At 58.7% G+C, this 196,129-nt stretch carries 194 protein-coding genes, 3 tRNA genes and 1 pseudogene (1 of these 198 only partly in view); 109 read left to right on the forward strand and 89 right to left on the reverse strand.

Annotated elements, in window-relative coordinates; translation table 11 throughout:
- The 7 genes from addA to ahcY form a co-directional block, all read right to left on the reverse strand.
- Positions 1 to 3,340 carry the 5' portion of a double-strand break repair helicase AddA gene (gene addA, locus GRI91_RS03070; RefSeq protein ID WP_160735128.1) on the reverse strand. 143 nt of this gene lie to the left of the window's left edge, so only the first 3,340 of its 3,483 coding nucleotides appear in the window; it begins with the start codon at positions 3,338 to 3,340; its stop codon lies beyond the left edge, outside the window.
- Entirely contained in the window at positions 3,337 to 6,348 is a 3,012-nt protein-coding gene (gene addB, locus GRI91_RS03075; RefSeq protein WP_160735129.1) for a double-strand break repair protein AddB, read from the reverse strand. The genes addA and addB overlap by 4 nt, the downstream gene beginning before the upstream one ends.
- The gene (locus tag GRI91_RS03080) at positions 6,341 to 7,063 is read right to left on the reverse strand and encodes a nucleotidyltransferase family protein (RefSeq protein WP_337190306.1); all 723 of its coding nucleotides are present in this window, start codon (positions 7,061 to 7,063) and stop codon (positions 6,341 to 6,343) included. The genes addB and GRI91_RS03080 overlap by 8 nt, the downstream gene beginning before the upstream one ends.
- A complete protein-coding gene (locus GRI91_RS03085) occupies positions 7,060 to 8,052 on the reverse strand; it encodes an aminoglycoside phosphotransferase family protein (RefSeq protein WP_160735130.1) in 993 nt (330 codons plus the stop codon). The genes GRI91_RS03080 and GRI91_RS03085 overlap by 4 nt, the downstream gene beginning before the upstream one ends.
- Positions 8,049 to 8,492 carry a tRNA (adenosine(37)-N6)-threonylcarbamoyltransferase complex ATPase subunit type 1 TsaE gene (gene tsaE, locus GRI91_RS03090; RefSeq protein ID WP_160735131.1) on the reverse strand — a complete coding sequence of 148 codons (444 nt, stop codon included), beginning with the start codon at positions 8,490 to 8,492 and terminating at the stop codon, positions 8,049 to 8,051. The genes GRI91_RS03085 and tsaE overlap by 4 nt, the downstream gene beginning before the upstream one ends.
- On the reverse strand, positions 8,489 to 10,840 hold the full coding sequence (locus GRI91_RS03095; protein WP_160735132.1) for a PAS domain-containing sensor histidine kinase: 2,352 nt from the start codon (positions 10,838 to 10,840) through the stop codon (positions 8,489 to 8,491). Before GRI91_RS03095 ends, tsaE begins: the two co-directional genes overlap by 4 nt.
- Positions 10,841 to 10,952: 112 nt before the next feature.
- Positions 10,953 to 12,371, reverse strand: coding sequence for an adenosylhomocysteinase (ahcY, locus tag GRI91_RS03100; protein WP_160735133.1), 1,419 nt, complete (start codon positions 12,369 to 12,371; stop codon positions 10,953 to 10,955).
- Between the two features lie 226 nt (positions 12,372 to 12,597).
- On the opposite strand from ahcY, the gene GRI91_RS03105 reads away from it, so the two are divergent.
- The gene (locus GRI91_RS03105; RefSeq protein ID WP_160735134.1) at positions 12,598 to 13,077 is read left to right on the forward strand and encodes a peroxiredoxin; all 480 of its coding nucleotides are present in this window, start codon (positions 12,598 to 12,600) and stop codon (positions 13,075 to 13,077) included.
- Positions 13,078 to 13,176: 99 nt separating this feature from the next.
- On the opposite strand, the gene folE is transcribed toward GRI91_RS03105, so the two are convergent.
- From folE to GRI91_RS03125, 4 genes are all read right to left on the reverse strand, one after another.
- Positions 13,177 to 13,785, reverse strand: a complete 609-nt coding sequence (gene folE, locus GRI91_RS03110; RefSeq protein ID WP_160735135.1) for a GTP cyclohydrolase I FolE — start codon at positions 13,783 to 13,785, stop codon at positions 13,177 to 13,179.
- Entirely contained in the window at positions 13,782 to 15,317 is a 1,536-nt protein-coding gene (locus GRI91_RS03115) for a phospholipase D-like domain-containing protein (protein WP_237437606.1), read from the reverse strand. The genes folE and GRI91_RS03115 overlap by 4 nt, the downstream gene beginning before the upstream one ends.
- A 19-nt stretch (positions 15,318 to 15,336) precedes the next feature.
- Positions 15,337 to 15,828, reverse strand: coding sequence for a hemerythrin domain-containing protein (locus GRI91_RS03120; protein WP_160735137.1), 492 nt, complete (start codon positions 15,826 to 15,828; stop codon positions 15,337 to 15,339).
- Between the two features lie 90 nt (positions 15,829 to 15,918).
- Entirely contained in the window at positions 15,919 to 16,386 is a 468-nt protein-coding gene (locus GRI91_RS03125; protein ID WP_160735361.1) for an Lrp/AsnC ligand binding domain-containing protein, read from the reverse strand.
- Positions 16,387 to 16,504: 118 nt separating this feature from the next.
- Here GRI91_RS03125 and GRI91_RS03130 point away from each other — a divergent pair, with 118 nt between their 5' ends.
- Both GRI91_RS03130 and GRI91_RS03135 read left to right on the forward strand, forming a co-directional pair.
- Positions 16,505 to 17,569, forward strand: coding sequence for a Glu/Leu/Phe/Val dehydrogenase dimerization domain-containing protein (locus GRI91_RS03130; protein ID WP_160735138.1), 1,065 nt, complete (start codon positions 16,505 to 16,507; stop codon positions 17,567 to 17,569).
- Positions 17,566 to 17,886 (forward strand): hypothetical protein, encoded by a 321-nt coding sequence (locus tag GRI91_RS03135; protein WP_160735139.1) that lies wholly within the window; start codon positions 17,566 to 17,568, stop codon positions 17,884 to 17,886. Before GRI91_RS03130 ends, GRI91_RS03135 begins: the two co-directional genes overlap by 4 nt.
- A 72-nt stretch (positions 17,887 to 17,958) precedes the next feature.
- Here the strand turns inward: GRI91_RS03135 and GRI91_RS03140 are convergent.
- Positions 17,959 to 18,035 (reverse strand) — tRNA-Arg (locus GRI91_RS03140).
- Between the two features lie 45 nt (positions 18,036 to 18,080).
- Positions 18,081 to 18,491: an NUDIX domain-containing protein gene (locus GRI91_RS03145; RefSeq protein ID WP_160735140.1), complete on the reverse strand. Its 411-nt coding sequence runs from the start codon at positions 18,489 to 18,491 to the stop codon at positions 18,081 to 18,083.
- Positions 18,492 to 18,584: 93 nt separating this feature from the next.
- Between GRI91_RS03145 and GRI91_RS03150 the strand changes: the two genes are divergently transcribed.
- Complete coding sequence (locus GRI91_RS03150; RefSeq protein WP_237437607.1) at positions 18,585 to 18,746, forward strand: Flp family type IVb pilin; 162 nt, start codon at positions 18,585 to 18,587, stop codon at positions 18,744 to 18,746.
- A 101-nt stretch (positions 18,747 to 18,847) separates the two neighbouring features.
- Positions 18,848 to 19,030 carry a Flp family type IVb pilin gene (locus GRI91_RS03155; RefSeq protein ID WP_160735142.1) on the forward strand — a complete coding sequence of 61 codons (183 nt, stop codon included), beginning with the start codon at positions 18,848 to 18,850 and terminating at the stop codon, positions 19,028 to 19,030.
- 98 nt (positions 19,031 to 19,128) lie between these two features.
- Here GRI91_RS03155 and GRI91_RS03160 read toward each other — a convergent pair whose 3' ends face one another.
- The 5 genes from GRI91_RS03160 to GRI91_RS03180 form a co-directional block, all read right to left on the reverse strand.
- Positions 19,129 to 20,616 carry a M48 family metalloprotease gene (locus GRI91_RS03160; protein ID WP_160735143.1) on the reverse strand — a complete coding sequence of 496 codons (1,488 nt, stop codon included), beginning with the start codon at positions 20,614 to 20,616 and terminating at the stop codon, positions 19,129 to 19,131.
- 87 nt (positions 20,617 to 20,703) lie between these two features.
- On the reverse strand, positions 20,704 to 21,645 hold the full coding sequence (locus GRI91_RS03165; protein WP_160735144.1) for an acetyl-CoA carboxylase carboxyltransferase subunit alpha: 942 nt from the start codon (positions 21,643 to 21,645) through the stop codon (positions 20,704 to 20,706).
- Between the two features lie 9 nt (positions 21,646 to 21,654).
- The gene (locus GRI91_RS03170; RefSeq protein WP_160735362.1) at positions 21,655 to 22,533 is read right to left on the reverse strand and encodes a tyrosine recombinase; all 879 of its coding nucleotides are present in this window, start codon (positions 22,531 to 22,533) and stop codon (positions 21,655 to 21,657) included.
- A gap of 4 nt (positions 22,534 to 22,537) precedes the next feature.
- Positions 22,538 to 24,397 (reverse strand): hypothetical protein, encoded by a 1,860-nt coding sequence (locus GRI91_RS03175; RefSeq protein WP_160735145.1) that lies wholly within the window; start codon positions 24,395 to 24,397, stop codon positions 22,538 to 22,540.
- Positions 24,394 to 24,537 (reverse strand): hypothetical protein, encoded by a 144-nt coding sequence (locus tag GRI91_RS03180; protein ID WP_160735146.1) that lies wholly within the window; start codon positions 24,535 to 24,537, stop codon positions 24,394 to 24,396. The genes GRI91_RS03175 and GRI91_RS03180 overlap by 4 nt, the downstream gene beginning before the upstream one ends.
- Positions 24,538 to 24,622: 85 nt before the next feature.
- On the opposite strand from GRI91_RS03180, the gene GRI91_RS03185 reads away from it, so the two are divergent.
- Both GRI91_RS03185 and aroB read left to right on the forward strand, forming a co-directional pair.
- Complete coding sequence (locus GRI91_RS03185) at positions 24,623 to 25,216, forward strand: shikimate kinase (RefSeq protein ID WP_160735147.1); 594 nt, start codon at positions 24,623 to 24,625, stop codon at positions 25,214 to 25,216.
- Complete coding sequence (aroB, locus tag GRI91_RS03190) at positions 25,207 to 26,316, forward strand: 3-dehydroquinate synthase (RefSeq protein WP_160735148.1); 1,110 nt, start codon at positions 25,207 to 25,209, stop codon at positions 26,314 to 26,316. Before GRI91_RS03185 ends, aroB begins: the two co-directional genes overlap by 10 nt.
- A 95-nt stretch (positions 26,317 to 26,411) precedes the next feature.
- On the opposite strand, the gene GRI91_RS03195 is transcribed toward aroB, so the two are convergent.
- The 3 genes from GRI91_RS03195 to GRI91_RS03205 form a co-directional block, all read right to left on the reverse strand.
- On the reverse strand, positions 26,412 to 26,861 hold the full coding sequence (locus tag GRI91_RS03195) for a DUF488 domain-containing protein (protein WP_160735149.1): 450 nt from the start codon (positions 26,859 to 26,861) through the stop codon (positions 26,412 to 26,414).
- Positions 26,862 to 26,867: 6 nt separating this feature from the next.
- Entirely contained in the window at positions 26,868 to 28,217 is a 1,350-nt protein-coding gene (gorA, locus tag GRI91_RS03200; protein WP_160735150.1) for a glutathione-disulfide reductase, read from the reverse strand.
- Positions 28,218 to 28,432: 215 nt separating this feature from the next.
- Complete coding sequence (locus GRI91_RS03205; RefSeq protein WP_160735151.1) at positions 28,433 to 29,092, reverse strand: HAD family hydrolase; 660 nt, start codon at positions 29,090 to 29,092, stop codon at positions 28,433 to 28,435.
- Positions 29,093 to 29,340: 248 nt separating this feature from the next.
- Here GRI91_RS03205 and ygiD point away from each other — a divergent pair, with 248 nt between their 5' ends.
- Positions 29,341 to 30,186 (forward strand): 4,5-DOPA-extradiol-dioxygenase, encoded by an 846-nt coding sequence (gene ygiD, locus GRI91_RS03210; protein WP_160735152.1) that lies wholly within the window; start codon positions 29,341 to 29,343, stop codon positions 30,184 to 30,186.
- 50 nt (positions 30,187 to 30,236) lie between these two features.
- On the opposite strand, the gene pgi is transcribed toward ygiD, so the two are convergent.
- Positions 30,237 to 31,757, reverse strand: a complete 1,521-nt coding sequence (gene pgi / locus GRI91_RS03215) for a glucose-6-phosphate isomerase (RefSeq protein WP_160735153.1) — start codon at positions 31,755 to 31,757, stop codon at positions 30,237 to 30,239.
- Positions 31,758 to 31,955: 198 nt separating this feature from the next.
- On the opposite strand from pgi, the gene lepB reads away from it, so the two are divergent.
- The 3 genes from lepB to era are packed head-to-tail and all read left to right on the forward strand — an operon-like array spanning position 31,956 to position 34,350.
- Entirely contained in the window at positions 31,956 to 32,777 is an 822-nt protein-coding gene (gene lepB / locus GRI91_RS03220) for a signal peptidase I (RefSeq protein ID WP_160735154.1), read from the forward strand.
- Positions 32,732 to 33,448, forward strand: a complete 717-nt coding sequence (gene rnc, locus GRI91_RS03225) for a ribonuclease III (RefSeq protein WP_160735363.1) — start codon at positions 32,732 to 32,734, stop codon at positions 33,446 to 33,448. Before lepB ends, rnc begins: the two co-directional genes overlap by 46 nt.
- Entirely contained in the window at positions 33,445 to 34,350 is a 906-nt protein-coding gene (era, locus tag GRI91_RS03230; protein ID WP_160735155.1) for a GTPase Era, read from the forward strand. The genes rnc and era overlap by 4 nt, the downstream gene beginning before the upstream one ends.
- A gap of 72 nt (positions 34,351 to 34,422) precedes the next feature.
- On the opposite strand, the gene GRI91_RS03235 is transcribed toward era, so the two are convergent.
- The 5 genes from GRI91_RS03235 to plsY all read right to left on the reverse strand — a co-directional run bounded on the left by GRI91_RS03235 (position 34,423) and on the right by plsY (position 41,021).
- Positions 34,423 to 35,847: an MFS transporter gene (locus GRI91_RS03235; RefSeq protein WP_237437609.1), complete on the reverse strand. Its 1,425-nt coding sequence runs from the start codon at positions 35,845 to 35,847 to the stop codon at positions 34,423 to 34,425.
- 64 nt (positions 35,848 to 35,911) lie between these two features.
- Positions 35,912 to 38,530 carry a type I DNA topoisomerase gene (gene topA, locus GRI91_RS03240; protein WP_160735156.1) on the reverse strand — a complete coding sequence of 873 codons (2,619 nt, stop codon included), beginning with the start codon at positions 38,528 to 38,530 and terminating at the stop codon, positions 35,912 to 35,914.
- A 91-nt stretch (positions 38,531 to 38,621) separates the two neighbouring features.
- Positions 38,622 to 39,326, reverse strand: coding sequence for a hypothetical protein (locus GRI91_RS03245; protein WP_160735157.1), 705 nt, complete (start codon positions 39,324 to 39,326; stop codon positions 38,622 to 38,624).
- Between the two features lie 10 nt (positions 39,327 to 39,336).
- Positions 39,337 to 40,434, reverse strand: coding sequence for a DNA-processing protein DprA (gene dprA / locus GRI91_RS03250; protein ID WP_160735158.1), 1,098 nt, complete (start codon positions 40,432 to 40,434; stop codon positions 39,337 to 39,339).
- Entirely contained in the window at positions 40,431 to 41,021 is a 591-nt protein-coding gene (gene plsY, locus GRI91_RS03255) for a glycerol-3-phosphate 1-O-acyltransferase PlsY (RefSeq protein ID WP_160735365.1), read from the reverse strand. Before plsY ends, dprA begins: the two co-directional genes overlap by 4 nt.
- 104 nt (positions 41,022 to 41,125) lie before the next feature.
- Between plsY and murI the strand changes: the two genes are divergently transcribed.
- From murI to GRI91_RS03280, 5 genes are all read left to right on the forward strand, one after another.
- Positions 41,126 to 41,926 (forward strand): glutamate racemase, encoded by an 801-nt coding sequence (gene murI / locus GRI91_RS03260; RefSeq protein ID WP_160735366.1) that lies wholly within the window; start codon positions 41,126 to 41,128, stop codon positions 41,924 to 41,926.
- Between the two features lie 120 nt (positions 41,927 to 42,046).
- Complete coding sequence (gene hemA, locus GRI91_RS03265) at positions 42,047 to 43,261, forward strand: 5-aminolevulinate synthase (RefSeq protein WP_160735159.1); 1,215 nt, start codon at positions 42,047 to 42,049, stop codon at positions 43,259 to 43,261.
- Positions 43,262 to 43,416: 155 nt separating this feature from the next.
- Positions 43,417 to 44,190, forward strand: a complete 774-nt coding sequence (locus GRI91_RS03270; RefSeq protein ID WP_160735160.1) for a hypothetical protein — start codon at positions 43,417 to 43,419, stop codon at positions 44,188 to 44,190.
- Between the two features lie 106 nt (positions 44,191 to 44,296).
- Positions 44,297 to 44,635, forward strand: coding sequence for a YciI family protein (locus tag GRI91_RS03275; protein ID WP_160735161.1), 339 nt, complete (start codon positions 44,297 to 44,299; stop codon positions 44,633 to 44,635).
- A gap of 28 nt (positions 44,636 to 44,663) precedes the next feature.
- Positions 44,664 to 45,908, forward strand: coding sequence for an RNA polymerase sigma factor (locus GRI91_RS03280; protein ID WP_160735162.1), 1,245 nt, complete (start codon positions 44,664 to 44,666; stop codon positions 45,906 to 45,908).
- Here GRI91_RS03280 and GRI91_RS03285 read toward each other — a convergent pair.
- The 4 genes from GRI91_RS03285 to GRI91_RS03300 all read right to left on the reverse strand — a co-directional run bounded on the left by GRI91_RS03285 (position 45,905) and on the right by GRI91_RS03300 (position 50,258).
- Positions 45,905 to 47,110 (reverse strand): type III PLP-dependent enzyme, encoded by a 1,206-nt coding sequence (locus GRI91_RS03285; protein ID WP_160735163.1) that lies wholly within the window; start codon positions 47,108 to 47,110, stop codon positions 45,905 to 45,907. The two genes, GRI91_RS03280 and GRI91_RS03285, sit on opposite strands and share 4 nt — an antisense overlap.
- A 170-nt stretch (positions 47,111 to 47,280) precedes the next feature.
- Positions 47,281 to 48,459, reverse strand: a complete 1,179-nt coding sequence (locus GRI91_RS03290; RefSeq protein ID WP_160735367.1) for a carboxynorspermidine decarboxylase — start codon at positions 48,457 to 48,459, stop codon at positions 47,281 to 47,283.
- A gap of 79 nt (positions 48,460 to 48,538) precedes the next feature.
- The gene (locus tag GRI91_RS03295; protein ID WP_160735164.1) at positions 48,539 to 48,904 is read right to left on the reverse strand and encodes a hypothetical protein; all 366 of its coding nucleotides are present in this window, start codon (positions 48,902 to 48,904) and stop codon (positions 48,539 to 48,541) included.
- A gap of 142 nt (positions 48,905 to 49,046) precedes the next feature.
- The gene (locus tag GRI91_RS03300) at positions 49,047 to 50,258 is read right to left on the reverse strand and encodes a saccharopine dehydrogenase family protein (RefSeq protein WP_160735165.1); all 1,212 of its coding nucleotides are present in this window, start codon (positions 50,256 to 50,258) and stop codon (positions 49,047 to 49,049) included.
- 120 nt (positions 50,259 to 50,378) lie between these two features.
- On the opposite strand from GRI91_RS03300, the gene GRI91_RS03305 reads away from it, so the two are divergent.
- On the forward strand, positions 50,379 to 51,353 hold the full coding sequence (locus GRI91_RS03305) for a threonine ammonia-lyase (protein WP_160735166.1): 975 nt from the start codon (positions 50,379 to 50,381) through the stop codon (positions 51,351 to 51,353).
- A gap of 54 nt (positions 51,354 to 51,407) precedes the next feature.
- Here GRI91_RS03305 and trxB read toward each other — a convergent pair whose 3' ends face one another.
- The 4 genes from trxB to otsB form a co-directional block, all read right to left on the reverse strand.
- Positions 51,408 to 52,391 (reverse strand): thioredoxin-disulfide reductase, encoded by a 984-nt coding sequence (gene trxB / locus GRI91_RS03310; RefSeq protein WP_160735167.1) that lies wholly within the window; start codon positions 52,389 to 52,391, stop codon positions 51,408 to 51,410.
- Between the two features lie 186 nt (positions 52,392 to 52,577).
- On the reverse strand, positions 52,578 to 53,972 hold the full coding sequence (locus GRI91_RS03315; protein WP_160735168.1) for an alpha,alpha-trehalose-phosphate synthase (UDP-forming): 1,395 nt from the start codon (positions 53,970 to 53,972) through the stop codon (positions 52,578 to 52,580).
- Positions 53,969 to 55,780 (reverse strand): glycoside hydrolase family 15 protein, encoded by a 1,812-nt coding sequence (locus tag GRI91_RS03320; protein WP_160735169.1) that lies wholly within the window; start codon positions 55,778 to 55,780, stop codon positions 53,969 to 53,971. Before GRI91_RS03320 ends, GRI91_RS03315 begins: the two co-directional genes overlap by 4 nt.
- On the reverse strand, positions 55,765 to 56,508 hold the full coding sequence (gene otsB, locus GRI91_RS03325) for a trehalose-phosphatase (RefSeq protein ID WP_160735170.1): 744 nt from the start codon (positions 56,506 to 56,508) through the stop codon (positions 55,765 to 55,767). Before otsB ends, GRI91_RS03320 begins: the two co-directional genes overlap by 16 nt.
- Before the next feature lie 416 nt (positions 56,509 to 56,924).
- On the opposite strand from otsB, the gene GRI91_RS03330 reads away from it, so the two are divergent.
- The 3 genes from GRI91_RS03330 to GRI91_RS03340 all read left to right on the forward strand — a co-directional run bounded on the left by GRI91_RS03330 (position 56,925) and on the right by GRI91_RS03340 (position 59,613).
- Entirely contained in the window at positions 56,925 to 58,319 is a 1,395-nt protein-coding gene (locus tag GRI91_RS03330; RefSeq protein ID WP_202385419.1) for an MATE family efflux transporter, read from the forward strand.
- Positions 58,316 to 58,765 (forward strand): glyoxalase superfamily protein, encoded by a 450-nt coding sequence (locus GRI91_RS03335; RefSeq protein ID WP_160735171.1) that lies wholly within the window; start codon positions 58,316 to 58,318, stop codon positions 58,763 to 58,765. The genes GRI91_RS03330 and GRI91_RS03335 overlap by 4 nt, the downstream gene beginning before the upstream one ends.
- 113 nt (positions 58,766 to 58,878) lie before the next feature.
- Positions 58,879 to 59,613: an EcsC family protein gene (locus GRI91_RS03340; protein ID WP_160735172.1), complete on the forward strand. Its 735-nt coding sequence runs from the start codon at positions 58,879 to 58,881 to the stop codon at positions 59,611 to 59,613.
- A 21-nt stretch (positions 59,614 to 59,634) separates the two neighbouring features.
- Here the strand turns inward: GRI91_RS03340 and asd are convergent, their stop codons facing one another.
- Together asd and GRI91_RS03350 are read right to left on the reverse strand one after the other, a co-directional pair.
- Complete coding sequence (asd, locus tag GRI91_RS03345) at positions 59,635 to 60,489, reverse strand: archaetidylserine decarboxylase (RefSeq protein ID WP_160735173.1); 855 nt, start codon at positions 60,487 to 60,489, stop codon at positions 59,635 to 59,637.
- A gap of 336 nt (positions 60,490 to 60,825) precedes the next feature.
- Positions 60,826 to 61,371, reverse strand: a complete 546-nt coding sequence (locus GRI91_RS03350) for a helix-turn-helix transcriptional regulator (RefSeq protein ID WP_160735174.1) — start codon at positions 61,369 to 61,371, stop codon at positions 60,826 to 60,828.
- Positions 61,372 to 61,495: 124 nt separating this feature from the next.
- On the opposite strand from GRI91_RS03350, the gene GRI91_RS03355 reads away from it, so the two are divergent.
- Complete coding sequence (locus GRI91_RS03355; RefSeq protein ID WP_237437610.1) at positions 61,496 to 62,305, forward strand: COG4705 family protein; 810 nt, start codon at positions 61,496 to 61,498, stop codon at positions 62,303 to 62,305.
- Between the two features lie 218 nt (positions 62,306 to 62,523).
- On the opposite strand, the gene GRI91_RS03360 is transcribed toward GRI91_RS03355, so the two are convergent.
- Positions 62,524 to 63,270 (reverse strand): MauE/DoxX family redox-associated membrane protein, encoded by a 747-nt coding sequence (locus GRI91_RS03360; protein ID WP_202385420.1) that lies wholly within the window; start codon positions 63,268 to 63,270, stop codon positions 62,524 to 62,526.
- Complete coding sequence (locus tag GRI91_RS03365; protein WP_160735175.1) at positions 63,267 to 63,545, reverse strand: metal-sensitive transcriptional regulator; 279 nt, start codon at positions 63,543 to 63,545, stop codon at positions 63,267 to 63,269. Before GRI91_RS03365 ends, GRI91_RS03360 begins: the two co-directional genes overlap by 4 nt.
- Positions 63,546 to 63,864: 319 nt before the next feature.
- On the opposite strand from GRI91_RS03365, the gene GRI91_RS03370 reads away from it, so the two are divergent.
- On the forward strand, positions 63,865 to 65,646 hold the full coding sequence (locus GRI91_RS03370; protein WP_160735176.1) for a sensor domain-containing phosphodiesterase: 1,782 nt from the start codon (positions 63,865 to 63,867) through the stop codon (positions 65,644 to 65,646).
- Positions 65,647 to 66,081: 435 nt separating this feature from the next.
- Here GRI91_RS03370 and GRI91_RS03375 read toward each other — a convergent pair whose 3' ends face one another.
- Genes GRI91_RS03375 through GRI91_RS03390 form a run of 4 tightly spaced genes read right to left on the reverse strand, consistent with a single transcriptional unit; the run spans position 66,082 to position 71,776 of the window.
- The gene (locus GRI91_RS03375) at positions 66,082 to 67,350 is read right to left on the reverse strand and encodes a TolC family outer membrane protein (RefSeq protein ID WP_160735177.1); all 1,269 of its coding nucleotides are present in this window, start codon (positions 67,348 to 67,350) and stop codon (positions 66,082 to 66,084) included.
- Positions 67,343 to 69,769 carry an ABC transporter permease gene (locus GRI91_RS03380; protein ID WP_160735178.1) on the reverse strand — a complete coding sequence of 809 codons (2,427 nt, stop codon included), beginning with the start codon at positions 69,767 to 69,769 and terminating at the stop codon, positions 67,343 to 67,345. Before GRI91_RS03380 ends, GRI91_RS03375 begins: the two co-directional genes overlap by 8 nt.
- 13 nt (positions 69,770 to 69,782) lie before the next feature.
- A complete protein-coding gene (locus GRI91_RS03385; RefSeq protein ID WP_160735179.1) occupies positions 69,783 to 70,463 on the reverse strand; it encodes an ATP-binding cassette domain-containing protein in 681 nt (226 codons plus the stop codon).
- Between the two features lie 17 nt (positions 70,464 to 70,480).
- A complete protein-coding gene (locus tag GRI91_RS03390; RefSeq protein ID WP_237437611.1) occupies positions 70,481 to 71,776 on the reverse strand; it encodes an efflux RND transporter periplasmic adaptor subunit in 1,296 nt (431 codons plus the stop codon).
- Between the two features lie 42 nt (positions 71,777 to 71,818).
- Between GRI91_RS03390 and GRI91_RS03395 the strand changes: the two genes are divergently transcribed.
- Positions 71,819 to 73,141, forward strand: a complete 1,323-nt coding sequence (locus GRI91_RS03395; RefSeq protein WP_160735180.1) for a sigma-54-dependent transcriptional regulator — start codon at positions 71,819 to 71,821, stop codon at positions 73,139 to 73,141.
- Complete coding sequence (locus GRI91_RS03400; RefSeq protein ID WP_160735181.1) at positions 73,138 to 74,286, forward strand: sensor histidine kinase; 1,149 nt, start codon at positions 73,138 to 73,140, stop codon at positions 74,284 to 74,286. Before GRI91_RS03395 ends, GRI91_RS03400 begins: the two co-directional genes overlap by 4 nt.
- 80 nt (positions 74,287 to 74,366) lie before the next feature.
- On the opposite strand, the gene GRI91_RS03405 is transcribed toward GRI91_RS03400, so the two are convergent.
- The 5 genes from GRI91_RS03405 to GRI91_RS03425 all read right to left on the reverse strand — a co-directional run bounded on the left by GRI91_RS03405 (position 74,367) and on the right by GRI91_RS03425 (position 79,509).
- Positions 74,367 to 75,473 (reverse strand): ABC transporter permease, encoded by a 1,107-nt coding sequence (locus GRI91_RS03405; RefSeq protein ID WP_160735182.1) that lies wholly within the window; start codon positions 75,471 to 75,473, stop codon positions 74,367 to 74,369.
- Entirely contained in the window at positions 75,470 to 76,609 is a 1,140-nt protein-coding gene (locus GRI91_RS03410) for an ABC transporter permease (RefSeq protein ID WP_160735183.1), read from the reverse strand. Before GRI91_RS03410 ends, GRI91_RS03405 begins: the two co-directional genes overlap by 4 nt.
- The gene (locus GRI91_RS03415; protein ID WP_160735184.1) at positions 76,606 to 77,610 is read right to left on the reverse strand and encodes an HlyD family secretion protein; all 1,005 of its coding nucleotides are present in this window, start codon (positions 77,608 to 77,610) and stop codon (positions 76,606 to 76,608) included. The genes GRI91_RS03410 and GRI91_RS03415 overlap by 4 nt, the downstream gene beginning before the upstream one ends.
- The gene (locus GRI91_RS03420; RefSeq protein WP_160735185.1) at positions 77,607 to 79,118 is read right to left on the reverse strand and encodes a TolC family protein; all 1,512 of its coding nucleotides are present in this window, start codon (positions 79,116 to 79,118) and stop codon (positions 77,607 to 77,609) included. Before GRI91_RS03420 ends, GRI91_RS03415 begins: the two co-directional genes overlap by 4 nt.
- Before the next feature lie 70 nt (positions 79,119 to 79,188).
- Positions 79,189 to 79,509: a hypothetical protein gene (locus tag GRI91_RS03425; protein ID WP_160735186.1), complete on the reverse strand. Its 321-nt coding sequence runs from the start codon at positions 79,507 to 79,509 to the stop codon at positions 79,189 to 79,191.
- Between the two features lie 322 nt (positions 79,510 to 79,831).
- On the opposite strand from GRI91_RS03425, the gene GRI91_RS03430 reads away from it, so the two are divergent.
- The 3 genes from GRI91_RS03430 (at position 79,832) to GRI91_RS03440 (ending at position 84,947) form a co-directional block, all read left to right on the forward strand.
- Entirely contained in the window at positions 79,832 to 83,386 is a 3,555-nt protein-coding gene (locus GRI91_RS03430) for an autotransporter outer membrane beta-barrel domain-containing protein (RefSeq protein WP_160735187.1), read from the forward strand.
- A 347-nt stretch (positions 83,387 to 83,733) separates the two neighbouring features.
- Positions 83,734 to 84,510: a beta-1,6-N-acetylglucosaminyltransferase gene (locus tag GRI91_RS03435; RefSeq protein WP_237437612.1), complete on the forward strand. Its 777-nt coding sequence runs from the start codon at positions 83,734 to 83,736 to the stop codon at positions 84,508 to 84,510.
- A gap of 206 nt (positions 84,511 to 84,716) precedes the next feature.
- A complete protein-coding gene (locus GRI91_RS03440; RefSeq protein WP_160735188.1) occupies positions 84,717 to 84,947 on the forward strand; it encodes a hypothetical protein in 231 nt (76 codons plus the stop codon).
- A 402-nt stretch (positions 84,948 to 85,349) separates the two neighbouring features.
- Here GRI91_RS03440 and GRI91_RS03445 read toward each other — a convergent pair whose 3' ends face one another.
- Positions 85,350 to 85,715 (reverse strand): DUF6481 family protein, encoded by a 366-nt coding sequence (locus tag GRI91_RS03445; protein WP_160735189.1) that lies wholly within the window; start codon positions 85,713 to 85,715, stop codon positions 85,350 to 85,352.
- Between the two features lie 234 nt (positions 85,716 to 85,949).
- Between GRI91_RS03445 and GRI91_RS03450 the strand changes: the two genes are divergently transcribed.
- From GRI91_RS03450 to GRI91_RS03495, 10 genes are all read left to right on the forward strand, one after another.
- Entirely contained in the window at positions 85,950 to 86,369 is a 420-nt protein-coding gene (locus tag GRI91_RS03450) for a hypothetical protein (RefSeq protein WP_160735190.1), read from the forward strand.
- A gap of 309 nt (positions 86,370 to 86,678) precedes the next feature.
- Positions 86,679 to 87,809 (forward strand): porin, encoded by a 1,131-nt coding sequence (locus GRI91_RS03455; RefSeq protein WP_160735191.1) that lies wholly within the window; start codon positions 86,679 to 86,681, stop codon positions 87,807 to 87,809.
- 119 nt (positions 87,810 to 87,928) lie between these two features.
- Positions 87,929 to 89,671: a sensor histidine kinase gene (locus GRI91_RS03460; protein ID WP_160735192.1), complete on the forward strand. Its 1,743-nt coding sequence runs from the start codon at positions 87,929 to 87,931 to the stop codon at positions 89,669 to 89,671.
- Positions 89,668 to 91,023, forward strand: a complete 1,356-nt coding sequence (locus tag GRI91_RS03465) for a sigma-54-dependent transcriptional regulator (protein WP_160735193.1) — start codon at positions 89,668 to 89,670, stop codon at positions 91,021 to 91,023. The genes GRI91_RS03460 and GRI91_RS03465 overlap by 4 nt, the downstream gene beginning before the upstream one ends.
- A gap of 198 nt (positions 91,024 to 91,221) precedes the next feature.
- Positions 91,222 to 92,277, forward strand: coding sequence for a DctP family TRAP transporter solute-binding subunit (locus tag GRI91_RS03470; protein WP_272917826.1), 1,056 nt, complete (start codon positions 91,222 to 91,224; stop codon positions 92,275 to 92,277).
- 103 nt (positions 92,278 to 92,380) lie between these two features.
- Entirely contained in the window at positions 92,381 to 93,028 is a 648-nt protein-coding gene (locus tag GRI91_RS03475) for a TRAP transporter small permease (RefSeq protein WP_160735194.1), read from the forward strand.
- On the forward strand, positions 93,021 to 94,526 hold the full coding sequence (locus tag GRI91_RS15970; RefSeq protein WP_160735195.1) for a TRAP transporter large permease: 1,506 nt from the start codon (positions 93,021 to 93,023) through the stop codon (positions 94,524 to 94,526). The genes GRI91_RS03475 and GRI91_RS15970 overlap by 8 nt, the downstream gene beginning before the upstream one ends.
- 91 nt (positions 94,527 to 94,617) lie before the next feature.
- Positions 94,618 to 96,297 carry an NAD-dependent malic enzyme gene (locus GRI91_RS03485; protein WP_160735196.1) on the forward strand — a complete coding sequence of 560 codons (1,680 nt, stop codon included), beginning with the start codon at positions 94,618 to 94,620 and terminating at the stop codon, positions 96,295 to 96,297.
- Positions 96,284 to 96,673, forward strand: coding sequence for a tautomerase family protein (locus GRI91_RS03490; RefSeq protein ID WP_160735197.1), 390 nt, complete (start codon positions 96,284 to 96,286; stop codon positions 96,671 to 96,673). The genes GRI91_RS03485 and GRI91_RS03490 overlap by 14 nt, the downstream gene beginning before the upstream one ends.
- A 275-nt stretch (positions 96,674 to 96,948) precedes the next feature.
- Positions 96,949 to 97,629: a TetR family transcriptional regulator gene (locus tag GRI91_RS03495; RefSeq protein WP_160735198.1), complete on the forward strand. Its 681-nt coding sequence runs from the start codon at positions 96,949 to 96,951 to the stop codon at positions 97,627 to 97,629.
- A 16-nt stretch (positions 97,630 to 97,645) separates the two neighbouring features.
- Here the strand turns inward: GRI91_RS03495 and GRI91_RS03500 are convergent, their stop codons facing one another.
- Genes GRI91_RS03500 through GRI91_RS03525 form a run of 6 tightly spaced genes read right to left on the reverse strand, consistent with a single transcriptional unit; the run spans position 97,646 to position 104,552 of the window.
- Positions 97,646 to 99,193 (reverse strand): AMP-binding protein, encoded by a 1,548-nt coding sequence (locus GRI91_RS03500; RefSeq protein ID WP_160735199.1) that lies wholly within the window; start codon positions 99,191 to 99,193, stop codon positions 97,646 to 97,648.
- Positions 99,194 to 99,201: 8 nt separating this feature from the next.
- The gene (locus GRI91_RS03505; protein WP_160735200.1) at positions 99,202 to 100,056 is read right to left on the reverse strand and encodes an HAD-IIA family hydrolase; all 855 of its coding nucleotides are present in this window, start codon (positions 100,054 to 100,056) and stop codon (positions 99,202 to 99,204) included.
- Complete coding sequence (locus GRI91_RS03510) at positions 100,056 to 101,531, reverse strand: biotin carboxyl carrier protein (protein WP_160735201.1); 1,476 nt, start codon at positions 101,529 to 101,531, stop codon at positions 100,056 to 100,058. Before GRI91_RS03510 ends, GRI91_RS03505 begins: the two co-directional genes overlap by 1 nt.
- Positions 101,528 to 102,862 carry an acetyl-CoA carboxylase biotin carboxylase subunit gene (locus GRI91_RS03515; RefSeq protein WP_160735202.1) on the reverse strand — a complete coding sequence of 445 codons (1,335 nt, stop codon included), beginning with the start codon at positions 102,860 to 102,862 and terminating at the stop codon, positions 101,528 to 101,530. Before GRI91_RS03515 ends, GRI91_RS03510 begins: the two co-directional genes overlap by 4 nt.
- 11 nt (positions 102,863 to 102,873) lie before the next feature.
- Positions 102,874 to 103,344, reverse strand: coding sequence for an acetyl-CoA carboxylase biotin carboxyl carrier protein (locus GRI91_RS03520; RefSeq protein WP_160735203.1), 471 nt, complete (start codon positions 103,342 to 103,344; stop codon positions 102,874 to 102,876).
- Entirely contained in the window at positions 103,341 to 104,552 is a 1,212-nt protein-coding gene (locus tag GRI91_RS03525) for a Tm-1-like ATP-binding domain-containing protein (RefSeq protein ID WP_237437614.1), read from the reverse strand. The genes GRI91_RS03520 and GRI91_RS03525 overlap by 4 nt, the downstream gene beginning before the upstream one ends.
- A 124-nt stretch (positions 104,553 to 104,676) precedes the next feature.
- Here GRI91_RS03525 and GRI91_RS16310 point away from each other — a divergent pair, with 124 nt between their 5' ends.
- The 12 genes from GRI91_RS16310 (at position 104,677) to GRI91_RS03580 (ending at position 117,009) form a co-directional block, all read left to right on the forward strand.
- A complete protein-coding gene (locus GRI91_RS16310) occupies positions 104,677 to 105,471 on the forward strand; it encodes a helix-turn-helix domain-containing protein (RefSeq protein ID WP_337190307.1) in 795 nt (264 codons plus the stop codon).
- Between the two features lie 138 nt (positions 105,472 to 105,609).
- The gene (locus GRI91_RS03535; RefSeq protein WP_160735205.1) at positions 105,610 to 108,264 is read left to right on the forward strand and encodes a TonB-dependent receptor; all 2,655 of its coding nucleotides are present in this window, start codon (positions 105,610 to 105,612) and stop codon (positions 108,262 to 108,264) included.
- Positions 108,265 to 108,342: 78 nt separating this feature from the next.
- The gene (locus GRI91_RS03540; RefSeq protein ID WP_160735206.1) at positions 108,343 to 108,669 is read left to right on the forward strand and encodes a c-type cytochrome; all 327 of its coding nucleotides are present in this window, start codon (positions 108,343 to 108,345) and stop codon (positions 108,667 to 108,669) included.
- Positions 108,666 to 110,276, forward strand: coding sequence for an FAD-binding oxidoreductase (locus tag GRI91_RS03545; RefSeq protein WP_160735207.1), 1,611 nt, complete (start codon positions 108,666 to 108,668; stop codon positions 110,274 to 110,276). The genes GRI91_RS03540 and GRI91_RS03545 overlap by 4 nt, the downstream gene beginning before the upstream one ends.
- Positions 110,273 to 111,178, forward strand: coding sequence for an MBL fold metallo-hydrolase (locus tag GRI91_RS03550; RefSeq protein ID WP_160735208.1), 906 nt, complete (start codon positions 110,273 to 110,275; stop codon positions 111,176 to 111,178). Before GRI91_RS03545 ends, GRI91_RS03550 begins: the two co-directional genes overlap by 4 nt.
- Before the next feature lie 2 nt (positions 111,179 to 111,180).
- The gene (locus GRI91_RS03555) at positions 111,181 to 111,930 is read left to right on the forward strand and encodes an SDR family NAD(P)-dependent oxidoreductase (protein WP_237437615.1); all 750 of its coding nucleotides are present in this window, start codon (positions 111,181 to 111,183) and stop codon (positions 111,928 to 111,930) included.
- Between the two features lie 432 nt (positions 111,931 to 112,362).
- The gene (locus tag GRI91_RS03560; RefSeq protein ID WP_160735210.1) at positions 112,363 to 113,274 is read left to right on the forward strand and encodes a beta-1,6-N-acetylglucosaminyltransferase; all 912 of its coding nucleotides are present in this window, start codon (positions 112,363 to 112,365) and stop codon (positions 113,272 to 113,274) included.
- Between the two features lie 49 nt (positions 113,275 to 113,323).
- Positions 113,324 to 113,461 carry a hypothetical protein gene (locus GRI91_RS15850; protein ID WP_202385421.1) on the forward strand — a complete coding sequence of 46 codons (138 nt, stop codon included), beginning with the start codon at positions 113,324 to 113,326 and terminating at the stop codon, positions 113,459 to 113,461.
- Between the two features lie 2 nt (positions 113,462 to 113,463).
- Positions 113,464 to 113,724 carry a hypothetical protein gene (locus GRI91_RS03565; protein ID WP_160735211.1) on the forward strand — a complete coding sequence of 87 codons (261 nt, stop codon included), beginning with the start codon at positions 113,464 to 113,466 and terminating at the stop codon, positions 113,722 to 113,724.
- A gap of 290 nt (positions 113,725 to 114,014) precedes the next feature.
- Complete coding sequence (locus tag GRI91_RS03570; RefSeq protein WP_160735212.1) at positions 114,015 to 114,743, forward strand: helix-turn-helix domain-containing protein; 729 nt, start codon at positions 114,015 to 114,017, stop codon at positions 114,741 to 114,743.
- Between the two features lie 412 nt (positions 114,744 to 115,155).
- Positions 115,156 to 115,476, forward strand: a complete 321-nt coding sequence (locus tag GRI91_RS03575; protein ID WP_160735213.1) for a hypothetical protein — start codon at positions 115,156 to 115,158, stop codon at positions 115,474 to 115,476.
- 915 nt (positions 115,477 to 116,391) lie between these two features.
- Complete coding sequence (locus GRI91_RS03580) at positions 116,392 to 117,009, forward strand: SOS response-associated peptidase (RefSeq protein WP_160735214.1); 618 nt, start codon at positions 116,392 to 116,394, stop codon at positions 117,007 to 117,009.
- A gap of 146 nt (positions 117,010 to 117,155) precedes the next feature.
- Here the strand turns inward: GRI91_RS03580 and GRI91_RS03585 are convergent, their stop codons facing one another.
- The 4 genes from GRI91_RS03585 to GRI91_RS03600 form a co-directional block, all read right to left on the reverse strand.
- Positions 117,156 to 119,390, reverse strand: coding sequence for an ATP-binding protein (locus GRI91_RS03585; protein WP_160735215.1), 2,235 nt, complete (start codon positions 119,388 to 119,390; stop codon positions 117,156 to 117,158).
- A gap of 326 nt (positions 119,391 to 119,716) precedes the next feature.
- Positions 119,717 to 120,532 (reverse strand): DNA adenine methylase, encoded by an 816-nt coding sequence (locus GRI91_RS03590; protein WP_160735216.1) that lies wholly within the window; start codon positions 120,530 to 120,532, stop codon positions 119,717 to 119,719.
- A gap of 142 nt (positions 120,533 to 120,674) precedes the next feature.
- Positions 120,675 to 121,727 carry a phage portal protein gene (locus GRI91_RS03595; protein WP_160735217.1) on the reverse strand — a complete coding sequence of 351 codons (1,053 nt, stop codon included), beginning with the start codon at positions 121,725 to 121,727 and terminating at the stop codon, positions 120,675 to 120,677.
- Positions 121,724 to 123,583, reverse strand: coding sequence for a terminase large subunit domain-containing protein (locus GRI91_RS03600; protein WP_160735218.1), 1,860 nt, complete (start codon positions 123,581 to 123,583; stop codon positions 121,724 to 121,726). The genes GRI91_RS03595 and GRI91_RS03600 overlap by 4 nt, the downstream gene beginning before the upstream one ends.
- A gap of 156 nt (positions 123,584 to 123,739) precedes the next feature.
- On the opposite strand from GRI91_RS03600, the gene GRI91_RS03605 reads away from it, so the two are divergent.
- The 33 genes from GRI91_RS03605 to GRI91_RS03765 all read left to right on the forward strand — a co-directional run bounded on the left by GRI91_RS03605 (position 123,740) and on the right by GRI91_RS03765 (position 149,423).
- Complete coding sequence (locus GRI91_RS03605) at positions 123,740 to 124,573, forward strand: GPO family capsid scaffolding protein (protein WP_160735219.1); 834 nt, start codon at positions 123,740 to 123,742, stop codon at positions 124,571 to 124,573.
- A 49-nt stretch (positions 124,574 to 124,622) separates the two neighbouring features.
- Entirely contained in the window at positions 124,623 to 125,705 is a 1,083-nt protein-coding gene (locus GRI91_RS03610) for a phage major capsid protein, P2 family (protein WP_160735220.1), read from the forward strand.
- A 60-nt stretch (positions 125,706 to 125,765) separates the two neighbouring features.
- Positions 125,766 to 126,545, forward strand: a complete 780-nt coding sequence (gene gpM / locus GRI91_RS03615) for a phage terminase small subunit (protein ID WP_160735221.1) — start codon at positions 125,766 to 125,768, stop codon at positions 126,543 to 126,545.
- A 119-nt stretch (positions 126,546 to 126,664) separates the two neighbouring features.
- Positions 126,665 to 127,141 carry a head completion/stabilization protein gene (locus GRI91_RS03620; RefSeq protein WP_160735222.1) on the forward strand — a complete coding sequence of 159 codons (477 nt, stop codon included), beginning with the start codon at positions 126,665 to 126,667 and terminating at the stop codon, positions 127,139 to 127,141.
- Positions 127,141 to 127,356 carry a tail protein X gene (locus tag GRI91_RS03625; RefSeq protein WP_160735223.1) on the forward strand — a complete coding sequence of 72 codons (216 nt, stop codon included), beginning with the start codon at positions 127,141 to 127,143 and terminating at the stop codon, positions 127,354 to 127,356. The genes GRI91_RS03620 and GRI91_RS03625 overlap by 1 nt, the downstream gene beginning before the upstream one ends.
- Positions 127,347 to 127,712, forward strand: coding sequence for a hypothetical protein (locus GRI91_RS03630; RefSeq protein WP_160735224.1), 366 nt, complete (start codon positions 127,347 to 127,349; stop codon positions 127,710 to 127,712). The genes GRI91_RS03625 and GRI91_RS03630 overlap by 10 nt, the downstream gene beginning before the upstream one ends.
- A 2-nt stretch (positions 127,713 to 127,714) precedes the next feature.
- Complete coding sequence (locus tag GRI91_RS03635; protein WP_160735225.1) at positions 127,715 to 128,188, forward strand: D-Ala-D-Ala carboxypeptidase family metallohydrolase; 474 nt, start codon at positions 127,715 to 127,717, stop codon at positions 128,186 to 128,188.
- Positions 128,185 to 128,481: a hypothetical protein gene (locus tag GRI91_RS03640; RefSeq protein WP_160735226.1), complete on the forward strand. Its 297-nt coding sequence runs from the start codon at positions 128,185 to 128,187 to the stop codon at positions 128,479 to 128,481. Before GRI91_RS03635 ends, GRI91_RS03640 begins: the two co-directional genes overlap by 4 nt.
- Complete coding sequence (locus GRI91_RS03645) at positions 128,468 to 128,872, forward strand: hypothetical protein (RefSeq protein WP_160735227.1); 405 nt, start codon at positions 128,468 to 128,470, stop codon at positions 128,870 to 128,872. The genes GRI91_RS03640 and GRI91_RS03645 overlap by 14 nt, the downstream gene beginning before the upstream one ends.
- The gene (locus tag GRI91_RS03650) at positions 128,844 to 129,032 is read left to right on the forward strand and encodes a hypothetical protein (protein WP_160735228.1); all 189 of its coding nucleotides are present in this window, start codon (positions 128,844 to 128,846) and stop codon (positions 129,030 to 129,032) included. The genes GRI91_RS03645 and GRI91_RS03650 overlap by 29 nt, the downstream gene beginning before the upstream one ends.
- Positions 129,029 to 129,523, forward strand: a complete 495-nt coding sequence (locus GRI91_RS03655; protein WP_160735229.1) for a phage tail protein — start codon at positions 129,029 to 129,031, stop codon at positions 129,521 to 129,523. Before GRI91_RS03650 ends, GRI91_RS03655 begins: the two co-directional genes overlap by 4 nt.
- Positions 129,523 to 129,975 (forward strand): phage virion morphogenesis protein, encoded by a 453-nt coding sequence (locus GRI91_RS03660; RefSeq protein ID WP_160735230.1) that lies wholly within the window; start codon positions 129,523 to 129,525, stop codon positions 129,973 to 129,975. Before GRI91_RS03655 ends, GRI91_RS03660 begins: the two co-directional genes overlap by 1 nt.
- A 489-nt stretch (positions 129,976 to 130,464) precedes the next feature.
- On the forward strand, positions 130,465 to 131,742 hold the full coding sequence (locus tag GRI91_RS03665) for an AAA family ATPase (RefSeq protein ID WP_160735231.1): 1,278 nt from the start codon (positions 130,465 to 130,467) through the stop codon (positions 131,740 to 131,742).
- Between the two features lie 82 nt (positions 131,743 to 131,824).
- Entirely contained in the window at positions 131,825 to 132,454 is a 630-nt protein-coding gene (locus GRI91_RS03670; RefSeq protein WP_160735232.1) for an RloB domain-containing protein, read from the forward strand.
- 79 nt (positions 132,455 to 132,533) lie between these two features.
- Positions 132,534 to 133,418: a baseplate assembly protein gene (locus GRI91_RS03675; RefSeq protein ID WP_160735233.1), complete on the forward strand. Its 885-nt coding sequence runs from the start codon at positions 132,534 to 132,536 to the stop codon at positions 133,416 to 133,418.
- Positions 133,415 to 134,641, forward strand: coding sequence for a phage tail protein I (locus tag GRI91_RS03680; RefSeq protein ID WP_160735234.1), 1,227 nt, complete (start codon positions 133,415 to 133,417; stop codon positions 134,639 to 134,641). Before GRI91_RS03675 ends, GRI91_RS03680 begins: the two co-directional genes overlap by 4 nt.
- Complete coding sequence (locus GRI91_RS03685) at positions 134,641 to 136,896, forward strand: hypothetical protein (protein ID WP_160735235.1); 2,256 nt, start codon at positions 134,641 to 134,643, stop codon at positions 136,894 to 136,896. The genes GRI91_RS03680 and GRI91_RS03685 overlap by 1 nt, the downstream gene beginning before the upstream one ends.
- On the forward strand, positions 136,896 to 137,774 hold the full coding sequence (locus GRI91_RS03690; RefSeq protein WP_160735236.1) for a hypothetical protein: 879 nt from the start codon (positions 136,896 to 136,898) through the stop codon (positions 137,772 to 137,774). The genes GRI91_RS03685 and GRI91_RS03690 overlap by 1 nt, the downstream gene beginning before the upstream one ends.
- Before the next feature lie 2 nt (positions 137,775 to 137,776).
- On the forward strand, positions 137,777 to 138,265 hold the full coding sequence (locus GRI91_RS03695) for a hypothetical protein (RefSeq protein WP_160735237.1): 489 nt from the start codon (positions 137,777 to 137,779) through the stop codon (positions 138,263 to 138,265).
- 10 nt (positions 138,266 to 138,275) lie between these two features.
- Positions 138,276 to 138,605 carry a hypothetical protein gene (locus tag GRI91_RS03700; protein ID WP_160735238.1) on the forward strand — a complete coding sequence of 110 codons (330 nt, stop codon included), beginning with the start codon at positions 138,276 to 138,278 and terminating at the stop codon, positions 138,603 to 138,605.
- Positions 138,605 to 140,287 carry a phage head spike fiber domain-containing protein gene (locus GRI91_RS03705; protein WP_160735239.1) on the forward strand — a complete coding sequence of 561 codons (1,683 nt, stop codon included), beginning with the start codon at positions 138,605 to 138,607 and terminating at the stop codon, positions 140,285 to 140,287. The genes GRI91_RS03700 and GRI91_RS03705 overlap by 1 nt, the downstream gene beginning before the upstream one ends.
- Entirely contained in the window at positions 140,284 to 140,580 is a 297-nt protein-coding gene (locus GRI91_RS03710) for a hypothetical protein (RefSeq protein WP_160735240.1), read from the forward strand. The genes GRI91_RS03705 and GRI91_RS03710 overlap by 4 nt, the downstream gene beginning before the upstream one ends.
- A 225-nt stretch (positions 140,581 to 140,805) precedes the next feature.
- Complete coding sequence (locus GRI91_RS03715; RefSeq protein WP_160735241.1) at positions 140,806 to 141,612, forward strand: hypothetical protein; 807 nt, start codon at positions 140,806 to 140,808, stop codon at positions 141,610 to 141,612.
- 312 nt (positions 141,613 to 141,924) lie between these two features.
- Positions 141,925 to 142,521: a winged helix DNA-binding protein gene (locus GRI91_RS03720; RefSeq protein ID WP_160735242.1), complete on the forward strand. Its 597-nt coding sequence runs from the start codon at positions 141,925 to 141,927 to the stop codon at positions 142,519 to 142,521.
- Between the two features lie 135 nt (positions 142,522 to 142,656).
- Positions 142,657 to 143,196 (forward strand): phage baseplate assembly protein V, encoded by a 540-nt coding sequence (locus GRI91_RS03725; protein WP_160735243.1) that lies wholly within the window; start codon positions 142,657 to 142,659, stop codon positions 143,194 to 143,196.
- The gene (locus GRI91_RS03730; RefSeq protein WP_202385422.1) at positions 143,193 to 143,582 is read left to right on the forward strand and encodes a GPW/gp25 family protein; all 390 of its coding nucleotides are present in this window, start codon (positions 143,193 to 143,195) and stop codon (positions 143,580 to 143,582) included. Before GRI91_RS03725 ends, GRI91_RS03730 begins: the two co-directional genes overlap by 4 nt.
- An 11-nt stretch (positions 143,583 to 143,593) precedes the next feature.
- Entirely contained in the window at positions 143,594 to 144,745 is a 1,152-nt protein-coding gene (locus tag GRI91_RS03735) for a phage tail sheath subtilisin-like domain-containing protein (protein WP_160735244.1), read from the forward strand.
- A 46-nt stretch (positions 144,746 to 144,791) separates the two neighbouring features.
- A complete protein-coding gene (locus GRI91_RS03740) occupies positions 144,792 to 145,301 on the forward strand; it encodes a phage major tail tube protein (RefSeq protein WP_160735245.1) in 510 nt (169 codons plus the stop codon).
- A 71-nt stretch (positions 145,302 to 145,372) separates the two neighbouring features.
- Entirely contained in the window at positions 145,373 to 145,702 is a 330-nt protein-coding gene (locus GRI91_RS03745) for a phage tail assembly protein (RefSeq protein WP_237437617.1), read from the forward strand.
- Positions 145,703 to 145,710: 8 nt separating this feature from the next.
- Entirely contained in the window at positions 145,711 to 145,839 is a 129-nt protein-coding gene (locus GRI91_RS03750) for a GpE family phage tail protein (protein ID WP_160735246.1), read from the forward strand.
- Positions 145,836 to 147,977: a phage tail tape measure protein gene (locus GRI91_RS03755; RefSeq protein WP_160735247.1), complete on the forward strand. Its 2,142-nt coding sequence runs from the start codon at positions 145,836 to 145,838 to the stop codon at positions 147,975 to 147,977. Before GRI91_RS03750 ends, GRI91_RS03755 begins: the two co-directional genes overlap by 4 nt.
- Positions 147,967 to 148,353, forward strand: coding sequence for a phage tail protein (locus GRI91_RS03760; RefSeq protein WP_160735248.1), 387 nt, complete (start codon positions 147,967 to 147,969; stop codon positions 148,351 to 148,353). Before GRI91_RS03755 ends, GRI91_RS03760 begins: the two co-directional genes overlap by 11 nt.
- On the forward strand, positions 148,353 to 149,423 hold the full coding sequence (locus tag GRI91_RS03765) for a phage late control D family protein (protein WP_160735249.1): 1,071 nt from the start codon (positions 148,353 to 148,355) through the stop codon (positions 149,421 to 149,423). The genes GRI91_RS03760 and GRI91_RS03765 overlap by 1 nt, the downstream gene beginning before the upstream one ends.
- A gap of 14 nt (positions 149,424 to 149,437) precedes the next feature.
- Here GRI91_RS03765 and GRI91_RS03770 read toward each other — a convergent pair whose 3' ends face one another.
- From GRI91_RS03770 to GRI91_RS03795, 6 genes are all read right to left on the reverse strand, one after another.
- Positions 149,438 to 149,842, reverse strand: coding sequence for a hypothetical protein (locus GRI91_RS03770; protein WP_160735250.1), 405 nt, complete (start codon positions 149,840 to 149,842; stop codon positions 149,438 to 149,440).
- A 116-nt stretch (positions 149,843 to 149,958) separates the two neighbouring features.
- Positions 149,959 to 150,261: an STAS-like domain-containing protein gene (locus tag GRI91_RS03775; protein WP_160735251.1), complete on the reverse strand. Its 303-nt coding sequence runs from the start codon at positions 150,259 to 150,261 to the stop codon at positions 149,959 to 149,961.
- The gene (locus GRI91_RS03780) at positions 150,242 to 151,063 is read right to left on the reverse strand and encodes a hypothetical protein (RefSeq protein WP_160735252.1); all 822 of its coding nucleotides are present in this window, start codon (positions 151,061 to 151,063) and stop codon (positions 150,242 to 150,244) included. Before GRI91_RS03780 ends, GRI91_RS03775 begins: the two co-directional genes overlap by 20 nt.
- Before the next feature lie 299 nt (positions 151,064 to 151,362).
- Positions 151,363 to 151,797, reverse strand: a complete 435-nt coding sequence (locus tag GRI91_RS03785) for a PH domain-containing protein (RefSeq protein ID WP_202385423.1) — start codon at positions 151,795 to 151,797, stop codon at positions 151,363 to 151,365.
- Complete coding sequence (locus tag GRI91_RS03790; RefSeq protein ID WP_160735253.1) at positions 151,787 to 152,311, reverse strand: DUF2939 domain-containing protein; 525 nt, start codon at positions 152,309 to 152,311, stop codon at positions 151,787 to 151,789. The genes GRI91_RS03785 and GRI91_RS03790 overlap by 11 nt, the downstream gene beginning before the upstream one ends.
- A 142-nt stretch (positions 152,312 to 152,453) precedes the next feature.
- Positions 152,454 to 153,122, reverse strand: a complete 669-nt coding sequence (locus tag GRI91_RS03795; protein WP_160735254.1) for an XRE family transcriptional regulator — start codon at positions 153,120 to 153,122, stop codon at positions 152,454 to 152,456.
- Between the two features lie 96 nt (positions 153,123 to 153,218).
- Here GRI91_RS03795 and GRI91_RS03800 point away from each other — a divergent pair, with 96 nt between their 5' ends.
- The 4 genes from GRI91_RS03800 (at position 153,219) to GRI91_RS03815 (ending at position 154,856) form a co-directional block, all read left to right on the forward strand.
- Positions 153,219 to 153,485 (forward strand): transcriptional regulator, encoded by a 267-nt coding sequence (locus GRI91_RS03800; RefSeq protein WP_237437618.1) that lies wholly within the window; start codon positions 153,219 to 153,221, stop codon positions 153,483 to 153,485.
- Between the two features lie 193 nt (positions 153,486 to 153,678).
- Complete coding sequence (locus GRI91_RS03805) at positions 153,679 to 154,155, forward strand: hypothetical protein (RefSeq protein ID WP_160735256.1); 477 nt, start codon at positions 153,679 to 153,681, stop codon at positions 154,153 to 154,155.
- Positions 154,155 to 154,544, forward strand: a complete 390-nt coding sequence (locus GRI91_RS03810) for an ogr/Delta-like zinc finger family protein (protein ID WP_160735257.1) — start codon at positions 154,155 to 154,157, stop codon at positions 154,542 to 154,544. Before GRI91_RS03805 ends, GRI91_RS03810 begins: the two co-directional genes overlap by 1 nt.
- Positions 154,545 to 154,619: 75 nt before the next feature.
- On the forward strand, positions 154,620 to 154,856 hold the full coding sequence (locus GRI91_RS03815) for a GapR family DNA-binding domain-containing protein (protein ID WP_160735258.1): 237 nt from the start codon (positions 154,620 to 154,622) through the stop codon (positions 154,854 to 154,856).
- On the opposite strand, the gene GRI91_RS03820 is transcribed toward GRI91_RS03815, so the two are convergent.
- Positions 154,829 to 154,999, reverse strand: a complete 171-nt coding sequence (locus GRI91_RS03820) for a hypothetical protein (protein ID WP_160735259.1) — start codon at positions 154,997 to 154,999, stop codon at positions 154,829 to 154,831. The two genes, GRI91_RS03815 and GRI91_RS03820, sit on opposite strands and share 28 nt — an antisense overlap.
- A 26-nt stretch (positions 155,000 to 155,025) precedes the next feature.
- On the opposite strand from GRI91_RS03820, the gene GRI91_RS03825 reads away from it, so the two are divergent.
- The 3 genes and pseudogenes from GRI91_RS03825 to GRI91_RS15975 form a co-directional block, all read left to right on the forward strand.
- Positions 155,026 to 155,205 (forward strand): hypothetical protein, encoded by a 180-nt coding sequence (locus tag GRI91_RS03825; protein WP_160735260.1) that lies wholly within the window; start codon positions 155,026 to 155,028, stop codon positions 155,203 to 155,205.
- Positions 155,202 to 155,486 carry a LexA family protein gene (locus GRI91_RS03830; protein WP_160735261.1) on the forward strand — a complete coding sequence of 95 codons (285 nt, stop codon included), beginning with the start codon at positions 155,202 to 155,204 and terminating at the stop codon, positions 155,484 to 155,486. Before GRI91_RS03825 ends, GRI91_RS03830 begins: the two co-directional genes overlap by 4 nt.
- Positions 155,487 to 155,583: 97 nt before the next feature.
- Positions 155,584 to 156,600, forward strand: a pseudogene (locus tag GRI91_RS15975) (recombinase family protein); the annotation flags it as partial.
- Between the two features lie 183 nt (positions 156,601 to 156,783).
- Here GRI91_RS15975 and GRI91_RS15980 read toward each other — a convergent pair.
- The 7 genes from GRI91_RS15980 to aspS form a co-directional block, all read right to left on the reverse strand.
- On the reverse strand, positions 156,784 to 157,041 hold the full coding sequence (locus tag GRI91_RS15980; protein ID WP_237437619.1) for a hypothetical protein: 258 nt from the start codon (positions 157,039 to 157,041) through the stop codon (positions 156,784 to 156,786).
- Between the two features lie 130 nt (positions 157,042 to 157,171).
- A tRNA-Met gene (locus GRI91_RS03840) sits at positions 157,172 to 157,248 on the reverse strand.
- A gap of 65 nt (positions 157,249 to 157,313) precedes the next feature.
- The gene (locus GRI91_RS03845) at positions 157,314 to 157,820 is read right to left on the reverse strand and encodes a 2'-5' RNA ligase family protein (RefSeq protein ID WP_160735262.1); all 507 of its coding nucleotides are present in this window, start codon (positions 157,818 to 157,820) and stop codon (positions 157,314 to 157,316) included.
- 23 nt (positions 157,821 to 157,843) lie between these two features.
- Entirely contained in the window at positions 157,844 to 158,818 is a 975-nt protein-coding gene (gene mltG / locus GRI91_RS03850) for an endolytic transglycosylase MltG (protein WP_160735378.1), read from the reverse strand.
- Between the two features lie 10 nt (positions 158,819 to 158,828).
- Entirely contained in the window at positions 158,829 to 160,088 is a 1,260-nt protein-coding gene (gene fabF / locus GRI91_RS03855) for a beta-ketoacyl-ACP synthase II (protein ID WP_160735263.1), read from the reverse strand.
- Between the two features lie 100 nt (positions 160,089 to 160,188).
- Positions 160,189 to 160,425, reverse strand: a complete 237-nt coding sequence (locus GRI91_RS03860) for an acyl carrier protein (RefSeq protein WP_160735264.1) — start codon at positions 160,423 to 160,425, stop codon at positions 160,189 to 160,191.
- A 275-nt stretch (positions 160,426 to 160,700) separates the two neighbouring features.
- Positions 160,701 to 162,524: an aspartate--tRNA ligase gene (gene aspS, locus GRI91_RS03865; protein WP_160735265.1), complete on the reverse strand. Its 1,824-nt coding sequence runs from the start codon at positions 162,522 to 162,524 to the stop codon at positions 160,701 to 160,703.
- A gap of 117 nt (positions 162,525 to 162,641) precedes the next feature.
- Between aspS and rnd the strand changes: the two genes are divergently transcribed.
- Together rnd and GRI91_RS03875 are read left to right on the forward strand one after the other, a co-directional pair.
- Positions 162,642 to 163,862 carry a ribonuclease D gene (gene rnd, locus GRI91_RS03870; protein WP_160735266.1) on the forward strand — a complete coding sequence of 407 codons (1,221 nt, stop codon included), beginning with the start codon at positions 162,642 to 162,644 and terminating at the stop codon, positions 163,860 to 163,862.
- A complete protein-coding gene (locus tag GRI91_RS03875; protein WP_160735267.1) occupies positions 163,859 to 164,758 on the forward strand; it encodes a hydrogen peroxide-inducible genes activator in 900 nt (299 codons plus the stop codon). Before rnd ends, GRI91_RS03875 begins: the two co-directional genes overlap by 4 nt.
- Here the strand turns inward: GRI91_RS03875 and GRI91_RS03880 are convergent.
- The gene (locus GRI91_RS03880) at positions 164,721 to 165,926 is read right to left on the reverse strand and encodes a GGDEF domain-containing protein (protein WP_160735268.1); all 1,206 of its coding nucleotides are present in this window, start codon (positions 165,924 to 165,926) and stop codon (positions 164,721 to 164,723) included. The two genes, GRI91_RS03875 and GRI91_RS03880, sit on opposite strands and share 38 nt — an antisense overlap.
- A 128-nt stretch (positions 165,927 to 166,054) precedes the next feature.
- Here GRI91_RS03880 and GRI91_RS03885 point away from each other — a divergent pair, with 128 nt between their 5' ends.
- Positions 166,055 to 166,825, forward strand: coding sequence for an EAL domain-containing protein (locus GRI91_RS03885; protein ID WP_237437620.1), 771 nt, complete (start codon positions 166,055 to 166,057; stop codon positions 166,823 to 166,825).
- A 15-nt stretch (positions 166,826 to 166,840) separates the two neighbouring features.
- Here the strand turns inward: GRI91_RS03885 and pgsA are convergent, their stop codons facing one another.
- Positions 166,841 to 167,392 carry a CDP-diacylglycerol--glycerol-3-phosphate 3-phosphatidyltransferase gene (gene pgsA, locus GRI91_RS03890; protein WP_160735380.1) on the reverse strand — a complete coding sequence of 184 codons (552 nt, stop codon included), beginning with the start codon at positions 167,390 to 167,392 and terminating at the stop codon, positions 166,841 to 166,843.
- A gap of 113 nt (positions 167,393 to 167,505) precedes the next feature.
- On the opposite strand from pgsA, the gene GRI91_RS03895 reads away from it, so the two are divergent.
- On the forward strand, positions 167,506 to 168,831 hold the full coding sequence (locus tag GRI91_RS03895) for an MFS transporter (protein WP_160735269.1): 1,326 nt from the start codon (positions 167,506 to 167,508) through the stop codon (positions 168,829 to 168,831).
- A gap of 332 nt (positions 168,832 to 169,163) precedes the next feature.
- On the opposite strand, the gene GRI91_RS03900 is transcribed toward GRI91_RS03895, so the two are convergent.
- Positions 169,164 to 169,334 carry a CsbD family protein gene (locus GRI91_RS03900; protein WP_160735270.1) on the reverse strand — a complete coding sequence of 57 codons (171 nt, stop codon included), beginning with the start codon at positions 169,332 to 169,334 and terminating at the stop codon, positions 169,164 to 169,166.
- Positions 169,335 to 169,412: 78 nt separating this feature from the next.
- The gene (locus tag GRI91_RS03905; protein WP_160735271.1) at positions 169,413 to 169,826 is read right to left on the reverse strand and encodes an EVE domain-containing protein; all 414 of its coding nucleotides are present in this window, start codon (positions 169,824 to 169,826) and stop codon (positions 169,413 to 169,415) included.
- A gap of 118 nt (positions 169,827 to 169,944) precedes the next feature.
- On the opposite strand from GRI91_RS03905, the gene GRI91_RS03910 reads away from it, so the two are divergent.
- From GRI91_RS03910 to GRI91_RS03935, 6 genes are all read left to right on the forward strand, one after another.
- Complete coding sequence (locus tag GRI91_RS03910) at positions 169,945 to 171,573, forward strand: putative bifunctional diguanylate cyclase/phosphodiesterase (RefSeq protein WP_160735272.1); 1,629 nt, start codon at positions 169,945 to 169,947, stop codon at positions 171,571 to 171,573.
- 73 nt (positions 171,574 to 171,646) lie between these two features.
- Positions 171,647 to 172,456: a diaminopimelate epimerase gene (dapF, locus tag GRI91_RS03915; RefSeq protein WP_160735273.1), complete on the forward strand. Its 810-nt coding sequence runs from the start codon at positions 171,647 to 171,649 to the stop codon at positions 172,454 to 172,456.
- Positions 172,453 to 173,628 (forward strand): tRNA (N(6)-L-threonylcarbamoyladenosine(37)-C(2))-methylthiotransferase MtaB, encoded by a 1,176-nt coding sequence (gene mtaB, locus GRI91_RS03920; RefSeq protein WP_160735274.1) that lies wholly within the window; start codon positions 172,453 to 172,455, stop codon positions 173,626 to 173,628. Before dapF ends, mtaB begins: the two co-directional genes overlap by 4 nt.
- Positions 173,621 to 174,544 (forward strand): signal recognition particle-docking protein FtsY, encoded by a 924-nt coding sequence (gene ftsY / locus GRI91_RS03925; protein WP_160735275.1) that lies wholly within the window; start codon positions 173,621 to 173,623, stop codon positions 174,542 to 174,544. The genes mtaB and ftsY overlap by 8 nt, the downstream gene beginning before the upstream one ends.
- A gap of 1 nt (position 174,545) precedes the next feature.
- The gene (locus tag GRI91_RS03930; RefSeq protein ID WP_160735276.1) at positions 174,546 to 175,205 is read left to right on the forward strand and encodes an inner membrane-spanning protein YciB; all 660 of its coding nucleotides are present in this window, start codon (positions 174,546 to 174,548) and stop codon (positions 175,203 to 175,205) included.
- 8 nt (positions 175,206 to 175,213) lie between these two features.
- The gene (locus GRI91_RS03935; RefSeq protein ID WP_160735277.1) at positions 175,214 to 175,951 is read left to right on the forward strand and encodes a hypothetical protein; all 738 of its coding nucleotides are present in this window, start codon (positions 175,214 to 175,216) and stop codon (positions 175,949 to 175,951) included.
- A gap of 55 nt (positions 175,952 to 176,006) precedes the next feature.
- Here GRI91_RS03935 and GRI91_RS03940 read toward each other — a convergent pair whose 3' ends face one another.
- The 10 genes from GRI91_RS03940 to GRI91_RS03980 form a co-directional block, all read right to left on the reverse strand.
- Positions 176,007 to 177,923, reverse strand: coding sequence for a potassium transporter Kup (locus GRI91_RS03940; protein ID WP_160735278.1), 1,917 nt, complete (start codon positions 177,921 to 177,923; stop codon positions 176,007 to 176,009).
- A gap of 91 nt (positions 177,924 to 178,014) precedes the next feature.
- Positions 178,015 to 178,725 carry a tetratricopeptide repeat protein gene (locus GRI91_RS03945; protein ID WP_160735279.1) on the reverse strand — a complete coding sequence of 237 codons (711 nt, stop codon included), beginning with the start codon at positions 178,723 to 178,725 and terminating at the stop codon, positions 178,015 to 178,017.
- Complete coding sequence (locus tag GRI91_RS03950) at positions 178,722 to 179,138, reverse strand: cytochrome c-type biogenesis protein (RefSeq protein ID WP_160735381.1); 417 nt, start codon at positions 179,136 to 179,138, stop codon at positions 178,722 to 178,724. Before GRI91_RS03950 ends, GRI91_RS03945 begins: the two co-directional genes overlap by 4 nt.
- Positions 179,138 to 179,677: a redoxin family protein gene (locus GRI91_RS03955; protein ID WP_160735280.1), complete on the reverse strand. Its 540-nt coding sequence runs from the start codon at positions 179,675 to 179,677 to the stop codon at positions 179,138 to 179,140. Before GRI91_RS03955 ends, GRI91_RS03950 begins: the two co-directional genes overlap by 1 nt.
- Positions 179,674 to 181,620, reverse strand: coding sequence for a heme lyase CcmF/NrfE family subunit (locus tag GRI91_RS03960; protein WP_160735281.1), 1,947 nt, complete (start codon positions 181,618 to 181,620; stop codon positions 179,674 to 179,676). Before GRI91_RS03960 ends, GRI91_RS03955 begins: the two co-directional genes overlap by 4 nt.
- Positions 181,617 to 182,093 carry a cytochrome c maturation protein CcmE gene (gene ccmE, locus GRI91_RS03965; protein WP_160735282.1) on the reverse strand — a complete coding sequence of 159 codons (477 nt, stop codon included), beginning with the start codon at positions 182,091 to 182,093 and terminating at the stop codon, positions 181,617 to 181,619. Before ccmE ends, GRI91_RS03960 begins: the two co-directional genes overlap by 4 nt.
- Positions 182,090 to 182,230 carry a hypothetical protein gene (locus GRI91_RS15855; RefSeq protein WP_202385424.1) on the reverse strand — a complete coding sequence of 47 codons (141 nt, stop codon included), beginning with the start codon at positions 182,228 to 182,230 and terminating at the stop codon, positions 182,090 to 182,092. Before GRI91_RS15855 ends, ccmE begins: the two co-directional genes overlap by 4 nt.
- A gap of 7 nt (positions 182,231 to 182,237) precedes the next feature.
- Positions 182,238 to 182,963, reverse strand: a complete 726-nt coding sequence (gene ccmC / locus GRI91_RS03970; RefSeq protein ID WP_160735283.1) for a heme ABC transporter permease CcmC — start codon at positions 182,961 to 182,963, stop codon at positions 182,238 to 182,240.
- 105 nt (positions 182,964 to 183,068) lie between these two features.
- Positions 183,069 to 184,133 (reverse strand): Leu/Phe/Val dehydrogenase, encoded by a 1,065-nt coding sequence (locus GRI91_RS03975; protein ID WP_160735284.1) that lies wholly within the window; start codon positions 184,131 to 184,133, stop codon positions 183,069 to 183,071.
- Between the two features lie 53 nt (positions 184,134 to 184,186).
- Positions 184,187 to 184,263: transfer RNA gene (locus GRI91_RS03980), tRNA-His, on the reverse strand.
- Positions 184,264 to 184,465: 202 nt separating this feature from the next.
- Between GRI91_RS03980 and GRI91_RS03985 the strand changes: the two genes are divergently transcribed.
- The 10 genes from GRI91_RS03985 (at position 184,466) to GRI91_RS04030 (ending at position 194,959) form a co-directional block, all read left to right on the forward strand.
- On the forward strand, positions 184,466 to 185,098 hold the full coding sequence (locus tag GRI91_RS03985; RefSeq protein WP_160735285.1) for a prolyl hydroxylase family protein: 633 nt from the start codon (positions 184,466 to 184,468) through the stop codon (positions 185,096 to 185,098).
- A 306-nt stretch (positions 185,099 to 185,404) separates the two neighbouring features.
- Positions 185,405 to 185,824, forward strand: a complete 420-nt coding sequence (locus GRI91_RS03990; RefSeq protein WP_160735286.1) for a GFA family protein — start codon at positions 185,405 to 185,407, stop codon at positions 185,822 to 185,824.
- A gap of 150 nt (positions 185,825 to 185,974) precedes the next feature.
- Positions 185,975 to 188,038, forward strand: a complete 2,064-nt coding sequence (locus tag GRI91_RS03995) for an NAD(+) synthase (protein ID WP_160735287.1) — start codon at positions 185,975 to 185,977, stop codon at positions 188,036 to 188,038.
- 155 nt (positions 188,039 to 188,193) lie between these two features.
- On the forward strand, positions 188,194 to 188,958 hold the full coding sequence (locus tag GRI91_RS04000; RefSeq protein WP_160735288.1) for an SDR family oxidoreductase: 765 nt from the start codon (positions 188,194 to 188,196) through the stop codon (positions 188,956 to 188,958).
- On the forward strand, positions 188,955 to 189,653 hold the full coding sequence (locus GRI91_RS04005) for a cytochrome b/b6 domain-containing protein (RefSeq protein ID WP_160735289.1): 699 nt from the start codon (positions 188,955 to 188,957) through the stop codon (positions 189,651 to 189,653). The genes GRI91_RS04000 and GRI91_RS04005 overlap by 4 nt, the downstream gene beginning before the upstream one ends.
- Positions 189,650 to 190,390 (forward strand): molybdopterin-dependent oxidoreductase, encoded by a 741-nt coding sequence (locus tag GRI91_RS04010; protein ID WP_160735290.1) that lies wholly within the window; start codon positions 189,650 to 189,652, stop codon positions 190,388 to 190,390. The genes GRI91_RS04005 and GRI91_RS04010 overlap by 4 nt, the downstream gene beginning before the upstream one ends.
- 68 nt (positions 190,391 to 190,458) lie before the next feature.
- Positions 190,459 to 191,748 carry an SAM-dependent methyltransferase gene (locus tag GRI91_RS04015; protein WP_237437621.1) on the forward strand — a complete coding sequence of 430 codons (1,290 nt, stop codon included), beginning with the start codon at positions 190,459 to 190,461 and terminating at the stop codon, positions 191,746 to 191,748.
- 240 nt (positions 191,749 to 191,988) lie between these two features.
- The gene (locus GRI91_RS04020; RefSeq protein WP_160735291.1) at positions 191,989 to 193,203 is read left to right on the forward strand and encodes an argininosuccinate synthase; all 1,215 of its coding nucleotides are present in this window, start codon (positions 191,989 to 191,991) and stop codon (positions 193,201 to 193,203) included.
- 137 nt (positions 193,204 to 193,340) lie between these two features.
- Positions 193,341 to 193,949: a septal ring lytic transglycosylase RlpA family protein gene (locus GRI91_RS04025; protein WP_237437622.1), complete on the forward strand. Its 609-nt coding sequence runs from the start codon at positions 193,341 to 193,343 to the stop codon at positions 193,947 to 193,949.
- 605 nt (positions 193,950 to 194,554) lie between these two features.
- Positions 194,555 to 194,959 carry a GreA/GreB family elongation factor gene (locus GRI91_RS04030; protein WP_160735292.1) on the forward strand — a complete coding sequence of 135 codons (405 nt, stop codon included), beginning with the start codon at positions 194,555 to 194,557 and terminating at the stop codon, positions 194,957 to 194,959.
- A gap of 68 nt (positions 194,960 to 195,027) precedes the next feature.
- Here GRI91_RS04030 and rnk read toward each other — a convergent pair whose 3' ends face one another.
- A complete protein-coding gene (gene rnk / locus GRI91_RS04035; RefSeq protein ID WP_160735293.1) occupies positions 195,028 to 195,459 on the reverse strand; it encodes a nucleoside diphosphate kinase regulator in 432 nt (143 codons plus the stop codon).
- 479 nt (positions 195,460 to 195,938) lie between these two features.
- The coding region (locus GRI91_RS15985; RefSeq protein ID WP_237437623.1) for a hypothetical protein at positions 195,939 to 196,129 on the reverse strand (191 nt) is incomplete at its 5' end.

Below are 196,129 nucleotides of genomic sequence, written 5' to 3' on the forward strand. Positions count from 1 at the left end.
CCGCCACATAAGCGGCCATTTGCCGCAAGGCAGCCTCGGGGATCTCCTCCACCCGCTGCGGCGGGCGGCGCGATGTTTTGAAATCGGCCACCAGGATACGCTCCGGCTCCACCAGGAGTCGGTCCACCGTCCCTGCGATCACCTGACCATCCACAGTCGCCGCGAAGGGCACCTCGGCCAGCGATTGGGGAGAGAACAGCTCTGCCCAGCCAGGTTCGGCCAGTATAGTGAGCGCAGAGGCAAGCATATTGCCGCGCTCTGTCTCGTCTATATCCGCGGCATTGCGCGCCAGCCATGTACGGCCCGCCTGTTCCCGCCGGTCGGCAGCGATATCGGGCAGCCGTTCCAGCAGGCGGTGCAGCAGCACCCCGCGCCGGGCTGCGATCTTCACTTGTTCCGGCAAGAGCGGCGGATCGGCGCCGGCTTCCTCACCCAATGCAGAGGGAGCAAGCGGACGCGGCGGGCGCGGTTCCGGCCCAACCGGAGAACGCGCCCATAATGGCACATCAGCGCTCTGTTCTGCGGCCCCATCCGCCTGTTTCGGCACAATTGGCAGGGCCTCATCCCGGTGCCAGCTTTCGCCCCAGATTTCACTTTCGTGAGAATCTTCGGGGAATAATGGGGCAAGCCTTGCATACCAGCTGTCAGGATCAGGCTCATTCTCTCTCAGTCCAAGAGAACCGCCAATAAACAGCGCCTCTTCCGCGCGCGTCATGGCGACATAAAGCAGCCGCCAATGCTCAGCCATATCAGCCTCGGCAGCCTTTTTGGCCTCCTCGACCAACTGCCCCGCCATCGCGGATTTGCGCAAGCGCGGAATGGGCAGACGGCGCCCCTGAAGAATCTCCTCCAGACCTTCAAACTCCTGATCCGGCAGCGTCAGATCGCCCCCGTCCGCGCCGGGTTTGCCTGCTGCATCAGCCAGAATCACGATCGGTGCCTGCAATCCTTTTGAACCATGAACGGTCATCACACGCACCAGGCCTTCCCCGGAATCGGCCTGCCGCTTTAATTCCCCGTCCCCCATATCAAACCACTGGATGAAGCCCTGCAGGCTCGGCACATGAGCTGATGCATAGGCCTGTGCCGCGTTCAGCAATTCATCAATCGCGTCCTGTGCCTCCATACCGAGGCGCGAAAACAGCGCCTTCCGCCCTTGCCACGGCCCCGTCAGAATCCAGTGGAGCATCGCCTGCGGGGATTCATAATCAGCACGCGCGAGCAATTGGCCCAGCGTTTCGAGTGTGGTCCGCACCATCGCATCTTCGGATTGCCGCAAATGCGCCCATAAACGTCGGTTTTTCAGGCGCGGTGCATGCGCCAGAAGGTCATCCTGCGACCAGCCGATCAGGGGGGAGACCAGCAAATTGGCAAGGTTCAGATCATCGAGTGGCTGCGCCGCAAACCGTATCGCGGCCATTAAATCACGCACCGCCAGCGGCGCCCCCAGTCGCAAGCGGTCGACCCCGGCAACCGGCACGCCGCGCGCATGCAGCCGGGCGACGATCAACCCCGCAAGATCGCGGCGCTTGCGCAGCAAAATCATAACATCGCCAGCTTTGGCGCGGCGTTCATGCCCCTTTACCAGGGTGAAGCCTTTATCCAGCCATTCATGAACCTGCCTGGCGATTTTGTCCGCCAGCATCCGGTCCGCGCCGGATAGCCAGCTTTCCTCTCCGCCATCGCCGTCCGGTGCCTGATCATCTGCGCCGCCGATCGCTCGCCACAAAACGACCTGCCCCGGCCGCGCCTGCCCCTCATGCGGTTCAGGTTTGGCAGAAAGGCCAAAGCGCTCGCCGCCAATTGCGGCAATCGCCTCGTCCACAAAATCGAGCACGGTTTGCGCGGTGCGAAAACTGCGATCCAGCCCCAGCTCGCGCAATTCACTCATCGAAATCGCGGGGTCGCGCAAATCCTCCGCATTGTGCGCAGCCTCGGAAATACGCGCGCGAAAACGGCGGCGCGCCGCTTCAAAATTCTCCGGGCTGGTTCCCTGAAAGCGGAAAATCGCCTGTTTGTAGTCACCAACGACAAATACGGTGCGCAACTTGCCATCCCGCGCGCCCATACCGGCGAAAAAATCATCGGTCAGCGCATCGACGATGGCCCATTGCGCTTCATTCGTGTCCTGCGCCTCATCGATCAGAATATGGTCGAAGCGCCGATCAAGTTTGTAACGGATCCACTCGGCAAGACCCGACTTTCGTAGCAAATCCGCTGCGCGCCTGATCTGGTCGTCAAAGTCGATCAATCCTTCGCGGGCCTTTGCCTCATCCCAGCGCAGCGCAAATTGCCGCCCAACCGCCAAGGCCGGTTCCAGCCATTCAATCAGATCTAGCAATCGCTGACGTTCGGCAATGGCATCCAGTCCATCCAGAACCCGCAGCGCCCCCGCTTCATAAGCAGGATCATGCTTGAGCAACGATTTGAGCGATCGCGGCTCATCCTTCTGGGTAAAGAGAGCTTTGCGCAAATCGGAGCTCAGAACAACACGATCTTGCGCCGACGCGGCCAGCCAGCTTTCAATCGCCGCGGCGCTGGCAGCGGCAGTCTTGGTGCCCCATTCATGTTGCGCCGCCAGACATTGCCGCAGGCTGGCGCAATCGAACTTATCGTCACCGCATAATTCAGCCAGCGAGTTTTCATCGGCCTCACGCGGCAGTCCCAGAACCGGCTCAAGCCGGGGCCGCAAGGGCGGCGTCCATGCCCCCGGACCGAACCAAATCTCACGTGCTTTGGCGCAGCGCATCAGCCAATTCTGGGCCCCGTCCGGCCCCATCCGGCGGCTCAACATGGCAAGCTGTTCGATCAGGTCCCAATCGCCCGCCTGTTCCGCATCGGTCAGCATGGCCACTAGAACATCATGCGCCAGCAGGTCCCGCTCGCGGTCCTCCATCGCGCGCGTGCCGGGCAGCAGCCCCGCTTCTTCGGGGAACGCCGCCAGCAACCATTGGGCAAAGGCGTGGATCGTATCGATCCGCAAACCGCCGCCCGGGCAATCAAGCACACTGGCAAACAAGCTGCGCGCCCGCGCGCGTATTTCCGGCGTTACCTCTGCCCCGATTGCCAGCAATTCCGCGGCCAGATCACCATCGGGCAACCGCACCCAGCGGGCCAGAACTTCATTGATCCGCACCGCCATTTCGGCAGCGCCGGCTTTGGTAAAGGTCAGGCACAAAATCTGCGATGGCTGCACGTCGGCCTGCAACAACAGACGCAGCACACGCGCGGATAGAACCTGTGTTTTACCGGTCCCGGCGGATGCGGAAAGCCACACCGAATCCTGCGGATTGACCGCGGATTTCTGTGCCCCTTCCAGCGGATATACTGCGCCGCTCATGCTGTTTTCCCTTCATCATTGCGGGAAAACCATTCTTCCAGACGCATCAACTGATCATAATCGCCATAGACCGGCACATCCGGGTTCAGCCGTGCGGTGAAAGGTTCATCACCCTTGATCCAGCGCGCGATCGCTTCTTTCAGATAGGCTTCGGTTTCGGGAAGGAAGTCCTCCACCGGAATGCCGGTTCGTTTGCGGCCTTCCAGCACGGGAGTGTCGATATAGCCGAAATCGTCGCGTTTGCTGTCCTTGCCGAGCGACCAATATTCGAAACGGGTGGGCGAGCCTTCGGCGCCTTTGAAACCGCCGCGCTCCAGCATCAAGCCGATGAGCCCCAATTGCAGCGCGAAACCCTGCTCAACCATCCGCGAGGAAGGTGGCTTGCCCGTTTTGTAATCGACCACGGCCAAGGTGCCGTCACCGAGCTTGTCGATCCGGTCTGCCCGCCCCTGAATGGTGACACCATCCACCTTGAGCGAGCCCTTTTCCTCCCACAAAATCGGTTCGCGCCCTTCGCGGCGATCTTCGCCGATCTGACCACCAACCCAATCAAGCGCTGCCAGCAAGCGCGGGAGCCACAATCCACGCATCAGCGGATGCGCATTCAGATCGCTCAGCGTTTGGCGCGCGATCGTGGCCAGATCCCCGCCATGACGATGCCAGTTCTCCAAGATCAAATGCGCCGCCGTACCCTGCCATGCAGCAGAAGGTGCCTCATCCAGCCCGTCGAGGCTTTTCAGCTCCAAAATGGCATCGGCGTAAAACTGATAGGGGTCGCTGCGGAGCCGGTCGAGTGCGGTCACCCGAATGGCCACGTCACGCAGCTCTGCACTGGGCCTGGGTTGCGGCCGGGGATAGGGTTTCGCTGCCTCCCGGTAGTCCAGCGCCTTCAGGATTGGGGCAATCTGTTGCTCCGCATGATCCCGAGCCAGCCTGTCACCCAGCAAGGCCTGCACGCGCAGGAGGAAACGCGAGGGAATGGCTGGCCCTTCTGCATCACGTCTTGAACGGCTCAGCACCACTTCCGGCGCGCCGAGGGCTCCGGCAAGGTCATGCGCGGACAGACCTATACGGAAATCACCAGCCGGCACGCCCAACGCCCGAAGGATGGGCGGGGCCAGCAACGGATCGGGCGACGGCGTTCCCGGCCATACGCCTTCGTTCAACCCGGCGCATATCACCAGCTCGGCGCGGCTCATCCGGCTTTCCAGCAAGCCGTAAATCGCAATTCTGGGATGACCACCATAGGGGGGCCGAACCGCCACCTGCTCCAGCGCATCGCGCAGCAACATTGGCAAATCCCGGATCGGAAGGCGTGTGCCGACATTGCGTGCATGCAGCCGCAGATCTTCGATGAAAGAGGCCAGCGCCCGGCCATCTTCGCGCGCCCAGATTGTTTCGCCGGCCAGAGACTCCGCGCTTTGCGTCAGCGCATCGAGCCAGTCGGCAAGCGCGCTGTTTTCTGCGTCCAGATTAAGCAGAGGCGTAAAACAGTCGACCACCCCTTCCCACCACGGCAGGATCGTTGCGTGACGCTGGCTTAACCGGCTGACAATGGCTTTCAGCGGCTCCAACCCTGCTGCCGGGCGCGGCCCGCGCAGGGCGCGCTCCATGAGCCGCGCATGCTCCAGCCATTCGGGCCGTCCTGTTCCGGCTCCCGACAGCGGATGCTGCAGCAAGGCAATCAGCGGGACGGGTGCAAAATCCTCCGCCACACATTGCGCCAGTTGCAGAAACAGCCTGCCCGCCGCCATTTGCGACAGTGGCTGCCCGGCGGAATCATCCGCTTCGATATTCCAGCGCCGCAAATGCGCCACCACCCGCCTTGCCAGAGGGCGGTCCGGTGTGACGAGCGCGACCCGTTTTTCCGGCACTTCCAAAGCCTGCCGCATTAACAATGCGACCGCCTGCGCTTCCTCCTCTGGATGCGCGCTTTCCATCAACCGGACTCCAGCGAGGCGGCGCTTTTCCGGTGGCAATTCCACCCAGCGGCGGCTGGCCTTTGGTGGCAGGAAAAGATTGGAAATCGCATGGCTGCGTTCCGGCGGTCCCTTGGCCATGCCGGCCCGGTGCCACGCGCGCACTTCATCGCGCGCAATCCCCATGCGGTTCAGCAGCAATTTGAGGTGATATTGCGGATGGGTCCACGCATCATCGGAACCGAACACCGGATCGCCCGGCTCGGGTGCGGCACCAGCCCGGCCGAGTTCATTCCAGACGTCATCGTCCAGCGACAGGTCGAGATCGGGCAGCACCACCGCACCCTCCGGCAATTGCGCGATAGTTTTCAGCAACCGTGCCAAGGCAGGGGCAGCACTGGTCACGCCTGCCGCGATGATGGGGACCACTGGCGGATGATCGGTCCATTCGCGTGCCACATAATCGAACAGGCCGTTGCGCCTCGTCGCCCGGTCCACTTCCCCACGTGCGTTCAGTTCCGCCTGCCAGCGTGCCTGAACGCGGGCAAACAGGCGCAGATTGTCCTGCCAGTGGACGGACAATTCCCCCAGCAGTTCAATCACATTGTCAGACAGCAGATTTTCGGGTGCGATATTTTCCACCAACAGGCGGTCCATCGTCGCGGCGAATTCCAGAGCCAGCCTGAACAGCCCGGCACCGCGCGGTGCAAGATCGCCCATTTCCAAGCGGATAAGCTCGGCCAAACGAAGCCATCGGTGCGTTGGATCGGCCGCCGGTGGCAAGCTTTCCCCTGCATCCAGCGTGTCGAACAACGGCCCCAGCGCTTCATCCAGGTCCAGATCGCCAATCGCCACCATGCGCGGCATCAGCAAGGCCGCCTGTGCGGGGTCAGACGCCTGTTCACCGGCATGGCGAATGAAGGCTTCGCGCAGGCTGCGGATCGCGCGCGCGCTGGGCAGCAACAGGGTCAGCCTGGCCAGCCCAACATCATCCGCCGCATAGCGCGAGGCGATACCGGCCACCAGCGCATCGGCAAAACCGCGATGTGCGGCGATGGAGTAAACGTCCGGGTGGTGCGCGTCAGCCACGTTTCAGCGCGGCTTCGGTCGGCGCGATGGCTTGCGGGTTGCCCACTTCGAACCAGTCTCCGGCAAAGACATGCCCGTAAAGGCGGCCTTCCTCTATCGCCCGGCTCCACAACACATTCGTCGAAAAGGCGCCCTCTGGTGCATCGCGCAGCAGGCGCTGCGAAACCAGTTGAATGCCAGTATAGATAAAGGGCGCAATACGCCCGGAGCGGCGCCGCGCGATAAGGCCGCCCGCATCCATGTGGAAGTCGCCCTTGCCGGTGAAATTGCGCGCGCCGGTATGCGGTACCAGCAACAACAACGCATCCATTTTGTCCGGATCCCAGCTCTCCGACAATTCGCGGAATGCGTTATAGGGGCCATCCAGCCAGATATTATCGCTGTTCAGAGCAAAAAACGTCTCTGGCAGCAGACCATCGGCCCAAGCCTTGCACATGCCGCCGCCTGTTTCGAGCAACTGGCTGCGTTCATCCGAAATGGTCACTAAAGGCGAGCGACGTTCCTTCAGGTGAGCCTCCAGCGCGTCAGCCAAATAATGGACATTCACCACTGCGCGTGACACTCCGGCCGAGCTCAACCGGTCCAGCGAATAATCGATCAGCGGCTTACCATTCACCCGGATAAGCGGCTTGGGCTGCGAGGCAGTAAGCGGACGCATCCGCTTACCCAATCCGGCAGCCAGAACCATGGCCGTATCCGACGCCAACTCACTCACATCAAATCTCCACCGCTATTATCGCGGATTTTACGGGGAATACTCAGGTCGAACCACTCAGCCACTGGCTGCAAAGCAGGATGCGCCAGGTCACGCTCCAGCGCGTCCCACACACGCGGGATCATGCCAAGATAGCGCGTTTTTCCATCGCGTTTGCATAGTCTTGCAAAAATACCGACGATCTTGGTGTTTCGCTGCGCACCAAGCAGGGCGTAATCAGCCTCAAACACGCTCTTGTCGTCACCTGAGCGGGCCAGATAATAGTCGATCATCGCCCGTTCCAGTTCCGGCGAAACATCGCGCCGGGCATCCTGCAACAAGGAAACCAGATCATAGGCAGGGTTGCCAACCAGCGCATCCTGAAAATCGATCAACCCCTGCTCTGTGCCGCCATCCTCCTGCGGGTTAAGCAGCATGATGTTTTCAGCGTGATAATCGCGCAGGACTGTGACCGGATGATGTCCATCACTCAGCGATGCCAGCGCCGCTTTCCATGCAGCAACAAATCCGGCCTCGTCCACCTTCTGCCCGATGGAAGCGCAATACCATTCGGGAAACAGCATGACTTCGCGCAGATAGGTGTCGATGTCGTACGGGGCGAAAGGCCCCGCTGGCGATTGGCGCAGTTTCAGCAGCGCGTTGAGAGCTTCGCGGTAAGCGCGTTCTTCGGCATGCGGGTTATCATCCAGCCAATCGCGCATGCGATAATTGCCGAAATCTTCCTGCAGCACGAAGCCCTGCGCAATATCCTCCGCCAATATACCGGGTGAGCGATGCCCCTCGCCCGCCAGCCACTTGGCCGCCTTCAAGAATGGCTGCGGGTCTTCATGCGGCGCCGGTGCGTGCATCAGCATGGCATTTTTGCCGCTCATGCTCACCCGGAAATAGCGGCGAAAACTGGCATCGCCGGGCAAAGGGTCAACTTTCGCCGCTCCCCAACCCGCTTGTTCCAGAAATGCTTTGGTACCGTCTGGCAGATTCATTGTCATGGCAAGCGGGTTAGCCAATCAGCACCCGGTTCGACAACGGCTTTGCGCGCTTCATCCGCAATTTCGATATGGATCGACAAACAGGCATCCTCATGGGCGAAGCCTCCGGCATGATCCGGCCACTCGGCAATCATCGCCGCGCCATGGCGGTAATCGTCCAGCCCGATTTCCTCCGCTTCACCCGGATCCTCCAGACGGTAAAAATCCGCGTGAACCACCGGCAAACGCACGGCCGGAGGGTCATATGTCTCCACGATCGTGAATGTGGGCGACGGTACTTCGCCCTGAAAACCGAGGCCGACAAGAATTGCGCGCGCCAAAGTCGTCTTCCCGGCGCCAAGATCCCCGCTGAGCGCGATGACGTCCCCAGCTATCATCTGCCGCGCAATACGCGCACCAAAAGCGTCCATCGCCGCAAGATCGGGCAGATTTACTATCATGGCAATGTAATCGTCGCCTTGGTGCCGACGCCTTTTTCCGAGGTCAGTTCCAGCCTGCCGCCATGGGCAGCGATCAAATGCCGGGCAAGTGGCAGGCCGAGACTGCGCCGCCGGCTGTCATCCGCATTTTCGGTATTCAGCAGATATCCGTCCAGAGCACGGGCCAGCTCCCCCCCGCTCATGCCCACACCGCTATCGGCAATCGCGATTTCCAGCTTTCCAGACTTGCGTTTCAGTGTCACCAATATCCGCCCGCCTCTGGGCGACGCGGCAATCGCGTTATCGACGATATTGCCAATCGCACGGGCAAGACGTTTTTCATCCGCTTCGATGATTCCGGCGCTGCTGTCACCGCGCAAATCCAGCGTCAGCTCGCGTGCCTCCAGATCCGCTTCGCGGTCTCGGACAATGGCGGTGACAAAGGGAAGCACCTCGACCTCTTCGGCCGTGATAGGCAGCAAACCGGCTTCGCTCTGGCTCATATCCAGCACGGTTTCGATCTGGCTGGACAGGCGATCAACCGACTCGATAATTGCGGCGACATATTCGCTTGCCTGCTCGGGCAATTCGCCAGCCACCCCGTTCTGCAACAATTCGGCAAATCCACCAATCGAGGTGAGCGGTGTACGGAATTCATAGGACATATTCGCAAGGAAGCGCGTCTTGACCGCATCGGCTTCTTCCAAAGCGGTGGTTCTTTCGCGCAGCGCATCTTCCGAATGGCGGGAATCCGTTACGTCCAGCAATGTGAGCAGCCCATTACCGTCTGGCAGAGGCACACCTGCGAATTCGAAAATGCGGCCTGAGTTCAACGTGATTTCGCCGTTTCGCTGCAAACGGTCAAGCGTCGCCACCCTTACCGCATCCTCGAGTTCTCGCACCTGTTCGGGCGGGTCGAGCTGCGCTTCGATCAGTTTGATCATCTCATCCAGTCGCGGATGCTCGTCGAGGTAATCCTCCGGAATATCCCAGGTGCTTCCGAAACGGCGATTCCACAATTGCAGTCGGCCGTCAGGGGCAAACACCGCCAGCGATTCAAACAGACTGTCAAAGGTCGCGGTGCGGGTGCGCAGCAAGGTATCGCGGATCGCGGACAGCGCGAGCTCCTCACTCTGATCTTCTGCGATGAGGACCAGCCCGCCATCGGGCATCGGATGTGCGGTGATAATCAGATGCCTGCCGTCAGATAGGCTCCAGGAATCCTTGACGCTGCTATCGCTGGTAAACCAGCTACGTGCTTCTTTGCGCCAATTCGGGAAATCGCGCACTTCAGGCAGACAACCGGCATCGCGTGCAGTGTCCAGAAACCGGTCGAAATCAAGCGGGTCGCTTTCTGAAGCCTGCGCATTGAGCGAAAAAATCCGGCGGAACGGGCCATTCGCAAAGTCGAACCGTTTATCCGTATCGAATTGCGCCACGCCAATAGACAGTTCATCTATCATGGAGCGCTGCGCCTCACGATATGCGCGCAATTTGCGGGCCTGCTCTTCAATATCTTCGATATCGACGGCGTAGCCAGCCACACCTTCATCGCCCAGTGGCAAATCGCTGACCCGCACCATGCGCCGCTGATTGGCGAATGTTGCCCCCACCGTACGCGCGATGATTCGGTCATCCGCATCTGCCCGCCGTGCAATATCGGCTGCGGTCACGCCATCAACCGGCTCGATCAGTTCCATCTGATGAGCCACGGCGCTGTCAGGGCTTAATGCGCCAACCGCTTCAGCATAGGCACGATTGACCAGGTGCAGTTTCATGTCCCGCCCGCGGAACCACATGGGTATCGGCGCAGCTTCAATCAGTCCTACCAACGCCGCAAAATCGCGGCGGCTACGGTCAACTTCCTGACTAAGCCGCTCCAGCTCCTGATGACTGTCGGTAAAATCGTACCACCACAGAATCGCTGATCCTGCGGTCGACACAGCAGGGTCGGCCAGCTCCCCTTGCACGCCCAGCGAACGGGAGGAGTTGGCAGGCGTAATAACCATCTGAAATGAGGTGGCGGACTTGCGAACAAGCAGGATCGCTTCCTCGATCCGTGCAAGATCCTCTTCCGACAGGCCGGAATTGTCATTCGCTTCGGTTAATTCACTGAGAAATCTTGGATTTCGCGACAGCCCCAGCCATCCCGCGAGCCGCGCGGGCGCTTCGACCCGGCCATCGGCATGAACCATCATGGGAATTGCCGGACTTTGATCGATTATGCCGGATAGCCGCTCCGCGCTGCGTCTCGCCATCCGCGCCTTGCGCGCCTGTGCACGCGCAGAAAGCACCAGCCATGCCGCTCCCACGGTCCAGGCCGCCAGCACGAGGCCCATCAGAGCAAGAGATACAGGAGAAAATTCCATAGCGACGAGCTATGCCGCTAAAGCGAAACTGGCAATGGTGGAATAAGGCCTTTGCCCTGCCTTTTGCAAAAGAAAGCCCCCATCCGTGTGCCGGATGGGGGCCATAATGCGATCAGTAACGGTAATGTTCGGGCTTGAACGGCCCGTTCTGCGGCACGCCGATATAATCGGCCTGCTGCTTGCTCAGCTGCGTCAGCGTCGCACCAAGCTTGTCGAGATGGAGTGCCGCCACCTTTTCATCCAGATGCTTGGGCAATACGTAAACGTCGTTTTCGTAATTATCGCCATTCTTGTACAGTTCGATCTGCGCCAACACCTGATTGGTGAAGGAACAGCTCATCACGAAGCTGGGGTGGCCGGTTGCACAGCCGAGATTGACCAGCCGGCCCTGCGCCAGGACCAGAATCTGGTTACCATCATCGAATGTGACGAGATCCGTGCCGGGCTTGATCTCGTTCCAGTCGTAATTGTCGAGTGCGCCGATCTGAATTTCGGAATCGAAGTGACCGATATTGCAGACGATGCTCATCGGTTTCATCGCCTTCATGTGCTCGGCCGTAATCACATCTTCATTGCCGGTTGCCGTTACGAAGATGTCGGCCCGCTTCACGGCTTCATCCATGGTGACGACTTCATAGCCTTCCATGACGGCCTGTAATGCGCAAATCGGATCGATTTCCGTCACCATCACACGCGCGCCGCCATTGCGCAGCGAATCTGCAGAGCCTTTGCCCACGTCACCAAAGCCGGCAACGCATGCGACCTTACCAGCAAGCATGACGTCGGTCGCACGGCGAATGGCATCGACCAGCGATTCCTTACAGCCATAGAGGTTGTCGAATTTCGACTTCGTCACGGAATCATTCACATTGATCGCCGGGAACGGCAGCTTGCCCTGCTTGGACAGGTGATAGAGGCGATGCACGCCGGTGGTGGTTTCTTCCGAAACACCATAGAGGTTCTTCACCGTCTTGGTCAGATAGCCGGGGCGGCGCTTCAGGAAATCCTTCAGCGAACGCTGCATTTCAATTTCTTCGGCATTCCCCGGTGCGGGCATGTCCTCGCCTGCTTCGATACGTGCGCCCCACAGGGCAAAGGCCGTGGCATCGCCGCCATCATCGAGAATGATATTCGAAGTCAGATCCGCATCGTCATCGGTCGCCCAGTCGAAGATACGCGCGACATAATCCCAATAATCGGCAAGGCTTTCGCCTTTCACCGCGAAAACAGGGATGCCCTGATCCGCGATCGCCGCAGCGGCATGATCCTGGGTCGAGAAGATATTGCAGGTAGCCCAGCGCACTTCCGCGCCGAGCTCAATCAGCGTTTCAATAAGAACCGCGGTCTGAATCGTCATGTGCAGAGAGCCGGTGATGCGCGCGCCCTTGAGCGGCTTATCAGCGCCATATTCATCACGCAAAGCCATCAGGCCCGGCATTTCGGTTTCAGCAATTGCAATCTCATCCCGGCCATATTTGGCAAGGCTTATATCTTTGATGATATAGTCTTTTTCAGCGGCTACGTCTGACACTGGGCAATCTCCTCAGGTGTGACAAAGATAATAACGATTATGATGCCAGCGGGATCGCTGCATCTCTCAAGCTTGCGGAGCCTTATAGAGATCAGACATGCGGCGTAAAGCAAAGTACTCTGCTCCCGCCCGATAAAACTGTTTCGCAAATCATCAGTGCTTGTCTGCCTGTCACCTATCCCTATCTCTATGCTTTCACCCGCTTAGAAAAGGGATATCCAAGACCATGACCATTGCAGTTGGCGACAAAATTCCTGACGTAACACTCGTAAAATCAACCGCCGAAGGCCCCGAAAAAGTTCAGTCTGCTGACTATTTCGCCGGCAAGAAGGTCGCGCTTTTCTCGGTCCCGGGTGCTTATACGCCCACATGCTCAGCCAAGCATCTGCCGGGCTTCGTCGACAAGTCGTCCGAAATCAAAGCCAAAGGCGTCGATGAAATCGCTTGTACGGCGGTCAATGACGCATTCGTGATGGAAGCATGGAACAAGGATGCCGGTTCGCAGGACATTACGATGCTGGCAGACGGTAATGCCGATTTCGTCAAGGCGCTTGGCCTGACCATGGATGGTTCGGGCTTTGGTCTCGGCACACGCGGCCAGCGTTTTTCCATGATTGTCGATGACGGTAAGGTCAGCGAGCTGAACGTCGAAGAAGCCGGCGATTTCAAGGTCAGCAGCGCCGACCACCTGCTTTCGCAGCTTTAAGCCGAAACCGCTGATTTCATCAGCTAGTCAATAAAAATGCCGGTTCTGCAACAGCGCAGAACCGGCATTTTTCATTCAGCAAAGCCATATGGCCGCTGATCAGTATCCCATCAGGCCGAGAACTTCCTTCCGGCTACGGTCATCTCTGCGGAATGTGCCCATGACCCGGCTCGTAATCATGCCAACATTGGGTGTGCGAACACCGCGCGCGGTCATGCAGGCATGACTGGCCTCGATCACCACCGCTACGCCCTTAGGGTTGAGAGTGTCCCAGATACATTGAGCAACCTCTGCGGTGAGGCGTTCCTGAATCTGCAATCTGCGCGCATAGCCGTGCAATACGCGCGCCAGCTTGGATATGCCGACAACATGATTGGTCGGCAGATAGGCGATGGCTGCCTTGCCGATGATCGGCGCCATGTGATGTTCGCAATGCGACTGAAAGGGAATGTCCTTCAGCAGAACGATCTCGTCATATCCGCCGACTTCCTCGAAAACCCGCGACATATGGATCGCCGGATCTTCTTCATAGCCTACGCAATATTCTTTCCATGCCCGGGCAACGCGGCTTGGTGTGTCGAGCAGCCCCTCTCTAGTAGGATCGTCGCCAGCCCAGCGAATAAGGGTACGGATAGCTTCCTGAACATCTTCCGGCACCGCAATTTTGCCGTTCTGATCATCATCGTCATGGCAAACCGGGCTGCTCATAATTTCTTTCGCTTTCTTCTCAGTTTTGCGCGTGCGCGGTGCAATAGAGATCCTTTGCGAAAAAGGCCATGGTTCTCCGCGAGAGGCTCGAACAATTCGGCGGGGGATTCGGGGTCGAGAACCTCATTATCGGCGAGCATCTTTTCAAACCCGGTCAGCTCTTTCGCATGCAACTCTTTCAAATGGCGCCCAGATTGTGGCCGTGAGGCGATGAGGGCGGCCATAGACCCGTAACTGTCCAACTCACCCGAAATATCGTCTTCCGAAAGACCGCAATGTTCTGCCAATAAGGAAAGGCGCAAGCCGCGAATGGCATCCCCACAATGGTGATTGGCGGGTCGGCGGGAATCGATGAACACATCGCATTCGCTATCGAGAGCCATCGAGCGATTGTTGAAATTGGCCGAACCGATGCGCAAAATCTCATCATCGACGACCATGATCTTCGCATGGCAATAGATCGCGGTATCGTCATTAAAGGGCGCATAGAGATGGAACCGCCCCTTGATGTCGATGTCATCCAGCAGTTTAAGCAGGCGCATGCGCGCCAGATCCATGGCCTGCTGCTCCAGCCAGCCATCTGCATTCCGTGCATGAACGACAACGATCTCCGGTGGATCATCTTCCTGCATCCGCTCCGCAATGGCTTCAGCAATTTTGCGTGAGGCAAAATACTGACTTTCGGCATAGATGAAGCGCTCAGCACAGCGAATGTGCTTGAGAAAGAGCGTTTCAATCTCGCGAATTTCCGGCTTGTCGCGATAGGCCGCGCGCGTGCGGGCAATACCGATTTCTACATTCTCGAATTGTGCGACCAGCTTTTCCGGCCAGGCACTGGACTGAGGCGGTGTTACCGGCTCGAGATATTTACCCCCTGCCCTGACCCAACGATCCCGTCCCAGATCGCCCAATGCGCTTGCCGCATCACCTTCCAGCATCATCGTGGCATCATGCCAAGGGCCGTATTGCTGCCCTCGCGGGCGTTTGCGCCGGGGATCATCCACAGCATGTTCGCGCGTGTCCCAGCGGTGCGTGGTCATATCAATCCCGCCGCACACGGCGACATGATTATCCAGCACCACGATCTTCTGATGGTGGCTGCAGGCAACGGGGTGATTGGTATCAAATTTGAAATCGATGCGGCGATGGGGAAACCAGCGCGCCAGATCGATGATCATCGAGCCACGGCTGGCAAATTTCGCCACGCCATAGCTCCATTTCAGAATTCGGATTTCCAGATTGGGGCGATGCCGTGCCAGCCACAATATAAAGCTACCCAGTCGCTGCGGATATTTGCTTTCAATACCCTTTTTCCACCAGCGCCTGCCATGGGCCAGATGAATTCGGGTGTCGAAATCCCAACCAATCAGCAAAATACGGCGATGGGTTTTGAGCATCGCCTTCTGCATCAAAGAGAAATAATCTTCCGCATCGATGATGACACTGGCGCGACTGGCGTGCTCGAAACGCCAAACACCCGGCTCGACAGATGAGTCGTCAAAGCCGGGCGCAGTATCTGTTTTTTCGCTCAAAATACCAACTCGCGAAGTCTTATTCCTTGGCCTCGTCTTTCTTCTCGGGCGTGACCTCGGCATCCTCGCATTCGGCGTCCTTCCTTCGATCGAAAACCATTTCCATATGGTCGATATCTGCATCGTTAAGATATTTCGAGAAATCAGGGAAATGCTCGTCTTCTTCCTCATCAATATGATGAAGATAATCATGCTTGAGCTGCTTGAATTTCGTCAGCCATGCGCTGGATGACATATCGGTGGCTGCGATATCGTTGAGCGCTTCTTCGATTTCGTGATGCTCTGCGACCGAATGGCGTGTTTCACCGGTCGTTTCCGGCTTGCGCATCATGGTGGAGTAAAGCGCCTGCTCTTCAGCGGCAGCATGACTCTTGGCGTCGACCGTGAAAGATTCGAACAATCTTGCCCGGTCTTCACTTTCGCCATGGGTCTGCTCGATTTTTTCGAGCAAATCACGCTGGCGATCATGGTCCTGCTTCAGCCGCTTAAAAATGTCGTGTTCCCGGGCCATATAATATCCTTGCTGTTGGTTTTGTTTATAAAACCAGCGACAACAAGACGGGTTCCGGACGATGCAATTCCGCCATGTCATTCCATCGAGCTATTCGATGGGCAGCGCACTCTCGAGCTTGATTTCAGATAAGGCGACCGTCGAGTTGATCTCCTGAATACCCGGCAGACTGGAAAGCTGATTGAAGAAGAAGCGCTCATAGGCTTCGATATCCTTGGCCACGATGCGGAGCAGGAAATCGACTGATCCCATCAACACGTAGCATTCCAGCACTTCAGGAAAGCCTTGGATCGCGGCACTGAACTCCTCGAGATTCGCTCTTCCATGAGCGTTGAGTTTCACCTGCGCAAATACATGTGCGTTGAGCCCGACCTTCTTGCGGTCGACGATTGCCACGCGCTTGCGAATGGCCCCTTCCCTTTCAAGCCGATCAATTCTCCGCCAGCAGGGAGACGGAGAAAAGCCGATCTTTTCAGCAATCGCGGCAACGGAAAGAGACGCATCCTGCTGCAGAAGATTGAGGATAGCCTTCTCATATTTATCCAGATCAAGAACGATCACACCTCAAAACTAAAAATATTAGGAACATTCAACCTCAACCGGTGGCAAACTCGCCCACATTAGGCAAGAAGCTTCTGAGGCAGATCGCTAAATATCTCTGGCAAGGAGACAATCGATGTTGATGCAATCTGCCGACCAGCCCGGGACCGAAAAATCGTTGGATGTTCTCGAGCCCAGTCTGACTGGAATTGTCGCCTTTCATGCGGCCAATCCTCGGCCTGCGATGGGCGGGTGTTTTTTGCACAAGGATGCAAGCGCGGAAACGGCCCGCAACCTCGCGCGCAGCACATCTGCGACTTACGCATTTGCGGGCCTGCCATTCAGCGGCGCAGCGGCAGTTGTATCCAATGCAGACGATTGGTCAGAACGCAGCGATGTGTTTCGCGCGGTGGGCCGCGCGACGGCTGAACTGCATGGCGCCTTCATCCTGTCAGAAAATTTCGGGACGAAGGATGACGACCTTGCGCAGGCCGCCAGAGAAACAATGCACGTTACCGCGCCTTCCACGCAAGGGCAGCATTCCCCGGCCTATTATACTGCGCTGGGTATAATGCGGGCTATGGAGGTGGCCGCCAGGCACCGACTGGGAAAGTCGCTCTCCCAAACTACGATCGCGGTTCAGGGCGTAGGCGCCGTGGGCTTTGCGCTATGCGCATTGCTGAACCAGTCTGGTGCCCGGCTGATTATCTCAGAGCGCGATTCGGTGAAAGCGGCCAAAGCCGCTGTTCGCTTCAACGCCGAGCTGGTGAATTGCCGCAGGATTCATCAGATGCGCGCGGATATTTTCGCGCCTTGCGGGCAAGGTGATGCGATCACCACCCAAAATATGCACGAGATCCGCGCGAGGATCATCTGCGGCGCTGCGGAGAATCAACTTGCCGCTCCCGAACTGGCAGAGGACCTCGCGGAACGAAACATCCTCTACTGCCCCGATTATGTGGTGAATGCCGGCGGCGCGATCCGCTCTGCCGGGCACTATCTAGGCTGGTCTGAGATGGACATAGAACGACGGGTGCTGAGAATTGCGCCCGCGTTGCAGGCCCTGCTCGATCAGGCCGTCAGCATGAAAGAGACGCCCTCATCTCTCGCAGCGGCGATGATCCATCCTCCCGTCCATGCAGAATACCCACAGCAGCACACTAAATTGCCCGTGCAGTCAGAGAAGAAAGCAGCAGCATGAAATCACAGCTGAAATATGAAACGACTTCGCCAGCCCCCGTGCCCGCGAGCTATTCAACGCATAAAGAAGATGCCGTAGAGGCTGCAAAATCCGTGATCGCTCTGCGCGCGGCTTTGGAAACCGAAACACTTCCCCGTATTCTCGGCCTTCTTGCACAGCGCGGGATCGTGCCCACCCAGCTATCGGCACGGAAGTGCGACAGCTGCCTGCTGGTGGATATCGAGATCGATGAACGCGATCCAGAGGTCCTGAATCCGCTGATGGGGAAACTGCGCGCACTCATGCTGGTGGATCGCGCCATGCTCGTCGCCAACTGAGTGGATGCCGAACAAACAAAAGGCGGAATGTCCAGAAGACATTCCGCCTTTAATGTTTCTCTCGGAAGAGAATGGTGCGCCCTAAAGGATTCGAACCTCTGGCCCCCAGATTCGTAGTCTGGTGCTCTATCCAGCTGAGCTAAGGGCGCTCCGTTGGGAGGCGATCTAGGCGGAGAATCGCCGTTTGGCAATCCCTATTTCTTATATTTTTCCCAAATATGACGATCCATTGGCGGCATGGGCAATGTCTCGATTTCTTTCTCGTCAAACCAGGCCCAATTCTGCCCCTCGCAGCCCTGTGGGCTTCCCTGCCAATGCGCGACATCGAACAAGAGCAGCAGAATCGCCGGGGCTGACACACCATCACCTTCGCGCGCAAAGCCCGCCGGAGACAATCCTTGCGGGTCCAGCATAATCCCCAGTTCCTCGTGAATCTCCCGCGCCAGTGCAGCCTCAGGTAACTCCTGCGCCTCAATCTTGCCGCCGGGGAACTCCCACAAGCCTGCGTGGCGCTTATGCGGCAACATTTGCTGCAATAGAAAGCGCCCTTCCCGGTCGCGCAAACACGCTGCCGCCACGGGCATAAATGCTATGGATTCTTTCACGCGACTCAATTTTCACCTTTTCCTAAGCGGTTTTTGCCAAAACCCACATGCTAGAAAAATAAGGTGCGCCGAAATATGTTTCTGTGGAAGGCTATGAGCCAAATAAAAGATAATGAAGCAGGGGCCACCGCAGTGGAATACGGCCTCATTCTCGCGTTGATCGCGATGGTCATACTCGCGGCATTGGGCGGGATGGCCGATCAGTTGACGAGCCTGTGGACCTTTGTCGAAACCCAAGTTCAAAGCGCCATTTGAAGCCTTTAGCAATTTGTAAACCCTTCAGCGCCTAATAAGGTTGGGCTTGGCCAGTTCGAAGGGGTCAAGCCGGGTAACCAAGATTTGACCAGGAGACCAAAATGAAATTTTTCAAACAGCTCGTCCGCGACGAAGCCGGCGCAACGGCCATTGAATATGGCCTCATCGCAGCCCTGATCGCAGTGGCAGCTATCACCGCACTGAACAGCCTCGGCGGCGAACTTAACACGACATTCGAGAACGTTGGCTCCGACCTCAAGTCGGCAAACGACGCAAACGGATAATACAATCAATACATAGCAAAAGGGCCGGCAGAGTTTCCTCTGTCGGCCCTTTTTGTGCCTGAAGTATACTTACCTGCACAGCGCGCCTGCGGTGCCCATCAACTACCAGATCGGACGATCAGCTTGACCTTCTGCCCCGGCGTCAGCGTATCTGTAGATGACAGGCCATTGAGCACACGGAAACGTTCTTCCTTGGCGTTGTCATACGCCATCCGGCTGGCGAGAATCCGAACGGTTTCCCCGCGCCCCACGGTTACCACATCAACCCGCCGCGGCGTAACGCTGCCCTCTTCTGCGCTGCTGATCCGGCGCATCGATTCGAACATCGGTGAGAAAACACCTGACTGACCGGCGGGCGTGATCGCCGCGAAATGAAATGCCTGATCGTTGGAAAACTGATAAGCGAACACCACCACATCGACATTGGATTTCCCATTGTTGACGCGTGCAGTACCGAACACAGCCGGAAGGCCATTGACTGTCGTGCTTTGCATATTCTGGGGCTTCAGCTGCTGCTGATCTCCGCCCAATGCATTGAAAACCTGGCTGACATAGGTTTGCAGATTGCCATTATACGGGCCGGTCGAAAACTGTGCCTTCCCCGAATCGCCGCTGATCGACACCGCGCTGGTGCCATTCAGCATATTGAAACCCTGCGGCGCCGTGAAAGCAAAGCGATAGACAGGGTGAATGAAGGTACGCCCTTCGATCACGCCCTGCTTTGGATCGTCACCATACATCAAGCCGTCGACATTGCTGAGAAACACGTCGCGGTTCAGGATGCCGGTTGTGGCACCAGCCTTTTGAAGAGCGTTTTGTACGCGGCTCGCCGGGTCGGGATGGGTTGATGCCCATGCGGGCATTTGCGCACTATCCCTGCCCTGCAATGCCGCATCCAGATTGTTCTGTCGGGCAAGGCTGGTCAGAACGGTCGCCATGGCATGCGGATCATAGCCAGCACTTTCAAGATAGGTGATGCCCAGCGCATCCGCTTCCAGTTCCTGACTGCGAGAATAGCTCAAAGTGGCGAGTTGCGGCGCGGTCGAGGAAATTTCCTGCCCCAGCCTTCCAAGCGCCGAATCGCCCAAAATCGCACCGGAGAGGACCTGCCCCAATACGCCCAGCAATTGATTGCGCTGCGCGGTCTGCTGACGGCGTGCGGAATGCCGCGCGGCGACATGGCCGATCTCATGGCCCAGCACACCGGCAAGCTCCGCTTCATTATTCATCAAGCCGACCAGCTGGCGCGTAACGTAAACATAGCCGCCGGGAACAGCGAAAGCATTGTTCACTGAACTGTTAAGCAGTGTCACCTCGAACGTATCGGTACTTGCGCCGAGACCCGATTCGACGCCCATACGGGCGCCGATCCGTTCCACATATTGCGCCTGAGGGCCGGACACGGTCCCGCCAAATTCCTGCACAAACTGCGGGTGATACTGGGCACCCTGCTGTGCTTCGGCCTGCGTGATGGGAGCCCCTGCAGGAACGCCTGCGCCCGGAACAGTCGCGCAGGCAGAGAGAGACAACGATGCCACCCCCGCAATAGCCATGGACTTGAAACGGCAGGTAAATTTGGTCGGCATTCTGGGGTCCTCCACTGAGCGGCTGTTTATCGCCTGTTCATGTTAGAAGCGAACCCGCTGCCCCCTCGAATGTTCCCATTCGCGGACCTAACCAATAGCGAGGAAACGATTTTCTCTCAGTTGCCGGATCTGCGCTGCATCAAGCTGCCCCAGCTGGTCCAGCTCTTCACACAAAACCTCTGCAAGCTTTTCGGCCATTCCCGCCGGATCACGCTGCGCCCCACCAATTGGCTCGGGTACGATACGGTCGATCACGCCTAGGCTTTTCAGATCCTGCGCGGTAACTTTCATCGCTTCAGCCGCCTGCGGCGCCTTTTCGGCCGTACGCCAGAGAATCGACGCGCAGCCTTCAGGTGAGATGACCGAATAGATCGCATGTTCCAGCATCAGAACGCGCTCCGCACTGGCCAGTGCAACCGCGCCGCCTGAACCGCCTTCCCCGACAATCGTCGAAACCATCGGTGTGGGCAGAGCAAGGCATGCCTCGGTCGAACGGGCGATGGCTTCTGCCTGCCCCCGTTCCTCTGCCTCAATACCGGGGAACGCACCGGAGGTGTCCACCAAAGTCAGCACTGGCAGACCGAAGCGACCAGCCATTTCCATCAGGCGAATCGCTTTGCGATAGCCTTCCGGCTTACCCATGCCGAAATTGTGACGCAGGCGGCTATGCGTATCATTGCCCTTTTCATGGCCGATCAGCATGACCTTTCGGCCCCGCAAGGTGGCGAAGCCGCCCAGAATGGCCTGATCCTCGCCATAAAGACGATCCCCGCCCAACGGCATGAAATCATCGAAGATTGCAGCGACATAATCGCGGAAATGCGGGCGCGCCGGATGGCGAGCGACTTGCGTTTTCTGCCACGGAGTCAGTGAGGCATAGGTGCTCGCCAACATATCGGCACTTTTTGCTTCGAGTCGTGCGAGTTCGCTGGAAATATCGACGGAATCGCTTTCCGCTGTCGAGCGCAGTTCCGCAATACGGGTTTCAAGTGCCGCTACCGGCTTTTCAAATTCGAGATAGGAAATCATAATTATTCGCTAGTCCGCCTGTCGCCGCTGAGCAAGAGGATGCCGCTCATTTACGAGCGCGACCAGTCTCTCCGCATCGACATGGGTGTAGATTTGGGTGGTGGCGATATCCGCATGACCGAGCAGGTCTTGCAGCATACGCAGGTCTGCACCGCCCTCCAGCAGATGCGTGGCAAAGGCATGGCGCAAAACATGCGGGCTGACCTTTTGCGGATCGAGATCGGCACGGGCCGCGAGAGCGCGCAAAAGCTGGAATAATCGTATCCGCGACAAATGTTTTCCACGGGAGGGAAACAGGAATTTCCCGTCATCGGCGCGTAGCGGCAACCAGCGTGACAGAACCATTCCGGCCCGGCTGGAGAGAGGCACCATGCGCTGCACCCCGCCCTTCCCCTTGATAGTGAGAAACGGCACGTCGCGCGGAATGGCCGCGAGCGGCAGAGACACCAATTCACTGGCGCGCAATCCCGATCCGTAAAGCAATTCGATCAGCAGCAGCAGCCTTACGGCTTCCGGGCGATTCGTTTCCGCCTCCGCCTCAGCCCGGCTGAAAAGCGCATCCACATCCTGATGACTCAGCACCCGTGGCAGCGGCCGCCGTGTCGCCGGATTGGGCAATCCGGCAGAGGGATCAGTGGTGCACAGGCCTTCATCCACTGCAAAACCGAAAAACTGCCTCAAGGCGGAGGATTTTCTGGAAATTGTCGACGAAGCAAGACCGGCCCATGCAGCGCCCAGCGAAGCCAGAGCATGCTTGTCTGCACCACACAGGTCGCCAATCGCTTCCTCCGCAGATTCCAGATCCCGGCGATAGGCAATCAGCGTGTTCTCGGCCGCGCCGCGTTCCGCTGCAAGCATGGCCAGAAAGGAATCTATGGCGGCGGAAATCGCCTTACCCTCTTGCGACGGCCTCAGCCGCGATCATACGCGCTTCGGCATTCAAGCCCGCACGGTCGAGGCCGCGAACAATGTGGAAGAGATGCCGGGCGGTCATCCTGTCCCAGCCTTCGCCCTGCATGCCGAGCCCCGCCAGCAGTGCCACCAGCGTGCCATTGCGATATTCGGCGGCTTCATCAATCATCTGGCTCCAGCGGGTTTCCCGATCAAGATCGAGCGCCAGACGCTCCGAGAAATTGTCGACCGTCGTGTCATCCAAACGGTTCAAACCGGCTAGTCCCGCGATCAGGAAACGGCTTTTACGTTGTTCGGCGCTATCATCATCATCGATAAAACCGTCCACCGCGCTTTCAGACACAGCAATTTGTTCGGCCGGTTGCGCCAGTGCCAACAGCGCCCAGCCTTCACTGCCTTCAGGCACGATGGCTGACCAGCGCAGCGCATTGCGATCAAGCCCGGCGGTCAGCATGGAGGCAATCAATTGTGGAGCCTGCTGCAGAAATGCCTCGTTCACCGGCAGACGCGCCGCCGCATATGCGGTCAGCACTTGTCCGGCATAGGGGCCGTCAGCATCAGCCCATAAGGACTCCATGGCTGTCAGCCGCGCCTCAGTATCGGCCGCGACATAGGCGTTGCGCAAACGCGTCGCGCGCTCGTTCCATTCGCCTTCCAGCGCAGCATTGCCGTAAATCTGCGAATAGAGATCCACCATTGCTGCCGCAGAAAGAATACCCTCGCGCGCGGCGAGATCGGCAGACGCAGCCCGGTCGGGGAGCGGCATGGCCGGAATGAGGACAGCGGACCGCTGATAATAATCAGGCAAATCCTTGGTCAGCGCATCCGGCATTTCCAGACCCAGCGCATTGGCGAAGGCAAAGCGCCAGGGCGTAATATTCTCAACTTTGTCCCATTCAATATTCACCGCACGCCGGGCATCGCCAGCGGCACCCGCATAACGCTGCGCCAGCAGCACATCGATTCGCGGTGCGACACCGCGCGACAGGGCGCGCTGCAAATCACGGCCTGCATCACGGCTATTGCCGGAATATGCCGAACAAACCGAACGCAATAGCTCCCATTCGGCATCATCACGCAAATCGCTCTTCAGCCGCGCAACCGGGCACATTCCCAGAATATCGCCCGTCGCGAGATAGGAATCAAAGGCCGCATCAGCCAGCGGCTTGGTGTAATTCGCCGAATCTATATCCTGAACCAGCGATCGAGCTGCCAGACTTTCGCCCATCCGGTTAAGCAATGCGGCGCGCAACGCGGCAAATTCAGTGGCCTCCATGCCCTGCGGCGTATCAAGCCGGCTCGACAATACGCGGCGCAGCAAAATATGCCCCCAGCGTGACACGACCGGACCGCCAGTGCCGGCAATGGCCGTTCGAACCAGCGAGGCCGGCTGCGCGGATAAAGAGGAAATCGGCATGCCGCCTTCCTCCGGACCGATGACGCCAATCTGCTCCACAGCGCGGCGGGCCGCCGGCGGGGTATCAAATTTGGGTTTCAGACCGAAAATCTCATCGACCTCATCATCATCCATCGCCTCGATTTCCGCCAGGCTGGGGAAATCATCGGGGAGAAGAGACGAGGATTGACGCGCATTATCCTGCGGCAGCGGTTGCACCACGGCAGTACCACTGCTGCTATTATCTCCGGAATCACTCTGCCGCGGGGCAGCGGCGGGCGCTGGCGCATTGTCAGGCCGCGCCGATTGCACCGGCGCCGGACTGGGCGCAGGCGCGGGTGCTGGATTGTCGAAGCCCGGCGGAAGAAGCGATTCCGGCGCGGCCAGCGCCAGAGTGGAGGTCAGTGCGAACAAAGTGCCGGTGAGAAGAAGGCTGCGATTCATTGTGTCGTTCCAGGAAGCGTGATGGGCTGTTCAATCAGGCGCGGCTGCTCACGGCCGCCATCATACCAGGCGAGCACCAGAAAAAGGCCGATAACAACGGCCAGAGCCATCCATAAACGCTTGCGACGCATTGCTTTCATTCACCGAACCTTATTGCACCGGAGGAACGCTATCACGCCCCCTGAGCTTGCACCGGGGCCTAGCCCATATATAGGCCATGCGGCAATGACCAACGATCAACCGATATCCAGTCCATCCACCTCCTTTATTCCTAGCGGAACCGATGTGGCGGACATTCGCCGGCGCATAAACCGCCCGGTCGTGCTAGTTGGCATGATGGGGGTCGGCAAATCGACCGTCGGCAAGAAACTGGCCGCGTTGCTGCAGCTCCCCTTTTTCGATGCCGATGATGAAATCGAGGCCGCCGCGCAATTGAGCATCAGCGAAATCTTCGACCAATTTGGCGAAAGCTATTTCCGAGATGGTGAACGGCGCGTGATCGCACGGCTGATGGACAAAGGCCCGGCCGTGGTGGCCACTGGCGGCGGTGCCTTCATCCAGAATGAAACGCGCGAACTGGTGCTCGAAAAATCCGTCTCGATCTGGCTTGATTCCGATGAGGAAACGCTGGTCGAACGGGTTACGCGAAAGGATACCCGCCCCTTGCTGCGCGATGGCAATCCGCGTGACATCGTTTCCCGGCTGAAGCAGGAACGTGAGCCCTATTACCGCAAGGCTGCGCTCCATGTGGTTAGTGATTCCGGTCCGCATCAGCATACTGTTCTGAAAATTCTAGAGGCTCTCGACACATGGCTATAATCCCGATCGATCTCGCCGGACGATCATATGACGTGCGTGTGAATGAGGGCCTGATCGCCTCACTGCCGGATCACTGCGGTTCTTTGCTGCGCAAGAAACGAGTCCCTATCGTTACCGACAACAACGTCGCGCATCATTGGCGTGAACAGGTGGATTATGCGCTGTCGGCCAGCGGGTTTGAGCCGCGCTGGCGGATTCTGCCACCGGGTGAAGGCAGCAAGAGCTGGACAGGATTGTCGGAAACGGTCGACTGGCTACTCTCGGAAGAAGTGGAACGCGGCGACCACATCATTGCTCTGGGTGGCGGCGTCATTGGCGATCTCACCGGATTTGCGGCCTCTATCCTGAAGCGCGGCTGCGGCTTTATTCAGGTGCCCACCACACTCCTGGCCCAGGTTGATTCCTCGGTTGGCGGCAAAACCGCGATCAACACCTCGGCGGGCAAAAATCTTGTCGGTGCCTTCCATCAGCCGGCGCTGGTGCTGGCCGATCTGGATGCGCTGGGCACCCTCCCCCGGCGCGAACGGCTGGCCGGTTATGCCGAAGTCATCAAATATGGCATTCTGGGCGACGCGGAATTTTTCGGCTGGTGCGAGGAAAATGGCGCTGCCGTGGTGGCCGGAGACAGCGAAGCACAGCACTATGCCGTAACGCGAAGCGTGGCGGCCAAGGCCCGGATCGTTGCCGAAGATGAACGGGAAACGACCGGTGCTCGCGCTCTGCTCAATCTCGGCCATACATTCGGCCACGCCCTGGAAGCGCAGACTGGTTTTTCCGACCGGCTACTGCATGGCGAAGCCGTCGCCCTCGGCATGGTTCTCGCCGCGCGCTTTTCAGCACGGAAGGGCTATATTTCGAACGGTGATGCAGAGCGTATCGCGCATGCTATCGGTGCATCGGGTCTGCCGACGGAAATCACCAGTCTGGGTCTCAATTGCGGCGGGCAGACGCTGGCCGACCATATGTTGCATGACAAGAAGATGGATGCCGGAACGCTTCCCTTCGTGCTCCTTCGGTCAATTGGTGACGCAATTCTGGACAAGGATGTTGCGCTCAACGATGTGGCTGATTTTCTGCAGGAGCAATTGGGCGCCGCCTGATCGCGCAGAATGCCATGAAGCAAAAACTCTGCATTTCGGCTGGCAGAGACAGGACAAAAACATGCCTCGATTCCATATCTGCTCGCGGCTGCCGCTCAGATAAGGTCGGGCACCAGATCAACCTGCTTGAAATCGTCAAACGCCGCCGTGATCAGCAATTCACGGTGGCATTCACAAGCCAGCCGCTCGTAGCACAGCAGACAGACCCGCATATCCTCAGCAAGGCTGCGTAATTCTGCCATCTGCCCAATCGCTTCCGGCAATTCCAGCTGTCCAGCATAAATTCTCTGCAGCTCTGCCATATCGCCGCGGCGCGCAGCGGCACGTCCATCGGCGGGCGTGCCGAGATATTTGAAATGCCGATAGGTGATGCCGGCTTCTTCGACCGCAGCTTTGAGAGAATTCTTGGAAAACCCCGGCCGCCGTGAGAGGGGAAGATACCGGATATCCGCCAATAGCTGCACCCCCGATTTCACCAGAACATCCACCAGCGCGCTCTGCGCGCTGCGTTCATACCCTATGGTGAATATCGGGGGCGGAGCCATCACCATTTATTTAAGCAGCACCAGTTCCTCCGCCATGGATGGGTGAATGGCGACAGTGGCGTCGAAATCCCGTTTCGTCAGACCGGCCTTCACCGCCACAGCAGCAGATTGGAGGATCTCGGCCGTTTCCGGCCCGATCATGTGGATGCCCAGAACCTTGTCCGTGTCTGCATCACAAATCATCTTATACAGACCGCGCTCCTGCGTTTCCGCGAAGATGTTCTTCATCGGGCGGAAATCGGAGGTGTAGACTTTGACCGAGCCAAACTTGTCGCGCGCTTCGCTTTCGGTCAGCCCCACTCCGCCCATCGGTGGCTGAGAGAAGACCGCACTGGGGATGCAGTCATAATCGACCGTATGGGGTTTTTCACCGAAGACTGTGTCGGAAAATGCCTGTCCCTCACGGATCGCGACCGGGGTCAGCTGCACCCGGTTGGTAACATCGCCCACCGCATAAATGCTGTCGCAACTGGTGCGATTATGTTCGTCGACGAGAATTTCGCCCTTATCGCCCAGATCGACCGCAGCGGTTTCAAGGCCCAATCCGTCAGTCTTGGGCACGCGGCCGGTGGCGACCAGAACGCAATCCGTATCGATCCGCTGATCTCTGCCTTCAATATCGACGCATAATGTGCCGTCTTCCATCTTCTCCACGCTGTTCAGGCGCGAATCCATATGGAACTGGATGCCGCGAGCACTCGCCAGCCGTAGCAGGCGGTCGGTAATCCCCTCATCATAACCACGCAGGATGGTTTGCGTGCGGTTCACCACATCGACATCACAGCCAAGGGCATTGAAGATGCCGGCAAATTCCATCGCAATATAGCCCGCGCCGACCACCATGATCCGCTTGGGCAGCTGCTCCAGATGGAACACTTCATTGGAACTGATGCAGTGTTCGACACCCGGAATATCGGGCATGTAAGGCCATGCACCGACCGCGACGAGGATATATTTCGCCGTCACTTCACGCCCGCTGGACAGCTTCACACTATGCGGCCCGGTAACGGTCGCGCGTTCCAGTATCTGTTCAACCTTATGACTATCGAGAGTCTGCGTATAAAGACCGTTCAACCGGTCAACATCGCCATTCACATGGTCGCGCAATTTCTCCCAATTGAAGCTAAGCTCTCCCAGATCCCAGCCCATCGAACCGGCATGATCCAGCTCCTCAGCGAACATGGACGCATAAACCAACAGCTTTTTGGGAACGCATCCGCGGATTACACAGGTGCCGCCGATGCGGTGTTCCTCGGCCACGGCCACCTTCGCACCATAGCTTGCGGCCACGCGGGACGCACGCACCCCGCCCGAACCGGCACCGATGACGAAAAGATCATAATCATAGTCGGACATTCAAAGCTCCCATCTGCGCGTTAGGCTCGCGCGATTTATGCGGTTGCGCGGGATATGGCGGTGCAAACGGACTAAATCAATTGCAGCGGCCCTGATCCGCCGGATCAATGGGCCTGTATCCTTGCTGAAAATGGTTCAACTGTCGGCGAAATTTGGCGAAATTCGTTAAAAAGCAGACCGGCGAAAGCATCATAGGAGGCACTGTTTGCGTTGACTTAGGCCCTCAGCAAGCCGCACACCTCGTGCAAATCACTTACCACATGGGTAGCCAGAGCGTGCATCTCATCATTCGCTGGCACCAGATCGGGCACCATAATGGGCATCATGCCGGCTGCAGCGGCCGACCGAATGCCCGCATGCGAATCTTCCAGCGCGAGGCATGTCTCTGGTTCAACCCCCAGAGTTCGCGCAGCCGCCTGATAAGGATCAGGTGCGGGCTTCCCTTGCGCGTAGTCACCCCAAGCTATCACCGTGTCAAAACGCTCAGTCAAGCCGTGCTTTGCCAGGTGATGATCCGCTTTGCTGCGCTGTGAAGATGTTGCGATAGCCCGCGGCAAACTGAGAGTATCCAGCAGATTGAGCAGCTCAACCACGCCGGGCTTCAAATCGAGATCACGTTCCACCAATTCGAGGAAATTCGCCCTCCAGCTTGCTTCAAATGGCTCAAAATCGACCGCCCCTCCGAAATGGGCCTGCAAAATATCATAATCGGTATTGGCTGGCTTACCGATCAATTCGCGAAACACGTCGATCGGCAAATCGCCGCCATGACTCTTTGCAGCTGCGGCGGCGGCACGAAACTGCAGGCGTTCGGTATCAAATATCAAGCCGTCCATATCGAAAACGACCGCGGCGGGCGTGCGGGGAAGATTCATAGCTTGCCCTAAGCATTGCGTAGGCAAAGCTACAAGCGGAGATGCCTCGATCACTCTTCAGTGTGCTCGCCAAGAAGAATAGAGGAAGGACGCTCTCTCGTATGCTCTCGCACTCACGCGAGCCATGACAGAGCGCAGCCATGCATGATTTTTGGGCACCGGAAACAAACTTTTTTATCGGTATCTGGCATTGGAATAGAGGCGTACCCGATTAAATTGCAGACACAGAAATCATGGAGTTTGCCTGAATGTCCCGCATGCCCGCCCTGTTTGTCGGCCATGGCAGCCCGACCAATACCTTCGATAATACGTCCTATACCCGCGCATGGCGAGCCTTGGGCGCGAATTTGCCGCGTCCCAAGGCTATTCTGGTGATCTCAGGACATTGGTATTTCGGCACCAGCGCGGTGACGGCGATGAAACACCCGCGAACGATCCACGATTTCTATGGCTTCTCCGCCGAATTGAACAATTTCCAATATCCCGCACCGGGCGATCCGGAACTGGCGCACCGCATTGTCGAAATGAGCAAACCGCTCTGGGTTGGCGCGGATAATGATCAATGGGGACTGGATCACGGCACATGGTCAGTGCTCGCGCATATGTATCCGGATGCAGATATTCCGGTGCTGCAACTGTCCATAAATGGTGTGAAGCCGCTCGAATATCATCTGGAACTGGGTGCCAAACTGGCTGCATTGCGCGATGAAGGCGTGATGATTCTGGGAACAGGCAATATCGTCCATAATCTCGGCGTGCTGCAGCGGCATGCAGAGCATGGCGAAGATTGGGCCGAACGTTTTGAGCAGGCAGCGATTGATCAGGCCCGAAACGATCCGGCCAATATGCTCGACCTGCTGACCCATCCCGATTTCGCGAAGGCCGTGCCGACGCCGGACCATTTCATCCCCGTGCTCTATATCGCCGGGCTGGCCGCCGCCGCAGGAGAGCCGCTGGAATGCCTGATCGAGGGATGCGTCATGGGTAGCCTGTCGATGACCACCTTCGGGCTTGATTGCGATCCCGGATTGAAGTCGGCTCTGCAACGCGCTGCAGAGGCCGAAACTCTGGAGCAGGCGATGGAGCCTGCCTGATTTTGGCGGGCCACCCTGATACTTGTGATCAGGGTGGCCCGGCTCAAAACTCAGCCACCCAGGCCGGATGCTTTCAGCAGGGCTTCGGTACTCGCATCAAAGCGTTCCCCGCCCTGTTCGATTTTCCTGGCGATTTCCTTGCCCAGTTCTACCCCGAACTGATCGAAGGGATTGATGCCCATCAGCACCGCATTGGCAAAGGTGCGGTGTTCGTGGAATGCGATCAACGCGCCAAGGGTCATGGCGTCCAGATCATCCACCAGAATGGTCGCAGACGGGCGATTGCCCGAATAGGAACGCGCCGGATCGTCGCTTTGCTTGCCGGCCATCAGCGCCGCGCCTTGCGCGAAACAATTCATCAGCAAAATCCGATGATGCGCTGGGTCCAGCTCGTCACCCGGTGCGATGCTGGCAATGAAGTCCACCGGCACCAGCCGCGTTCCCTGATGCAGCAATTGGAATACCGCATGCTGCGCATCGGTGCCGACGCCGCCCCATGTTATCGGCGCGGTTGCTCCGTCCACGGGCTGCCCCTGCGCTGTGACTGATTTTCCGTTGGATTCCATCTCCAGCTGCTGAAGATAGTCAGGAAGCAGTGACAGACGTTCATCATACGCAAAGACAGCACGGGTCTGCGCGCCCCGGATGCGCGAATAATAAAGGTCTGAACAGGCCGCTCGGAACGGCCAGTTTTCATTCAGCGGCGTGTCACGAAAATGTTCATCCATCATCGCCGCACCGGCCAGCATGGCGGCAAAGTCCTCCCAACCCACGCCCAGTGCAACGGGAAAACCGATCGAGGACCACAGCGAATACCTGCCCCCCACACTTTCCGCAAAAGGCAGGATACGTGTTTCATCCACGCCCCATTCGACCGCCTTTTCCGGGCTGGCCGTCAAGGCAATAACCCGGCCGGAGGGATCATCCACGCCATTGTCACCCAGCCATTTCAACGCACTTTCCGCGTTGGTCATGGTTTCAATGGTGGTGAAGGTCTTGGAAGCCACCGCAATCAACGTCGTCGCCGGGTCACATGCGGCAAAGGCTTGTTCCAGCGCGCAGCCATCAATATTGGACACGACGTGCACATCCACCAGCGACAGATCGCGGCTGAGCGCATCGACCGCCAGAGCCGGTCCAAGGGCTGACCCGCCAATGCCGATATGGATCAGATGCTTGATTTCTCCCAGCGCGCCCTCATGAATTGCCTCAACCAGCAATCGCATTCGCGCCAGCAATGCGCCCGATTCCTCGACACTGCTTTCCTTGCCGACACCGCGCAAGGCAGCATGTTCGGCCGCGCGCCCTTCGGTCGGGTTCACCACTTCACCGGCAAAGAGCTTGCGGCGCATATCCTCAAAATCAGCCGCCTCTGCCAGTGTTTCAAAGTCGGTCAGAATATCCTGCGTCAGATGCGTCTTGGACCAATCGAATAAAATACCGATTTCATCGAGTTCCAGGCGGCCGGAGAATGCAGCCAGACGGTCAGGATCTGCGGCAAACAATTCTGCCAATGTCGGGTCCTGATGCAGACCGATCGCTTTCCAGGCGGATTGGCGGGCGTCGCTCAAATGAATTCTCCTTCGGTTGATTACCATCAGAGCTAGGGACTTGCTGACGGTTTTGGAACAGCGAAGTTGGCCGCCACTCTGGCCCCGCCATGCCCGACAATAAACCCGCTACGCAATGGGCACTGTCGCAAATGCGATCGGGCGGATATAGGACGGGTGAAACTCCCCCGAGACTATGGCAAGAAAGAGCCTGCAATCATGGATACATCCTCCGGAGACACCGGAAAGTCTGGCCAAGCGGACAAAGAGGAAGGCAGCTTTTTCGCCTTTCTGCTCAAGCTGGTTCTGGTGGTTGCGATCTTTCGCAGCTTCATATTTTCGCCTTTCAATATCCCCAGCGAATCCATGATGCCGCGGCTGCTGGAGGGGGATTATCTGCTCGCGGCCAAATGGCCCTATGGCTACAGCAAATATTCGCTGCCATTCAGCGTGCCCCTGATCCCCGGCCGGATCATGAAGAGTCAGCCAGAGCGCGGCGATGTCGTCATTTTCAAGGCGCCGCCACTCAAGACACAGGATTATGTGAAGCGGGTGATTGGTCTGCCCGGTGATCAGATTCAGGTGTTGGATGGCATAGTGCACATCAATGGTGAGGCCGTGTCGCATGAACAGATCGCGGACCTGTTGTTCACCCCTCCCCCCGAAAAAGACTGTGTCGCGCCGCAATTCGCCGAAATTGGCGATGCAGGCCGTTTGCAGTGCCGTTACCCTCAATTTCGCGAAACCCTGCCCAATGGCGTGAGCTACACCGTGCTTGATATGGGCACCACGCCGCAGGATACGACGGATGTCGTGGTGGTACCACGCGGCCATATGTTTGTGATGGGCGACAACCGCGACAATTCAATGGATAGCCGCTTTCCCGCCATTCCGGGCAAGGGAGTTGGCATCGTGCCGCAGGACAACCTCGTGGCCCGCGCAACAATCATCATGTGGTCCACCGATGGGACTGCCGAATGGCTGAAACCCTGGACATGGTTCACCGCCGCGCGGTGGAACCGGATCGGAGACATAATTTGACCGGGAAACTCCCTCAAGAAGCCCGTGCATTTCTGGAAGATCTGGGCATCCAGATCAGCGATGAAAGCCTGTGGCTGGAAGCGCTAACGCACGGAAGTACAGGGCAGAAACGCAATTATGAACGGCTCGAATTTCTTGGCGACCGGGTGCTTGGCCTGTCGATTGCAGAATGGCTGTTTGAACGCAATGACGGCTCTGAAGGCACCTTGTCACAGCGGCTAAACGCATTGGTCAGCCGCGAGATGTGTGCCCGAATTGCCCGGGGTATCGGTTTATCCAGGCATATCCGACTGGGCAAACAGGCACGCGATGATGGCGGGGCCGATAGTGACAACATTCTGGGTGATGTGGTCGAAGCTCTGCTGGGTGCCAGCTTTATCGAACGCGGATTTGCGCCCACGCGTGACATGGTGCGCGATATCTGGAAAAATGCCATAGAAGGCGGGGCCGGACGCACAAAGCACCCCAAGAGCGCGTTGCAGGAATGGGCCGCGGGCAATCAACGCAAGCCGCCGGAATATGCACTGGTCGACAGGTCCGGGCCGGATCATGCAGCCAAGTTCACGGTGCGCGTAACGGTCCATAAGGTGGCCTCGGTCGAGGCCGTGGCTGGCAGCAAACAGGATGCGGAAACAGCAGCCGCAAAATTATTCATGGAGAAATATGCGTGAGTGACAATGGTGAAACCCGCTGCGGCGTCGTAGCCGTAATTGGGGCTCCCAATGCCGGGAAAAGCACCCTGGTCAACCAGCTGGTCGGCCAGAAGGTGGCGATCACATCGGCCAAGGCGCAAACCACCCGCGCACGCATGCTGGGGATTGCCCTGGCGGATAAGGTTCAGATGATGCTCGTGGATACGCCCGGCATTTTCGCACCGCGCCGCCGGCTGGACCGGGCGATGGTGAATGCCGCGTGGGAGGGGGCGAGCGAAGCGGACGCTATCCTGCTCCTCGTCGACAGTGTGAAACAGCGCCGCCATGAGCTCGGCCCGTTACTGGAAGCTCTGGCCAACCGGCCGGAACGGAAATTGCTCGCATTGAACAAGGTTGATGCCAGCAAGAAGGAGCCGCTGCTCGCTCTGGCGCAGGATTTGTCCTCCAAGGTCGATTTTGACGAGGTCTTCTTCATCTCTGCGCTGGAAGGCGACGGCGTGGGCGAGCTGAAAGACAGGCTCGCATCTTTGATGCCCAAGGGCCCATGGCATTACCCGGAAGACCAGGTGTCTGATGCCAGTGAACGTTTGCTGGCGGCAGAAGTCACGCGGGAGCAGCTCTATCGCCAGCTTCACGAAGAACTTCCCTATGACAGCGCAGTTCGGCCAGAAGCCTATCGCCACCGGTCAGACGGTTCGCTGGAAATTCATCAGCAAATCGTGGTTGAACGCGATACCCAGCGGGCGATCGTGTTGGGCAAAGGCGGCAGCCGGATCAAAGCCATTGGTGAAGCCGCCCGGCTGGAACTCACCGAACTGCTCGGCGTGAAAGTTCATCTCTTCCTGCATGTAAAGGTCGATGAGAAATGGGCTGAAAGCCGCGAGATGTTCGAGGAAATCGGGCTCGATTGGGTTCGCTGACGCGCATTTCCTGTAAATCCGGGCCTGTATGAATTCAGGCCCGGATTAAACTTTGGTGCGCCCTCCGGCTGATCAGCCCGCCGGAGCCTTTACACCCTTCCCGCTACTGCGGAAACGCACCAGACTGCATATCGCCGACACCAGCGCCAGCGCGCCGGAAACGGCCAATGGCCATGCGCCAACGCCCAGCCCGCTGCTGAGTAGGATACCCACGACCACTGCGGCCATCGTCTGGCCAAGCAGGCGCGACGTGGAAAGAAGCCCCCCGGCCGCAGCCGCTCGGTCTTTGGGAGCGCGGCCAATCAACAACCGCGAATTGGGTGCGAAGAACAATCCAAAACCCACCGCGGCCAAGGCCAGTCGCCATGCTATAGCGAAGGCACTGACCTGCCCCGGCAACATCGCCAGCAAGGCGAGCGCGACCACCGCAACAGCCATACCGGTCACGCCCAGCTTGGTCGGCGCGATACGGTCTGACAGCCACCCAGCCAGCGGAGCGATGAACAGCATCGTCAGCGGAAAGGGCAGCAACAACAGCCCTACTTGATCCGGTGAATAGCCCATGGTCTGTTCCAGCCGGAATGGCAGCGCGAGCATTAACGCACCTGACGATATGAAACACGTCACTGCCGCCAAAGCGGATAGGCCGATGGCTGGCATCCGCATGATATCGACAGGGACCACAGGGTTTTCCCGCTCATTCTCGCGCCGAACCAACAATACAGCCGATACGACACCCATCCCGACCGCGACGACCCCCAACCAGACATTGTCCGCATGGGCGCCCAGCTGCAAACCGCCGATGATCAGCAACATGGTGACCGCGCTCCACAAGCCGCTGACCCATTCAGGGTTAAGCGGGCGCCGAACCGGTTCCGGTAAAAAGCGGCCAAGGATAAGCGAAATAACGGCGAGCGGTGCCGCCGCCACGAACACCCAATGCCACGCAATATGGGCCACGATATAACCGCCCAATGTGGGGGCCAGAGCGGCAGAACTGGCGACGATAACGCTGTTGATACCCAGCCCGCTGCCCAGATTTTTGGCAGGATATATCTGCCGCAACATGGCGGAGGACACCGACAGAGCCATGCCGGCGCCCAGCGCCTGCGCCGCTCTTAACACCAGCAAGACCGGCAAATTGGTGGCGAAAAGACACAGTGCAGAGGCCACCAGAAACACGGCCTGACCAATTTGATAAAGCCGCCGGTGTCCGATCCTGTCGCCAATACTCGCGAAAGGCAGCAAGACCATCACCAGCACCAGCTGATAAACGGTCACGACATTGGTGATGACGCCATCACTGACATTCAGTTCACGCGCGATGGTGGGCAAGGCGACATTCGCGATCGCCCCGTCGAGCACCAGCAGTGCCGTGCCGAAAGAGATGCCGATAATGGCCCAGATCCGCCGGGGCATCGGCAAACCGTCCTGCTCCATGGCCTGATTGAACGCGGCATTGCGCTCCTCCGCCCGGTTTACGGGCGTCGCGGCCATATCACTATCGCTCTCATTTTGCGTCTGCAGCATCGGCGGAATTTGAGTATGCTCTTACTCAAATTCAAGCTTCCCCGGTGTCTTTTGCAGCTGCCTTTTTCGACGTTGTCTTCTTGGCTGGCGCTTTCTTTGCAGCCGGCTTCTTGGCCGCAGCCTTCTTAGCAGGCGCTTTTTTTGCGGGCGCCTTCTTTGCCGGAGCCTTCTTCTTGGCTGCAGCTTTCTTCTTTTTCGGCGGCCCCTTCGCAGCCCGTTCGTCAATCAACCGGATCGCGTCTTCCTCGGTCACATCCTCTGGCTTCATATCCTTGGGGATGGTGGCGTTGGTCGTGCCGTCGGTGACATAGGGGCCATATCGGCCGGGTAGTACCTTCATCTCGCCCCCACTTTTGGGGTGTTCCTTGAAGGTCTTGATCGGTTCAGCTTTCGCACGGCTACCCCGGCCACCGCGCTGGGCGGCCTCGGCCAGCATGGTAACAGCGGCATTCATGCCCGTGTCAAACACCTCGCTGGTGGAAGACAGCTTGGCATATTTGCCCTCATGTTTGAGGTAAGGCCCATAGCGGCCGATCGCCGATATGATCGGTTCCCCGGTCTCCGGATGCTTGCCGATTTCACGCGGAAGGTCGAGCAGCTTCACCGCCCATTCCAGACCGAAATCGTCGATATCCTTGGGGATGGAAGCGCGCTTGGCTTCCTTGCCCTCACCCATTTGCACATAGGGGCCAAACCGGCCCGTCTTGCGCTCGATCTCCAGACCGGTTTCGGGATGCTTGCCCAATGCGCCTTCTTCACCGGTTTCCTGCTGTCCGCCCGGCTGGGCAAAGGGTCTGGTATATTTGCATTCCGGATAATTATTGCAGGCGACAAAAGCACCATAGCGGCCCCCGCGCAAAGCGAGCCGTCCGTCGGCACAATTAGGGCAGGCGCGCGGATCGCTGCCATCTGCCTGGGGCGGGAAGAGGAAATCAGACAGGAATTCGTCCAGCACTTCGGTCACTTCCGAAGGCTTACGCTCCATAACTTCATCCGACTTCGGCTTGAAATCGCGCCAGAAACTTTCGAGCAGCTTCTTCCATTCCGCCCGGCCGCCGGAGACATCGTCCAGCTCGTCTTCCATGTCGGCTGTGAAATCATACGCCACATAATGGCCGAAAAACCGTTCCAGAAACGCCGTCAGCAAGCGTCCGCTTTCTTCAGCGAAGAAGCGGTTCTTTTCGGTGCGAACATAGTTGCGGTCTTTGAGAACCTGAAGCGTAGAAGCATAGGTAGAGGGACGACCAATACCGAGTTCCTCCAGCCGTTTTACCAGGCTCGCTTCTGAAAAACGGGGCGGCGGCTGCGTAAAGTGCTGCGTCGACAGAACTTCCTTCTTCGCCGGACTGTCCCCCTGCTGCATCACAGGCAGCAGGCCGGATTCATCGTCATCATCCTTGCTGTCACGCCCTTCCTCATAAACCGCGAGGAAACCGGAGAATTTGACGACCTGTCCGGTGGCGCGCAATTCATGGCGCCCCGTCGGATCACGCATGGTCACCGTCGTACGCTCCAGATTGGCGGCCGCCATCTGGCTTGCCATCGCGCGCTTGAAGATCAGATCATAAAGCCGCGCCGCATCCGCACTGCCAGCGCGATCGCGCGTGAAATCGGTCGGTCGGATCGCCTCATGGGCTTCCTGCGCGTTCTTCGCCTTGGTCGAATAATGACGCGGCTTTTCAGGCAGATAATGCCCGTCATACCGGTCTGCGATGGCCTTGCGAGCGGCAGAAATGGCACTGCCATCCATTTGCACACCATCGGTACGCATATAAGTGATTGCGCCGTCTTCATACAGACCCTGCGCCAGACGCATTGTATGGCTGGCAGCGAAACCCAGTTTGCGGGCGGCTTCCTGCTGCAAAGTGGACGTCGTGAATGGGGGCGCGGGGTGACGCTTGAGCGGCTTTGTTTCGACATTCTCGATCGTGAAGCGCGAATCTTCGACCGCCTTCTTGGCGGCATCGGCCATGCCCTTTTCGCCAATCGACAGCCGCTCCAGCTTTTCACCGTCAAAACGGACCAGACGCGCATCGAATTCGGTCCCGTCCTGCTCCATCCGGGCCAGAACCTGCCAATATTCCTGCGGCTGAAAGGCCTCGATCTCACGCTCACGGTCAACAATGATACGCAGCGCGACGGACTGAACACGGCCCGCGCTTTTTGCGCCGGGCAGCTTGCGCCACAGGACCGGCGACAGCGTGAAACCAAACAGATAGTCCAGCGCGCGCCGGGCGAGATAGGCGTCAATCAAATCGTGATCGAGCTGACGCGGCGCCTTCATCGCATCTGTCACCGCTTTTTTGGTGATGGCGTTAAAGGTGACGCGGTCCACCTCGGCCGGCAAGACGCGCCGCTTCTTCAGCAATTCCAGCACATGCCACGAAATAGCCTCCCCTTCGCGATCAGGGTCAGTCGCGAGAACGAGACGATCAGCACCTTTCGCCGCATCCGCAATCGCTTTGATACGGCTTTGCTTGTCCTTGTAAGGCTCCCAATCCATCGCGAAATCTTCATCCGGCCTGACCGAACCGTCTTTTGGCGGAAGATCGCGGACATGGCCGTAGGATGCGAGGACGGTGAAATCCTTACCCAGATATTTCTCGATGGTTTTCGCCTTGGCCGGCGATTCGACGATAACAAGCTGCATTGCGGTGTGTGAACTTTCTTACGCGTATATGTGCGCACGAGGGTGGGTTCCCCCATGCAGATTCGTCAAGCGCCCTTTATTGGCAATTCGATCAGCCGAAAACATCCTGCAGTTCAGCGCTGTCATCGCTAACCATGAGATAGACTGCCGCGGCATAACCGAGCGAGATCGCGCTGATCGCCACCTCGAAGAAAGCCGATATGATTCCTCCGACCCATGGATTCAACGCCCAGAAGATCAGACTGCCTACCCCGAATATGGCCAAAAGCCCAAAGACCAGGACGAGGCCAGAAAAGAAGATCGCCCAGCCATGCCCCCTCGTTGCGGCCCAACTTGCCGAGAAACTCTCCGTGATCGAGTGTTTTCCCGTAACCACAAAGCCGGGTGCCGCAGTCCAACGGACGAGCAGGAAAAGGCCCGGAATAACCAGTAGCAAGGAGCCCAAAGCGATCCCGATAATGGAGAGAAAATAGAGGCCGCAAAACTGCCAGAAGCGATTGCTGCCATCGCCACCAATTCGACGCGAGGCAACGAAATGGCGGATCAGCAGATATGTTGCGACTAGCGACAAGGCGACATTGCCGATTTCAAACAGCATGCTCATCACAGGTTCGCCCGGCGTGTACGAAACACCGTAATTGAACGAGCCTGCCACACTCTCGGTAAAGCCAGCGATGACTCCAAGTGCGCTGTATGCGCCAAGAATCAGTATGAAGAACCCCACTTCACGCAAATTTTGCGCTACCAAAGAGGAGGTTTCATTCAGAATGCCGCCAAAACTCACTTTTTTTGTCATTTCCCGCCTCTCATTTCGCAAGGGATACTTTGCCGCCCGCATGGCGCACAAGCAATCCCGCAATCTCTAATTCCAGCAATGCGAGCTGGATGGCCGCCACATTCTCACCGCTTTGGCGGATCAGTTCATCAACCGCGATGGGCGCCTGAGTGAGCAATCCGGCTATATCCGCGCTTTCAGCGGTATCTTCCGCTGCTTCTTCAAAATTATAATTCTGCTGCGATGTAACATCGTGAAAACTGGACCGCGGTGCGCCTTCGAAACCGCTTAGGAGTTCCAACACGTCGTCGGCTGATTGCACCAGAATTGCGCCATCACGGATCAACTGATTGCACCCCTGACTGCGTGCATCCAGCGGCGATCCGGGGATTGCCATAATTTCCCGCCCCGCTTCTCCCGCAAGCCGCGCCGTGATCAGCGACCCGGAACGCGGTGCGGCCTCCACCACCAATGTGCCAGCTGCCAGACCAGCTATGATGCGGTTACGGCTCGGAAAATGGCTGCCACGTGGCTCGGTTCCCGGCGGTTGTTCCGCCAGCAGCAATCCGCCTTCCGCAATTTGCTCTTGCAATTCAGCATGTTGCGTAGGGTATGCAATGTCGATTCCACTGGCGATGACGCCGATCGTCGCAGGCAACGCGCCCTGATGGGCAGCGCCATCAATTCCACGCGCCAGGCCCGACACCACCACATGTCCTGCATCCGAGATCGAATGGGCAAATTCGCGCGCCAGCTTGATCGCGGCGGCCGAGGCATTACGCGCCCCGACCACAGCCACACAGGGCTTTGCAGCCAGAGCCATATCGCCGCGATAGAGCAGGATTGGCGGCGCCCCCTCTATCTGTGCCAGCAATTCAGGATAATCAGGCGCGTCATGAAACAGATATCGCGCACCTGCCCGTTTTGCGGCCTGAACCTCCTGCTCAATGCGCGCAACAGAAGCCGCGCGATAAGGCTTGCCGCCACGCCGCGCGAGATCGGGCAGTGCCTCTATCGCCGCATGCGCCGTGCCAAAACGCCCGAGCAATTTCTGGTAGCTGACCGGGCCAATATTCGGTGATCGCAAGAGCCGAATGCGCGCAAAGGCCTCCTGCTGATCAAGGCTCATTTTGCTGACCCTATTCTGGGTTCCGTCCCTGCTTTCAACCGGCTGATATTCGCGCGGTGAAGCACCAGAATAAGCGCCGCGATCGCAATCAGAAACGGCAGCAGATCCCAGCGTTGCAGCGCAATCGCCATCACCGGTGCGGCAATCGCCGCACTCATCCCGGCAAGTGAACTGATGCGGGTGAAATAAAGCAGTCCGATCCAGATAGCGGCATAGGCAAGGCCGAAAGGCCAACCAAGGCCGAAGCATACACCCGCAGTGGTGGCCACGCCCTTGCCGCCCCGGAACTTCAACCAGACAGGGAAACAGTGCCCGATGACCGCACCCAATGCAGCGAAACCGGCGGTTTGCGGAAACAATATCCATGCCAGATAGACCGGCAGCCAGCCCTTGAGCAGATCCAGCAACAATGTCGCTGCGGCCAGTTTCTTGCTCCCGGTGCGCAGCACATTGGTGGCGCCAATATTGCCGCTGCCAATCTGTCGCACATCGCCCTTGCCCGCAGCAAAGGCGAGCAGGAGGCCAAAGGGAATCGATCCCAGCACATATCCCAGCAAACCGGCCAGGAGGGCATCCAGCCCATTCATCATCGCATCCCCCAATCACAAATCAGACACGGCATAGCTATACCGGCCCCTCTCCATAGCGCGTCACTTGCAATTCCGCAGGGGTAAAATATGCCGAAATGGATATGAACACAGATCCCTCTTCGCCGTTGCTGTTATTCGATTCGGGTGTGGGCGGCCTGTCCGTCCTTGCTGAAATCCGCAGGTTGATGCCGGATGCGCCGGTCATTTACGCGGCGGACACTGCCGCATTGCCCTATGGCGAGAAGACCGAGGAACAGATCGCCGCGCGCGTCCCGGCACTGCTGGGCAGACTGGTGGAACGCTATCGTCCCAGATTGATCACCATCGCCTGCAACACCGCATCCACCATCGCCTTGCCTGCCGTGCGTGAAGCTCTGGATCTGCCCATTGTGGGCACCGTGCCGGCGATTAAACCCGCTGCCGCGCTCACCCGTGCCGGCGCAATCGGATTGCTCGGCACAGCGGCGACTATCCGCCAAGCCTATGTCGACAATCTTGAGCACGAATTCGCGCAAGGCAAACAGCTTATCCGCTACGCCGCCCCCGCCCTTGTCGCAGCCGCCGAAGCAAAACTGCGCGGGGAGACACCCGATCCTGCGATCTTCGCAGAAGCGGCACAGGGGCTGCGCGATAGGGCCGGCAATCATGAAATTGATACCGTCGTCTTGGCTTGCACGCATTTCCCATTGGTCGAAGCCGAACTCGGTCACGCTCTTGGACAAAATGTCCAGTTCGTCCATGGCGCCGCGGGCATCGCGCGGCGTGTGGCGCATCTGACGAAAGGGCAGGAATTCCTCAGAAAGTCACCGGATTCTGCGCTTTTCACGGGCAAGGAAGAGGATGTAGACGACTTGCTGCCAGCACTGCGGCAGTACGGCATCGATCACATTGATCGCATTTAATGCGAACCTCTCGCAAACTCTTGACTTTTAACCCGCTGTCGATGCGCGTAAGGCCCAGCTAAACCTTGCCGTAGGGGGATAACTGGCCCCCACAAAGCGGCGCAGCACGGACCGGTTGTTTTGAACTACGACCAAATATTCGACCAAGCGATTGACCGCCTCCATTCGGAGGGGCGTTACCGCGTGTTCATCGACATATTGCGCAATAAGGGTGCCTATCCCAATGCGCGGTGTTTCGCCGGCCATAACGGCCCGAAACCGATCACCGTCTGGTGTTCCAACGATTACCTCGCCATGGGGCAGCACCCCAAGGTGATTGGTGCGATGGAAGAGGCACTGCACGATGTTGGTGCCGGTTCCGGCGGCACGCGCAATATCGGCGGCAACACCCATTATCACATCCAGCTGGAGCAGGAACTGGCGGATCTCCATGACAAGGAATCCGCGCTGCTGTTTACGAGCGGATATGTGTCGAATGATGCGACGCTGTCCACGCTGGCCAAATTGCTGCCCGGCTGCATCATCTTTTCGGATGAACTGAACCACGCCAGCATGATCGCCGGGATTCGTAACTCCGGCTGTGAAAAGCGGGTGTTCCGTCACAATGACGTGGAGCATCTGGAAGAGCTTCTGGCTGCTGAAAGCCCCGATGTTCCCAAGCTGATCGCCTTTGAAAGCGTCTATTCGATGGATGGCGACGTTGCTCCTATCCATGCGATTTGCGATCTGGCCGAAAAGTACAACGCGCTCACCTATCTTGATGAGGTTCACGCGGTTGGCATGTATGGTGCGCGCGGTGGCGGCATCTCCGAACGCGATGATGCGGCGCACAGACTCAACCTGATTGAAGGTACGCTGGGCAAGGCGTTTGGCGTGATGGGCGGTTATGTCGCTGCCGATAAGAAGATCATCGATGTGATCCGTTCCTATGCCCCCGGCTTTATCTTCACGACCTCGCTCAGCCCCGTTCTGGTGGCAGGCGTTCTGGCATCTGTCCGCCATCTGAAATCCTGCTCTGAAGAACGCGACGCGCAACAAGCCAGCGCCGCCAGACTGAAAGCGATGATGCGCGAAGCCGGACTGCCGGTGATGGATTCCACCACCCATATCGTGCCTTTGATGGTGGGCGATCCGGTGAAGGCCAAGCGAATCAGCGATATTCTGCTGGCCGAATATGGTGCCTATGTGCAGCCTATCAATTTCCCCACCGTGCCGCGCGGTACGGAGCGGCTCCGCTTCACCCCCGGCCCTGCTCATACGGAAGAAATGATGCAGGAACTCACCAATGCTCTGGTTGAGGTGTGGGACCGGCTGGAAATTAAGCTGGCCGCCTGACGATAGCCCGCTCTTCATGAATTAATAGAAAGCCCCCGCAGCCTTCCGCTTCGGGGGCTTTTCCTTGCTCCGGTAAATTATATTGCGCACAATATATTGGCAGGCGAAACAGATCGCCACTTGGTGCGTATTAGCTGTGAAAGCAGGAGAGACTGATGAGCGAGACTATCACCCGTATCGATGAGAATTTCTGGAATATACGCGGCAAATTCAAGATTGCCGGAATGCTCGATGTCGGAACGCAGGCCTCTCTCATCCGCCTGCCTAGCGGTAAATTTCTCTTCCTCGATTCCTACAGCCTGACACCGGATATGCAGCGGGAAATCTATTCGCTGACCGAGGGCGGAAAAGCGGTGGAGGCCATTCTCAACCTGCATCCTTTCCACACGCTGCATTGCGATACGATGGCAGCCATGTTCCCGCAGGCGAAGCTTTATGGCTCCGCACGGCACAAGCGCAAATGCCCCGACCTGAAATGGGAAACGCCTCATGTGGAATCGCAGGAAGTCTGCGATCTGTATGGGGATGTGCTGGACTTTACCCTGCCGCGCGGTGTGGATTACATCTCCGATGACGAGAATGTGCATTTTTCGTCGCTGATGGCCTATCACAAACCGTCGCGTACCATTCACGTGGATGACACGCTGACCTATTTTGATCTGCCCAAACCGATCAGCCTGATACTGCCCTCACCCAAAATCGGCTTCCACCCCACTTTGGCAAAAGCGCTGGAGCAACGTCCCGGTGCCGCGCGTGACTTCCTGAACTGGGCCCAGGATATGGCCAAATCCTGGCATGATGCGACCACCATCTGCGCGGCCCATTCCGGCATTGCGAAAATCGAACCGGAGTCGTTCCCGCAGAAGATTTCCGAAGCGCTGGAGAAATTGCAAGGCAAGCTGGAAAAGCATCGCGCCAAATTTGGCTGACGCTATGTCAGATTAAATCCTGCATCCATGTCGAATTGCGTTACGGTCAGACGTCTTTAGGTTGAATTGGTGGCAACAGGGCCATCACTTCAATGGAGTGACTGACATGAAATACGCCCTTCTGATCCATGAAGACCATGCAGCCTATCAGAGCGAAAATGACCTGCATGCCGTGATGGAACAGCATGCCCGGCTTGTCGAAAGCCTGGGCGACACGCTGCTCGCCGCAGAGGGACTGCGCGATCAGAGCACCACCACGACATTGCGCCGTGATGGGGACACGGTCGATTTCCATGATGGCCCCTTTGCCGAAGCACGCGAGCAATTGGGCGGGATCTACATCATTGAGGTGGAAAGCCTCGATGAGGCCATGGATGTCGCGCGACAAATTCCGATGATCAGCAAGGGCGCTGTCGAAATCAGGCCTTGCGAGAGTGAAGGCTAAAACCCCGGAGGTGGCACCGCAGGCAGGCATGATGACAAGCAGTCTGGCCGACACGCTCAATCGTCGGCGGTTCGAATTGCTGGCAGCCCTGTCGGCGCGGTTTCGCGATATCGATCTCGCTGAAGAGGCGCTTTCCGAGGCATGTCTGCGGGCCGTTTCTCAGCCACAACCGCCTTCTGACTGGGCCGCCTGGCTCTATCGCACGGCGGTTCACGCAGCCATTGATCAATTACGGCGCCGCCAGCATGCCCGCCGGCACGCGGAGCAGGAGCAGCAACTCAGAGCGGAAAGTGCTGATATGGCTGACAGCACAATTCCCGACCGCCGGCTGGCGTTGATCTTTGCCTGCGGCCATCCGGCCATTGACGCCACCAGTCGTGCTGCCTTGATGCTCTCCGTCGTTTGCGGTCTGACCGCTGCGCAAATTGCTACGGCATTCCTGATCCCTGCCTCGACTATCGCACAGCGTCTGACCCGCGCGAAGCGCAAGCTTAGCGGCGCTGGCATAATATTCGAGATTCCGGGGCAGAAATTCTGGCCTGAACGGTTGAACGCGGTGCTGTCGACTCTTGAAGTGGCCTATATCCGATCAACCCCCGGAGTGCCGGCCTCAGAAGCCGGTCCCATACACGCCAATCAGATTATCGAACTGGCCGATCTGGTGAGCACCCTCCTGCCAGAGGAATCTGATGCCCATGCAGTGAGTGCGACACTCAATTTCTCGGAAGCCAGACGCAGAGCAAAAGCTGATTGCCACGGGAATATGGTCCCACTGGACCAGCAGGCACCCGAAGATTGGGATCAGGGCCTGATCGCTGTAGCGCGCCGCAAACTTGAACGCGCTGAACGGATCAGTCGCACCCCGGCTGCAAAGGCACCAACAGCCCGGCACCCTTCTCCGCGTCTCATCAAGGCGCAGCTGCAACGTTGCTGGTGCGAGCGCCTTTCGCTGCATGCCCCAGCCCCGTGGGAAGCCGTGCTGCAGCTCTATGATCAATTGGTGGCGATAGAGGACAGCCCCTTTACGCGGCTGAACCGTGCCGTGGCTCTTGGTGAAGTAGAGGGTGCCGCTGCTGCACTGTCAGAGCTGAACCAGCTCTCTGCAGACAGGATGAGCCAGTTTGCGCCCTATCACGCTGTGCATGCGGCCATGCTGGCCAAAACGGGGGAAACGTCTCAGGCGATCGCAGCCTATGACAGGGCAATCACTCTGACGGAAGATCAGACCGAGCGCAGCTTCCTTGAAAAGCAGCGCTCGGAACTCGATCGTTAACGCAGGCTCACCACATTGTCGCTTTCGCGCGGATCCGGCCGATCACCGCGATAAAGGCTTGCCATCGGCTCATTGGCGACATTGATACATTCAGCAGCGCCAAAGCCATTAAAGGCTGTCTTCATCGCCGCGCCATAGGCGCCGAGCATACCGACTTCGATATAATCGCCGGCCTGAATGTCAGCCGGAAGCATGAAAGGACCTTTCATGAAATCGGCATCGTCACATGTCGGCCCGTAAAACGAGAATTCTTCCAACGCTTCGGTCAGATCATCTTCCAGCGCTTCCACCGGAAAACGCCATGCAACATGCGCTGCATCGAACAAGGCACCATAGGCACCATCATTGATATACAGCTCATCGCCGCGGCGCTTTTCAACCTTGACGATCAGCGAGCTATATTCCGCGCACAGCGCACGGCCCGGCTCGCACCACAGCTCAGCCGAATAGGAAATCGGCAGATTTTCGAAATGGCGGTGAATGATGCCGAAATAATCTTCCAGTGGCGGCGGCTCCATCCCCGGATAGGAACTGGGGAACCCGCCCCCGACATCCACGATGTCGACAGTCACGGCAGCTTCGGCAATCGCCGCACGTACCCGCTCCAATGCCTGAACATAGGCGAACGGGGTCATCGCCTGACTGCCGACGTGGAAGCAGATACCGAGCGCGTCACAATGCTGGCGCGTTGCCTGCAGAAGCGGTGCGGCATCGGCAAGATCGATCCCGAATTTCGACGCCAGCGAGAGCTCGGAATAATCGGAGGATACACGCAGTCGCACCAGCAGGTTCAGATCATCGGCCTGCGTGCCATCATCGGCGGTGGTCGCTTCGACAATCTTCTCCAGCTCTTCCATCGTGTCGAGGCTGAAGGTTGTGACGCCATGCTGGTGATAGGCTTCGGCAATGGCGCGTTTGGTCTTCACCGGATGCATGAAGCACAAGGTTGCCTCTGGCAAAACAGAGCGCACCATGCGCACTTCAGCAATCGAAGCGACATCATAATGCGTCACGCCAGAATCCCACAGGATTCGCACGAGATCAGGTGAAGGGTTCGCCTTCACTGCATACAGCGATTTTCCGGGAAATTTCTGCGCGAAGAACCGAGCCGCCCGAGCCGCCGCATGCGGGCGATTCAGGATGACGGGTTCATCCGGCGAAAGATCGCGAACTACAGCCGAGGCGTTAGGGTAAATGTGCAATTCAAGGGACCCCCAAACGGTTAGTTTCACACATAAGGCTGCCTTGCGGTTAGGAAGTCCCCTTGGGGCAGCAGAGGGCGCGCATATAAGCCTCATGTTTGGACATGCAAGGAGAAATTGCCTGATACCACCAGACTATCTCCGCGCGCGGTTTCCTGATTTACGCGCGATCAGGAGAGGCGGTTCCGAAAATCCTGATATGTAAAGTTTCGGATCTGCTCCAGAAAGTCGGTTTCGCTGTCCCACAGCCAGATCGACGGCAGTGGTACACCATTGAAACTGTTGGTTTTTACCATGGAGTAATGCGCCTGATCCAGAAAGGCGATCCGTTCCCCCGGTTTGCATTCAACCGGCAGCCGATAATCGCCGATCACATCACCGGCGAGGCAGGATGGCCCGCCGAGGCGTACTGGTTCACCAGCGCCATCTTCATCCTCATGCAGCATCGCCGGACGATAGGGCGCCTCAATCACATCGGGCATGTGGCAGGTTGCAGAAATATCGGTGATGGCGAGCGGCATTCCGTTATAGTGGGAATCAAGCACCGTGCCCGCCAGAATGCCGGCATCCAGCGCCACGGCTTCACCCGGCTCCATATAGATTTCTGCACCGGTACGTTCCTGCAAGTCGATGAGGAATTCGACCAGTTCATCGCGCTGATAATCATCGCGGGTGATATGATGCCCCCCGCCCAGATTAATCCAGCGCAGATGGCCGAAATACGGCTCTATATAGGGCTCCAACGCTTCCCATGTTCGCACCAGCGGTTCAAAATCCTGCTCACACAATGTGTGCAGATGAATCCCCTGCACCATTTCGAGATGCTCATCCTCCAGCTGATCGACCGGAAAGCCGAGCCGCGAATATGGCGCGCAGGGATCATAGCGCGGGACTTCGCCTTCAGCATGGAGCGGATTGAGGCGCAGACCGACATCGAAATCCATACCCTGCGTCCGAGCATGGGCAATGACTTGAGAACAGCGTTCAATCTGGCCCGGCGTGTTAAAAATCACATGGTCCGATATCCGGCAGATTTCCTCCAGCTCATCGGGCTTATAGGCGGCGCAGAATGTCGCGATTTCACCGTCATAATGCTCGGATGCCAGCATGGCTTCCCAAAGGCCGGATGCGCAGACACCGTCGAGATATTCGCCGATAACCGGCGCCACCGACCACATGGAAAAGGCCTTGAGCGCAGACAGGATCTTGATGCCTGACCGGTCCCGAACATCTGCAAGTATGCGCAGATTGTCGCGTAATTTCGCAGCATCGACCACAAAGGCGGGACTATCCACCCGATTGAGATCGAACTGAGCGAATGCTCCCGGGTCACCGGCTTTTGTTTCCATCATGCTTCCTGCGCGTTTAGAGGAATTATTCGCCGCCATTTAGGATGGCTTGCAAGCTGCGACAAGCGTCGCCGCCTGATCAGTCGACACAGATTGCCCGCACCGACTGCCCATCTTCTACTTCAGAATAGCATCCGAATAAGGCGTCATCTTTCTGGCACTGGCCCTTTGTTTCGCCATTTTCCTGCGGAGTTCCGGTGGCGATGCATTTGCCCTCGCACTCGCTGCTATCGCGGCAGGTTTGCCCGGCATCGACAAAAGGATGGATGCAAAGTTCAGCCTGCAACCGCCCGCGCCGGTCGACAAAGCCGCCATTCGCCTCACAGGTCGCACGTTCCTCGCTCGACATGTCCGATGTTGGACCGGCAGCTGGCGATGCTGGGCGCTGATCAGGTTCCGTTGTCGGCGTACAGGCCGCCAGCAGGATGCAGGGAAGCATAGCCAAAAGAGCTGTTTTCATCGGTCACCATGTCCAGAAAAGTGATAAGGCCCGGTTCGCCCGGGCCGAACTGAGAGAAAGAGAGAAATGCCAGTGCACGACCTCAGTCTCACACTGGCAAAACTCCAGAAGATCTGATCCGAAAGGCTCAGAATGGCAGCGGCGCGGCCAGTTCCTTGACCTCAAATGGCAAGCCATTTTCGCCGAGCATTTCGAGGAAGGGATCAGGATCAAGCTGTTCCATATTGAACACGCCTTCTCCGCCCCACTTGCCTGTCAGCATCATCGCTGCACCGACCATGGCCGGAACGCCGGTCGTATAGCTCACGGCCTGATTACCGGTTTCCCGATTGGCGTCTTCATGATCGCAGATATTATAGATGTAGAAGGTCTTCTCACCCGAGCCATCGAGCGCTTCGCCAGTGGCGATATCACCGATATTGGTTTTGCCCTTGGTGGTTTCACCGAGCGTTTCCGGCTTGGGTAGAACGGCCGCCAGGAATTGCAGCGGAATGATATCCCGCCCCTGATATTTGATCGGGTCGATCCCGGTCATGCCGACATTCTGCAGCACGGTGAGATGTTTGATATATTCGTCACCAAAGGTCATCCAGAACCGCGCCCGTTCCAGTTCGGGCACGAATTTGGAGAGGCTCTCCAGCTCTTCATGATACATCAGATACATGTTCTTCTGACCGACCTGATCGAAGTCGAATTGCTGGCGGATGGTCATGGCCGGGGTTTCCACCCACTCGCCCTTTTCCCAATGACGCGCCGGAGCCGTCACTTCGCGAATATTGATTTCCGGGTTGAAATTGGTGGCGAAGGCCTGACCATGATCGCCGCCATTGCAATCGAGAATGTCGAGCTGGCGAATGGTCTTCAATTTGTGCTTCTTGAGCCACATCGCAAAAACGCTGGTTACGCCGGGGTCAAAACCTGAACCAAGCAGCGCCATTAGCCCCTTCTCGCGGAACTTCTCCTGATAGGCCCACTGCCATTTATATTCGAATTTCGCCTCATCCTTAGGCTCGTAATTCGCTGTATCGAGATAATGCACACCCGCTTCCAGACAGGCGTCCATGATCGGCAAGTCCTGATAGGGAAGCGCCAGATTCACCACCAGCTGGGGCTGAATTTGCTGGATCAGACGAACCAGCGCAGGGACTTCCTCCGCGTCAATTTCATAGGTCGTGACATCTTCGCCGGTGCGCTCTTTTACGCTTTTGGCGATGGAATCGCATTTGCTCTTCGTCCGGCTGGCCAGGTGAATTTCTGAAAAGATCGACGCGTTCATCGCCATTTTATGCACGGCGACGGAGCTGACGCCACCTGCACCGATTACCAGAACCTTTGACATATGCAGTCTCCAATGCATTAGAATCTTGCGCGGCCTCATAGAGCCTATTGCCGCGGGATCAAATTATGACCCGTTATGAAAACTCACTTCTTTGAAGCTGCAATGCGTTAAGGGCATCAAATGATCCACACAACTCTTCGCCACCCCACCGCTGACGGTGTCCGGCGCGCATCACGCAAGATCGCCCGGATACTCCCCTATACGCCGCTTTTGCCGGTAGAAATTAACGGCGTCAGCCTATGGGCCAAGGCCGAATGCCTGCAGCCGGTTGGTGCCTTCAAGATTCGCGGCGGCTGGCATCGGCTTTCCGACCTCTCAGACGACGTCAAAACGCGCGGCGTGGTGGGTGTCTCCAGCGGCAATCACGCACAAGGCGTGGCCTGGGCGGCGCGCAAATTGGGTATTCAGGCAACTATCGTAATGCCCAGTGATGCCCCCCGCATCAAGATGGACCGCGTGCGCGAAATGGGCGCGGATATCGTGACGTATGAAAGACTGAGCGAGAACCGCGAAGAGATCGCTCAGGCGCTATCTGAAAAAACCGGCGCGACCTATGTTCACGCCTTTGGTGACCCGTGGGTGATTGAGGGTCAGGGCAGCGCAGGCATTGAAATTGCTCAGCAGATGGAAGAACGAATCGGTCAAATGCCGAGCCGGCTGGTGGTCTGTTGCGGCGGCGGAGGCTTGACGGCCGGCCTCGCCCTCGCCTGCCCGGATGCCGAAATTGTTCCTGTTGAACCTGAAGGGTGGGACGATGTCACCCGCAGCCTCTCAAGCGGAGAAATTCAGTCTGTCGGCGACAATCCGCCGCCAACCGCATGCGACGCACTGCAAACGCTTGCCACCTATCCGATGAATTTCGACATACTGAAGGCGCGCTCCTGTGTCGGCGTAACCGTGACCGAAGCGGAAGTGCGCGATGCGCAACGCTTCGCCTTTGCCCGGTTGAGGCTGGTGCTGGAACCGGGCGGCGCCGTTGCCCTTGCCGCAGCGCTTGCCGGCAAAGTCACGCTTGATGATCGCACCGCAATCCTGCTCACCGGGGGGAATGTCGACGCAGAGAAATTCGCAAAAGTCCTGACATCACAGGATTAATAGCCAGACGACGAGGGGCGGTTATGGCCCCTCGTCCAGCGCAAAATCTATAATTTACTCTGCGGCCTGTTCGGCGCGTTCTTCGTTGCGAACGAATTCCAAGGTTGCGAGAAAACGTTCTGCATCGAGCGCTGCCATGCACCCGGTGCCCGCCGCGGTGACAGCCTGACGGTAGGTGTGATCCATCACATCACCGCAGGCGAAAACGCCCGCATGGTTGGTTTTGGGCGTGCCCGCTTCAACCGCAATATAGCCGGATTCATCCATTTCCAGCTTGCCCTTGAACAGCTCCGTCGATGGAGCATGGCCGATGGCAACAAAACCGCCTTCACAATCAAATGTACTGCTCTCGCCGTTTTCGGTGTCGGTCAGGCGCAGCCCGGTCAGCCCCCCTTGCAGCGGGTCACCCAGAAATTCGTCGACCTTCTTGTTCCACAGCACGCTGATTTTGGGGTGCGCGAATAGACGGTCCTGCAGGATCTTCTCCGCGCGCAATTCGCCGCGGCGATGGATCAGGGTCACATCATCCGAATGGTTGGTGAGATAGAGCGCCTCTTCAACCGCCGTATTGCCGCCGCCAATGACGGCAACTTTCTTACCGCGATAGAAGAAGCCATCGCAGGTGGCGCAGGCTGAAACGCCTTTGCCCGACAATTCCTGCTCTCCGGGAACACCCAGCCATTTCGCCTGCGCACCGGTGGCGATCACGAGCGTGTGGCCGACATATTCATCGCCGCTGTCGCCTATGGCCACAAAGGGCGGGCCGTTCGCGATATCGACTTCGGTGATCGTATCCCACATCATCCGCGTGCCCACATGCTCTGCCTGAGCCTGCATTTCCTGCATTAGCCAAGGGCCCTGGATCACATCACGGAAACCGGGATAATTCTCAACATCCGTGGTGATGGTCAGCTGCCCACCGGGCTGGATACCCTGCACGACGATTGGCTCCATTCCGGCGCGCGCGGCATAGATCGCTGCGGTAAGACCGGCTGGTCCGCTGCCGATGATGAGCATCTTGGTTTCGTGTTTCGCCATTGTCTCTCTAAACCCGTTATCAAAATTGTCTGTGCTGCCCTGCGGCATGGCTGCAGAGATGTGTTAGCCGATAATTGGGGGCCACTGCCCGAACTGGCAAGCAAAGCAAGTCTGAGGCCATGATAAGCCAAACTTGTTTCACCGCATTGGCTCCCGCGCCCCTATCTGCCCGAACGGATGGTCAGATCAGTCCTCGGCCAGTGGAATCGCCGCCAGATCCGAGGTAAAATCTTCGGTCCATTCGATCACATTATCATCCCGCACCGTGCCAATCAGCTTGTCCCAGCGTGCCTTACGTTCAGATAGCGGCATATCGAGCGCCAGACGAATATGATGCGCCAGATCATCCGGACTGTGCGGATTGACCAGCAGCGCGTCCTGCAATTGCGGAGCTGCGCCAGCGAATTGGGACAGGATCAGCACGCCGGGATCCTGCGGATCCTGCGCCGCGATATATTCCTTCGCGACCAGATTCATCCCGTCGCGTAGCGGCGTGACCAAGCCAATCTTGGACGCCCTGTAAAAGCCGAAAAGCTCTTCCTGAGCATAGCCACGATTGACATAGCGGATGGGCACCACGTCAACTTCAGACCGCGCACCGTTAATCTGTCCGGTCTTCTGCTCCAGCAAGGTACGAATTTGCTGATAGGTGCCGATATCACCGCGCGAAGGCGGAGCGATCTGGATATAGACCAGTTCACGGATACGTTCCGGATAGGCATCAAAGAAACGCCCGATACCGTCCACACGCTCCGGCAATCCCTTGGAATAATCGAGCCGGTCCACCCCAATCATTGCGGTGCGGTGGCGGGTCGATGACATCAGGCGTTGCTGAGCCTGACGCGCCTCCCCCGTTTCGCCCTTCTCCATGAAGTGATCGTAATCGATGCCGATGGGATAAGCGCGTGCGATGGTAGTCCAGCCATCCAGCGTCACTTCGCCGGTTTCTTCATTCACATCAGCCTCAAGCTCCTTGCGGCAATAATGCAGGAAGCTTTCCAGCCATTCATTGTTCTGGAAACCAATCAGGTCATATTGCAGCAGTGAACGAACCAGTCGCTCATGATAGGGCAAGGAGACAAACAGCCGGGTCGGCGGCCACGGAATATGGAGGAAGAAACCGATCCGGTTCTTGATCCCGCGATTTCTTAACCGCTCACCTAATGGTATCAGGTGGTAATCATGCACCCAGACCATATCGTCGTGTTCGATCAGAGGCAGAACGCTTTCGGCAAATCTCTCATTCACCCGCTCATAGCCACGGCCGAATTCACGTTCATATTCAGTCAGATCGACGCGGTAATGGAATAGCGGCCAGAGCGTGGAATTGGCATAGCCATTGTAATATTCCTCCACATCCTGATGCTCCAGGTCGATCGTCGCCGTGGTCACACCATCTGCGCGCTGGATATTGATGCCCCCGGTAAATTTCTCGATTTCCTGACCCGACCAACCGAACCAGATACCCTTATTCTTGCGCAAGGCAGCGTTGAGCGCACCGGCGAGGCCACCTTGCGCCCCGGCCGCGCCGCGCGCCTTGGGGACTGCAACGCGGTTCGAGATAATTACCAATCGGCTCATCTGATCATGTTCCAGCTTTTTGAAAGCAATTCGGCACAGTTGATTATACCTACCAGTGAGTAAGTCTGGGGGAAGTTCCCCCACAACTCACCCGTTTCGAAATCCATGTCTTCAGATAACAGACCCGATTTCGTCCGGTGGCCCAGCATAGTGCAGAACAATCCGCGCGCTTCCTCATCCCGGCCAGCAAGGTGCAGGGCCTCAATCAGCCAAAACGTACAGATGTTGAAGGCAGTCTCAGGCAGCCCGAAATCATCCTCCGCCGCATAACGCAGCATATGTTCACCGCGCCGCAAATCCTGCTCAATCTGAGCGAAGGTGGAGAGGAATTTCGGATCATCAGGCTTCAGGAAACGAAGCTCTACCAGCTGCAAAAGGCTGGCATCGAGATATTCACTCTCGAAAGACGCGCCATAATGACCGCCCTCGCCATTTTCGACCCAGGCCTTTTCTTCAACCGTTTCACGGATCGTATCGGCGCGTTTGCGCCAGAATTCGGACCGATCTGTCTTGCCCAGCTCGGCGGCGGCATTCGCCAGCCGGTCACAGGCAGCCCAGCTCATCACGGCGGAATAGGTATGCACTTCCTGACGGGTGCGGAATTCCCACAGGCCGGCATCAGGCTGATCATGCATCTTCCAGGCCATTTCACCCACTTGCTCAAGGCTCTGGAAATCGTGATCATCCGCCATGCGCAGCAGACGGCGGTCAAAGAAGCCCTGCACCGTCGGCAGGACGATCTGGCCATAACAATCGTGCTGCACCTGTTTGTAGGCGGCATTGCCTTTGCGCACCGGCCCCATGCCGCGATAGCCGGCCAGATGCGGCGCGGTGGTTTCATCCAGTTCGGCAACCCCCATCACCGAATAGAGCGGCTGAATCTGCCCTCCCTTGGCATCGGCCACGATATTGCGCAGATATGCGAGATATTTCTCCAGCACATCAAGCGCCCCCAACCGATTGAGCGCCTGCACCGTATAATAGGAATCGCGAATCCAGCAGTAGCGATAGTCCCAGTTACGCTCCGAATTCGGCGCTTCGGGCATGGATGTCGTCAAGGCGGCGACAATCGCGCCCGTTTCTTCATATTGGCATAATTTCAGCGTGATGGCGGCGCGGATAACCTCGTCCTGCCATTCAAACGGGGTCGCCAGACCGCGGACCCAATGGCGCCAATAGCGACGCGTCATTTCCTCCATCGTGCGCAATTCAGCGCGCAGATTGCCGCTGAAGGGTTCATCAGGACCGAGGAAAAAGTGCTGATCGCTTTCCACGCGGTAGGTGCGTTGTTCCAGCACATAACCCACGGGCGCATCGGTGCTGAGGCGCAGCGCCTGATTGCCGACCAGATAGCGAATATGGTTCGTGCCATTGGTCGTTTCGGCCAGCTGCGCACCGTAATCACGCATCGGCCGCATGACCACTTTCATCCGCGGCGTGCCGGCCACCGGGCGAACCACACGGGCATAGGCGACGGGGCGATACATCCGGCCAGACCGTTCAAAGCGGGGAGAAAAGTCGGAGATTTCCACCGCGCTGCCATCTTCCGCTTCGAGCCGCGTGATCAGGATCGGCGTATTGCGTTCGTAATATTGGGAGGAGGAAACCTGCCCTTCCAATTCGAAACGCCAGACACCGGCATCCTGTTTTGCACCATTCAGCAGTGCACAGAATACGGGATCACCATCAACCCGGGGAACGCATCCCCAAACCAGGCCGGCAGTTTCATCTATCAGGCCCGAAACCTGACAATTGCCGATCGGCGATAGTTCCAGACTGGATGTGTTCGCGCTCAAAGTTCGAGCCATTCATGGACCTTTTCAGGATTAGAGAGTCGATAACGGGCGAGTGTTTTTTCGCGGTCGCCCACGATGATACCAAAGCCGCCCTTGTCCGCCACGCCGGAAAAACCGTCTTCATCGGTCACGTCATCGCCAATGAAGATGGGCAAGGCTCCGACAAAGGGCTGCTCCTCCATAAAGGCGCGCACAGCGCCACCTTTATCGGCACCGGGGCGAACGAGTTCAATCACGCATTTACCCCGCTTGATTGCGAGTTCGTGAGAATGGGCGACCTGTTCGGCAAATTCGAGGCCAGTTTTTTCCAGCGAAGGATTGGACCGGAAATGCAGCGCTGCACCATGCGCCTTGCTTTCCATTTCAAAGCCCTGCTCCGCACTGAAATCACGCAATGCATCATAGACCGCCTGCGGCAGGCCAGTGGGTTCCTGACCAATAAGCGAACCGTCCGCGCGTTGCCGCGCCGCGCCATGAGAACCCGCCCGCGCGACCCGCAGCGAACCGATATGGTCTTGGAGATTTGAAATTGACCGGCCACTGACCAGGGCGAGCCTTCCGCCAAGCCTTTCCGATAAGGCGAAAAGTCGATCCCCCAATCTGGCAGGCAGATCAATGCCATCGGGCGTCGCGGCTATATCAATCAGCGTGCCGTCAAAATCGAGGAATAATGCGATGCGCTGGCTATCACATAATTCTCGTAAGGAAGGGGGGGCGCCAAGTGCAGATTTTCCGTCCATCTCCAGCAGCCATAGCCATTGGCATCCTTTGGTCAACGCGCAACATCACTAATTATTCAATTCGGCCGTTTGAACCGGGTGTCTGAGAAGCGGTGGCTTTCATCTTCCTCAGCCATCTCGGCAAGCTAGCGAAAGCTCAGATGATCGGACATGTCCGCTTTGCGCTCATGGAACCGACCTTACCGAGCCCCCCGAAGACCGCCATTAGGCCAGCTACCTTAGTGCCCCCTGCCCTACCATTGACATTGCTGGGTCTGCGATCCATTGGAGCACGAAGGTGCCGGGCACCTGCCGCCTGCAGACGATAGTCACGGTGAAGCCCGGATCAGACGAATATTCTCACCCTCGAAGAGCATTCGCAGGTAGGTAACGCAGGCACCCCGCCCATTTTGAATGCTCTCTATGGAGAGTGGGCGATGACGTCTGTGCCTTCTGAAGAAAATTCGTTCCTGACCGCCCCCATCGGGCGCCTGTTCGCAGCCAATGCCATACCGATGGCATTCGTCATGGGGATGGGAGGATTGCTCAATGTCGTCGATGCGGCATTTCTTGGGCACTATGTCGGCGCAACCGCGCTGGCGGCGGTAAGCTTCAGCTTCCCCGGGGTGATGGTGTTGATCGCTTTCGGTTCGCTAGTCGGCGGCGGCATGTCGAGCATCTTCGCACGCCACCTCGGCGCCGGCGACCGGACATTCGCCGCGGCAATTTTTGCCAGTGCCCACGGGCTTTGCCTGCTCGTGAGTTTTGGACTGGCTGCGACCTTCTTCATCGCTGGACCTTTGCTTCTGGAAGGCCTGGCAAAAGAAAATGCCGAAATGGCAGAACTTGCCAGCACCTATCTGCTGATCCTCGTCGCGGGCGCGCCAATCCAGTTTCTGATGAATCTCCACGCCGACGCCGCGCGCAGCGAAGGACGGGCGGGTTTCATGGCAGTCCTATCCGTTGGCGTCACGGGCGCGAATATCGTCCTCAACTATGCGCTGATCGTGGGGCTCCATCTCGGCGTTGCGGGCTCGGCCTGGGGGACACTTATCGCACAGGCGCTCGGGCTGCTTTTGCTGCTCGAACTCCGGCGGAGGGACGCCCTTCTTCTTCCCTTGTCATCGCTCCGGCGTTTCGCATGGTGGGGAAACTGGCGGGCGATCCTCGCGCTTGGCCTTCCGCTGAGTCTCAGCTTCATCGGCATGGCACTGGTATCTGCAGTGGTTATCGCGGCCGTAAACTGGAGCGGCGGCGCGGATTACGCCGCAACCATCGCAGCCTATGGCATCGTAACGCGGATTCTCGGCTTTGCCTTCATGCCGCTAATGGCCCTTGCCCTGGCCACCCAGACGATCGTGGGAACGAACAGCGGTGCAGGCCTGCATACGCGATCAAATCATGCGCTGATCTGCGCTCTTGCGCTGGCCTTCGGCTATTGCCTTTTGCTGGAGCTCGCGCTTCTCGCGGTAAGCGGGAGCCTGGGTTTCAGCTTCGTAGATGACGCGCAGGTGGTGAGCAGAGTTGGCCTGATCATTCGGCCCATGCTGACCTTCTACCTCTTTTCCGGCCCGGTTCTCGTCCTCGCCATGTATTTTCAGGCAATCGGCCAACCGGGGCGAACTGCGGCACTCATGCTTCTGAAACCTTTTATCCTCGTGCCTCTGGCAATATTTCTCTTCGCCAGCTTCGCAAAACCGATGGAATTGTGGTTCGCTTTTCCGGTGGCAGACGTCGTAATTATGATACTCGCTACCGCCCTCTTCCTCCGGCATGTCGTTGCCGCCAACCATGGGGAAAACGGGATTGAGCACAGGAAGGGCGCGGCATGAACATCCATTCGATAGGCGAGGCCAAACGTCGGGCCGCTCAATTGCGGAAGATAGCAGCCGAAAAAGGTGAGCCGCTGCCTCACGGCAAAGCGCTGGAACGTGTCGCAAGGGAACAGGGTGCGCATGACTGGAACACGCTGCGCGCGCGTCTCGCCAAAGCTGAAGCACCAACACCGGCTCCCGACTTCCTTGCCCTGCGCCGCGGATCCCTCGTGGAAGGACGCTATATGAACCAGCCCTTCACTGGCCGGATCGTTGACGTATCTGCGGAAGGTCAGACACTGCGGCTTTCCATTCATCTGGACCAGGCGGTCGACACCGTGGCTTTCGCCTCGTTCTCCAATATGCGCCGCCGCGTTAGTGGAACAATCGGCAAGGACGGCCAATCTGCCGAACGCACATCAAATGGAATACCGCACCTTATGATTACCAGGATGAACTCATAGATAGAAACCTCCGGGTTGGACCCTATCTCCATGGCGGCAGAGTTTTCTATAGCACAATGGGGCTATTAATTTGCTTGCCCGGAACGTGTGCGCTTCATATCCATTTGGTTTGAATGGATATAAATAGAGATCAACGCCAGTTCCGCGACAGCAAGCCCTCCCGCCTCGGACGCGGAATAGAGAGGCTGACACATCCCTTCGGCGCCGCCATCGCCAGCGTTGTGCCGAAGGGTCTCGTGGAAGTGGTCCTCAAAGGTCTCGATAGGGCGGTAGGTGCACCGCAACTGGTCAAGTTCACGCATGATGTTTCCAATCTTGAGGAAGCTCATCATGCGGCCCGCGCGGTGTCGCGCACGGCCAGCAAAGTCAGCGCCACAACCGGCGCGGCGGCCGGTATTGGCGGTGCCTTGTCGATGAGCGCGGACATTCCGGCAACGATCGCCATCGCGCTCCGTTCGATCCGCGATATCGGGCGAGCATACGGCTATGAAGGCGAAGGTCCGGCAGAAAAGCTGTTCCGTCTGCAAATCCTCGAACTCGCGGCACTGGATGATCCGGATGTGCGCAAGGAGCGGATCGCCGCACTGGAAGCAAGCATTGGACCGACCGGCGACCTGATCGAGGCCGATCATGAACATGCCACTCCGGTTGTCGATCAGGCGATCGAACGCATCTCGCGTGCGATAGCATTCACCAGCTTTCGCAGCCGCGCGGGTATGATCGTCCCGATCGTGGGATCAGTGGTTGGAGGAATCGTAAACTCATCCTTCCAGAACGATGTCGGCAAAGCGGCACGTTTTGCGTTTCAGGCCCGGCGGTTGAAGCGCGATGACAAGATAATTGTCTAAATCAGGTCAACGGGTTCGGAATTATCCCTTCGGCCGATTGCCCATCATTTCCCCCAAACGCACCGATCTTTCCGGACTCCAATCCTGATTGAAGTCGATGGTCGCGTGTTCGAACAGCATGACGATCGTCGACCCCAAGAGAAAACGCCCCATTTCCTTGCCTTGTTTCAGGCGGATCGATTGGTCGGTGTAAGTCCATTCGGCAATCTTGCCCATTCGCTTCGGATTGACCACTCCGTGCCAGGTCGTTTCCATGCTCCCGACAATAGTCGCGCCCACCAGCACCATCACGAAGCGGCCATGCTTTTCGGAATGGAATACGCAGACAACGCGCTCGTTACGGGCAAACAGATCAGGCACACCGCGAGCAGTCACCGGGTTCACCGAAAACAGGGAGCCGGGCACATAGATCATCCGTTCCAATTGACCGTCGCAGGGCATATGCAGGCGGTGGTAGTCCTTGGGCGACAAATAGAGGTTTGCAAAACTGCCATGGCGGAATTGCCCCGCGAGTTCGGCATCGCCACCAACCAACTGCGTCGTGGTGAAGCGATGCCCCTTGGCCTGCAGGATATGATGGTCTTCAATCGCCCCGAACTGGCTGATCGTGCCGTCCACCGGGCACAGGAATTCGCCTTGGGCCAAAGGCCTTGCGCCGGAATTAAGCGCCCTGCCGAAAAAATCGTTGAACGATGAATAGCTGGCGATGTCGGGATTTTCGGCCTCGCTCATGTCGACGCCGTATTTCCGGACAAACCAGCGAATCAGGAGGGTTGTCGCCCGGCCCTGCCGTGCCCGCGCGACACGCCCGGCAAACATAGTCAGACGCCGCTTTGGCAGCATATATTGGAGCAGAACAGAAAGGCGATCGAACATATTTTCTCCCTAACACAGGAATGTCTCTAGCTTGCCGACAAACCTTCTACGCGCGCCATTTTCATTAGGTGTAAAGTCCTGCACATGGGCCACCGTCTAATAGACAGATTACATCCAGAGCATCGCGATTGTCATCGCCGCAAGCGCAGGACCGACCTGAAATGATGGTGATGTCCGAGCGGCAAGATAACGCAATTGCCTCATGTCTGCTCCCCACCCCAACTTCTACGATCCGGTCAATGCTCGCGCATCCTTACAAATGAACAAGGCAGTTTTGCCGGATTTATGGCTGAGAGCTGCCGTTCCGGAAACGCCCCCGTTGTGGAAGTTTGGGCGTTACGTATTTGGTACTGAAAATGGACCTTGATCTTTTACGAGCGGTTCGATGAGCTCGTCTAGGAACAGCGCGAGCAGCATCGTCTGATTTGCGACCCCGGCCTTTGCATAGACCTGGCTTAATTGTGATCGCACCGTGCCTTCCGCACTGCCGCGTAGCTCAGCAATTTCCGAGATAGTGCTGCCTTTGATTGCAAACAGCGCCACATCGCTTTCCGAACGGGTAAGACGCCATTGAACAAATCTTGCATCCACAAGCTCCGCCATCGCTCCACGCGCGACATCAAGCGCAGCATCGCTGCGCCGTGCCGCTTCGAACAACTGTTTCGTGTAGCGCGCGCTCAAAATAGTGCCGGCGAGAAGCGCTATCGCGATCACGCATTCCATGATCGCTTCCAGGCCAATGCCGGACTGTAGCTCCGTCACCAAATCGTCGATCCCGTCGCCGAGGAAGTAAAGCGTGGCAAAGCCTTGCAACACCACGAAGATGACGGCCGTCGAAGCTGTTCGGCGTTGCGACCGTTCACGAGAGCGCCTTCGATTCATACCATACCCTCTCAACATGAGCGCGTTTAACCGTCAATAAGCGCGTGCTTATAGACATCGCAGGCATCCCATCCAAATCTGCTGTCACCTCCCGGCACTGGGGCAAGATAGCAGGATGCACGTTATGACGAGAGACGAAATGATCAATGCCGTAGCCAAGGTTCCGGCGGTCACTCTGGGTTTCTGGATCATCAAGATCCTAGCAACGACGCTTGGAGAGACTGCAGGTGACACGGTTAGCATGAGCTGGCTGGGGGAAACTACTGCGACCGCCGGGCAATCGGGGTTCAATGGCTATGTCGTCGGCACCGCCATCTTCGGTGCAGCGCTGGCTATTCTCGCTTTCTTTCAGATTCGTGCGCAACGGTTTCACCCTTGGCTTTATTGGGCGACAATCATCGCCTCCACCACGGCAGGAACGACGCTGGCAGACTTCGCAACCCGCTCGCTTGGGATCGGCTATCCGGGCGGATCGCTGTTGCTGCTGACTTTGGTGATAGGGTCGCTGTTCGTCTGGCATCGCACACTGGGCACGATCTCCGCCGCCTCGGTCCACACGCGCGAAGCGGAGCTGTTCTACTGGATCACCATTACCTTCTCCCAGACGCTCGGCACCGCGCTGGGCGATTGGGTTGCGGACGGGGCGCTAGGCTATCTTGGGGCAGCCGCTATTTTCGGCGGTGCACTCGCACTCCTTGCCGTAGCACATTATGCGACGAATATTTCCAAGCCTCTGCTGTTTTGGTCGGCCTTCGTCCTCACCCGTCCGCTCGGTGCCGTGGTGGGCGACTTTCTCGACAAGCCGGTAGCGCACGGAGGGTTGGAATTGAGTCGGTTGGCCGCTTCAGCCGTCCTCGCTACTGCGATCGTGCTCCTGGTCACCCTCTTGCCCCAGCGTCCGGAGACGGTCACGGCGCAAGAGCATTTGAACTAGCTCGGATGGGAAACTTTGCTCGCAAGGTTCTCTCTGACCAAGAGCGTACCACAAAGCAGTCCGTCCGCTCCCCAGCCTAATTGCGGACGTTCACCACTTCATAGGTATGTTACCAAAGCCGCCGACAAAGAAATGTACATTCTCGGCTTTATGCGGCGCGGTTGCGGCCCAACAAATTGAGCCCTTTACCAGAAGACTCCATCGCGGCCCGCAGCGCCTCATAGTGCTAATATCTTTACCAACATCCACACAGCCATGCCGATCATCGCAAGATTCTCCGTCAGCGAGAGAAAGCCGAGTGGCACGTCATTGCCACCTCCCACGCAGGCGCATTTGAGGTCTCGCTTTTCTATATAGACAGCCTTGAACACGCTGACCGCGCCAATGGTGCCTATAAACAGGGCCACCGGAATGGAGAGCCAGGGCAGAATATGCGCGGTCATGAGCACGCCTGCCAGACCTTCGGCCCAGGGGTAGGCATAGCCATATGGCACCCATCGGCGGGCCAGCAGGTCGTAATTAAGAAACATGGTCGAAAACGCTTCGACATCGCGAAGTTTGAGGTAGGCCAGCAGACACATAGAAAAGCTGACAAACCATTCGGCTGTCAGGATCGACAGGATTTCAGCGTTTGCAACCCAAGCCGCCCCAACGGCCATCAATGCTGTCATCGCGAACAGGATGCCGACCGGCCAATAGCTCTTGCCGCCACCATCTACAGGCTTTCCGAAAAACGCACGCAACTCGGTATAACCGCCGATCTGCTGGCCATCGATCCAGGTTTGCGGTGTCGTCTTTACACCGTAATTTTCCTTGAAAGTGTCGGTTTCTTCACGGGTGGTGAGGTAATTGTCGTCAACTTCATACCCTTTGCTTTCCAGCAACCACTTTGACTTCAGCCCGTAGGGGCAGGTGTGCCCCGGCATGACCATACGGTAGAGTTTCGCTTGCTTCCCTGCACTCATCGCCTCGCCCTTTCGAATAGATCTACCAATTCAGCGAATTTCATCTGTTGTTCCTTCTCGTCACCAGATGCGATCGCTTCGGTGACGCAGGTCGCTGCATGTTGTTTCAGGACAGCGGACTCAACCTTGGCAAGCGCAGATTTGATCGCCTGCAACTGGGTGAGCACATCCATGCAGTACCGCTTGTTTTCAACCATACGCGATACGCCCTGCACCTGCCCGGCAATGCGGTTGAGCCGCTTCGTAATGTCATCCGATGTCGCCGTACCAGGCATGCTACACCTCGCCTATAATACCCCCTGGGGGTATCTAAATAGGTGTCCGAATGAAGAGTATCAAGCCTCGAAAACATCCGATCTGCCGATCCGCCCAATACCTTTCTTGACGGAACATGCCCGGCGGCTGTCACCGGCCTTGCAATCCCTGTGTGAGCGCTTGGTGCCACAGGTTGGATGCGAATGATGCGCTTGTGGCTTTGCTGAAACCGGAAATTCGAGTTCAGAAAGTACTCGGTAAAAATGCTTTGACTGAATTTTGAATCAATTAAGCATACTTCAAGATATTTCGTTCATCCTCTTGGAAAGAGGACTTGATATGCCACCCCATGATGAAGAAAACCGGTTAGACGCTCTCTACAGCCTCAATCTGTTGGATACCGCACCTAGCGAGAGTTTCGACCGCATCACCAGAATGGCAGCTCAACTGTTCAACCTGCCGATCGCCGCCGTTTCGCTCACCGATCGCGATCGGCAATGGTTCAAGTCCCGCGTCGGAATCGATCATTGGTCGATTCCCCGGTTCAAGGCGCCATGTGCGCAGGTCGCGGAAAGCGCACGAACATTGATAGTCCCGGATCTTCTGGCTGACAGTTCTTATCGAAACAGCTTACTCGCAGATCAGGGTATCCGTTTTTATGCCGGGGCGTCACTCACCACACGAGATGGCTACGGTCTGGGCTCGCTGTGCGTGCTCGGTACCGAACCGAGGCAAGCGTCGAGCCTTGAAATGAATGCCCTCAGCGATCTTGCCAAAATGGTAATGTCTCAAATCGAACTGCAGCACGCATTTGGCAGGATCGATCCTTTGAGCGGCTTGCCGAACCGCACCCAATTCCTCGACGATCTGGCCGATCTTGGCCGCGACGATCCCGGACAGCGGCGATTGGCAGTACTGGTTGATCTGGCGCGACCGGAGCAACTTGATAACGGACTGCGGGTGATGGGTGCCACTTTCATGGACCAGGTTGTGAAGGATGCAGCCCGGGCGATTTCAGCGGCGATCGGACGTGAAAGAACCGCCTACCACGTTTCCGCGACGCAGTTTGCGTTTCTTGCTCCACATGACGCACGTGACGACGACTACATGATGAAGTTGAGGTCTTATTTGACCGACAATCATCATCGGCTCGTTGAAAATTTCATCACTTCTGCAAGCGTTGGTGTGGCCCCCTTCGTGACCGATGAAACAGCGCCAGGTGATGTCCTCAGAACCGCACACAGCGCGGCACAGGACGCCCGCTCCTGCTCTGCGATGGTCAGCATGTATTCGTCCACGATGGACAACGCCCATCAACGCCGTTTTCGCTTGCTTAGCGATTTTAGCAAGGCGCTGAAAAATGACGAAGAACTGGCACTTGTTTACCAACCACGCATTGATCTCAAGACGGGGAAATGCGTGGGTGCAGAAGCTTTGCTGAGATGGAAGAATCCAGATCTGGGCCCTGTATCACCAGCAGAGTTCATTCCCGTCATCGAACAAACAACTCTCGCTGCCCCTGCAACAAAATGGGTACTGAAAACAGCGTTATCGCAGCTTTCCCAATGGCTATCATCAGATATCGCCCTGCGCATTTCCATTAACCTCTCAGCATCAAACCTGGAGGAACCGGATTTCGCGCAGGAGGTATGCCGTCTGGTGGCGGAACACGGCATTCCGCCGGATTATGTCGAGCTGGAAGTGACCGAAAGTGCCATCATGGGCAATCTGACGGGCGCTGCCGGACAATTGAGAGAACTGATAGAAGCTGGCATGCATGTCGCAATCGACGACTTTGGCACGGGCTATAGCAGTCTGGCCTACCTCCAGAAATTACCCGGCAAAATCCTGAAAATCGATCAATCCTTCATCGGCGAGATGGAGGCGGATGGAAGGTGCGCCACACTTGTCCAGTCCATGATCTCGATGGCACATGACCTTGGCTACCGAGTGGTGGCAGAAGGCGTAGAAAGCCCTGGCGCACGTGATAGTTTGATAAAAATGGGATGTGACGAAGCACAGGGCTATTATTACGCGCGCCCCATGGCCCCCAACGCCTTCAATCGCTGGCTCAGCCAATATTCACCCCAAAGCGAACAACAAAACGCATCCGCTGCATAAGTTACGTCTGTGCGAGCGGGAACAATGATCGAGATGAACACACGCGTTCGGTCACGACAGGACTAAATATCGGCCATCGAAAAACCGTCGCGGGCTGAAACCGGTGATCCGCCAGCGGGAGAGACAAACGAACGGAGTCTCCCAGCAGCTTCGAGAAAGCGGATCGCAAAGGCTGTCCGCGACATACAAACTATCGACGCGAGATCGTTCATAAACCAGGAGCGCCCGGGAGCCGCGTGCATCGCTGTGACTACGACATGCACCCGGCTGTCCTGCAAGCCCTCCAACAGCCCCCGAGCGCCTTGAAAGGCATCCGCGGAAACAGCGCAGATCCTAAAGGTGGCATTGAATCTCGGTAAAGCGCTTCAATTTCGGCCACTCAACCAACCGTGACCTGATCCAGAAATCTGCCTTTCTTATTGGCGATCCATTACGTCAGCCCAGAAAGGCCGCACGATCTAGGTGGCCGGTCGCCCTTAGCAGTGCGGCCTGCGCCACAAGGACGTCGCTGCGGGCACGGGCCAGGGCGAGCTGCGCGGCGCGATAGCTCTGTTCGGCGAGCAGAATGTCGATCGTCGAGCGCAGGCCAAATTCATATTCCGCCCGCACGCCGTCGAGCGCGATTTGCGCAGCAGCCAGCCCGTCCCGGCTCGCCTCCTCGCGTTGTCCGGCGGCCTGAAGCGTGGCCCAGGCCGTTTCGACCGAGCGCATCGTCTCGCGCAGCTCGGCTTGCACGGCGTAGCGATCGGCACGGGTCGTCGCTTCCGCCTCGCGCACTCGCGACGCCACCATCCCGCCGGTCAGCAAGGGAATGTGCAACGTTACGCCGACGCTTGCGGCATTGTCGTAGCCCCTCAGGTCTCCGCTCGTTTCCCGCACGCCGCGGCCATAGGTCCCCGCAGGCGCGACACTCGGCGCGCCGTCTGCGCGGGCGCGGTCGATCCGGGCTTCGGAAGCATCGACGATGCGCAGGCGTTCCAGCAGCCGCGGATTGGCCAGCTCCGCCGCCGCGCGCGCATCGGCGATGTCGGCAGGAAGCCTCGCGGGCGGCGGCACTTCGGCTTCCAGATCGCCCGGATCCTCGCCCACCACTGCGCGATATGCGGCGCGGGAGCTGGCCAACGCGGCTTCGGCATCGGCGAGATTGGCGACGACGCTCGATCGCTGCGCCTGCAATTGCGCGACGTCGGTCTTAGTCGCCTGTCCCAGATCGAAGCGCGATTGCGCCTCACCCACCTGCCGGTCGAGCCGTTCGATCCCGATCCGCGCGACCTCGACCGCCTGCTGCGCAAACAGCAGGTCGGCATAGGCCGCGACCACGCTTTGCAGCACTGCCGCCTCGCTGTCGCGCAAAACCTGTTCGCCCGCTGCGACATCGGCGGACGAGGCGCGCACGGCGGCAGAGACGCGTCCGCCGGTCCAGATCGGCATCGCCGCCTGCAGATCGGTGCTGCCTGCGCTCCCGTAACCGAGATCGTCATAGCCGCCATTGGCGGTGGCGGAGAGAGTCGGACGACCTTCGGCTCGCGCCTGTTCGGGTGCCTCCTCCAGCGCTTCCTGCCGGGCCTGCGCCTCGGCCAGCGTGGGGTTGGTCGTATAGGCTGCCGCAATCGCATCGCGCAGCCTCTCGGCGTGCACTGGGGCCGTGCAGAGCAGAGCTGCTCCGCCGAGCAAGGCGGCTCTCGTGATGATACCCCTAGTCATGGCGCAGCGCCCATGCCGGAGCGGTGCGGCTTGCGCGCAGCGACTGGCCCAGCACTGTCAGCACCGCAATCGCGATGGCGACAAGGCTGGCCCCCACGAAATAGAGCGGCGAGAGCGCGATCCGATCGTCGAAGCCCGCCAGCCAGGTCCGCATCGCGAAGTAGGCGAGTGGCCATGCGATCAGGTTTGCGATCAGCACGGGCCTCATGAACTGGCCGACCAGCAGTTTGACGATATCGGTTGCCGAGGCGCCGAGCGACTTGCGGATGCCGATCTCCTTCACCCGCCGCGCAGTGTTGAACGAGGCGAGACCCCACAGGCCGACCATCCCGATCAGCACTGCAAACCCGGCACCGATGGCGAACAGGCGGGTGGCACGCTCGTCATCCTCGTAAAACTGGATCAACTGTTCGTCAGCGGTCTGGGCATCGAAAGGAACCTGCGGGACTATTTTTTGCCAGATCTCCTCGAGCTGCTCGTGAAAGGCGCGCGGATCGCCGGTAAAGCGAATCGACGCGACTATATTCCCGGTGCGGAGAGGATCAGCGTAGTAGTAATAGATCGTCGGATCTGTGGGGGCGCGTGGCCCGAAGAAGCTCAGATTGTCGACCACCCCGATGGTGGTACGCAGGTGATCTCCACCCACCGTCTTTCCAACGGCGTCGTCCGGGCTGTCGAAGCCTAGGACGCCCACTGCCTGGCGGTTGATGAGGACATTGTCCGGCTGACCCTGCGCGGTGTTTGCTCTGTCGTCGGCGGTGCGTCCGTCAAACAAGCGGCCGGCGATCAGGCGGGGAGCATAGACTTCGAAGAAGTCCGGACCGACGATTTCCCAGATCACCAACGGGCCATCTCCGGGAACGCCGGGCAAAGGAACATTATCCGCGTTCCGCGTGCCGCTGCCTCCGACAACCGTGTTCGCCAGTGCCGCTGCGCGAACATTCGGCAATGCACGCACTTCCTGGATGAACGCGCGCGACTGGGTCGGATCGACCTGGCTGTCGCGCAGCGACATCACCGTCATCAACCCCTCGCGCTGGAAACCGGTATCGGCGTTGCGGACATGCTGCGTTTGCGCGACCAATACGCCGGTGCCGATCAGAAACGCGATGGCGAGGCCGAATTGCAGCACCACCAGCGCTTCTCGTACCCGCGTCCCGGCGCGACCTCCCCCTGGGGAGCGCGAAGAGGCGAGGACCGCCGCCGGCTGGTAGCGCGACAGGACGAGCGCGGGGTATATTCCTGCCAGGAATCCCGCAACCAGCGTGAGAAGGACCAGCGCGGGAACGACCAGCGCATAGGGAATGGTGAGCGACAACCCACCTGCTGCGTTGATCAGCGGCAATCCGAGTTCGGCGAGGATCAGGCCGAGCAGGCTGGCGAGCGCGACCATCAGCATCGCCTCTGCGAGGAATTGCCGCATCACCGCGCGCCGGTCGGCCCCGAGAACTTTGCGCATGGCGACTTCGCGGGCCCGCAAACCTGCTCGGGCGGTTGCGAGATTGATGTAGTTGATGAGGGCGATGAGCAACGCGAAGGTGCCCACCAGGCCCAGCGTCACCAGCGTCATCTTCGCGCTCGACGCGGCATTTCCGTTCGGCTCGAGATGCATATCGGTGACCGGCAACAAGACGAGGCCGAAGATATCGGAGGGCTTGTCACCCAGATAGGCACGGCCGCGACGGTCGATGAGGGCGGGCATCGCCGCATCGAACCTCGCCGCAGCAGCCGGATTGCGAAAGCGCAGATAGGTCTGCAGCGAGCTATTGCCCCAATGATGCCAGTTGGAGTTGATCTCGCGCATGTTCTCCGGAAGCGGGATCAGAACGGATATCGTAAAATCGCTATTGTCGGGCAGATCCTTGAAAACGCCGGCCACGCGGTAGTTCTTGGGCTCCCACATCGACACCCTCAATGTCTGGCCCACGGGATCGCTCTGACCGAAATAGCGCTTTGCTGCACTCTCGCTGATCAGCGCCGCATCAGGCTTGGCCAGAGCGCCGTCTTTATCGCCTGAGATCATCGGGAGATCGAACACCTCGAAGAAGGATGGATCAACCATGGCGACGTCTTCGGTGACGGCGGTGTTGCCGCGCTGGACGATCCCACCGTGTTTACCCCCCATGATCCGGGTGCCGACAAGATCGGGAAAATCCTCGCGCAGCTCATCCAGCAACCCGCCCATCGTTTCGACGTAGCGGCCCGCAAAGGGGCTCGACTGATCCTTCCAATCGGATTGGATAGCGTAGATCTCGTTATGGTGAGGCAGCCAGGTTTCGAAACTCGTCTCGAACCGGACATAGAGGCCGAGCACGATGAACACGGCGATCCCGATCGCCAGCCCGCCGATATTGAGCGCGGCGTAGAGCTTGTGCCGGGTTAGCGAGCGATAGAGCGAAAGCAGGGCGAAACGGTTCATCTTGGCACCCCTCTCAGATCGCACGCATCGCGCTGGCGACGATGCGGCCGTCGAGCATGTCGATCCGGCGCTTCGCCATATCGGCGTGGCTGGGCGAGTGGGTCACCATCACGATCGTCGCGCCACTGGCGTTGAGCGCGCTCAGGATGTCCATCACCTGCTCGCCATTGGCGGTGTCGAGGTTGCCGGTCGGCTCGTCGGCCAGGATCAGCTTCGGATCGCCCACGATGGCGCGGGCGATGGCCGCGCGCTGCTGCTGGCCGCCCGAAAGCTGGTGCGGGAAATGGCGCGCGCGATGCGCGATGCCGACCGTATCCATCGCCGCAGCGACCCGATCCGCCTTGTTGCCGCTCACATCCTTGCGATAGGCGAGGCCCAGCGCGATGTTCTCCTCGATCGTCAGCTCGTCGATCAGGTTGAAGCTCTGGAACACGAAGCCGAGCCGCGCGGCGCGGAACCTGGCCAGATCCTTCTCCGCCATCGCGGCAAGGTCGGTATCTGCGAACCAGTAGTGGCCCGAGGTCGGCCGGTCGATCGTGCCCAATGTGTTGAGCAGGGTCGACTTGCCGCAGCCTGACGGCCCCATGATGGCGAGGAATTCGCCCTCCGCCACATCGAGGTTCACACCGACCAGCGCGGTCGTTTCGACCTCGTCCGAGATGTAGCGGCGTTCGATATTTTCGAGCTTGATCACGAGATGTATCCCTCTTCTCAGCGGATATTGATGGTGTCGCCCTTCACCCGGGCGAGATTACTGGTGACGATGCGCTGGCCCGGTTCGAGGCCCGACAGGATTTCGACCTGGCGCGGATTGCGGCGACCAATGGTGATGGCGACCCGGTGGGCATGCTTGCCGTCTGGATCGACCACGAACACCGAAGAGCCGCCCTCGGTCAGCCACCCTCCGGCAGGCGCGATCAGCGCAGGCTTTGCCGCGCCCAGCGTGATCCGCACGTCGAGGGTTTGCCCGCGATTGAGATCCTGTTTCGGCAGCTGTTCAAAGGTCAGTTCGCCCCGGAAGCGACCATCGGTGACGGTCGGCAGGACCTTGGAGACGGTCAGCGTCGCACCGCCGGAGGTGGCCGCTTTCTGGCCGACTTCGACCCGGCCGAGGTAATATTCGTCGACATCCGCCTCCAGCTTCCACGCGCCTTCGCTGTCGACTTGTCCGGCGGGGTCACCGGGCGCGAGGGTCTGGCCCGGCTGAAGCGTGAAATTGGTCAAACGGCCCGCCATCGGGGCGCGGATCGTCAGCGCATCGAGACTGCCGCGCACGGCGGTGAGATTGCTCTGCAACCGTGCGCGGGTCGCATCGAGCATCTGCCCCTGCCTTGCGGTGATCCCCGCTTCGGCCGCGCGCCCGCTTTGCAGCTGGGCGAGCCGCTGACTCTGGTAATCGACCTCTTCCTGATAGCTCTTCACCCCGGCATCGGAGACGAAGCCCTTGTCGTGCAGCTGCTGGCGGATATCGAGCTCGCGGCGGGCGCGCACCAGATCATATTCGGCCGCCGCCACCTGCCCCGCCCGATCGACCCGCGAACGTTGGATAGCGAGGTTTTCGCCCGCTACGCCGCCGAGCTGGCTGGCGATATGGGCCTCCTGGCTGAGCACGGTAAGTTCGAGATCGGGATTGGCGAGGCGGGCGAGCGGTTGGCCTTTGGTGACCAGCGCGCCGTCCTGCACGAACAGGTCTTCGACCTGGCCCCCACTCATCACGCCGACCAGCGTGGTCGTTGCGGGAACCACGCTTGCGCGAACCGGAAGATAATCGTCGAAAGCGGCGCGGGTCACTTCGCCGGTCTGAATGTCGCCGGCATCGACATTGGTCGATCCGCTGGCGGGGATCGCGCGCCAACCGACAATGCCAATCGCGACCACTGCGAGGGCGATCAGCAAACGCTTGTCGCGCCACAATGGGGCTCTCTTCCTTTCGACCCTGCGGTCCATCGCGGCACCGGGAGCGGGCGTGGACAAACTGTTGGACTGTTCGGCTGTGTGCGTCATCATGTGTCCAGTATCGCCGAACAGGGCTAAAAGACCTAAGTTGCTATGATTAAAAGAGAATCTATCCGCGCCGCCGCAGCTGACCGTCCGTCGCCGGACACAGTGTCCGCAAATGGACAGCAGGACGAGGCGTCAAGCGCAAAACCCGGTCTGGCGATTCTGCTGATCGATGATCGGCCCGAGGTTGCCAGCGCAATGGAGATCGCTTTCCGCATGGCCGGGCACAACCTCACTGTGACGCACGCCCCAGAAGAAGCGTTTTCGCAACTCGCACGGATGCGGTTCGACGCAATCGTGCTCGATCTCAATTTCACGCCGGGCAAGAGCGACGGCAAGGAAGGCCTCGCCTGCCTCGATCGGATCATGGCGGAGAACCCGGCGGCGTGCGTCGTCGTCCTGACCGCGCATGGCGGTGTCCGCATGGCCGTCGCCGCGATGCAGGCGGGCGCACGCGATTTTGCTGTCAAGCCGTGGAACAACGCCGATCTGATTGGGAAGGTTGAAGCTGCGGTGTCGCGCGAACCCGCTGGCGCGAGCGCGATCACACCCGGTATCGATCAGAGTGTTACGCTTACGCCTGCACGCATTCTTGGCGAGAGCACCCGCATCGAAGAGCTACGTCAGCTGATCCGGCGGGTCGGGCCGACAATGGCCGGGGTCACAATCACCGGCCCGTCGGGCTCTGGGCGAATGCTCACGGCGCTGGCCGTCCATGCCGCTTCCGCCGACGCGCATAACGCGCCGCTTCGCATCGATCTGCGTGAAGAGCGCGCGCTCGAAGGAGTGGAGGACGCGGTGGGCAGCGTGATCTTGCGCTATCCAGATCGGCTCGACGAGTTGGCGCAGGACAGGCTTGCAGGGAAGCTCTCCGATCGCGCCCGTCCTATAGCGATCGCCGACCGGATCGATGCGCTTTTCCCTGCACTCCGCCGCCGGATCGCGACAATCGAGCTTCCCGTGCCATCGCTGTCGCAGCGCCGCGCGGATATCCCGCTTCTCGCTCGCCATTTCCTGAACGATGCAGCGGCCCGCTTCGGACGCGCCGCACCACAGTTGACCGAAGCGGTTGAAACCGCTTTGCGCGAGGCAGATTGGCCCGATGAGGCGCGTGGTCTCGCCGCAGAAATGGAGCGTGCCGTACTTCTATCGGATGATGGGACGATCGATACCGGCACTCTGTCGATCGGTGGGCGTCCCGCTGCCGCTCCTGCCGAAGAGGACACACCCAGCTACGATCTCGGCCGGACCGAAAAGGCGATCATTGCCGCCGCGCTGGCCGAGCATCACCACAATGTCAGCCATGCGGCCAAGGCACTGGGGCTCAGCCGCGGTGCGCTGTATCGGCGAATGGAGCGCCACGGGCTATGATGCTCTACCATCGGCGCGGATGGCGAGCGGCGGCGCTGGGCGTTGCGCTGCTCGCCAGTGCGCTCGTCGCGGCCTTCGCTTGGGACAGCGGGCGCTGGGCGCTCCTGACCGGAGCAACACTGGTGGGGCTCTGGGCTCTGACACTTGCCTGGTGGAATGCCGCGCTGGTCCCCTCGCGCCCCCCGGAAAGACGCAGCGATGCAGACGACGAGGATGCCGCGGTGCACCGCCTTTTGCTCGATGCCGCCCCCACTCCGCTGCTTGCCATAGATCGCGATACCGCCCGTGCGCTTAACCGCGCGGCGCGGACGATATTCGCTTGTGATGACCGCATTCTTCCTGTGCCTGCTGCGTTGCTCGATCCTTCGGCGCCGACATTGCGCCACGAGGGACGCCGGTGGCGGATCGACCGGGTTGAGGCCTCTTCGGGAATGACGGTCGCCGCACTGATCGATGTCGAGCGCGAAGAACTGGCCGCCGAAGCGCGCGCCAGCGCGGATCTGATCGAGGTGCTGGGCCACGAATTGCTCAACGGCCTTTCGCCGATCGTGTCATTGGCCGAGAGCGCGCAAACGGCAGCCGCTATGGAGCCAGTGGATACGGCGCTACTGGCGGAAATCCTCGGTCCACTCGCGCGCCGGGCCGACGGCCTGCAGCGCTTCGCCACGGATTACCGCGCGCTCGCGCGGCTGCCCGAACCGATCCTCACGCCAGTTTCGCTCGATCAGTTCGGACGGGATCTGGCGCAGCTTTTCGCCCGGCGCTGGCCGACCGTCGCGCTCACCACAGAAATTGGAAATGTGGGCGAGTGGAGGATGGATCGCGATCAGATACACCAGGCGGTCTGGGCCCTGCTCAACAATGCGGCCGAAGCCTCCATCGCCACCGAGCAACCACGCGTCACTCTATCGATGACATATGTAGAAAACCGGCTGGTGATTGCCATCGCCGATAATGGAGCGGGAGTGCAGCCGGAAAATGCAGCTTTCATCTTCCGCCCCTTTCACACGACCAAGCCCGAGGGCTCGGGGATTGGCCTTTCACTCGCGCGCCAGATTGTGCGCGGCCATGGCGGATCGCTGGAACTGGCCGGGGCAACTCCCACCCTATTCCAGATCAACCTGCCAAGGGCCGTTGGTGGCTGAGGGATTGCTTCATCACCCCAACCCTACCGCAAAAGCATCCAAGTCGATTTGGCTCATTCCGCTATCGTCAGTCGACTGGATCAACCGGAGGTGGGAGAGCGGGATACGATCCGCTTGCCCGCCAGAACCACGCAGGTCGCGGCCAGCGCCAGCAGTATCCCCGCCGCCTCTCTGACCTCGTAAAGCGAAGCACCCATCTGGTTGAGCGGAACGAAGGTGTGCAAACCAGCTGTCGACGGGATCAGCCAGGCAATCGCGGCCACCACGGTTGGCATCTGGTTGAGCGGCCAAGCGGCACCAGTGAGAAAGAAGAACGGCACCGATGCGGGCGCGATAATCGCCATCGCCCGCTCGAACCGATCGAAGAAGCTGCCGAGCCCAAGGCCCAGAGCCGCGATGCAGATCACGAACACCGGGGTGATCGCGATCACACCGCCAATATTGCCGCCGACCGGAACCCCCTGAATCCAGAACGCCATTCCGAACAGAAACAGACAGGTCACCGCGCCTGCCGAGCTGAAGGCGGCCAGCGTGCCGAGATATTCGCTTAAGCCCATCCGCCAGGTTCCCTCGCGGCGTCGCCCCGCCATGAAGCTGGCGGCGCCGATCAGCAGCGTCTGCTGGATGATGACGACGGCGACGGCCGGGAAGACATAGTTCTTGTAGCCGCCTGTGAGGTTGAACAGCGGCTCGCTGACGATCGAGATCGGTGGGCCGGCTCGGGTCGCCTGGCTGGCGGGCGCGAGGCGGGTGACGGCCAGATTCTGGATCACGCCAGTAACCGCGTCGCGGATCGCGCTCGCCCGCACGAGGTAGGTCGCGTTCACCCAGACGCCCACACCCGATCCGGGAGAACCCGTGCGCAGCTGCCGCCCCAGCCCGTCCGCGATCAGGATCACACCGTCCGCCTCGCCTGCGTTCATGGTCGCGCGGGCAGCCAGCATGCTGGTCTCGACGGCCTGCACCCGGATCGCACGTGTTGCATCGAGGTCGCGCACCATGGCACGGCTCAGCGTGCTGTCGTCCTGATCGACGACCACGACAGGCAGCTTCTGCGAGGTCTGCTGCGCGTAGGGCGCTGGATAATAGAAGGAATAGAGCAGCACTGCGAGCAAGGTCGTCGCGAGCAGTTCGCGCGATTTGAAGATCGCCCGCCACGTTGCCAGAAAGGCTTTGCCAACGCTCATGAGCGGCGCGACGCGACAGTAATGATCGCGACCGCACCACCGCCTGCTATCACGAGGTAGGCGGTGAGCGCGATGATCGGTACAATGGCACCGGTCAGAGTGATCGCCCGGTCGCTCACCTGACCGAGCTGCAACGCAAGGTAGTGGGGCAATGGCAGCACGTTACTCCAGACACGCGCGAAGAGGCTGCCTCCATTAAGCGGCAGCGTGGCACCCGAATAGGCGAGCGCCGACCCCGCGTAGACGATACCGGCGGACAATGAGACTGGCGTATCGCGGGTGATCGCGATCAGCAGCGCCGAAATCGCGGCTGTGCCCGCGTAGAGCAGCACCTGCGCGAAGGCGATGAGGGCGATGCTGCCCTCGAACCGCCAGCCGCGCGCGAGGGTTAGCCACAGCATCCAGGCGACGCCCCACAGGCTGACGACCACGACATAAGGCAGCATCTTGCCGGCCAATGCCGACGCGACCCCGCCGGTGGATTGTGCCCAGCTGGCCAGCGATCTGTCGCGCAGTTCACGCCCCAGCGCCATCGCGGTGGCGCAGGCTGCGACCAGATGCAGTACCGATGGATAGATCAGCAGCCCGAGGAACCACTCATAGCTGCCCGGCGCATTGCCGAGCGCGGTGGCCTCGATCACCAGCCTTTGAGTGCGCGGCGACGGCAGGCCGTGGTTCGGAAGCTCTCCGGCAAGGATCTCGAGCGCGGCCGTCTGCAGGGCACTTTCTGCGGCGCTTGATATCTGGCGGCCTGTCGAGAGGAAGCTGGCGTTGTAAAGGATACGGACCACCGGCTCGCGATCGCGGGCCAGCCCCTCGCCGAGACCGGGCGGCAGATGCACCAGCGCCATGGCCTCGCCGCTTCGCAGCACGCGCATGGCATCCGCCTCGCTCTGATAGAAACCATCTATCCGGATCATCGGCGAGGCATCCAGCGCACGGATCATCGTCCGGCTCGCAGTGGTGCCATCGCTATCGACCACGGCCAGCGGGAGCTTGTGCATCGTCCCTTGCCATAGCATCCCCGCCATCAGAGCCAGCAGGATGGCGGGGATGACGAACAGCGCCGCCAGATCCCAGCGATCGTGTCGCAGGTGGCGCAGCTCGCGCGTCAGCGCCCGCCCGAACACGCTCATTGCGGCCAGTCGAACAGGACACTCATACCGGGGCGTAACTCGGCAATCGGCTGCGCCGGTCGCAGCCGGACCTCGAACGTACGCACATCGTAACCCGATGCCTCGCGCGTGGCCCGCCATGTCGCGAAGTCACCGCGCGGCGAGATGAAGTAAACCCGAAAGTCCCCATCGCGATCGAGCGCAGGGATATTTCCGCGCAGAACCGTCCCCATGGAGAGGCCGCGATACTGGTCCTCGCGCAGGTTCAGCGAAACCCAGGGATGGTCGATATCGATCACCTGATAGGCGGGGATGACTGGGCTGACGACTTCACCGGGCTGGACCAGCTTGCGCGCCACCTCGCCCGCGATCGGCGAAACGAGCCGGGTCTCGCGCTCCATGGCATCGGCGGTCTGCGCGCCGGCCTGTGCGATGCGGACCTGCGCATTGGCAGCGGCCTTGGTCTGGCGACGCGCCCCGGCCAGCGCCTTCTGATATTGCAGCCGCGCGGCCTCCGCCGTGCGCGCACTGCTGTCGCGCGCTGCCACGGCCTCATCGCGGCGCTGCGCCGCGACGACGCCCTCGGCATAGAGGTTCTGGGTGCGGCGGCTTGTCACGGCAGCCAGATCGGCCGCCGCCTGCGCCGCCTTCCAGGTGGAGCGCAGCGTTGCGATATCCTCTTGGCGCGGGCCTTCGTTGGTCGCCGACGCGATTGCGCGCGCGGCGTCGAGTGCACCCTGCGCCTGCGCCTGCGCTCCCGTGATCTCGGGGCTGGACAGCGTAGCGAGCACGGCTCCGGCCTCCACTCGCTGGCCCTCTTTGGCCATTAGTTCTTCGACCCGTGCCAGCGCCTTGGTCGCGACATTCACCTCTTCGGCATCGACCATGCCCTGAAGCTGCTGCGGGGCCGGTCGGCTCGCCAGCCACAGCCCGAGGACGACCACGACAAGCACGATGATGATCGCGGCGATGACGACAATGCGCTTGCGGCGCGAGGTCGGGGCGACCGATTCTTGGTTCACTTATAGTCCTCCAGCCGACGGTCGGCTCGCGCCAGAAAGGTGCCGAACTCGTCGACACGGTGGCTCGCAGCGAGCAGGCCCGCAAGCGCCAGATCATATTCGTAAGCCGCGGCGATCCGCTGCGTCTTGGTCGTCGCCAGGATAGCTTCGGCATCGACCAGTGCGGACGACGGCGCTTCCCCGGCGGCAAAGGACAGCTGCTGCACGCGCAGGTTCTCGCGCGCGGCGGCGAGATTGCTATCGAGCAGCAGGAACGATCGCCTGGCGGCCTCCACCAGGTTCCATGCGCGCACGATCTGTCCGGTCACATCCTTGCGGGACTGCGCGGCAGCCTCGGCCGCCGCACGTTCGCGCGCCAGCGCGGCCTGAAGCGTTTTGCGGCGGTCGAAGCCGGACATCAGGGTAAAGCGCAAGGTGACGCCCGCGATCCAGTCCGGATCGATCGGCACCGCGTTGTCGCGATTGGCGTTGTAGCTGCCGAAAGCAAAGGCCTGCGGCAGGTAGCGCGACTTCGCCAGATCGACGCCGGCATCGGCAATCTCATAGGCCGCATCGCCTCCGCGCACCTGCGGCGTGGAATCGACGCTGGCGAGAAAGGTCTCGACTGGTGAGAGCGGCATGGACCGGACGAACAGCGGCGTTACCGCAGAAATATCGCCCGGATGGTCAAGCAGCCGGGCCAGCGCATCGGTGGCGATGGCCTCTTCCAGCCGGGCACGTTCGTAGGCGCGCTGCGCCGCATCGCGCGCGACCTGCACCTGCAGCACCCGCGCGTGCGGGATGAAGCCGTTTTCTTCCAGCTTGATCGCATCGGACAGGTGGCGATCAAAGCTCTCCAGCGTCTCGCGGGTCGAGCGCGCCAGCTGCACCGCTACCTGTTGCCCGAAATAGGTCTTAACGAGGTTCACCCGCGACAGGTCGCGCCCACCAGCCTGCTTGGCGCGCGCGACGCCGACCGCGGCATCCGCGCCGTCCTGAACGGCGCCGATCGCCCCGCCAGTGTAGATCGGCATTGCTGCGCTGATTGTCGGACGGAACACCGTGTCGCGGGTCTGGAACTCGAACGTGTCGGGAATCTGGCCGAAGATCGCAGGCAGCGCCGCACCGAAGCGCTGCGTCACGTCGCCGACGATCTGCTGGAGCCCGGGCGGAAACTGGCCGGGCAATTGGGTCAGAAAATCGCTCGCCGCATTCTCGGCATTGTCGCGCGGCCCCGAGATGTCGACACCCAGCGTCTTCTGATATTCGATAAGGCTGGCAGACGCCGTCACCGTCGGCCTGCGCAGCGTTCGGGTTGCATCGGCGAGCAACTCGCTCGCGCGGACCGAGTGCTCCTCTCCGGCGAGACCGGGGGACGTTGTATCGAGCCGCGCCAGGGCGGCATCGAAGGTTACGTCCTGTGCGTTCTCTTGCGGGGCAGGCGCGTCTTGCGCCCCCGCAGATAGCGGCCAAGTTGCAAGCAGGAGCGTTGCAGCCCCGATCGCATGCCGCAGGTCAGCACGCATCATCACTGGCCCTGCCGATCCGCGACACTGTGCGCGCGAGCTGCGGGGCGGCTAAACTTGCTCTGCTCGTACATCACCCAGCGCCATCGGCATTATTGACAATAGGCCCTTCGTACCGCCTGTTGCAATCAGTGACAATAGAACTCGATACGACGCGCAGACGCCGCCGCCATCCGGACGCCGTCTGAAACGAAGTAATCGTGGCACCGATGCGCAGCTCGTTCGTCCCTTTGCGCACGGCCGCGATCAAGTCCGCAATCAGCGCATCGGCAAGCGCGGTCTGGAGGTTCGCCCGCTGGGGCCTCGCATCAGCGGCAAACATCTGCCCAAACCAGTTCCACCAACTCCACACAGTCTCGTAACAGATGCCGTGCAGCGACGGGTCGGACGCCATGAAGGCGTCGCCAAACCTGCAGCCGAAGAGCGCGCCTGCAAAATATACTTAATATGGCGGTTACATTAACAGGATTTCCCGTCTAACGCCCTCGGGAGCGTAAATCGCACCAGTAATTAGGCGCAACTTATAATTTAAATATGCGCTCGGCATTGCGATTTTTAAAAATTTTTTGCGGGGAACATTGATCATGAACTGCAATAAATTCGAAAAAAATAGAAGTAGAATATTTAACGGCGATCAGAATTTTGTGGATCGGCGTGCGGGGAAGCGCACCCTTTCGCTCAAACTTCTTAGCACAGCCGCGCTTGGCGCGCCGCTTATGTTTATGGCAACGGCCAATATTGCGCATGCAGGTACTTGCACAGAAACGGCCCCGGGCAGTGGCGACTGGACCTGTTCTGGCGCGGCTAATAGCGGTAGCGATACGCCCGAGACGCTCGGCAACGGCACGGGTTCCGAGCTGATCGTCACCACCGCTTCCGGCTTCGGGATTGATAACGCAAGCGGTACCGCTTTTATCCTTACGAACACCGCCGGGGGCAACAACCTTACCTTCACCGACGCCTATGCCTCGGATATAAGCGGCACCGGGAACGGCATTTTTGCGGTCAACAACGGCACCGGGATAACCAGCATCACTACGACCGGTGTGGTTACGGGAACCGGAACCGGAACCTACGGTATATATGCGCGCAACCTCGGCACCGATCTGACGATTTCCGCGGCGGATGTAAGTGGCGCCGACGGGATCTCTGTGGCCAACCTCGGAACCGGTTCCACCAGCGTCACGGCGACCGGAACGGTTACGGGAACAATATATCGTGGCATCGTTGTGAACAACGTCTCAACGAGCACCAATATGACGGTTTCCGCAGTGGATGTGAGTGGCGGCACGGACGGTATCTATGCCTTTAACAATGGCACCGGCTTCAACAGCGTCACGGCGACCGGCACGGTTACGGGATCCGCAGGCAGCGGTATTCTTGCAGTCAACTACGGCACCAATCTGACAGTTTCCGCAGTGGATGCGAGTGGCAGCAACAGTGGGATCGATGCCCTCAACTACGGCACCGGTTCCAATAGCGTCACGGCGACCGGCACTGTTACGGGAAACACCAACTACGGCATCAATGCGCGCAACTTTGCCAACAGCAGCACCGATCTGACGGTTTTCGCGGCGGATGCGAGTGGCCCCAACGTCGGAATTTTTGCCTACAACAACGGCACCGGCTCCACCGACGTCACGGCAACCGGCACGGTTACGTCAACAATAAACTCCGGTATCAATGCGAGCAACAGCTCAAATGCAACCAATCTGACAGTTTCCGCAGTGGATGTGAGTGGCGGCACCGACGGCATTCGCGCGATCAACAACGGCAGCGGTTCCAATAGCATCACCGCGACCGGCACGGTTACGGGAACAATAAACTACGGTATCAATGTGTTTGGCAATTCAACCGCGACCAATCTGACGGTTTCCGCGGCGAATGCGAGTGGCGGCACGAACGGAATCGTCACCTACAACTCCGGGACTGGCTCAACCAGGGTCACGGCGACCGGCACGGTTGCGGGAACAACAAGCTACGGCATCAGCGCGTGGAACGATTCAACCGCGACCGATCTAACGGTTTCCGCGGCGGATGTGAGTGGCGGCTACATTGGCATCGAGGCCTATAACAACGGCACCGGCACCACCAGCGTCACGACCACGGGCGCGGTAAGCGCGGTGAATGCGGGGATTCTGGTCTATTCCCAAAACGATACTTTCGCCGTCTCTGTCGATAGCGGCTCGGTAGCAGCGGTCGGCGGAGGCAACGATGCCTATGCCCGCGCGATCCAAACTTCAGGCGCTAAAGGCGGCACGATCGATATCGCCGCCGGGGCGGTGGTCGACGGTTCTGCTTCAGGGATTGCGATCCGCGATGGCGATTACGCGACCGGTTTGGGCGATGTTCTTGATGGCACCGACCTGACCGGCGGAGATGTTGTGGTCACGACCTATGGCGATGTGAAGGGCGATGCGATCCTCGGGAAGGGGAACGATACGTTCAACCTCGCCGGGGGGGATTTCGACGGTGATATTTACGGGGACGATACGCTTGCCTCGGTGAATGACGGAAACGACACGTTCAATTTCACCGGCGGAGACTGGCACAGCGGTTTTTTTGGCGGCAACGGCTCGGATACGGCCAACATCTCCTCACCGACTTATGACGGGACTGCCCACGTGCTCGACGGGGGGGACGATTACGGCACCGGCGATGGCTGGATTGATACGCTGACCTTCGCTGGCGTCACTTCCGATGCCAATGGCACCAATATCCTCAATTGGGAAAACATCGTGATCAATGGCGGCGCGATCACGATCGTCGATGGCGCGTTGGAAACAGGTTCGGACGCTGGCACGGGGTTGACGGTGATGAACGGGGGCGTGCTTGATGGCAGCGATGCACTGGCGCTGACCGGCAATCTGGTCATTAAGTCGGGCGGTGCCTTTGTCGGTACCGGCGGCGGTGCCGGAGTCTACAGCATCAGCGGTGACGTCTCCAACCAAGGCACCATCACAACGCAGGATGGCGTCGTGGGCGATGTCGTATCGATTGGCGGCAACTATTCCGGCGGCGGTACGATCACCGTGGATGCCAACCTTGATGGAGCAGGATCGGCGGATCAGATCGTCATTGCCGGCAATGTGACTGGCCCAGCGACCACCGTTAACCTGAATAATGTCGGCAGCGGCATTATTTCGCCGACCACCGGGAATGGTATCTTTGTCGTTTCAGCTGGTGGCACCTCGAGCGCAGGAAGCTTCGTGCTCAACCCGTCGGATGCCCAAGTCGGTGCCTTTGACTACTCGATCAACCAGGCGAGCGACGGCAAACTCTACCTCTCCTCGACCTATCAAGCAGGTGTTCCGGTCATGGAGGCCTATGGTCAGGCACTTTTGGGCCTTAACTCTCTGAATAGCTTGCGCCAGCGTACGGGCAACCGCAGTTGGACACCTGGGCTTTCGAAGACCATCGACGACACCTCAACCGCCGCGGGGGTTTGGGGTCAGTTTGAAGGCAGCCTTGCGGAACAGAACTTCGCAACTTCAGTTACCGGCAGCGCTTACGACCAGGATTTTTGGCGGTTGCGGACGGGGGTTGAGGCTCCGCTTACCCTTAGTGACAGCGGTGCGTTGTTTGTTGGCACTCAGGTCAACTATGGCGTGGCGCGCACCAATGTCACTTCAGTTTATGGGAATGGCCGGATCATGACTAACGTGCTTGGTTTTGGTCTGGGCATGACCTGGTACGGAAACAGTGGCTTCTATGCTGATATTCAGGGGCGATATAACCACTATTCAAGCGACGTGCGTAATGGCCTGGGCCGAATGGCCAACAACGTAAAGTCGGATGGTTATGCTGGTGGTCTGGAGCTGGGCTATGTGCTTGCACAGGGCAACAGTTGGAAGATCACCCCACAGGCTCAGCTGACCTATGGCACGGTTGACTATAACAGCTTTAGCGACGGCACCTCTGCCACTGCAGCTTTGGCAGATGGTTCTGTTAACAGCTGGCGTGGCAGAGGTGGGCTCGAGCTAAGCAACGACAAGAATTGGACAAGCGAGTCTGGAAAGGAAATGAGCCGCCACTTCTATGGCGTGCTGAACCTGCATTATGAGTTTGATGGCAAGAGCAACGCTGCTGTCTCAAACACGCCTTTGTACAGCCGTCCAGAGCAGCTCTGGGGTGAGGTGGGCGCAGGCTTCCAGCACAATGCTGTGGGCAGTATATCGGTGTTTGGTGAAGCTGCTTATAGCGTGAGCTTCGCCAATGGCGGAGACAACAACAAGCTCAATGGCCGCATCGGACTGCGCGCCAACTTCTAGTTCAAGAAACCTCGGCCAGGTGGAAAGAGGCATCCTTGCCCCCTTTCACCTGACCGGCCCGGTTGACTGAACCATTTGGCTCAAGCGACTTTGTACCTTACTATAAGTCGATAAATCCCTCGGCCATGGCCTTAATATCGACATCCACGTTTTTCTCAATTTCTGCGGACGGATGAGACCTGTGCGATATGGCATTGGCGCCTTTTCGCTCGGTTCAACGAAATTCTGTCTGGCGGTGTCTCTTCACGATCAGAATTTAACTGATTGGCTTTCCTGAGACAGGAAAAGTAATCGCTGTTCTCGGGTTTTTTGACAGCCGGGCGCAAGCGATCCTGAGAGGCTGGCACATGATCGCCTATTTTCTCCTCGTGCATCGCTACCCCGCACAGTTCAAACGCCGTTTTCGAGCGATCTGCACGCCCGGAAATCAATATGTCATCCATATCGACAAAACCTCCGCGCCAGGGTTGGCAGAGAATATTTCCGCCTTTCTTCCTTCTTATCAGGGCGTTGAAATCATTGAGCCAAGAGACGCGCTTCGGGCTGGTTACAGCCTCGTTGATGCGGAATTACGCGGCATGGCCAGTCTGCTTGAGATGGATGGCCGATGGACGCACTACATCAATCTTTCAGGGCAGGATCTCCCTTTAAAGAGCCAAAGCTATATCCGTCAGTTCTTTGCGGCCAACCCCGGAAAACAGTTCATCCGCGCACTAGACCAACGAAAAGAACGACCCGATACCTTGAACCGCATCAGCCACCTTTTCCTTGAGGAAAATGGCAAGATAACCACGGCGAACCGTGCGCGCGCCTATCTCTCAGGCGACACCCCCTTCATAGGCACGCAATGGAAAGCCGCTACTCGCAGCTTTTGCGAGTTTGTCTGCCATGACTCACAGGTCGAGCGCTTCAAAACATCTTACCGCAACAGCTTTATCGCGGACGAAGCCTTCTTTCAGACGGTGATCATGAACGGCGGCGATCAAGGCATCATAATGAACGACGATTTGCGAATGATCGATGGAGTGCCGGACGGGGGGCATCAAGCTGCGCCCACGCAACTATGGTACGAAGGATCTGGATCAGTCGCAACGCAGCACCGATCCTTTCGCCCGCAAATTTGAGGCAGCGGAAGACGCAGAAAACCTGACGCTGCCAGAACGCCACCTCCAATCGGCGGGCGCGAATATCTATTGGGCCCCCGCATCCGCTCGTACCCCGGTTGCATATGCTCAAGAACCGGAAGGGGTTGCCGCTTGACGTCCAATCCGTTGCAAAAAGCTGAGTGGTTCCCGGTCTCAAGAACATCAAAGGCTATTGAGGGTAATATATGCGTATTTCCGCAAGCTTTTGCAGGGAACAGGAAGCCTCGCACACTGAGAAGGCTCCAAATGAACCATTGGAACAGCGACGGCGGTTCGCGCTTACCGCCTCAAAAGCCTGGGGCGTGGAAGCAATTTTTGCGGAAAAGCGCGAACTGAAGCAAAATCCGCTCGACAAACGTGATGCGGAGATAGCACTGGAATTTGCGAACGAAGGGGCGACGGGCGCTGCCGCTTGAGGCGTACCTAGTGCCTTCGATCAGCAGGCAATTCTTGGCGCGGCAAATTTAATCTCAGATCGCGGTGCACGTCCGCTATGAGGTCGTTACCCGAATGACCGCTTTTGCTAATTCTGCCACCAAAAGCCGCCGGTCTGCTCTCGGCCCAGTCCCTGTCATTTGACGAAAGTTGAGCGGGCCGAGACTATCGATGTACCCGAAAGCGGGACGCAGACGCGGGGGATTGGGCGGATCCGCGAAGGATCTGTTTATGTCGGTGAAATAGCTTCGAGTTGGAAACCGAAGCGAGTCCAAGCTTAGGCTGATTGTGCCGAATAATGCGCTGGCACTGATGTTTTAAGCCTATGCCAGCCAGCCACCGCCCCCGGCACTTGCGCAGTGCCGGGAAGTTGGGCCTGTAATTTAGCGCTTACGTGCTTTGCGGGCGGCATAGCGCGCATCGCGTGCAGCCTTGAGTTCTTCGGCGGTCGGTACCTTTGGCTGGGCGGCCAAAGCGGCAGCACGAGCCTCTTCAGCAGCGGCTTCAGCGGCTTCTGCCGCTTCGCGTTCGGCCTGCTCCTTCGCTGCCTGCTCAGCTTCGCGGGCCGCTTTGGCAGCGGCGCGCTTTTCCGCTGCGGCAGCTTCTTTCGCGCGTCTGCGTTCGGCACGCTCGGCGAGCTCGGCCTCGCTCGGCTTGGGCTTGTTCTTCAACATTTCCAGAGCCTTGGCCTTGGCCTTGTTGGCGGCAGCAACCCGCTCGTTAAAGCCCGTTTCCTTAAATCCTCGCATCAAATCTGTCTCAATCTCTTCATTGCTCGCTGGGGAGAGTGGCCCATACACACAATTATACGCCTTGCCCAATTCATGTGACATCAGAAATGCCGACCAGGTCACGATGGGAGCGATTGTTTGGGTTGCGCGCGAGAAGCTCCGGATGAAGCGACGTAATGCAATTGTCAAAAGCAGAGCGTCCTATTGCACCTCTCGCTAGTGCGCTGCCACTCCCTTTGGTAGACTTGCGGCATGAGCTCCAAACACACAATCCGCGCCGTAAAGGCACTAAAGGTCTATTGCCCGGTTGATCGGCCAACGATGGACCTGCTGATGCGAGGGCAGCTTCCTGCCGATGATCAGAGCAGCGCCCTTGCGACAATTCTTGACCTTGTGCGCGCCGACAATCCGCTCGGAGATTTTGGCGCTTACAAATCCGTTGTAGAGCTCGCGACGGGTCTGGAGACCTTCGTGCCCGGCCATGATGCTCACCCTACTCTGGGACAAGCAGGAGCAACCGAAGTTTCGCTTACTGCGATCCTCACGATCTACATACCGGCGGATGCGCCAGAAGACAGCGTGGAGCGCGTGATCGATAAGATCGTAGCAGCGCATCCATGGGAAGTTCCCGTAATTGAGATCAGCGAGACCGCGCTTGTCACCCGCATCTGACTGCTGAATGCGCTTCGTTCTGCGGAACGCTGTGTTTCACAAGGGCTGGCCGTAGACCCAAAAACGTGGTCGACTCCGAACCTTTGCCCTCCCCTTTTGATTGCCGCCCCTCGCTCACTCGCCGAGCTCTGACACATCGCATGAATTTTGCTTCATGAACGGTACGCGCAAACAGCGTGCTCTGTAACCTGTCCGAAACCAGGCTCCTGATTATCGTCGATTTCAGCATCTCAACCCCTGTTTTGCGATTGTTCTCGGTCTCGAGATGTACCTCTCTCCTCTCCTCAAAATAAAAATCGAGGGAGAGAAATGATGAATAAGGCTCGTGCCGCGACAGCGGCTGCCGTGTGCTGCGTTGCTTTTGCAGGCGTTGTTCCAAGTGTCGCAGCACAAACCCCGCCATCCACGTCTCAGGGCGTTGCGACTTCGGATACACTGAAAGGCGTTGCGGCCCCCGTGGTGCCGCGGGATGACGAATTTCAAGTCGATTTCTACGGTTCGCTTCGCCTCGGCATGGACTATGTCGACGCCGGCACCCCGGACGACGCAATCAACGGCCGTGACTTTCTGAGCCGGGTCGGCATTAACGCCAGGAAGCGTATCGGAGACGGCGTGGCACTCGTCGGCACCGTGGAATATGGCCTGCGATCAGACAATCTGGTCGATTTGCAGCAGAATGGCGATCCGACCCTGCGTCTTGGCTATGTGGGCTTGCAATCGGAAAAGTACGGCAGTCTCTATTACGGCTCACAGTCGATGGTCTTCCATCGTTTCGTGCGCGGGTCCTATTTCGGCGATGGGCTGGATTCGGTCAGGTTGGGCTCCATTCGCGACGATGATATGCTGCAATATTACTACTCTACCGGCAATCTGACAGTGGGCGCGGCGGTACAGAGCGAGCGCCAGGACGGCGACAGCTTAGACCAATTCCAGCTGGGCGCGGAATACGATTTCAAGATCGCCAAATTGCAGGTTGCGGCAATCAAGGACAATCAGGGCATCAACACAGGCACCTTGTGGGGTGTGCGTGGATGGATCTATCCGGTCGATGGCGTGACGCTCTCGGCATATCGTCACCAGCAAACTGAAGATTTCGACATCTATCGTGGATCGACCGGCACAATCCGCCTGCGCGATGCGGAGACCGAGGGACGGGTCGACGGCATTCCGAACTGCCCCGGCCAATCGCGCAGCGCTACCGGCGTCTACGCAAGCTACCGCACCGGGGGCAACCAGATCCACGGTCGCTTCGCCGTGGATTCATGCGACGTGTCGGGGAACGTAAAGTCCTACAAGATCGAATATATGCGCCATCTTTCGAAGGATGCGCGACTGTGGGTCGGCTATGAGACGCTCGACAACGATCCCCTGCGCGCGCCAGCATCGTCCAGCGGTGACAGCATGTCGCAGGTCGAGCTGGGTGTTCGCTACGACTTCTGATTTCCTGCAAGGGGTGCCAAGCTGCAATCCACCTGCCGGGCGCGGGAGTCGACAGCTGGCTTTTGTCCAGGCTATATCCATGACAGGGCGCGAAGCCGTCCACTGTGAGAGGATAGCCCTTGGCATCAAAAGAGCGGAACGGCTCCCTGTGGCGCAGAGTACTGGCGCGATTTGCCGTGCTCGCGGGGATGGTCGCACTGGTGACCTTCATTGCTGTGCAACTGGCAGAGCGCAATGCCGAAGAGGAGCTTGACCGCGAACTGGCGCGGGCAACCGAGACTTACGCGACCTCTCTCGAAGCCTGGCAGCAGCAATATTGGGCCCTCGCCGCGATCTATGCCGAAGATCCGGCCTTGCGCGATGCCAACTTTCTGAACGGTGTGGATGCGGCATCTATCAAAGCCCGGCTGACCCGGTGGAACAGCGCCACCGGGTCGCAAGCAACGATGATCGTGCGCCCGGACGGTTCGCTGCTGGCAGGAGCATTCTCCTCGACCGTTCCCCAAGGCGAGACCGGGATGCTGGGCGAGGAAATCCTGCGCACGGCCGTCAACGGCGGACTGGGCCGCGCTTTCGTGACATGGAGCAACAGGCAACGCGGCTATGCCTTCGCATTCGAGGTCGTATCCGCTGCTGCGGCAGGCCCCGAAATCGTGGTCGTCGTCGCGCCGCTGTCCGAACTGGAGCAATATCTACAGCTACAAGGCGACACGGTTCTGGTAGCTGACAGGAAGGGTACTGTCGCCGTTGCCACTGATCGCAATGCCATCGGCCACCCGATCGACGAGTTCATCGGTGCACGACAGAACAGCAGAAGGGTTCCCCTCGCCCAGCGCCAATCGTGGCTCGTCAATTCGCGCAACGGATGGACGCTGAGCGTCTCGCGCTCGTCGGAAGATGCCGTGCAATATGTGCGCCTGGTCGGCTGGCTTGCTGCTACCGGCGCCAGTGCGATTGCGCTGTTGGCCCTCCTGATCCTCTCTCGCCGGGCTGCCTATGTCGAGCGTATCGCTCTGCAACGCAATATGCGCAGCGAGCTTGAGGAAACGGTGGAAAGGCGCACCGCCGAAATGCGCGAGGCCAACACGCATCTGCGTGCGGAGATCGAGCACCGTCAGAAGATCGAGCAGGACCTGCGCGATACCCATCTCGAATTGACCCAGGCTGCCAAACTTGCCTCGGTCGGACAGATGTCAGCCGTGGTCAGCCACGAACTCAACCAGCCCCTGACCGCAATTCGTTCCAATGCCGAGCTGGCCCACGAATATCTCGATCGTGAGAACAAGGATCAGGCGCGCGCCAAGATTTCCGCCATTCTCGACATGACCGATCGGATCGCCCGGCTCACCAAGCGGCTGTTGAACTTCTCGCGCCAACCGCGCAGCGATTCCTATCCGATCGCCTTGTCCGTGCCACTGGACGATGCTTTTGGTATCATGGAGCCGCGCATGCAGAAGGAAGATGCGACATTCACGCTCGATGCCGCACCGGATCTGTTCGTAATGGGCGGGCGAAATCGCCTGTCGCAGGTCTTTATCAACCTCATTGCCAACGCGCTCGATGCCTGTGCTGCGACCGATGTCCCGTGCCATATCACCGTCAGCTCGCAGCGCGTGGAGGACAAGATAGAATTGCAGTTCTCGGATAACGGGCCGGGCATCTCGAAAGCACAGGAGGCGCGGGTCTTCGAGGCATTCTTTTCGACCAAGGAGCGCGGCAAGGGACTTGGCCTGGGATTGTCCGTATCGGCCAAGATCATATCCGAATTCGGCGGTGAATTGCTCTACCGTCCCGGAACCACCGGCGGCGCGACCTTCATCGTGGCCGTACCGGCGCTGACCCAAAAGGAGAAGGTGGCATGACGACCCGAGCCGACGTGATCTTCATCGATGACGATAAGGACGTGCGCGACACGACGATCGAAAGCCTTTCACTGGCCGGTCATGAAGTCACCGCATTCGCCAAGGCAGAACGCGCGCTTGAACGCATAACGCGTGATTTCAGCGGCGTCATCGTGTCCGATATCCGCATGCCAGGCATGGATGGCATCCAGTTCCTCGCCGCCGTGCAGGAGGTGGACGAGGCGCTCCCCGTGATCCTCGTCACTGGCCACGGTGATGTGCCGCTGGCAGTTGCGGCGATGCAGAAAGGCGCCTTCGACTTTCTCGAAAAGCCGTTTTCCAACCAGGCCCTAAGAGAACGCGTCGCCAGAGCGTTGCAGTTCCGCAAGCTGCGATTGGAAAACCGCGAACTGCGCGATAGCCTTGCCGGACACGGCGACGCGCTCGACCGGCTGATGGTCGGGTCTTCCGAAGTCATGCAGCAGGCGCGTGAACGTGTTCGCATGCTGGCGGCAACCGATCTTGACGTCTTGCTGACTGGCGAGACCGGCACGGGAAAGGATCTCGCCGCACGCCTGCTGCACGATCTGTCGCCGCGTGCGGGGCAGCCCTTCGTCGCCATAAATCTGGCGGTGCTGCCCGAAGAGAATATCGAGCATCTTCTGTTCGGCCATGAGGAAGGCGCCTTCCCCGGCGCGAGCCGGGCACGCTATGGCAAGCTGGAGCACGCGCGCGGCGGGACGCTCTATCTCGACGAGGTCGGGTCCCTCTCCGCCGCCCTGCAAACCAAACTGCTGCGACTGGTCGACACGCGGCGGTTCGAAAGGGTTGGCTCTAACGAGCCAATTGATCTCAACGCCCGGATAATCACCTCCACGAACCGGTCGCTGACGGCGCTGGCGCAGGCCGGAGAATTCCGCACCGATCTGCTCTATCGCTTCGCGGTGGCCACGGTGGAAATGCCGGCCTTGCGAGATCACGCGGAAGACCTCCCCGTCCTGTTTCAGCATCTGCTGCGCGTCACGGCTGCAAGGCACGGAATGGATGACTACCGCCGTCCGTCCGCCGATTATCTTGGCACACTGGCGCAGCGCGATTGGCCCGGAAACGTCCGCGAACTGCGCAACCTTGCGGAACTCTATCTGGTCGGCATCGAGAAACCGGAGGACAGCGAGGATACCAGCCACCCGCGCGAGAGCCTGCAAGCGCGCATGGAAGTGGCCGAGCGTGACGCAATCGTGGATACACTGATCCGTCACCGCGGAAATCTCAAGGCGAGTTACGAGGAGCTCGGCGTATCGCGCAAGACGCTTTACGAGAAGATGATTCGTCATAGACTCAACCGCGTCGATTTCACGGATGAGGCGGAGTGACGCATCGGCCAGATGCCCCAGCGTTACGCTTTCCCCCCTCCCCGACGCCTCGGTTGGGAAGTAACCGTTACACTGCGGCGATACTGTCCAAAAAATCGACAGCCGAGCCCATCTTCCCGATTGTCCCGCGACCTTCCCGTCGCTTGATTGGCATCACGCAATCCGATGATAAAAATAATGCGATTGGGAGACTCTGAAATGCGCAAACTCTATTCCATTCCGATGGTCGGCATCGCCGCGCTGGCGCTTGCTGCATGCAATGTGTCGTCGAACGACAATGCAACATCCTCCGCTGGCGGCGAGCAGGTTGCAGGAAATGACGGCTGCGATCCGGGCGAACAGGTCATCAAGTTCAGCCACGTTACCAACTCCGACAAGCACCCCAAAGGCATCGCCGCGAGCCTGCTGCAGGAGCGCATCAACACCGAGATGGACGGACGCATGTGCATGGAGGTTTATCCGAGCTCCATGCTGTATGACGATGACAAGGTGCTTGAAGCGATGTTGCTGGGCGATGTGCAGATGGCCGCGCCTTCGCTCTCCAAATTCGAAAATTACACCACCAAGCTGCGCATTTTCAATTTCCCCTTCCTGTTCGAAAATATCGATGCCGTTGACCGATTCCAGTCGTCACCAGCCGGGCAGTCGCTCCTGAACTCGATGACCGACAAGGGGCTGAAAGGCCTGGCATTCTGGCATTCGGGTATGAAGCAGCTTTCTGCTGACCGGCCCCTGCTGGTGCCGGCCGACGCCAAAGGTCTCAAGTTCCGGGTCGAGAATTCGGACGTGCTCGTTGCAGTGTTCGACCAGCTCGGGGCCAATCCGCAAAAGATGTCCTTCAGCGAAGTCTACGGCGCGCTGCAGACCGGCGTGGTGGACGGGCAGGAAAACACCTGGTCCAACATCTATGGTCAGAAATTCTACGAAGTGCAGGACGGCATCACCAACACCGATCACGGCGTGCTTGATTATATGGTGGTCACCAGCTCGCGCTGGTGGGACGGCCTCAAGGACGAGGATCGCCGCGATCTGACGCGGATCGTGGGCGAGGTTTCAACCGAGCGTAATAACGCTGTGAAGGAACTGGAACAGCAAGCGCGCCAGTCTATTGCGGATGCCGGTTCGGAAATCCGTGAACTGACACCAGAGCAACGTCAGCAATGGGTCAACGCGCTGCGCCCCGTGTGGCAGCGGTTCACTCCCGACGTCGGCGTCGAAACGCTCAAGGCAGCGCAGGCCGCCAACCAGAGCTGAACCGGCCACCAATCCTTGAAAATCTGAACCTGCCGGAGCGAGCGACACTCCGCCGCCCCGGCCCCTGCGCTAGCCCCACATCCTGACAAGAGGATAATATCCGATGTTTTACGAAATGGGTGAATCGCCAAGCCTGATCGGGCGCATCGAGCGCCTGTTCATCGCGGTGGTCCTGGGCCTGATGACGATCATCACTTTCGTCAACGTGGTCGCCAGATATGTCTTTAACTCCAATGTGCTGTGGGCCGTGGAAGCTACCGTCTACCTGTTCGCTTGGTTGGTGCTGATCGGCGCCGCACACTGCGTTGCGATCACCGCGCACCTGGGCGTCGATGCGGCGGTCAATCTGCTGGGCAAGAAGGCCAAGCGCATCGCTGCTCTGCTCGCAGTCGCCGCCTGCCTTGCCTATGCGATCCTGCTGCTGATCGGATCGTGGAATTACTGGTATCCGTTCGTAAGCCAATTATCGTTCCTCACGACGGAAGACGTCCCGATGCCCCCCGGCTTCGGCTGGCTTGCCTTCATGAACGGCGGCGAACCTTATGAGAAGCTGCCACGCTTCATTCCCTATTTCGTGCTTCCCCTGTCGATGGTGCTGCTGACCATCCGCTGGTCGATCTCGGCGATCGAAATTCTCAGGGGCAAGCGCGATACCATCATCGCAAGTCATGAAGTCGTCGAAGAGCTCGAAGATCGCGACGCGCATGTCGAAGCGAGCGCAATTCCGGCCAAGGAGGCCGCCAATGGCTGAAGTTCTCATCCTGTTCGCTATGGTTATCGCCCTGCTGATGCTGGGCGTACCGGTCGGTGTTTCCATCGGCCTGAGTTCGATCGTCTTCCTGCTGATCTATTCCGACGGGTCGCTGACTTCGATCGCCAATACCCTGTTTGACGCCTTCCACGGGCACTATACGCTGCTGGCCATTCCGTTCTTCATCCTGGCTGCGGCCTTTATGTCGACCGGCGGGGTGGCGCAGCGGATCATTCGTTTTGCCATCGCCTGCGTCGGGCACCTGCCCGGCGGACTGGCGATTGCCGGTGTGTTTGCCTGCATGCTGTTCGCCGCCCTTTCGGGATCGTCGCCCGCCACCGTCGTCGCCGTCGGTTCCATCGTGATCGCCGGCATGACCCAGGCTGGTTATCCGAAGGAATTCGGCGCTGGCGTGGTCTGCAATGCGGGCACGCTCGGCATCCTGCTGCCACCGTCGATCGTGATGGTGGTCTATGCCTCAACCGTCGACGTGTCGGTCGGCCGCATGTTCCTGGCCGGGGTCGTTCCGGGCGTGATCGCTGGCGGCATGCTGATGGTCGCGATCTACGCCTATGCCCGCTGGAAGAAACTGGCGCGCGGTGAATGGGCCGGTTGGCGCGAAATCGGCCGGTCGGGCGCGGATGCGTTCTGGGGCCTGATGCTGGTTGTGGTCGTGCTTGGCGGCATCTGGGGCGGCGTGTTCACCCCTACCGAAGCTGCTGCCATGGCTGCGGTCTATGCTTTCGTTGTCGCCAACTTCATCTATCGCGACATGGGTCCGCTCAAGGCACCTGCCGCACACGGCAAGCCGGCAATGATTAAGGAGCGGGCGGGAAAGGCCGACACGCTCGCCATGAGCGGCAGTGCGGCCGTGCTAGGTGGTCCGGGCGTGGGCGGTGGTGGTGCCCCCGTGGCGGACGATCCCAATCGCCCGATCTCGCTGCTGCGCAAGCCGCAGGCACTCCTCACCGCATGGGTCCACAAGGACACGCAGGAAGTGCTTTACGATGCGGGCAAGATCACCATCACGCTGATGTTCATCATCGCCAATGCGCTGATCCTGAAGCACGTGCTGACCGAAGAGCAGCTGCCGCAGCACATCACCCAGGCGATGCTCAGCTGGGGCCTGGGGCCTGTCACGTTCCTGATCGTGGTCAACCTGATCCTGCTGATCGGCGGCCAGTTTATGGAACCGTCCGGCCTGATCGTGATCGTTGCACCGCTGGTGTTCCCGATTGCCATGCAGCTGGGCATCGATCCGATCCACCTGGGCATCATCATGGTGGTGAACATGGAAATCGGGATGATTACTCCGCCGGTTGGTCTCAACCTGTTCGTTACGTCAGGGGTTGCGAACATGTCGATGCTGTCGGTGGTCAAGGCCGCCCTGCCCTGGCTCGGCGTGCTGATCATTTTCCTGATCATGGTCACCTATATCCCGGCCATCTCGACCTGGCTGCCGACCATGATGATGGGGCCTGAAACCGTTATGCACTAACCGGCGGCACCGCCGGCCAAAGGGCCGGGCGCGGTTCCTCCTCTTCTCCCGCTCCCGGCCCGATTTTTTCTCAAGGACGAATAACAAGCCGATGCACCAAACAAGGACCAGCAGCGATCCGCGCACGATCCTGTCCGATCCGCTGCTCAACAAGGGCACAGCCTTTACCGAGGCAGAGCGCGATTATCTGGGCCTGCACGGCCTGCTGCCGAGCCACGTGGCGACAATGGCGGGCCAGATAGATCGCCGTATCGCGGTGCTGCGCGCATTTTCGACCTCGTTCGAGAAATATGCCTTCCTGCGTGATCTGCAGGATACCAACGAAACACTCTTTTACGCGCTGCTGGCGCAGCACCGCTCGGAGCTGCTGCCGCTGGTCTATACGCCCACGGTGGGCGAGGCCTGCGTGCGCTTCAGCGAGATCTATAGCAGACCGCGCGGCCTGTTCCTGTCCTACCCGCTCAAGGGGCGGCTTAGCCAGATTCTGGCCGATCTGCCGTTCGACGATGTCGAAGTCATCTGCGCGACCGATGGGGAGCGGATTCTGGGCCTTGGCGATCAGGGCGCGGGGGGCATGGGCATCCCGATCGGCAAGCTGTCGCTCTACACCGATTGCGCCGGGATCGATCCTGCCCGCACGCTGCCGGTCATGATCGACACGGGCACCGACAACGAGGCGCTGCGCGAAAACCCGCTCTATGTCGGCTGGCGGAACAAGCGCGTGCGCGGGGCCGAGTACGACTCATTTATCGAGGAATTCGTCGAGGCAGTGCGCGAACGCTGGCCGCACGCGATGCTGCAGTGGGAAGATTTCGCGGGCCCCAATGCGGTTGCGCTGCTGCATCGCTATCGTGACCGCTTGCCGTCCTTCAACGACGATATTCAGGGCACTGCCGCAACCGCGCTCGCGGCGATCCTTTCAGCCGAGCGGCTGGCGGGGATCGACTTGGCCCAGCACAAGCTGCTCCTGTTCGGGGCGGGCGCGGCAGGCTGCGGGATCGCCAGTCTGCTGGTCGACGAGCTGGAAAAGCGGGGCCTATCGCGCGACAAGGCACGCGGCTGCATCTATGCAGTTGATCGCGATGGTCTGATCATCGAAGGGGCCAACGTCGCGATTCCGGGCCAAGCGCTGATCGCACGCCCCGAAGCGGAGGCGGGCGGATGGCTGGCATCGGGCAGCGCTCCGGGCCTGATCGAGACTATCGAGCGGGTGCATCCGGCGGTATTGATCGGCACCTCGGGCCAGTTCGGCGCCTTCGGAGAGCCAGTCGTGCGTGCCATGACGAAGCATCATGACCGCCCGATCATCCTGCCTCTGTCAAACCCGGTCACCCGGTCGGAAGCGAGCGCCGAAGACATCGAGGCATGGTCCGATGGTCGCGCGATCATCGGCACGGGCAGCCCTTCGCAAGGGGCCACCGGCGCGGTGACGCAGGTCAATAACGTCTACATCTTTCCCGGCATCGGGCTCGGCGCGCTCGTCTCGGGCGTCACGCGCATCACCGATGCGATGTTCATAGAAGCGGCAAAAGCGCTGGCCTCGCTCAAGCCCGAGGGCAGCGGCGATGCGCTGTTTCCACCAAGCGAGCAGCTGGCCGATGTCGCCGATTGCGTAGCGCTCGCCGTGTGCCGGGTAGCGGAACGTGATCTGGGAGCGATTCCCCCGCTCGACGGTTGGGAAAAGGCCATTGCAAGGCGGCGCTGGGTTCCGGCCTATCGCAATTCCTTGTGTTCGCCCAATATCGAAAGGACACATAATGCCATTAGTTAAGATCGACATGATGGAAGGTCGGTCGGATCAGGAAATTCGGACATTCCTCGATACCGTACAGGAAACCATCGTGGATGCCTTCGGCGTGCCTGAAACCGACCGCTACCAGATCGTGACCGAGCACAAGCCCGGGCGCATGATCATGCTTGATACTGGCCTAGGCTTCGATCGCAGCGACAAGGTGGGGGCGATCCATATCTTCACCTCGCCGCGTACTCCTAAAATGCTCAAGGATGTCTACGCGGGCTTCGCCAAGAATCTGCAGGACAAATGCGGCCTGGATCCGCAAGACCTCTTCGTCGCGGTCACGCCCAACGGCGTATCAGATTGGAGCTTCGGTGGCGGTGAAGCGCAATACATGACCGGAAAGCTCTGACGGTCCCGGCATTCATGGTTCCGATGGCTGAACCGCATAAAAGGGAAGTATAAATTTCACGGGTCCGTATCTGCGGAGGCTGCCACACATCTATGCGACATGGAGGTCCTGTTGATCATCTTCCACGGTCGCGAGGTCTCCAAAGCTTGTAAGCGCTACAAAGCTCGGAAAAGTGAGAACGTCTGGTGCCTCATTGACAAATCCCGATCGAAATCTCGCTTGCCTGCATGCGATTGTCGGGCCTACTCTTAGAGCCAGGTGAGGCGGAGGTTTCTGTGTCGAAAAAATACAAGATTGACCCCGCGCGCCGGGCAGAGATCGGCAGGGAGCGCCGCGCCCGCACCCGCGCCAATATTCTGAGCGCCGCCTTCGAAATCTTTGGGGATGAGCATGGTCTGTTCGCCCGGATTGAAGACATCGCCGAAGGCGCAAATGTTACCCGCGCCACCTTCTACAACCATTTTTCCAATATCGAGGAATTGCGCGAGGCGTTGAGCTATGAAGTCACGCATGATTTCCTGGCAGCGGTGACGAACACGATTTCGCAACTTCCCGATGCGCGGCAACGCGCTTCTGTTGCCTTGCGCTTCTATCTGCACCGTGCACGGAGCGACCGGCGTTGGGGCTGGTCGATGCTTAATCTGAGCGCGTCGGGCAGGATCTTCGGCGCCGAGACATATGTTCAGGCCGAAGTCACCGTTCTCGAAGGGATCGAGGAAGGACACTTCATCATCCCCTCCTCAAAAGTCGGCAGAGATATCCTGCTGGGCAGCACCTTGGCAGCTATGGGCTCGGTCACGCGCGAAGATACTCCGCAGAACTATCCCGAAATTGTCGCGGGCTATATTCTGCATGCGCTGGGCGTGAGCTACGACGAAGCAAAGAACATCGCGGGCATGGACCTGCCAGAACTCATCTATCCGTCAGCGACCGAAGGCTCAGCTGGCGCAGTGTGATCCAGCCGAACGATTACTAATTCACCATGCGGGCATTCTCGCCCCAGTGAGCGATACGCAGCGCCTTCTTGTCTGGTTTTCCGGCCGCCGTTCGCGGGATTTCGCTCACGAATTCCACCGATTTTGGCGCCTTCACGCTACCGAGCTGGGCTTTCGCGTGAGCAATGATTTGCGCCTCGTCCAGACCGTCACCGACAACGATCGCATGAACGGCCTCGCCCCATTTTTCATGGGGCACACCGATTACCGCGCATTCGCGCAATTGGGACAGCTGCGTGATCACTGCCTCCACCTCTGCGGTGAAGACGTTGAACCCGCCCGAAACCACCATGTCCTTCTTACGGTCGACGATATAAAGAAAACCGTCAGCATCGGCGCGGGCGATATCCCCAGTATGATGCCAGCCATATGCGCGCACTTCCTCGGTCGCTTCGGGCTTCTTGAAATATCCCTTACTGACCAGTGGGCCACGCACGCAAATCTCGCCCGCTTCGCCCATTGCCACTTCCGCGCCATCGTCATCGAGCAGCGCCACCTGGATTGATCGGGTCGGCTTGCCGCAACTTGCCAGCCGCTCCGGTTTGTAGCCTGTGGCAGCTTCTGCCACCGTCTCGGGTGAGAGCCAGCTAATCACCATCGGACATTCGACCTGACCATAACACTGGCACATGCAAGCGCCGAAGGTGTCAACGGCGATGCGCAGCTTCTCCGGGCTGACAGGCGATCCAACGAGGATGAAGATGCGCAGGCTCGACATATCATGAAGCCCAAGCTGCGGAGAGCCCAGCAGGGAATAGAGCGCGGTGGGCGGCAGATACATGTGGCTGACGCGGTATTGTTCGATGCAGGACAGGACTGTGTCAGCATCGAAACCGGGCAGGATCACTTGCGTCGCGCCGAAGCTCATCGTGGCGAGCGCAACCGGCCCGGCCGCGTGGGTGATCGGCGCCACCACCAGCGAAACCGGATCATTGGTGCGCCCGCCCATTTCTTGCGCAGCGGTTTCAATCATCGTGCCCCAGCCGAGATTGGTGACCATCGCGCCTTTGGAGGGGCCGGTGGTGCCACCGGTCGGAATAATGCCAACCAGTTCGTCCAGATTACCGAAAGCATCCACTTCGGGGGGAATGAAATCAGCCGGTGTGGTGTCACCGATGAAGCTGTCCAGATCGTCGATACAGACAAGATTGGTCAGTTTCGGACAGGCAGCACGCATTTCGTCCACCTGCGCTTCAAGACTGCGATCGTAGATGATCCATTCGCACTCGACATATGCCAGATACTGCGCATTCGCGTCGACGGCATTGCGCGTGTTGACGGGAATCCACTGGGCATTGGCGCGCCAGCAAGCCAGCAACAGGATCATCGCGATGGCACTGTTCGGCGCGAAAATGGCGAGCTGCGCCTGGTTGGCAAAACCGTGCCTGGTCAGCGCTGCGGCAATTTGCTCTGTCCTGGCCTTCACATCTGCAAAACTGTAGCTTTCACCGGTCGCAACATCGATCAGCGCCGCGCGCGCTGGATTGAGATCATGACCGCGGTCGAAATAGTCGATCGAACTCATGAGAATTCCTAAGCTATGACGGCGCGCAGGCTATCGAGACGGTCGATCAGCACTTCGGGCTGCTGATCGGCGGGCAACTCGCCAATGGTGTCGCGCTTCATCAGTCCAGTGGTCATGCCGACCCCAAGCGCGCCGGTCGCATGGGCCATGCCGATTTCCAGTACCGGATCATCGCCAACAATAACCACCTCTGCGCTGTCCTCTGGCGTAAGGCCCATGCCGGCGATGGCAGACTGGAATGCCGTGACGGAAGGCTTGCCGAGAACGGTCAGTTCGGCATTGGTCAGTGACTGAATCATAACGTTCAGCGCATAGCTTGCACCGATCGCGCGGCCTCCAGCGGTGGCGAAGAAAGGCACGTGGCTGGCGCTGGTCAGGATCGCACCGTCCCACACCGATTGGCAGGCCGCTTCAAGGTCTGGAAAAGTGAATTCGCGATACCATCCGGTATAGACCGCCTCGACCCCGCTCGCTTCAGCGGCAGGTTCCACGCATTCGATACCCTTGTCGAGCAAAGGAGCAGACACGCCATCCCGGCCAAGCACACGCACCTTGCTGATGCCCTGCTGTTCGAACCAGATGGCCGCCGCAGTGGACGGCGTCATGAACTCCTCATCCGCCACGTCGAAGCCCGCTTCGCGCAGACGGGCGGCATAGGCTGCGGGAGGCTTGCCGGTGCCGTTCGTGAACACGCGAAAGGGTTTCCCCAGCTTGCGGATGGCGCCCAACAGTTCGATCGCGCCCGGCAAGGCTTCGTGCCCGCCGGAAGCTGCATTGCCCAGCGCAATGGTGCCGTCCATGTCGAAGATGAAAGCCTTGGCCGCGGCAATACGCTCAGCCAGATGATCGGGAATATCGGTCATTATACAGAAGGTCCTGCGTGGAGCGCGATACGCATGCCATTGGCATCAACCACGAGGTCTTTTGCGGCAGGGCGTTCGGCCAATTGTTTGAACAGGGAGATGATCGGGGCCGCTTCGGGGCAATAGCTGGCCTTTGAGGGACCGCTGCCCAGCATGGCATCGACCTGATTTTCAGGCATCACCGCACGCAGCAGGAATTCCTCTTCGGGCATAGTGTTGCCGAACTTCTTACGGAGATCTGCCAGCGAGGGAAACATCGGTTCTGCCTCAATTTCCCGTGCACGCGGCCTATCCAGAATGGCAGCTTCGACATCGGGGGCCAGCGGGCTGGTGGGATGGCCAAACTTGCCCATGACATAGCGCAATATCTCATCGCTCACCTGAGCATAGCGGCCTGTTCCGATCACATTGGACAGCGCCTGGCTCATGACCATTTGCGGGAACGGCGTGACCATGATCGGATAGCCCAGCTCCGCGCGCACCCGCTCGGTCTCGGCCACCACCTCGTCGAACTTGTGTTCAAGGTTCAGCTCTTTGAGCTGGCGCCGCGTGGTCGTCATCACGCCGCCTGCAATCTGGTGGCGCAGAAAGCTGGCATCGAAGTTTTGCGGGCGGCCCGCGGGGTGCCCTTCCGCCGCGGCAAGCCTGCTCCAGTAATCGGACACGGCAGCCAGCGCCTTGTCGTCCACCGGGACATCATGTCCCAGCTCGCGCAAATTGGCGACCATGCGCGTGGCCTCGGGCAGCGAAGAACCGTCACCCAGCGGACCGATGCCGACATGCACGGTGCCCACAGCGCCGCTCTGAACTGTTTCGAGGCTCGCCAGCGGACCATAACCAATGGTGCAATGCGCATGAATTTCGAGCGGCTTGTCGCCGATCACGGCCTTAACTGCCGGAGCCAAGGTGCGCGCACGCTCGGGCGACAGCAGGCCGCCCGGATCCTTGATATAGAAGCAATCAATATCGTCGCTCTTCGCCAGTTTTGCCGCAAAATCGGCATAGAATTGGTCTGTATGCACTTCAGACAGGGTGAAAGTCAGTGCGCCCATCACACTGGCTTCACCTTCTTCCTTCACCAGCTTGCTGGCGGCCAGCACAGCTTCCACATCGTGCATCGGATCGAGCATGATGAACTTGCGGATGCCGTTGGCCTGCAATCGGCGATAGACCAGACGCATGAATTCAGGGTCCGCCTGCTGCCACGCGATGAAGCGCAGGCCGGTGGTGATGAATTGCAGCGGTGTGCGCGGCATGGCGGCGCGCACGCGGCGGATGCGCTCCCACGGATTGTCGCGGAAATAGCGCACGGCCACGGCCATGTGGCTGGAAGAGATGAAGTCGATCGCCTCGAACCCGACACGGTCGAGCAATCCGGCAACTTCCAGGATTTGTGCGGTGGAAAGGCCTGTCGCTCCCCATAATGACTGGTTGCCATCGCGGATCGACACATCGGTCAGCGTGATCGTGCTCATGCGGCGAACTCCTTGAAGAATCGGGTATCGACCCCGCCCTTGCGAAACGCTGCGTTGGCGGCAATTTTCGCATGCAGGTTGGCCGTGGTGGTAATGCCCTCGATACGCATGCTCGCGAGCGCAGCGGCGAGCTTGTCGACCGCTTCCTCACGCGTGGCGGCATGGACGATCAGCTTGCCGATCAAGGAATCGTAGAACGGCGGCACTTTGCCGCCGGTCGCAATATGCGTGTCGACCCGGATGCCGGGACCAGCAGGCCAGGCGGCCCGCGTGATTGTTCCGGGGGATGGCTGGAACTCGGCATCCGGGTCCTCGGCATTGATCCGCACTTCGATGGCATGACCAGTGGGGGAAAGGTCGTCCTGCCTGATGCCCAACGGATTGCCGTCTGCAATAAGGATTTGCTGCTCGATCAGATCCACGCCGGTGATCGCTTCGGTCACCGGATGCTCGACCTGAATACGGGCGTTCATTTCAAGGAAGTAGAAGTCGAAGCTCTCCGCATCGACGAGCATTTCAACCGTGCCTGCCCCGCGATAATTCAGGTGGCGAGTAAGACGCACGGCTGCGTCTTCGATGGCGGCTCGTTTATCGTCCGGCATGGCCGGGGCGGGAGCTTCTTCCACCAGCTTCTGAAACCGCCGCTGGATCGAGCAATCGCGCGTGCCAAGGTGGATGGCCTGCTCGCCATCGCCTAGCACCTGCACCTCGACATGGCGGCCACTGGCAATGAAGCGCTCGACATAGATGCGCGGGTCGCCAAAACTCGCCTGCGCTTCGGCCATTGCCGCGTCGATTTCGGCTGACAGGTCTTCTGCCCGGTCAACACGCCGCATCCCCTTCCCGCCGCCGCCCGAGACTGCTTTGAGCAGCACGGGGAAGCCGGTTTCCTCGGCGCGCGCCAGTGCCTCTTCCTTGTCGGCAGCTTCGCCGCCGGGGACGACGGGCAAGCCCGCCTCAATGCCGACCTTACGCGCCATGAGCTTGTCGCCCATCGCGTTCAGGCTGGAAATATCGGGGCCGACGAAGATGATCCCCGCATCAGCGGCAGCCTGAGCAAAGCGCGCATTTTCCGAGAGAAAGCCATAGCCGGGATGGATGGCATCGGCCCTGGCGGCTTTGGCCGCGGCGATCACCGCATCAACATCCAGATAACTCTGGTTCGATGGCGCCGGGCCGACAATGGCCACCTCGTCGGACTGAATACCGGGCAGGCTGGTGGCATCGGCTTGTGAAGCGCCGAGAATGGTGGTGATGCCGAGGCGCTGCGCGGTGCGGACAATCCGCAAGGCGATTTCGCCGCGATTGGCGATGAAGAGACGCTTGATCATGCCCTGCCCCCTCAATCCGGCCGCACATGCATAATCGTGGCACTGGCATCGACCATCTCGGAATTTTCGACGAGGACCTTCTCGATCGTGCCGGTGCATCCCGCATGAACCGGATTCATCAGCTTCATCGTCTCGATGATGCCGACAACGGTATCTTTTTCGACCTTATCGCCTTCCTTCACGAAGGCCGGCGCGCCCGGCTGGGGCGCACGATAGAAAGTGCCCGGCAGCGGAGCGGCAATGCCGAGCAAGCCATCGGGAAGCTCTTCCACGGGTGCGACCTTGTCAGCAGCGGCAGGCGCTTCAGCCTCAGCGAAAGACCAGTCCTGGGTCCAGCCTTCCGCCGCATTGTCTGCACCGCCCTCACGGCGCAAGCGCAGGCGAAAGGCGTCGGTTTTTATATCGACCCGGTCATACCCGCTGCCATCGATGATGGCGACGATTTCGGACACCGCGTCTGGCGTAAGGGGCAAGTTGCTCATGTTTTCAGATACTCTCGGGCCTTGGCGAGGATCGCACTGGCGAAGACCTCGTCGTTGAAATGGGCGTCCTCGACATGCAGATCGACATTGCCGGGCATCACGCTCCGGGCATAATCGGCAAAGGGTTTTGGCATGTCGGGATCATGGATATGTCCCTCCGGGCTATCGTGGTTGGAGAAGCCGCCCAGGGGTACGAAGAAACTGACCGGGCCATTCGCCTCGGCAAACATGCCTGCCAGATGATCGGCCAGCTGTTTCAGCTCCGGTAACTCGTTGCGCACGGCCGTCAGCGCCGGATTGTGCTTGTGGTAGCGCTTGCCAGGGAAGGCCTTTTCCGCTTCTTCCAACGGGCCGGCGATCACAAAGTCGGCATTACCCGGCGCAAAAATGGTGGGCACGCCCTTGGCCAAGCCAGCCTTGCCGCGATCAGGGCCGCCATTGGCGAGTCCATTTTGCAGATGGTCGCCAATCTCGGTCACCGACAGATCGAGCACCAGCGCCACATCCTTGTCAGCAGCGATGGAATCAAGCGTCGGCCCGCCCGCGCCCGAGGAATGGAACACCATCACCTCACAGCCATCCGCCTCCAGCGCCTCACGAAGGGCGCGCACGGTCACTTCGGTGGTGGAAAGCATCGTCATCAGGACCAGCGGTTTTCCCGAGCTCACTTCGGGAGAATAGCCCTTGGCCATGCCGGCAATCGCATTCGCTGCATTGCGATAGACGTCGCGGGCGATCGTGTTCAGTCCCGAAATATCGGTAACCGAATTCATGATCGCGATGTCCTTTACGCCGATATAGGGCGCGACAAATCCGGAGGCCATGGTCGAGACAATCAGCTTGGGCAGGCCGTAAGGCAGTGCCTGCATCACGAAACCAGCCAGCCCGGTGCCCATCGAACCACCAACGGCAATTATGCCTGACAGGCCTTGCACTTCATGCGTGCGTACCGCCAGCTTGGTCGCGCCTTCGATCATCACCGCCTGGCACTTGCCCTCGTGGCCAAATGCGCGGACCTCCTCGATCGTGTGGCCTCCGGCCTCGGCAACTGCCATCGGAGTAATCTCCGCACCTTCGACATAGCAGCGAATACTGCAATCAAGATGGATTACTTCGCAGCCATCAGCTTCCAGCGCCTTGCGGAGAAAAGCCGCTTCCTGCTGCTTGGAATCATTCGTGACGACCATCATCACTTTGGGTTTCGACATCAATTCGGTCCTCTCCGGTGGTTCCAGTCGTGTGGAACTTCTGCTGCACACAAGACCAAATTTGAGCATTTGACAAAATGACCATTCCGATAATATTTCACTTGGTGAAACCTGGAGGATTGCTGTGGCCGAAGTCAAAACGATCCGCGCGGTAGAGCGTGCACTGGAAGTCATCGGCGCAATCCGCTCGCGGCGCGGGCTGAGTCTCAACGAACTTCACCTGAGTACCGGCCTGCCCAAGGCAACCCTGCTGCGCATCCTGAAGACCCTGTCGGAAGGCGGCATGGTGTGGCAGCGCATGGCAGACGGTGCCTATGTCGCCGGCGCCCTGAAATTCACCGGCCAGCCCCCCGACATCACGGACAAGCTGGCAGAAATCGCCTCCCCCTTTCTCGCCGATCTCAGCAAAAGGGTGATGTGGCCTTCGGTGATTGCGGTGCCGCGGATGGACTATATCGAAGTGATCGAGACCAATGGCCCCATCGTACGTCTGGACTCCGCGGTGCTGGGGCCCGTTGGATTGAAACTCAGCTATCTGCATACGGCGACGGGCCGGGCCTATCTCGCCGCCTGCAGCGCGATGGAACGCGAGGCGATCATCGAACGGATTCGTCCGGCAGAGCCTGACCCAGCCGGCGAAAAGGCTTTGGAGATGATCGTTCAGCAAACGCGCGAGCAGGGATATTCTGCCCGCGATCCCGCACATCATTGGCCAGATCGAACGTATCGTCTGGTTCGCGAAGACGGGAGGCGCTCTCTGGCTGTCCCGGTCTACTCTGTTGGACAACCCATCGCGTCGCTCAATCTTACATGGCCCAGCAATCGCACCACGCTGGCCGAAGTGGTGGACCTTCATCTGGCGACAATGAAGGCGACCGCTTCGATTATCGGCCGCAGACTCGACGAAACCCTAGCCTGAAGTGGCGGCTGCACCCCAATATGATTTCACAGTGTGAAACATGTTGGAAAGTACGATTTTCAAATTCGACAACTTGTCTCATTCCATAGGTCATTAAAAAAGCTCGCGCAAACAGCGGGTAACCTAGGGAGAAGATGAATGCGTGCGAATTTCGTGCACCTGTGCGGCACAGCAATGGCTCTGGTAATTGCCGTTCCAGCAGCAGCTCAAACCAGCAATGGATCTGACGAACAAGGCGCGGACACCCCGTCTCATCAGAGCGGAATCCAAACCATCGTCGTGACTGCACAGAAGCGTGTAGAGAATGTGCAGGATGTGCCGATCGCCATTTCTGCTTTCGGCGGTGACCAATTGCAGGATCGCGCGGTCGGTGAAGTGAGCGAACTGGCCGCCCTCGCCCCCAATGTATCGCTCGATTCAAGTGTGCCCTTCTCGGGCTCCACCGCTGTTCTGGCGGCCTATATTCGGGGTATCGGCTCCGACGATTTCGCCTTCAACATCGACCCCGGTGTCGGCATTTATGTCGATGGCGTCTATCTCGCCCGGTCTGTCGGGGCGAACCAGGATCTGCTCGACGTCGAACGCATCGAAATATTGAAGGGCCCGCAAGGCACCTTGTTCGGGCGCAACACGATCGGCGGCGCGATTTCCATCGTGACCCGCGATCCTGCCGACGAATTCCGCTTCCGCGGCGATGTCACCGTCGGCAGCTACAACCGGATGCAGGGACGCGGATCGGTTGACATCCCTCTGACAGAAAATCTCTATTCCTCCCTCACCTTCAACGTTTCGAGCCGCAACGGCTTTGTGAAGCGCGTGCCGTTTCCTGATGACATACGGGTAAATACGCCCTCTTTCCGCTCCTATGCAGCGGCCGACTACAAGTCGCCCGACACCGAAGGGGATCAGGACAATCGCACCGTTCGCGGCAAGTTGCTCTATGATCTAGGCAGCAGCTTCCGTGTCACATTGAACGGTGACTATACCTATTCTGCCGGCGGCGCGGCCAGTACGCTGCTGCAAACGACAGCCAATGTGCCGGGTCCTTTTGTTCCACCGGCGGGCCTTGCCATCCCGGGCACCGCATTCGATCCCACGGAGACACAGGGCGTCCTCTTCGCCGGCGTTTACAATTTCTGCATCGGCTCCACCCCTCAGGAAATTGCCGCGCGCAACGCCGCCGCGCTTTGCGCGGGAACCGGCACGCAGTTTCCCTCCCAAGCCTTCGGCAAGAACACGCCAGTGACGCGCGTCCCCGGCTTTGGCAGCGTCAATGTGGATAGTGATCCGAACAATGATCGCCTCCCCTATGACGATCGCTTCCTCAGCTCTGACATCGATCGAAGCTATGCCACCGGCAACAGTTTCTCCCGCCTGAAGAATTGGGGTATCGGCGCCGTTATCGATCTCGACATTACGCCCGATATCGCCCTGAAATCGATTTCCGCCTATCGCGATCAATCGTGGCAGAGCGGAGCCGATCTCGACGGTTCGCCGATCAATTCGCTGCAAGTATCGTTCGACCAGCGCCAATGGCAGATCAGCGAAGAATTACAGCTGACCGGCACGCTGCTTGATGACCGGCTCGATTTCGTCCTTGGCGCCTATTACTTCAAGGAGAAGGGCTCGCTCCACGACTATGTGACCTTTGCCGAAGGCTTGCTGCAGGTCGATGGGCCCAACAGGCTGGAAACCGAGAACTACGCCGCCTTCGGTCAGATCGATTTCCGCCCGATAGATCTGATCGGGGTCACGCTTGGCGGACGCTATACGCATGAAAACAAATCCTTCGAAGGCGGGCAGCAGGATCTCAACGGCTTCAACTATCGCCTGTTCGGCTGCGCCGATGGCAATGGCGACATCACGCCCGATGCGCAGGCCGGTTTCGCGCCTCCTGGCGTGACGTGTCAGGCAGCACTCTCCTACCCCGATCCCAACAACCCGATCCGCGTCTATCCGCCGGGCGAAAACAAGCTGACTTTCAACGATTTCAGCCCGAAAATCGGCCTACAGCTTTACCCGGCAGACGATATCATGCTCTACGGCTCGTGGTCGCGCGGCTACAAGACCGGCGGTTGGACAACGCGCTTCAGCAACCCGCAGTTGCAAGCGCAAAGCTACGATCCTGAAGAGGCCGAGACATGGGAAGTCGGTTTCAAATCGACCTTGCTGGACCGCCGCCTGCAAATCAATGCGGCCGCGTTCTCTACCGATTACAGCAATATCCAGCTCAACTACCAGAATGGCACATCGCCCACGATTGGCAATGTGGGTGACGCCCGCATCAAGGGCTTCGAAATCGAGACCGTCACGCAGCCGGTAGACTGGTTCCTGCTCAATGCCTCCATGGGCTATACCGATGCGACCTATACCGAGCTCGATCCTTTGGTCTCGCTCCCATCTGTCAGCGGGCCGAACCCGCTCCAGGCTGGCGCCGTTATCGGTGCACGCCTGCCCAAGACGCCCGAATGGCAATTCAATATCAGCCCGGTGTTCACGTTCGATCTGGCCAATGGGAGCCAGCTCACCATTGTCGGTGACTATTCGCACTCGTCGAAGCTCTACAATGATGTGGCGCGCACCTACCTGCTGACGCGCGGTCCCACGGACATCGTGAACGCCAGCGTCACCTATGACTCCCCCGACCGGGTGTGGTCGCTGAGCGTGGGCGGCAACAACATTCTCGACGAGCGATACATCACGACTGGCCAGAACAACGCGGCTGGGGGTTCTATCTTCGGAACCTATAACCGCCCGGCCACCTGGTACATCCGCCTCGGCGTCGATATTTGACAACCTGACAATTTTGATCTCCTTTGCCGGGCAGGTGAGAAAAATCGCCAGTCCCGGCAGAGGACAAGGAGAGGCCAGATGATTTACAAGATACTTGCAGCAGGCGCATTGGGCGGCCTGTGCATAGGCGGGGTAGCGCTCATGTCCTATCAGTCGGGCGAGACGCCTGCGCCCCGCCCCCCGGAACAGGTCTATGCTGAAACCTGCGGCTATTGCCATGGCAAGAATGTCGGCCCGGTCATACGCGGACGCAATCTGCCCGCGGCCACTATCAAGAGCTTCGTGCGCATGGGGCCAAACGCCATGCCGGCTTTCCGCCAGACGGAGATCACCGACGACGAACTCGATGCGCTGGCCACATGGCTCCAGCACAGTGAAGCCGACCCCGAGGAGCACGGACAATGAGCGGTATCGACAGACGTACGCTGCTCGGCGCAGCAGGAGCAATCGGGGCAAGCGCGAGCTTTGCCAAAGGCGTGAATGCGCAGATGGCCAATGGCCAGACAGCCGCCGACGTCAACGCTTTCATGAAGGACATGCAATCCATCGTCGGCGAAGACTGGGCATTCTGGAACCCCGAGGCGCTGCGCCCCTATGACAAGGCCTATATTCCCGAGCCGAGCGACCAGTTGCACCCTGTCGGTGCTGTGGCGCCGCGCACGGTGGAAGAGGTCCAGGCCATCGTGGCAGCGGCAAATCGCCACCGCCAGCCGATCTGGCCCATCTCGACCGGCAAGAATATGGGCTATGGCACCGCCGTGCCGGCAACGCCCGGACAGGTGGTGCTCGATCTGAAGCGCATGAACCGCATTCTTGAAGTGGACCCCGATCTGGGCACATGTCTGGTCGAACCGGGCGTCACCTATCAGCAGCTCAAGAATTATCTGGAGGAAAACAACATCCCGCTGTGGATCGACGTGCCAACCGTTGGTCCGATTGCCTCGCCAGTGGGCAACACTCTCGACCGCGGCGTGGGCTACACGCCCTATGGGGAGCATTTCTCCTTCCAGTGCGGCATGGAAGTCGTGCTGCCCGATGGTCAGCTGATGCGCACCGGCATGGGCTCGATCGAAGGCTCGACAGCGTGGCAATCGTTCAAATGGGGCTACGGTCCTTATGTCGATGGATTGTTCACCCAATCGAATTACGGCATCGTGACCAAGCTCGGCATGTGGCTGATGCCCGAACCACCAGCCTATAAACCGTTCATGATCCGTCATCCCAATATGGAGGACGTGCCGACTATCATCGAAGCGATGCGTCCACTGCGCGTGTCCAACATGATTGCCAATTGCAATCTGATGATGAGCGCATCCTACCAACTCTCCATGTTCAAGCGGCGGAGCAGCATCGTGGCCGACGATGCCCCGCTTGATGACGCATCCGTCAAGCGCGCAGCAAAAGCCAACGGGCTCGGCATGTGGAACACCTATTTTGCGCTTTACGGCACGGATGAATCCGTGGCCGCGGTGGAACCGGTCGTGCGTCAGGTGCTGACGGCAAGCGGCGGTGAAGTGCTGACCGAGGATGAAATGGGCGACAATCCGTGGTTCCACCATCACGCGACGCTGATGAAGGGCGGGCTCAATCTCGATGAAATCGGCATGGTCCGCTGGCGCGGCAATGGCGGCGGACTGGCATGGTTCGCCCCAGTGGCAGCAGCCAAGGGCGCGGAGGCAGAACAGCAAACCCGCCTCGCACGCGAGATCCTCGACAAGCACGGCTTCGACTACACCGCCGCCTACGCCATTGGTTGGCGCGACCTGCACCACATCATCGCCCTGCTGTTCGACCGCAACAATGCCGACGAACAGAAACGCGCCGATACTTGCTACCGTGAAATGGTGACCCGTTTCGGCAAGCGAGGCTGGGCCAGCTATCGCACCGGGGTCAACACCATGGATCTGGTGGCGCAGCAATACGGCTCCGTGAACCGCGAATTCAACGCCAAGATCAAGCAGGCGCTTGATCCCAATCACATCATCGCACCAGGAAAGTCGGGGATTGTATGAAGACATTAATCACAGCAACCATCGCCGGTGCCTTGGCCCTTTCGGCCAGCGCCGTACAGGCTCAGGACAACGAAGCCCCTTCACCACCGCTATCCTACGAAGTCATACCGACATCCGAACTGAGCTTGCACGCGAACATGACGCTGGTGTCGGGTGAGAAGGACGCGGTGTTGATCGACACACCATTCTCACGCGCCGATGCCTACCGCGTTGTCGCGCGCATTCTCGATAGCGGAAAGACTCTGAAGGCGGTTCTGGTCACGCATGACCATCCTGATCACTTCTTCGGGCTGGACGTGGTACAGGACGCATTTCCGGAAGCGGAGATCCTGGCCGGGCCAGCCGTGGCCAAGGACATGGTCCGAACCGTGCCGATCAAATTTGAACGCTGGGGCCCGATGCTGGGACCCAACGCTCCCTTGCGTCAGGTGGTGCCGGAGCCTGTGGAAGACGGTGTTTATACGCTGGAAGGTCATCCGCTGCAGATCATCGGTCCAATGCAGGGCGACCATGTCCGCTCTACCGTGATCTGGGACGAGCAGACTCGTACGCTGGTGGCGGGAGACGTAATCTATAACGGCATGTATGTCTGGTTGGGCGAGCACACGCTCGATCGTTACAGCGACTGGATTGCCGCGCTCGATCAGCTGGAGGCCATGCAGCCGAACCGGATCATTGCCGGGCACACCTCCCCGGGCAGAACCAATGACAATGCCGGAATCGCGTGGACCCGCGATTACATCACTTTCATGGGCGAGGCCGCCCGGAAGGCGAAAAACTCCACGGAATTGGAAAACATGGTTCGTGCCCGGTTCCCCGGAGCGACCGACGTTCTCGAATGCTTCCTGCTATGCACATCCGCTCAGGTAGCAACCGGCGAAATCAAACCCTGGGATGAATGATCATGCGATATGAAAACAAGGTAGTTCTCGTCACTGGCGGCGCCACCGGCATTGGCCGCGCAACCTGCCAGGCCTTTGCCCGCGAAGGTGCAGCCGTGATGATCGGCGATCTGAATGACGAGGCCGGCGAAACCGCCGAACTTATCCGCAGCGCAGGCGGCCGGGCGATGTACCGCCGGGCCGATGTGCGCAACAGCGAAGCGATGAATGAACTGGTGGCCAAATGCGTCGCCGAGTTTGGCGGGCTGCATGCGGCATTCAACAATGCCGGCGTCTTGCCGCCCCCGCTTCCTTTCCATGAAGTGCCAGAGAAGGATCTCGATCTCATTCTGGACGTGGATTTGAAGGGCGTGTTCTTTGCCATGCAGGCGCAGGTGCGCCACTTCCGGGAAAACGGCGGCGGTGCCATCGTCAATACGGCATCAGTCGCAGGCAGGGTGGCCGATCCCAACATGTCGGCCTATGTTGCGGCAAAACATGCGGTGGTGGGCCTCACCAAGGCCGTGGCGATCGAATATGCACAACAGGGTATCCGCGTGAACTGCATCGGCCCCGGCCTTGTCGCCACGCCGATGACGCAGGCTTGGCTGGATTCACCGGAATTTCGTGAAGAGTTTTTCAAACACAACATCATCGGGCGTGCAGCAGAGCCCGAAGAAATGGCCGGCACCGTCCTTCATTTATGTTCCAATGAAGCAAGCTTTACCAATGGGTCCTTCTTCGTAATGGACGGGGGCCAAACCTCGCATTAGCGGCATCCCGCTATAATTCGCTCGGATGGGACGGGCCAGAAAATCGCCGAGCTCTTTGCCGGTCAGAATGTCACCGCGCTGGAACTCCGTGCGCCACCATACAGCCCGAGCAACATAGAACGAGCAAGGTGCCAGTGTGCACCTTGCTCTCCATCGCACCTATGGTTTCAAGGTGCCTGACCGCCAGGCCGAGAGGCAATTCGCCTTGGCGCAACAGGTCCATCCGACAATTCACAATTTGGACGACGCTTGTATTTTCAACGTGCAGTCGCCATCTATGTTTTACGTCAATCCGCCTAATATAGCGGATCTGTCTGGCGGTGCTTCTTCACAATTAAAGCAGTTTTAATTGGCTTTCTTGAAGCATTTTCTACGAGGCTTGTGCCCGGGTCACTGACAGCCGGCATGGGTACTCGTAAAAGGCACCCCAAAATGATCGCGTATTTTTTACTCGTGCATCGCTTCCCTGCGCAGTTCAAACGACTGTTCTCTGCCATTTATGCGCCCGGCAATCAGTATGTTGTTCATGTCGACAAGCGTTCAGGCAAGAAATTATCAGATGACATCTCCCAATTTCTTGCCCCCTATCAGGGCGTCGAAATGCTTGCCTCCCAGGATGCGCTTTGGGGTGGTTACAGCCTCGTCGAGGCGGAGCTGCGCGGCATGGCGCGTCTGCTCGAAATGGATCACCGCTGGACCCATTACATCAATCTGTCCGGACAGGACTTCCCCCTCAAGAGCCAGAGCTACATTCGCCAGTTTGTCGCAGCGCACCCTGGCAAACAATTCATCCGCGCGGTGGATCAGCGGAAGCTCCGGCCGGATACCCTCAACCGCATTGATCACGTCTTCCACGAGGCAAACGGCGTCATCGAAGACACGCAAATAGGTCGGACTTTCCTCACCGGTGACACCCCTTTCATCGGCACCCAATGGAAACTCGTCACGCGCGGTTTCTGCGAATATGTTCGCAATGATCCCGCTGTAGAACGCTTCAAGAAGTTTTACCGCAACAGCTTCATTGCCGACGAAGCATTCTTTCAGACCGTCTTGATGAACAGCCGCGGTCAAGGTGTCGTGATGAACGATGACCTGCGCATGATCGATTGGGTGCCTGACGGTGATATCAAGCTTCGGCCGCGCAATTATGACATCACCGATCTGGCTGAATTGCAGCGCAGCAAGGATCTCTTTGCCCGCAAGTTTGACGCTGAAAGTGACACGGAAATTCTGAGCTTGCTGGAGGAACATCTCCGGACACCGTCCGCAAATATCTATCAAGCCCCTGCCATCACCGTGAAGTTGCAAGCGGATCTGCGACAAGACGTGCTGATCGCCGCCTGACCGACCACACGCCGGTCGCTCCTCTCGACGTCAACGGAAAGACAAAATCATGAGCAAATCACAGAAGAAATCGAACCGCGAAATCCGTAAACCCAAAGCAGTAAAGCCCAAGACAAACGCCTCCAAGCCTTCGGAAAAGGGTGATGTGGTGCCTGGTCTTGAGCACATGAAACGCCGGGGAAACTGAAAATGCGCGTTTCGGAAAGCTTTTGTTTAGATCAAGAGGCACGTCAGCTCGCTCTCGCAGAGAGCGAGCCGCTGGAAAACCGGCGAAAAATCGCTCTTAACGCTGCCAAGGCCTGGGCGGCGGAAGCGGTCGCAGTGCGCGAGGTTGCACTCAATCGCCGCTCCCCCGACCAGCTCGATGCCGCCATCACATTAGAATTCGCTCAGGAAACAGCTGCATCGACAGCGGATCCGGAAAAACTGGATCACGGGCACGTCCAGTAAGACAGGAAGTAACCCTGTCGAACTCATCCGGCCAGATCAGACAACTGATCAACGCCGTTATCATCTATCCACGAAGTGCCGACAAGAATATCGAGGCCTATGGTTCGCTAGAAGCCGCCGTACCCTTGCGACCACCGGCCAAGCAAGGAGGGAGCTGCAGCCGTTTTTAACGTTGGTAGCGGAGGACCGATGCCGTCGTCAGATTGTAGGCCAGCTCAATAGCGTTTGACCCCGCAACAATGCTGCTTTTCTGCGTTTAATAAAGCCATACTAGTTTCGGGAGGTCGCCCATGACCGCCCGTGCATTTGGCGATCTCGCTGCCAACCTTCTCGGCCCTCGCCCCAAGGTCCGGCGATCAAGCTATGACATCAACGACCCCCGCGCCGACGTCTTTCGGCCGATCGGCGGCGGCACCGTCAAAGGTGGTCTGCAATGGGTCGACGCCTTCATGCAAGCCGTCGAGGAATGGAACGTGCAATATCGCGTCCCAGGCAAAGGCGTTCCGCTCAATGGATCGTGCCTGCGGGTGCTGCGCGCTTTCCTGCGCAAGCTCGACTTTAAGACCGGCCAGCTGGATCCCGCACTAACATCAATCGCCCAGTTCGCCGGCTGCTCGAAGGACACAGTGGTGCGATCTCTAAAGAAGCTACAGCAGCATGGCATTATCGACTGGGTCCGGCGATCGATGGCAACCGGCGCGGCCAAGGGCGAAGGTCCCAAGCGTGAGCAAGTCACCAACGCCTATTTCTTCGATCCCACCAAAATGCCGAAGCGTCTTGCTGCAAGGCTACGCCAGCTCGTCACCCGCAAACGCCGCAAGGCGCGTCCTGATCGCATGCGATCACCTCAAGCAGCCGAGCGTGCCGATCTTGAACAACGCGCCCAGGAAGCTCCGATAGGCAGCCCTCTTTACCAGATGCGTTCGAGGCTTGATCGCATAGGGCGCGTTTTTGGATCTAGTGCGAGTTTGACTTCCGGTCAGTTCACCCCCTCCAAACATAAAGGGGATAAGGAGTGACGAGGTAGTCACCTCGTCACGCGCAGTTTTGGTCGCCTGAATGCCTCCCCAGCCCCGGATTTCACCTTAAATGTATCGACGGCCGCACCGTCGACCGGACCGGCGTGTGCCGGCCCGAGGCTTGGCAGGGGGCCAAGCGCAAAGGGTGTGCCAGACGGCAAATTGCAGTCCGAAAGTTGCTGCGTTGACCTGCGTAATCTTGCGTAATTCACGATCTGCTCCACTCCGGCGAGAGGCTTTTGAAAAGGCTGATCTTTTTCACGCAGCAGAAAGCCAAAATCTGCGTAATTTCCGGCTAAAGACGTCGAAGGCGAGGCGGGGGGACGAGTGCGGCGCTGGGGGTCTGGCGCGCGGGGGCCAGCCGCGAGACCTCGATCTTGCCGCCCGGCCACTTGTTCTGTATTTGTTCCTGATGACGCGTTATCGAGACGGGCTGGCGATTCCCGACTGCGTATTCGAAGCCGCCGCCTGGAAATATCAGGTCGAAATCACATGCAGCTGCGGCCATCTGGCGCGCCACGATCCGCATGGGCTTTGGCATTTCTGCGAGAAGAAACGGTGGAGCGACAACTTCCAGGATCTCTATCTCCGCTTCTATTGCCTGCGCTGCATGGTCAGCAGGAAACAGAAAGTGCGCCCGCGCAAGATCGACGGGACGAAGGAGCCCGCCACAATCAGGTTGCCATGGCCCAGCGAACTGGAGTGGAAGCGCGCCATATCTCGTTTCCGCTAACCGATTGACACGGGCCGCCATCACCCACAACTTCAGGCATATGTGCAATCTCTACCGGATGAAAAGCAAAGCGGCCAAGGTCGCGCAGCTGTTTGAGGCAGAACCGCCTGCTGCGGAAAGCAATTTAAGCAAGCTTGTTTATCCAGGATAACCTGTAATGCTCGTGGCCGAGGGCAAGGTCCAGACCATGTATCAGGCCACTACTGGCTCATGGGCTGAGTAAGCACTGTGGTAACCGGAAGGAATTCTGATGCGATACCAATGCACTTTCGCGCTAGCCCTCTCCGCTATGCTCTCAGCCTGTTCGGGTTCTGCGAACTCTCATTCTTATCGTTCGTATTCCGAGCCGAGCAGATGCTGGCTTAGCGGGGAGAAGTTAGCTGCTTATGTAGCGGTCTACGATTTAGGCAATGACGAATACACTTTCGATTTTATTTCCAAGAGATGTAAGCCAAAGGACTTCGACCTTGGCGCGCCTAAGACCTTTGTAGTTGCCTTTTTCCCCAGCAACGATGGTGAGGAGCTGAAAAGATTGGGAATCATCGGCAAGCTTCTGTCCAACCAAATCTCGCCGACCCCATCGCTTGGACAAATCATTGGGGTTTATTCTGTCGAAGGTTACGCTAACCTCGAGAATAGCCAACACGGCCAGCTCAGAATTACCGACTTAAGGATCAGCAAGTCGACAAAATTAAATACCTCTCCTCTCGATTTTATCCGTGAGCATATCTATAGCGAATTAGGATCTGAGGCGCCCAGCTCCCGCCAGGTTGCGCCCTTATAGGGCGAAAACCCACCGCTCCGCCGCGGCGGTCTTTTACCGGAGCTCTCAGCCCAAATCAGCCAAATGAGCAACTTTTTCCCGCTTCCGTTCCTGAATTGACAAGCAACCGAGTTGCTCACAGCCTGCGTCCAATGTGCAATCTCTACCGGATGAAAAGCAAAGCGGCCGAGGTCGCGCAGCTGTTTGAGGCAGAACCGCCTGCTGCGGAAAGCAATTTAAGTGAGCTTGTTTATCCCGGCTATCCGGCAATGGTCGTGGCCGGGGGCAAGGTGCAGACCATGCATTGGGGCTTCCCCCTCATCCGCCGCGGTAAATCTGGCCAGCTGCTGAAACCGAAGCCCGTCAACAACACGCGCGCAGACAAGCTCTCCAGCCCCTTCTGGCGCTCCAGCTTCGAGCACCGCCGCTGCCTGATTCCGGTGAACGCCTTCGCCGAGGCTGAGGGCACAAAGGGCGCCAAGACCAAGACATGGATATCCCTCCCCGATCAGGAAATCTTCGCGTGCGCAGGGATCTGGCGTGAGAGTGAGGAATGGGGGTGCGTGTTTTCAATGGTAATGACTGAAGCAAACGAAGCCATGGCCCCCATCCATTCCAGAATGCCGGTGATTTTGGACGCGGATCAATCTTCGGCCTGGTCGAGCGAAAATGTCACGGACGTACTCAGCATCTGCAGACCGTACTCGGGCGAGCTAGCTATAGATCGATCCAACACGTCGTGGGGTCAGCAGCAAGAAACGCTGTTCTAATGCAACATCAATGACTGAAAATGGGCCGGTTGCTGACTGACTGCTTGTGATCAATTCAAACGCGAAAGCGGCCAATCTATCGCGTGCTGATCGACCGAATGATGGAGCACCAAAAAGTCAGGCTGCGTTAGGACCGCCGGTAGCGCCTAGCCAGCCGACGGCGCCGCAGCGTTTCCGCCGGCTCCCTCCGCCAACCCGACATGGTCCGCGGCGGCTGCCTGCAAAGGCTGTCCCTCACCGGGAATGGGCACTGCCTCCTCGATCGGGATGAAGTCGTCGAGTGCGGCGCTGGCCTCCGCCTTAGTCGGGTCGAGTGGACGACTGAGCAACAAAGGCCGCTCGCTCAGCACGCCCTTGCCGAAGGCGAGGAAGTTAAGAAAGCGCAGGTTGGGAATGCTACGAACATAGGCGCTGTCATAGATATTGAGGAGGAATTGCAGGCTGGTCTGGTCGACCAGAGCATGGGTCAGGAAGGTATTGCACTGGGACAGGATGGTCTTGCTCACCAAAGCGGTGCGCTGCGAAACGATGAAAAGCCCGACCCCGTATTTGCGGCCCTGCAGCGCGATCTGGCCGATTTTGTTGACGACGTGCTGGGTGTCATAGTCGAAGCCAGCGCCTGCCGTTTCTGGGATGATCGTATGGGCCTCCTCCAACACGATCAGTATGCGGCGGCTTTTGCGGTTCGCGCGGGCCCAGACCATGATCTCCGAGAGGAAGAGCTCGGTGGCCAGCAAGGTTGCCCGGGTATTCGTGACCTCGGCGACTTCAAACAATCCGATCGCCGAACCGGCTTCGCGTAGGAAATTGTCGACCTGCTTGCGGGCATCTTCCCGGATGGACTCCATGAAGTTGCGCAGCAGCTTTTTTTCGTCGCCCGCCTTGAACGCTCCCGTTTCCACCGCAAACAGTTTCTCCTCGAGCTCGTCGGCCTTGTTCTTGCGCAGCCCGATCGCTGCAGGTGCGAGATCTGCAAGACGCTTGCGATACTCGCCTGTCAGGTCGACGCAGAATATTTTGGCGCCTTGAACGTAGGCTTCGCGGATCAAGTCGAGGACAAGTTCGGTCTTACCCGTGCCGGTCACGCCGAGAATGGCCGTATGATAAGCAATCATCTCCGGCAGCGATGCTTTGACTTGCATCGCAGTACCGGGGATTTCGCCAATGATGAACTCGCCGGGACTCACCTCGACCGCGTGCTGCGCCCCGTCCGCGAGCTTAAACACAGGCAGGTTCATCCTCGGCAGCCAGGCGAACTTCTGGAAACCCTTGTCGGGTGCCCATGTGCCGAGCTGCGCTGCGTTAACGATGTGGGTGCCGCGTGGGTTCTGCTGGAAGCTTTCTTCGGTCGTGTTGGCGTTGATCACTTGGTAGAATACGCAATTGCCGTCGATCGAGCAGAACACGACCGAACCTTCCTGAATTCCGGTACGCTTGGACACTTCAAAGTGGATACTGGCGATATCCGAGCCTTCGACGACAAACCCGACAAGATCGGCATCTTCGCCCTGACCGCACAGATCGCCGATCAGCCTTTTACGCGTCGTCACATCGTCGACAGTGAAGACAACACCGGTAAGATGCGGGAGGCGGCCTGTCGGAGTCTCGCCGACGATTAGGCCGGTGCCGATGATCAGCTCGTCCTGGATGTGTGAGAAAAGCGGGATAACATAGCGGTGTATGCCGCCGGCCAGAGCAGCTACATGCAGACCCGCTTCCCAAACCTCGGCGCTATTGACTTGAACACGAACGATATCGGGGTCGTCGACACGGACAATACGCCCAGCACTGTTGAGATTGCCAATTGCCCGTTCGGCGCGCCATTCATTCCACAATATCAATAGGAACTCGATCGGCCGGATAAGCGCGAACAGCAACCACAAGGTGGTGAGGACCAGCAGATGACGCGGTTCGGTATAAAAGCCAAAGATGCTGATCAGCGCGGCGGTGCCGAAAATGAACGGCCCGCTCGAAAGGCGTTCGGCGAGCAGATAGCTGAACCGGCGCAGCGGCGATTGCTGGTTCTGCTCGACAAGCGCGGCCACCAGAGCCGCGGCTCCGACCAATCCTGCATAGCCAATAGACGCGCCGCGGGCGAGTTCGAGCTCGAAGCTCGCCCCGGGCGCAGTGCTCAGGTCGAGCGTGAACAAGGCGGCGAGCGCGGCAACCGCTGCGCCCAGTGCATCGCGCGGCGGGCGGTACCAAGGTGCTGAAAGCAGTCCGAGCGTCCACCAGGCGACCGCCGAAGCAAGCCAGAGCGTTTCGCCATTGCCGGTGACATGCCAGTGGCCGGTCGCCCAAATATAGGCGAAATAAAAAATGGCGGTGTTGAGCACGAACGCGACGAAGCGTTGCGGCTGGGTGAGCGCGTCTCGCTTCATCGAAAGGATCGGCCAAGTCGCGCCATGCCGCCACACTATAGTCTGGCGGACGGATTGTCACGCCGATGGCTTGGCGGACAAATCATCGCTGGAATTCCAATTCCATCGGATCGCCCCCGATACACGCCTGCAGCCATTTCCGGTCTGGTGGACTTCGGGCCTGTGCTGGGGTTGCAGCCGATGCCGGCGAGCGGTTCCTCGAGCGATTTCAGCTGGGCGTGGACGCCGTTCAACAGGTGCGGCCAAATGTTACGGCAGCTTTCGGGAAGCTAGAGATATCAGCCCAATGACCGATATTGGGGCGCAAAGCCGCCGTCCCGCTCCCCTCACCCCGAGGAAATCACCAACTCCCCCACCCGCTTCGCCTTCGTGCCAATCGTGTAGGTCGTCCCCACCTCCTCCATCGCGAACCCTGCAAAGATCTGCCTCACCTGGGGCTGGTCGTTGATACTCAGCACAAACCGCCCCTTCAATTGCGCAAGGCAATCGGCCATCGCCTCGAACTGGCTGCGATCGAACAGGTCAGCGCCATAGTCCGCCTCATTTCCAAAGTAAGGCGGGTCCAGGTAGAACAGCGTGCGCGGCCTGTCCCAACGTTTCAGGAAGGCCTGCCAATCTAACCGCTCGATCACGACGCCGGAGAGGCGCTCGGCCATATCCTCCAGCATCGGCACTAGCTTGGTCACGTCGAACCGCGCTCCCAGCCCCGGTGCGACGCCAAAGCTACGCGATCCGGCCACCTTCCCGCCAAAGGCCAGGCGCTGCAGATACAGGAACCGTGCCGCGCGCTGCAGGTCGGTCAGCGTGGTCGGATCCTGCCGGCACAGCTTCTCGAAATTTGCGCGGCTGCTGATCTGGAACCGGATCATTTCGATGAAGGCGACATAGTGATGCTGCAGCACGCGGAAGAGCGTGGCGACATCTTCATTCGCATCATTGATCACTTCGCATTTCGGCCGGCGATCACGGCGGAAGAATACGCCGCCCATGCCGATGAAGGCCTCGGCATAGGTTTCATGCGGGATCGCGTTGATTTTGGCGACCAGGCGCTTTGCCAGATTGCGCTTGCCGCCAAGCCAGGGCGCGACCGGCCGGCACGGCGCAACGGGATCCAGAGCGATTTCAGGATTCGACTTCGTCATTTTTGTTCCATATATGTTCCGCCGTCGAGTCGACAGGCGGGATGGCCCCATGAAGGGCCCGATTGGGATCATGACGAGTGCATGTCGTCGGACTTGGGGCGTTTCCCCGCCCCGGTCCCCCGCCTCTCTCGGCGAGCGTTGGTCAGGCGCCGCCGACAGGCATCATCGGCGCATAGTCGCGGTAATTGACCACCGGCAGGCCGGTAATATCGTTGATGCGCCGCATGGTCTCCATCAGCGGGCCAATCTCATTTATGAAGAACACATCCATCGCGCTTCGCACATCGCCAAAGCCGCCATTGTTGGTCGGCACGATGCCCAGCAGCTGGGGCGGCATACGGTGCGCGCTCAGCAAATCGTCGCGGCTCACATTCTTGATGCCCAGGAATTCATCCCGCGCCGCCACTTCGGCGATCGGGATGATCTGCACGCCATCCTTGTTGCCCCTCGGTGCATGGATGAACAGGTTCTTGAAATTACCGACACCCTTGGCCTGTGTCAGTTGATCACGGATCGCATCGGCATCCTGATTGCTCACCGTCTCTTCGCTGAGGTAAAAGACGAACCCCGCATGCGCACCATTCTTGTAGTAGCGCCGGCGGAACAAAGTCGCCGCCTCGTTGAGCAGGCCCGACTGCAGGGCGGATAGCCATTCGGGCAGGCCATAGACTTCCTGCTCCACATCGGGCTCGGCCAGATGCACGATGGATCCGGCGCGGAACTCATGATCGCCCGACAGACTGCCGAGGCCAAAGGGGGACGGCTTCACCCAGAAATACCGCCCCTCCTCCACGCCCACCCTCGTATGCAGCGCGGGCGAGACGCGATAGCGCAGCGGCCGCTTGGCCATATTGCGCACTTCCTCCAGGAACAGATTGCCCATCTGCAGATAATCGAGCGCCGCGCGCTCATGTGTGGCAGCATCCATCCAGCGCGACGGCACGAAATGCCGCTTCAGCAGATTGACCTTGAACTTGATCGCGCTCTGGTGATGCGGCGCCATGCGATAGGATTTGGCAAGGCCGATAAAGGGCACCGGCGGTTCATACCAATCGCCATTGCGCCACATGCCATCGAAATAGCTCCACAGATTCTGCCCGTCGACGACGCTGGCATCATCGCCAAAGCTGAAGGCCTCGATCGTGATCGGCTCAGCCGCCTGTTCTGCGCCTTCGCGCTCCGCAATATCGCTCATCGGGAAAAACTCACTCTGGCTTGTGTCTGGGTGGTGTCGCCCGCATCAAGCGGTTCATTGATCAGGGCATGCATCACCGCCCAGGCCATATCGGCATGGCCATGTGCGGCATTGCGGCCGGAAACATAGGTGACGTGTTTCTGCCCCTTGGTCAGCGCGGGGCGGATCGCCATGAAGGCGCTGGATATATCGTGCCAGCCCGCATCATATTCGAAACGGCCATTGCGGATAACATTCTGCGCTTTCATCACCAGCGCCGCCTTGCTGGAAACAGTGTAATCGATCCGCCGCGCGGTCGGGTGCCACTTCACGACCAGCTCCCACACCGCCTGCCCTGCTCCGCTCGTATCGATGCCGATATCCTCGACATTATACTGGCTGGCGATCCGCCGGATCTGCTTCGCCTGGGCTTCAAAATCCATACCCCGCAGCGGCACTTTCTGCAGCAGGCGGAATGTCCCGCCGGGCGTGTCCGGCGGCGCAATAACCACCAGCGCTGCCCCGTCGCGCCCGCCCTTGTCCGGGTCGTACCCCAGCCAAACCCGCTTGCTACCAAACGGCCGTGCCTCGGCCGGCTTGTAATCCTTCCAGGCATAGAAACTGTCGACGCGGCAGGGATTGAGGATCGAGAAGGGAAAGCTGCTTTCGGTATCGTCGATGAATTCGCAGCCGTAGAGGTTGCGAAATTCCTCCTCGCTGCATTCCTGCCGCAACTCGTCCTCATCAAACAACCCGCCCATGCCGCCGGCGATCGCCTGCTGCAGGGTCAGCACCTGGCACCAGCTGCCGTCTGGCATATGCGCGCCGGTCGCCAGCGCCTTGGCGGAAGTGTCGAATTCACGCCGGTCCTCGCGCCGCCTTCCCCGGTTCCATTCATCGCCCGACCAGAAGGGATAGGCTTCATGCGTCACCGTGCTGGGTGTGGAGAAATAGGTCCGCTTGTAGATCTTGTGCGTCGCCATGGCGCTGGCAACACGCTTCAACTCGCTGAAGGCCGGCACCCAGAAGAATTCATCGAAATAGAAATCGCCATGCTCGCCCTGCGCAGTGGCCTTGCTGGTGGAAAGGAAATGCAGCTCGATCGGCTCATACCCTTCCCCCATATCGATGATCATCGGCGCATCCTGCAACCCGCCCTTCAGCTCCACCCCCGTCACCTTGCGCACCCAGGCGACGATATAGCGGCGGAAAATCAGCGCCTGCCGCTTCGATGCCGAGAGGAAAATCTGGTTGCGCGCTTCGCCGGCAAGGCTGCTCTCGCGCGCTTTCATGAAAGCTTCGCGGGCGAAGTACCAGGTCGCGCCCGTCTGCCGGCTTTTCAGCACCTTGCGCGTGCGCTCGCCCCGCACTTCCCACCAGCCATGCTGATGCGCGAAATTCTTCGCGTGGAAATCATCCTCCAGCGCGGCCCACTGCTCTTCAGTCAGGCAGTTCTTGCGCTTGGCATCGCGCGTCGCCGCGGCCTTGGCTTTGGCCTCGGGTGAATGGCGCGCCTTCACTTTGGGGTTGAGATCGGCCTCCTTGCCCGTGGCCTGATATTTCTCGATCCGGGCCAGACGCTCGGCCTCGCGCATCAGCAGGTCGATTTCCTTGAAATCGCGCCCGCTCTTTTCCTCCTTGGCGATCAGCGTGGAAAGCCGCGCTTCCAGACTGTCGGCGATCTTCTCATGCGCCGGCGCCTCGTCCCATTTGTCGCGCGTCTTCCAGCTGGCGATGGTCGAATATTTGCAGCCCAGCTCTTCGGCGATCTGCGTGATCGCCCAGCCCCGCCAGTACAGCGACCGGGCCGCGCGCTTTGCCTCCACCGGGCTTGGCGGAGTGGTGGCAGCAGGATCGATGGCGGGCGGCTCGCTCATGGCCCCCGAATGTCACGTCATTGGTTCTCACGCGCCGCCGGCATCTCGTTGGTGCGGCGGGAACGAGGGGGAATGGTTGTCTTCCCCTCCCCTTATCGGGCCTGACAGGTCTGCAATTTCAGAATTTTTCCGCGCCGCGCGATCCAGGAGCCCCCGATGAAAACCAAGAAGTTCCTTCTCTGCACCTCCGGCACCACTGTCGATGGGCGAGAGATCAATGCCGAATGGCTGCGCCAGATGGCAGAGGATTACAATCCCAAAACCTATGGCGCGCGCCTCAATATCGAACATGTCCGCGGCGTCACCGGGCAACAGCCCTTCCGTGCCTTTGGCGATGTGCTGGAACTCTCGGTGGAGGACAATTACGAAATCACCGTGGGCGGCGAGACGGAAAAGCGCACCGCGCTCTTTGGCGTCTTCGACGTGACCGAAGAGGCCAAATCGCTCAATGAACAGGGGCAAAAGGTTTACCCCTCGGTGGAGATCGATCCCGACTTCGCGGGTAAAGGCCGCGCCTATATGATGGGCTGCGCGCTGACCGACAGCCCCGCCGCCATCGGCACGCAGCGCCTGTCCTTCAACCGCGTCGCGCCGGGCCATGATCAGCTGAAGCAGCAAGAGCTCGGCGGCCTGCTTGAATTCGCCGAGGAAGAACCGCAGGGCGATGTCGCCGGCGCGATCGAAAGCGGCTTTGCCAGGCTCTTCAAGAAAATTGGCCTGATCGGCGGCGAGCCGGAAAAGCCCAAGCCAGAACCCAAACCCGCAGAAGGTCAGCAGGTCGATCTCTCCGCCCTGATGGAGGGTGTCGGCGGGGTCGTGGCACAGGCCCTGGCAACCCAGCAGCAGAAGACGGACGCGGATATCGCCGCGCTTTCCGCGCAGATGGAACAGCTCTCCAGCACGATCGAAAATACCGAAGAACCCGGCCACCGCCCTCGCCCGGCTGCCGCCGGCACCAGCGACGGCATGGATTATTCCAAGGCCTTTTAAGCCGCGCCCACTCACCCCTGACAGACCCTAATCCAAGGACGCAAACACTATGGGCTATCACCTCTCCGATCGCGGCCGCACCGCCCTGGGGAATCTCTATCGCCATATCGGCCAGCTCAACGGCACCGGCAATGTGCACAAGCTGTTCTCGGTCGACCCCACGGCCGAACAGCGGCTTGAGGATATGCAGCGCGAACAGGTCGGCTTTCTCGACCGGATCAATGTGGAATCGGTCCGTGATCTGATCGGTGAGGTTATCGGCCTCTATACCGAAGATTTCATCGCCCGCCGCACCAGCAGCGCCCAACTGCCGCGCCGCCCGCGTTATGTCGGCGGCATGCAGGATCGTAAATACCAGCTCTACGAAACCGAATTCGACACCAATCTGCCCTGGGCGAAGATCGATGCGTGGTCGAAGTTCAAGGATTTCCCGGCGCGCTATGCCGCCCATGTCGCGATCTCAATCGCGCTCAGCCGCATTTCCATCGGGTGGCACGGAACCCACGCCGCCGCGCACAGCAATCCGGAAACCAGCCCCAATGGGGAGGATATGAATATCGGTTGGCTGCAGAAGCTGCGGATCGAAAAGCCTTCCCACGTGATGGGCCGCGCTCTGGTGAATGATCAAGCCGTGGGCGATGATCAGCCCATCCACATCCACGCCAACGCCGATTACAAGAATGTCGATGCGCTGGCGTATGATCTGATTGCCGGCATGCCCAGCTGGGCGCGCAATTCCACCGAACATGTCGTGGTGGTCAGTCAGGATCTCGTCGACGAGAAATACTTCCCCATGATCAACCGGCCACTGTCGGGCACGATCGATGGCGGCAAGGCGACCAGTGACGAAGTCACTTATGACGTGATCATGTCACGCAAACAGATCGGCGGCCGGCCCGCGGCGATCGTACCCAAATTCCCCGATGGCACGATGTTCATCACCCCGCTGAAGAACCTCTCCATCTATTGGCAGGAGGGCTCGCGTCGCCGCTTCATTCGCGATGAGCCGGAAAACAAGGTCGCTCTGGCCGACTATAACAGCATCAATGAAGGCTATGTGATCGAAGACACGGATTTTGCCGTACTTGCCGAAAACATCACCTTCACCGATCCAAACGCACCCGCCGAATGATCCGGTGGAGGGGCTTCTCGGCCCCTCCGCCCGTCTTCCTGCGCTCCGGAGCCTGCCCCAATGATCAGCCCCTTCCGCCGCCACCAGCAAAAGACGCTCGCCCGGCTGTCCGCCTATCATGACGGGCAGGTCGCATCCGAAGGCATGGCCCTCCCCATGCCGGAGGATAGCCCCGGCGCGAATGAATATCGCAATCTGCTGGCGCAGCAGCATGAGGATCTGCGCCGCCTCAGCGAGATTGAATCGATCGAGAACAAGATCGCCGCCAAGGCGGAAATGCTGCCCAAATATACCGATTGGTGTGAAGGCGCCCTGGCGATTGCCGAAGGGGACAGCGCACCGCAGGACGATATCGTCGTCACTGCCATGATCTGGGCGCTCGACGTCCGGCAATGGACCCTCGCGCTCGATCTCGCGCAGCATGTCATCACCCACAGCCTGCAGATGCCCGAACGCTATCACCGGGGCTCCGCCGGGCTGGTGGTCAGCGAAGTGGCCGATGCCGCGATCGCCGATCCGGAAGCCGTACCGCATGACGTTTTGCTGCGCGCCAAGCTCTATCTCAATGCGCGCTATGACATGAAGGACAGCTACCGCGCCCGCCTCCACCGCGCATTGGGTGAAAGCTGGGCGCGCAAGGCGGATGATTTCGATCCCGATGCGGAGGACGCGATCGCCGGCGGCAAACCGGCGCTGGTTGACACCGCGCTCACCGAACTGCGGCGTGCGAAGGATCTGGATGGCAAGGTCGGCGTCGTCAAACAGATCGAAGCGCTCGAACGCGAAGCCAAACGCCTCGCCAAAGGGGCTGAGGACGCTGCCGACAAATCACAGGAATAAACCAGCTCGCGCCCCGGCGCCACGGGGGCGGTGACGCGCAGGATCATCGGGCCAGCCCGATTGTCTCTTCGCCGATCCCCACCCCCGTTTAGCCGGGGCGCGTCACGCGGAAGATAGCCATGAACGACATCGTCTCCACCCCGCCGGCACCGGCATCGCCAGAAGGCAGCATGGTCACCACCGGCGCCTGGTGGCCCGATGTCGACGTCAACGATATCCGCCAGCGCGTGAACCTGCGCGGTGAATTGCCCCATGCACGCCTGGTCGATGCCATCGAATGGGGCGTGATCCATGTCACCACCGAGCTTACCCGCTGGGCCAGCGCCGCGATTGTGGCCGGCGCGAACAGTCTCACCGATGTCGATCCCCTGAACCGCGTCAACGGTGCCCCATTGCTCGAACGGCTCTTTATCGGCGCTGTCGCTTCCACGGCCGCCGCGCGGCTGATCGAGCGCCATCCCGATATCACCGCCACGCGTGAGGGCAGCGACCGGGCGGAGCAACGCTACGAACTCGCCGCCGCCTTCCGCCGCGATGCCACCCACGCCATCCGCACCATGATGGGGCGCAGCGGCACCACGGTCGAGCTGATCTGATGCCGGGCGACACCGTCATCAGCCATCAGGGCGAAACGCTGGATCTCATTCTCTGGCGCCATCGCGGGCGCACGGCCGGCCTCGTCGAACGCACCATCGCGCTCAATCCCGGCCTGGCCGATCATGGCCCCGTGCTGCCCGCCGGCGCCGCGATCACCCTGCCCGAAATTGCTCCTTTCCTACCCAGACGCGAGACCGTGAAATTATGGGGATGATGCATGAGATCGTCGACGGAATCGCGCCCTGGGCTGCCTTTGGCGGCGGTGCCGGCGCGGGCTTCGTCTTCCTGAAATGGTTCCTCGAATGGGTCGCTGGCCGGATGGATCGCCGCGCCGATGCGATCGATGCCGGCACGCAGCGCCTGATCATGGGGCTGGAAAGCCGCGTGGTCGCGCTGACCGAGCGGCTCGACCATGTCGAGAGCGAGCTCACCAAATGCCACAAGCGCCACGCCGAAAGCGAAGCCGAAGTCATGCAGCTGAAAGCCATGCTGCAGGGCGCAGGCGCCGCCCGCAATCACGCGCAGACCATCATCGCCGCCGAACGAACCGCCAGCAGAAAGGCAGGCTGACCATGCAGCTTTCCCGCAGTTTCACCCTCTCCGAATTCACCACCAGCCAGACCGCCACACGGCAGAGCCTGGACAACACGCCGCCCGATTGGGTGATCCGCAATCTGCGCGCCCTGTGTGAGAATGTGCTTCAGCCCCTGCGCGACTATTACGCCCGGCCCGTCGTCATCAGCTCGGGCTATCGCAGCCCTGCCGTCAACCGCGCGGTCGGTGGATCTTCCAGCAGCCAGCACACCAAGGGGCAGGCAGCGGATTTCGAGATCCCCGGCATTTCCAATGTCGAGGTTGCTCGCTGGATGCAGAAACGCCTCAATTATGATCAGCTTATCCTCGAATTCCACACGCCGGGCGAACCAAACAGCGGGTGGATCCATGTCAGCTGGCGGCCAGATTACCGCAATCAGGAACTGACCGCGCAGCGGGTCCGCAAATGGGGCCGCTGGAGCACGCAATATGTCCGGGGGCTGGTCGCGTGAAGCGCCTCGAAACCTTCCGCGCATGGGTGCGCCCCGCCAGCGTCACCGCCAGCTTCGCCTTCGTACTGCTGGGCGGCTATCTCGCCTTTGTGCTGGAGGCGCTGGCGCCCGGCCTCGGCTGTACGCTTATCCGCATTCAGGGCGCATGGCTTTCCGCCATTCCCGATCCTGCCTGGCAGGTGATCGGCGGCACGGTGCTGGCCTATTTCGGGGCGCGTGAAGTCGGGAAATGGGCCGACCGCAAATATAGCGGGCCCGGTAAGACGGAGGGCCAACGCGATGGCCCTCGTTAAAACCATCGCCCGCTTTGTCGGCCTGCGCCCATGGGTGGTGATCACCGCCGGTCTCGTCGTGCTGCTTGCCGCCGGAACGATCGGCAAATGCACCTATGACCGGCAAGTCATCGCCGATCATGTCTCGCAGGCGAACAATCAGACGCTCTCCCGCACGATCGAGACCAACGACGAAGCCGCAAGCGAGCAGCTCGCCGACCATGACCGCCTTTCCATCCTGCAAAGGAATTATGACGATGCGCTTCACGATCCGCCCGCTGGCTCTTCTCTCGATCCTCGCATTCGCATCGATTGCCAGCGGCTGCGCCACGCCGGCTATGGAGAAACCGATCTTCCCGCGCCGTGCCGATATGGCGGAGGCCGTGGCACAGGGACCGGTGCCGACCGCTGAAATCGTCACCGATCCAGAAGTCCATGCCGCCTATGACGCCGCCGTCGATGGCTGGGCGCTCAGCATTTCGCTCGCCGCCGGCCGGATCTGCCGCTGGTCGGTGCGGATGGGCGCGGAGTGGGATTTCTGCCCGCCCCCGCCTGCCGGGCCGCAGCCATGAATAAGCCCGACAGTCTCCGCGCGGCCTTCACCGCCGTCTTCGGCGATCTTGCGGATAATCCCGACCGCTTCCGCCTCTGGATAGAGGAAGGCCATGTCCGCTGCCATGCGGCTGATCCGACACAGGGCGAGAATTTAAGCTACACGCTCGAATACAGGCTAGTCGTCGTCTTCGAAGCCTGGCGCCGTTCGCATCTGCTGATCTGGATCGTGCTGCTCGACTGGCTGCGGATCCACCAGCCTGATCTGCTCACCCCCAAACAATCGCCCGAAGCCATTCCCTTCGAAGCCGATCTCATCTCGAATGAGGAAGCCGATATCAGCTTCGAACTCATGCTTTCCGAACCCATCCGCGCGAAACGGCGCGCAGATGGCGGCTTCGACATGAGCGTGATCGGGGAGAATAATCCGCTTTTCCCTGACAGCGTGCCGCTGATCGACCAGGGCAAGCCTCTCGCTTCAGTGTGGCTGGATGGCGATCAGTTGCTCTGATGGAAAAGGGCGACAGCCTCGAACAGATCGAACCGTTTCTGGATACGCTGTTTGACGCGGTCGAGCTGCGCTCCCGGCGCAAGCTGCAGGATAAGCTGATGCGCTTCGCCCGCCGCGCCAACGCCCAGCGCATCCGGCAGAATGTGGAACCGGATCGCAGCCGCATGGCCCCGCGCAAGAAACACCGGAAACGCCGCGGCAAGATGTTCCGCAATATCGGCAAGGCCAGCAATCTGCGCATCCGCACCGCGCCCGATAAGGGCGAGCTCTATTTCAGCTCTGGCACCGCCCACACTGCGGCGGTGCATCACTTTGGACAGGTCGGCTATGTCGGCAAGGCGGGCGATGGCTCGATCATCCGCACCAAATATGAAGCACGGCGGCTGCTTGGCTTCGGCAAGGAGCAGGATGAATTGCTCGATGAAGTGCTGCGGCATTTGAGTGGCGATTAAATTCGGTTCTAAATGGCCGCTCTCGGTGGGGTCATGATCGTGTGGGGACGCCGGAAAAGTCGTGGAATGCGGACGACTAGAATAGCCAGTTCATCAGGTTGGCTACCAACAAGAACACGCCAATCACGGCGACCATAGCAATGCAGTCAGCATAGCCTCCCTTGATCCAAGTTTCCAGAAGGTTGCCTCCTTGTTGCCTGCTCTTGACTTGCGCATTTCCCGAGACGCCAAGAGCGGCGACGAAGGCGAGAATTAGCGCAACCCACAATCTCTAGCCGGTCATTTGCGAGGCTTAGCAGCCGCAAGCGAGCAACTGCAATTTTGTCGTATCCGGAATAGCAAATTTTGATCAGAAAGTCAGCGAAGCTTCAGGCAGCCACACGAAAGAGCCTCAGAAGACAATAGGCCCAAATTAACGCTTAATCCAATTTTTCCTGGAATATTTGCGCAAATCTGCAAAAAGGGCCATCAAAATTTAAGGAAGATCAAATGTTGATCGAGTTTTCGGTTCAAAATCACAGGGCGTTTCGCGAGAGGCAAACTTTCACGATGGCAGCAAGCTCAACCACCGAGAGAGCCGGTCATGGCCATGTGCTAAAGACAGAGATTGCAGCTGTTCCGTACGTTCTCAGTGAAGCTTGCCTATTTGGGGCAAACGGATCTGGCAAGTCGTCTTTGATAGACGCAATGAGCACAATGCAAGATTTTGTGAAAAGAAGTGGCAAAAATTCTCCTAGCGATAAGCTCAAAGTGAAGCCATTTAGGTTTCACAGCGACTGGCGTGCACTTCCATCTGAATTTGAAATAGTTTTCTTGCATGAAGAAACTATCTACCAGTACGGTTTTTCATTGAATTCCGAAAGAATAATTGAAGAATGGTTGCTCACTAGACCAAAGTCAACTGGGCGAGAGCGCAGCATATTTTCCAGAATCTTTAACGAAAAAAATAGAGAGTATGATTGGCAGCTTAACGCAGCTCATTTGAAGGGAGAGCGAGATAGCTGGAGATCTCAAACACTACACAATGCTCTCTTCATCAGTACCGCCGTACGACTTAACGCAAAAAGCCTTATGCCTCCGTTTGAATGGATTACCAAAAGTCTTGAACTATTAAACACTATTGATAACGAATTTCGTATGTCACCCACATTTAAGTGGCTAAAAGATGAAGAAAAAAAGAAGAGGATCATTGATTTTCTTAGAGAAATTGACGTCGATCTGTCCGACTTGCATTTGGAGGAAAAGGACATACCACCGAATGTATTGAGCATGCTTAAGGCATTATATGAAAATGAAGAATCTGGTGACACCCCAGATTTCCAGGACCTCAAACTGCCAGACCTTTCAGTTTCCAGAACGGATAACAATGGAGAGTTAGTGCCTTTGGCTTTAGATGAAGAATCAACCGGAACTAAAGCACTGGTTGATTTATCTGGTTCAATCCTTGATGTATTAGATCATGGAAGAACTTTGATAGTAGATGAACTTAATACAGGTTTACACCCTTTGGCTTTCCAACACCTTATCAGTCTATTCGCGTCTCCGCGGACCAATCCGAAGGGAGCTCAACTGATTTTTACTTCACACGATACGTCTGTTGCAGATCAAGAATGTCTCGGTCGCGATCAAATCTGGCTGGTTGAGAAGGGCAAAGATCTTGCTGCTCGTTTGATACCATTGTCAGATTTCAAAGGACGCGATGCAAAAGCTTTTCAGAAAAAGTACCTAGACGGTCGATTTGGCGGAATCCCAAGGCTTTCGGTTTAGGTGAAAGTCGATGAGCAGACGGCGGGCCAAGGGCTTTAAAGACTTCAAGCGGCGAAAGGCACATCGTCGAGAGCGAGACAGAGTGCTCATTGTCACAGAAGGCAAAAAAACAGAACCTTCCTACTTTAATCATCTTATTAGAGAACTTGGCCTGACCACAGCGAAAGTTAGAATTGCTGGAGATGGTGGGTCTGCTCCGGTCAGTGTTTTAGATACTGCCAAAGAATATCTTGATGAAGACGATGACTATGAGCAAATTTATCTAGTGTTTGATCGCGATAATCACGCGAGTTATGATGAAGCCCTGACGAGAGTTCAAGGTCTCTCTGAACGACGAAGCTTCGGATCAAAGACAATTCTGGCTGCACCCTCGGTTCCATGCTTTGAGGTATGGTATGCTTTGCATATCGCAGATAGCTGTCGCCCATATCAGGGCACTCAGCGTGCATCTCCCGCTAAAGAACTAATTACAGCTTTAGAAAAACAACAAATAAATGGGAGGGCAATTTTTCAAAATTACGACAAATCCGACTGTAGCGCTTTTTTTCAAGAAATTTCTCAATATCGGGATGACGCTAAAAGGAGATCTGCTCGGATTTTACGCGAAGCAGAAAACAGGGGAGATCAAACTTATCATGAGAATCCCTCCACCCGTGTGCATCTAATCGTAGAAGCGTTGGAACGATTAGCTCAAGCAGATGAGCCTTCATAGGTCCGGCCCGACCTCGTTGACCTAATCCCAACGAGGCCCGACACTGGCACCTGCCCCGCCGCTTTTCCATGCGAGAGGCATGGCATCCGGCAGTACCTCCACCCTCGATCTCTCGCGCCTTGCCGCGCCGCGCGTGGTGGAGGAACTCGACTTCGAGACCATCCTTGCCGCCAGCATCGCGGATCTCAGCGAGCGCTGGCCCGATTTCAACGCCGCGCTCGAATCCGATCCCACGCTGAAACTGCTGCAGGTCGCCAGCTGGCGCGAATTGCTGCTGCGGGCGCGGATCAACGATGCCGCGCGATCAGTGATGCTGGCCTATGCCGGGGGCAGTGATCTAGATCATCTGGGCGCGCTGCTCGGCGTCACCCGCCGTCAAATCCAACCCGCCAGTGATGATACGCTCGCCCTCCTCGAAAGCGACGCGGAGCTGCGCGCCCGCATTCAGATCGCCCCTGAAACCCTCCCCTATGCCGGCATCACCGCCGCCGGCTATCGCGCCCGATCGCTCGCGATCGACCCGGCAATCAAGGACGTCGCCGCCCTGAAACGCGGGCAAGGCCGCGTCGATATCATCCTGCTCGGCCGCGAGGGCGACGGTACGCTGGCGCCCAATATCGTCTCCAAAGTCGCCGCCAGCTTCCGCGAAGAGGATGCGGTGCAGTTGACCGATGTGGTCAGCGTCCGCGCGGCCAGCATCACGCGCTATGCCGTCGCCTTGCGGCTGCTGATCGGGCGCGGGCCGGATCCGGCGCTGGTAAAGGCCGAGGCCGAAGCCGCGATCCGCGCCTATGCCGCGCGCCGCCACGCGATCGGCCAGGTAGTCTATGCGCAGCAGCTGGGCGCTGCAGCCAGTGTCGGCGGTGTCGATCATGTCGAGGTTGCAGCGGACGATATCGACCCCGGCGCCTCCGGGGCCGCCTGGCTCGAAAGCTGCACTATCACGGTCGAGATTGCGGCGTGAGCGCTGCGGCGCCGCAGGGGCCGTTGTTGCCGCCCAATGCCAGCGCATTCGAGCACGCTGTGGAAGAGACCGGCGCGGCGCGGCTTCCCTTGCCGGTGGAACAGGTCAGCGCCGTGCTCGATCCCGATCGCTGCCCGGAGCATCTGCTTCCCTTCCTCGCCTGGCATTTGTCGCTCGATATTTGGGACGATCGCTGGCCGGTGGAGAAAAAGCGCCACGTCTGCCGTCATGCCTTTGCCCTCCTCCGGCTGAAGACGACGCCTGCCGGCATCCGCCAGCATGTCGCGCTGACCGGCGCGGAGGTGACGAAGATCACCCGCCCGCCGGCACGCGGCTTCCTGCGCGGGGCCATGTCGGAGGCGCAGCGGCTAAGCTGGCTCGAAAGCCTGCCACAGATCCGGATCTATCCCTTTCTCACTCGGGAGACGGCAAGGCCCGGTCAGATTTTCCTTTCCGGCGCCACCGGCACGCGCTTCTGGCGCGGTGCGCTGCGCGCGAGCCGCGGCGATCGCCTGCTGGGGCGCTACGCCACCTACTACGATCGCGGGAAGGAACAGCGCGTGACGCTCGCCAGCCAGACCGGCGACAGCGTACAGCGGATCAACATCGCGCGCAGTGGCGTCGCCCGCGCCTTCTGGTCGCATGGCTTCCATGGATCCTTCCACCTTTCCGTCAGCACGGCAGAGACGCATGTGCTCAGCGTGCGCCCGCAGACCGAAGGCACACAATTCGCAGTGCCTGCCGGCAGCCAGCCCACCGATGTCAGCCCGCGTCGTGTCGCACGCCGACGCACCGTGTTCACGCCGCGTGCCTTCTGGCGGCGCAGGACGCGCTTTCACGGGCGCGGCTATTTGCGCGAAAGCTTCGCCCCGCATTTGGTCTATGACGTTTACTACCTGATCGATCGCAACCGCACCGGCCCGCGTCAGCAGGCCGTCAGCTGGCATGGCCACGGCCAATACGGCATCGATCCCTTTACCGCCAAGCTGCGCATTTCCGTGGCCCTCCATCGCCCGCGCGCCCGCACCCATCGCTGGCATGGCAATGGCTATCTGCGCGCTGCGTCAATGGAGCGACTTGCCCAGGCGATCGCGGCGGTGCGCGTCTCCAAGGCGCTGCGCGACACGATCTTCATCGACACCACCACCCATCGCCGCGTGCAATTCGCCTCCGGGCTTCGCTTTGGCGATTTCACATTCGGCCAGATCAGAAAGGCACATTGATGGAAAGCAAGGTTATCTACCGGCAGGATATGGACGCCGATCCGGAGGATTTTAACAAGCAGCAGGAATTCGCGCGCCGCTCGATCGATCATATCGTGGCCGATGGCATTACCGATCAGCGCAAATATGCCGGCTTCGCCGTTGCCGCCACCAGCGTGACCGAAATCACCGTGCAGCCCGGCCGGCTCTATTCGGGCGGCAAGGTCTTCAACCGCGCCGATGAGTTCACGCGGGATTTCACCACCAGTCTGCCCGTGGTTGGCCGCAAGATCGTCAGCATGCTGGTCTCGGGTCAGGAGATCGAAACCGATATCCGCAGCCGCGAATTCCTGATCAATGAAGAAACCAACCAGGCAGAGCCGCAGCAGGTCGCGATGGAACAGCGCCGCGCCGCCAATCTGGACACCGTGGCGGGGGAGGAAAGCGCCGATCCGGTCGCCCCGCTTCCCGGCGCCGGCTATCTGGAAATCGCGCGGATCGAGCTGACCCCGGCGGGCATTGCCAGCGTCACCATGCTGACTGGCAACAGGGTGGTCGGCGCGCAGGATCTCGATACGCGGATGCTCTCGATGGAAGCCTTCAAGGCGCGCACCGGCCCGCAGGTGCAAAGCCTCTCTGCCGACATCGCCGCCCTCACTGCTGGACAAGCCAGCGTCGTCTCGCTCGATATGTATGGCCGCACGCTGGGCCGGCTTGCCGTTCTGGAAGCCAAAGCCGACGTGCCGCAGGAAGCCGTCGATTCCAGCGCCGATTTCCTGCTCGATGATGGGGGCAGCGATCTCACCTATGCCGGTTCCCATGTCCGGATAGAGGAAGGCATGCGCTTTCCGGTAACGGCCAGCACCACGGGCAGCCTGCAGATCTTCGACGCGCTCAATCCGCGCGCCAAGATGGTGAATGGCATGCTCTTTCCCGCCTACACTTTGGCGGAGCGGATGCGTGTTGGGCCGGTTACGGGCGAAGTGGCAGTTTCCAGCTATTCCTATGCCACCCACGAAATGGTGCAGAAGACGGTGTCACGCACCCGCATTCGCTATGGCCGGGCGCGCCGCGTGTCCTCCTCCATCGCCTGGCTGAAGAACGGGCTTTACGATGCCGCTGCGCTGGCCTTCCGCCGGCTCGATGAAGACTGGGCCATTCCGGTCGCGCTCTGGAACCGCGCGCAGCAGCTCCATTTCTTCCGCCGCTATCGCTATTGCTGGATCGACACCTATGAAGAACCCTATTGGGAGGAAGTCACCACCGATCATTCGGTAAACGGCACGCAGGTTGCCGAAACCTTCCTCAACGCCAATGATATGTGGCTGGGCGCAGTCGGCCTCAATTTTACCAGTCTGGCCGAAGAGGGTCCGCTGACCCTCGCCATTTGTGAAACCGATCGCGGCCTGCCCCAGCTCGACAAGGTCGTCGGCCGCACCACCATGGCCCGCGCCGATCTGACCGTCGGCGAAGTGCAGATACCCATCGGCCCGGTCTTCCTCACCGGCGGGCAGCGTTACGCCATCGTCATCATGACGGCGGCCGATCACCGCATCGGCACGGTGGCGGGCTCTGCCTTTCCGGAGGGCACATTCTTCTATGTGCTCGATGGCGCCTATCAGCAGGGCGATGCCACGCGCGATCTCGCTTTCTCGCTTCATTCCTGCCAATTCAGCGCCGCCCGGGCGGTGATCGATCTCGCGCCGCTGGAGCTTGCCGGTGGTATTGCCGATATCGACGTGCTCGCCCCGGCGGTGATCCCCGGATCGACCCAGCTTTCCTACGAAGTGCAGATCGCCGGCACTTGGTATCCGCTGGAAGGATCAGAAGATCTGCCGCTCGGCGCCGGGGGCAGCCTGCCCCCGCTCCTGCCTTTCCGCGCGGTCTTCACCGGCACGCCCGATGTGATGCCCGCCATGTCGTTAAATGGTTCGCAGATCATCCTCTCGCGCCTCGACAAGGATCTCACCCATATCTCAGACATCCGCACCCTGCCCGGTGCCGGCTCCGACCGGATCCAGGTGACGCTGCGGCTCGAGGATTTTGATGAGACGACGCAGGATTGCAGCTGCCAGCTTTTGACCGGCGCAGCCTTCGGCACCGTGGAAGAGCCCGTGAGCACATTGGACCGGACGGTCGATGGCGATGCGCTGGAACGTGTCTTCACTTTCGAACTGGATGCCCCCGTCACCGAATTCCGCATCAAGACCACCGGCCATATCGCCTCCGCTCTCGCCCCTTTCCACGTCGCCATGCGCAAGGATTGGGCGATCTGATGGCCGGGGATGGCAGCGTAACCACTCTCCCGCGCGAGATCGACTTCTCGGCCAATCGCGATGCCTCGCCCGAGCGGATGGACCGGGCGATGCTCTATTTGCTCGGGCAGATCCGCGTCGCCCAGGCGCAGGTCAAAAGCTACGAGACGGTGATCGATGAGCTGCGCGCGCTCGGCCTCAGCCGTGTGGCCGAAGCGCTGACGCCGGTTTTCATTCAGGCGCAGAGCGACGCGAAGGCGATCAACCGGATCTATCAGGATCTGCTCGGCAGCGACGCATTGGATGCCTATCTGCCGCGCGACGAGGCGGCGGCGGCACATGCTTTGCTGGCACCCCTCGCCAGCCCAGTGCTGACCGGCATGCCCACCGCCCCCACGCCTGCAGGCGGGAACAACAGCACGCGGATTGCAACCACGGCCTTCGTCCTGGGGGAGATTGCCAATATCGTTGGCGCGGCCCCTGACAGTCTCAACAGCTTTCAGGAATTTGCCGATGCGTTGGGCGAAGATCCAAACTTTGCCACCACCATCCTGGGCGCACTGGCGACCAAGGCCGAGAAAGACCGCGTCATCGCCGCTGCCGGCACCAGCGGCACTCAGGCCCCCGATGCTGACAGCACCGATATCTGGGCGCTGCTGGGCCTCACTGGCAATGTCACGATTGGCCCAGCAACCGGCAGCCCACGTGACGGGCAGACGCTGCTGATGCGTATCCGCGATGATGGCACGGCGCGCAGCCTTGCCTGGCACAGCTCCTACCGCGCCATCGGCTTTCCGCTGCCCGACGCGACCGAGCCGGGCAAGCTCCTCTATATTGGCGGCAAATGGAATGCAGGCGATGCAAAGTGGGACATGCTGCCCGCAGCATCGGAGGAATAGGCATGGCGCAATTCCTCCGCCCGATCGCCACCACGCTGTCCTCCCGCATTGCCACTGGCGATCACACATCGATCGACGAAGCCGTGCCCGATGATGGCGATTACATCCGCACCCAGAACATCTATCCCGGCGGCGCTGCGGCGGTGTTTGAGTGCCGCCTTTCGCCTGCCCTGCAGCCGCGATCCCCTAACGCTACGCTGCGCCTGCGCTCTTATGACCCGCAGCCTTATGGCAGCTATATGACCCTGTCGCTCAAACAGGGCGCGCAGCAGCTCTGGACCGCCGAATATGACCCGCCCGGCATCGGCATAAGAACGGCAGAAGTAAGCCCTGACATCTCCGGCGTGACGGACTGGAGCGATCTCAGCCTCCGCTGTGAGTTTTACCTGCCTGACTGGCAGACCCCGGGCGGCGCGCGAAACGTCTATCTCTACTGGCTGGAGCTCGAAATCCCCGACCGCGTTCCCGCCAGCCTGCTGATGCTGCTTTGAAGGAAACTCCATGCTCGATTATTCCCTCCACTCGCTCTGGCTTGACGGCGCCGGCAACGGCGCCCCGGCGCCCGCACTCCCCGCGATCGGCGGGCAGCAGTCTCTGCCCGCAAACACCGCCAGCGATGTGATCGCGTCCAAGGGCAATGCCGTGCTTTTTCTCTATCCCACCGAGAAGATGCGCGTTGATCTGCGCGCAGAGCGCAGCTTTGCCGATCCGGACAATCCCGTGGAGCTCGATCCGACCAGCGCCTTTCTGGTGCTCGAACCCTATCAGCCCCGTCCCTTCACCCTCGCCCCCGGCAGCTATCGCCTGAGCTGGGCTGCCTGGAGCGAATAATGGCCTATGGCTTCGGATCCTATGGCACCTGCTGGGGCTATCCCGCAGCCGCGCTGACAGTGCCCCTCGCCGGCGCGGATTTCGCCCTCGACTTCGCGCAGGGCTGGTATCGCTCTGGCAGCCATCTCACCCGCGACTTCGCCATCCCGCTTTCGGGCAATCTGATCGTCAATGGCGATTTCAGCGATGGCCTGAACGGGTGGGGCATCAATGACGAAGGCACGTCAGTCACTAGCGTGGTGGATGGGCGCGCACGTATGTACGCCCCTGACGGTGATTACGCTATTTTGGCTCAAGACCCTGCCGGCCTGCCTGTTGGCTCTCGGTTCGTGCTCTCCGTCGATGCCGAAACCCTGACTGGTGGCGCAGCCTACCTGCAATTCTCTGCCAGCAAATCAATCGTCAAAATACTCGATGGAGGGTTCGAGACGTATGACATTCGGACAGCCGGATCGCTGGGTTTCAAACGTATATCTGTCGGCAATCCGAATGATGTCTATCTCGACAACGTCGTCCTGAAACAAGTCAGCGCCACCAGCTATCGCGCTGGTGAATGCTGGGACATCGACGCTAACGGCGAGCTTCATCGTTTCCGGAGCCATGAGCCGATCATCCTGCCGGGCCGAGGCGCGCCGTTTTATGGGCCGATGACGAATGACATACCCACACGTTACTTCGCGTCATGGAACAAGACGAACTATTCTCAAGCCGGAACGGTAGAGGGCCTATTCGGCCCTGCCAGTGTGATAGCGCCCGATGCTGGCCCAGGTCCTAAGGCGTTCAGTCACAACACATGGCTCCACGCCAATTCGCTTTACACTGATAGCTACATCATTGAGACAGCAGGGCATCGCTTCCTGCAAATATCTCCGTCCGGGGGCTTCCTGCATAACGATTACTATTTCGTGGTGGACCTGGAGAACGGCGCTATCGCGTTTGATAACTTCCCAGATCGCAAGGGTGTGCAAAAACTCGGCGGCGGGGCTGTGCATGTCTGGGCCATGGGCCATACTATTGAGTCTGATGTTTCTGGGCGAATGATCCTGGGGTCTTACCCAAGCTTGGAGATCGCCAGCACAGCGCGAGCGCCTGACTATACGGCCGCAGGTGGCGAAGGTATTGTTTTGCACCATGCACAACGGGTCGAAGGACCTGTGCCCGGCCAATTCATAACGACAGAAGGCGTCGCCGCCAGCATCACGGCGCAAGAGCTGGTCTATGACAGCCCGATCAATGCGGATGAAGACTATGTTTTTTGGGTCGAGGCAAACCCCTTTTTGTTATCAGGTCAGTACCAGTTTCTCGCTCAGGTTGATGACGGGACGACAAACAATCGTTTAAGTCTCTATATTTCCGACAATGGCGTTTGCGCGGCCTATGCACGAAATGGTGATGGGAGCTATTATTTTGGGGCGACCGGAACTGCTACAGTGGGGGAAAAGTTCAGTCTGATCTTGGCAAGGCAGCACGGAGAGTTTCGAGCTGGGCGTTTGCAGGTTGGGACCTTTACCTGGGCGGATTCGTTGGCAAGACCGCATCCAGCCGGTCTGGACATGCTCCGCATTGGTTCAAACATCGACAATAATTATGCAGCGAAATCCGACATACTTCGACCATCTGTTCGGAAAGGCCGGTTTAGTCAGGCGGAGATAGAGGCGATGGTGGAAGGAAGCCTGTCATGAACCTCCCCGGCTACATGACCCGCATCACCATTGCGACCTACAGCGCCACCGAAACCGAGGAGAACGGCTTTCCGCGCGTCACCGGCAGCGAACCGGGCGTGCATATCAATGTGCCGCAGGACCGGATTTCGGAAGAGTTGCTCGCCGCGCTCGATGCAGCGGGCTATGTGATCCTGCCGGCGACGCCCGCCTGTGAAATTGCCGGCGGCTATCCCCAGCACTGCCTGCGCTTTCCGGATGAGGCGGCTGCGACCGAGGCGCTCGAAGAGCTGCTGACTTCCGAAACAGTTTAGAGCGCAAACACGGCATTGCCAGTCACCAGCGAAAGCAAGCTTTGACAGGCAAATTCACACTTTTTGCTAGCTTGTCATCCAGAACCTGCAAAACAGGTATCTCTACAATGTTGCAGGATCTGCATGATACTTTACTTATCGGTCGCAAGGTACTCTTAATTATCTCATGCCTCAGAACAGGTGTTATGTATTGATGCAACGCTCGCGTGACCAAGCGGGTACAGCTTGATGTTAGGCAGGGGAAAATCGCCCCTTCTTGCCGCCAGGATCCTGTTTGATCCTCAAGATGAGCTGACTGCTGCCGAAATCAGAACGCTCGCAAGCGCGATAGGCAGTGTGTTCGTGGGATCCGTGGTGAGCTGTTCAAACGATGCTGACCCTGACCAGCGTGACGCATTATTCGATGGTACAACCGAGTTGGAGATCATATCCGCTGGCCTCAGCTTTATCGTACGCGGCCTAGTACCGTTAGATGCTGCTACGATGTCAATTTACGAGAAAGTCATCGGCTTTGACGATAAAGCATCGCTTGATGTCGCTACTCTCAATACTCTGGTGATCGAACCAGGGCCTCTTATTCGATCAAGCATAGCGTTGCCTCCCATCGTTCGTGCGCTTGCCAGCCTCACAGCGGAACTGAGCGCCCTTCAGAACACTAGGGCGATTTTGTGGAATTCATCTGGCAACCTGATTGAACCTGGCTTGTTTCGCAAACAAGTGACCCAGTGGAACACTGACCATATCTTTCCAGTGGCGGCATTGAGCCGGCTGTATAAGGACCAGTATGGCTCACTGTGCACGCAGGGGCTCTCAGTCTATATCGGCCAGGAGCTCGAAATCGAGCAAGCTACGCTCATTCGGCTGTCAGATCGCCAGAGCCTCATGATAATCCGGCTCGTGGAATGGCTGATTGCGAATGGGCCAGTCATGAAAACTATCCACCTCACCAGTGAAGAGTTCGGCGGGTTGGAAATCAGACGGTCCGCTAGCGGAAGCCATGCTTTAGTCAGGCTTGCTACAACAATCTATTGATCAGATTCGATTGCCGTATTCAGGTTCCGAATCCAACCGCCACATGCCGTGCCAGAAAGGCAAAATAACGCTCTGGCGAAGTGAGTCGTTTACCAATTATTCACCATATCTGAGAGATCTGAATCCAATTCGGATGCAATTCGGAATAATTTACAGCTCTGTTTATAAAGCGAATTTTCTCCATTCTCGATTGAACGTGGAGCAGTTTCGGACTTACTTTGAAATTAGAAGTTTGACCAAAATACAGCCTACTACTTAAAGTACCCTTGCGAAATCAAACAGTTGTTTCGCTGCTATAGAGAGGGGGCTATCTTGGAAAAACCAAGCGAAGACGTGGCTGCTGGGCATGTACTCACAACTTTAGTCAATCGGTTGGAAACGGTGATAGGTCGTCTCGAAAGAAACCAATCTTCCGCTCAAACGCATTCCGATAGTACTTTTAATCTTAGATCTCGTGCTCAAGATCTGGAGCAGAATTACTCTTCAATCTTGGAGGTACCAGGTAGACGTAGCGTTGCGCACCCGCTTCCGAGAGTTGGGATAATCCAATGGCTGATCTTTCAGCGTAGCGAGCGGAACAGATTTTTCTCTGCGGACATTTTCCGTGACCCGGCGTGGGATATTTTGCTGGATCTTACACTGGCCGAGATAAAGCAGCAGCAGATTTCAATCTCATCTGCGTGCCTGGCGGCGCAGGTTCCACCAACCACCGCGCTCCGACACATCGAAGAATTGGAAAAACTAGGGCTGATTGAAAGGGAAAACGACCCAACCGATAAGCGCCGACGGCACATAAAGCTGACCAATGAGGCCCTCCGCGCGATGGCAAACTATTTCCAGCTAATTCTGCAAGAAACCCCTAGCCGCGAAGACTTGTGTATTGAACGCTCAGCTATAGCGACAGCCTGATTGCCTATGTTCCAGCTGCGATGACAATAGCTATCTTCGCCTAACAGCAAACAGATACGACACTTGCCCTCGTTCCGCTGGCGCCAACGAGGGGCCTTGCTGGAGCACGCGGGCGCAATGCGCTTGGCATGCTCCATGTCCATCCCGCGCTCCACCGGCCATACAGGCGACCCATCCCAACTGATCCGCATCGGCCGGATCATCGCCGTCGATCGCGCCAGCGCGCGTTGCCAGGTCGAAATCGGCGACCCCGATCGGCAAAGCGTCACCACCATTTTCATTCGCTGGGGTGTGCTGCGCGCGGGCGAGACCATTATCTGGAGCCCGCCCAGCGAAGGCGAGCAGGTGCTGCTTTTCTGCCCCGATGGCGACATTGCCCAGGCCGTGCCCTTCGGAGCGCTCTACAGCGCAGACTATCCCGCGCCTGCCACCGACACCCGCGAATTCATTCGCTTCGCCGATGGGGCGGAGATTGGCTACGATGCCGATAACCACCATCTCGACCTGACCCTGCCGCCGGACGCCACTACACGCATCGAAAGCGATGGCGGCGTGACCATTATCGGCGATGTTCGGGTGGAAGGCGATGTGTTCGCCGATGGCATCAGCCTTAAACAGCACCGCCATCTCGGCGTGCAGCCGGGGGCCGGCATCTCCGGCATGCCGCAGGAATGAGCGCTACCACCGGCATGAACCGCCAGACCGGCAAAGCGCTTTCGGGTGCCGATCATCTTGCGCAATCCGTGGGCGATATCCTCACCACGCCGATCGGCACGCGCATCATGCGTCGCGATTACGGATCGATGCTGATGGATCTCCTCGATCAGCCGCTCAACAGCGCCACGCGCCTCCTGCTCATCACCGCCAGCGACACCGCCCTGCGCAAATGGGAGCCGCGCCTGAAGGCCCGCCGCTTCCGTTTCGACTTCGAGGGCGCCGCATCCGGCCAGGTCGGCGTGCAGATCGAAGGCGAACGCACCGATCTTCCCCGCGCCAATGAGCGGATCACCCTTTCCATCCCCATCCGCACGGGCGGCGCCTCGCCCGTTTCCGCCAGCTGAAGGATCTGCATATGCATGGCATCAAGGTGAATGAACGCATCACCGGCACTCGCCCGATCGAGGCTCTCTCCACCGCCATCATCGGCTTGCTCTGCACCGCCAGCGCTGCTGATGATCAGGCAGCTGATCTGGAAGCCACCTTCCCTCTCGATACGCCGGTCCTCGTTACCGATATTCGCAAGGCGATTGGCCAGGCCGGCACCGGCGGCACATTAAAGCCCGCGCTGGAGGCGATTGCCGATCAATGCAGCCCGGTGCTGGTGGTCGTGCGCGTGGCCGAAGGGGATGACCCCGAAGAGAACGACACCAAGCTGATCGGCACGGTGGATGCACAGAACACCTATACCGGAATGCAGGCCTTTCTGGCCGCGCAGACACAGCTCGGCTTTTCGCCTCGCATCCTCGTCGCGCCTGGTCTCGACACACAGCCCGTGACCACGGCCCTGCTTCCCATCGCGCGCAGTTTGCGCGGCATAGTCTATGCGCAGGGTGAAGGCGAGAATGTTGCCGACGCCCTCACCTATGCGGACAATTTCAGCGACCGCGAGCTGATGCTCATCTGGCCACGCTTCGCCCATGAATTTCTCGGAGACACCATCGCCCGCGCCGCCGGCCTGCGCGCGAAGATTGATCAGGAAATCGGATGGCACAAGACGCTCTCCAACGTTGCCGTTTCCGGCATCACGGGGCTCGATCGTGATATTGGCTTCGATCTCCTTGGCGGCGACAATGACGCGCAGACCCTGAACGCGGCCGGCATCACTACGCTGATCCGCCGCGACGGCTTCCGCTTCTGGGGCAACCGCACCATGAGCGACGAACCGCTCTTCGCTTTTGAAAGCGCGGTGCGCACCGCGCAGGTGCTCAAAGATGAAATCGCCGCCGGTCTCGCCTGGGCCCAGGATAAGCCGCTCACCCGCGTGCTGGTGAACGATATCGTCGAAACCATCCGCGCCCGCTTCCGCCGCCTCATCGCCCAAGGACGGCTGATCGGCGGCGACGCCTGGTACGATCCGGCACTCAACAGCGATGGCGATCTCGCCGCAGGACGGCTGACGGTGGATTTCGACTTCACGCCCGCCGCCCCGCTTGAAGGTCTGACGATAAATCAGCGGATTACGGACCGCTATTACGCCAGTTTCTCCGATCTCGTCGCCGCCTAATCACGCGCCCTCCTCAGCTTTCCAGACATAGAAAAGGATCCCCGCCATGGGCCTGCCGCACAAGCTCAAGAATATGAATCTTTATGATGAAGGCGTCAGCTTCATGGGTGAGATTGGCGAACTCACACCGCCGACCATCAGCCATGCAACGGAGGATTGGCGCGGCGGCGGCATGCTCGGCCCGGTCAAAATCGACAACGGGCTGGAGGCTCTGGAATTCGAATGGACGCTCGGAGGCTATGTCTCTCAGGTCGTTTCTCAAATGGGCGAGCTGGCGATCGACGGCGTGATGTTGCGCGCGATGGGTGCTTTTCAGTCCGATCAGGATGGCGGCGTCAAATCGGTCGAGCTGGTCATGCGTGGCCGGCACACAGAGCTTGATCGCGGCACCTGGAAACCGGGCGACGATACAGAGAAGAAGCTGAAAACCGCGCTCTCCTATTACAAGGAGATCGTCGACGGCACCACACTGCTCGAAATCGACATGATCGCCGGCATCTACAAGGTCGGCGGCGTCGATCGCTACGCCCAGATCCGCGCTGCCATCGGCGGCTGATTTCCAACCAGGTTCGCCAGGCGGGGCTTCGCGGCTTTCCCGTCTGGCGGACATTCGAAAAGCCGCGCTGATTGAAGGAAGCCGCGATGAGTGAAGACACCACCCCAGATGAAGCGCCCGGCATGGTGCTACTTTCCCAGCCCATCGAACGGGGCGAACAGGTAATCACGAAAGTGCAACTGCGTGAGCCACGCGCCGGCGAGATGCGCGGTCTCTCCATGGTCGACGTCGCCAAGCTTGATACCGATGCGCTGGTCAAATTGCTGCCGCGTATTTCCAACCCACCGCTTCTGGCGCAGGAAATCGAAGCGCTGCGTTCCTGCGACCTTTTTGCCCTTGCTACGGAAATCGCAAATTTTTTGCTGCCGGAGGGGACGAGGCCCGAATCCCTGCCGATCTAAGCGACGCCATGGCCAATATCGCCCTCGCCTTTCACTGGTCGCTCGAAAGCATGGGAACGCTGTCCCTGGCTGAGCTGGGGGACTGGGAAAGGCGGGCGATCGACAAGCTGGAACTTCTGCACAGAGATCCGCGATGAACAAATCGCTCCGCCTGCAAATCATCTTCGATGCACTGGATAAGCTCAGCGAACCGCTGAAGGGCATATCCGGTCGTTCGAAGAAACTGAGCGGCGATCTCAAAGAGACGAATGCGGAAATCCGCCGTCTCGAAAAGACCCAGAAGACGATTGACCAGTTCCGGAAACTGAAGAAAGCCACCAGGGCGACTGAGGCTGAATTAAGGGAAGCCAAACAAGCCGCAGAGCAGCTCGGCCGCGAGTTCCATCAGACCGAAGCCCCGACGAAGCAACTTGGCAAGGAATTCAAGGCTGCTCGGCGAAAGGTGGAACAGCTGGAAACCCGCCTCGACAAACAGAATGGAACCCTGCGCGACAGCCGCAGCCGGCTTTCTGACGCTGGCATCAACACACGTAATCTCAGCGCAGATCAACGCGCTCTGGCAACCCGTCTTGGCCAGGCGAATGGTGAACTGGCCCAGCAGAAGCAGCGCCTGGAGGCTCTAAACAAGGCCAATGCCCATGCGCGTAAGCTGCGCGCCATGGGGTCGGGCGTCAGCAGTGCTGGCGTCAAAGCCAGCATCGGCGTCACCGCCCCGCTTGCCGCGCTCGGCAACGCTGCATTTCAGGCGGCAAGCGATGCGGCCGAGCTGGAATCCGCCTTTGAAGTCACCTTCGGCAATTCCGCCAAAAAAATGCGGGCCTGGTCGGTCGAAACCGGCGATCTTCTCGAACGCTCCACCCAGGAAATGATGGCCATGTCGATGGCCTATCAGGATATTCTGAAGAAACAGGTCGGCGGCGGCAAAGCTGTCGAAATGAGCAAGGAACTGACCCTGCTGACGCAGGATCTGGCGAGCTTCAAAAATCTTAGCAACGATGTAGCGCAGCAGAAGATCTTCTCCGGCTTGATTGGCGAAGCCGAACCCTTGCGCGCCGTCGGCGTCCTCCTTTCCGATGCGACAGTGAAGGCAAAGGCGCAGGCGATGGGGCTTGAACAGCTCAATGGCGAATATACCGAAGGCGCCAAGGTGCAGGCCCGCTTCGCTTTGATCCAAGAGCAACTTGCCGATGCCCAGGGGGACATTCTGCGAACACAGGACAGCACAGCCAATCGGCTAAAGGCATCCACATCGGCATGGGACGAATTGAAGGTGGCGATTGGCGACAGGTTGCTGCCCAAACTCACCCCGGTCGTCAACGCCATTACCTCCCTGCTCGAAGCCTTCGGTAAATTGCCGCCCGGTCTGCAGGAATTCATCGTCTGGGCAGCAATCATTGCGGCTCTGCTTGGCCCGGTTCTGATCGCAATCGGCGGGTTGATTTCAGTCTTTGGCGCTTTGTCGGCAGTGGCCGGGGCACTCAGCATGGGGCTTCTGCCCCTGCTCGGCATCATCGCTTTGGTCGCCGCTGTGGCTGTTGCGATCGGCGCAGCCGCCTATCTGATCTACACCCATTGGGACAGCATCAAGGCCGCTTTCGCATCAGGCTGGCAAATGATGCTGGGCGTATGGGAATGGATCAAGCAGACCTTCCAGAAATTCCCCGCGCTATTTGGCCCCCTGGGGATAGCCGTGGCGCTCATTTCGAAACACTGGGACGCGATCAGCGTCATCTTCCATGCCGGAATAGAAAAGGTGAAGAGCTTTTTCACCGGTCTGCCAGATTGGTTCAAGACAGCGGGTCTCGCCATCATCACGGGGTTGGTTTCCGGGCTTGGCCCGGCAGGTGGGATCCTTTCCAAAAAGCTCATTGCCATTGCGAAATCGGGCATCACCGCTTTCAAGAACTTCTTCGGCATCCATTCACCATCCCGGCTTTTCATGCAGATGGGTGGCTATATGACCGAAGGGCTGGCGCGCGGGCTCGAAGGCGGCACACGCCGCCCTTTGGCCGCGCTGGGCAACCTTTCATCGGCCATGGGGGCACGCGCCCTTCAGGCCCCGCCCAAATTGCGACTTGCGCCCGCTTGGCAGCCTGCACGTGGCGCCGGTGAGCGGGGATCTGCATCAGCCCCGCCCTCCGCGCTTCATATCGGCCGCATAGAGATCCAACAGCAGCCGGGCGAGGATGCAGAAGCGCTGGCCAACCGCATCATCACTACAATCGAACGCCGCCGGGGCGTGGATCAGCGGAGTGCCTATTACGATGGCGAGTGATCACCTTCTGGCGCTCGGCCTCTTCGCCTTTGGCATGGACACGATTTCCTATCAGGATCTCGAACGCCGAACCGACTGGAATTATGGCCGCACCGCCCGTTACGGCGCGCGGGACGTGGCGCAATTCACCGGGCCGGGCAGCGACACGATTACGCTGAACGGCGTTCTGGTGCCCGAACTCGCCGGCCATTATTCCGATCTCGATCGCCTGCGCGAAATGGGCGATAGTGGGAAGGAGCATTCGCTCGCCCGCGGCGATGGCACCGTGCTCGGCCGCTTCATCATCATGGCGCTCGACACGCGCGAGCAGAACATCATCAAGGGCGGTCGGCCGCGGCGCTATGACTTCGCGCTCGATCTCCAGAGGGTCGACTGATGCTCGCCAATCGCGCGGGCTTCAGCCTGGTAATCGACGGCACCGATATTGCGGACACCATCGCGCCACATCTCAATCCCGGCGCGCTGCCGCTGGACGGAAAAAAGCGTGTCCCCCGGCTGATATCGCTTTCGCTGACCGAGCGGCTGCAGGAACAGGCCGACCGGCTCGAAATCACCCTCTCCAACCATGATGGAGAGCTCGCCCCGGTCAAACGCGGGCGCTTTATTGATCTGGCTCTGGGCTGGGTCGGCGGGCGCGATGTCATGCCTGGCCTGATTTCCAAGGGCCGCTTCAAAGTGGATGAGGTGGAGAAGGAAGGCCCGCCCGACACCCTCACCATCCGTGCCCGCTCGGCCGATCTGACCGGCACCTATCGCACGCGTCGCGACCGGAGCTGGAACGAGACGACGCTGGGCACACTGCTTGGCGAGATCGCCCGCATCAACGGCCTCACCGCGCGGATCCATCCTGATCTGGCGAGCCTCGTCATTACCGCGATCGAGCAGGCTGCGAAGAGCGATGCCGCTTTCATCCGCGATCTGGGCGAACGCTTCGACGCCGTAGCCACGGTGAAGGCGGGTGCGCTAATCTTCCTGCCCATCGGTGCGCAGACCAACACCGCCGGCGAAAGCTTCGGCAGTCTCCCCCTCACCCGCCAGGCGAACAGCCGCTTTCGCTTTCTTATTCCCGATCGGCAGGAGCATGACGGGGCCGAGGCGCAATGGCATGACCGCGATCAGGGGAGGAAGCGCACGGTCACCACAGGTGCCGACAGCAATCCGAAGCGCATCAAACGCAGCTTCGCCAGCGAGGCCGAAGCGCGGCAATGTGCCGAGGCAGAAAGCCGCAAAGCCCAGCGCGGGCACTATCAGTTCGACTATGAAATGGCGCTTGGCGATCCGGGCATTGAACCCAACCAGCGCGTGACGCTATCAGGGTGGGATAGCGAGATCGATGGCATTGCGTGGCTAGTGGAAGAGGCGAGCCACACGCTCGATGCAAGTGGCGGCCTTGGGACTTCGCTGAAGCTGATGAGCTTATCGAATATCAGACAAATGGAGTCTTGAAACTTCATTTTCAATTAGAGGCAAAACAGCAACAATACGGGAATAGAAACTTGCCACCAATTTCGGCGGCGGTGGGGAGGGAATATCTCATAGAATGATATATCGATCGCTTCGAGAAGCTCTTCGATAGAATTAGAGAGATCAGTAATCCTATCATATACGGCAGCGCTACGACGCCACCCTCTTTCCTCAAATGGGGCGCCGGTCGCTAATTGTCGAATTTCAATCAGATCCTGATCGTCGAACGAGATACCCACCTCTCGCAAGACGCGCAAATGGCGGGACAAACTTTGAATCTCTGATTTCAGCTTAGACGCCTTCAACGCTCTTAGCTTGGGATCCGGACCTAACCAATATTCTCTGGCTGAAATCTTGAGAGCATCTGTGCGGCCACGCAATTCACGGACTAGTTCACGCACTTCCTTTCGAAACTCTCGCCGATCTGCCATGTTTGCCACAACAAACCAACCAACCACCGTTACAAGTGCGGTGATTGCGAAAGAAAACTGGACTACTTTATCCAGGGGCCAGTCACCTATTGCCAGTAGCTTTGAATCTCAGAGACCAACGAAGAATCTCTTGAAATCAATTTTAGCGATTTCAACAAAATATCTCGACTAAACCCGGCACGGTTCAAGCCACCGAAAGCTTCTTCTAGAAAAGAGGAGCCAAGCCCTCTCGTTCCATCAAGGTTGATCGCCATGCGCTGATTGTTATGCAGCGCGGGTAATAGAAACTGCTCTCTGAATCGTTCACCCGAGTTAGGCCCATCACTGACGAAGCGCCCCGCTGGGGCACGAGAGAAATCTTTTGCAATGTCAATCACAATTTCCACCATCCGATTCTCTTGCAGCATCGCTTACCGAGACTTTCCAAGAAATCAATGTCCCCAGCAGTGAGGTATCATAATTACCTTCCGCAGTCTCGGCCTCCTCAGCATCATAAGCAAGATGGCTACTACCACTCATTATGACAACACCACCAACGTCTGATTCATGTAAAGCGTTCCAGATCTGATGCATGCCTTTGCCTCGATTTGTTTCTTCCGTACTCGTTTCACCCAATACCAGTGCAGTCTTAATCGAGGCGAGGTCAGGTGGTAGGAATCTAAAAAAATTCCTTATTTTTTTCAGTATATTACGATCCCATTTCATCGGGAGCGAACGAGAAATTCCGATACCTAAATCACAAACGATCACTTGGAGCATTCCGTCAAGTTCGTGAGTGAACATCCACCAGCGCCTCTCTCGAAATTCTCTGCAATTGTCGAGACGGCCAGCTTGATAAGCATGATGCAGACTGTTCGTGATTGCTTCGACGAGGCCAATTTGCATCTTCTCCATTAATGCCGGGGCAACACGACCTTCATATTCATCCAAAACGTCCCCAGGCTCTTCGTCTACCCGCGTTCCTGTTGCATATCGCCAGTGTCTAACACTATCATCAAAGCTCGTTCTATCGGAATGAATCTGCGCATGTGATGTCCGCTGCAATAACTCAATCTGATCTAGAACCTGCCTTACGATCTCTGCTTCCGTTGAATCCCCATCCGGTAGCTTGCAGACAATTCGCTGCTCGGCTCTTCCCATTCGCTGTGCACGGTCGACTTCGGCAACAACAACTAGCATTCCGATCGCCATGATTTTTTTCGTTTGCGAAAAATCCAAGACTACGTTTCGATGCGATTGGAGATAAGCCTCTCGAATCTTTCTGCAAAACGTTAGAGTTTGCTGCCTAGCCGTTTTCCCTAAGAGATTTATTTCGCGAGGAGCCAAAAGCCGCGTAAAATCTGATCCATAACGAGCCCGTGCAGCCGGCCACTCGCGCTGACCATTGCGATTTCGATGACGCTTCTCTCTCTGCCGAACTCGCCGCTGAAATCGCTTGGTGACAACACCGATCGGGAGGCTAACTTTCTGATTCATAGCAAACCAAATAGTTACCCGAAAACCTTGCCGTTCATAAAGCGAAGCACCGCACGAACGTCGGTACCTTTGGTGAAAACCACTTCGCAAACACCCCAACCTGAGCCGCAGATTTTGACTTCCGCATCAAGATCGAAAGTCCCCGAATTCTCCACAGAGAATGCAGTGATGGACCGCCAGGGGAAGTTCGAAAACTCAATCTTTTTCCCAGTTATCCCCTGCCGGTTATATACGATCAGACGTTTGCTGGTAAAAATTGCCCCGTCGCGGACTCCTTTGAATTCGTTTTCGACCTCTTCGCCTTCCATCAGCAAAGGCGAATAGAGCTCACTTGCTGTACCGATCTTTACTGGGTGCCCCACAAAAACTTTGCCCATGAATGGGTGCGCTACAGCTGACATAATCTCAGTTCCAATATGCTCAAATAAAGACGCAGCTTCAGCCTGCATTCAACCCGACGTCCGGAATGACCACTTTAGTCAATTTCCATCCGAGGCCATCTCGCGTGAACACCATGCTAGCGCTATCCTTTTCAGCCTTCGGAACAGCTCGAAAATGATCGAAGTCGGTCCGTTCAATCGTCCAATCGGGGAAAGTTCCTTCACTCTCGCTCCACTGTTGCCCCCCTTTGAATTGGCCTCGGGCAACCATGATTCCCATAGCTTCGGGAGTTACAAGTCCGTCGATCATCCGATCGAGCACACCCATCGCGATTATTCCGCCAAATGCCTCGAGACCGCCTGCATCCTCGCGCTCCATTTCTACGACGAGATAAGCTTTCAATTGAGATTTAAGCGATTCACGAACCGAAGCGAAGTCGATGCGGGCTTCCAAAGAAGCTACATCACCCTCGACGGCTGCATCGCGCAACTTGCCCAACGCGTAAGCGGGTGACAAAAAATACCAACCAACAGATGCAGCAAGAACGACAGCGATAATGGCAACCACAAGTTTCTTAGACATTCTCCCCCCTCAGAGAATTCAGGTTCCACCTAAGTGGCAAGCATTCCTAAGTATGATTACTTACAGCAACAACCATCAGTGTAAATATGGATGAACAGAGTCAATCATCCGACCGACGCTTTCAGCTTATTTTACAATTTAGTTAAACCGTCTTCAGTACCGCAACGACACGGCCTATTATGTGGATTTCTCCATCCACGGCAGTTTCGGGGGGGACGTTTTGGTTGTCGGATAGGATCTTTACCGAACCATCAGGCTTGGGGCGGAGGCGTTTTATCATGCCTACATCGCCATAAGCGAAGACCCAGATCAGGTCGGACATTTCGGGGCTCATCTGGCCGCGGTCAATCAGGACGACCTCGCCGTCCTCGATCGTAGGCGCCATGGAGTTGCCTTGCCCCTTGCTCCAGAACAGGTCTTCCGGCTTGGCGTTCGTGAAAAGGCGGATCCACGAGCGGGAGAATGCCCGCCTCTGTTCCTCAACTGGCTGATCGAGATATGTCCCACCAAGCCCGTATCGAAGATCGATTTCCGCTATTTCAACGATGTCATCATTGACCAGCTTAGGCACCTTGCCACGGCGAGGCTTAGACTGTGGGTCAAAATCGTCAGCCTCATCCGACTCACCGGTTAGATATTCGGGAGTGGTTTTGAGTTCGCGAGCGATAACATGGAGATAGCTCGAACTTCGTGTTTTACCGGAGATGAGTGCGGATATGGTCGGCTGTTTGACGCCAACACGGCGCGCCAACTCCGCACCCGACATTTCGAGCGCCTCCAAGCGTTCACGGATGCGGTCACCAACGGTCATCGGCGCACCCTATAGAAAGGGGTATAGAAACGCGCCTTAGTTTTTTCTATTGACGAGGTATAGCGATAACTATACCCAATAGTCATGACTAAGCCAATGACCCCATATGAAGCTCTTAGCTGGCTCGTTCAGATCGCGGGATCTCAGAGTGCCCTTGCTCGAGCTCTAGGCATTTCTCAGCCAACCGTTTGGAAGTGGCTGCAGTCATCGAAGCGTTTGCCTGCGGAATATGTCTTGAAAGCCGAGCGCCTCTACGGTGTTTCTCGCCACGATCTGCGGCCTGACATTTATCCGCGTGACTATCCCCCAGCGCCAGAAGTGCGCTGGCACGGTCTCGATCGCCGCGCGGGGATGTCTGCATGATAATTCCTCTCTTTCCTTTTCGGTCGGCCCATCCCTCCTCTCCCGTCAAGAGGGTCGACCACTTTGGGCCGGGCAGCGGAGCGTTGACCCCACAACCCCGATCTGTCCGGCCCATTCCCTCCTATTTCGCTCCTGCCCGCCCGTCATCGGGAGAAGGCGCCAAAACTTCCCCTCTCTGCCTGCGGAGCCACGCATGACCCTCAGTGTTCAGGAACAATTGCAGGCCGATAAGGCGCGCGAGCTAATCGCGGGTGTCGGCGGGCTGGAGCCTGCTTCGGACATCACCGATCTCTCCACCAGCCAGCTTGGCCGCTATCAATCCAAGCATGAGCGCGATTCCATGCCCGCCCGCGTCATCGAACAGCTCGAAGCGGTGACGCATGGGCAGGCGAGCCATCCGGTGATGACCCGCCATCTGGCGCGGCGGCAGGGTTTCGTGCTGGTGCCGCTACCCAATGCCCTGCCCGGTGAAGGCGAATGGAACCGGCACATTGCGCGCCTTTCCCAAAAGGCGGGCGATCTGATCGCTGGCCTCGCCACCGATCTGGCGGATGATCAGGACGTCTCGCCGCGCGAAGCGAAGAAGCGCATCGCACCGGCGGACCGGCTTGTTGAAATCGCTGCAGAGCTGCGCGCGGCCCTGATCGCGCGGGCCGAAGGGGATTGCTGATGGCGGGCGAAGGTGCCCTTTCCTCGCGCCCGGCCGGCCACCACACGCGGCTGCGCCGGGGCAGTGTGATCTGCCCGGTCTGCCACGCCAATGGCCGGATCGAAGGCAGCGAGCATGTGACCGATCTGGTCAAGACGCTGTGGGTCCATTGTTCCAACACCTCCTGCGGCATGACCTGGCGGATGCATCTCTCCTTTGAATTCGTGATCAGTCCCTCGGCGATTCACCGGCCCGATCTCAACCTGCCCGGTGCGCCCTCCGACTATCCGCGCCAGACCTACGCCCCCGGCCCTCCCGCCAGCGTGGCAACGGCAGAGGACGCGCATGATCCGAACCAGATGACGATCTTCGATAATCTGGGTGGCAAGGATCCCAAATCCCCGCCCTGATCGGCGCCTGCTTTCCCCCATACATCGCGGCCCCTGCCGCACCGAAACAATCCCCATCAGAGGAAGGAGTGCCCCGTGGCCGCAACAACTGATGACCGCCTCCGCTTGCTCATCGAACGCATCGAACGGCTTGAGGAAGAAAAGAAGAATATCTCCGACGATATCCGAGAGGTTTACGCCGAGGCGAAGGCCGTTGGTTACGACGTGAAGATCCTCCGCCAGATCGTGCGCCTGCGCAAAATGCAGCCCGACGACCGGCGCGAGATGGAGTGCATTCTCGAGACCTACAAAGCCGCGCTGGGGATCGGCTGATGCAGCGCCTCCCCATCATCCACCAATGCGGCCGCTGCGCGCGTTCGCATCACGGCCCGCATCTGCCGCCCGGTTGGGCGCAGCATCCCCGCTACGGCGCCCTCTGCGACGATTGCGGCGAGCGCCTGCGCCTGACGGCCCAAACCGGCCTCACCGCGCGAGAAGCGGCATGAGCGAGAGCGATCCCGAGCTCGAACATCTGCGCGCGCTGTGCGCCCGCGCCGAACGCTGGGCAGCGCGGATCGAATGGGCCGTGTTCGCAGCAGCGATCGCCCTGGCCTTTGTCTGCACGCCGATAATCGCGAAGAACATCGCGCTGGGCTTTTGCGCGGAGTGGATACTGCCATGAGCGTTTCAGCCACATCGCGGCAGCTCGACGCCCTGCGGTTTATCCAGGGCTATCAGGAAGTGCATGGCTCCTCGCCCACACTGACCCAGATCAGCGAAGGTCTCGATCTTCGCTCGCGCGGAGGCGTTCATCGCCTCGTGACAGGGCTGGAGGAGCGCAGCTTGATTCGTCGCGCCGCCGCGCCCGCCCGTTCAATCGAGATTTGCGAGGCGGTCGCTCTGCCACGAGCACCGGATGGCGCGCCTCTCTTTTCCGTCACCCCGAAAGGAATCAGTCCATGAGCCTGCCCGCCCCCGTCCAGAATATTATCAAGGCCATCGCCGACGAGATGGCGCAAGACGACGCCCTTCTCGCCCAGATCAATCAGAGCCACCAGCCATGTCGAAACAGCCCCGCTGCGCGATCTACGCCCGCTTCTCGACCGACCGGCAATCGGAAACTTCCGCCGAAGACCAGGTCCGCGACTGCCGGCGCTATGCCGAAGCGCAAGGCTGGGTAGTCGCCGACGTCTTTACCGACCTCGCCATCTCCGGCGCCAATAATCGGCGGCCGGGGATGACGGCGATGCTTGCCGCCATCGCGGAGGGAAGCATTGAGATCGTGCTGGCCGAAGATCAGGACCGTCTGGCGCGCGATCAGGAAGATATCGCAGCGATCTACAAGCGCGTCATCTTTGCCGGTGCGCGGATCATCACGCTTTCCGCCGGCGAGTTGTCGGAGCTGCATATCGGCCTGAAGGGCACGATGGATGCGCTCGAGCTGAAGAAGATGGCAGAGAAGATCCGCCGCGGGCAGCGCGGCACGGTCAGCCGCGGTCGCGTGCCAGGGGGGCTTTGCTACGGTTATGAAGTGGTCCGCAAGCTGGATGACAAGGGTGAACTTGATCGCGGCCTGCGCCGCATCGTTCCCGAACAGGCAGAAGTCGTTCGCCGGATCTGCCGCGAATATGCCGATGGGCGGAGCATCAAGGCAATATGCCGTGATCTGAACAAAGAAGGTATCAAGAGCGCGCGGGGTGGCGAGTGGCGCGTCTCCTCGATCTCGGGTAATCGCGCCCGGAAGATCGGCATCCTTCACAACCCGATCTATATCGGCAAGCTGGTTTACAATCGCGTGCGAATGCTGCGCGATCCGGAAAGCCGGAACCGCATTTCACGGCCGAACCCGGAAAGCGAGCTGGAAACCGTCGATGTGCCCGAACTGCGCATCATCGACGAAGAACTATGGCAACGTGTTCAGGAACGCCGCCGCATCGAAGCCGAGGTCCGCCCTGAACATCGCCGCAAACCGCGCCATCTGCTTTCCGGCCTTATCCAATGCGCTGAATGCAGGGGCAATTACATCTCCTATGGCAGCGGCCGCTTCGGCTGCACCAACCATCGCGGCGGCGGCAAATGCGACAATGCGCGCACCATATCCTATGAAGAATTGCAGCGCCGCGTGCTGGCCGGTCTGGAAGACAAGCTGCTCTCGCAAGAGGCTGTGGATCTGCTCGTCGCTGAATTCCACCGCGCCCGCCAGAAACATCAGAGCGACATCGATCGCCGCCGCAAACGCACGGAGAAGAAACTGCGCGAACTATCCGGCGCCATTGATCGCCTGGTCGCCGCCATCGCCGATGGCGGCAGTGAATTTGCCGAAGTGCGGGAAGCATTGCGCCAGAAAAAGGCCGAGCGTGACCAGCTTCAGAATGAAGTTGCTGAGCAGGAAGCCCTGCCCGCCATCGCACTCGATCCCCGCATAGCGGAAACCTATCGTACCCGGATCCGGAATCTGATTTCGGGTGCGGAAAGACAGGAAGTGACCCTGTCGAACTCGTCCGGCCAGATCAGGCAACTGATCAACGCCGTTATCATCTATCCACGAAGTGCCGACAAGGATATCGAGGTTTACGGCTCGCTAGAAGCCGCCGTAGCCCTTGCTACCACCGGCCAAGCAAGGAGGGAGCTACAGCCGTGTTTAACGATGGTAGCGGAGGAGGGACTCGAACCCCCGACACATGGATTATGATTCCACTGCTCTAACCACCTGAGCTACTCCGCCCCAATCGGGGACCAGCGTTGTTTTCGCTGGCGAGGCGGCGCATTTACGGCGGGGTTTGCGATTGGTCAACCTCGAAAGGGCCAATCTCTTACAAACTCCCACGGGCCATCGCGATAGATGTGGAGCCCGATGGCGCGGAAGCGAAAATTCTGCTTTGAAATCAAGGGCTCAAGCGATTGCTGCAAAGCCTTCGCTTCTTTGGCAGAAACCTTGTTTTGAATCGTCACATGCAACCTCGGAACGGCTTGGTCCTGCGGTGTGAGCAAGCCGTGAAAGCGTTCGGCGATTTCCGCGCGAATCTCTTCCATGTCGGGACTCGTTATGCGCAGCGCTGTGCCCTGGCCCAGCGACATGATTCCTTCCAGCACCGCGGCAGGCGGCGGGCATTGCGCGACGATGTCTGCGAAGCAATCGCGTAGTTCACCCTCCACGCTGGGCGGCAAGGCATGAAACAGCGTGACATGGGCCGACAGGTGGTTCCGCTCAGGCGGGAAGTGTTCTCGCCTCAGACCAGTCGCCCAAGAGGCCAGATCCTTCGGCAATTCAGCGGTGACGATAAAAGGCGCGCTCATAAGGATAAAACGCACCGGCGGCGCTATATTTCCCCGCGCTTACGACGAATAGCGAACCACTTTTCCACATTGCGGTTATGTTCATCGAGCGTTTTCGAGAACACATGGCCGCCCGTGCCATCGGCAACCATGTAGATCGCGTCGGTCTCGGCCGGATTGAGCACGGCAGCGATCGAGGCGCGTCCAGGATTGGTGATCGGCCCCTTGGGCAAACCGACCATCGAATAGGTATTATAATCGTTGATCGCAGCAATTTCCGACTGACGGATACGGCGGCCGAGCGGTTTACCCTTGGTGATCGGATAGATGATCGTCGGGTCCGCCTGCAGCATCATGCCTTTCTTCACTCGATTGGAATAGAGGCCCGCAACCATGCGCCGCTCCTTGGGCAGCGCGGTTTCCTTCTCGACGATGGAGGCCAGCGTCACCGCTTCTTGCGGCGTATCAACGGCGATGTTTTTCGCCCTGCCCTGCCACAATTCGGCAACCGTATCGGTCATCGCCTGCTGCATCCGTGCCAGCACGTCGGCCCGGCTCTCGCCGCGCTCGAAATCGTAGCTTTCGGGGAGCACAGAACCTTCCGCCGGAACGTCGATCTTGCCGGTCAGCAAGGGCTCGGCCATCAGCCGCTCATACACCATGATGGAGGGCATGCCCTCCGGTATGGTGACAAAACGGCGAACGACATCGCCATGCTGAAACGTATCGAGAATAGTGGCCGGACTGGCCCCGGCGGGGAGCATGAACTCGCCCGCCTTGATCGGATCATCGCCAGCAAAAATCTTTGCCCGGGTGAGAAAACCATCCGCCGAATCGATAATGCCTTCTTCTTCCAGTTTCTGTGCCACCGCCGTGAGCGACGAGCCGGAAGAAACCAGGAAGGCACGGTCCTTTTCCAGATTGGCGGAGCCCCACCAACCGGATGCAAAAATTGCGGCCCCGATCAGGACCACGGCCATTCCGGCGAGGATCAGAAAAACAACACCGCGCCGAATCATGGCCATGTCCTTAATCGACCTGCTTCATCACCAGGCTGGCGTTGGTGCCACCAAAGCCAAAGCTGTTGTTGAGCACAGCCTTAACACTGCGTTTCTTGGCCGTGTGGGGCACCAGGTCGACGCCTTCTGTGCCTTCATCCGGATCATCCAGATTGAGCGTCGGTGGGACGATCTGATCACGCATGGCGAGCAGGCAGAAAATCGCCTCCACCGCGCCCGCGCCGCCCAGCAGATGACCGATGGCCGATTTGGTCGAGCTCATCGACATGGTCGAAATGGCATCGCCGAACAGGCGGCGAACGGCACCAAGTTCAATCGTATCCGCCATGGTGGATGTGCCATGCGCATTGACGTAATCAATATCCGCAGGCGTCATTCCGGCCTTTTTCAGCGCCATTTCCATCGCGCGATAGGCACCAAAGCCATCAGGATGCGGCGCCGTAACATGATAGGCATCGCCCGACAGGCCATAGCCAACCACTTCGCCATAAATCTTCGCGCCGCGCGCCTTGGCATGCTCATATTCTTCAAGCACCACCACGCCGGCGCCTTCGCCCATCACAAAGCCGTCGCGACCCTTGTCATAAGGGCGGCTGGCCTTTTCCGGCGCATCGTTGGAAGACGTGTTGAGTGCACGCGCCTGTGCGAAACCGGCAACGCCGAGCGGATTGATCGTGCCTTCAGCACCACCCGCCAGCATGATGTCGGCATCATCATCCTTGATCATGCGTGCCGCATCACCAATCGAATGGGCACCGGTGGAGCATGCGGTAACCACCGCGTGATTCGGCCCCATCAAACCATATTTGATCGAAACCTGGCCAGAAATCAGATTGATCAGCCGGCCATGCACGAAATGCGGACTGACGCGGCCCGGGCCGCGTTCATGCAGAACGATCGATTCCTTTTCTATACCCGGCAGGCCGCCAATGCCCGAACCGATGGAACAACCGGCGCGCAGTTTCAGCGCATCATCCATCTTATCGAGACCGGCATCTTCGAGCGCCTGTCCGGCGGCATCGATGCCATAAATGATAAAGGGATCAACCTGACGCTGAACCTTTACATCGACTCGCTTATCGGGATCGAAACCATATTCATGGTCCGGCGATTTCACTTCGCAGGCGATCGTGCATTTCTGACCGGTTGTGTCGAATCGGGTAATCGTCCCCGCCCCGCTCTTGCCGGCGATTAGGTTTTTCCAGCTGGTTTCGACATCGCCGCCCAGCGGCGTCACGAGGCCCAATCCGGTTACGACAACACGGCGCATAGTATCTCTCCAAAATCACGAAAGGCCCAGCCGTAAAACGGCTGAGCCTTCGTGCCCCGTCTGCGATCGGCGGGCCTAACGCGGCGGGGCGATCAGGCTATTAGCCCTTATGTTCGTCGATATATTTGATCGCGTCGCCGACGGTTGCGATCTTTTCAGCCGCATCATCGGGGATTTCGACGCCGAATTCTTCTTCGAACGCCATGACCAGTTCAACAATGTCGAGGCTGTCGGCGCCCAGATCATCAATAAAGCTTGCGTCGGGTGTGACCTTTTCGGCCTCGACACCCAGATGCTCAACAACGATCTTTTTAACGCGGTCGGCGGTATCGCTCATGGAAAAGCCTTTCAGAAGGATACGGTAATTATTTCTCGGGCCATGCCCCTAATGAACCCCGCGCGAGCTGGCAAGGGTGTTACAAGGGGTTCAGCACCTTATGCCGATTCAAAATTGATCCGGCGACGATTATTATCGGGCATGGCACGGGTGACATACCCCACGGAACAAATACGCAAAGCGCCCTGCCCCTGTTCCCAATGCCTGTACCGGCGGAAAGGATGGATGAGGGAAACATCGTCCCTCTCCAGACCACCGGCACAGGCCTTGAAACCTTATTTAGAGCCGCCGGCTTGGTCGACAGCGGTCTTTTCTGCAGGAGTCGCCTTGGGCGGCTCCACCACACGCAGATGCAATTCCTTCAGCTGGCGGGGACTCGCGACGGACGGAGCGCCCATCATCAGATCCTCACCCTTCTGATTCATCGGGAAGGCGATGACTTCACGAATATTCGGCTCATCCGCCAGCAGCATCACGATGCGGTCGATACCCGGAGCAGAGCCACCATGCGGCGGCGCGCCGAGTTTGAACGCTTCGATCATACCGGCAAAATTGGCATCGACTTCTTCCTTGCCATAGCCGGCAATTTCAAACGCCTTGTACATGATATCAGGGCGATGGTTCCGAATGGCGCCGGAAGACAGCTCATAGCCATTACAGACGATGTCATATTGCCACGCCAGAATGTCGAGCGGGTCCTGATTTTCCAGCGCATCCATCTCGCCCTGCGGCATGGAGAAGGGATTGTGGCTGAAATCGACCTTCTTTTCTTCCTCGTCATATTCGAACATCGGGAAGTCGACGATCCAGCAGAATTTGAAGCAGCCCTGCTCGATCAGGTCGAGTTCCTGACCAACGCGCGTGCGCGCTGCACCAGCCAATTTGACTGCTTCGGATTCCTTGCCTGCGGCGAAGAACAGACCGTCATTTTCGCCCAGGCCCAGTTCGTCATACAGCGCCGCCATCTTGTCCGGCCCGTGATTCTTCGCAATCGGACCGCCAAATTCGCCGCCCTTGCGGGTGACATAACCAAGACCGGCAAAACCTTCACCGCGCGCCCAATTGTTCATGTCGTCAAAGAACTTACGGCTCTTATCCGCGGTGTTGGGAGCCGGAATGACGCGCACGATGCCGCCGGAACCGACGATCTTTTCAAACAGGCCGAAACCTGACTGTTCGAAATGCTTCGAGACATCGGTGATGATCAGCGGATTGCGCAGATCAGGCTTGTCACTGCCATATTTCAGCATGGCTTCGCGATAGGGAATGCGGGGGAATTCACCCGCCGGTGTGACGGTCTTGCCGTCGGCAAATTCTTCGAAACAGCCAGCCAGCACCGGTTCCAGTGCCTGGAAAACGTCTTCCTGCGTCACGAAGCTCATTTCGAAATCGAGCTGATAGAATTCGAGGCTGCGGTCAGCGCGCAGATCTTCATCGCGAAAACAGGGCGCAATCTGGAAATAGCGGTCGAATCCGGCCACCATCAGCATCTGCTTGAACATTTGCGGTGCCTGCGGCAGCGCATAGAACTTGCCCGCCTGCAGACGGCTGGGGACCAGAAAGTCGCGCGCGCCTTCAGGGCTGGAAGCCGTGAGAATCGGCGTCTGGAATTCGGTGAACCCCTGCGCTTCCATCCGCTTGCGCAGCGACGTGATCACCTTGCTGCGGAGCATGATGTTATTGTGCATCGTCTCCCGGCGAAGGTCGAGGAAGCGGTGTTTGAGTCGGATATCCTCGGGATATTCCTGTTCACCAGCCACGGGCATCGGCAATTCCGCGGCGTAGCTTTCCACCGTTACAGAACGGGCGAAGACTTCGATTTCACCGGTTGGCAGGTTGGGATTGATCGTCGCGTCATTACGCGCCTTCACTTCGCCATCAATGGTGATGACGCTTTCAACGCGCAGACTGTCGAGCGTCTGAAGAGCGGGCGAATCCTCATCCGCCACGATTTGGGTCATGCCGTAGTGATCGCGCAGATCGACGAACAAAACGCCACCATGATCTCGCTTGCGATGCACCCAGCCGGACAGGCGAACACTCTCGCCAACATCTTTCTTCGACAGGGCAGAACAATTATGGGTACGGTAAGCGTGCATCGATACTCTTTCCATTGGGCAAGCTATCAGGCTAGTGCAGGGGCGCGCTAACACGGTAACGCCGCCTCATTGTCAAGCCGCGCGTGGCGACACGAACCGCCGATACGAAAAAAACGAATGAAGATACACCCACTGATAACAACTACCGACGAATTGTCAGCCTTATGCGAAAGGCTGGCCGAATCCGAATCTGTCTGTGTCGACACAGAATTCATGAGGGAGAACACCTATTGGCCTCTCTTATGTCTGGTGCAGATCGGGAATGAGGAGGAAGCCGCGGCGATTGATCCGCTGGCCGATGGTATCGACCTTTCCCCCCTTCTCGACCTGCTCACCGATAATGAGGATGTACTGAAGATCTTCCACGCCGGGGGCCAGGATGTCGAAATCATCTACAACCTCACCGGCAAGACTCCGCATCCCATTTTCGACACGCAAATTGCCATGATGGCGATCAGCCAGTCGGAACAGATCGGCTATGCCAATCTGGTGGAAAGCTGGATGGGCAAAACGATCGACAAGGGCGCCCGCTTCACGGATTGGAGCCGCCGCCCCCTGACCGATCGGCAGATCGAATATGCCATTGGCGATGTGACCTATCTGGCGCAGATCTTCCCCAAGATCCTCAAGCGGCTGATCAAGACCGGGCGCGGAAGCTGGCTCAATGCGGAAATGGAGAAGCTCGCCGATCCAGATCATTATCGCAATGATTTCAGCCAGGTGTGGAAGAAAGTTCGTGCACCTTCTCGCAACGCACAAGTGCTCGGTCGCCTGAAAGCGCTGGCCGGATGGCGCGAGGCCGAAGCGCAGGACAAGAATATCCCACGCGGCCGAATCATGCGTGATGAAACGCTGGCCGATATTGCCGGCCATCCGCCCAAGAAACAGGCCGATCTGGCAAAGGTCCGCGGCCTGTCCCAAGGCTGGAAGGACAACGATATCGGCAAGCGCCTGATGCGGGTGATCGAAGATGCAGAACCCTTGCCGCCCGAGGAAATGCCCGAAAAACCCAAGCGCGGTGCACCGCTGGGCAAAGAAGGCGCCCTCGTCGCTGACTTGCTGAAACTGCTGCTCAAAATCCGTTCACGCGAGATTGATATCGCCTCGCGCCTGCTCACCCGCTCGGATGAGCTGGAAGCCCTCGCCGCCGGGATTCGCGATCTCCCGGTTCTGAAGGGCTGGCGCTATGAGGTGTTCGGGCGCGATGCGGTGGAACTGGTAGAGGGCAAACTCGCCTTCGCCGTCGAAAACGGTCAGCTGAAGATGACCCATATCGATGATATGCTGGAACAGGCGCAAGCGGACAGCTTGGCGACTTCGGGCGAAACCACGCAATGAGCACATATCTGCCGACGATCAAACAGCTGCAATATCTGGTTGCGCTGCATGAGCATGAGCATTTTGGTCGTGCGGCAGAGAGTTGTTATGTTTCGCAATCGACCCTGTCAGCAGGGATCAGAGAACTGGAAACGCTGCTGGGCGTGACGCTGGTGGAACGCAGCCGCCGCGTGGTGCGCTTTACCCCGCTTGGCAATGCTGTGGTGGCGAAGGCTCACCGCCTGCTGCGCGAAGCAGAGGAATTGTCGGAGCTGGTTCAATCTTCAGGACAGCCGCTTTCTGGCGAATTGCGGATGAGCGTGATCCCGACGGTTGCACCGTTTCTTCTGCCAAAAATCCTGCCCCGGTTGCGCCGCGATCGCCCCAATCTGAAGCTTTTCCTGCGCGAAGAAACGAGTCAGGACGCCATCGAGTCGCTGCATCATGGCCGCTCCGACTGCGTGTTGCTGGCCCTGCCCTTTGCCACGGGCGATGTCGAAAAAGCGTCTATCTGTCAGGATGAACTCTATGTCGCCTTCCCGAAGGATGACCCGCGCGATCCCCCTGACCGAATCCCGCCTTCGATGATTGATGAAGGACGGCTGCTTTTGCTGGAAGACGGGCACTGTCTAAAGGAGCACGTTCTGGCGGCCTGCAATCGTCCGGAGCTGCGCGCCAGTGCGACAATGATCGGCACCAGCCTCCACACACTGGTGCAGATGGTCGATAATGGACTGGGGCTGACGATGCTGCCCGCAATGGCGATTGAAGCAGGCATCTTGAACGGCACGGATGTGGTGGCGCGTCCGCTGAAAAGCCAGAAGGCAATGCGTGAAATCGCGTTAATCTGGCGTCCGAACTCTCCCCGGGCAGAGGATTTCAAACTGCTTGCTGATGAATTTCGCGCACAGGATTGATCAGCTTCACATTCGGAGAGGCACTGCCCGGCAGGTCACCCGTCAGATAGGTTCCGCGCCCGTCTCTTTTGACCTTAAACAGCGCCTCATCGGCTGATTCCAGCACTTCCATCACATCGCCATTGCGATTCGGCACCCATTCCGACAATCCGATACTCACGGATAAGAACAGCCTTTCACCCCGCCAGATCAGCGCATTATGGCTTAAACAATCGATCAATACACGCGCCAGAGCTTCCGCCTTCGCTCTGGATGATTCGGGCAGGAACAGCGCAAATTCGTCGCCGGCGATACGAGCGACGACATCATTCGGCCCCGCGCAATTCTTCAAAATGTTCCCAATATGCCCGAGACAGGCATCTCCGGCCGCATGACCATAGGCATCATTGATTCGCTTGAAGTGATCGACATCGATCATCAATACACTGGCACCGGCGGGCGATGGGGCAAGATCGCCCGATTTAAGCCGGTCGACTACATATCGGCGATTGACCAGACCGGTCAGCGCATCCTCATTCGCCAGCTTGGCCACTTCCCCGCGCAGGCGGTCCACCGCCATCACGATCAGCCCGAAATTCCACACCAAAGCGGCGAACAATTGCCCGGCCAGCGATGTAGAAGCAATCAGGCGGTACCAGTCCAGCCCGGTATACACATTGGTGATGTAGAGCACGTTCATCACGAACCAGCCCATCATCGCGAAAATGCCAAAGATCAGACCACCGGCTGCAATCAGGCGTCCCGGTGAGAATTGATTCCTTTGCAGGAGAAACCGAGCAGTGGCGAATAATGGAACTGCAAGCGTGGCCAGATAAACCGGATTGCGCCCTGCCCAACTGTCAAAAGACGCCAGCATCGCCGCCACGCTGAACAGAAAGAAGGGCACAACAAACCGATACCCCGGATCGCACCGGTAAAAGACCCGCACGCCGATATAGATCTGTAGAAAGCCCGCCAGCATCAGCGCATTGCCTGAAACACCGCCGACAAACAGCCCCGTCTGACGCTGACTCGCAAGCAGCAGACCGCCCAGCAGCCACAAAGCGGACGACAGAAACCAGTGCCAGGCGGCCATGATTTCGCGGTAATTCAAGGCAAGAATGCCCCATATCACGCAAAGCGCGATGGAATCGAAAAATGCCACGATGTAAAGAGTAGTAAAGTCCATCAGGCCCCCTTCGCTGACAGATGACTCGGGAGGGTAAATAAATAGATAAAACTACGTAAAGTATGCTTCCCAAAACGCGTAGAATTGCGTTTAATTGCTGTCACTTAGAACTTTCAGGGCGTTACAGGATGGCTAAAAGAATGAAGCAACCCGGTTCGCGATCCGGCTGCCAGGGCTGCGAGCATTCTACCGCTCTGCCCTTTGATTTTACGATGGCCTTTCAGCCCATCGTTCAACTCTCCAGCAAGAGCATATGGGGCTATGAAGCCTTGATCCGAGGTGTTTCGGGGGAAGGTGCAGCAGCCATTCTGGATAGGGTCGAACCAGACATGATCTATAGCTTCGATCAGGCCTGCCGCGTACGCGCGATTGAGCAAGCCGCAGCGCTTTTTCCCGATGACGGCAGCAAGCTATCGATCAATTTCAAACCCAATGCTGTTTATGAACCGCTGGCCTGTATTCAGGCGACTCTGAAAGCTGCAAACCAGTTCGGCTTTGATCGCCAGCGGCTGATGTTCGAATTTACCGAAGATGAGCGCATGCACGATGTCCCCCACCTGATGCGAATCATCGAAGCGTATCGCAGCTTCGGCTTCACCACGGCAATTGACGACTTTGGTGCAGGTCACGCCGGGCTGTCATTATTGGCAGACTTTCAGCCTGATCTCATCAAGTTCGATATGGCGCTCATGCGCGGGATCGACACATCGCCGGCACGACGAACCATAGTGGCCGCTATGGTGTCGGTGGCAAGGGATCTCGGGATCACCTGTCTTGCCGAAGGCATGGAAACCGCAGAGGAGGTTGCGGTGATGCGCGATCTGGGCGTGGATTTGATGCAGGGGTATTTTTTCGCCCGGCCCGCAACTGGCGCACTGGCCGAAACACATAATTTGTAAATCGGCGCTGGCCGATCAATCCATGTGTTTCAGGCCGACCCGCAAATAATCCCAGCCGGTAATCAACGTCAGCAGCGCCGCGCCCCACAGGAATATGAGGCCGCCGGTGTGGACCCACTCCATCAACGGCACGCCGCCTGCCAGGATCAGCATACCGAGCGCGATCAACTGAAAAGTGGTTTTCCATTTGGCCATTTTGGAAACGGGCACAGATACCTGCACTCCGGCCAGGAATTCCCGCAAGCCAGACACTGCGATTTCGCGCAGCAGGATAATCATCGCCGGCACAACGCTCCAGCCGCTGATATCGTCATTACCCACCAGCACCAGAATGACCGCCGCTACCATGATCTTGTCGGCAATTGGATCCAGGAAAATCCCGAGCTTCGATACCGTGCCGTTGGCCCTGGCCAGATAGCCGTCAAAATAATCGGTAATGCCCATCAAGCAATAAAGCGCGAAGGCAAGCGCATACCCCCATTCCCACCGGGGCCACCACAGCAGCGCGACCAATAGGGGTATGGCGACAATGCGCGAAAGGGTGAGCAAGTTGGGTACGGTCAACATAAGAGGATCCTGTAGCGTGGAAAGGCCGCGGGAAAAAGCACCGCTTGTCTCTTGTTCCACTCTCCGAAGCCGCTAGGGGTGACATTTCAGGACCAATCGACGCAGCGAGTAATATGTCACTCACTCTAAATTTGCTGAGGCAGCGTCGCTTTCTGCCCCTCTTTTCCACACAATTGCTGAACGCTTTCAACGACAATCTGTTCAAGAACGCGATGGTTCTGTTCGTCGTTTACAATGTTTACAATTCCGAAGCGGCTGAGGCGCAATTCAGTGCCATCGCCTCTGGCCTGTTCATCCTGCCCTTCTTCTTTCTGTCCGCCGTGGCGGGACAACTGGCTGATCTGCGGGATAAAGCGGTAATCGCGCGCCGGGTAAAACTAGCGGAAATCGCCATCATGCTTTGCGGTGCCGCCGGTCTGGTTCTGGCGTGGAAGGGATTGCTGGTACAATCACTCGCCATCCCGCTGACCCTGCTCGCCCTATTTGCGATGGGGATTCATTCCACCTTTTTCGGCCCGATTAAATACGCAATTCTGCCGCAGCACCTGGATCGCGGCGAAGTTCTGGCGGGGACCGGATTGGTTGAAGCAGGCACCTATATTGCGATTCTGGCGGGCACAATTATCGCTGGCTGGATCCCGGTAGAAGCTGCTGCGATCTTTGTCGTCATCACGGCGATGGTGGGCTATCTTTGTGGCCGGCAAATCCCGCCTGCTCCGCCGCGCGTCCCGAATCAGCCGATCGACTGGCACATATTGCGATCCTCCTGCGCGCTCATTCGTAATACGATGGCCGACCGCGAAGTCTTCTTCGCCATTATGGCGATCAGCTTCTTTTGGACCATCGGCGCGGTATTGTTCATCCAGTTCCCCCCGCTCGCCAAGAACGTTCTGTTCGCGAGCAAGGAAGTGGCCAGCCTGTTTCTGGTGATGTTCTCGATCGGTGTCGCGATTGGGTCCGTATCGGTGAATATGCTGCTGAAAGGCACAGTGTCAGCGAAATACGCGCCCATTTCGGTCATCGTGATGGGCCTGTTCATTACGCTGTTCTATTTTATCTGCAGCGAATGGTCGAGTTATGGGGTCCCAGGCGCGCTGCTAGGCGTCGATGAGTTCATTCGTCAGCCACTGGCCCTACCCATTCTGATTACGCTGATGCTGATTGCGACCGCTGGCGGAATGTTTGTTGTACCGCTTTACGCCTTTCTCACCACCAAAGTGGCCCCGGATGAAGCTGCCCGCGCGGTCGCGGCAAATAATATCGTCAATTCCGGTGCGATGGTCATCGGATCGCTGATTGCCGCAGGGCTGAGCGCGGCCGGAATGCCACTGGCCGAACAATTGCTGCTCAGTGCGGTCATGTGTCTGATTTCAGCACTGCTTGGCGCCTTGCTCCACCGCGAAGAAAAACGCGCGGCGTCAATATCCGGCAAAGCTTAGGCGAAAAAGACCAAAGCGCACACGAAGCACGCACAATAAGAGGTGAGAAAGAAACGCAGGCAAGACAGGCCCTCGTCAAGCTCCCAGACCTCTGGTGCTGATAGCAAGGCAGTTTCTGACGCGTGACGGATGATAAGCGACCGGCGTTTCATTTGGCCACGTTAACAATTTGGTAACCATCGTCAGTCGCAAATTACCAGCTGTCATGAAACGAGACATTGTCTGGCGGCGGCGTAGTCACAACGGCACTCTGTGACGAAAGTGAACTGTCGCACGCCCATGAAAAAAGGCCGCAAAAGCGGCCCTTCCTCATTATCATATGACCTGAGTGGTCAGACCTTGTCGCCTAGTGCGCCCTTCACTTCACCCTTAAGGTTCTGTGCTTCGCCCTTGACTTCCTGCTCGCGGCCCTCGGCACGCGTTTCAGGATCGCTTGACTGCTGCTTGGCATTACCAGCGACTTCGTTGGCGATACCTTTCGCCTTGTCTTTCAATTCACCCATTGCATGTCTCCTTCTATTTGACAGAGACGATTGCTCGTCTTGCCTAATCTACGTTGGAGCAGGCAAGTCGTTCCGACATTAGCTCTTTGACTTCAAAAGAATTTTTTCCCATTCATCCGGGCGTATTTCTGCCACGGACAAGCGCGAAAGGCGGACCAGTTCGCATTCTTTCATCGTTGGATCCGCCTTGATTTCCTTCAGAGTAACCGGACGGTCGAGCTTGCGCACAGGTTTGAGCTTAACAGCCGCCCATTTATTTTCCGGATCGGTCGGGTCCGTGATGCCGGAAACAGTTATTTCGGCGATCCCAACAATCTCACGCCCGATATTGGAGTGATAGAAGAACACCTGATCGCCAACTTCCATCGCTCGCATGTTGTTTGAAGCACGATGATTGCGTACACCGTCCCAGGTACCTTCTTTTTCGGCGATTAAATCATCCCAACCGTAAACATTGGGCTCTGACTTCATCAACCATGCACGTTTGGCCATCGCTTTCCTCATTCTTTCTGCAATGACCTAAGGCATCGCATTAACCGAAAATTGAACTTGCCAGCTCATAACGGGATCACAAGTGAAAGGGCAATCGTGAGCAGGGTGAAAAAGCTCTATGCATAAGGCAACCAAACAGCCGGCAAAGCGGCCAAAGCAAGACGTCGTCGGGCTCGGAATATCGATCGCGGCGCTGATCTTGTTTGTCGGTATCGCTGGCTCGGTTGCGCCCCGTCTCGTCAATTATTGGGCCGGCCGGGGAAGTCCGCCTGACGTCGTATTGTCCACTGCACTGCTGCTGAACATCGCGCTCATTCTCTTTGCCTGGCGCCATTACAAATATTTGCAGACCGAGCTGGACGAGCGCCGCGAGGCTGAAAAACTAGCCCGGCAACTGGCCAATACCGATCCGCTGACCGGGTGCCTCAATCGCCGCAGTGGCATCCCCACTATTGATGATCTGATTGGTGACGCACGCGCCAATGCTGACAGTGTCGCGGTGATGATGGTCGATCTCGATAATTTCAAGAAGATCAATGACGCCAATGGTCACAAGGTTGGCGATGAAGTGCTGCTGGAAACGGCAAGCCGTATCAAGAAGGCCATTCCCCGCGGCAGTGTGCTCGCACGGCTGGGTGGCGATGAATTTGCCTGTGCAGTCCGCTATCCACGCGGCGAAACGGATAAAATCGATAAAATGGCCGAGCGCGTGATCGCCGAGATCTCCGCGCCCATCAAAGCAGGCGACGTGTCGGCATCGATTACTTTGTCACTGGGCATCGCCACTTGTAAGGAAGGCAGCGATTGCACAGCGGAAAAATTGCTCCATCAGGCTGATATCGCCATGTATCAGGCCAAACACGGCGGCCGCAATCAGGCGACTTGGTTTGAAGAAGCCATGGAAACCGAATTGCAGGCCCGGTCTGGTTTTGAAGAGCGCATTCGCCGCGGAATCGCACAGGGTGAATTTGTCCCTTATTACCAGCAGCAGATTGATCTGGAGACTGGCGAACTGGTCGGTTTCGAGATGCTTGCGCGCTGGAACTCTCCCGAAGACGGCCTGGTTTCCCCCGATCTGTTCATTTCCGTCGCAGAAGAGACAGGCCTGATCTGCGAGCTTTCTGAAATGCTCATCGCTCAGGCGCTCGAAGACGCGATGCAATGGGACCCCCGACTAACCCTGTCGGTCAACATTTCTTCGGTTCAACTCTGCGATCCCTGGTTTGCGCAGCGCCTTTTGCGGCTGCTCAACGAAACCGGCTTCCCGGCCAAACGCTTCGACATCGAAATCACAGAGAACTGTTTGAATGAGGATCTGGGCGCGGTCCGCGCGGTCATCACCAGTCTGAAGAATCAGGGCGTCAATGTTACGCTGGATGATTTTGGAACCGGCTATTCCAGCCTCGCCCGTCTGAAAGCTTTGCCGTTCGACAAGCTGAAGATCGACAAAACCTTTGTCGCTGAGCTGTCCAAGGAAGGCGGCAACACCAAATTCGTGGAGGCGATTGTCTCACTCGGCGCAGGGCTGGACCTGCCGGTCACAGCGGAAGGGATCGAAACCAAGGAAGTGCTTGAGGCCCTGCGCAAATTCGGAAAGCTCAAAGGCCAAGGTTATCTCTATGGCCGCCCCGAAGATAGCCGCACGACCAATGACCTTCTGAGTGCCCGCAAATTGTTGCGTCAGGCCATCCGGTCCAACGACAAAAACAAAGATGTCACCGGTCTGAAAGAATCCCGCGCTGGCTAAGCGATTTCCTATTTCAGCAAACGGAACCGCTGGATGGATTGCGGTTCATCGCCGCAACGCCTAACTGGCTGGCATGCAAGTTTCCTTCACCAAGATGCACGGCCTCGGCAATGATTTCATCGTGCTCGACGGTCGCGAAACGAATCTGCCGCCGTTGCGCCCCTCGACAGCCCAAATGCTGGCCGATCGCCGTACCGGAATTGGCTGCGACCAACTGATCCTGCTCGAGCCTTCGAACAGTGCCGATTTCCGGATGCGAATTTTCAACCCCGATGGCAGCGAAGTGGAGGCATGCGGCAATGCCAGCCGCGCCGTTGGCCTGCTGCACGGGCGCGATGCCAAAATCGAAACTGCCGGGGGCATCATTACGGCCCACATGACCGATCAGGGCATCGCCGTGGATATGGGCACGCCCCGCTTCGGCTGGGATGCCATACCGCTCGGCTATGCGATGGATACGCTATCCATGCCGGTCGGCTGGGGCGAGCTGGAAAATCCCGCAGCGGTCAATGTCGGCAATCCCCATGTGATTTTCTTCGTTGAGGATTGTGACGCGGTTCCGATGGAAAATCTCGGACCCGAGATAGAAAACGACCCGCTTTTCCCGGAACGGATCAATGTGAATGTGGCGACGGTGATTGACCGGACCGCCATCCGCCTGCGCGTCTGGGAACGCGGTGCCGGCCTGACCCGCGCTTGCGGCACGGGCGCCTGCGCCACGGCAATTGCCGCGATGCGCCGCAATCTGGTCGACCGTTCTGTCACCGTCCATCTTCCCGGCGGTCCGCTCCAGATCGATTGGGGGGACGACCAGCGCATCACCATGACCGGCCCTGCAACAACCAGTTTCACGGGCAGCTTAGACTGGAGCGCCTTTGCATGAGCGTGGAAGTGGTTTCCCTCGGATGCCGCCTGAACATCTCGGAAAGCGAGCGTATCCGTGCGCTGCTGGGGGATGAGGAGCAGATGGTGGTGATCAATAGCTGCGCCGTCACCAGCGAAGCCGTGCGCCAGACACGCCAGGCAATCCGCCGCGCGCGCCGCGCCAATCCGGATGCCCGCCTGCTGGTCACGGGCTGCGCCGCCGATATAGAGCGGCAACAGATTGCCGACATGCCGGAAGTCGACGGCCTGATCGCCAATGAAGCGAAGCTGGACCCGCGTGCATGGAATGTGCCGCCGCGCGCCGAACCTGCCCCCAAACAGCGCACCCGTGCCTTTATCGCGGTACAGAATGGCTGCGATCATGCCTGCACCTTTTGCGTTATTCCGCAGGGGCGCGGGCGTAGTCGGTCACTGACCATCGATGAAGTGCTGCATGAAGTCGAACGCCATTTGCAGCAGGGCGCACCAGAAATCGTATTGACCGGTGTCGACGTCACATCATGGGGCCATGATCTGCCCGACACCCCGCCACTGGGCCGACTGGTCAGCGTGATCTTCCAGCGCTTCCCCGAAATAAAGCGCCTGCGCATGTCGTCACTGGACGGAATAGAGATTGATCCTGAATTGTTCGATCTTTTCGCGCATGAAGAACGGATGATGCCGCATGTGCATTTGTCGCTCCAATCGGGGAACGACATGATCCTGAAGCGCATGAAACGCCGCCATTCGCGCCAAGACGCAGTGGAACTGGTTCAGGCCTTGCGCGAAAGGCGGCCCGATCTTGCCGTAGGCGCCGATCTGATCGCGGGCTTCCCGACAGAGAGTGAAGCGATGCATCAGGATAATCTTTCGATCATCCGCGATCTGCGCATCGTTCACGGCCATATCTTCCCTTATTCGCCCCGCCCGGGCACACCGGCAGCACGTATGCCGCAAATTGAGCGCCCCATGATAAAGCACCGCGCTGCTCAGCTGCGCGAAACGGTCGAGGTCATTCGCGATGAATGGCTCCGCAGTCTGATCGGCACACCTCTCCACGTTCTGGCAGAGCGGGATGGCAGCGGTTATTCGGAAAATTTCGCAAGGGTCGCCATGCCCGATGGTATTCCAGCGGGTACGCTGACACGCATCACCCCAACGGGGTATGACAAAGGTTTGTTATATGAGTGAAGAAAGCTGGTCCGACCGGATTCTGGGCGGATTCCGCAAGACATCGGAGCGTCTCTCCACCAATCTGACCGGTATTGCCGGATCGGGCAAGCTGGACGACACGACATTGGACGATGTCGAAGATGCGCTGATCATGACAGATCTGGGCCCCAGTGCAGCGGGCCGCATCCGGGCTAAACTGGCGGAAAAGCGCTTCGGCCTTACCATCACCGAACAGGAATTGCGCGAAGCGGTGGCCGAGGAAATCGCCGCCATTCTGCGCCCGGTGGCAAAGCCACTGGAAATCACCGCATTCCCGCGCCCGCAAGTCATCCTGGTGATTGGCGTGAACGGGTCAGGCAAAACCACCACCATCGCCAAACTCGCCCACCTGTTTCAGGAAGATGACTATGGTGTGATGCTGGCCGCTGGCGACACATTCCGGGCAGCCGCCATTGGACAGCTTGCCGTGTGGGCCGACCGCATCGGCGTTCCGATTATTCGCGGGCCGGAACAGGGCGATCCCGCCAGCGTGGTGTTTGACGCGGTGAAAGCCGCCACGGATCAAGGGACCGACGCGCTGATCGTCGACACGGCCGGTCGTTTGCAGAACAAGCGGGAGCTTATGGACGAGCTCGCCAAGATCCGCCGCGTGCTCGGCCGCCTCAATCCGGAGGCGCCGCATGATGTGGTGCTGGTGCTCGATGCTACCAATGGCCAGAACGCGCTGTCACAGATAGAGATTTTCAAGGAAGTGGCCGGCGTCACCGGCCTGATCATGACCAAGCTGGACGGCACAGCACGCGGCGGCGTGCTTGTCGCTGCAGCGGAGCAATATGGCCTGCCGATCCACGCCATTGGCGTGGGCGAAACGATCGAGGATCTGCGCCCCTTCGATCCCGATCTGGTCGCGCGCGTAATAGCCGGAGTAGCCTGACATGGCCGAAGCAAACACACCCGAAGGCACAAAGAAGCCCAAATCGGGCTGGATCAACCTGCTGGTCGATTACGGCCCGCTGGCGGTGTTCTTCCTCACATACAAGCTGACCTTACCGGCAGACGATGTCAGCGGCGTTGCCTCCATCGTAGCGGTGGTCAAAAGCACGGGCGCCTTCATCCTGGCAGCCATTTGCGCGCTGGTTATATCCAAATGGCGGCTCGGCACTATTTCACGCATGCTGTGGCTTTCCACCGTTCTGATCGTCGGCTTTGGCGGTATGACGATCCTGCTGCGTGACCCCTTCTATGTTCAGGTCAAGCCGACGGCGCTGTATGTCTTCTTCGGACTGGTGCTGCTGGGCGGTTGGCTGAAGGGCAAAGCCTTCCTGCAATGGCTGCTCGAAGCCGCATTTGAGGGTCTGTCCGACGAAGGCTGGCTCAAATTATCGCGCAACTGGGGCATCTTCTTCCTCCTGCTCGCCGTGCTGAACGAAGTGCTGCGCCATTATCTGAGCTTTGGTGACTGGCTGGCGGCCAAGCTCTGGGTCTTCCTGCCACTGTCCTTCCTCTTCACCTTCACCCAGCTGCCCATGCTGCTGAAACATGGCCTCTCGGTCGCAAATGAAGAGGAAGTAGTACAAAATCCGCCACCGAAATAATCGAGAAAGTGCCTACATCTGCAAGCCAGAGCGAAGTCAACATCGCCCCGTTTTGTGCGTATTTCCAGGCGGCGTTGCCTCAGCTGGAAACTGACTACACTTGGTCCATCCCTCAATCGTTTGAAGAATATGGATTTCGTGGTCGCGGCTATGAAGCAAACAAGCAGCTGAAATATCACTTTAGCCGTTTATGGCATGAGACAGACCGCGAGGGCCGCGAAGAGCTGGCCAGAAAGATTGTGTCCGATTGGGGCGGTGTTCGCGCGAACCGGCCTGAAACACTGGTCAGATATATCGACTGGATTGAACATGAACGGAGCGTCTGGCCCAAGCAAGGCGTTGCAAGCTATTCAAAAATCCTATCGATCGTGGCACCAGATAAGTTCGCGATTTATGATGCTCGTGTCGCTGTATCGCTGATAGCAATTCAGTATATTTTCGGATCGTCTCGTGGTGTGCTGTTTCACTATGTGCCCGGTCGCAACAAGACGACAGGCGATAACAAGGGGCGAGGCTTCACAAACCATCCGCGTTTCAAGTCTCGTGCGCTGAAACATGTCGGCTGGACACGATTAAGGCCGAACGCGAATTATCAGACCTATCTCGATACGCTCAACCGGGTAGCAAATCAGCTCTGGCAACAAACCCAGTTCCAGGATCTGCTACTGTGTGATCTTGAGATGTCCCTTTTTGCCAATGCTGAACGCCTTGCTTTGCGGGCGATGAACCTAGCCGAGCAGGATTAATCTGTACGGATAATTTGATAAGGGCGCTCGGCAATACCAAGCGCCCTTATCATTCTCAGATCTCGACCTGACTGCCCAGTTCCACCACGCGGTTGGTGGGCAGACGGAAGAAGTTCATTGGCGTCGCCGCATTACGCATCATCCATGCGAACAGTTTTTCACGCCAGATGGCCATGCCCGGCTTCTTCGCCGAGACCAATGTCTGACGCGACAGGAAGAAGCTGGTGTTCATCATTTCAAACGGACCACCGCACATCTCGATATTCTTGAGTGCGGCTGGAATGTCGGTTTCTTCCATGAAGCCATAGTGCAGAATCACGCGGTAGAAGCCGTCGCCCATATCAGTCACTTCGCAGCGCCGCCCGCTATCGGCATAGGGAATATCACCGACCAGCACCGTCAGCACCACAACCCGCTCATGCAGGACCTTGTTGTGTTTGATATTATGCAGCAGCGCAGAAGGCGTACCATTCGCCCCTGAATTCATGAAAATGGCCGTCCCGGGCACACGCGCTGTGCTGTTGCGACCTGATTTCGCGAAGATATCCAGCGGCAAACCCACCTCTGCCATGCGCTTGCGCATCAGATGGCGGCCCTTGGCCCATGTCGTCAGCAGCGTGAAGGCCACCGCACCAATCAGCAGCGGGAACCAGCCACCGTCGGGAACCTTGGTGAAGTTCGCGCCGAAATAGGCCCCGTCGACGATAAAGAAGACGAGCATGACCGGCGCGGCCATCCACCATTTCCATTTCCACACTGCCGTCAGCAGCACCGCCATCAGGCAGGTGTCGATCAACATCGCCCCAGTCACCGCGATGCCATAGGCCGAGGCGAGATTGGACGAGTTGCGGAAGAAGAGGACCAGCACGATCACTGCGATCATCAACACCCAGTTCACCAGCGGGATATAAATCTGGCCCTGTTCGGTCTCACTTGTGTGCAGGATCGACAGGCGTGGCACGAAACCGAGCTGAATGGCCTGATGGGTGACCGAAAAGGCACCCGTAATCACGGCCTGGCTGGCAATGAAGGTTGCGGCCGTCGCCAGCAGCACAAGCGGCAGACGCAGCATTTCAGGCGCCATCACGAAGAACGGGTTTTCGATCGCTTCTGCCGCGCCGGCATCACCCAGCCCGAGAATCATCGCGCCCTGACCGAAATAATTCAGCAGCAGGCAAGGCATCACGAAACCGAACCATGACAGGCGCAGCGGGCCGCGGCCAAAATGGCCCATATCGGCATAAAGCGCTTCTGAGCCCGTCACGGCCAGCACAACTGAGCCAAGCGCGAGGAAGCCAAGCAGCTTATCCGTCATGAAAAACTGAACCGCATACCACGGGTTAAACGCCATCAGGATGGCCGGCATCTGTACGATATGGATGATGCCAAGCACCGCCAGCGTACAGAAATAGACGATCATGATCGGCGCAAACAATATGCCGATCCGGTGTGTCCCGCGCTTCTGAAGCAGAAACAGACCGACCAGCAACACGAGCGCAATCGGAATGACGAGCGGCGAAAGACGCGATTCGACAACGGTCAGACCCTCGACCGCCGAAAGCACCGAAACGGCGGGGGTAATCATCGAATCGCCGTAAAACAGGGCCGTCGCAAACACGCCCAGCAGCACGGTGAGCCAGCCATAACTGGATTTTCCGATATGACGGGACAGCAAAGCGACCAGCGCCAGTGTTCCGCCCTGCCCGCGGTTGTCCGCGCGCATCAGAATACTGACATATTGGATCGAAACGACCAGCGTCATCGACCAGAAGATCAGGCTGACGACGCCCATAATGTGCAAATCGTCCAGCGCGAGGGGATGCGGCCCCACGAAGGTTTCGCGAAATGCATAGAGCGGGCTGGTGCCGATATCGCCAAATACGATACCGACCGCTCCTGCCGCCATTTTCAGTTTGGCGGAGTGGCGATCACCGGCACCATTGCCGGAATGTGTCAATGCGGCGTCACTCATCGGGATTAAAAACCCTTTCGTCCTTTGCGCGCGAGCGGGCGGCGGCGATTAACAGCACCTTCATCAAAGCGCAATGCGCCGCAGCGCAGCATTACTGCTCATCCCCTTGTGGGACAAACGAAGTTTCCGGCGAAGTCTCTGGCTGCGCCGCTGCAGACTGCTCTTCCGCCATAGCCGCGATTCTGCGCATCAGCATATCCAATTCGTCCAGCCGCGCCTGCAATTGATCGCGCCATGGGGCATCAGCTGGTGCCAGATCCAGCGTACGCGCCCATATTTCACGCCCTTCAATCAATTCGCCCTGCCGGATATAGGTCGCGCCGATGAAGAATCCGGGTGCCAAAGTGTCCGGATCAGCTTCTTCTGCCTTGTTAAAGGCATAGAGCGCGGCCGGGCTCAGCGTACCTTCGGCATGTTCGACCAAAGCGTTGCCCAAGGCGGTCCAGCCTTCGACACTATCCGGATTATCGCGCAGAAAACTATGCAAGGCGTCGGCGGCATTGGCATATTGCCCTTTGCGCATCATCGCATCGGCCAGAATGAGCCCCTGTGCCCCTTGCTGATCTTCCACGCCAAGAATGCGCTTTCGTGCCTCGACCAGTGCCCAGCCATCACCCTTTTCATCGGCGCGAGCCGCAGTGGGCGCGCCAGGCATGTTCGGCTGTCCTTGCGCAGCATAGCCCGCGAGCCCCAGCACCAGAACCGCCAGCACGCTCGTCCAGAGCGCTTTGGGAATGCGGAACAGAAACACCATCGCCGCAAAGGCCAAGGCAGCAAGCCCGATCACCATAATCCAGGTCATTTCGGCCCTCCAAAACGGCGCAGCATGATCAGCAGGCCAAGCGCCAGCAGAACCAGCGGAAGCGCAAAAAGCGGCCAGGTGGTGGCCGTGACGCGCGGTGCATAGCTGACATAATCGCCATAGCGATCAATCAGCCAGCTGCGGATCGCTTCCGGATCTTCACCAGCCGCGATCCGGCTGCGTACCTGATGGCGCATATCGCCGGCCATCGGCGCATCGCTATCGGCAATCGACTGGCTCTGACATTTGAGACAGCGCAGCGTCTCCATCAATTTCTGCGCCGCCGCTTCCTGCGCCGGGTCATCAAGTTGTTTATAGGCATAGGGTGCAGGCGGCAGATCATTTTGCGCCTGCAGCGGCAATGCGCCGAGCAGCACGGCAAGCACGGCTAACAATGACAGAACACGCGCCATCACTGCCCTGCCCCCTTCAGTTTTTCGAGCAGCATCGGCACATCGTCTTCACGAATATCACCGATATGCTGATATTGAATCACACCCTTCCCATCGACCACGAAGGTTTCTGGCACGCCGGATGATCCAATGGCGAATTGCACTTCAGAAAGGTCATCCGCGCCGATCCGGCTGTAGGGATTGCCATACATATCCAGAAATGCACGAACATCCTCTGGCCGATCACGGATCGCGACGGAGACGATATTGGCCCCCTGCGCTTCCAGTTCGGCCAGTTGCGGTGCCTCTGCCGCACAGGGAACGCACCAGCTGGCGAAAATATTGAGCAGATGCGGTTCGCCTTGGGCCAGATCCGCGCTGGACAGACCCGGGCGATCATCCACCGCCGGTTTCAGGGCAAATTCCGGTATCGGTTTGCCGATCATCCCGCTGTGGACGAAATTGTCCTTCGGCCGTGAAAGCTGGATCGCAAACAGCGCAAACAACGTCAGCGCCAGCACCACCAGCAGCCACAATCCCCATCGCACGCGCTTGATCACGAGACCGCCTCCTCATGACGCTGGGCAATGCGCCGTTCCGCCGAACGCCGACGCAGATCCACCGCGACCCGGCCGATCAGGGACAGAAAACCGCCCAGAGCGATCAGCACGCCGCCATACCAGATCCACGTAACGAATGGCTTCCACCACAGACGCAACTGCCAACGCCCCTGCCCCGCATCATCACCGATCACGGCGTAGAGCTGGCCATTCCAGCGCGTCAGCAAAGCGGATTCGCTGGTCTGTTGAAACGGCGTCCAGAAGTTGCGCGATTGCGGGTCCAGTTCATAAAGCGCACCGCCTTTATAGGAGACCAGCAAACGCCCCTCCAGCGCGGTCCAGTTTGGTCCGGCTATCGGTTCCACATCGTCGAGAGTGACACTCCACGGCCCGACAGTGGTCGATTGACCGATCTGAGCCGCGACCAGCTCTTCCTGCGTAAATGCGCTGTCCGCAGCCATGCCGAACAAAGCAACCGCAATGCCGAAATGGGCGACAACCATGCCCCACACGGCGAGCGGCAAGCGCCGCAGCGACCGGCCCCGCAGGGGCAGAAGCGAGCCAACAGCCACGCCCGCTGACAGAAGGATACCAATAAAGGGCAGCAAATCCGTGCCGCCAATGATCAGTGCCGCGGCGAGTGCCGCCAGAACGGCAAGGCCCACCGTGATCAAGGACGGGCGAATGCGTTTCATGCTGTCATGCCGCCAGCGCAGCAGCGGGCCGACGCAGAGCACGACCAGCATCGGCACCACGAAAATGGCACTGACCGGGTTGAAATAAGGCGGACCGACCGAAACCTTAACCCCGAACGCCTCCGTAAACAGCGGGTAGAGCGTGCCCAGTAGCACTATGCCCAAAATGGCCGAAAGAGCGACGTTGTTGACCACCAGCGCGCCTTCGCGGCTGACAATCGAGAAACGCTGCCCTTCCGCCACGGTGTTGGCGCGCAGAGCGAACAACACCAGGGCACCGCCAATATAGATGGCCAGCAGGGCGAGAATGAAGCTGCCGCGTTCCGGATCGACCGCAAAGGCATGAACGGAGGTCAGAATGCCCGACCGCACCAGGAATGTGCCGATCATCGACATGGAAAAAGCGACAACGCCCAGCATGATCGTCCATGTGCGCAAGGCATCGCGCGAGGCCAGAACACTGACCGAATGCAGCAGAGCGGTCGCCGCGAGCCATGGCATGAGGGAGGCATTTTCAACCGGGTCCCAAAACCACCAGCCACCCCAGCCAAGCTCGTAATAGGCCCAGTAACTGCCCGCCGTGATTCCCAATGTCAGGAATATCCAGGCCCCCAGGATCCACGGCCGCATCACGCGTGCGAAATCCGGGGTCACCTGCCGGGTGATCAGCGCGCCCACGGCGAAACTGAATGCCACCGACAGCCCGACATAGCCGAAATAAAGTGTCGGCGGATGGAATGCGAGACCGATATCCTGCAGCAGCGGATTGAGGCCCATACCCTCCGGCACAGGCTGAGGCAGGCGTTCAAACGGGTTCGAGCTGAACAGCAGAAAGGCATAAAAGCCAAGGCCGACAAAGGCCTGGGCAGACAATGTCGCAATCATCGTTCGTTCGGGCAGGCGCCGTTCGATAATTGCGATCAATCCGCCGGCGATGGCCATCACTGTGACCCAGAGCAGCATGGAGCCTTCATGATTGCCCCATGCCCCGGCCAGTTTGAAGATCAGCGGCTTGGCCGAATGCGAATTGGCCGCCACCAGCGACACGGACAAATCGGTGCGGGCGAACAGCAAGAGCAGCGCGCCAAAGGCCAGCGCGCATAAAACCGCCTGAACGCTCGCCACCGGTCGCACCAGCGCGGCCAGCGGCGTGTCCGGATTGTTCACAGCCATCACGCCTGCGGCGAGTTGCAACAGCGCCAGTGCGAATGCCAGCCACAGGGCGGCAAGACCGATTTCAGCAATCACTGATATGTTTCCGCGACAGTTTGTTTGACCTCAGTCTCGGTCATGTTTTCCAGTTCGCGCGGCATATAATTCTCATCATGCTTGGCCAGCAGATTATCGGCCTGAAATGTTCCGTCGCGCCGCAAATGCCCCTCCGCCACAACGCCCGAGCCTTCAACGAAGAGCGCCGGGACGATGCCGGAAAAAGCGACGGGCACGGTTTCCTTGCCGTCACCGACCAGAAAATGGATCGTCACCCCGTCATCGTCGGTTTTGATCGATCCGGTCTGCACCATTCCGCCCAGACGCACGGCACGGTCGGGCGCTGGCGGTGCCTCCAACATTTCGCTGGGCACATAGAAATAGCTGGCCTGATTGCGCAGCGCCCAGGTGGCGAGCAGCCCGGCACCGATCAGCGCGATCAACGCCACGACCACCAGCACGAGGCGCTGATGCTTCGCCTTGAAGCGCTTATTCTTATTTGCGGCGGTCATTTTCGGCGGGCCTCCTCGCGTCTTTTTTCAGCGCGGCGCATCGCGATCCAGCTCCAGCTCACCAGAGCCAGAATACCGATAACACCCACCGCATAAGCGGCGAGCACGAAATCCCATTGGTCGAGCGCTTCTCTCATGCGATTTTCAAAGTCCTTCCGCCAGCGCCTTGCGCCGCAGGCGTGCTTCCGCCTGAATATCGGCCAGCAATGCCCTCATGCGCGCCAGCACCACCCCGCCAAACAACAGAGAAAAACCCAGCGCGGCGATCAGCAGCGGCCATAAGAAGGCCGGATCAATCGCGGATTTACCCATGGTGATGCTGGGCGGTTGATGCAGCGAATTCCACCAGACCACCGAACGATTGATAATGGGGATATTGATCGCGCCTACCAGGCCGAAAATGGCCGGAATACGGCTGGATCCACCCTCACGGCTGACCGCTCCGGACAGCGCGATATAGCCGAAATAGAGAAACAGCAGCACCAGCATCGAGGTGAGCCGCCCGTCCCACACCCACCATGTGCCCCATGTAGGGCGCCCCCAGATGGAGCCGGTGATCAGGCAAATGGCGGTAAAAACGGCACCGGGCACTGCCGCAGCCCGCGCCGCGATGGTTGCCAGCGGGTGTCGCCACACCAGTTCAGCGAGACTCGCAATCGCGATGGTGGTCCACCCGCCCATGCCGAGCCATGCAGCGGGCACGTGGAGATAAAGGATGCGAACGGTTTCACCCATCAGCCGGTCTGTCGGTGCCACCAGCAAACCATAAGCGAGCGCGCCAAAGGCAATAATCAGCCCTGCCACCAGAAGCAGCGGGGTGAGCCAGCGTGCGAGGCTCAGAAAGCGTTTGGGATTAGCGAAGCCATGCATGTTTAAAAAACCGCTATTTGCGCGCCCCTTTGGCAGGGCATCGCGCCACTAGCAAGGCCTTGGCCTATCAGGCAACAGCCAGCCGCAGCTGGCGCCGCCTTCTGCTCAGCCGCGCCCGATCAGTTTGCGGGCCATCTGGTCCGCCACAATATCAGCGCTTTGGCCGCTTTCTTCGCTTTCATGCCAGATCGAACGGAGCCGTTCGGGGATCATGCCGATACGCTCACGGACTTCTTCCGAACTGCAAGTCTGACCATCACGGCGCGCGAGATATTCGAGCGCGACATTGATGATTCCGCCGCCATTGATGACGTAATCGGGCGCGTAAAGAATATCTCTGGCGGCGAGCAATGCGCCGTGTTCCGGTCGCTTCAGCTGATTATTCGCACCGCCGGCGACAATAGCGCAATCCAGCTTGGCAATACCATCGGTATCGAGAATCGCGCCCAGCGCATTGGGGGAGAACACATCGCATTCCATGCCCATGATCGCATCGACCGGTGCAGTTTCGCCGCCCAGCTCCTGTGCCAGAGCGGCAGCCTTTGCCTCATTAATATCGGCCAGGGTCAGCTTCGCGCCATCAGCTGCCGCCAGCCGGGCAACACCGCCGCCGACACTGCCGCAACCCTGCAGCGAAAGCCGCACATCCTTCATGCTGTCCGTGCCCAGCTTGTGCTGAACAGCCGCCTTGATCCCCAGATAGATGCCATAGGCTGTATAGGGACCGGGATCGCCGCCCGCCGCGCCTTCCTGGGCGGGCAAGCCGCAAACATGCTGCGTATGATGGGAAATGGTGACCATATCGGCCACGCTCGCCCCGACATCTTCCGCCGTGACATAGCGCCCACCAAGGCTTTCCACCGCTTCACCAAAGGCGGCGAGCATTTCCAGCGTCTGGCGCTGCCCTTCCTGCAAAAGGACAACGGCCTTACCGCCCCCCATGGGGAGACCAGCCATCGCGTTTTTATAGCTCATCCCCCGCGACAGGCGCAGCGCATCGCGCATCGCGCCAGCGGGTTCGGGATAATGCCAGAAACGGGTGCCGCCTGCACCCGGCCCGCAATGGGTGGAATGCAGCGCGATAATCGCTTTTAGACCTGATTTTCGATCATCGACAAAATGCACCATTTCATGGTGATCGAAATCCGCTTCGGTCCAAAAAGCCGTCATAAATGTTCCGCCCTGCTGCTGGGATTGCACGAGGAACAAACGTAGCTGAAAAATGGGGCGACCAACGGGGTTCGAACCCGTGACCTCCGGTACCACAAACCGGCGCTCTAACCAGCTGAGCTATGATCGCCATATGCCAGGCACGCTTGCCGTGAAGCGCGCCTTTAGGCTCTCACGCTGCCGGGTCAAGCCTGGATCAGCGTGGGGGCGAGCCTGTTGCACAAGCCAAACCAAAAGCAAAGCGAAAACTTCATGAAATGGCGCTTAACGTAAGAAAATTACGCAAGGTGCTTTTGCTTGAACCTGCCGGGCAGGCATTTATCACAGGGCAGATGACGAATCCCGGTGAAACTTCCGCCCAGCGACTCCAGAATCACGATGGTATCCGCCGCCTCCCCAGCCCGCGAATCGAGATGTTTTCCTGCCGCGATTTTCTGTCAGCCGAACTGTGCCTGTCCCTGATGGATCTGATCGACCGTGACCGGCGCCCCTCCACCATCGCCGATCCCAATGGGGATGATTATTTCCGTACCAGCGAAACGTGCGATCTCGATCCGCAGCATGACGCGGTGCAGGAACTGGAAAAACTGCTCTTCGCGCTGAACGGTATCGACCCGGCGCATGGGGAGCCGGTTCAGGGTCAGCGCTATGAACCGGGACAGGAATTCAAAGCCCATACGGATTATTTTGAACCCAGCGGCCAGGATTTCGAAAAATTCTGTTCCGTCGCGGGGCAGCGGACATGGACCTTCATGGCCTATCTCAACACAGTGGAGGCTGGCGGCGCAACGCGCTTCAAGGTCGTGAAGAAGACGTTCCAGCCGGAACAGGGAACCTTGGTCTGCTGGAACAATCACCGCCCTGACGGCTCGCTCAACCCGGCGACGCTCCACCATGCGATGAAAGTGCGCAAGGGCGTGAAATATGTGATCACCAAATGGTATCGCGAAAGGCCCTGGGGATGAGCGGCCGCGGACTGGTCGCGATCTATCGCTGGCAGGTTGCGCCCTAGCATGAGGCGGATTTTCGATCCGCCTGGGAAGCCGCCACACGCGCACTACGCGCGGCAGGAGGACTGGGGTCGTTGCTTGGGCAAGCGCAAAATGGCGAGATGGTAGCCGTCGCGCTATGGCCCGATGCCGCCACAAGAAAGACGGCCTTCGCTACTATGGATGATAGCGTTGCCTGGCCGCCCTGCACCCGGCTGGAGCCAATCCTTGTCGATACGCTGAGCGATCAATGGGCGCTGGATGATTGGAGAATGATCAGCAATGGCGAATGATGTCAAAGCAGCGCAGTGCCATTGCGGCACCGTTCAGTTTTCCGTGGAAATGCCGGAGAACCGGCACGTCAGACGATGCAATTGCTCGATCTGTGCGGCCAAGGGATATGTGGCGCTCTATGTTCCACTCGCGGCGCTCACAGTGACGGACGGCGAGGAAGAGCTCGCAACATACAGTTTCAACACCGGAGCCGCAAAACACAGATTTTGCCGGAATTGCGGAATTCACTGCTTCCATCAGGCGCGCTCGGACCCTGGAATCTACGGCGTCAATGTCGCCTGTATAGAAGGCATGTCACCCTTCGATTTTCCCGAAGTGCCGGTGACGGACGGCCAGCACCACGCCAAAGACAATGATGGCAAGGTCCGCAGCGCCGGGGTCTTGCGCTTTATTCCGGCGAAGGAATAGATCGCGGACCACCCGAACCACGCCGCATACATGGTCTCGATGCCCTGCCTGTTGGACCACATGGCACAAATCGGTCTTCTCTCCCCACCCTCTCGACAAGGAACCTGCGGGGCTGGCAAAGGGTAGTCCTGTAAAGAGAGGCCTCCGCGTATGAGCGACACGTCACCATTCGATTTCCACGCCATGCATGATCACGGCTTCGTTCGCGTGGCCACCGCGACACCGCAGGTGCGCACGGCAGATGTCAGCTTCAATTGCGATGCCGTGCTGGAACAAGCCCGCGCAGCCCATGCGGCGAAGGTCGATCTGCTGGTCTATCCGGAATTGTGCCTGTCCTCCTACGCGCTGGATGATCTGCACATGCAATCCGCGCTGCTCGATGCAGTGGAGCGCTCCCTTGCCACCATCATTACCGAAAGCGCCGCCCTGTCACCGGTTTTGCTGATCGGTGCGCCGCTGAGGCATAATGGGAAACTGTATAATTGCGCACTGGCCATCGCCAATGGCGTTCTGATTGGCGTGGTGCCCAAAAGCTACCTCCCCAATTACCGGGAATTTTACGAGAAGCGCTGGTTCGCGCATGGCCGCAACATTATCGGCAAGACGATTGCAATTGCCGGGCATGAGGTGCCCTTTGGCGTGGATCTGATCTTTGCCTCAAAGCAATTGCCGGGTTTCATCTTCCATACGGAGATTTGCGAGGACTTCTGGTCCGCCGCGCCGCCTTCCACGCAGGGGGCATTGGCCGGGGCGACTATTCTGACCAATCTTTCCGCCTCCAACATCACCATCGGTAAATCGGAGGAGCGGCATATGCTGTGCCGCGCGCAAAGCTCGCGCGCTGCGGCAGCCTATATCTATTCCGCCGCAGGCCATGGTGAAAGCACCAATGACATGGCCTGGGATGGTCAGGGCGTGATTTACGAGCTGGGCGATTTGCTGGCCGAATCCGAACGCTTTGGCCTGGCGCCGGAACTCGCAATTGCCGATCTGGATGTGGACCGCATTATCGCCGACCGGATGCGATTGCAGACGTTCAATGATACGGCAGAGGCAGAAGGCAGGCCGGAGGATTATTTCCGCCGTATTGCCTTTGATCACCAGCCGGCAACGGGCGATATCGGCCTCATCCGGCCTATACGGCGCTTCCCCTTTGTCCCCAACCGGCAGCACCGCCTGGATGAGGATTGCTACGAAGCCTTCAATATTCAGGTCGATGCGCTGATGCGCCGGTTTCAGGCGAGCGGCGCAAAATGCATGGTCATTGGTATTTCGGGCGGGCTCGATTCCACCCACGCGCTGATTGTGGCGGCCAAGGTTTGCGACCGGCTGAATTTACCGCGGACAACCATTCGCGGTTACACCATGCCCGGTTTTGGCACTTCAGACAGCACTAGAAAAAATGCCTGGAAGCTGATGAAAGCCTTGGGCATTCTGGCCGATGAAATCGACATTCGCCCCACTGCCAACACGATGCTGGACAATATCGGCCATCCACACGCCGATGGTGAGCCAGTCTATGATGTGACCTTTGAAAATGTGCAGGCGGGGCTGCGCACGGATTATCTGTTCCGTCTGGCCGGGCACCATGGCGGCTTTGTCATCGGCACGGGTGATCTGTCAGAACTCGCGCTCGGCTGGTGTACCTATGGCGTGGGTGATCAGATGAGCCATTATGCGGTGAATGCGGGCGTGCCCAAGACGCTGATCCAATATCTGATCCGCTGGACCACCACGACCAGGCAATTTGACGAGGGTACGGATACGATCCTGCTCGACATTCTCGACACGGAAATATCGCCCGAACTGGTGCCCGCGGATGCAGATGGCGCGATGCAGAGCACCGAAAGCAAGATCGGCCCCTATGAACTGAATGATTTCTACCTCCATCACATCGTGCGCTTTGGTCAGCGGCCGTCAAAAGTGGCCTTCCTTGCCTGGCACGCCTGGCGCGATATTGCGGCGGGTGAGTGGCCTGCCGGTTTCCCCGAGCATGATAAGAATGCCTATGACATCGCCACCATAAGGCATTGGCTGAAAAAGTTTTTGCAGCGCTTCTTCGCCTTCAGCCAGTTCAAGCGCACGGCCATTCCCAATGGCCCCAAAGTATCCTCCGGCGGCGCACTCAGCCCGCGTGGCGACTGGCGCGCACCATCCGATGCGGTCGCGAAAGTCTGGCTCGACGAATTGCAGCAGAAAGTACCCGAAGGTTAATTCGCGCTCTTTCCTATATCGCCGGTCTATGGTTCCCTGCCCCCATGAACCGGCACCGCAATTCCCCCAAGCGCCCACGCCTTGTGCAAAGCGCCGTGAATTACGTTGCTATACAGTGTCACTTCCGTTCCACCCTTACGGAGAAACCCCAATAGATGGCTCGTCCCGCTATCCTCATCACCGGCGCCGCCAAACGAATCGGTGCCGCGATTGCCCGCCATTTTGGGGAGAATGGCTGGCATGTGATCGTGCATTACAATCACTCGCATGAGGCTGCCGAAACACTCAGCCGCAGCCTTCCTTCGGCAGAAACGATCCGCTGCGATCTGTCGCATTCCGGCGCGGGCGTCGCGATGGTGGAGGAGCTCGCGGACAAGCTGACCGATTGGCGTGTGCTGATCAATTCCGCATCGATCTTCCCGCCTGATGCAGTGAGCGAGATGGAGCCGGAAATTTTCGGTGACGTGATGCAAGTCAACGCCAAGGCCCCGGTGCGCATGGCCCAGACATTTCTGCGTCTGGCCAAGGCAGGCGGCGATGGCGGCCGACGGGTCATCCAGATCACCGATCAAAAGATCGCCAATCCCAACCCCGATTTCTTCAGCTACACGATGAGCAAACATGCTTTGTCTGCAACCATTCCGATGATGGCGATGGCAGCCAGCGAGGCAGACCGGATCTATGGAATCGCGCCGGGTGCCATTTTGCCCAGCCATGATCAGAGCGATGAAGAGGCGGAAATTTCCCATCGGATGAACCTGCTCCACCGCCGGACATCGGCGCAGGAAATCGCCGAGGCGGCCCTGTTCCTGAGCCATGGGCGGCTTGCCAGCGGTCAGACGATATTCGTGGATTCGGGGCAGCATCTGGTTCCGCAGCCCCGCGATGTCCTTTATCTCGCGCGGGAGCAGGCTTCTTGAGCAGATCCGCCCCTCCCCGGCCCCTGCACTCGCCTCGGCATAGGCTGACCACACGCCTGTGGCATTGGATCAATTTCGCCAGCGTGACAGTGCTGTTCATGTCCGGCCTCAATATCTCCAACGCGCATCCGCGGCTTTATTGGGGCAAGGCCGGGTTCGCCCCGGAGGATGCATGGGCCTTTATTCCCCGCTTCCCCGGCTGGGCGACCATCCCGAATTATTACAGTCTGGCGATCGCCCGCGACTGGCACATTCTGTTTGCGTGGATTTTCGCTGTCTCGCTGACCGTCTTCATGATCGTGTCCCTGATCAACCGGCATTTCTACCGTGATCTGACGACTCGGTGGCGGGAATGGCGGCCCGGCGCGATCGGTGCTGATATTCGCGCCCATCTGAAGCTCAATTTCGCTCATGGCGCGCGCAAGTATAATTTCCTCCAGCGCGCAGCCTATGGTCTGGTGATTTTCGTCATGCTGCCTTTGATGATCCTGACCGGCATGGCGATGAGCCCGGGCATGGAAGCATCCTGGCCGTGGCTGAGCGAGATTTTCCTTGGCCGCCAAAGCGCGCGATCAATCCATTTCCTCTGCGCCTGGGGGCTGTTTGCGTTTCTGATCCTTCATGTGGCGATGGTGCTGCTATCCGGGCCGATCGGTCAGTTGAAAGCGATGATTTTCGGGAAGGAGCCAGAATGAAACGCCGCAATGCCTTGATGGCCTTGGGCGCCGGTCTGATTGCTGGCTGCTCCAAACTGGCTGAAACCGGACCAATCGCCGGATTGATGGAGCGGGCCGAGGATTGGCACCGCACGGCCCAGCGCGCGCTGGGTGCGCGGCAGGCGCTGGCCCCCGAATATGATCGGTCCGATATATCCCCCTCCTTTCGCGGGAATGGCACCCGTGATCCGGCAACCGACTTCTACCGCGCAGCGCAGGCAGAAAATTTTGCCAATTGGACGCTAAGCGTTGGCGGGTTGGTCGGCCGCCCCTTGTCCCTGTCTCTCGCCGATATCCGCGCGCTGCCGCAGCGCACCCAGATCACCCGGCATGATTGTGTCGAAGGCTGGAGCGCGATTGGCGAATGGCAGGGGCCGCAGCTGAGCACCTTACTGGACATGGCCGAACTGGATGAAAGGGCGCGCTATATTGTTTTTCGCTGTGCCGACCGGCTGAATGGCGCAGAATATTATGAAAGTGTCGATCTAATCGATGCCTATCACCCGCAGACGATTATCGCCCACCGCCTGAACGGGGAGCCTTTACCGATGAAAAACGGCGCGCCGCTGCGCATGCGGATAGAGCGCCAATTGGGCTACAAACATGCCAAATATCTGACCGCGATCGAAGCGGTGGAAAGCCTTGAATCGGTAGGAAAAGGCAAAGGCGGCTATTGGGAGGATCGCGCCGGCTATCAATGGTACGCCGGGATATGACCGCAGAAATTTGAAAACTCCGCAGCAACTTGGTTAATCCCCTCTTGTGTAATGCCGCGCGGTAAATAATGTCATCGCCCATGTGGTTGCTAGACAAGATGCTTCGGAAGCTGATCCGCCAGGGGAAGCTTATCATTACCGATTATAACGGGAAGGTTTATGAATATGGCCCTTCACCGGAAGGAATGGAGAAAGGCCCGCTTCGGCTACGGCTGACAAACCGCAAGGCCGCGCGACACATCGCCACCTATCCCCAGGTCGGGGCGGGTGAAGCCTATATGTGGGGCTGGCTCGAAGTCGAAGAACCACACGACATTCGCGACATGATCCTGTTCGTCACCGAACAGGCGAAAACATTCGGTGACAAGGCGCTGCAGGCGCAGAACCCGCTCAAGAAAATCGCGCAAAAACTGGCTGCCAAGGCTGACAGCATCAACCTGAAATCCAAGGCGCGGAAAAACGCCGAACACACCTATAATCTGACGCGCCGCCTCTACGAACTCTTCCTTGACGAGGACCGCCAATATACGATGGGCTATTACCGGGACCCGGAAAATAGCCTGGAAAAGGCGCAGCTTGACAAGAAAGCCCACCTCGCCGCCAAAATGAACATCAAGCCGGGCATGAAAGTGCTCGACATTGGCTGCGGCTGGGGCGGTTTCGCGCTCTATCTCAACCGGACCTATGGTTGCGAAGTGCTCGGCGTGGCGCTGGCCCCTGATCAGATTGCCTTTTGCAAGGAACGCGCAAAGGCTGAGGGCGTGGACGACAAGGTCAAATTCGCACTGATGGATTATCGCGATGTCGAGGGGCAATTTGACCGGATCAGCTCGGTCGGCCTGCTGGAACATGTCGGTACACCGCATTATCCGCAGTTTTTCGAACATACGCAGCGTCTGCTTAAACCAGATGGCGTAATGATCGCCCATTGCTGCGGTCGCACCGGCCCGCCGGGCACCACCGATGCCTGGACACGCAAATATATCTTCCCCGGCGGCTATATCCCAGCTCTGTCCGAACTGGTCGTCGAAAGCGAAAAGGCTGGCTGGCAGGTGATGGATGTGGAGGCGATGCGCTTCCATTATTCGCTCACGCTGGAGGAATGGTACAATCGCACCGTCATGCATCACAAAGAAATCGTCGAGATGTATGATGAGCGCTTCTACCGCATGTGGCTCTATTATCTCGCCGGTGCCGAGCAGAGCTTCCGTCACGGCACGCTGGTCAACTGGCAGCTGATCTATGTGAAGGACCGCGAAGCCCTGCCGATGACCCGCGAATTCATCCATGAGGAAAGTGCAAGACTGCGCAGTCTGGAGGAACCGCCTCAATGGCACCTTGCCCAAGCTGCTGAATGACGGGCGAGATCCTGCAATATGTTCGAGGGCAGCTGACCGCAAGAATGGCGCGCCGGCTGCCCTTCCGAGTGAGTACTCAGGCTCACGCCAACACCAGTAATCTTGTGCCCCGATTGCCCCGATTGCTTCAGCATTGTCGCCAAGAAACGCGTCGGCACAATCATCAAAACAGCATGTGTGCCATTGAACAGCGGGCCTGCGCCTGATACCGGCTCAGCAATTCTAGCGGAGCAGAACTGAATGTCCGATATCAAACGGGTTGTCCTCGCCTATTCCGGTGGTCTCGATACGAGCGTGATCGCGAAATGGCTTCAGGTTACCTATAATTGCGAAGTCGTTACCTTCACAGCCGATCTCGGCCAGGGGGAGGAAATTGAACCTGCCCGCGAAAAAGCGCGCAATATGGGCATCCCTGATGAGCATATCTATATTGAAGATGTGCAGGAAGAATTCGTTCGCGACTTCGTGTTTCCGATGTTCCGCGCCAATGCCCGGTATGAAGGCGATTATCTGCTCGGCACCTCCATTGCCCGGCCGCTGATTTCGAAGCGCCTGATTGAAATCGCTCGGGAAACCGGCGCCGATGCCATCGCTCATGGTGCAACCGGCAAAGGCAACGATCAGGTTCGCTTCGAGCTTTCCGCTTACGCACTGGATCCTGATATCAAGGTCATCGCGCCGTGGCGTGAATGGGACCTGGTATCGCGCAGCGCGCTGATCGAATGGGCCGAAAAGCACCAGATCGCCGTTCCCAAGGACAAGCGCGGCGAAAGCCCCTTCTCAACCGATGCCAATCTTCTCCACACGTCTTCCGAAGGCAAGGTGCTGGAAGACCCGTGGGATGAGACCCCCGATTACGTCTATTCACGGACCGTGAACCCGGAAGATGCTCCGGATGAGCCGGAATATATCACCATTGATTTCGACAAGGGCGACGGCGTCGCGCTGAATGGCGAAAAAATGACTCCCGCCGTTCTTCTGACCGCCCTCAACGAATTGGGCCGCAAGCATGGCATTGGCCGTCTCGATCTCGTCGAGAACCGCTTCGTCGGCATGAAGAGCCGCGGCATGTATGAAACACCCGGCGGCACGATCTATGCCGTCGCCCATCGCGGGATCGAACAAGTGACGCTTGATCGCGGTGCAGCCCATCTCAAGGATGAGCTGATGCCGAAATATGCTGAGCTGATTTATAACGGCTTCTGGTTCAGCCCTGAGCGCGAAATGCTACAGGCCGCAATCGACCTCAGCCAGGAAAAGGTGAAAGGCACGGTTCGTCTGAAGCTGTATAAGGGCGGTGTCCATCTGGTGGGCCGCAAGAGCGCAGACAGCCTCTATTCCGAACGTCATGTGACGTTTGAAGATGATGCCGGCGCCTATGACCAAAAGGATGCGGAAGGCTTCATCAAGCTCAACGCCCTGCGTCTGCGCCTGCTGGCAAAGCGCGACCGCTGATAAATTGTTGAAATGGCGGGGAACCGATTCGTTCGGTCCCCGTTATTCCATGCTAACACGATCAAGCGAGACCTCGATGGGGCGGGATGCCCCTGATCGGGTGGCCGCTGTCGGCCACATCGTGTATACAATGGCACATGGCTAAATCTGCAAAACTGCTCAAGAAGCCCTTCGAAAAGGTCAAACGCTTGCGTTTGCGCCGTTCCTCCATGCCCAAGCGCTATGCAGTGCTGGCAAGCACCGGACTGACCGGTCTCGCCGTCGCTTTCGCTCCTGGTCATGCGGAACAGACCTCTCGTGAGGATATTGTCGCTGTGTCCAGCATGTTGCCGGGCGCGGATGATGAACTTCCCCGTTTCGAGGCAAACGGTGCAGAGGATGCAATGGACGCGTCCGCCCTGCCCGACAGTATTGCCAGCGAAGCAGAAGAGAGCGCTGAACAGGCTGCTCGTATTCTCGCCAGTGGTGAAGCCAGTTGGTATGGCCCGCGCTTTCGCGGCCGGCCAACGGCGAATGGCGAAACCTTCGACCCCACACAATTGACGGCCGCCCACCGCACCCTGCCCTTCGGCAGTAAGGTTCGCGTAACGGATAACCGCACCGGCAAGACCGTTATTGTGCGGATTAATGACCGGGGCCCCTATGCCCACAACCGCATCATCGATTTGAGCGAAGCTGCGGCACGGAAGATCGGCATTCATGGCTCAGGCCGTGGTCAGGTGACATTGGCGTTGCTTGACAGCTAAACAATTACCCAAGCCGGTCATTAACAGACGATCCCGAAGTAGATCGAAATTTCAGTCTCGTCGCTGTGCATGCAGCGGCGAGATTTTTTATGTGCGCTTCCCAATTTCAAACCGCAAAGGTGATCGCTGGGAATACTGGCTGCGACAGCCGAAAATAACAGCGCAACACCTGGTGGTGCTTTAGCAGGCTTCGGTGCCCATTTCCTAAGCCGTATGCCCCCGGTTGGAGCTCCCGCGCGACTGTCAAATTACCAATGTCCTTGATGCAGCGGAGCTCAGAGTTGACAAGCGATCGGGAAGTGGGCGAGAGCATATGGCATGAGCCATTCCAGACTCACCCGCCTTCTGAATAGGATCTTTCCTATCGCCGGATCCTGACCCTCGGTTCAACGTCCGTGTTGGATCGGGGGAAGAAAGACCGTGGGACAAGCCCCTTCCCTGCGAAGTGAGCACCTGCGGCGATTCCATTTCGCCACATACATTATCAGACCTGATCGGCTCGGATACTCCGGGCCGATTGGAGCGATATGTGGCGGGTTCAGAAGTTTCCATCCAATTACAGATCTTAATCGATCGGACTGGATGGCCAGAAGAGTTTGTTTCCCATGACCAGATCAACTTTTGTGCTCACGCATAAAGACGCGCAGATTATCGGGCGCACCGCACATGACCGACTTACCCCTCCCCCTTCCAAGGACATTCTGTCGAATAAAGTCGCATCGGCAGACGTGGTGTCACAGGACAGTGTGCCAGATAATGTGGCCACGCTGGGCAGCAGAGTGCTCTATCGCATCAATGATGGAGCGCTCGAAGAAGGACGACTTAGCCTGTGCAAGAGAGAGGGCGTTCAGGGCACCATGCTGCCGCTCAATTCCCTGCGCGGAGCAATGCTCATTGGGATGGCTGAAGGCCAGCGAGCCGAATTCCGCGATTATCAGGGCGCCGACCATGTCATCGTATTGGAAAGCGTCTGTTTTCAGCCTGAGCACAGGCTTGCCCGCGCGGCTTGACCTTCGCGCACAGAGCATTGGGGGCCGGGCTTCGTGCCCCGCCCCCAAAGGTATCACCTCTTGTCTCGTCAGTTCACTGACGGGACGTCTGTTTCAACCGATTGTTGCTTGACCTTCCTGATGGAAAGTCGCCGCTTCTGCCCTGATCGGTCCGGCCACATTATCGACTGGCCAACACGCAAACCGATTAATCCGCAGCCAACCAGCGACAGGATCGAAATCCTGTTTTCCTCGATACGCGCATGGCGAGGGTAGACCAACTGCATCGAACGTACCGCACCCGTCGCTTCATCGACGAACTCTGCGGTCGAGCCTATTCGGATCACATCGTCCGGCATGCGACTTTCGGGGACAAGTTTGGCGCGCCCGATTTCATCGAGCAGCAATTCGCATATCTGCGGCGACGTCTTCTCGACGCCAAGCGCAAGATTGGCGAGGCTGTCGGCCTCTTTCTCGGTCAGCATGATAGCGGGACGCCTCGGCGTCTTCTGATTTGTCATGGTGGATTCTCTTCACGGATTTTCGGGATGGCGCGAATGATATCGCGAAAGCTTCACGTGCCCCGGTGCCCGGCGCACGCGCAACCGAACCCGGGGTCAGATGCCCGCGAGAATCTGGCCTCCGTGAAGGCGGATGCGATTGAAGATGGTTTCACCCAGCATCGCGCGATGATGATGACTGCGCTTTTGCAAGTCAACCTCGGGTAACTCTACCGGCAATTTCGATCATGGAGATGAAGGTCGCAAGGCCGCGATCACAATAAATGGTGACATAGCCAAGCAGGGGGGGCTTCTGACACAGCTGGAGTGTGTATCGGCCTGCTGAACGACAAATTAAACATTCGGAGAATTGGTGCACCCGACATGAATATGATGGGCACTGTAATCACTGGGAAATTACTGTTCCGTTGAACGGCTGATGCGGAGCTGCACCAGATCTCATTCATTGCATGATCTTTTCAAGACGAACGACATCGTACCTAACGCGGACACCGTTTGACGGTCTGCAATTCAGGACGATCCGGAACGGCGGCTTTTGGGGATGCCGAATGGGATAGCGGACGTTCCAGACGGCGAGCCGGTGCGTCAGCTTCGCGCCCTAATTTCGGACGTCCGAGCTCTGCCAGAGAATGCCCGAAAGCGGACCGGCAGCTATTCGCCGAGAGCCACG

Origin of the sequence: Altericroceibacterium endophyticum, from assembly GCF_009827595.1 — a bacterium.
Lineage (GTDB): Bacteria > Pseudomonadota > Alphaproteobacteria > Sphingomonadales > Sphingomonadaceae > Altericroceibacterium > Altericroceibacterium endophyticum.

Coding starts and splice junctions, on each gene's coding strand:
- GRI91_RS03280 (WP_160735162.1), top strand. CDS start 44,664: ATGATGACAAGCAGTCTGGCCGACACGCTCAATCGTCGGCGGTTCGAA.
- otsB (WP_160735170.1), bottom strand. CDS start 56,508: ATGGACGGAAAATCTGCACTTGGCGCCCCCCCTTCCTTACGAGAATTA.
- GRI91_RS03735 (WP_160735244.1), top strand. CDS start 143,594: ATGCATGGCATCAAGGTGAATGAACGCATCACCGGCACTCGCCCGATC.
- GRI91_RS03655 (WP_160735229.1), top strand. CDS start 129,029: ATGAATAAGCCCGACAGTCTCCGCGCGGCCTTCACCGCCGTCTTCGGC.
- GRI91_RS03945 (WP_160735279.1), bottom strand. CDS start 178,725: ATGACCTGGATTATGGTGATCGGGCTTGCTGCCTTGGCCTTTGCGGCG.
- GRI91_RS03580 (WP_160735214.1), top strand. CDS start 116,392: ATGTGCAATCTCTACCGGATGAAAAGCAAAGCGGCCGAGGTCGCGCAG.
- GRI91_RS03350 (WP_160735174.1), bottom strand. CDS start 61,371: ATGAATCGAAGGCGCTCTCGTGAACGGTCGCAACGCCGAACAGCTTCG.
- GRI91_RS15850 (WP_202385421.1), top strand. CDS start 113,324: ATGAGCAAATCACAGAAGAAATCGAACCGCGAAATCCGTAAACCCAAA.
- GRI91_RS03700 (WP_160735238.1), top strand. CDS start 138,276: ATGCTCGATTATTCCCTCCACTCGCTCTGGCTTGACGGCGCCGGCAAC.
- GRI91_RS03160 (WP_160735143.1), bottom strand. CDS start 20,616: ATGCCGACCAAATTTACCTGCCGTTTCAAGTCCATGGCTATTGCGGGG.
- GRI91_RS03790 (WP_160735253.1), bottom strand. CDS start 152,311: ATGTCTAAGAAACTTGTGGTTGCCATTATCGCTGTCGTTCTTGCTGCA.
- GRI91_RS03465 (WP_160735193.1), top strand. CDS start 89,668: ATGACGACCCGAGCCGACGTGATCTTCATCGATGACGATAAGGACGTG.
- gorA (WP_160735150.1), bottom strand. CDS start 28,217: ATGTCCGACTATGATTATGATCTTTTCGTCATCGGTGCCGGTTCGGGC.
- dprA (WP_160735158.1), bottom strand. CDS start 40,434: ATGAGCCTTGATCAGCAGGAGGCCTTTGCGCGCATTCGGCTCTTGCGA.
- GRI91_RS03320 (WP_160735169.1), bottom strand. CDS start 55,780: ATGGCTCGAACTTTGAGCGCGAACACATCCAGTCTGGAACTATCGCCG.
- GRI91_RS03620 (WP_160735222.1), top strand. CDS start 126,665: ATGAACGACATCGTCTCCACCCCGCCGGCACCGGCATCGCCAGAAGGC.
- GRI91_RS04000 (WP_160735288.1), top strand. CDS start 188,194: ATGGCTCGTCCCGCTATCCTCATCACCGGCGCCGCCAAACGAATCGGT.
- GRI91_RS03750 (WP_160735246.1), top strand. CDS start 145,711: ATGGCCAATATCGCCCTCGCCTTTCACTGGTCGCTCGAAAGCATGGGA.
- GRI91_RS03845 (WP_160735262.1), bottom strand. CDS start 157,820: ATGAGCGCGCCTTTTATCGTCACCGCTGAATTGCCGAAGGATCTGGCC.
- GRI91_RS03355 (WP_237437610.1), top strand. CDS start 61,496: ATGACGAGAGACGAAATGATCAATGCCGTAGCCAAGGTTCCGGCGGTC.
- GRI91_RS03710 (WP_160735240.1), top strand. CDS start 140,284: ATGAACCTCCCCGGCTACATGACCCGCATCACCATTGCGACCTACAGC.
- gpM (WP_160735221.1), top strand. CDS start 125,766: ATGATCAGCCCCTTCCGCCGCCACCAGCAAAAGACGCTCGCCCGGCTG.
- trxB (WP_160735167.1), bottom strand. CDS start 52,391: ATGGCGAAACACGAAACCAAGATGCTCATCATCGGCAGCGGACCAGCC.
- GRI91_RS03730 (WP_202385422.1), top strand. CDS start 143,193: ATGAGCGCTACCACCGGCATGAACCGCCAGACCGGCAAAGCGCTTTCG.
- GRI91_RS04030 (WP_160735292.1), top strand. CDS start 194,555: ATGACCAGATCAACTTTTGTGCTCACGCATAAAGACGCGCAGATTATC.
- GRI91_RS03315 (WP_160735168.1), bottom strand. CDS start 53,972: ATGAGCCGATTGGTAATTATCTCGAACCGCGTTGCAGTCCCCAAGGCG.
- GRI91_RS03545 (WP_160735207.1), top strand. CDS start 108,666: ATGAGCGGTATCGACAGACGTACGCTGCTCGGCGCAGCAGGAGCAATC.
- GRI91_RS03515 (WP_160735202.1), bottom strand. CDS start 102,862: ATGATCAAGCGTCTCTTCATCGCCAATCGCGGCGAAATCGCCTTGCGG.
- GRI91_RS03540 (WP_160735206.1), top strand. CDS start 108,343: ATGATTTACAAGATACTTGCAGCAGGCGCATTGGGCGGCCTGTGCATA.
- GRI91_RS03300 (WP_160735165.1), bottom strand. CDS start 50,258: ATGTCAAAGGTTCTGGTAATCGGTGCAGGTGGCGTCAGCTCCGTCGCC.
- GRI91_RS04020 (WP_160735291.1), top strand. CDS start 191,989: ATGTCCGATATCAAACGGGTTGTCCTCGCCTATTCCGGTGGTCTCGAT.
- GRI91_RS03590 (WP_160735216.1), bottom strand. CDS start 120,532: ATGACGAAGTCGAATCCTGAAATCGCTCTGGATCCCGTTGCGCCGTGC.
- lepB (WP_160735154.1), top strand. CDS start 31,956: ATGGATACATCCTCCGGAGACACCGGAAAGTCTGGCCAAGCGGACAAA.
- GRI91_RS03470 (WP_272917826.1), top strand. CDS start 91,222: ATGCGCAAACTCTATTCCATTCCGATGGTCGGCATCGCCGCGCTGGCG.
- GRI91_RS03130 (WP_160735138.1), top strand. CDS start 16,505: ATGTTGATGCAATCTGCCGACCAGCCCGGGACCGAAAAATCGTTGGAT.
- GRI91_RS03450 (WP_160735190.1), top strand. CDS start 85,950: ATGAGCTCCAAACACACAATCCGCGCCGTAAAGGCACTAAAGGTCTAT.
- GRI91_RS03690 (WP_160735236.1), top strand. CDS start 136,896: ATGGCCGGGGATGGCAGCGTAACCACTCTCCCGCGCGAGATCGACTTC.
- GRI91_RS03685 (WP_160735235.1), top strand. CDS start 134,641: ATGGAAAGCAAGGTTATCTACCGGCAGGATATGGACGCCGATCCGGAG.
- GRI91_RS03505 (WP_160735200.1), bottom strand. CDS start 100,056: ATGACCGATATTCCCGATCATCTGGCTGAGCGTATTGCCGCGGCCAAG.
- GRI91_RS03665 (WP_160735231.1), top strand. CDS start 130,465: ATGTTGATCGAGTTTTCGGTTCAAAATCACAGGGCGTTTCGCGAGAGG.
- GRI91_RS03885 (WP_237437620.1), top strand. CDS start 166,055: ATGGCTAAAAGAATGAAGCAACCCGGTTCGCGATCCGGCTGCCAGGGC.
- GRI91_RS03185 (WP_160735147.1), top strand. CDS start 24,623: ATGACCAACGATCAACCGATATCCAGTCCATCCACCTCCTTTATTCCT.
- GRI91_RS03550 (WP_160735208.1), top strand. CDS start 110,273: ATGAAGACATTAATCACAGCAACCATCGCCGGTGCCTTGGCCCTTTCG.
- folE (WP_160735135.1), bottom strand. CDS start 13,785: ATGAGCAGCCCGGTTTGCCATGACGATGATGATCAGAACGGCAAAATT.
- mltG (WP_160735378.1), bottom strand. CDS start 158,818: ATGATTCGGCGCGGTGTTGTTTTTCTGATCCTCGCCGGAATGGCCGTG.
- tsaE (WP_160735131.1), bottom strand. CDS start 8,492: ATGATAGTAAATCTGCCCGATCTTGCGGCGATGGACGCTTTTGGTGCG.
- murI (WP_160735366.1), top strand. CDS start 41,126: ATGAACACAGATCCCTCTTCGCCGTTGCTGTTATTCGATTCGGGTGTG.
- GRI91_RS03235 (WP_237437609.1), bottom strand. CDS start 35,847: ATGGCCGCGACGCCCGTAAACCGGGCGGAGGAGCGCAATGCCGCGTTC.
- GRI91_RS03705 (WP_160735239.1), top strand. CDS start 138,605: ATGGCCTATGGCTTCGGATCCTATGGCACCTGCTGGGGCTATCCCGCA.
- GRI91_RS03930 (WP_160735276.1), top strand. CDS start 174,546: ATGGCCGAAGCAAACACACCCGAAGGCACAAAGAAGCCCAAATCGGGC.
- GRI91_RS03500 (WP_160735199.1), bottom strand. CDS start 99,193: ATGAGTTCGATCGACTATTTCGACCGCGGTCATGATCTCAATCCAGCG.
- rnk (WP_160735293.1), bottom strand. CDS start 195,459: ATGACAAATCAGAAGACGCCGAGGCGTCCCGCTATCATGCTGACCGAG.
- GRI91_RS03605 (WP_160735219.1), top strand. CDS start 123,740: ATGAAAACCAAGAAGTTCCTTCTCTGCACCTCCGGCACCACTGTCGAT.
- GRI91_RS03595 (WP_160735217.1), bottom strand. CDS start 121,727: ATGAGCGATATTGCGGAGCGCGAAGGCGCAGAACAGGCGGCTGAGCCG.
- GRI91_RS03475 (WP_160735194.1), top strand. CDS start 92,381: ATGTTTTACGAAATGGGTGAATCGCCAAGCCTGATCGGGCGCATCGAG.
- GRI91_RS03390 (WP_237437611.1), bottom strand. CDS start 71,776: ATGATGACGCACACAGCCGAACAGTCCAACAGTTTGTCCACGCCCGCT.
- fabF (WP_160735263.1), bottom strand. CDS start 160,088: ATGCGCCGTGTTGTCGTAACCGGATTGGGCCTCGTGACGCCGCTGGGC.
- GRI91_RS03120 (WP_160735137.1), bottom strand. CDS start 15,828: ATGGCCCGGGAACACGACATTTTTAAGCGGCTGAAGCAGGACCATGAT.
- GRI91_RS03810 (WP_160735257.1), top strand. CDS start 154,155: ATGGCGGGCGAAGGTGCCCTTTCCTCGCGCCCGGCCGGCCACCACACG.
- ftsY (WP_160735275.1), top strand. CDS start 173,621: ATGAGTGAAGAAAGCTGGTCCGACCGGATTCTGGGCGGATTCCGCAAG.
- GRI91_RS03205 (WP_160735151.1), bottom strand. CDS start 29,092: ATGAATCTTCCCCGCACGCCCGCCGCGGTCGTTTTCGATATGGACGGC.
- GRI91_RS03440 (WP_160735188.1), top strand. CDS start 84,717: ATGCGTATTTCCGCAAGCTTTTGCAGGGAACAGGAAGCCTCGCACACT.
- GRI91_RS03860 (WP_160735264.1), bottom strand. CDS start 160,425: ATGAGCGATACCGCCGACCGCGTTAAAAAGATCGTTGTTGAGCATCTG.
- GRI91_RS03155 (WP_160735142.1), top strand. CDS start 18,848: ATGAAATTTTTCAAACAGCTCGTCCGCGACGAAGCCGGCGCAACGGCC.
- GRI91_RS03510 (WP_160735201.1), bottom strand. CDS start 101,531: ATGAGCACGATCACGCTGACCGATGTGTCGATCCGCGATGGCAACCAG.
- GRI91_RS03565 (WP_160735211.1), top strand. CDS start 113,464: ATGCGCGTTTCGGAAAGCTTTTGTTTAGATCAAGAGGCACGTCAGCTC.
- GRI91_RS04025 (WP_237437622.1), top strand. CDS start 193,341: ATGGCTAAATCTGCAAAACTGCTCAAGAAGCCCTTCGAAAAGGTCAAA.
- GRI91_RS03525 (WP_237437614.1), bottom strand. CDS start 104,552: ATGTCGAAACCCAAAGTGATGATGGTCGTCACGAATGATTCCAAGCAG.
- GRI91_RS03910 (WP_160735272.1), top strand. CDS start 169,945: ATGCATAAGGCAACCAAACAGCCGGCAAAGCGGCCAAAGCAAGACGTC.
- GRI91_RS03175 (WP_160735145.1), bottom strand. CDS start 24,397: ATGAATCGCAGCCTTCTTCTCACCGGCACTTTGTTCGCACTGACCTCC.
- GRI91_RS15970 (WP_160735195.1), top strand. CDS start 93,021: ATGGCTGAAGTTCTCATCCTGTTCGCTATGGTTATCGCCCTGCTGATG.
- aroB (WP_160735148.1), top strand. CDS start 25,207: ATGGCTATAATCCCGATCGATCTCGCCGGACGATCATATGACGTGCGT.
- GRI91_RS03195 (WP_160735149.1), bottom strand. CDS start 26,861: ATGGCTCCGCCCCCGATATTCACCATAGGGTATGAACGCAGCGCGCAG.
- GRI91_RS03245 (WP_160735157.1), bottom strand. CDS start 39,326: ATGACAAAAAAAGTGAGTTTTGGCGGCATTCTGAATGAAACCTCCTCT.
- GRI91_RS03150 (WP_237437607.1), top strand. CDS start 18,585: ATGAGCCAAATAAAAGATAATGAAGCAGGGGCCACCGCAGTGGAATAC.
- GRI91_RS03990 (WP_160735286.1), top strand. CDS start 185,405: ATGGCGAATGATGTCAAAGCAGCGCAGTGCCATTGCGGCACCGTTCAG.
- GRI91_RS03420 (WP_160735185.1), bottom strand. CDS start 79,118: ATGATGCGTGCTGACCTGCGGCATGCGATCGGGGCTGCAACGCTCCTG.
- ccmC (WP_160735283.1), bottom strand. CDS start 182,963: ATGCATGGCTTCGCTAATCCCAAACGCTTTCTGAGCCTCGCACGCTGG.
- GRI91_RS03520 (WP_160735203.1), bottom strand. CDS start 103,344: ATGAGCAACTTGCCCCTTACGCCAGACGCGGTGTCCGAAATCGTCGCC.
- GRI91_RS03645 (WP_160735227.1), top strand. CDS start 128,468: ATGGCCCTCGTTAAAACCATCGCCCGCTTTGTCGGCCTGCGCCCATGG.
- GRI91_RS04015 (WP_237437621.1), top strand. CDS start 190,459: ATGTCATCGCCCATGTGGTTGCTAGACAAGATGCTTCGGAAGCTGATC.
- GRI91_RS03995 (WP_160735287.1), top strand. CDS start 185,975: ATGAGCGACACGTCACCATTCGATTTCCACGCCATGCATGATCACGGC.
- GRI91_RS03775 (WP_160735251.1), bottom strand. CDS start 150,261: ATGGTGGAAATTGTGATTGACATTGCAAAAGATTTCTCTCGTGCCCCA.
- GRI91_RS03555 (WP_237437615.1), top strand. CDS start 111,181: ATGCGATATGAAAACAAGGTAGTTCTCGTCACTGGCGGCGCCACCGGC.
- GRI91_RS03795 (WP_160735254.1), bottom strand. CDS start 153,122: ATGACCGTTGGTGACCGCATCCGTGAACGCTTGGAGGCGCTCGAAATG.
- GRI91_RS03455 (WP_160735191.1), top strand. CDS start 86,679: ATGATGAATAAGGCTCGTGCCGCGACAGCGGCTGCCGTGTGCTGCGTT.
- GRI91_RS03950 (WP_160735381.1), bottom strand. CDS start 179,138: ATGGCGCGTGTTCTGTCATTGTTAGCCGTGCTTGCCGTGCTGCTCGGC.
- mtaB (WP_160735274.1), top strand. CDS start 172,453: ATGAGCGTGGAAGTGGTTTCCCTCGGATGCCGCCTGAACATCTCGGAA.
- ccmE (WP_160735282.1), bottom strand. CDS start 182,093: ATGACCGCCGCAAATAAGAATAAGCGCTTCAAGGCGAAGCATCAGCGC.
- GRI91_RS03985 (WP_160735285.1), top strand. CDS start 184,466: ATGACGAATCCCGGTGAAACTTCCGCCCAGCGACTCCAGAATCACGAT.
- GRI91_RS15855 (WP_202385424.1), bottom strand. CDS start 182,230: ATGAGAGAAGCGCTCGACCAATGGGATTTCGTGCTCGCCGCTTATGCG.
- GRI91_RS03275 (WP_160735161.1), top strand. CDS start 44,297: ATGAAATACGCCCTTCTGATCCATGAAGACCATGCAGCCTATCAGAGC.
- GRI91_RS03330 (WP_202385419.1), top strand. CDS start 56,925: ATGACGTCTGTGCCTTCTGAAGAAAATTCGTTCCTGACCGCCCCCATC.
- GRI91_RS03425 (WP_160735186.1), bottom strand. CDS start 79,509: ATGGCGTCCGACCCGTCGCTGCACGGCATCTGTTACGAGACTGTGTGG.
- GRI91_RS03135 (WP_160735139.1), top strand. CDS start 17,566: ATGAAATCACAGCTGAAATATGAAACGACTTCGCCAGCCCCCGTGCCC.
- GRI91_RS03740 (WP_160735245.1), top strand. CDS start 144,792: ATGGGCCTGCCGCACAAGCTCAAGAATATGAATCTTTATGATGAAGGC.
- rnc (WP_160735363.1), top strand. CDS start 32,732: ATGGTTCACCGCCGCGCGGTGGAACCGGATCGGAGACATAATTTGACC.
- GRI91_RS03570 (WP_160735212.1), top strand. CDS start 114,015: ATGACCGCCCGTGCATTTGGCGATCTCGCTGCCAACCTTCTCGGCCCT.
- GRI91_RS03695 (WP_160735237.1), top strand. CDS start 137,777: ATGGCGCAATTCCTCCGCCCGATCGCCACCACGCTGTCCTCCCGCATT.
- GRI91_RS03400 (WP_160735181.1), top strand. CDS start 73,138: ATGATGCTCTACCATCGGCGCGGATGGCGAGCGGCGGCGCTGGGCGTT.
- GRI91_RS03760 (WP_160735248.1), top strand. CDS start 147,967: ATGGCGAGTGATCACCTTCTGGCGCTCGGCCTCTTCGCCTTTGGCATG.
- aspS (WP_160735265.1), bottom strand. CDS start 162,524: ATGCACGCTTACCGTACCCATAATTGTTCTGCCCTGTCGAAGAAAGAT.
- GRI91_RS03600 (WP_160735218.1), bottom strand. CDS start 123,583: ATGAGCGAGCCGCCCGCCATCGATCCTGCTGCCACCACTCCGCCAAGC.
- GRI91_RS03375 (WP_160735177.1), bottom strand. CDS start 67,350: ATGACTAGGGGTATCATCACGAGAGCCGCCTTGCTCGGCGGAGCAGCT.
- GRI91_RS03780 (WP_160735252.1), bottom strand. CDS start 151,063: ATGGCGATCGGAATGCTAGTTGTTGTTGCCGAAGTCGACCGTGCACAG.
- plsY (WP_160735365.1), bottom strand. CDS start 41,021: ATGAATGGGCTGGATGCCCTCCTGGCCGGTTTGCTGGGATATGTGCTG.
- GRI91_RS03490 (WP_160735197.1), top strand. CDS start 96,284: ATGCCATTAGTTAAGATCGACATGATGGAAGGTCGGTCGGATCAGGAA.
- GRI91_RS03485 (WP_160735196.1), top strand. CDS start 94,618: ATGCACCAAACAAGGACCAGCAGCGATCCGCGCACGATCCTGTCCGAT.
- GRI91_RS03610 (WP_160735220.1), top strand. CDS start 124,623: ATGGGCTATCACCTCTCCGATCGCGGCCGCACCGCCCTGGGGAATCTC.
- GRI91_RS03585 (WP_160735215.1), bottom strand. CDS start 119,390: ATGAAGCGAGACGCGCTCACCCAGCCGCAACGCTTCGTCGCGTTCGTG.
- GRI91_RS03560 (WP_160735210.1), top strand. CDS start 112,363: ATGATCGCGTATTTTTTACTCGTGCATCGCTTCCCTGCGCAGTTCAAA.
- GRI91_RS03875 (WP_160735267.1), top strand. CDS start 163,859: ATGAGCACATATCTGCCGACGATCAAACAGCTGCAATATCTGGTTGCG.
- GRI91_RS03380 (WP_160735178.1), bottom strand. CDS start 69,769: ATGAACCGTTTCGCCCTGCTTTCGCTCTATCGCTCGCTAACCCGGCAC.
- dapF (WP_160735273.1), top strand. CDS start 171,647: ATGCAAGTTTCCTTCACCAAGATGCACGGCCTCGGCAATGATTTCATC.
- GRI91_RS03660 (WP_160735230.1), top strand. CDS start 129,523: ATGGAAAAGGGCGACAGCCTCGAACAGATCGAACCGTTTCTGGATACG.
- GRI91_RS03365 (WP_160735175.1), bottom strand. CDS start 63,545: ATGCCTGGTACGGCGACATCGGATGACATTACGAAGCGGCTCAACCGC.
- GRI91_RS03900 (WP_160735270.1), bottom strand. CDS start 169,334: ATGGGTGAATTGAAAGACAAGGCGAAAGGTATCGCCAACGAAGTCGCT.
- GRI91_RS03180 (WP_160735146.1), bottom strand. CDS start 24,537: ATGAAAGCAATGCGTCGCAAGCGTTTATGGATGGCTCTGGCCGTTGTT.
- GRI91_RS03085 (WP_160735130.1), bottom strand. CDS start 8,052: ATGACAATGAATCTGCCAGACGGTACCAAAGCATTTCTGGAACAAGCG.
- GRI91_RS04010 (WP_160735290.1), top strand. CDS start 189,650: ATGAAACGCCGCAATGCCTTGATGGCCTTGGGCGCCGGTCTGATTGCT.
- GRI91_RS03825 (WP_160735260.1), top strand. CDS start 155,026: ATGAGCGAGAGCGATCCCGAGCTCGAACATCTGCGCGCGCTGTGCGCC.
- GRI91_RS03800 (WP_237437618.1), top strand. CDS start 153,219: ATGACCCCATATGAAGCTCTTAGCTGGCTCGTTCAGATCGCGGGATCT.
- GRI91_RS03675 (WP_160735233.1), top strand. CDS start 132,534: ATGGCATCCGGCAGTACCTCCACCCTCGATCTCTCGCGCCTTGCCGCG.
- pgsA (WP_160735380.1), bottom strand. CDS start 167,392: ATGTTGACCGTACCCAACTTGCTCACCCTTTCGCGCATTGTCGCCATA.
- GRI91_RS03105 (WP_160735134.1), top strand. CDS start 12,598: ATGACCATTGCAGTTGGCGACAAAATTCCTGACGTAACACTCGTAAAA.
- GRI91_RS03895 (WP_160735269.1), top strand. CDS start 167,506: ATGTCACTCACTCTAAATTTGCTGAGGCAGCGTCGCTTTCTGCCCCTC.
- GRI91_RS03765 (WP_160735249.1), top strand. CDS start 148,353: ATGCTCGCCAATCGCGCGGGCTTCAGCCTGGTAATCGACGGCACCGAT.
- GRI91_RS03625 (WP_160735223.1), top strand. CDS start 127,141: ATGCCGGGCGACACCGTCATCAGCCATCAGGGCGAAACGCTGGATCTC.
- GRI91_RS03940 (WP_160735278.1), bottom strand. CDS start 177,923: ATGAGTGACGCCGCATTGACACATTCCGGCAATGGTGCCGGTGATCGC.
- GRI91_RS03335 (WP_160735171.1), top strand. CDS start 58,316: ATGAACATCCATTCGATAGGCGAGGCCAAACGTCGGGCCGCTCAATTG.
- GRI91_RS03630 (WP_160735224.1), top strand. CDS start 127,347: ATGGGGATGATGCATGAGATCGTCGACGGAATCGCGCCCTGGGCTGCC.
- GRI91_RS03405 (WP_160735182.1), bottom strand. CDS start 75,473: ATGAGCGTTGGCAAAGCCTTTCTGGCAACGTGGCGGGCGATCTTCAAA.
- topA (WP_160735156.1), bottom strand. CDS start 38,530: ATGCAGCTTGTTATCGTCGAATCGCCGGCCAAGGCGAAAACCATCGAG.
- GRI91_RS03445 (WP_160735189.1), bottom strand. CDS start 85,715: ATGCGAGGATTTAAGGAAACGGGCTTTAACGAGCGGGTTGCTGCCGCC.
- asd (WP_160735173.1), bottom strand. CDS start 60,489: ATGTTCGATCGCCTTTCTGTTCTGCTCCAATATATGCTGCCAAAGCGG.
- GRI91_RS03880 (WP_160735268.1), bottom strand. CDS start 165,926: ATGGACTTTACTACTCTTTACATCGTGGCATTTTTCGATTCCATCGCG.
- GRI91_RS03305 (WP_160735166.1), top strand. CDS start 50,379: ATGATCCACACAACTCTTCGCCACCCCACCGCTGACGGTGTCCGGCGC.
- GRI91_RS03785 (WP_202385423.1), bottom strand. CDS start 151,797: ATGCAGGCTGAAGCTGCGTCTTTATTTGAGCATATTGGAACTGAGATT.
- GRI91_RS03340 (WP_160735172.1), top strand. CDS start 58,879: ATGGATATAAATAGAGATCAACGCCAGTTCCGCGACAGCAAGCCCTCC.
- GRI91_RS03975 (WP_160735284.1), bottom strand. CDS start 184,133: ATGACGGCTTTTTGGACCGAAGCGGATTTCGATCACCATGAAATGGTG.
- GRI91_RS03725 (WP_160735243.1), top strand. CDS start 142,657: ATGTCCATCCCGCGCTCCACCGGCCATACAGGCGACCCATCCCAACTG.
- GRI91_RS03535 (WP_160735205.1), top strand. CDS start 105,610: ATGCGTGCGAATTTCGTGCACCTGTGCGGCACAGCAATGGCTCTGGTA.
- GRI91_RS03830 (WP_160735261.1), top strand. CDS start 155,202: ATGAGCGTTTCAGCCACATCGCGGCAGCTCGACGCCCTGCGGTTTATC.
- GRI91_RS03575 (WP_160735213.1), top strand. CDS start 115,156: ATGACGCGTTATCGAGACGGGCTGGCGATTCCCGACTGCGTATTCGAA.
- GRI91_RS03635 (WP_160735225.1), top strand. CDS start 127,715: ATGCAGCTTTCCCGCAGTTTCACCCTCTCCGAATTCACCACCAGCCAG.
- ygiD (WP_160735152.1), top strand. CDS start 29,341: ATGTCCCGCATGCCCGCCCTGTTTGTCGGCCATGGCAGCCCGACCAAT.
- GRI91_RS03290 (WP_160735367.1), bottom strand. CDS start 48,459: ATGGAAACAAAAGCCGGTGACCCGGGAGCATTCGCTCAGTTCGATCTC.
- GRI91_RS03165 (WP_160735144.1), bottom strand. CDS start 21,645: ATGATTTCCTATCTCGAATTTGAAAAGCCGGTAGCGGCACTTGAAACC.
- GRI91_RS03410 (WP_160735183.1), bottom strand. CDS start 76,609: ATGAGCGTGTTCGGGCGGGCGCTGACGCGCGAGCTGCGCCACCTGCGA.
- GRI91_RS03370 (WP_160735176.1), top strand. CDS start 63,865: ATGCCACCCCATGATGAAGAAAACCGGTTAGACGCTCTCTACAGCCTC.
- GRI91_RS03270 (WP_160735160.1), top strand. CDS start 43,417: ATGAGCGAGACTATCACCCGTATCGATGAGAATTTCTGGAATATACGC.
- GRI91_RS03435 (WP_237437612.1), top strand. CDS start 83,734: ATGATCGCCTATTTTCTCCTCGTGCATCGCTACCCCGCACAGTTCAAA.
- GRI91_RS03755 (WP_160735247.1), top strand. CDS start 145,836: ATGAACAAATCGCTCCGCCTGCAAATCATCTTCGATGCACTGGATAAG.
- GRI91_RS03395 (WP_160735180.1), top strand. CDS start 71,819: ATGATTAAAAGAGAATCTATCCGCGCCGCCGCAGCTGACCGTCCGTCG.
- GRI91_RS03805 (WP_160735256.1), top strand. CDS start 153,679: ATGACCCTCAGTGTTCAGGAACAATTGCAGGCCGATAAGGCGCGCGAG.
- GRI91_RS03430 (WP_160735187.1), top strand. CDS start 79,832: ATGTTTATGGCAACGGCCAATATTGCGCATGCAGGTACTTGCACAGAA.
- GRI91_RS03360 (WP_202385420.1), bottom strand. CDS start 63,270: ATGAGTGCAGGGAAGCAAGCGAAACTCTACCGTATGGTCATGCCGGGG.
- GRI91_RS03095 (WP_160735132.1), bottom strand. CDS start 10,840: ATGGAATTTTCTCCTGTATCTCTTGCTCTGATGGGCCTCGTGCTGGCG.
- GRI91_RS03905 (WP_160735271.1), bottom strand. CDS start 169,826: ATGGCCAAACGTGCATGGTTGATGAAGTCAGAGCCCAATGTTTACGGT.
- rnd (WP_160735266.1), top strand. CDS start 162,642: ATGAAGATACACCCACTGATAACAACTACCGACGAATTGTCAGCCTTA.